A 226,900-nucleotide genomic window follows, 5' to 3' on the forward strand; every position below is an offset into this window, starting at 1 on the left:
GTTGCTGGCGAAGCGGTTGCGTCGCCGAAGCCGGTGGAGCGTGAGTTCGTGCGGCTGGTCAACGCCGGTGGTGTGGCGTGCACGGTCCGGGACACTCGTGGTCCGGACATTGCGGCGGCGTGCGGTCAGTTGGCTGCTGAAGGCTGAGTTGTTGGTTTCGATGATGGAGTGTCTGTCGTGATGTATGCCCCCAGCCTGCTGGAACCGGCTGCGGAGAAGCTGCTCGCTCCGTGGCTCGCCCGCTGACCATCTCGATCACCTGTTGTTGGGCTGTCCGGATGCTCATCTCGTCACGAAACGGCCGGCGTCGTTGAGTTGGGGCAGACGACGTGCCCACCTCGATTCCCGCCCTGGTCGAACCAGCAGTGCTGCAGTGGGCAAGGGTCTCGATCGGGCTGACGGAAGTGGCCGCGATCTTCTTTGCCTGGACGAACTCGGCTACCTCGACCTGGACAAGGCCAGCGCGAAGCCGCTGTTTCAGATTTGACCGACCGCGAGGAACGCAGCTCGATCGCCGCGTCCTCGACCCCGCCGTTCTCTGAATGGCCCAGGCCTTCGCCGACAAGCGGTGCTGCTCGGCCATCGTGGACCGGCTCACCTGCGACGGGCACATGGTCGAGACTGGCACCGGGTCCTACCGGCTGAGCACACCCGGCCCGGTGCCGGCGTACTAGTTCAAGGGCACGGACGCGCACGGATGAACGTGCTCAGCGACGATCGCCTTGCTCGGTTTTGACCGTGCGGAAGCCTCGGCGATGGTAGTTGGGCAGGGCATGAGGGTGGTCCAGGCTGGAGGTATGCAGCCAGATCCTGGTCACGCCGGGGGCAAGTGCCCAGCCTTGCCGAATCCCGAGCGTCAGCGCGTAGCCGCCCAGGCCCTTGCCGACGAACTCCGGAAGCAGTCCGAAGGTCTCGATCTCCACATCGCCGCCGGGGTGCAGGTCGTAGGCGACCATGCCCGCCGGCTGATCCTCGAAACGCAGCAGCCAGAACACTCGATCCGGGTGCCGCGCGAACCAGGTCGCCCATTCCTCGTCGGTCCGTCGCGCGCTGTCCCACCCGTACGGGGCGCCGATGCGGGCCTGCAGGTCGACCACCAAAGGCGAATCGCGGTCCAGCCGCTCCAGGGCAAGACCGGGGACCGGGTCAGCCGGGGCAAGCTGGTCACGGGCCGTCATCTCGACATACGTCACGATCTCTTCCACCTGCGGAAGGCTAACGCGTGCTGCCCTCCGACACGGGATCCGGCACTCGGGTCCCGGGGAGCAGCGGAGTCGACGGACTGTCCAGCCCGCGGCGGCCGTCTAAACCGCCATCGCGCCCCGAGCATGGGGAACCGCGCCGACGAGCCCGGACCTGAAAGAGTTGGCTGCTCACGGAACCCGCGCCTGTCAGCAGGTCAGGAGCGGTACGCCAGTCAGGATGCTCCCGCCGACCGCTCACACCGTCTCACTTGCCGCAGACATCGCTTTGCGGGTTGAAGTGCTCATCACGTCTCCTCGTTTCGTCTTTCGCGGTTCGTCTGGTGTCTTGGTGCCCAGGGCCGAACTCGCCAACCGAAGAAGAACGAGACCGATGAAGGCGAGACAGAGGAAGGCCCAAGGCCGAACCGGTCGCTCCAGCCCCTGAATTCAGTTGACCGGCTGGGTGAATTCTTTCACAAGGTAGCCTTGACAGTCATTACTGGATATCTATTGTTCCTGGACCTTCTGGGCGAATTTGAGATTACTGCCCGCTATGGCGAACTCGGCTCGCTTTCGTAGCTGGACGGAGACCGAGTTCGAGGAGCCGCGGCCCGCGGATGTGGTCGATCGTGGTGTGACCGTTCATGTATGTGCTGATCCGCCTACACCTACGACCCCTCCGGCCGCACCCTCACCCAAGGACCCCCGGGCGCCGGGCAGACCTTCACCTACGACCCTGAAGGCCACATCGCCACCGCCACCGACGCCAGCGGCAAGGTCTCCAGCTACACCTACGACGCCGACGGCAACCTCCTGCTCACCAAGGACCCGACCGGCACCACCCTGACCCTCAACGACCTGGAACTGTTCCGCGGCACCGGCACGTCCACCACGGTCGGCACCCGGTTCTACACGTTCAACGGCGCACCCGTCGCCGAACGCGACGCCAACGGCGGCCTGACCTGGTCGATGACCGACACCCAGAACACCGCCTACGCCACCGTCAAGGCCGACAACCTCGCCGTCACCCAACGCTGGCAGGACCCCTACGGCGTGGCCCGCGGCCCGGTTCCGTCCCTCTGGCCGGACAAACACGGCTACCTGGGCGGATACCGCAACACCACCGGCCTGACCCACCTCGGCGCCCGCGAGTACGACCCGGCGCTCGGCCGGTTCACGACGGTCGACCCGGTGCTGAAGACCGACGACCCGCAGCAGATGAACGGCTACTCCTACGCCAACGACAACCCGATCGGACTGACCGACCCGTCCGGCCTGTGCCCCGGCGTCCCCGACGGCGCGTGCCGCCGGCCCGACGGCTCGATCGGCGGCGGCGACGCCTGCCGCAACGGCGGCTGGAGCTGCGACAACAACGAAAAGAACAACACCTGCGGTTGCCGGGCGGCCCAGCAGCACCCTGCCAACCACGGCGCTCCCGCGTCCTCCGGCGGGCACCACCAGGCCGCGCCGAAACAGCACGGCGCATCAGGCGGCGGTGCGTCCGGTGGGTCCGACGACAGCGACGACGGGGGAGGCTTTGGGGGTGGCTCCTGGGCCACCTCAAGAAGGCCGGGGAGGCCTTGTACGAGTTCTCCGGAGCGAAGGACTTGGTGGACGGCTGCTTCCGCGATCCCGCAGTCGTCGGATGCATCAAGGGCGTGCTCGAGGTAGGGGTGTGGTTCGTCCCTGGCGGCGCCGCGGCCAGAGGCACCGAACTCGCCGTCTCCGGCGGTGCTCACCTCATCGAAGGCGAGGTCGGGGTGGAAGGCCGTGCTGTCGCCGAAGATCTCGCGGCGGGTTGCACGCGTAACAGCTTCGCCGGATCCACGCCGGTGCTCATGGCTGACGGGACGATGAAGCCGATCGAGCAGGTCAAGGTCGGGGACAAGGTCCGCAACGCCGAGCCCGACAACGCCAACACCGAGATCCACACCGTCACGGCCGTGCACATCACCGACACCGACCGCGACTTCGTCGATGTCACCGTCGCCACTCCAGGCGGCCCTAAGAAGATCACCAGCACCGCACACCACCGCTGGTGGGACGCAACCACCCACACCTGGACCGACGCCACCGACCTCCGGCCCGGCGACCTTCTCGACACGCCCGGCGGCGGCCACGTCGCCGTCCAAACCCTCAATCGCTACACCAGCAGCTTCCGTACCTACAACCTCACCATCGACACCACCCACACCTACTATGTACTCGCGGGTGCCACGCCGATCTTGGTGCACAACAACAGCTGCCCGATTGATTCGGTGCCTGGTCCAGAAAAGGGAGAGTCGTTCCCGCTGCCGAAGGGGGCCGCAGGAGTGCCGGTCGATACAGGCAAGGGAATGGTGTACGATATTCCGGCGGGAACTGAAGGGCTTGACTCTAGAGTTACGCAGGTTCGGGTCATGGACCCGGTTACGACTGGCAAGTACCAGTACCCGAATGGTTATGTGGTCTACATGAACAAGGCAGGGCAGTCAGTGAACCCGGCGGACGGGAAGACAATCGCCAAATCCAGCCCCTACAACCACCTTGCGCTGCCGTGAATACGGTAGAAGACTTGATTTGGGCGCGCATCCGGGTGTCCGGTGCTCCTGGGCCCGACATGGATCCGCTTGTCGAAAGCGACGCGCTCCAAGAGGCGCAGCTGCTTGACTTGCGCGTGCATGCACTCACATCAACCGTTTGCCTCCTGTTCGAACTGCGGACCGCGCTGCAATTTGAATATGGAAACGCTGCTGCTCTCGTTATTCGTGGATTGCAGAAGTCCGACTGGCGGGGAATTCGGAGGGATAGCGAAAGGGTGGCCTGGAGCGTGGTTGGAAGTGAGATGCATGCTGGGCCGGGCCTTGTTGAGCTGACTGTCACTCTCTCTCCAAGTTCCTCGATTCGGGTCGTTGGAACGAGCGCAGAATTCTATGTTATTGACGTTCCAGGAATTGGTGAGGTTCCACCGAATTATTGCTCGGATGGTGAGGGCTCTATCCGGAGTCAACTGCCTGGTTGGGGTTCGCCGTTCGCACTTCTCCAAGCCTCCTACCTGGAGGCGCGCACAGACTAGAAGAACCCCAGGGCCCACGGGTTCGTTCGACTCGGTGTTGAGGACCGGGAACCCGCAGCCGATGACTGGCCACTCTTGCGCAGACGACAACCCGGTCGGGCCTTCGACCCCTTCGGGTTGTGCCCCGGCGTCCCTGGCGGCGCGTGCCAGATGCCCGGCCGCGGGCCTTGGCAGGCGAGTCCGACGCGAGTAATCTGCTCGGCTTTGCGGCTGGGCTGTCTTCCCCGCCCGCTGACGAACGCCGCCATCGCGAGGGATGTCGTTGCCTGCGTCTCTGGTAGGACTGCTTTCGCTTGCTGCACATGTCCTGACTGCTCTTTGAACAATCCGACGAATTCGACTGGAATCACGGTTCACGGACGTAGCCACTGTGGCGTCACAAAGAATTACACTTGCGGTTGCCGGGCGGCCCAGTCGCGCCTAGTCAACTACGGCGCTCCCGCGTTTTCGGCGGGAGCCGCCAGGCCGCGTCGAAACAGCACGGGGCATCAGGCGGCGGTGCGTCCGGTGGGTCCGACGACGATGACGACGACAAGGGCTTTGGAGGACGATCTGGGGCGGACTAAAGGATTTCGGGAAGACTGTCTACGAGGTCTCCGGCGCGAAGGACTTGGTGAACGGCTGCTTCCGCGATCCCGCAGTCGTCGGGTGCGTCAAGGGCGTGCTCGGGGTCGGGGTGGTGTTCGTCCCCGGCGGTGCCGCGGTCAGGGGCGGCGAACTCGCCGTCGCCGGCGGTGCTCGTCTTATCGAGGGCGAGGTCGGTGCGGGAAGCCTTGCTTTCGCGGCAAACACAAGCCGCGAGGAGGCGAAAGCCGCGGAATACGACCGTGCGGGGCTGCCCGCGGATGCTCAACCTGACGCCGCATGGACGGTTGGCGACGACGTAGCTCGCCGTGGAGCGCCAGGCTATCGGTACGATGCGAAAGACCGCGGCGCTCACGGCAACTGCGAGCAGTTCGAAACTGAAGGCGGGAGCAGGGTTATCGCTGAGCACACTAACGATCCGAACGCGCCGAGACCGCATTTTCACGCCGGACAGCCCAAGGTTGACGCGACTCGTACCGGGGTGAACTTCGGGTGGGACTCATCCACGGAATTCGAACGCTACAGTCAGGTCGGAGGAAAGCATCATATACTACTAAAATGAATTACTATTCTTCGGCGGAAAACCTTAGGAGCGGTATGCTCCGGGCCTCGGGTCTTGTGGTATTGGAGGCGAGCTCGTCTTTTGACGGGCCGGCTCCGATGGATGCGTGGCGAGTTATTATCAGCGGGAACGCTGTTCCCACTGCAAGGGTGGCGACCGATTCGGAATTCGACTACCTAAGTGAAGTAGATCGAACCTGGGAATCGGTCGCGGAAGAGCTGGGAATTTTCGGGAACGATAGGGAGTTTTTGATCAGTGTCGCAGGCAGTCCGATTGGGAGATTGCCCTGGGTGCGCGTCCGCCCTGCTCGAGACCTTTCTCTTGCTCGCCATCTCGTGAATAATCCCGAGGAGCCGGAGTTTGTGGCAATGTCAGTTGACGCTCGGGTGATTTGCGGGGTGACGACTGAGGAGTATGAGATTTGGATAGTCGGTGCAGATCTTGCTTGATTGGCGTAAATACTCATAACTTAATAGTTTTTCAGGTCGCAGGGTATAGTACGGGGCGATGGGATCCGTTGAGCCCAGAACCCTGATAATTGAAGGTTGTCGAATTTCCGTCGGTGTTACGTAATGTCGCTCTGTGTATAGTTTATGTCGGTGGTGGCCGGGCGGAGGCGGCAGATTCGCTGGGCGGGTTCTCGTCGCAGCGGGCGGCGCGGCAGGCCCGGGTCCGCCTGTGCGATCCCGGCGGAAAAGATCTGTGGGCCGCGGTGATCACGGTTGGACAGTAATTGCAGTTGTGGCTGCACGCGCGGGCCGAGCCGACATGCCGACGTGCGGAGTTGCCATCAGCACGTCCGCGGTGGCACCTGGTCCCGTGCCTGGGCGACCCGCTCGCCGGGGCAAGCGGCTGTGGCACGGCTGCGCCTCGAAAAGATTTTGTGCTCTTGAGCTGGGTGAATCCGGGTCGTTCTGATGTTGTAAACGGGTCGCGATGGGTGAACCTCTAGCGAATTTTCGTCGCGTTATATCGGCGATACATCGCATTGTGTATCCGTCTCCTGCTGGGCTTGGTATCGGTCAGCGTTCGGTGACGGTGTCGACGGTGGGTCTGACTCTCCGGACGACGAGCTGCGGGACACGCTGGTGTCGGTGAACAATCGTTGGTCGGTGGACGAGGTGCTTTCGGCGGCCTGGTACTACGCGGACACGTCGGGTCGGCGGGTGTCGATCGAGTATGCGCTGATCCACGACATCAATGACCAGCCGTGGCGGGCGGAGCTGCTGGCGAAGTGGCTGCGGAAGCACCTGGGCCAGCTCGTTCATGCCAACGTGATCCCGCTGGAAGTCGCTGCTGATTTCTCTGCAAGTTCTGCTGGGACAGGCCAGCCTGCGACAACCCAAGGAAAGGGATGGGTGCGGCCGCGTCAACCTCGAGCGAGGCCTGCCGAGCAACACTATAAGAAATCACAGCCTGCCGTCAGGCGCGAACGTGTCCGCGTCGACGACGTCCCGTCCATGCGGAGAAAGCGTGTGCATCACAGTGCGTCCGTCGCGGACGCTCGTCACGAAGCCCGCTTGCCGCAGCAGGCCGACCTGCTGGCTGACGGTGGCCAGCGACATGCCGACGGCCGCCGCGAGAGCGGAGGTCGTGTGCGGGCCGGCCAGTTGCACGAGGATGCGGGCACGGGTCCTGCCCAGCACGGGGGCGAGGCGTGCCTGGGTCCGTTCCGGGTCGGGCAGGGCGGTGGGCGCGGCGCGGACCGGGAAGACCAGCACCGGTTCGAGCGCCGTGTCGATCAAGGTGACGGGAACGCCGTCGCAGAAATACGACGGGACCAGGGTCAGGCCACGTCCGCCGAGGTCGATTTCCCGGTCGAGGGGATAGTCCGTTTCGAGCCAGGGCCAGTTCCATCGGATGGCGGGTGACAGCGAGCCGAGCACCGCACCGAGGCCCGATTCGACGACGCGTTGCCATCCACCGCCGTGGTGGGCCGTCGTCATCCGGCGGATCAGCGGCCACCGCGGTTCGATCACCGCGTGGAAGTACCGTTCCAGCGAACGCATCAGCAGCCCGAGGGCGTGGCGGTCCCCGGTGGCCAGCGCACGGGCATACTCCGTGGTTGGCCTGCCCAGCCGCTCCGGATGGAGATCGTCGAACAACTGCTGCCGAGGCGTTGACGCGATCGTCTCCATACCGTCGGCCACGTGCTCCGACCTGGGTGTCGGCGTGAGGAAGTCGGCGAAGTTGCCGCGCGGCGGGATCAAATCGGCGATCACGCGGCGGGCGGCCCGGATCTCGTCGGACCATCGGCCGGCGCCCTCGGTGACGTCCTTCAGCTTGTGCACGCTGAGCGCGAGTTCCCAGAGCGGATCAGGTGTCGCGCGAACCCGGGTGTTGAGCAGGTCTGTCGGCGTGAATCGCATCCGCAGCTTGCCCAGCCGGGTGTTCACAGTGGCCTCCCTGCGTGCGCAGGGTACCGGAGTTTCCGTTGCTCGCAACCGGAATATCTGTTGTTTTGGCTGGGGCCGAAAGGTCCTGGTTGATTTCGGTGCGGCCAGGTAACACTCGCGACGAGAGCACCGAGCGTGACGGGAGAGAGTGCCGCTGATGTTCCAGGTCCGCCCGGAAATGCTGACCGCGTACGGCAATGTCGTCGATGTGCACCACACGTATGCCGAGACCGCGCGGAGCTACGTCGAAAAGAACACCCACCTCGACACCGCCGCACTCTCGCTGCTGGACAAGCTCTACCAGAGCCACCAGAAGATCGTGAACGACGTGACCACCAGTCTCGGGCAGTTGCGTGCGGTCAGCCTGAACTCGGGCGCGGAGCTGCGTCGCGCCGCGATTTGGTATGTCGAGAACGAGAACGAGCACGTCCGACGACTCGACGACAGCTACGGGCGAGTGACAGTCTCCCGCGCCAAAGAGCCACGCACCACCGACGAGATCACCGAAGCCGAGCAGCCGGAAAACAAGCTCGCTCCGCCCACGATTCCCGATGAGTACCCCGATTTCACCTCGCTGTTTTCAAAGATCTCCGACAGGTTGAGCCCGTCGTGGTACGTCGCGCAGGTTTTGGAGATACTGCATCTGACCAATCCCGCCGACGATCTCGCCAAGATGATCGTCGGCGACTGGAAGGCCTACGCCCGGTGCGCCTCGACGTGGCACAACCTGGCCGGTTTTTACGGCGCGGTGGCACACAACATCGAAGTGGGCAATGCCGAACTCGATCGCAGCTGGCAAGGCAATGCGGCAGATGCTTGCTACGACTACTTCTCGAAGCTCGCCGCCAAACTGCGCACGATCGAGAGCAAGCTCGAGAACCTCGGCCACCGTTACACGGCCGTCGCCATCGGGGTCTGGAAGCTGGCAAATTCATTGGCGGGGCTCATCACCGGCATCCAGGACGATGCGGTATGGATCGCCCTGGAGATCGCCGCCGGCGACGCCACCTTCGAAACGGGTGTCGGGCCGGCTGCGCTGTGGTCCCTCGCTGGCGTGCAGTGTGCCCGATTGATCGAAAAGTACAACAAAACCGTCGAAGGCTTCACCGGGCTGGCCAACCTCGTCGAGGATGCCGTCGCGTGGTTCGCCGCCGCGGCGAACCAGGTCGATCCCCTCGCCGGAGAGCGACTCCCCGGACATTACGACCATCCCGAGGTCTGAACGGAGGATCCGTCATGGACGAGCCATCGGTCGATTTCGGCACCGACGACCCGAAACTGGCTCGCGCGCGGCGTGCGACTCTCACCAAGCTGTCCGGAGGCGTCGCCGGCTCGGAACTCGCCGAACTGGCACGGGAAATCCTCGCGGGCCGGTTCAGCGCATCCGAACTGGTCACCACTAGCACCTACAGCGAGGCCTTTGCCGGCCGCACGGAGCGGTTCGCCGAGTACTACCGGTCGCTGTCCGAGGACGAACGCGAACAGCTGGCGGAACAGGGCCAAGCGTTACTCGAACAACCGCCCGCCGCGCCGGCTGCCGCACCCCGGAGCCCCCGCGCCGACGAGCCGGACGATGACCCGATGCCGGAGACGTTCAGGGTAAAAGGGTGGGACTGACCCCGCATGCGGCGCACAGCCAACGACCGGCCAGCTGAGAGCCAGAGTGATCTTGAGCTTGTGCGTGACCGCTTTCGTCGGGTTCGCGGTCGAGGCTGGGGCCAGCTGGTTTCGGTGATCGAGAAGCTGAATTCGATCGTGCTTTCCTTGGAAATAAAGGATTTTCCCGCCAGCTCGCCTGGTCGACGGCCGCACAGCGTTCGCCGCGGCGATGCACGGGGCCTCGCTGCACACCGAGCGCGCGACACGTTGGCGCCGGTGCACAATCGTTGGTCGGCGGCGGTGCGGTATCACGCGGACACGTCGGGGCGGCGGGTGTCGATCGAGTACGTGTCGATGCGGGCGTTGTCCGATGCTGATCTGGAGAAGCTGCTCGCTGACCCCGTCCGGGCTACCCGGCGCTAGTGGTTTCGCGAGACGAGGTCCGGTTCGTGCGGCCGATCGCGCGGCCCACCGTATTGCGGACCGCGAGACCTGATCGGGTGCTGGGTACCAAAAGCCTGGACAGCAGGCCGACACGTCGCTGTCGCGGTTGCACTTCGCGCCGGAGCCTTGACTCGTAGGCGGCGAAAGCGCGGGCGTGATCGCCGTGGTGGGCGGCGAGTTCTTCCGCGAGGGCATGCGCTCCCGCCATCGCCATGCTTGACCCGTCGCCGAGCAGTGCGGTGGCCGCCGCCGCGTCTCCGAGCAGGACGACCCTTCCGTGGGACCACGAGGACATCCGGACGGTCGTCAGGGGGTCGAAGTACGGGGCTGGGTGGTCGAGGTACGCGGCCACGAGTTCTGGTGCTCGCCACCGCACGTCGGCGTACGCGTCGGCCACGGTTTGCTTGTGGAGAGCGATGTTTTTGCGGTCGTGGGGTGCCGTCCGTGTGGCTCGGAAGGTGAAGATCGCGAGCGGCGTGGTGCGCGAGGGGTGGACGACCAGCATCCGGTTCGGTGCGGTGAGCATCGTCAGCTCGGTTGGGTCGTCGACGGCGTCGGGTTCCAGTGGGACGGTCGCGCCGTAGAGGCCCAGGTCGCGGACGAACTGCTGCTCAGGCCCGAACACCAGACGTCGTACGGTGGAGTGCATCCCGTCGGCACCGATCACCAAGTCGAATCGCCGTGGCGCGGACCGTCGGAAGGTGACGTTGACCCCGCCGTTGTCCTGATTCAGTGCGGTGACCGTGTCGTCGAACACGAACTCGGCGTCGTTCCGCGCCGATCGGTGGAGCACTTCGGACAGGTCGGCTCGGGTCACCTCGACCCCTTCTGAAGAAGAAGGAAGCCGCAGGACTCGTTTGCCTGCCGGGTCGAGCAGGGTCAGCGATCGGTTGCGGGTGGCGAGTTCGCGCAGCTGTGGAAGGACGCCCATCCGCTCGGCGACCGGTATCGCGGGTCCCTTTACGACGATCGCGCTGCCGCCGGAGCGCAGCTGCCGGGCATGCTCGACGACGGTCGGCCGGTATCCGTTCCGGGCGAGCCAGTACGCGAGCGTGGGCCCGGCGATTCCGGCGCCGACGATCAGCGCCTCGGGCTTCTTCATGGCGGGACCTCTCGGAGCAGGTACGATCTATTTCGTACCTTAGTAGATCACGCCTTCAGGTATGATGCAATACGTACCTGAAGGAGGTGTCCGTGGCCGGAACGAACCTGGCCGGTCCCGAGGCCGATGCGCTCGAGCTGGGCGTGGTGCTGCGCGCGCTCGCTGACGAGCACCGTCGTGCGGTGATGACGGAGCTGGCCGCCGACCGCACCGACAGCGAGCGGGGCTGCAGCTCGTTCGATCTTCCGATCTCTAAGCAGACCCAGACCCATCACTTCCGGGTCCTGCGCGAAGCGGGCCTCATCGACGAGATCGATTACGGCAACCGCAAGGGTGTTCGCTTGCGACGCAAGGATGTGGAGGGTCGGTTTCCTGGTCTGCTTGCGCTTCTGGAAGCCGAACACCGGGATGTTGGCTGAGCGAACAGACGCGCTAGAGGAGTTTGCGTGCCCCTGGCTCACCGTTCGCTGAACCGCCCGGGGTCCCGCCCCATCAGGTGCAGCAATCGGTCCTGCCGCGACGCCGATTCGCTCAGCAACCCCGGCACAGCGAAGAACCGGTGCGTCGTATCGGCGGCGATCGGCGACTCCGCCAGTCCAAAGTAGATCGTCTCCAGCTCGTCGCTGATCCACGCGACCAGGCCGGGGTCGAGACAGTCGTCGACACCAAGAGCTTGCGCCAGGTCCCAGGCGTGAATGGCGGAATCCGTCGCCCGCACGGCCAGGGCTTGGCGGCCGGTCACCTGGCCCAGCGGGTAGTCGAGCAGTTGATCCAGCGCGCCGGGACGGCTGAAGGCGTCGAGGACTAGCTGCACCGACGCGGCGTAGGCGGCGAGCGGGTCATCGCCCAGGGCGTCGGCGTCTCGCAGGCGTAGGAAGTCCTCGCGGGTGCCGCCAGCGAGGAGGTCGGCGTAGTTGAGGTTTCCTCGGACCATGTGGTTGACGAGCTGGCGCACGTTCCATTCCGCGCAGGGCGTCGGGGCGGTCCAGTCCCGGACGAACGGCAGGCGCTGGGCGAATTCGGTGCTGGCGGCACGGAATCGGGCGAGGACATTGATCATGTCGACCAGTCTTTCGCGGCAGGGGCACCGACCGCTGGCGCGAATCCGACGTGGCGCTAGCTGTCTTTGGTGATTTCGCACAGGGAGGCGCGCAAGGGCGAGCTGCCGCTGATCGGGTCGCTCGGGCCTTGGCTCAGCACGAGGTTGAGGTTCGCGCTGCCGTCGCCGAAAGGCGGGTAGCCGGGCTGGCCTAGGTCGTCGGCTGGCTGCCACCAGCCGTGCTGGCCGCAGACGACGTCTGGGTGCAGGTTGACGTTGAATGTGGCTTTCGTGCGGATACTCCCTAACGGTGTCTCTAATCGTACCCAATCACCGGCGTTGATGCCGCGGGCGGCGGCGGTTTCGGGGTGCATCTCAACAGTGGGTTCGGGGGCGGATTTGCGCAGGCTCGTGATTTCGCGATGCTGGGTTTCGCAGAAGAACAGCGACTTCGCGCAGGTGAGAATCAGCGGGTAACGCGTCGCCAGGTCTGGCCGGGATCGTGGGCTGATCGACGGTTCGGCGAAGGTCGGCAGTGGCGGATATCCGTTTTCCAGCAAGGCTTCGGAGTACAACTCGACCAGGCCGGACGGGGTGCGGAAGCCGCGTTGTTCGTACTTGCGGTGGACCGTTTCCAGCGGCAGCCGGATCCCTTCCGGGGCGGCGCGCAGTTGATCGAGGGTGATCCCGCTGGGCTCCAGTTGGTAATGCCAGGCTGCTTCGATGTCTCCGTTGAAGAACTGCGGGCCCAGTCCGAGGGCGACGGCCAGGTCGAAGATGATCCGCAGATCCGACCGGGCCTCGCCGCGGGCGGTGACCAGTGGCTGTCGCAATTGGACAGTCGACTGCGCGGCTTGGCTTGTCTCGAAACCGATCCGCAGCGCTTCGGCTTCCCAGGCGCTGGTTGCGGGCAGTACGAGGTCCGCCTGCTCGGCGGTCGGGTTCAGGAACAAGTCCGTGTGGACGAAGAAGTCCAGCGCGCGGAGAGCATCCCGGCCCCGTGCGCTGTCGCCGTGGGCCAAGGCCAAGTTGCCGCCGAAGTTGACCAAGGCCCGGGCTCGGTAGGGCACGCCGGTCAGGGCCGCGCGGTAGAAGTCCTCGCCGGTGATGAACTCGAACTTCGCCGGGCCGAGCGGGCGCGGCTGTATTCCGATGGCCTTGCGCCGCTGTTCCGGCGGCAGCAGCTCCCGGCCGTCGACGGGGTTGGTCGACACGGGCGTGAACAGCACGTTTCCGCCGGGTGCGTCGATACATCCGGTGAGTGCGTAGAGCTGGCCGATGGCTCGTACGGTCTGGGTCGCGTTGCTCTGCTGTTCCAGCCCGCTCCAGGTGTAGAACGCGACCGGACGGTGCTCCCAGAGCAGCCTGGCCGTCGCGGCGATCTGGTCGGCGGGCACGCCGGTGATCTCCTCGGCGGCCTCCGGAGTGAACCGCGCGCATTCTTCGACGATCAGGTCCCACACCCGGCGCGACGCACCGACTGGTTTCGCTGCGTTGGTCCACCGCTCGACGAATTCCTTGTCGTACCAACCGTTGTCGATCATCACGTGCGTGATCGACAACGCCAGCGCCGCGTCCGTGCCGGGGCGCACGCGCAGCCACTGGCTGGCCTTGCTGGCCAGCCCGGCGCGCCGGGGATCGACCACGACGAGCTTGGCCCCGCGACGCAGTGCGGCGGTGGTCGCGGTGGCGTGCGCGAGCCGCGAGACCGACGGGTTGTAGCCCCAGTAGAGGATGCATTGCGCGTTCTCGAGGTCGGGCAGATAGCCGCCGGGGACCGGTTCGCCCCAGGTGTAGAGGGTGGCGAGGTGGCGGCCCCAGCCGCAGAGTTCCATGTAGCTGACGAGGTTGGGGCTGCCGAAGGCGCGCCGCAGCCGGGTCAGCCATTCGATGGTGTCCGACATGGCTGACGTCGACGGCGACGCACTGCCGAACACCACCGCTTCCGGTCCGGATTCCTCCGCGATCGCCGTCAGCCGGGACGCGATCGTCGCCAACGCCTCGTCCCAGCCGACGCGCTCCCAGCCCGGGTCGGCCGCGCCTTTCGGGGCGGTCCGGCGGAGGGGATGCAGCAGCCGGTCCGGATGCGCGACGATCTCCGGCGCGGCCTTGCCTTTGACGCAGATCGCGCCGCCGGTCGGATGGCCGGGCAGCGGGCGGAGCGCGAGCAGTCGCCCGTCCTCGACTGTCGCGGTGGCTCCGCACCTGGACACGCACAGCGGGCAGAACGTCGGTACTTCGGTCGCCATGGGGCACCTCCGGACTCTGTTGGTGAGTCGGAGATGCCCGCTCGGGTGTAACAGCTCGTGAGTGTTTGTGCCGGTTCTAACCGGCTTCGCCAGTCATGAGGCCAGAACCGAAGTCTCCCAAGCGAATCCGTCCGGATCCGTGAACTGCCCGGCATTCCCGCCGATGGTCAGCAGATGCGAACCCGATCCCTCCTCCGGCACCCCGGCGTCCTTGGCCAGCGCCTTCCGGCCGTAGAGCGCCAGCTTGACCGGGCTGGTCTCGAATTCCACGTACTTCCGCCCGTAGCTCTTGCCGACGGAAAGCCCGTGCGACACGTAAAACTGCTTGGTCGCCGCCACATCCGACGCGCCGAGCAGCAGCACCATCTGGTCGTACTCCCGGACCCCGGGGCCGGAATCCTTCTTCGTGGAGGTCGCGACCTTCCAGATCGCGCCGTCGGGAGCCTGCACCACGCCGCCGAAACCCCACAGCGACTTGGCTGCCGGTTTCAGCGAAGTGGCGCCCGCGGCGAGCGCGGCGTCCAGGTAGGCGACCGCGTTCGCGGGCTGGGAAACGGTGAGCGACAAGGTGAATCCGCGGAAACCGGTGCTCGGCGCGGTGGCCTGCCGGAAGCGGAGGCGGTCGCCCAGATCGAACGCGGCGGTGTAGAAGCGTTCGGCGGCGGCGACATCGGGAACGTCCAGGGTGACGAAGTCGAAGGAAGTCATGCCGTAAACGCTAAATCCGGCACCAGTCCCGACGCTTCTTGATTCCTGATCGCTTACCGGGAGAGCCACGCCTCGCGCCGACGCGGTGACGCCCGGGACAGCCAGGCGTCCTCGACGACCTCGCGCAGCCCCTGCACGGTCAGCGAACCGAGATGGGCGGCGCGGATCAGCACCGACAGGTGGCCGTCGAAGTGCGGAGTGGTGAAAAACGGGCTGTCCGGGTCCTGGACCAGCGCCTGCTTGTCCGATTCGGACGGTACCCAGAACACGATCACGTCCGGATAGCGTTCCCCGGTCTCCGGGTCGAAGGCGTCCGGCCGCGGCGTCCGGAAGAACACGAACGACTTGCCGCCGACCTGGTAGACGGGGTTTTCTTGCGAGCCGCGCACCACCGTGACGTGGGGCATCCCCAGCGCCAGCTCGTGCACGTCCTCGACCCGCGCCCGCATGACCCGCACGATACGACTCCCCGCAGACGGTGTCAGGTATGAACAGGGGCATGGTCACGCTGGATCGGCTCGTCAACGTCCTCGGTGGGTACGGCGCGCGGTTGTGCTGTTGTCCCGTCGCGCGCGAAGCGGCGTTGCGGGACGTGGTGATGGACGACCCGGCTGACCCGCGCGGGTTGCGCGGCGACGTTTACCTCGCGGTGGGCGTCGATTCGGTGCTGGAAGCCGTCGAGCGCGCGGCCGCGGCGAGGGCGTCTGTCGTGTTGGTGCGGGGATCTGTGCTGCCGGGGCCAGCGGAAGTGACCCGAGCAGAAGAAGGACAGGTCGCGGTGCTGCTCGTGGACCCGGAAGTGTCGTGGGGCCAGCTCGCGGGCGTGGTCTACGGCCTGGTCCTTGAGGGGCGCGAAACGGAATCCGGACGCGGGCCGACCGATTTGTTCGCGCTCGCCGACAGCCTCGCCGACGCGCTCGGCAGCGCGGTCACCATCGAGGACCAGCTGTCCCGCGTGCTCGCGTACTCCAGCCGTCAGCAGGGCGCGGACCGGGTGCGGCTGGAGACGATCCTCGGCAGGCGCGTGCCGGATCCGGTGCGCGAGCTGTTCGAGCGCCGTGGCGTGTTCGCGCATCTCGCCGAGTCCGACGAGCCGTTGTTCGTCGAAGCCGATCCCGAGCACGGGCTGACCGGGCGCATGGTGGTGGCGGTCCGCGCGGGACGCGAGACGCTCGGGTCGATCTGGGTGGAGTGCGAGGAGCCGCTGTCGGACGTCCGGCGCACTGTCCTGCACGACAGTTCCCGCACGGTCGGGCTGCATTTGCTGCGGTCGCGGGCGAGCGCGGACCTCGAACGGCAGGTCGAATCGGACCTGGTCATCCGCCTGCTGGAGGGCACCCCGGACGCGGCGGCCGTGCTGAGCAGGCTCGGGTTGCCGCCCGGCCGGTTCCGCGTGGTGGCGCTCCAAGCGCACATCGCCGACGAACGGCACGCCGCGCTGCTGCTCGCGTTCGAGCGCGCGACCACCGGGTTCGGCTGGTCGCGGCCGGGCCGGAGCACGCTGTTCAGCAACACCGTCTACACCGTCCTGCCCGGCGAGGACGTCGCGGCCGCTCGCGCGTGGATCGACGGGATCCGCGACGCCTTGCCCGCCCAGGTCACGGTCGCGGCGGGGATCGGCGCGCCCGCGTCCACCGCGGAACTACCGGCCAGCAGGCGGGAATCCGACGAATGCCTCGCCCTGCACGACGTCCGCCCGAACCCGGGCGCGACCGTCGCGTACGACGAGTCCTGGGACGACATCCTGATCCTCCGCCTGCGCGCCGCCGCGGCTGCGGGACGGGCTCCGGCGCGCGGTCCGATCGCGGACCTGGCCAGGCACGACGCGGCCCACTCGACCAGCTACGTCGCGACCCTGCGCGCGTGGCTCGAAACCCAGGGCGACCTCACCGAGGCCGCCGAACGGCTCGGCGTGCACCCCAACACCATCCGCTACCGGCTGCGGAAGATGGCCGACGTCACGCCGCTGCGGCTCGACCTGCCCGCGAAACGGCTGGCGATGATCATCGAGCTGGCCGTCGCCGATCCGCAGGATTGACCGATCCGGACAAACCGGCCCGCTCCGTTTGGCCGAACTCGACAACGCCCGTCCGCCCGATCCGGGTCATCCTGGCCGCATCAGCACAACCAGCGCGGCGGAGGAACACATGGGCGATCTCGACCGGAAGAGCGGCGGACCGCGTTCGGCGATCGTGGCCGGCGCGGGCATCGTCGGACTGTCGACCGCCTGGTTCCTGCAGGAACGCGGCGTGCGGGTGACCGTGGTCGACCGCGAGGGCATCGCGGCGGGCTCGTCGTGGGGCAACGCGGGCTGGCTTTCGCCCGGGTTGTCGATCCCGCTCAACGAACCCGCCGTCCTGCGCTACGGCCTGCGCACCCTGCTCGACCGGCAGGCTCCGCTGCACGTCCCGGCCAGTCCCGACCCCCGGCTGTGGCAGTTCCTCGCTCGATTCGCGGCGAACTGCACCCACCGGTCCTGGACCAGGGCGGTGCGCGCGAACCTCCCGTTCAACGACGAATGCCTTGAGGCGTTTGACATCCTGACCGCGAACGGCGTGGACGCGCCGACGATCGACGCGCCCATCACCGCGCTGTTCGAGACCTCCGCGCAAGCCCAGACGCTGGTCAAGGAACTGGACCGGCTCGGCGACGCCGGGCAGAAGGTGTCCTGGGCCCAGCTCGCCGGACCGGAGCTGCGCGAGCACTTCCCGCAGGTCACCGACCGGATCGGGGCGGGCATCCGGATCGACGGGCAGCGGTACGTCGACCCCGGCCGGTTCGTCGAATCGCTCGCCCGCGCGGTGGTCAGCCGCGGCGGCACGATCCGGCACCGGTTCGAGGTCGCCGCGATCCGCCGGCACGAGTACGCCTACACCGTGCTGTCGGCGAACGGGCAGACGGTCAACGCCAACGCCGTCGTGCTCGCCACCGGCGCGTGGCTGGGCGAACTGGCGCGCAAGTGGGGCGTGCGCGTCCCGGTGCGCGCGGGACGCGGGTACTCCTTCACGGTGCCGACCGACGAGCCGGTGCCGAGCCCGATGTACCTGCCGGACATCCGGGTCGCATGCACCCCGTACCAGGGCGGGCTGCGAGTGGCCGGGACCATGGAATTCCGCAAGCCGGACGACCCGCTGTACCCGGCGCGCGTCGACGCGATCATCGCCTCGGCCCGGCCGCTGCTCAAGGGCCTGCGGTGGGACGAGCGCACCGACACCTGGGTCGGCTCGCGCCCGGTCAGCGGCGACGGGCGGCCGGTGATCGGCCAGACCGGCGCGCCGGGCATGTACGTCGCGGGCGGGCACGGCATGTGGGGCCTGTCCCACGGCGCGATCACCGGGAAGCTGCTCGCCGAGCAGATCGTCACCGGCAGGCGGCCGGCGGCGCTGGCGCCGTTCGACCCGCTGCGGTGACGCCCGCGTGTCCGCCGAACCCGCCGGTCCGCCGCCGCTGACCGGGGACGAGCACGCCGAACTGCTCTTCCTCCGTGCGGAGAACGCCTTGCTGCGCACCGAAAGAGACATCCTGGTGAAAGCCGCGGGCTGGTTCGCCGCCGACGCCGGCGTGCTCGACCGCCGCACCGAGCCCGAGCCCCGCTGACCGCCGCGGGACTCCTCGAAAGTCCGTGGGGGCTGGAGGCCTCCTGCTCGCCCGGCCCCCACGGACGCCCATCCGAAAGGCGCATTTCCCATGTCGACCACCTCCTCGCGCCCCTGGCTGACCGCCGAGGCGCACGCCCGCCTCGCCGCGGAACTCGCCGCCCTGCAGCGCGAACCCGACCTCGACGGGGACGACCTGCTCGACCGCAGGCAGCACCGGCTGGCCCGGATCCGGCGGCTCCAGGACCTGCTGCGCGACGCCGTCGTCGGCGAGGACCCGCCGGACGACGGGATCGCCGAACCCGGCATGGTCCTGACCGTCCGCTACGACGACGGCGGGGTCGAGACGTTCCTGCTGGCGGTCCGCGACGAGGCGGGCTCCGACCTCGAGGTCTGCTCGCCGGACTCGCCGCTCGGGCGCGCGCTGGACGGCGCCAAGCCGGGGGAGCGGCGGGAGTACGAGGTGCCCAGCGGCTCGGTCGTGCGCGTCACGCTGGTCGAGGCTTATCCGTACGGGCGTTATCAAGACCACATCTGACCCGGTTTCGCGGCTACGCTGAAGGAGTGACCGATGAAGAACTCATCATCGAGTTCGCTCTGGCCCGGCTCGACAACCCGAGCCTCGACCTCGAAGAGGTCGCCGAGCTTCTCGTCCGCCGCGTCGGACCGGACCACATGCTCGACTTCGCCGCGCGCAACCTCGAGACGCGCGGAGAACTGCGCGGCGCGATGTTCGAATCGGCCGTCGAACACGTCTTACGCGTTGTCCTGACGCTGCGCGGCCCGGCCGACTGAGCCGTGGACAATTCGCTGACCTGCGCGGACAACCGCGCACATTGACCGTGGACGGCCAGCGGTTGAGCACAAACCGGACGGCGCGCTGGGATGAGTGCACCGGGATTTCCCGGCTGTCACTCCATTCCATTTTCGTCCGAGGGGACACCCATGAAGATCGGCAAGACGCTGATGGCCGCCTCCGCGCTGGGGATCGCACTCGCCGGCATCGCCGCGCCCGCCGCGTCGGCGGACACGGTGAGCGCGCAGGGCAAGCACACCGCGAGCATCGCGTGCTCGAAGCCGTCCGGAAAGAAGTCCAACTACTCCTGGGGCGACGGCTTCACGAACGTGACCGTGTACTTCAACAACCACTGTTCGCACAAGGTTTCCGCGGGCATCGTGGTGAAGGACATGGACGGTGCGCTGAGCGTCCAGTGCATGACCACCAACGGCGGCACGAGCGGCAAGAAGAAGTTCCACATCGGCGCTGATCACACGGTCGCGCGCATCCAGAAGGGCTGCAAGCTCTGAGCCGCTGACGAGCCGGGGCCCGGGGCTGCGCCGCCCCGGGCCGCCTGGCAACCTCCAAGGGTCGCAATCGATCTTTGGAGGTGTCATGAGCGAGCCCGCGGCCGGGCAGCCCCGGGCCCGCCGAGGTCGCAGGCACATCGTGCCCGACGCCGGCGCGGGACCCGTCGCCCGTTTCGCCCGCGCGCTGCTGGACTTGAAGCGGGAAGCGGGTGACCCGTCCTACGACCGGATGCGCACGGAACTCGGCGCGGCGGCGTCGAAGTCGGCGCTGTCGGCCGCCACCCGCGGCCGCAGCGCCCCGTCGTGGCCGACGACGTGGGAGTTCGTCCGGAGCCTGGCGGTGACGAGCCTCGGCCGCGACGAGGAGAGCGTCCGGCGGGAATGGCGGGAACGCTGGGAAGAGGCGGTCGAGGGGACGGCGGATCCGGAAACCTCGTCGAGCCCGGTCGGTGCTGCGCGGGGCTCGGAGTCTTTGCCGGAGGAGCGGCGGTCCTCGGCGAGTCCGGTCGGTGACGTGGCGGGCTCGGAGTCTTTGCCGGAGGAGCGGCAATCCTCGCCGGGCCCGGTCGGTGCTGCGCGGGGCTCGGAGTCTTTGCCGGAGGAGCGGCGATCCTCGGCGAGTCCGGTCGGTGACGCGCCAGGCCCGGAGCCCCTGCCGAAGGACCAGCCGTCCCCGTCCGAACCGCTCGGCTCGGCAGCCGGGCCGACCGGCGAACCTGCGCCATCCAGCCGCGAAACCCCCGCCGACAGTCCGGCTCAGCCGATGTCCGCCGAGGCCTTCCGCCCGGCCTCCGGTGAACCGGTCAAGACCCGCCGCTGGGGTTCGATCGCCGTCGCGGCGACCGTGCTGGTCGTCCTCGGGCTCGTGGCCGCCGTCGTGGTGCTGGCCACCCCGTCCTCCCGCGAGAAGGACGCGGCCGCCCCGCACTACCCGCTTCCCGGCGACTCGTCCGGCTTCGGCGGCGACGGCCTGTCCGGCGACGTCACCTTCCCGGACGGCGCGAAAGCCCGCTACGGCCAGACATTCACCAAGATCTGGCGGCTCAAGAACACCGGCTCGGTGCCGTGGCGCAGCCGCTATCTCCAGGTCGCCGGCGGCACCACCGTCCTGTGCCCCTCGCCGCCGCGCGTGCCGGTCCCGGACGCCGAACCGGGCCAGCTGGTGGAGGTGAGCGTCCCGGTGACGCCGACCGGCACCGGGGTCTGCCACGTCCTGTGGAAAATGGTCGACGAACGGGGTGCGCTGGTGTTTCCGGACCGGACCGGGATTTTCTACCAGGTCGTCGTCACCGTCGAGTAAGCGCGCGAGTCCTTTGCGGACTGTCCGCATTCGCGCATCGCCGCTGGTCACCGCCCTGGCAAGGAAAATCGTACCCTTTTTCCCGTTCGCTCGTTCCGCTCCGGCTGATTCCATTGTGGACAATTTCCGCCCGGCCCGCCCCCGGTTCCGGGGCGAATTGGCGGGGCGGGAATGGGCGGTAGCGGTCACATTACGGCGGGTGCCCGCCGCGAACCCTTCGCAGGATCACCCCTCCGGGTGGGGCGCGGGGCAATCCGCCATCGGGGCCTCGGTTCCGGTAGCTCAGCGTGAGAAAACGGCGTCGGCGAGGCCGCGTTACATCACTCTTTAGTGGTGAAATTGCGATAATTGCGGTCACGGGAACCGTTCGGCGGGCGCGCTGCGCGACGGATCTTGCTTTGCGTTTACCAGTGGTCTTGATAATGTCGCGGCCTGCCGACGGCCGACAGTTGTGCTCGGTCACGCGTGGATTCGGGGATCCGTGCGCCGGCTCCATTTCTTGATGTTCGGAAGGACAATTCATGCGTTCTGCCCTGCTGCGCGGACGAACCGTCGCGGTCGCCGTTCCCGCGCTGGCTCTGCTCGCCGCCGCCGTCGCCCCGCCGGCGTTCGCCGACGCTCCCGCCGGGTCGGCCTACGGTGCGTCCGCCTCGGTTTCGCTGCTGCCCGGCGTGCTGGGCGACAAGGGAATCACCGTCGACACCGGCAAGATCGCCCCGTCCTCGACCGCGGGCCCGGAGTCGGCGGAGGTGGTGAACGTGCCGCTGAAGGGCCTGGTCACGGCCAAGGCGATCAGCAGCTCGGCGAAGCAGGACGGCAGCAACGGCCCGGTCGACGCGAAGGCCTCCATCGTCGACGCCGCGCTGCCGGTGCTCGCCCCGCTCGCCGGTTCCACCCCGAAGGCGCGCGTGATCAGCTCCGAGTGCAAGTCCACTCCGGACGGCATCACCGCCTCGTCCGAGCTGGCCGGCCTCGACCTCGGCAAGATCGGCAAGATCCCGGTGTCGACCAAGCCGAACCAGAAGCTCGGCATCGACGGCGTGGTGCAGGTGATCGTCAACGAGCAGGTCAAGCACTCCGACGGCAGCCTCACCGTCAACGCGCTGCACATCAAGCTCCTCGGCGGCGACGTCACCGGCGCGCTCGGCAAGGGCGACATCGTCCTCGCCTCGGCCACCTGCGCCAAGGTTGCGGGCAACCCGACCACTCCGCCCACCACCAAGCCGAGCGAGCCGGGCAAGCCGACCGCTCCGCCCGCCGAGGGCCCCGGCCAGGTGACCGTCGTGCCGGTCGGCGCGCCGGAGACCGGCGACGGCTCGCTGGCTTCGGTGACCGCCCGGTGACCCGTTCCCGGTTCGGGCTTTTCGCGCTCTTGCTGGCTTTCGTCGCGAACTTCGCCCTGCTGGGCTGCGGTTCGGCGGATACCCCGCCCGCCGCCGCCCCGGCGAGTTCCGCGGCGGCCGCGCAGCAGGTCGCGGACCCGGTCTCGCTCGACGTTCCCAGCATCGACGCGCATTCGTCATTGGTGCCGCTCGGCCTCAACGACGACAAGACCGTCCAGGTCCCGCCGGTCGACCAGCCGCTGCAGGCGGGCTGGTACCACTTCGGCCCCAAACCGGGCCAGGTCGGGCCGGCGGTCGTCCTCGGCCACATCGACGGCAACCACCAGAAGGGCATTTTCTGGCGGCTGCACGAGATGAAGAAGGGCGACAAGGTCGTGGTCGGCCGCAAGGACGGGTCGAAGGCCTCGTTCACGGTGACCAAGGTGGACCAGATCGCGAAGAAGACGTTCCCCACCGAAGCCGTGTACGGGAACACCTCCGACGCGCAGATCCGGCTGATCACCTGCGGCGGCGCGTTCGACGCCGAAAAGAAGAGCTATCTCGACAACATCATCGTGTACGGCACGCTCGACAGCTGAGCTGCCGATCCCGGTACTGGGCCTCGTCGTTTCGCGCTCGGGCGAAGCGGCGAGGCCCTTCCGTCATTCCCCGGAAAGCTCGTCGGTCGCGGCCCGGCCCGCCTCGGCGGTGCGGCGCAGGAAGCCGGCGATCAGCATCAGCTCGTCCTCGGTGTACCCGGCGCACAGTTCGTCCATCGCCGAATTCATCCCGCCGTACACACGAAACAGCTCCTGTGTGCGTCCCGGCACCGCGCGCACGGTGACCGCCCGCCGGTCCGCCGCGTCGGGATCCCGTTCGCGCACCACCCATCCGCCGCGCTGCAGCCGGTCGAGGATGCCGGTGACGGTCGCCGGGTGCAGTCCCGCGCGGCGGGCGAGCGCGCTCGGGCTCAGCGGTCCGCCGGACGAGATCAGTTCGAGGCAGTCGAGGTCGACGTCCTTGAGCTTCAGCCGTCCGCCGACCTGGTGGTTCAGCAACGACAGCTGATTGCGCAGTTCCCGCAGCGACTCCTTGAGCGCCACCGTGGTGCGCCGCCTGCGCCGCGCCTGCTCCGTTCCGGATGCTCCGGACGCCATCTGCCCCGCCTCCCGTTTCTCGCTGGTCAGCGTAGCCGGGTCAGGCGGCGGCGAGCAGCGCTTCCCCGGCCGGGGTCAGCACGGCGGGCACCGGCTGTCCGAGCGGCCCCGGTTCGCTCGCGCGCACCAGGCCGGCGTGCGCCAGCGCGTGCGCGGTGAACTGGTCGCTGCAAGGCAGGCCGTCCACGAACAAATCCGGCTCGCTGCTGCAGGTCAGCCGTCCGCGCCCGGCGGCGACGGCACGCAGCATCGAGATCCCGCGGCGGGTGACGGTGGTGGTCATGGCTGCCTCCTCGAAGCTCGCTCTCACTGGTACGTCGAACGAGCGGCCCGGATTTCGACCTAACCTGACGGGGAAAGCAGACCAGAAGAAGGCGGGAGCCCTCCCATGCTGATCGACGACCTGCACGCCGTCGTGGCGGACGACCGGATCGTGCGGGACCCCGACGTGCTGCGCGGCTATGCGCACGACGAGGCGGAATGGGCCCCGTACGGCGAACCGGCGGTCTTGGTCCGGCCGCGCACCGCGGACGAGGTCCAGGCGGTCGTGCGGCAATGCATCAAGCACGGCACGCCGGTGGTGCCGCGCGGCGCCGGGACCGGGCTGTCCGGCGGGGCCAACGCGCTGGCCGGCTGCGTCGTGCTGGCGACCGACCGGATGACCGCGATCAAGGAAATCGACCCGGTGGAACGGCTCGCGGTGGTCGAACCGGGCGTGGTCAACGACGATCTGCGCGCGGCCTGCGCGGAACGCGGGCTGTGGTATCCGCCGGACCCGGCCAGTTCGCCGTGGTCGACCATCGGCGGCAACGTCGCGACCAACGCGGGCGGCGTCTGCTGCGTGAAGTACGGCGTGACCCGCGACTACGTGCTCGGGATGCAGGTCGTCACCGGCACCGGCGAACTCGTCCGGCTCGGCCGCCGCACCGCGAAGGGCGTCGCCGGCTACGACCTCGCCGGGCTGATGGTCGGGTCGGAAGGAACGCTCGGCGTCATCACCGAAATCACCGTGCGGCTGCGGGCGAAGCGCGCCCCGGAGGCGACCGTCGCCGGGTATTTCGACTCGACGGTCGCGGCGGGGGAGGCCGCCGCGGCGATCCGGGCGGCCGGGATCGTGCCGTCGGCGCTGGAGCTGGTGGACCGGCATTGCCTGGCCGCGGTCGACGCGTGGAAGAACATGGGCCTGTCCGCGGACGCGAACGTGGTGCTGCTCGGCCGCAGCGACGTGCCGGGCGGGCACGAGGCGGCGGCGATGGTGGAGTGCTTCGAAAAGGCGGGCGCGACCTGGGCCGCGCAGTCGACCGACGAGGCCGAGGCGGACGCGCTGTTCGCCGCCCGGCGGCTGGCGTACCCGGCGCTCGAACGGCTCGGCCCGGTGCTCACCGAAGACGTCTGCGTGCCGACGCATTTAGTGCCGGAAATGCTCGCCAGGATTGATCTGGCCGCAGAGCGGCATGACACGCAAATCGCCAATATCGCGCATATCGGCGACGGAAATCTGCATCCGCTGCTGATTACGCCGAACGGGGACGACGACGCGCAGCGCCGCGCGCAGGCCGCGTTCGACGACATCGTCGCCGACGCGCTCGAACTCGGCGGCACGGTGACCGGCGAGCACGGCGTCGGCCTGCTGAAGCGGCCTGGCCTGGAAAAAGAGCTGGGACCGGCGGTGCTCGGCCTGCACCGCGCGGTCAAGGACGCACTCGACCCGCACGGGATCCTCAATCCGGGAAAGGTCGTCGGCGGTTAACTCGGCCGGGTGAAAGTAAATAGTCCACAAAGGATAGTCACGCATTTGTGACCCTTGTCTCCCAGTCGTTTTCGATTGTTGGTTGCCTACCGCAAGCAACTTGCTTAGCCTAGCTAAGGGAACGGCTGGGAGAGAGGTTTTCGACTGTGGCGGAGCGCAGGACGTATTCGATCGCGGAACTCGGTCCGCGGTACAAGTGGATCGCGCTGTCCAACACGACGCTCGGGATGCTGATCGCGACGATCAACTCGTCGATCGTGCTGATCGCGCTGCCGGACATCTTCAAGGGCATCGGCATCAACCCGCTGGAACCGTCGAACACCAGCTACCTGCTGTGGATGATCATGGGCTTCCTCGTGGTCACCGCGGTGCTGGTGGTGGCGTTCGGCAGGCTCGGCGACATGTACGGCCGGGCCAGGATGTACAACCTCGGCTTCGCCGTGTTCACCGTTTCCTCGATCATGCTGGCGATCACCTGGTTCGACGGCGACGCGGCCGCGTTGTGGCTGATCGGCTGGCGGATCGTGCAGGGCGTCGGCGGCGCGTTCCTGATGGCGAACTCGTCGGCCATCCTCACCGACGCCTTCCCGGCCAACCAGCGCGGGCTCGCGCTCGGCATGAACGGCGTCGCGGCCATCGCGGGCTCGTTCCTCGGCCTCGTGGTCGGCGGCGTGCTCGCGCCGGTGAACTGGAACCTGATTTTCCTGGTGTCGGTGCCGTTCGGCGTCATCGGCACGGTGTGGGCGTACGTCAAACTGCACGACACCGGGGTCCGCCAGCACGCGAAAATGGACTGGTGGGGCAACATCACCTTCGCCGTCGGCCTGATCGCGGTGCTGGTGGGGATCACTTACGGAATCCAGCCGTACGGCACTTCGCAGACCGGCTGGGGCAGCCCGATGGTGCTGTCCTGCCTGATCGGCGGGGCCGCGGTGCTGATCGCGTTCGTGGTCATCGAAACGAAGGTGCCCAACCCGCTGTTCCGGCTGTCGCTGTTCCGGATCCGCTCGTTCAGCTGGGGCAACCTGGCGAACCTGACCGCGTCGCTCGGCCGCGGCGGGCTGCAGTTCGTGCTGATCATCTGGCTGCAGGGAATCTGGTTGCCGCAGCACGGTTTCACCTTCGAGCAGACACCGCTGTGGGCCGGCATCTACATGCTGCCGCTGACCATCGGCTTCCTGGTGGCCGCGCCGACGTCCGGCATCCTGTCCGACCGGATCGGCAGCCGCGCGCTCGCCGCCGGCGGCCTGGTCATCACCGCGGTCACCTTCCTGCTGCTGACGCTGCTGCCGGTGAACTTCGACTACTGGGCGTTCGCCGGGATCCTGCTGCTCAACGGCATCGGCATGGGCATGTTCTCCTCGCCCAACCGCGCCGAGGTGATGAACAGCCTCCCCGCCGACGCACGCGGTTCCGGCGCGGGCATGATGACGACCTTCCAGAACGCGGCGATGGTGCTGTCGATCGGGTTCTTCTTCAGCCTGATCATCGCCGGCCTGTCGGACCACCTGCCGGCCGCGATGTCGCAGGGCCTGACCCAGCACGGCGTGCCCGAGGCGGCCGCGCAGCAGGTCGCGCACCTGCCCGCGGTGGCGGTGCTGTTCGCGGCGTTCCTCGGATACAACCCGATCCAGCAGCTGCTGGGCGGCCAGCTGGGCAGTTTGCCCGCGGACCAGGCGAACTTCCTGACCGGACGCAGCTTCTTCCCGAACCTGATCTCGGGCCCGTTCCAGGACGGCCTCGCGGTGGCGTTCGGCTTCGCGATCGTGGTGTGCCTGATCGGCGCGGTGGCGTCGCTGCTGACGAAGGACGCGAAGAAGGCGTCGGAGTCGGTGGGGGAGGAGTTGGCCGCGGTCGCCGGGGAGTCCGGCGGCGGGCCTAGCGAGCTGGTTTCTCCGCGGAGCGATCGGTAGCCGGCCAGAGCACGGCCTGAGCGACGATCACGTTCTCGCCGTCGAAGGTCAATGCGGGGCCCTCGTGCAGGCGGTAGCCGAGCGCGACGGCCTCGCTGACCCGGCGGCAGAAGGCGGCGTCGTCGGGGCCGGTGAGGACGCGGTAGACGGGGAGACCGTCCGGGGGTTGGCTCATGCGGTCATGATGTCGTGAGTGGCGATCACGGTTCTAACCGGGATTGCCACTCACGAGGCCCTTCGCACCAGCCACGCCGTCCCCAGCGCCCCCACTGCCCCGACGCTGATCGCCGCGAACCCCAGCCGGAACGCCGCGTCGGTATCCGGCAACCGGCCGGCGATCAGTACCGCGAACACCGCGCCGCCCAGCGATCCGCCCACTCGCAGCAGGATCGTCACCTGTGCGGCCGCGTCCGGAAGGCGTGCCGGTTCAACGGTTTTGTACGCCGCGATCCCCATCGGCATGCTCACCAAAGCCACCGAAGCCCCGTACCCGGCCAGCAAAACCTGGACCACCGCACCAGGCGCGTCCACCGGCAGGAACGCGAACGGCACCGTGGTCACCACTGCCAGCACCGCGCCCGCCAGTGCGACCGGGGCGGCGCCGTACCGGTCCACCGCGCGTCCGGTCACCGGTGCGATCGCCGCCGTCGCACCGGCGAAGCCGAGCAAACTCAGGCCAGTATCAACGAAATCCAGGTGCCTGCCCAGCTGGAAATACAGCGTCACGACGATCCCGCTGCCGAAGATCAGCGCCCCGTTGAACGCGGCGGCCAGGCTCGCCGCCCGGTAAAGCCGGTTGCGGTACAAGGAAAAGTCCAGCAGCGGACGCGGATGGCGGCGGCACCGCTGCACGAACCACGCCAGCAAAGCCAAGCCGGGCACCAGGATCGGCCAGTCGAGCCGTCCGGTTTCGCCCCAGGCGGTCACGGTGTAGAGGACCAAGGGCAGCCCGGCGGCGATCAGGGCGAGGCCGGCGAGGTCGATCCCGCCGGTGGCCGTCGGCGTCCCGCGCGGCACGTACCGGAAGCCGAGAAACAGGCCGACCGCGCCGATCGGCAGGTTGATCAGGAACAGCCACGGCCACGAAAGCCCGTGCAGGATCAGGCCGCCGGCGAGCGGGCCGAGTGCGGGCGCGACGCTCACCGCGATCCCGAGCGTCGCCATGACCCGGCCCAGCCGTTCCGCGCCGACCTGCTGGCCCAGAACGGTTTGTCCGGCCGGGATCAGGATCCCGCCCGCCAATCCTTGCAGGAACCGGAAAGCGATGAGCAGCACGACATCCGGGGCGATCGCGCACAGTCCGGAGGCTACGGTGAACGCGGCCAGCGCGGCGAGCCACACCCGACCGGCGCCGAACCGCCGGGCGAGCCAGCCGGTCAGCGGCAGCGACAGGGCGAGGGCGAGCAGATAGCCGCTCGCCACCCATTGGGTCACCGAGAGATCCGCGCCGAGGTCGCTGCTGATCGAGTCGAGGCCGATCGTCACCACGGACGCGTCGAGTCCGCTCGCGAACGCGCCGAACACGATGATCCAGCAGATCCGCCAGGTCGCCCGGTCGATCGGGGCGGCGGTGGCGGTCACTGCGAGACCCGCAGGGCGCGCAAGGCGGTCGACCAGTCGACAAGTTCGCCGAGCATCCGGGTCAGGATGCCCTCGTGGTGGCCGGCGGGCGCGAACGTCCCGGGCTCGGCCATGTCCGGGATGACGAAGTCGGTGAACAGCCCCAGCGCGACCTGCGAACGCACGCAGGCGACCTTCACCTCGGCGAGCGTGAGCCGCAGGTGTTCCACCGCGCGCGTGCCGCCGTTGGTTCCGTAGCTGACGAAACCGGCGGCTTTGTCGGACCATTCGGCGAACAGGAAGTCGATGGCGTTCTTGAGCGCCGCCGGCATGGAGTGGTTGTACTCGGGGGTCACGAAAACGAAGCCGTCGTAGCTGTCGATCAGCTGCGCCCAGCGTCGCGTGTGGTCGTTGCGGTAGCCGCCGATCGCGGCGGGCATCGGCTCGTCCAGGAACGGCAGGTCGATTTCGGCGAGGTCGAGCACCTCCACCTCGGCCCGGTCGCCGAGGTGCGCGGCGGCGCGGGCGCGGGTCCATTCGGCGACCTGGGTCGCGCGGCGGCCGGGACGGGTGCTGCCGGAGATGACGGCGATGCGAAGCGAAGAAGTCATGCCGTGAAGGTACAACGACCGTTGTAGTTTTGCAACGGTCGTTGTACTTCGGCATACTGAACCGGTGCGGACGGACAAACAACGTGCTCTGCTCGACGGCGCCCTGCGGGTCTTCGCCCGGGACGGCTACTCGCGCGCCAGCATCGACGTGCTCGCGGCGGAAGCCGGGGTCTCGTCGCGGACGATCTACAACCACTACGGCGACAAGTCCGGGCTCTTCCGCGCGGTGATCCTGGACAGCTCGGACCGGGTCGCCGAGCGGCAGATCGCGGTCGCGGACAAGCTGCTCGGCCGGATCGCGCATCTGGAGGCCGACCTCGTCGAGTTCGGCCTCCAGTGGGCGAAACGGGATCCGGAAACCGAACCGCACTGGGCGCTGGTGCGCCAGATCGAGGCCGACCTCGACCACATCGACCCGGAAACGGTCGCGGCCTGGAAGGAACGCGGCCCGACGCGGGTGCGGCTGGCGCTGGCCGGGCATCTGCGCCGGCTCGCCGCGGAGGGCCACTTCGAGCTGGAAGATCCGTCGCTGGCCGCGGTGCACCTCGTGCAGCTCACCGCGGGCAGCGTCGCCGCCGCCGAACCGGGGGAGGACTGGGAAGCGGTGATCCGGTCCGGCGTCGGCGTTTTCCTGCGTGCTTACGCGCCGGGCGTCACCAGCCGAAGCTGACCGAGCGGATCTTCACCGGATGCTTGGGCGCGCCGTCGAGCGGGCCGTTCGGATCGGTCGGGATGATGCCGTCGGCGACCATCCGGTCGAGCGCCTCCATGCCGCGCACCACCTTGCCGAGCACCGAGTAGTTCGCCGGGATGTGCGCGAACGAGTGCACGATGAAGAACTCCGACCCGTTGGTGCCGGGGCCCTGGTTGCCCATCGCGACGGTGCCGCGTTCGTAGGTCTCCGCGCCGGTGACCTCGTCCGGGAATTTGTAGCCGGGGCCGCCCTTTTCGACCTCGTAGATGTCGCCGCACTGCAGGACGCCGAGGCGCGCGGAGTTCGACAGCCGCCAGCACTGCGAACGGTCGTAGAAGTGTTGCAGCACCAGGCTCGCCATGTTGGCGACCGCGCACGGGGCCGCTCCGCCGCTGTTGAGCCGGACGGTGACCGGGCCGTAGTTGTAGTGGAAGGTGACGTCGATCGTCCCGCGGGTGGGCGCGAACGGCAGCGGGCGCAGCACGGGACGCGCGGCCGGGTTCTCCGGCGTCGGCGTGAAAGTGCACTTCACCACCGGCGGCTTGGCCGGGGACGCGGCGCTGGCCGGCGCCGCGGTGCACGGGGAAAGACCGGCGATGACGGCGGCCGCGAGCGCGGCCCAGCGTGGCTTCATGGGCCCGGAAACTAGCGAAAGCGCGGTCCGGGCACCAGCCCCGCCGGCGGGCCTACTTGCGCCAGGCGGTGCGGCTCTTGCGCAGGTCGAGCAGCAGGAGCAGGACGATGAACGCGGCCAGCCCGACGAGCCACACGTTCTCCGTGTTGTTCTCGTGGTTGCCCTTGATCATCACCAGCAGGATGGCCGCGGACAGCCAGCCCGCGATCCGGGTGGCCTTCGGGAACGAGCCGTGCCAGCCCCACTCCGCCGACGGCTCGTCGCGCGGGTCGACCTCGGGGCGCTTCTCGACCGCCTTGCCTGCCACGACCACTCCTTCAAACCGCCCGATGTTGTGCCCTCGCATGATCCCACACCGCTGGCCGCCGCGCGGACACGACCCGGGCCATAATGCTTGCTGATGACTACTCCGCGAAGCATCCTCGTGCTGGGTTCCACCGGGTCGATCGGGACCCAGGCGCTCGACGTCGCCGCACGTAACCCGCATTTGTTCACGATCGCCGGCCTCGCCGCGGGCGGTTCCGATCCGGCGGCGCTCGCCGAACAAGCGATCGCGCACGAAGTAGCGGCCATCGCCGTGACGAAGCCCACGGCGGTCGAAGACGTGCAGCTCGCGCTGTACGCCGAGGCCCAGCGTCGGGGCTACGCGAAGGGCGAGTTCCGTCTCCCGCGCATCCTCGCCGGCGCCGACGCGGTGGGCGAGCTGATCGATTCGGTGCAGGTCGACGTGGTGCTCAACGCGGTGCCCGGTTCTCAGGGCCTCGACCCGACGCTGCGCGCGCTCGCCACCGGCGCGACGCTGGCGCTGGCCAACAAGGAATCCCTCATCGCGGGCGGTCCGCTCGTGCTCGCCGCGGCGAAGCCGGGACAGCTGGTGCCGGTCGACTCCGAGCATTCGGCGATGGCGCAAGCACTGCGTTCCGGGGAGGAGAACGAGGTCGCGCGGCTCGTGCTCACCGCGTCCGGCGGACCGTTCCGTGGCAAGAAGCGCGCGGACCTCGGCGAGGTCACCGTCGAGCAGGCGATGGCGCATCCGACGTGGTCGATGGGTCCGCTGGTCACCATCAACTCGGCGACGCTGGTGAACAAGGGCTTGGAGCTGATCGAGGCGTCGCTGCTGTTCGGCATCGAACCGGCGCGGATCGACGTGACGGTGCACCCGCAGTCCATCGTGCACTCGATGGTCACCTTCGCTGACGGCTCCACCATCGCCCAGGCGAGCCCGCCGGACATGCGGCTGCCGATCGCGCTCGCGCTGAACTGGCCGCACCGCGTACCCGGTGCCGCGGCCGCGTGCGCCTGGGACACCGCGGCGAGCTGGACCTTCGAACCAGTCGACAACGAGGCGTTCCCGGCCGTCGAGCTGGCGCGCGAGGCAGGTACCGCGGGCGGCTGCCTCCCCGCGGTTTTCAATGCGGCGAACGAGGAATCGGTGGCCGCGTTCCTGGCCGGCAAGGCCGGATTCCTGTCGATTGTGGACACTGTCTCGCGAGTGGTGTCCGACGCGGACGAGTGGCGGCGCGAACCCCGCGACGTCGCGGACGTGCTCGCGGCGGAGCAGTGGGCCCGCACGCGGGCCGCCGAGCTGCTGGGATGAGCCGCGACCGGTGCGCGGAGCCGCGCCGGTCGATGCAACACTGGTTTCACGCTGGCGGCGGATACTTGAACCCGAAACTTGTCGGGTGGTCTCACCGCTTGCGGAAGCCGTGGAAGACGACGAACCTGCCGCCACCGCATCGCGGGTCGCGGCTGAGGGGTGAGGTGCAAGGCCCGTGCTTGCCTATGTGATCGGCGTGGTGCTCTTCGCGCTCGCGATCTGTGTTTCGGTCGCGTTGCACGAAGCGGGCCACATGGTCACCGCCCGGATGTTCGGGATGCGGGTCCGCCGGTACTTCGTCGGCTTCGGCCCGACGGTGTTCTCCTTCCGGCGCGGCGAGACCGAATACGGCCTCAAGGCGATCCCGCTCGGCGGCTTCTGCGACATCGCGGGCATGACCGCGCTCGACGAGGTCACCCCCGAGGAAGCGCCGCGCGCGATGTGGCGGTTCAAGGCCTGGAAGCGGACCATCGTGATGTCGGCCGGTTCCATCACGCACTTCCTGCTCGGCTTCATCGTGCTGTTCATCATGGCGGCCACGATGGGCCTGCCGAACGTGGACCAGAAGCCGATCGTCTCGACGATCTCCGACTGCGTGCGCGGCGGCACCACCGTCGAGCAGGTCAACAACCCGGTGTGCCAGCCCGGCGACCCGGCCCCGGCGAAGAAGGCGGGCCTGCTGCCCGGCGACACGGTGGTCTCGGTGGCCGGCAAGGCGACCCCGACCTGGACCGAGATGGTCAACCAGGTCAAGGCGGTCTCCGGCCCGGTCCCGGTGGTCGTGGACCGCGGCGGCGAGCGCAAGACCTTCGTCGTGGACGTGCCGAAGGTGACCCGGCCCGCCGCGAACGGCGGCACCGAATCGGTGGGCGCGGTCGGCGTCGGGGTCGCGCGCAGCATCCAGTACAGCGCGGTCGGCGCGTTCGGCGGCGCGGCGTCGTTCACCGGCGACATGTTCGCCCGCACCTGGGACGGGCTGATGGCCTTCCCGAAGCGCATCCCGGCGGTGTTCAACTCGATCTTCGGCGGCGAGCGCGATCCGGACACCCCGGTCAGCGTCGTCGGCGCGAGCAGGCTCGGCGGCGAGGCGGTCGAGGCCGGGCTGTGGCAGGTCTTCCTGCTGCTGCTGGCCAGCCTGAACTTCTTCATCGGCGTGTTCAACCTGCTGCCGCTGCTGCCGATGGACGGCGGGCACATCGCGATCGTCTGGTACGAACGCGTCCGCGACTGGCTGCGCGGGCTGCGCGGCAAACCCGCGGGCGGCCCGGTCGACTACACGAAGCTGTCCGCGATCACGATGGTGCTGGTGGTCATCGGCGGCGGTGTCACGCTGCTCACGGTGACGGCCGACATCGTCAACCCGATCCGCCTGCAGTAACCCGGCGCACCGGCCGGGGCACGGACGCGGCCCCGGCCGCCCGACCGGGGGTAACGCCGCTCACCGCGTCGGCTGACTTCGTTGAAACCCGCCCGGGCGGAGTGGGTACGCTGGAAGCGTGACCGTCGCGTTAGGTATGCCCGCTCTGCCCCCGCCCGTACTCGCCGAGCGTCGCAAGACCCGCCAGCTGATGGTGGGATCGGTGGGAGTCGGCAGCGACCACCCGATCTCGGTGCAGTCGATGACCACGACGCTGACCTCCGACGTCAACGCCACCCTGCAGCAGATCGCCGAGCTGACCGCGGCGGGCTGCGACATCGTGCGCGTGGCGTGCCCGTCGGCCGACGACGCCGAGGCGCTGCCCGCGATCGCGAAGAAATCGCAGATCCCGGTGATCGCCGACATCCACTTCCAGCCCAAGTACGTGTTCGCCGCGATCGAGGCGGGCTGCGCCGCGGTGCGGGTGAACCCCGGCAACATCCGCAAGTTCGACGACCAGGTCAAGGAGATCGCGCAGGCCGCGAAGGACCACGGCACGCCGATCCGGATCGGCGTCAACGCCGGGTCGCTCGACAAGCGGCTGCTGGAGAAATACGGCAAGGCCACCCCGGAGGCGCTCGCCGAATCGGCGATGTGGGAGGCCTCGCTGTTCGCCGAGCACGACTTCCACGACATCAAGATCTCGGTCAAGCACAACGACCCGGTCGTGATGGTGCGCGCGTACGAGATCCTGGCCGAGCAGTGCGACTACCCGCTGCACCTCGGCGTCACCGAGGCCGGGCCCGCGTTCCAGGGCACGATCAAGTCCGCCGTCGCGTTCGGCGCGCTGCTGCGCCAGGGCATCGGCGACACCATCCGGGTGTCGCTGTCCGCGCCGCCGGTGGAGGAGGTCAAGGTCGGCACGCAGATCCTGCAGTCGCTGAACCTGCGGCCGCGCAAGCTGGAGATCGTGTCGTGCCCGTCGTGCGGGCGCGCGCAGGTGGACGTGTACACGCTCGCCGACCAGGTCACCGCCGGGCTGGAGGGGATGGAGATCCCGCTGCGCGTCGCGGTGATGGGCTGCGTCGTGAACGGTCCCGGCGAGGCCCGCGAGGCCGACCTCGGCGTCGCGTCCGGCAACGGCAAGGGCCAGATCTTCGTGAAGGGCGAGGTCATCAAGACCGTGCCGGAGCACGCGATCGTGGAGACCCTGATCGAAGAGGCCATGCGCATCGCCGAGGAATCCGGCGAATCGATCGGCGAGGGCGCGCCGAGCGTCACCGTCGGCTGAGTTTTCGTTTTCGCGGAAGGGCTCCTCGAATACGCTCGAGGAGCCCTTTCTTTTCAGCGGCGTTCCAGCAGGACTACCGGGATTTGCCTGCCGGAAGCGGCTTCGAACTCGGCGAATTTCGGGACCAGCGCGATCTGGTCCGCCCAGATCCGGGCCCGCTCCTCCCCGGCGGTCAGCCGCGCTTCGACCGGGATCCGTTCCGCGCCCGCCTCGACGACGGTGCGCGGATGCGCCATGAGATTGCGGTACCACGCGGGATCGCGCGGACTGCCGCCGTGCGTGGCGAAAACGGCCCAGCTGTCGCCGACGGGCTGATAGAACAACGGGCTGATCCGCGCCTTTCCGGTTTTCGCCCCGACGTGGTGCACGAGAATCAGCGAAATGCCCTTTTCCGGAAAACCGGGCTGATGCGGCGGAACGGGACGGCCCGTCGCGACTTCTTCGGGGCTGCTCCACGCGACATATCCGGCGTTCTCCCGGAATTCGGCGATGATCCGGGTGTTCCAGTCGGCGAGAGGGTGGTCGGGCACGACTTCTCCTTCCCTAGGCGGAGCATGTGCTCCGCAAACTAGCACATTACCCGGAGCACGTGCTCCGGGTAAGCGAGTATGCTCGGCGCATGGCCGTGGCTGAACCGCACACCGCTCCCCGGCGCCGCGCCCCGCGCGCGGACGCGATCCGCAACCGGGAAGCGATCGTCGAAGCCGCCGCCGAGGTGATGGCGGAGCAGGGGGCCGCGGTCGACGTCCGCGAGATCGCCCGCCGCAGCGGGGTCGGCATGGGCACGCTGTACCGGCATTTCCCGAAGAAGGAGGACCTCGTCCGGACGGTCCTCGACCAGGACTTCTCCCGGTGGGCCGAGGCCGCGCGCCAGGCCGCGGCCGAGGCGGCGGACCCGTGGGCGGCGCTGGCCGATTTCTACCGCCAGGCGCTGTCCGGCTGCGCCCGGCACCGGGCGATCATGGAGAGCTTCGCGCTGACCTGGACGGACCCCGATCCGGCCGGTCTTCCGCAGCTGCGGGCGGTGCTTGAGGAACTGCGGGTCCGGGCGGCGGACCTGCTGCGGCCCGGCGTGACGACCGAGGATTTGGTGCTGCTGCTGATCTCTCTGGGGTACGCGGCGCAGCTCACCGACGAGGGCCGCCCGCAGATGTGGAACCGGCTGCTGCTGATCTCGCTGGACGGATTGCGGGCCGGGCACCGGGAGCCGTTGCCGGAGGGCTAGGCGCGGCGCGGACATCAGGCACCGCGCGGGTGCAGTCCGGCGAGTGCGGCGTCGAGGATCGGCTGGCGGTATTCCAGGGAGCCGGAAATCTTCGCGATGGCCACCACGAGGTCGAGGATCTGGCCGAGGCTGAGGTCGTCGTCGATCTGACCGGCTTCCTGCGCGGCGGCGAGCAGCGGCTGGCCCGCCGCGAGCATCCGGCCTCGGCTGTCGAAGACCGGGTCGGTCCGGTCGGTGTGCTCGAGCAGTCCGAGGACGACCGGGCGTTTGCCGGTGACGTACTGGAAGAACCGGCGCAGCCAGGCGGTGAGCCGTTCTGCCGGACTGTCTCCCTCGACGGTCGCGGCCGCGGCGCAGACCTCGTCGACCTCGTCGGCGAGAAGCGCTTCCAGCAGTTCGTGCCGGCTCGCGAAGTTGCGGTACAGCGTCGCCGGTCCGACTCCGGATCGCCGGGCGACCTCGGCCATGGACGTCTCGGGTCCGCCGTCGGCGAAAGCGGCGCGCGCCGCTTCGAGGATCCGCTGGCGGTTGCGGGCCGCGTCGGCCCTTTTGGCGGGCGGATGATCAGGCATGCGACTGTCCTTGCGTAAGTGGACAGGGTCTCCGTATATTGATGTGGACACCCTCTCCGTTTCTATCAGAGACTCTACCGAAAGCTGTTCGAGGATCCTTCGTGAGTACGACCGGCTCCGCGCGTCCCGTGCGCCGCTGGCTGGTGCTGGCGATCTGCTGCCTCAGCGTGGGCGTGACCGGCATCAATCTCACTATCGTCAACGTCGCGCTCCCGTCGATCAGCGCGGACCTGCACGCCTCGCTCGGCAGTCTGCAATGGACGGTCGACGCCTACTCCCTGGTCATGGCGTGCCTGCTCATGCTGTCCGGTTCGATGGCCGACCGCTTCGGCCGCAAGCGGATCTTCCGGCTCGGGCTGGCGCTGTTCTCCCTCGGCTCCCTCCTGTGCGGCCTGGCTCCCGGCGCCGGCTGGCTGATCGCTTTCGCCGGCCTGCAAGGGGTGGGCGGCTCGATGCTCAACCCGGTCGCGATGTCGATCATCGTCAGCGTGTTCGCCGACAGCCGGGAACGGGCGAAGGCGATCGGCGTGTGGGGGTCGGCGATCGGGGTGACCGCCGCGGCCGGGCCGGTGCTCGGCGGCCTGCTGGTGAGCGGGCTCGGCTGGCGCTCGGTGTACTGGGTCGCCGTTCCGATCGGGATCGCCGCGCTGCTGCTCGCGCGGAGGTTCGTGCCCGAGTCCAAGGCCGCCCGGGCGCGCGCGGTCGACCTGCCCGGCCAGGCGCTGATCATCGTCCTGTTCGCCTCGGTCGTCGCCGCGACGATCGAGGGTCCCCGCGCCGGCTGGGCGAACCCCTGGATCCTTGGGCTGATCGTGCTCGCCGTCCTGGCGCTGGCCGGGCTGCTCGTCGTCGAGCGCCGGCGCGCCGAGCCGCTGATCGACCTGCGGTTCTTCCGCAGCCCGCCGTTCTCCGGCGCGAACGCGATCTCGGTGCTGATGTCGGCCGCGCTCGGCGGGTTCCTGTTCCTCAACACCTTTTATCTCCAGGACATCCGCCACTTCAGCCCTCTGCGCGCGGGGCTGATGATCATCCCGATGGCCTTCGGACAGGCCCTCGCCGCCACTGTGTCCGGGAGGCTGGTCGCTGCCCGGGGCTCCCGCCTCCCGCTCGCGCTGGGCGGCGCGCTGCTCGCCCTCGGCGGCTTCCTGCTCGTGCCTTCGACCGCACAGACCGGGAGCGCTTATCTGCTGGTGGCTTACGCCGTCTTCGGCCTCGGCGCGGGCATGATCAGTCCGCCGGTCACTCACACCGCTGTCTCCGGAATGCCGCCTGATCAGGTTGGCGTTGCTGGCGCGCTGGTTGCCTGCGCCCGCCAGTTCGGCATCGCCATCGGCGTCGCGGTCACCGGTTCGATCGTCGCTTCGAGCCACGCCGCCTGGGCAGTCCTCGGCGGCTGCGGACTCGTCGCGCTCGTGCTCGGCGTCATCTCCACCAGTGGCCGGGCCAAGGCCGCTGCCGCTCGCAACGGCCGTCAGCTGTCCCATCCGAAACCCGTGAGGTGATCTCATGACGGAAACCATCTCCGCCCGGGAATTCCCGGTAGCCCGCCGCTGCCCGTTCGCCGAGCCCGCGGAGCACGCGCGGCTGCGCGAGCGGGCACCGGTCAGCAAGGTGCGCCTGCCCAGCGGGGAACAGGCCTGGTGGGTGTCCGGGTACGCCGAGGCGAGGGCCGTCCTCGCCGACCGCCGGTTCTCCTCGGACCGCCGGAAGGACACCTACCCCAACCCCAGCGGCGATCCCCGCCGGGAACGGTTCCGCGAGCAAACCCCGCCCATGGTCAGCCTCGACGGCGCAGACCACGCCGCGGCCCGGCGGGCGGTGCTCGGCGAGTTCACCATGAAGCGCGTTGCCGCGCTCCGGCCCCGTATTCAGGAGATCGCCGACGGGTTCGTGGACGACCTGCTGGCGGCGGACTCCCGCCCCGTCGACCTGGTGCGCGCGGTGTCCCTGCCGGTGTCGTCGCTGGTGATCTGCGAACTGCTCGGCGTCCCCTACGCCGACCACGATTTCTTCCAGCACCGGACAGCCGAACTGGTCAGCCGTACCGCATTGCCGGAGGAACGGTTGCGCGCCTTCGACGAACTGCGCGAGTACCTCGCCGACCTGTTGTCCCGCAAGGAATCCGACCCCGGCGAAGACCTTTACAGCAGGCTGATCGCTCGGCAGCGCGAAGAAGGCACCTTCGACCGCGAGAGCCTGGTGAACACCGCCACCTCGCTGCTGCTCGCCGGGCACGAGACCACCGCGAACATGATTTCCCTCGGTGTGCTGGCGCTGCTGGAGAACCCCGGGCAACTCGCCCTGATCAAGGCCGACCCAGGCAAGACGCCGATGGCAGTCGAGGAACTGCTGCGGTACTTCACCATCGCGGACGGCGCCGTCATGCGGGTCGCGACCGAGGACGTGGCGATCGGCGGGGTCACGATCAAGGCGGACGAAGGCGTCCTCGTCAACGGCCTTTCCGCCAACCGGGATCCGGCGGCGTTCGAGAACCCCGCCGACCTGGACATCGCCCGGGGAGCCCGCCACCACATCGCCTTCGGCTACGGCCCGCATCAATGCCTCGGCCAGAACCTGGCCCGCGCGGAACTGCAGATCGTTTTCGACACCCTGTTCCGGCGCATCCCCGACCTGCGGCTGGCGGTGGCGGTTGAGGAGATTCCGTTCAAGACCAACGCTTCTGTCTACGGGGCTTACGAGTTGCCGGTCACTTGGTGAGGTGCGCTAGCTGTCGCCGCCGGAGGTGATGACGAGCCCGTGGCGCGGGTCCGGCACCGCGTCGAGTGCTGCTTTGACCGAGGGCTGGTCGCGGAACTCGTCGCGGATGGCTCCCGTCCGGAAGGCGATCTCGAAGACGACGCCGCGTTCGTGTCCTCGCCACGACCACCGCACGGCGCGGTCGGCGATCGCTGCCTTGAACAGCGCGTCGGCGTAGGTGTGCCGCCAGGTGCTCGCCGGGGTTTCTCCGTCGAGCACCTGGATGCGCAGCCAGGGATCCGGCATCGTTCAGGCCTCGCTCAGCAGAATCAGCGCGTAGTAGGCCAGAAAGTGCTCCACCGCATACGGTCCGTCCGTAACCGCGTCAGTCACCCGCACCGGCGTGAACAGCGCTGCCGGATTCCGCTCGGCGATGCCGGGCAGGAACGCGTCCAGCCAAGCACCGAAGTCGGCGACAGGCAGGAGCTGGCTCATCAGCTCGGCCTCGGCCAGGGCGGGAGTGAGGAAGTCGGCCCCGGACGGTGCCCAGGCACCGGGGTAGTCGCGGTCCGAGCCGAACCAGCGCCAGGCGATCTCGGTGATGACCTGCCGCAGCTCCGGTTCGCCGCGGGAAGCCAGGTAGCTGGCGTACGGCAGCGCACGGGAGAGTCCGAAAGCGCCGTTCTCGTGCAGGCCGTAGGTGGGCCAGCACCCAGAACATCTCCACGCACGAATGCCAGTCGAAGCTGCCGTAGAAACACGGGTGCAGCTCGCGGATCGCGGGAACCGGCGTGTCGTCGACGCGTCAGTGGCTCTCGTAATGTGGGTACTCGCGCACGACGTTGGCCAGCGCCGTTTCGGCGAACTCGCCGGCGTGCGCGGTCAGCAGCTGGGCTCGTTCCTCGCTCCATCCGATCCGTGGTGCCGCCAAGGTCAGCCGCGCAGGTGGTGTTGCGCGGCTTCGCGGATCTGCAGCCGCACGTTTTCCAGCGAGGCCGCGACCTCGTCGATCTGCCGCATCGCGATCTGCACCGAGCCCTGGATCGCGGTCGCGGTGCCGGTTTCGCCGAGCAGGCCGAGGACCTGGGCCTGCACATCCTCCAGCTCGCCCTTCGTGGCGAGGGCGATTCCGGTCGGCACCTGGTCGGCGAGCAGTTCGAGCTGCTGCGCCTGTTCCTGGATCGTCATCGGGCTTCTCCTCATCGTGGGGACCGCCCTCCCGTGGTAGCAGAATCCGCCCGCTTCCGGGCTAGCCTGGTCGTGTGAGTCACAGCTGGGCCGTCCGTCCGCCGCATCCGGTGCTGCGGGGCCTGGTCACGCGCTACATCGGCTACGCGCAGGAGAACGTCACCCTCGAAGTGCACCGAGGACTGCCGTCGCGGCACATCACGCTCGTGATCAGCCTGGAGGAGCCGATCCGGTACGCCGGGCTGGCCGGGTCCGGCGTGCTGCGGAGCGCGGTCGGCGGCCTGCACACCGAACCCGCGCTGATCACGCAGGACCGGGTGCAGCGCGGCGTGCAGCTGGAGCTGGACCCGCTGGGCGCGCGGACGCTGCTGGGCGTCACGGCCGCCGAGCTGACCGGGCAGGTGGCCGACCTCGCCGATTTCGGCGGAGATCTCGTCCAGTTGCCGGACCGGCTGGCCGAGGCCGCGGACTGGCGGTCCCGATTCGAGATTCTCGACGACGTGCTGGCCGCGCGGGCAGTCGAGCCCGCTGAGCCGCCGCCGGAGCTGGACCGCGCGTGGCACGAACTGCGCCGCAGCGGCGGGCTGATGCGCGTCGGCGACCTGGCGGACGAGGTCGGCTGGAGCCGTCGGCACCTGGGGGAGCGGTTCCGCGCCGAGCTGGGGCTGGCCCCGAAGCAGGCGGCGCGCGTGCTGCGGTTCGAGCACGCGGTCCGGCTGGTGCGGACCGGGCACCGTGATCTGGCGGGAATCGCTTATGCCGCAGGGTATTACGACCAAGCGCACTTCTCGAACGAGTGGCGTGCGCTGGCGGGCTGCTCGCCGCGGACGTGGATGGCGGAAGAACTCCCGTTTCTCCAAGACGAGACGAAGGCAGCCGTCGCAGACTCGGTGGCATGACACCGAAACCGACAGTCTGGCCCGCCTTCCGCTACCACGACGCCCGCGGCGCGATCCGGTTCCTCACCGAGGTTCTCGGCTTCGAGGAGACCCTCGTGGTGCCCGGCGAAAACGGTGTCGCGCACGCTGAACTCCGCTGGCCCGAGGGCGGGGCCGTGATGCTGGGCAGCTCCGGCGGCCCCGCCGACGGCGTACACGACGAGATGAAGCCCGGCGCCAGTGCCGCGTACGTGGTCTCGGACCGGGTGGACGAGATCTACGCCCGCGTGCGCGAAGCCGGTGCCGAAATCAGCCTGGAGCTGCACGACACCGACTTCGGCTCGCACACGTTCACCGTCCGCGACCCCGAGGGGAACGCCTGGACGATCGGGACTTACCGCGGCGCTTAGCCCTCGGGATAGAAGATGAACAGCGTGCACCCGCTCTCTGTAGCGGGGACGTGCCAGGAACCGGCCGGGGCGTGCAGGAACGTGCCGGCCGGGTAGTCGCGGGCACCGTCGTTGAAGACGCCGGAGACGACGAAGACCTCTTCCGGACCGGGCTCGTGCACGTCGCGCTCGGGCCACGTGCTGCCCGGATCGAACTCGACCACGTTGGCGTGCGCGCCGTTTTCGCCTTTCCACAGCGGACGGAGGCGGATGCCCGGGAACAGGTCCTTCACCGGGGCTTCGTCGACCGGGACCGAGGTGTAGCCCGGCTGGGCAAGGATTTCGGAGTGCATGGGTCCCAGCGTGGCTTCCCGGACCGCGACGGAACAGTGTCAGGAAAGACGTCATAGGGTACTTTCTTGCCATGCATCGTGTGGTGGCTCTCGTCCAGCCGGTGCAGTCGACGTTCGAACTCGGCTGCGGCGTGGAGGTGTTCGGCACGACCAGGGGCGGCGTGCCGCAGCATTACGAATTCGAGGTGTGCACTGAAAATCCCGGGCCGGTGCCGACCACCGCCGGCTACGAGATCCACGTGTCCAACGGGCTTTCGGCGCTGGCCAAGGCGGACACGGTGCTGATCCCGGGCTGGACACCGGTCGAGACGCCGCTCTCGCCGAAGGTGCGCCGGGCATTGCTGCGCGCGCACGAGCGAGGCGCGCGGTTGGTCACGATCTGCTCAGGGTCCTTCGCATTGGCCCAAACCGGGCTACTGAACGGAAGGACAGCGACGACGCACTGGGCGCGGATCGAGCAGCTGCAACGGGATTTCCCGGAGCTGCGCGTGGAACCGGACGTGCTCTACGTGGACCACGGCGACGTCGCCACGAGCGCGGGCGCGGGGGCGGGCATCGACCTGTGCCTGCACCTCGTCCGGCGCGATCACGGCGCGGCGCACGCGGCGCTCATCTCGCGGCACATGGTGATGCCGACGCATCGCGAGGGCGGGCAGGTGCAGTACGTGCCGCGGCAGGTCTCCGGGGATGCCTTGGACGGGCTGCTCGACTGGGCCAGCGAACGATTGGGCACGCCGTTGTCCGTCGAGGATTTGGCTGCCCACTTGAGGATTTCGCCGCGGACGCTGGCCCGCCGGTTCGCCGATCAGCTCGGGACGAGCCCGGGCGCGTGGCTGCTTTCCCGGCGGGTGGCCGAGGCACGGCGGCTGCTGGAGGAAACCGAACTGTCGGTGGACGCGATCGCGGCGCGGGTCGGCCTGGTGTCGGCGGTGAACCTGCGCCGCCGGTTCCGGGCGCAGGTGGGGACGACGCCGGGGGCGTATCGGAGGGCGTTCCGGCTGGGGTGATCGGCGCGCACCGGCGGGGAGGTCCGGTACGCGCCGATCACCGGATCAGGCGGTGGTGGCTTGCACCGACACCGCCGGGCCGACCCCGGTTCCGGTGACCGCCGCGATGGTGAACGTGTACGCGGTGCCCGGCTTCAGCCCGTCCACGACGCGGGTCAGGCCCTTCTGCGTGGGCTGGCTGACGATCGTGTCGCGTCCGGTGACCTCGATGGTGCGGCCGTCGGACACGGTGATCCGGTAGCCGATCACCGGGGTGGACCCGGTTTCCTTCGGCGGCGTCCAGCGGATGCTCGCCGCGTCAGTGCTCGGCAGCGCCTTCGCCCCGGTCGGGACGGCAGCGGGCTGGGTACCCGGCTGCGCGACGGTGACCGGTGCCGACGGCAGCGACGGCAGGCCAACCCCGTACCGGTTGCGCGCGGCCACCGTGACCGTGTACGTCTGACCGTCCGTCAGCTTCGGGATCACGGTGTACCCGGTGCGCGCGAAGTCCTTCGCGGACACCGAAGCCGTGACGCTGTGCGTGCCGTCGGAAGCGGTCAGCAGGTAATCCTGAACCGGCGCACCGTTTTCCGCGACAGTCGGGTTCCAGGTCGCGTACAGCTTGCCGGACACCGAGAAGGTGCCGATCCGGGTCGGAGCCTGCGGAGCGGACGCGCCGTCGATCCGCCGGTTCAGCACCGAACGGTGGCCCGGCTCGATACCGGCGTTGTCCACAATGGACTTAGGTGCGGCGGCGGGGTTGTTCAGCAGGTGGTTGCCGGAGGTGATGACGCCCTTCTTGTCGCCGTCCGGATCGCCCTGCTCCCAGTAGTTTCCGGAGATGACGGTCGGGTCGTTGTTGCCGAGCGAATCGCGGTAGTCGACGTGCGTGGAGGCGACGTTGGCGTACGCCGCGTGGTAGAGCACGTTGCCGGAAACGGTTTCGTAGGTGCAGCCGTTGTCGGTGTAGACGGACTTGCCGAGGCCCCACTGGTCGTAGATGACGTTGCCGGTCACCTTCTCGCCCTCGGCCTGCGACGGGCCGGTGATGCCCTGGGTGTAGATGCCGCCGCCGTCGTCGAGGGACAGCATGTAGTCGTGGATCAGGTTGTTGGACACCACGTTGTTGCGCGAGACGTTCGGCGTCGCGGCCTGCTTGATCTTGTCCGGCCAGCCGCCCCAGCCCATCGAGATGCCGGAGTACGCGACGTGGTCGATCTGGTTGTGCGACACGACATTGTCCTGCGAGTACCCGTTGACGATCGGGACCCCGCCGGTGAATTCGCGCGGCATGCCGTACAGGTGGTTGTTGGTCACCTTGACCCGTGCGGTCAGGTCCGCGCCGGCCGCGGTGGGCTTGCTGACCCCGCCGATTTCGACGCCGTTGCCGGAGATGTCGGTGAACACGCTGTCGGACACGCTGCTGTCCTGCGCGCCCTCGCCGAGGTCGAGCCCGGCCGCGCCGAGGTGGGCGAAGACGGTGTCCCGGAACTCGATCCGGTGCCCGTGCGACAGCGAGACGTTGCCGGGTTCCTTCGTCCAGTCCGCGTACGGGCAGGTGCCGCCGGGCGTGAACTGGCACAGGCCCTGCGTGGCCCAGCCGCGTTCGCCGGTGATCCGGTAGCCGGCCTGGATTTCGGAGAACCCTTCCGGCGACGACGGTTCGAGCCAGGTCGCGTAGGAGAACTGGATGCTGCGGAACGAGATGTCGTGGATCGGCGCTTCGGCGGTGCCGCGGCCGTCCACGAGCTTCTCCAGCGCGGGCATCTCGACGTCGGCCCAGTGCAGGTTCTCGCCCTTGCGCGGCAGGTAGTACACGGTGCGCGCGGCGCGGTCGAAGTACCACTCGCCGGGGGTGTCCAGCAGCTCGAACGCATTCTCCACATAGGACGGCTGGCGGCCGTTGGTGAGATCGCCGGGGCCGACCATGTTGACCGAACGGCCGGGGATGTCGGCGAACATCACGCGGCGGGTGGAGTTGTCCCAGCACGGCTGCGCCATGGTGATCGTCGTGCCCTGCGCCGAGGCGATCGGGCAGCGCGGCTCGGTCCACTGGCCGAGGCCGTTGCGTTCGACGTTCCACAGGCCCTCGCCGCTGGTGTAGACCAGCTCGAGGTCGCTCGGGTTTCGCCAGTGCGCCATGGTGTCCGCGGACGCGGTGTAGCCGGTGTCGGTCGCCTTCACGCTTACCGGAAGCCGGCCGGACGCCCGCTGCGCGCGGACCCCGTCGACGTACAGCTGGCGAGTGTTGTCCAGCCCAGCGGGCGCGGGCGCGGAGTAAAGCCCCGGCCGCCCGGCGACCGGACGCCAGCCGGTGACCTGCTTGCCGCCGCTGACCACGGTGCCCGGCGAGCCCTGCCAGATCACGCGGTGGCCGTTGCCGCCGGAATCGGCCGCGTCGAGTTCGAGCGGCTTGTCGAGCCGGTAGGTGCCGGAGGCGACGTGCACGGTCAGGTCGGAGTTCAGGTGCGCGGCGCGCTGCCGGACCAGCTGCTGGGCGCGGGGGAGCGTGCGCACCGGCGACCAGGCCGCACCGGATCCGGAATCGTTGCCCCACTGCGAGACGTACACGTCCTGGCTGCCCGGCCACGCCACGGCCGCGCCGGCGGGCAGCAGCGCGGTGGCGGTCACCACTGCTGCGGCTAACCCGAGAGAGCGCGCTGGTCTGAACTTCATCCGGGACCTCCGTGTTCGCCAGTGAACGACGCTGGGGCGCGCCGCAAGAAAGATAGGATCTATTCGCGAGCGTGTCGAGAGGTCGTTTCCGGATATTCGCAGCATTCACGGTGGTGAACGGGGTTGATCCGGTCGGCGGGTTCCGTCCCGGTTAGCGGTCAGTGATCCGATGAATGATTGCTCGGGCCGGTCCGGCGCGCGTACAACGAAGCGATCCCCGGGAGAGGTGGTCGCGATGAAGCGAAGTCGGATCGGTGTGCTGGCGTCGGCGGTGGCGGTGCTCTTCGGATCGCTGGCCGGAACGGCGGCGGCGGACAGTCAGTCGATCGAGTCCTGGACGCCGGTGGCGAGAACGCCGCCGATGGGCTGGAGCAGCTGGAGCGCGCTGCGCCGGAAATTCACCGAGGAGACGATCAAAGCGCAGGCCGACGTCATGCACGACCGGCTCGCCGCGTACGGCTACCGGTACATCAACATCGACGCGGGCTGGAACGACCACGTCGACGAGTTCGGCCGGGTCGCGGCGGACCCGAAGAAATTCCCGAACGGTGTCGCGTCGCTGGCCCGCTACCTGCACCAGCGCGGCCTGAAATTCGGCATCTACCTGGTGCCCGGCGTCCCGGCGCAGGCGGTCGCGGCCGATTCGCCGATCGAGGGCACGCCGTATCGGGTGCACGACATCGTCATGCCCGGCGCGGGCAACACCGCGGACGACAAATCCGCGAAACTCGACTTCAGCAAGCCCGGCGCGGCCGCGTACGTCCGCTCGCAGGCGCGGCAGCTGGCGTCGTGGGGCGTCGACTACGTCAAAATGGACTTCGTCGGCCCCGGCGGCGGGCGGATCCCCGCGGACAACCGCGAGGACATCAAGCAGTGGCACGCGGCGATCCAGGCCACCGGCCGTCCGATCCACTTGGAACTGTCGAACTCGCTCAGCATCGCCGAAGCCGCGACGTGGCAGCGTTACAGCAACGGCTGGCGGATCGAAGGCGACATCGAGTGCTACTCGCACTGCGTCGGCCTCACGAACTGGGACGTGCGGGTCAAGCTGCGCTTCGCCGACGCTCCCAAGTGGACGCAGTTCGCGGGCCCCGGCCACTGGAACGACCTGGACTCGATCGAGGTCGGCAACGGCGAGGAGAACGGCATCACCCCGGACGAACGGCAGAGCGTCATGACGCTGTGGGCGATCGAAGCCTCGCCGCTGCTGCTCGGCACCGATCTGACCAAACTCGACCCGGACGACCTCAAACTGCTCACCAACCGCGAGGTGCTGGCGGTCGACCAGGCGGGCCGTCCCGCGCGTCCGGTTTCGCAGGAAACCCAGCAGCAGGTGTGGTTCAGCCCCGACGGCCGGGGCGGGGTGACGGTCGCGCTGTTCAACCTGGGCTCGACGGAGGCTCCGGTGACCGCGTCGTGGTCGGACCTGGGACTGCGCGGCCCGGCGGCGGTGCGGGATCTGTGGACGCACCGGAACCTGGGGGTGAGCCGCGACAGTTTCACCGCGACGCTGGCGCCGCACGCTTCCCGGCTGCTGCACCTGGTTCCGCGGCACCGCTGAGCCGTCCGTGAAGGACTCCTTGCGGGAAGCGGATTCCCTCAAGGAGTCCTTCACGGACAACCTCGCTCTGGTGCCGGGGCTGGCTCGGCGAGCATTGCGAGTGGGCGTCCGTGAGAGCCACCTTCACGGACTCAGATTCCCCCAGGGTTCCCTTCACGGACCCTGGGGAGAAGCTCCGGAGGCGCCCGGGCGGGGTGCCTCCGGAGCGCTTCGGCCGGTCCGCACCGGGTTCGAGCACGGTCGGTGGCGGAGCCCGCCGGGGCGCCGCCGTTCGGGTGCGAGGGCCGTTCATCTCAGCGTGTCGGCCGGCTCGCGTTCCGTTCACCCGGTTCATCTGGCACTCTGGAGCGCGTGTTGCGGCTTGCAGGTGCACGGCTGCTCGATGATCGGGACTATCCGGCGGTGCGCGCTGCACTCGCCGCCGACCCGGTGGGCAGCTGCATGGTCAGCGCCCGGGTCGAGGCGGCCGGTCTCGACCCGTGGCGGCTCGGTGGCGAGCTGTGGGCGGCCGATTCCCGTCCGGTGCGCGCCGGACGGCTCACCGGGCTGTGCTTCGCCGGGCCCAACCTGATCCCGTTGCGCGGCAACGCTTCGGCGCTGCGGTCGTTCGCCGACCGGGCCCTGCGCCGGCAACGCACCTGCTCCTCGCTCGTCGGGCCCGCGCCGCAGGTGCTTGGGCTCTGGGACGAGCTGTCCGCGGAATGGGGGCCGGCCCGCGAGGTGCGCGGCGACCAGCCGCTGATGGCGCTCGAGGGCGACCCGCTGGTGGCCGCCGACTCGCAGGTCCGCACGGTCCGCCCGCACGAACTGGACCGCTACCTGCCCGCGGCGGTGGCGATGTTCATCGAGGAGGTCGGCGTCGACCCGCGCGCGGGCGACGGCGGGGCCAGCTACCGCGCCCGGGTGAGCGAGCTGATCTCCACCGGCCGCGCGTTCGCCCGGTTCGAGGACGGCGAGGTCGTGTTCAAGGCCGAGATCGGCGCGATGTCCGCGCGGGTCGGCCAGATCCAGGGCGTGTGGGTGCATCCGGACCGGCGCGGCAGCGGCCTCGGCACCGCGGGCACCGCCGCGGTGGTCAACCGCCTGGTCCACGGCCTCGGCCGGACCGCGAGCCTGTACGTGAACGGGTTCAACGCGCCCGCGCTGGCGGCGTACCGGCGGATCGGGTTCCAGCAGGTCGGGCAGTACGCGACCGTGCTGTTCTGAGCTGGCTGCGCTCCGGCGGGGCGAGGTCGTAGGCTGGGGACATGTCCGTTCGCGCCCCGTTGAAGCCCGGCGTCCAGACGCCGCGCCGTGCCGTCCCCGCCGACATCGCCCGCCCCGAGTACGTGGACCGGCCGGCGCCGAAACGGGACACCGGCAACGGGGTGCGCACGCCCGAGGTCATCGAGGCGATGCGGGTCGCGTCGAAGATCGCCGCGCAGGCGCTCGAAGAGGGCGGCAAAGCGGTCAAGCCGGGCGCGACCACCGACGACATCGACAAGGTCGTGCACGAGTTCCTGCTCGACCACCGCGCGTACCCGTCCACGCTCGGCTACCGCGGCTACCCGAAGTCGTGCTGCACCTCGCTCAACGAGGTGATCTGCCACGGCATCCCGGACTCGACGGTGATCGAGGACGGCGACATCTGCAACATCGACGTGACGGCGTTCATCGGCGGCGTGCACGGCGACACCAACGCGACGTTCCTCGCCGGAGACGTGTCGGAGGAGGTGCGGCTCCTGGTGGAGCGCACCCGGGAGGCCACCGCCCGCGCGATCAAGGCGGTCCGCCCCGGCCGCCAGCTCAACGTGATCGGCCGCGTGATCGAGGCGTACGCGAAGCGCTTCGGCTACGGCGTGGTCCGCGACTTCACCGGCCACGGCGTCGGCCCGGCCTTCCACACCGCGCCGACCGTGCTGCACTACGAGGAGCCCTCGGTGCAGACGCTGATCGAGGAGGGCATGACCTTCACGATCGAGCCGATGATCACGCTGGGCACCATCGACTACGACCTGTGGGACGACGACTGGACGGTCACCACGAAGGACAAGAAGTGGACGGCCCAGTTCGAGCACACCCTCGTGGTGACGGCTGACGGCGCGGAGATCCTCACGCTGCCGTAGGGCATTCCCGGCTGGGAAACTCGATAGGCGGCGCGCTCCGGCCGAGGAAGAATGCGGTCGTGAACAACGAGGCGAGGCGCGCCGCGGTGGCGGCCCTGATCAAGCTGGCGGAAAGCCCCGACTATCGCGATCGAACGGACGCGGGCCGCGGCCTCGCCGTCTTCGCCGAGATGACCGAGGCCAAGGGGCCGCTGCTGGGCCTCGTGCTGGACACCGGGGACACGTTCGTCACCCGCGTGACGGCGGAGGCGTTGCTCCGCCGTCACGACTCGGCCGGGATCGCGGTGGTCGCCGCCGCGCTTGCCGACGCCGACCCCAACCACGCTGACTGGATCTACACCGCGGTGCGCGACGTGTTCGTGGTGTACGCCAACGAACGGGACGCCGCGGTGCGGGAGTGCCAGGCGCTGAGCAGGGACGCAGACGAGCGGACTCGCCGAGGCGCGGACCTCTTGGCCGCCGATCTCGCCAGCTTCACCCCGATCCTCAGCCCGCCGCGGAACGACTGATCACAAATCCTCGGCCCGGGCGATCAGCTCGTCCAGGAACCCAGCCGCCTCACCAGCCGCCCGCTCGGCATCGCGCGCTTCGATCGCCTCCACCAGCTCCCGGTGCCGGATCATCTCCGCGTGCTCCGGATTGTCCGAAGTGGACGCCACGCTCGCGGTGATCGCCTCCATCAGGCCGCGGTACAGCTCCAGCAGCAGGCCGTTGTGCCCGCACCGGACCACGACCTGGTGGAACTCCGCGTCGCTGCGGGCGAAATCGTCGAGCCGGCCCTCGTCCCAGTCCGTGTCCCGCCGGTTGAGCAGGACGCGCAGCTCAGCCAGGTCCTCGTCGGTGCGCGCGGTCGCGGCCAGCCGGGCGCCCTCGACCTCCAGCAGACGGCGCACCTGCAGCACCTCGCGCAGTTCCGTCCCGCACAGCCGGCGGATCGCGCCGGACACCTCGCTCGTCGCGCGCACGTAGGTGCCGTCGCCTTGGCGGACTTCCAGGATCCCGGTGTGCGCCAGCGCGCGCACGGCCTCGCGGACCGTGTTGCGTCCGACGCCCAGCTGCGCGGACAGCTCCGGCTCAGTCGGGATCCGGTGCCCGATCGGCCATTCTCCGGCGGTGACCGCCTCGCGCAGTTGGTCGATGACCTGGTCGACGAGTCCGGCGCGGCGGGTGGTGGCCAACGGCACAGCCTGATCCCTTCATCCAATCATCCTACGTATGGAATAGTAGCGCACATGTCCGCCGATTCCCGAGACTCCGCTGCCGTGTCCACTGCCACCTACTCCGACCGGCTCGAGCTTGAGCTGGAAGGCAGCCTCGAGGAAGAGGTCCCCGCCGGTCGCCGGCCGGGCGTGGTGGCCGGCGGCGTGCTGCTGGCGATCGCGGTGGTGCTCACGGCGATGAACCTGCGGCCGGCGATCACGAGCGTCGGCCCGCTGCTCGCGGAAATGCGCGGCAGCCTCGGCGCGTCCGCGGTGTGGGCGAGCATCCTCACGACGCTGCCCGGCCTGTGCTTCGCCGGCGCGGGTCTCGCCGCGCCCGTGCTGTCGCGACGCTTCGGCATCGGCCCGGCGATCGGGCTGGCCCTGACGGTGCTGACCGCCGGCCTGGTCGTCCGGGTGCTCGACGGACCGTACGTCGTACTGGGCGGCACGCTCGTCGCCACCGCCGGAATCGCGCTGGTCAACGTGCTGATCCCGGTGGTCATCAAGGATTCGTTCCCGGCCCGCGTCGGGCTCATGACCGGCATCTACACCGCGGCACTGCAGGGCGGCGGCGCGGCGGGCTCCGCGCTGAGCCCGCCGCTGGAATCGGCCCTCGGCGGCTGGCGGGCCGCGCTCGCCGCGTGGGGCGTGCTGTCGGCGATCGCTTTGGTGGCATGGCTGATCGCTTCGCGCGGCGCGGGCCGCCCGCCGCGTCCGGCCGCCGGCGCCGCTCCGGCCCGGTCGCTGATGCGCAGCCCGCTCGCGTGGATCGTCACGATCTTCTTCGGCCTGCAGTCGTTCATCGCCTACGTCGTGATGGGCTGGCTGCCGCAGGTCTTCATCGACGCGGGCGTCAGCAAGGCCGACGCCGGTCTGCTGCTCGGCCTGATCTCGGTGATCGCGGTGCCGATCAGCCTGGTGATCCCGCCGATCGCGGCGCGGCAGAAGAGCCAGAGCCCGTGGATCGTCGGCATGGGCGTGTTCGGCGCGGCAGGCATGCTCGGGCTGGTCATCGCGCCCGGGTTCTCGCCGCTGCTGTGGAGCCTCCTGCTCGGCATCGGGATGAGCGTGTTCTCGCTGGCGCTGACGGTGATCGCGCTGCGCGCCCGCACCGGCGCGGAAACGGCGCGGCTGTCCGGAATGGCTCAGGGCTTCGGCTACCTGCTGGCGGCGGTCGGGCCGTTCGTGTTCGGCCTGCTGCACGACGCGACGGGCAGCTGGACGGTGTCGTTGATCGTGCTGCTCGCGGTGATGCTGACGCAGATGGTGTTCGGCGCGCTGGCCGGGCGACGCCGGTTCGTGTGAGACGTCGTGAGTGTTCGAGCCGGTTCTAACCGGCTCGAACACTCACGAACGGTTCGGGCAGCAGGCCGGTGCGCCGCACGTCGTCGAGCGCGGCCACCGCGACCGCCAGGCATTGCGCGGCCCATTCGGACGGCATCGCGCGAAGCTCCTCCAGCAGCGCCAGCGTCGCGGCAGTGGTCCCCAGCTCCGCCCGCCGCACGGCGAATTCCAGCTCGAGATCGGTCACGTCGGTCCAGCGAGCGGCCACGTCTTCCGCGGCCGCCGCGATGTCCCCGGCGATCATGTCGGTCATGTCAGTCCCCGCACCTCCGCGAGAACAGTAACAACGCGAGATCCACGTTACCCGATTCGGGAATCGCCGCCGCCGGTGATCAACTCTCGGTATCAGTCCAGCGGCAGGTTCAGCAGCGCGTTCTCCACCAGTTCCGGCATCGCCGGGTGGATCCAGTACTGCCCGCGCGCCATCGACCGCGCGTCCAGGCCGAAGCTCATCGCCTGGATCAGCGGCTGGATCACCGACGAGGCCTGCGGTCCGATGATGTGCGCGCCCAGCAGCTGCCCGGTCGCCGGATCGGCCAGCAGCTTCGCGAAACCGGTGGTGTCCTCCATCGCCCAGCCGTAGGCGATGCCCGCGTAGTCCTGCTTCGAGACCACAAAGGACAGTCCGCGCTCGGTCGCCTGCGCCTCGGTCAGCCCGACCGAGGCCACCTGCGGCAAGGTGAACACCGCGTGCGGCACGAAGCGGTGGTCGGCCTTGATCCGGTCGTCCGGGTGCAGCAGATTGTGTTGCACCACACGGGCTTCGTGGTTCGCGACGTGCTTCAGCTCCAGCGGAGAGGAGATGTCGCCGAGCGCGTAAATGCCTTCGACGGACGTCTGCTGGTAGTCGTCCACCACGACGTGGCCGCGTTCGGTGGTGGCGACGCCGGTGGCGGCCACGTCGAGCAGGTCCGAGTTCGGGGTGCGGCCGGTGGCGACCAGGATCAGGTCGGCCTCGACGGTCTCCGCGCCCTGCGGGCCTTCGAGATCCAGCGCGACCCCGTTGTCCGTGCGGCGCGCGCGAACGGTCTTGCGGTCGAGCCGGACGTCGAACCGCTCCGAAGCCAGTTCGGTGAACCGGGCGCTGATGTCGGCGTCCTCCTGCCGCAGCAGCGCGCCAGACCGGTTCACCATCGTGACCGCCACGCCGAACGACGCGAAGACGTGCGCGAACTCCGCCGCGATGTACCCGCCGCCGAGCACGACGATCCGCTCCGGCAGCGCGTCGAGGCGCATGATCGTGTCGGAGGTGTAGTAGCCGGTTTCGGCCAGCCCCGGCACGTCCGGGATCACCGGCCGCCCGCCCGCGGCGAGCACGAACCGGTCGGCGGTGACGACCTCGTCCGGACGGCCGTCGGGGAAGCTGACGCGCAGCTCCTTCATGCCGGTGAACCGGCCTTCGCCGCGGTAGACGTCGACGTTCCGGTTGTCCTCGTGGTTCTCGCGGTACTCCGCGCCGCCCTCGGCGATCGGGTCGATCCGGCCGAAGATCCGGTCGCGGATGTCCGGCCAGCGCACCGCGGTGAGCTGCTCGTCCACGCCGAAGCGGGAGCTGCTCGCGGGCGTCGCGGCGACGTCGGCGGCGTAGACGAACATCTTCGTCGGGATGCAGCCGACGTTCAGGCAGGTCCCGCCGAACACGCCCTTCTCGACGATGGCCGTCCGGAGGTCGGCGAACTCCGGTCCGAGGATCGAGTTGCCCGATCCGGTCCCGATGATCACCAAGTCGTAGTGCGGCACGGCGGTCCTTCCCGAAATGCGGTCTGCTGCCAGCCTAGTCAACCCCGTTAGCCCGGCTGGGTGTTCCCGGATCACTCGCCGTTGGCTGTGAAATGCATCCGGTCGACCGGCGAGGTCCACGCCCCGCCCCACTGCCAGCCCGCCCCGGCGAACGCGCGCACGACCGGACCGCCCGCGGTGACCATCCCTGGCCGCACGTTCGCGCGGTCGACATACGCGGTCGCCAGCTCCGGGAGGACGAGGTCGCCCTTCGTGTACGGATTGCAGAACGGATTGACATCCACCGCGAGCCCGTACGCGTGCGCGGACCAGTTCTTCTGCCCGCGCACCGGACGGCAGACGAACGCGCTGGTGTCGTTGCCGTCGCCGGTGGGCGGCGCGTCGAGTTCAGCGGGGGAGGTGATGTGCATTTCCTCGATGGGGAACTGCTGGGCGTACAGCTCGCTGAAGGCTTTCACGACTGCCGAAGCGGCGTCCTTGTTGACCAGCAGTTCGCCGGTGTGCGCGCGATGGTCGAAGCCCCAGAACGAGAGCGTGACGTAACGGAGGTCGGCGGACGACACCGGGCAGGCCGCCTGCCAAGTGCTGCGTTTGAGCACCGCGTCGGGAACGGCGGCGATCTTCGCGTCGTACGTAGTGCTCGTCGGCGGCGGAAGGAAGTCCTGGGTCGGCAGCGAGCGGTTCACCAGTTCGGGTGGAGTCGGTTCGATCTCGCCGAAGCCGTCCGGCCGTCGCGGCAACGGATGGGCACCCACCTGCCAGGTGACGGCGGGCGCGCTCGTCGCCGTCCGAGTCGCCGGAAGTGTCGGGCTGGGCGCTGCCGACGGCGCGCTCAACGGGCCCGGCTGAGGTGCCGCAGGCGTGCTTGTGGCACATCCGGCCAGCAGGAAGACCATCAGCGCGCTGACCGTCGCGGCTGTTTTCCGTCGCATGAGACCACCTAAGCGAATGCGCTCGGTGTATAGAGACTCCACCCGTTCCAGTGACACCGTTTTGGGCTTGGCCCGTTTAGGGTAATCGCGGCCTTGTGTGCACGCGCCGGAGTCGGCTGATTCCCGTGCGCGTCCAGGCTGTGCTGTCGTAGTGCCGATGAAGGGAATGCCCATGCCCGCGAAGTTCCGCCGTCCGGTCCTGCTCGCGGCGGGGTCTCTGCTCGCCGCCGCGATCGCGGTCCCGGTCGGCTCGGCGTGGGCGTCGGAGCCCGCGGACCCGGGGTCGCACGCACAGCCGCGGATCGTCGGCGGCAGCGAAGCGTCGCTGGCCGACCACCCGTACGCGGTGTACCTCACCGACCAGAGCGGTTCGCAGTTCTGCGGCGCGGTGATCGTGAGCCCGTCCGCGGTGGCGACCGCCGCGCACTGTGCGAAGGCCCTGCCGAAGTCGTCGATCCACGTGGTCGCCGGCCGCCAGGACAAGCGCAGCGGCGACGGCGTGGAACTCGGCGTCTCGAAGGTCTGGGTGAACCCGGACTACAGCGACCCGACCAAGGGCGACGACATCGCGGTCCTCACCGTGCGCGGGCGGCTGCCCTACCAGGCGGCGAAAGTCGCGGACAAGAGCGACCAGTCGCGGTACGCGGAAGGCACGCAGGCGACCGTGCTCGGCTGGGGCCGGCTTTCCAGAAGGCGGAGAGCGGTCGGACGTGCTGCGCAGCGCCCAGGTGCCGCTGGTCAGCGACTCCACCTGCAAGACGGCGTATGACACGTACGACCCGTCGAGCATGGTGTGTGCCGGCTATCCCCAGGGCGGCCAGGACGCCTGCCAGGGCGATTCCGGCGGCCCGCTCGTCGAGGGCGACACGCTGATCGGCATCGTGTCCTTCGGCGACGGCTGCGGGAAGGCGGGCAAACCCGGCGTGTACACGCGGGTTTCGCAGTTCTCCGACGACATCGCGGCGCAGTCCCAGGCGCGGCTGTTCGGCTGAGCTGTGTTAAGCAGGGTCGTGTGACGACTCTGCACCGCGCCACCGGGCCCGAACTCACCGCTGCCGATCTGTACGCGATCCTCCGGCTGCGGTCGGACGTGTTCGTGGTGGAACAAGACTGCGTGTACGCCGACATCGACGGGCTCGATCTGCTCCCGGAGACGCGTCATCTGTGGCTGACCTCCGACGCGGAGGTCGTGGCGTGCCTGCGTGTGCTGGCGGAACCGGGCGGCGGGTCGCGGATCGGCCGCGTGGTGACGGCGAAGTCGGCGCGGGGGCAGGGTTTGGCGGCACAGCTGATGGCGGCGGCGCTGGAAGGCGCTTCCGGGGAGTTTGTGCTGGATGCGCAGACTTATGCGCAGCAGTTGTACGCGCGGTTCGGGTTCGTCGTTGAGGGCGAGGAGTTCCTGGAGGACGGGATCCCGCACGTCACCATGCGCCGCAAGGGTTAGGCGCGCGGCGCGGTCGCGGCGATCACCTTCACCGCGCGGTCGACGTCCGCTTCGGACAGATCCGCGCGGGCGGTGAGGCGCAGCCGGGAAACGCCGTCCGGCACTGCGGGCGGGCGGAAGCAGCCGACGAGAATCCCTTGCTCCGCACAGGCTTCCGCCCACGCGGTGGCCGCTTGCGGAGACGGCGTCTGCACGGCGACCACGGCGGCCTCCGGGAGACTCACCGGGATACCGGCGTTCTTCAACCCCATCGCGAGGTTTCCGGCGTTCTCGATGACTTTCGCCGCAAGATCCGGTTCGGACTTGAGCACCTGCAACGCAGTGAGCGCGGCCGCCGCGCTGGCCGGGGCGAGAGCGGTGTCGAAGAGGAAGCTGCGCGCGGTGTCCACGAGATGCCGGATCACGCGGCGCGGGCCGACGACAGCGCCGCCTTGCGCGCCGAGGGCGTTGGCGAGCGTCAGGGTGGTGACGACGTCCGGTGCGGACGACAGCCCGGCGGCGTGCACCGCGCCCCGGCCGCCTTCGCCGAGCACTCCGAAGCCGTGCGCGTCGTTGACGACCAGCGCGGCGCTGTGCGTGCGGCAGATTTCGGCGAGTTCGCCCAGCGGCGAGAGTTCTCCGTCGGCCGAGAACACCGAATCGGTGACCACGATCGCGCGCGGTTTGCGGCGGGTGGCCAGTGCGTGCTTGATCGCCGACGGGGTCGAGTGCTCGACCGCTGCGATGTCCGCGCGGGAAAGACGGCAGCCTTCGACCAGCGACGCGTGGACGTACTTGTCGGTGACGATCGCCGATTCGGAGCCGGACAGGGCGGTGACCGCGCCGAGGTTCGCGGTGAAGCCGGAGGAGAACACCAGCGCCGCCTGGGCGCCGCAGAAGCGGGCCAGCTCGTGTTCGAGTTCCGCGTGGAGTTCGGTGGACCCGGTGACCAGGCGCGATCCGGTGGCCCCGGCGCCCCAGCGCAACGCGGCCGCCGCGGCTGCCCCGGCGACGCGCTTGTCGCGGGCGAGGCCGAGGTAGTCGTCGCCGGCGAGGTCGAGCGCGGGATGCTGCGCCGGACGCGGATTCATCCGCCGGGCGAGACCGGCTTCCGCGCGCCGCTGGCCTTCGGCTTCAAGCCAATCGAAGACGTTCTCTGGCGGCAGCGGCGGAGTGTCAGTCACCCAGGCAGTGTCGCATCCGGCTGGCGGGCGCGTGTGCGGCCCCCGCCCCCGGGGATGGTGGGAAGCGTGGCGGGGCAACGGAAACACGGGCTGCCTGCTCTTCAAGTCCTCACGGACCGCAAGCCCCGCTCGGCTTCGAGGCGCGGCGGCGAGCGGGGCCCGGTGGCCGAAACCTGCCCGGAAACGAAGAACGGCCCCGCCGGAGCGGGGCCGTTCTCAGTGATCAGGCGTGGTCGCGGCGCGGGCCGCGGCTCGGCCGACCGAAGCCGCCGCCGGCGCGCGACTGCTTCCGGCTGCGGCTGTAACCGCCGCCGCCGTGGTTCTCGCGGGAACCGTAACCGCCTTCGCGGCCGCCTTCCCGCGAGTAGCCGCCTTCGCGGGCGTAGCCGCCCTCGCGCGAACCGCGACCCTCGTACGAACCGCGGTTGTAGCCGCCTTCGCGGGAGCCGCCGCGGTCGTCACGGGAGGCGTAGCCGCCGCGGCCGCCTTCGCGGGAACCGCGGTAGCCGCCGCCCTCGCGCGAGCCGCGGAAGCCGCCGCGGTCTCCGCCGAAGCCGCGGCCGCCGGAGCGGCGCGGGGACTCCCGGCGACGCTCCACCACCGGCTCGCCGCTCGGCTCGCGGGCGCCGGTGATGCGCGACAGGTCCTCGTCGTGGGTGCGGATCATCGTGGTCTCGGCGCGCACGCCGGCCCGGTCGGTCATCCGGCGGACGGTGCGCCGCTGGTCGTGCGTCACCAGGGTGACGACGATGCCGGACGCGCCGGCCCGGGCGGTGCGGCCCGCGCGGTGCAGGTAGTCCTTGTGGTCCGCGGCCGGGTCGACGTGCAGCACCAGCGAGATGTCGTCGACGTGGATGCCGCGCGCGGCGACGTCGGTGGCCACCAGCACCGCCGCGTGGCCTTCCTTGAAGTCGGCGAGCACGCGGTTGCGCTGGCCCTGGGTCTTGCCGCCGTGCAGGGCGACGGCGTGCACGCCGCTCTCGCGCAGCCGCTCGGTGAGCCGGTCCACGTGGTGCTTGGTGCGGACGAACATGATCGTGCGGCCCTCGCGGGCTCCGATCCGGGTGATGATGTCCTGCTTGTCCGAGTGCGAGACCTGGAACAGGTGGTGGTCCATCGTGGTGACGCTCGCGGTCGACGGCGCGACCGAGTGCGTGACCGGGTCGGCGAGGTACTGCCGGACCAGCTTGTCGACGTCGCCGTCGAGCGTCGCGGAGAACAGCAGCCGCTGCCCGCCGGGCGGGGTCAGGTCCATGATCTCGCGGACCTGCGGCATGAAGCCCATGTCGGCCATCTGGTCGGCCTCGTCGAGCGCGATGAAGTTGCAGTCGCCGAGCGAGGCGGTGCCCTGGCGGACGTGGTCCGACAGCCGGCCCGGGGTGGCGATCAGCAGGTCGACGCCGCGGGCGAGCGATTCCGCCTGGCGGCCGAAGGACATGCCGCCGACCGCGGTGCGGCACCACAGGCCGAGCGACTTGGCGAGCGGGGTCAGCGAGTCGGCCACCTGCATGGCCAGCTCGCGGGTCGGCACCAGCACGAGCGCGCGGGGGCGCTTCGGGCGGGCCTTGCCGCCGTCGAGCCGGGCCAGGATGGCCAGGCCGAAGGCCAGCGTCTTGCCGGATCCGGTCTGGGCGCGGCCCAGCACGTCGCGGCCGGCCAGCGCGTCCGGGATGGTCGCGGACTGGATCGGGAACGGCGCGTCGATGCCCGCCTCGGCGAGCGCCCGCAGCAGCGGCTCGGGCAGGCCCAGCTGGGCGAAGGTCTTCACGGCGGGGGTTTCCACCGTGTCGTCGTGGAGAACGTCTCCACCGGCCGGCCGCTGCCTCGGCTTGCGCTCGGGGCGGCCCCCGCGGGAGCGGGAGGACTGGCCGGGTTCGTACGTGACTGTCACAAATGCCTCTCGGACGTGGCACGTCGCAAGGAGGCCCGGGCTGCCCGCGCGCAGGCAGGGCAAGATGGTGTGGCGATGGGCGTTCACAGGGACGGACCCGGTGCGCCGAGCCATGGCGTGGCACACCGACGGAAATTGCTTCGGATGGCCGCGAGTCCTTCTGCGGACTGTGGAGGCGACGGACACCAACTCATCCACGCCGCCGTTGCGGTCTTGACACACTCTACCTGAGAGATCGCGGTTGCCCCGCACCCAGGTGCGCGGTTGTGGGCGGGGTCGCAGGTGTGGCCTGTCGCACACCCGCGACCCCGCGCCGGGGCTCAGCCGAGACCGGCCGCCTTTTCCAGTTCCCGCACCAGGTCATCGGCGTCGATGACCTGTTCGGACAGTCCGCGGCCGCGGAACCATCCGGCGAGATTCGCGACGTCGCGGGCGAGGAATTCCCGGCCGCGCGGGTTCGCGATCACGTCGACCGCCTGGGGCAGGTCGATCACCATCAGGTGACCTTCGTGCACCAGGAGGTTGTACGCGGACAGGTCGCCGTGCGCGAGTCCTTGTCCCGCCAGGAGTTCCAGCGCGGACACGGCCTGCTCCCACAGGTCGGCCAGCTCGTCCGGCCCGGGCCGCAGTTGCGCCAGCCGGGGCGCGGCGGTGCCGTCGGACTCGCCGAGGAACTCCAGCAGGATCTCGGTGCCGTGGCGCTGCACCGGATACGGCACCGGCGCGCCGATTGTCCACAAGCGACTGAGCACGGCGAACTCGGCGACCGCCCATTGTTCGGCGATCAGGTTGCGGCCGAACGAGGTGCGCCCCTCCATCGCGCGCATCTCGCGGGACCGGCGCATCCGCCTGCCCTCGAGATAACCCGCGTCGCGGTGGAAGAGCTTGTGCTCGTCTGAGCGGTATCGCTTGGCTGCCAGCAGAACTCCTTCCTCGCCGGGAAGATTGCGGCGCAGCAGATGCACGTCCGCCTCCTTGCCGGTCTTGAGCACGCCGAGGTCGGTGTCGACCGCGGCGAGTTCGGTGATCACCCAGTCCGGCCGGGGATGCGGGCCCTGGTCGGCTCCGTCCCAGTTGGACCACCGGTCGGCGCCGTCGGGCAGCGCGGTTTCGGTGTAGGCGTCTTCGCGAAGCGCGGAGAGCCGGACTCGCTCGGCTTCGGTGAGCCGTCCCCGTCGGGCGGGGGCGGGCATGTCGTCGTAACGGGGGCGACGGCGCATCCGGCGGTCGGAGTAGTCGGAGGCGTCGGAAAATTCGTCGAAATCGTGCTCGCGCACTGGTGGGTTCTCCTAGATCAGGGTGCCCACCGGGCGAGCGCGTGCTCTAGCCGAGGCGGGCGGGCGGAAGAGGGCAGGACAGCGCCCGGACAATCTCCACGACGCACCTCCCTTGCTTCCGGCAGCCGGCGGCACTCCGCCGGACGCCGACCACCTTGCCGTCCCGCCCCGGAGCGGCGCAACTCATTTATTTCGCGCCCGCCCGCCTTCGCGGCGCCAGGGGCTACGCGGGTCAGAGAATGAAGGGGGTGGCGGCGAGGGTCGCCACGCCGGGTACGCCGGCAGTCGCCGTCCCGGCGTGCCACAGCAACCTCGTGAATGTCGGCTTCTCGTTTCCGGAAGATCGTTCGCGAGGATGAGAGCCCGCCGATGTGCACGGGGTTGAGCGAAGGAGCAACCGCGCACAACGCCACGGCGGAGAGGGCAGCGACCAGCGCGCCCGGAGACCCGGGAAAGGCCGCGAGCGCTGCGGCTATTTCGCGCCCGCCCACCGAGCGAGGGCGGCGTCGAGGAGCTTCTGGTCGTCACCCCCGGAACTCGCCCACACGATCACTCCGTCGGGGCGGACGAGGAGGCTCGGCTCGCCGGACGGATCGGCCACGTACGCCAGCCGGTCCTCCAGCCCGGGCACCGCGAACCGGCCGTCGGGGGAGCGGTCGACGAGCACGAACCGGCCGTCGTGGGCATGGTCGGCGAGCCGGGTTCCGGAGGTCAGTTCGACGTCCCCGGCGATCGAGCCGACTGGTGCTTCGGCACCGTCCGCCACGTCGTAGTGCTGCAGGATTCCGGACGACAGCGCGACGATGCGGTTCATCGCGGCGGGCACCTGAAGCAGTTCGCCGCCGACGATCTTGCGCAGCTGCTCCGTGCGTTCGTCTCCGCGCAGGAGCGCGACCTGGGCGCGGGTCCAGTCGAGCACCCACGCGCCGACCGGGTGGCGTTCGGTCTCGTAGGTGTCGAGCAGTCCGGCCGGAGCCCAGCCCTGGACTGTCGCGGCGAGCTTCCAGCCGAGGTTCGCCGCGTCGCCGAGGCCGAGGTTCAGGCCCTGTCCGCCGAGCGGGGAGTGGACGTGCGCCGCGTCGCCGGCCAGGAACACGCGGCCGCGCCGGTAGTGCCGCGCCTGGCGCGCGTTGTCGGTGAACCTCGTTGCCCGGCCGTGGATTCCGGTGATGGTGACCGGGACTCCGGTGACGTCGCGGACGGCCTCCTGCAGTTCCTCGACCGACACCGGAGCGTCGCGATCCCGCGGCGGTTTGCGGAAGCGGCTGAGGAAGATGCGGCCGGGAACCGGGCCGTACGCGTAGACGCCGCGCGGGGTCCAGGTCCAGCCGGGCCGCAGGCCGCTCGCGTCGTCGAACTCGGCGATTGCCTGGTAGCCGGTCATGTCCGGGTCCGTGCCGTCGAACTCGACGCCGAGCTGTTTCCGGATGACGCTCCGCCCGCCGTCCGCCGCGACGAGCCAGCTCGCGGCGAACTCGCCCGCGCTCGTTTCGACCGTCACGGATTCCCCGGTGTCCCGCACGCCGTGGACCTCGACGCCGCGCCGGAGGTCGACGCCGAGCTGGGCGCAGCGTTCCCCGAGCATCCGCTCGACCTCCTGCTGCGGCACCCCGAGCCCGTTCGACACCGCCCGGTGCGCGGCGAGCACCGGATCGCTCTGGTCGATGAGGTCGTTGTCGAACAGGAAGCCGGCGAAGTGCCCGGCGGCGAGGAACCGGCGGCCGCCCCGTTTGGCGGCCTCGACCGTCGGGCCGAACTTGCCGGCCGACTCGAGGAACCGCCGCTGCGCCGCCTCCGCCTCGGGCAGCAGGCCGCGCCGGTCGAGCAGCTCGGCGCTGGCGACGTTGACCGATCCGGCCTTGATGGTCGGATCCGTCTCCGCCAGCCGGTCCAGCACGATCACTCCCACCCCGCGCAACGCGAGTTCTCCGGCCAGGAACAACCCGGTGGGCCCGGCCCCGGCGACGATCACCTCAGTCCGCTCCATGACGCTCTCTCCCTTACCCTTGCCCTGCGGCTTAACCAAGTGTGCTTACCGAGTAAGCTTACCAGGTAAAGGTAACACGGAAGGGTGGACTCATGCCCAATCGCGGCGATCGAGGCGGGGCCAGGACGCGGGCGCGGATCGCCGAGGTCGCGACCGGGCTGTTCCTGGAACGCGGGTTCGACGCGGTCACGATCGCCGAGGTCGCCGCCGCGGCCGGGGTGTCCAAGGTGACGGTGTTCTCGCACTTCGAGCGCAAGGAGGACCTGCTGCTGGACCGCTTGCCGGAGGCGATCGACCTGGTGCGGTCCGCGGTCCGCGAACGAACCGGCGGCGTGGTGGACGCGCTCCGGCAGCTCGCGCTGACGCTGCTGGAAGAGGCGCACGTGCTGTCCGGCGTCGGCGGCGACATCGAGCCGTTGATGCGGACGGTCGCGGAGTCGCCCGCGCTGATCGCGCGGCTGCGCGCGTTCGGGTACGAGATGGAGGCCGAACTGGCCGGGGAACTCGCCTCGGACGCGCGGTTTTCCGGGGACGCGGCGCTGGTGGCCGCGTTGGTGGTGGCGGCGTACCGGACGGTGGCGGTGGAGACGATCCGGCGCCGGCTGGCCGGGGAGGACCTGGCTGAGCTGGCGGTATCGCACCGGGAGCGGCTCGCGCGGGCATTCGACGCGGTGGAGCGCTTGGTCGGGGACAGCGAATGAAACTCGGCCAGGTCTTCGCCCTGGTTCTGTGAGTGTCCGGCCGATCTCGTCGGAAGCCGCGCCCGGGCGTTTGGCTCAGGTCAGCCGTTGACGAACGCCAGATGGGCCGCGTCGTAGCGCTCGCCCGCGAAGTTCTCCGGGGCGGCGACCGTTTCGATCGCGGCGAGGTCGTCGGCGGTCAGGTCGACGCGCAGGGCCGCGAGGTTTTCCTCCAGGTACTGCTTCCGCCGAGTGCCCGGGATCGGCACCACGTTTTCGCCGCGCGCCTGCACCCACGCCAGCGCCAGCTGTCCGGTCGTGACCTCTTTCGCGGCGGCCAGTTCCTCCAGTTTCGCCACGATCGCGAGGTTCCGGTCGAGGTTGCCGTCGGCGAAACGCGGCTGGTAGCGCCGCACGTCGCTGTCCGCCATCGTTTCGGTGGAGCGGTAGCGGCCGGTCAGGAAACCGCGGCCCAGCGGGGAGAACGGGACGACGCCGATGCCGAGTTCGCGGCACGTCGGCGCGATTTCCGCTTCCAGGTCGCGGGTCCACAGCGACCATTCGCTTTGCAGCGCCGCGATCGGGTGCACCGCGTGCGCGCGCCGGACGGTCCGCGCGCTCGCCTCGGAAAGCCCGAGGTGGCGGACCTTCCCGGCCTGGACCAGCTCGGCCATCGCGCCGACGGTCTCCTCGATCGGCACGTCCGGGTCGACTCGGTGCAGGTAGTACAGGTCGATGTAGTCGACGCCGAGCCGCCGCAGCGAGGCATCGCAGGCCTGGCGCACGTAGGCGGCGTCGCCGCGGACCTCGGTCGGTTCGCCGAGGCGGTTCGCGATGCCGAATTTCGTGGCCAGCACGACCTCGTCGCGCCGGCCGGCGATCGCGCGGCCGAGCAGTTCCTCGTTGTGGCCGGAACCGTAGAAGTCGGAAGTGTCCAGGAGGGTCACGCCGAGGTCGAGCGCGTGGTGCAGGGTCTCGATCGACTGCGCGTCGTCGGTCGCGCCGTAGCCGTGGCTCATTCCCATGCAGCCCAAGCCCTGTGCGGAAACGGTCAGCCCGCCGAGATTCCGGGTCGGGATGTCGGTCATGTCGCTCCTTCTGCGCCGGTTCTGGATCAACGGCGACGCTAAGACCTGGAGCGTGCTCCAGGGCAAGCATTAGGCTCGCGGCGGTGGACTACGACGCGGTAATCGTCGGCGGCGGGCACAACGGGCTCGTCGCCGCTGCCTATCTGGCGCGGGCCGGACGGTCGGTGCTGGTGCTGGAACGACGTGCGGAGATCGGCGGCGCGGCGGTTTCGTTCCGCGCTTTCGCTGGCGTGGACGTCCGGCTCTCGCGGTATTCGTACCTAGTCAGCCTGCTGCCGAAGCGGATCATCGCCGAGCTGGGGTTGGACGTCCAGCTGCTGAGGCGGCGGATGTCGTCGTACACGCCGGTCGGCGGCGGAGGTCTCCTTGTCGACACGGGCGATGACGCACGGACTGGCGCGTCGTTCCGTGGGGTCACTGGGTCCACAAAGGACTATGCGGCCTGGCAACGGTTTTACGCGTCGGCGGCGCGCGTGGCGGAGGCGACGTTCGATTCGCTGACGGAGCCGTTGCCGACGCGGGCTGAGTTGCGGCAGCGGATCGGCGACGAGGCGGCGTGGGAGACGTTTTTCGAGCGTCCGGCGGGGGAAACGCTGCGGGAGTTGTTCGAGAACGACGTTGTGCGCGGAGTGGTGCTCACTGATGCGTTGATCGGCACTTTCGCCTCTGCCGATGACGATCTGCTTCGGCAGAACCGTTGCCTGCTTTATCACCTGATCGGCAATGGCACTGGCGACTGGGATGTTCCGGTCGGGGGAATGGGCGCGGTGACCGAGGCGCTCGCGAATGCGGCTCGTCGCGCCGGGGCGTCGCTGATGACCGGTGCGGAAGTGCTTTCGGTGACGCCGGATGGCGAGGTTCGCTACCTCGAAGGGGACGCGGAGAGGGTGGTGGTCGGCGGTCGAGTGCTGGCGAACGTCGCGCCGCGCACGCTTGCCCGGTTGCTGGGCGAGGAGCCGGGGGAGTCGCCGGAAGGCGCGCAGTTAAAGGTAAATATGGTGCTGCGGCGATTGCCTCGGCTGCGTGATGCGACGGTTGACCCGCAGGACGCGTTCGGCGGGACCTTTCACGTCAACGAATCGTTTGCCCAGCTGGAGACTGCTTATCGGGAGGCCGCGGCGGGGCGGATTCCTTCGGTGCCGCCGTGCGAGATTTATTGTCATTCGCTGACTGATCCGTCGATCCTCGGTCCGGCTGAGCGGGCGGCGGGAGTGCAGACGTTGACGTTGTTCGGTTTGCACATGCCGGCGCGGTTGTTCGAGGCGGACAACGGCGGGGCGCGGGCGGAAGCGTTGCGGGCGACTGTGGCGTCGCTGGACAGCGTGCTCGCGGAGCCGATCGAGGACTGCCTGCTGCTGGATGCTGACGGGAAGCCGTGTATTGAAGCCAAAACTCCGCTGGACTTGGAGGCGGAGCTTGGGCTGCCGCGCGGGCACATCTTTCACCGCGACCTGTCGTGGCCGTATGGCGAGGACGAGGCGGCGGGGCGCTGGGGCGTCGAGACCGGGCACAAGCGGGTGCTGCTGTGCGGAGCCGGGGCGGCTCGCGGGGGCGGGGTGAGCGGGATTCCCGGGCGCAACGCGGCGATGGCGGTGCTGGAGGTCAGTCGGTGAGCAAGTCCAGGGAGTGGTCGCCGGTCCGTTCCACGGTCAGGCCTGCCTTGGCGATGACGCGGATGAGCTGGTCCACAGTGGACGGCTCGGTGCGCGACGTGGCCAGTACGGCGGCGAGCTTTCCTTTGTAGGCCTTGTTGAAGTGGCTGACCGTGGTGCGGTTGCCGTTCGCGTCCTCGGTGACCACGCGGACGGTGACCGCGTCGGAGCGCAGCTTCGCGAAGGCGGCGTACGTGCCGGAACGAAGGTCCACGATCAGGCCTTCGACGTCGCGCAGCACCGGTTCCAGGACCGGCTTCCACAGCCCGCGGACGGTGCCGAGCGCGGGCACCGTGTTGCCGCCCGAGAGGCGGTACGCGGGGATGGGGTCGGTCGCCGCGACGACGCCGAACAGCGACGACGTGACCGCCAGCCGCTGCTGTGCCTTGGCCAGCCCGGCGCGGGTGAAGCTTTTGACGTCGAGCGCGTCGTAGAGGACGCCGGTGTAGCGGCGCAGCGCGGGCATCGTGGGGGAGGTCCAGAGCTGGGCGTTGCGGGTGACCTCGTCGGCTTGGCGCGCGGAGATGCCGAGGGCGGCGAGGCTGGCCGGGACGTCGGCGGCCAGTTCCACGAGGGCGTCGGCCAGTTTGGCGCGCACCGGGTTCAGCTCGGGGAACGACAGCGCGTCCAGGTCAAGCGGCGCGCCTTTGCCGCCGTCGGCCTTGGTTTCGGAAGGAGGGAGGAGCACCAGCACCCCCGGAGCGTAACCGCCCGGTAATCCAGGTGCGGCGGCCGTGTGCCGCTCCTTACCCTGCTCGCATGGAACTGACCTGGCGCCCGCTCACGCTCGCCGACGTCGGCGAGGTCACCCGGCTGTGCACTGCCGCGGAGGAAACCGACCGCACCGGCGAGCACTGGGACGAGGACGACGTGCGCCAGGAGATGTCCGGCCCGTCGGTCGACCTGCCCGGCGCGAGCATCGGAGCCTGGGACGGTTCGCGTCTGGTGAGCTACGCGCTGGTCATCGCCCGCGACGCAGCCGAGCCGGTGCACCAGCCGCACGTCGCGGCGCTGACCGACCCCGAGTACCGCATCGACGAGGTCGCTTCGGTGCTGACGGAGTGGCTCGTGCGCACGGCCCGGAGCGTCCATGCCCGGCACTTCCCGGACGCGAAGCTGGAACTGCACGCCGGCGCGCACGAGAACGAAACCTGGTACCGGTCGCTGCTCGAACGCGGCGGGTTCAAACAGGAGCGGACCTTCGTGGAGATGCGCGCGGACCTGTCCGCGCTGCCCCCGGCTCCGCCGCTCCCGGACGACCTCGTGCTGGCGGCCTGCGAGGAACGCTACGACGCACTGGTGCTCGACGCGCGCAACGCCTCGTTCGCCGGACACTGGGGCAGCACCTGGCTTTCCGCGGACGAATGGGCACACCGGTTCCGCGACCGCAAGGACTTCGTGCCGGACCTGTCGTTCCTCCTCCTTTCCCCGGAACGCGACCGGGTCCTGGCGTTCGTGATGTCGTCGTTCTACGAGGCGGACGCACTGGCGACGGGCGTGCGGGAACTGCACGTCAACTACGTCGGCACCCGGACGGAGGCCCGTGGGCGGGGTCTGGCCTCGGCGCTGCTGGCGCACACCCTCGACGCGGGCCGGGCGGCCGGCTACGAGCGGTCGTCGCTTTCGGTGGACGTGGACAACACGCACCGGGCGCTCGCGGTTTACGAGCGGTGCGGGTACCGGACGGCTGAGCGGAATTACGGGTACGTGCTGCCGCTGAGCTGACTGACGGGAGTCGTCGCCCGCCACGCCGGTAGTACCGGTCGTTCCCGATTTGGGCGGTTTCTTCTCTATGCTGCGCCGAGAAACGCGGCGGGCGGAGGAGAACCCCGGTGAGTGCCGACGGTAATTCCTGGCATTGGCACGAGTACGAAGTCGGGCTGGTCAGCGAGGCCGCGCGCGCCTGTGTTCGCGCCCTGGCCTCGTTCCTGATCGGCTTGGGCGGCGCCTTCGTGCTGATCCTGGGCATCGGCCTGCTCGCCGAGCAGGACCTGCTCGACGATCCCGGTCTCGAGAAGGCCGTCGACCACCTCAGCCGCATGAGCATGGGCGTTCTGGCGGCGTTCGTGCTGGCCGGGTGCGGGGCCGGCGCGGTGGGCAGCTTCGTGCGGGAGTCGACCACGTCCAAGGCGATCGCCGCCGCGGCCGCCCGGGGCGCGTCCCGCTACGCCGTCCCGTCCCCGGACCAGGTCCGGTCCGTCACCGGCAAACCCGCGGAGGCGCTCGCCTTCTTCGGCTGGGCGAACGCGGTCCTGGCCGGTTTGCTGGGAGTGATCGGGCTGATCGTGGCGCTGGCGGAGGGTGACGAGAGCCTGCTGATCTTCTCCCTGATCACTGGTTACGCCTTGATCATGGCCCTAGTCGGCTACGCCAGTTCCCACCTGCTCGCGCGGGCCCACGAACGCCGCCACACCCGGATCGCCGCGCATTGGACGTCGAACGACGAAGAACAAGCCTGGATACCGGCGCGCGACGGCGCGGCCAAGAAGACCCCGGCCAGGCCGTCGATCGCAAAGCGCTGTCTTTACGGCGCGGCCGCTCTCTGGCTCGCGGGTGCTGTCGCGCTGCAGCTGTCGGTGTTGACGCGCTGCGCGGGAAAGTATGCGTGCAAGGACATCACCTACTCCTCGCCGGTCGAGACCCTGATCGCCGGGGGAATCTGGATCTTCGCGATCCTGATGACGCTGGGTGTGCTGCTCGCCGCCGTCGGCGTGCTGTTCGACTGGCGGCAACGCCGATCCGAACGCGCCGAACTGCGCGCGAGACTGGCCGACCCAGGATCCGACCGCCCGGCCGAGGACCTGCTGACCTACCACTCGCGGCGCCAGACACACCCGCTGGCGCGAGTCGCCGCGATGATGTCCGGCGCGGGACTGGTGTTCAGCACGTCCTCCTATCTGGTCGGCAACGGCCTCGGACTGGGTTCGGAGGACGTCTTCGCGCCCTACCGCACCGAATCGCTCGTCGCGATGATCGTCTCGGCGGCCGTGTTCGCCGCGGCCGTGCTCGGCACCGGGATCGTCACCGTGCGCGGCCGCGAACTCCGCAACGCCCTCATGGAACGCTGGCCCTCACCCACTTCCTGGACGACCGCCAGCAACGGCAAGGCGGCGAGCCCCAAACGCGGCCCGGTGTTGCACGGGGCGAGCGGGGGCAAGGTCGAGGTGGGGAAGGACGGGGCCTCGGACCCGCGGTGACGCGCGGGTCGCGACAGGGCGGGTTGCCTGGGGCTGGCCGCTGACTCGGTGCCGGGTTGTCCGGGGCGGGACGGTTTTTCCTACGGAGGTCAGGATCGCCTGCTCCGTCCCGGGCGGCGGGTTGCCCGGGGCGGGCGGCGCTGGCTAGGTGCTGGGTCGTACGGCGCAGACCGCATTCCCCTGCGGGCAGGCCGGAACCACCCGCTCCAGCCCAGACGGCGGTTGCCTGGGACGGCGGCATCGGCCCGGAGCCGGGTTGCCCGAGTGCAGATCGCGTTGCCGTCCAGATCGGTCAGGACCGTCCGCGCCGGGTTCCCTGGGGAGGGTGGGCACCGGAGCCGAGCCGGGTTGCCCGGTGAAGACCGCGTTGCCATTCCAGGTCGGTCAGAGCCCCCGGGACAGGCGGCACCAGAGCCGTGCCGTGCTGTCCGGTGCAGATCGCGTTGCCCTTCCGGGTCAGCCAGGGCCGCCCGCGCCAGAGTTCCCGGCACCGGCGCGGAGCCGGGTTTATCCAGCGCAGACCGCATTCCCCTCCGGACCCACCAAACCCGCCCACCCCAGCCCAGACAACGGACCACCCAGGACAGACCTCAGCACCGCCCCGAAACCACCCTCACGCTCCGCTCAATGAGCCCCCAACCCAGCCACGCAAAACACATTCCCCTCCGGATCCGCCAGCACCGTCCACTCCAGCCCGGACTGTGCGTGCGTTCCCTGCTCCACCGCGCCCAGCCCCACCAGCCGCCGGACCTCCGCCTCCCGGTCGGGAGCGCCAAAATCCACGTGCACCCGGTTCTTCCCGGCCCGCGCCTCCGGCACGCGTTGCAGCCCGAGCCGAGGCCCGCCCGACGCGGAACCGGCCAGCATCACGAACTCTCCGTAGTCGCCGAGCACCTCGACCTCCAGCGCCGCTTTCCAGAACTCCGCCAGCCGCTGGGGATCGGCGCAGTCGATGGTGATCATGCCCATCTCCAAACCCATGCCCGCACGCTAACCGCCACCACCGACAAAAACCGTGCCCGCCGATAACCCGCATGCGTCGCGGCCAGCGGGTTGACTACTCTGTGCGAAACGCCTAAGCCCCAGTGCAGGGAGTCCCCAGTGATCACCAGGATGTCGTCGTTGTTCCTCCGCACGCTGCGCGAGGATCCGGCGGACGCCGAGGTACCCAGCCACCGGCTGCTGGTACGTGCCGGCTACGTCCGCCGGGTCGCCCCGGGTGGTTACTCGTGGCTGCCGCTCGGGCTGCGGGTGCTGCGCCGGGTCGAGCAGACCGTGCGCGAGGAGATGAACGCGATCGGCGCGCAGGAGATCCAGTTCCCCGCGCTGCTGCCCCGCGAACCCTACGAGGCCACCAACCGCTGGACCGAGTACGGCGACAGTCTCTTCCGCATCAAGGACCGCAAGGGAGCCGACTACCTCCTCGGCCCGACCCACGAGGAGCTGTTCGCGCTCACCGTGAAGGGGGAGTACAGCTCCTACAAGGACTTCCCGGTCACGCTGTACCAAATCCAGACCAAGTACCGCGACGAGGCGCGCCCCCGCGCGGGCATCCTGCGCGGCCGCGAGTTCGTCATGAAGGACTCCTACTCCTTCGACCTCGACGACGAGGGCCTCGAGAACTCGTACCAGAAGCACCGCGACGCCTACATCAAGCTGTTCGACCGCCTCGGCATCGAGTACGTCATCGTGGCCGCCACGTCCGGCGCGATGGGCGGGTCCGCGTCCGAGGAGTTCCTCGCGGTCGCGGAGAACGGCGAGGACACCTTCGTCCGCAGCACCGAATCGGGCTACGCGGCGAACGTCGAAGCCGTGGTCACGCCGGCGCCCGCCGCTCGGCCGCTCGACGGACTGCCCGAGGCGCAGGTCCACCACACCCCGGACACGCCGACCATCGAGACCCTCGTCGCGTTCTTCAACGCCGCCGGGCTCGGCCGCGAGTTCACCGCGGCGGACACGCTGAAGAACGTCCTGGTCAAGACGCGTCAGCCGGGCGCGAAGGAGTGGGAGCTGCTCGGCATCGGCGTCCCGGGCGACCGCGAGGTGGACTTCAAGCGCCTCGAAGCGGCGCTCGAACCCGCCGAGGTGGAGCTGCTCGAAGAAGCCGACTTCGCGAAGAACCCCTTCCTCGTCAAGGGCTACATCGGCCCGAAGGCGTTGCAGGAGAACGGGGTCCGCTACCTCGTCGACCCGCGAGTGGTCGAGGGGACGGCCTGGCTGACCGGCGCCGACCAGCGCGACCACCACGTGCTCGACCTGGTTGTCGGCCGCGATTTCACCCCGGACGGCACCATCGAGGCCGCCGAGGTCCGCGAGGGCGACGCGTCGCCGGACGGACACGGCACGCTCGTCGCCGCGCGCGGCATCGAGATCGGGCACATCTTCCAGCTCGGCCGCAAGTACACCGACGCCTTCGAGGTCGACGCGCTCGGCCCGGACTCCAAGCCGGTCCGCATCACCATGGGCTCCTACGGCGTCGGCGTTTCCCGGCTGGTCGCCGTGCTCGCCGAGCAGAACCACGACGAGCAGGGTCTCGTGTGGCCGCGCGAGGTGTCGCCGTTCGACGTGCACGTGGTCATCGCGGGCAAGGACGAGACGGTGCGCGAGGGCGCGGAGAAGCTGGCCGCCGAACTCGACGCCGCGGGTCTCGAAATCATCCTCGACGACCGCAAGGCCACCCCGGGCGTGAAGTTCGCCGACGCGGAGCTGGTCGGCGTCCCGACGATCCTCGTGGTCGGCCGCGGCCTCGCCAACGGGCTGGTCGAGGTCAAGGACCGGCGCACCGGCGAACGCGAAGAGATCGCCGTCGACTCGGTCGTCGACCACCTCGCGAAGCTCGTCCGCGGCTGAAGCCAGTGGGCTGGTTCGGGCGGAAACGCCGCGACGACAGCGCCGGGTACCAGGACAACGCCGCGCTGAGCGGCTTTGGCGGGTACGAGCCGTCCGACGCGCCGAAGTTCCCCAGCGCCGGGTACGGGAAAACCGACCCGGCGCCGGAGCCGTCCGAACCAGCCCCGCAGCCGCAGCCGGACCCGATGCGGCAAACGCTCACCCCGGCGCAGCTCAAGCAGCGGTCGCCGGGCAAACGCAATCTCCGCCTCGTCAAAGCGGTCCCGATCGTCATCCTGATCGGGGTGTTCGGCTACAACGTCTTCTCCGCCAAAAGCCACCATTCCGCCAGCACGGAGGAGACGCCGCGCGCCCCGCGCACCTATCAGCCGGAGCCCAGGGTCGTCGTGCCGCCGGTGGTCGCCGGATGGCAGTCGGTGGCCGGCAAAGACGGCAGCTACGCCTACGACGTGCCGCCGTCCTGGGAACCGGCCCCGGGCACGCTGCACGGCTGGGACCCGGCCGCCGGATCTCCCGGGATCAATCTGTCCACCAGCGCTTTCCTCGGCAAGGGCAGCTGCAAGGAGGACGCGGTCGGCCAGGTCGGCGGTGCTGGTTTCACCACCGAGAAAACCAGTGACGCCGCCGAAGCCGCTCGCAAGGCCGTCACTGATCTGGGCGTCAGCGCGTACACCGGCGAAGGCGCTCCGGCCGCGAAGGTGACGCCTGGGGCGCCGGAGAAGACTGAGGTCAAGTTCGAGGGCCAGCCCCGCGAGGGCATGCTCGTGGTCGCCGAGGTGACTCCGAGCGGAAACGCGCCGTGCAAGCCGCAAAGCGTGCTCACCGGTGCGCTCGCGCTCGGGACGGGCGAAAAGTCGGCCGTGCTGGTCGCGTATTCCGAACAAGGCCGCCCGGGTTCAGCGTCCCGGGACGACCTCGTCCGGATCCTGCACAGCTACCGCGGCGTCCCGGCCGCCGACCGGTCCACGACCACGCCGCCGCCGACCACGCGCTGACGGCGCAGCGCCAGCTTCGCGAAGTCCATCAGCCCGGCGTTCGGCAGGTACGCGCGGCCCAGCGCGATCCCGATCCGCGGCAGGTCGGCCTCGTCGCGGTAAGCGAGGTACAACGGCTCGTGCCGCGGCTGGAACTTCGCCTTGAACGCGTGCAGGGAACGGAATCCGTAGTACGGCTCCATCATCGAGCCCAGCGCGTCCAGCATCCGGTCGACCATCTGCCGCGGCGTGCTGTCGTTGCTGCGGACCAGCGGCGCGCCCGAGAGCGACACGAACTTCGCGCCCTCCTCGCGCAGCGCCAGGCAGGTCGAGGCGATCAGGAATTCCATCACCGGCCGGAATCCGCCTGCCCGGCGGCGCATCACGTCGAGCGTCCAGCCGCCGACCTCGCCGTCACCGGTGTGCACCGGCAGCCACGACGTCACGCCGTGCACCGTGCCCTCGGCGTCGACCGCGAGACCGACCCGCGTCGCCGGGTCCATCGCCTGGTCCACGCCGCCGAGCGTGAAGCCCATTTCCGGCAGGCCCTTGTCGCAGATCCATTCCTCCGACAGCGCCCGCACCTGGTCCCGGATCCACCACGGCTGCTCGGCCAGCCGCACCAGCCGGAACTCGATCCCGTCCTTCTTGGCGCGGTTCAGCGCGGTCCGCACGTCCTGCCAGGCCTTGCCGCGGAACTCCAGGTTTTCCAGGTCCACCAACGTGTCCTCGGCGACCTGCACGTGCTGCCAGCCGAGTTCCCTGGTCTGCGCGACGGTCGCCGCGGTCGCCGAGAACACGCACGGCACGAGCCCGGTGTTCTCGCACATCGCGGAGAATTCCCGCAGCGTCTGGTTGCTCGTCCCGTCCGGCGCGACCGGATCGCCGAGCGCCACCGCGACGCCCGCGTGCCGCTGGTACGCCAGGTACGACGCGCCGTCGGAGGCGACGAAGTAGGTGTTCTGCGGCCAGGTCGTCATCCACGAGATGGTGCTGCCGCCGTTGCGGCCCAGCAGAAGCCGGGCGAAGGCCGGGTCCGGCCCGCCGCGGAACAGCTTGCGCCGCCTCCGCCGCGACGGCACCCGGAACGCGCGCCGCGCGGAGATCAGCAGCACCAGTTCGACCCCCCACAAGAGATTGTCCACAATGAACAGCGGCGGGTTGCTGAGGTCGTACTCCTCGCGGACGACCTGAGTGATCGCGACGACCCCGGCCAGCACCGCCATCTGCGACGCGGCGAGCACGCACAGCGTCACCGCGCACCGCCAGGCGAACCGCGAACCGCGGCGCAGGCCGTTGAGGATCGGCACCGCGATGATGCACAGCGGGAGAAGTTCGGTGCCGGACAACGAGATCGAGTCGGACGAGCCGAACGGGCCGTCGCCGGGGACCAGCCACATCACCACTTCGGCGACCACCAGCAGCACCAGCCCGGCGGAGGCGAGCAGCCGCCATTCGCGCAGCGAGGGCTTGTTGGCGTTGCGCGCGGCGGGCCCGGCCAGCCGGCGGCCCAGCGGCAGTGCGAGAGCGAGCGCGAAGAAGTGCACGAGGTCGGCGAGCGTGCCGACATAGACGATCGCTACCCCGGCGTACACGCAGAGCGCGGCGCGCAGCCGCAACCGCCATGGCGTCCGCAGGGTCGCGCTGGTGATCGCGATCGCGGCGAGCGCGCCGCCGGAGAAACCGACGTCGAGCGTGCCGGCGATCCGGTCGGCCCAGGCCCAGCCGGAATTGCGGGAAAGTTCGAGGAATTGCACCGCGACGACGGTCGACACCACTTGCCCGCCGATGGTCACGGCCATCGCGCGCCGGGTGCCGAGGTGCCATTCGGCGAATCCGGCCATCAGCGCGAAACTGCCCGTCATCGGCAGATAGAACCACGGGCGCAAGGCGTAGAACGGCCCGGTGAACAGCGTCCACCAGCGGCCGTGCTCGAGCGACGGAAGGCCGTAGGCGTAGTAGTGGAAAGCGTGCTGGTGCTCGGCGGCGTGCCAGAGCGAGCCGGTCGCGACCCCCACGATCAAGATGGCGAGCACGACGGTCGTCGTGAACGGAAGCCGGTGCCACAGCACCGCTAGCCGTGCGCGTGCCCTTCCGGCCGCGAGGCCGGTTCCCCCTGTGCGATCGTCATGGGGAAAGTTTGGCGTGGGGATCTTAAGCGGTCATCGGCCGTCGGACCTACTTCTCCCCTAAGGGACTGCTACCCCAGGGGGACCCGACCCTGGTCCCAAGACTGACCTTCGGCTGGCGGTACCGCGCTGGCCAGCGCAAACAGTGTGGTACTCGACGGTCCTGAAGCGGATCCGACCCGGAACAGGGGTTGACGCCGAATGCCGCCCGAACGAGTGATCCCGCTCGCTTGCCTCAGTGCCGCCCGAGCACCGCCGCGCGGACCGCGGGAAGGTCGGCGAGATCCGGCAAAACCAGGTGCGCGCCGGCGTCCGACAATTGTTCGGCGGAAAACCGGCCGGTAGCAACGCCGATCGCCATCGCGCCGTAATCGAGCGCGGCCTCGACGTCGTGCGGGGTGTCCCCGAGAATCACTACGGATTCCGCGGGAAATTCCGTGCCGTGCTTTGTTTCCGCGGCTTTGACCGCGTGCGGCACCAGATCCGACCGGCGGGCCGAAAGCGAGCCGTAGCCGCCGATTTCCAGATCGAGATGCTCGTCGAGACCGAGCGCGGCGAGCTTGTGCCGGGAGATCTCCGGAAGATTGCCGGTGATGAGGCTCTGCACGACGCCCTCGCGCCCGGCGAGATCGGCGAGCACGGCCGCGGCCCCGTCGAGCGCCCGGCCCGCCTCGGCCAAGGTGTCCTGTGCGCGTTCGACGGCCGCGATCAGCTCCCGCCACATCCGCTGGATCGTTTCCTCGTCCGGCTCGATCCCGTGCAGGGTCAGGACGTCGGCGGTGATCGCGCGTTCGGTCCGGCCGCCGAAATCCGGGTGCGTGCGGAACTCCGCCCCGGTCGCCGCGGCGAGCGCCGAGCCGTACCAGCCGATCCCGAGCCCGGTGTAGTCGACGAGCGTGTGGTCGATGTCCCAGAGCACCAGCCGGTGCGCGCGAATGGCCGTCACCCCGGCGATGCTACGTCGGGATCAGCCGGTGAGGTAGCTGAAGCGGACCCGGCGGACGGGGTTGTCGACGTTGGTGTCCACCAGGCACACCGACTGCCACGTGCCGAGCAGCAGCACGCCGCCGAGCACCGGCACGGTCGCGTACGGCGGGAGGAACGCCGGAAGGACGTGGTCGCGGCCGTGCCCGCCGGTGCCGTGCTGGTGGCGCCAGCGGTTGTCGCGGGGGAGCAGGTCGTCGAGCGCGGCGAGGAGGTCGTCGTCGCTGCCGGCGCCGGTTTCCAGCACCGCGAGCCCGGCGGTCGCGTGCGGCACCCACACGTGCAGGAGCCCGTCGGTGGCGTCGGCGTCGCGCAGGAACCTCTCCGCCTCCCGGGTCAGGTTGTGCACGACGGCGGCGCCGCCGGTGTGCACCTCGATCTCGGTGGAGTACATGCCGCCAGGGTAGGCGTCAGGAATCGAGATAGCGGAGCACGGCGAGGACGCGCCGGTTGTGCCCGTCCGACGGCGGCAGGCCCAGCTTGCCGAAAATGCTCGTGACGTACTTCTCCACCGAACCGGCCGACAGGAACGCCTCCGCCGCGATCGCCGAGTTCGACCGCCCCTGCGCCATCAGCCCGAGGATCTCGCGTTCGCGCGGCGTCAGCTCGGCGAGCGGACCGGCGTGCCCGGTCGTCGCGAACAGCTGGCGGACGACTTCTGGATCGAGCACCGTCTCGCCGGCGGCGACGCGTTCCAGCGCGGTGAGGAAGTCCGACACCTCGGCGACGCGGTCCTTCAGCAGATACCCGACCGCGCCTGCTTCTCCGGCGAGGAGTTGCTTGGCGTAGTTGGTTTCGACGTACTGGGAGAAGACGAGGATCGCGCAGCCCGGCCGTTCGGCACGCAGGTCGATCGCCGCGCGCAGGCCTTCGTCGGTGTGCGTCGGCGGCATCCGGATGTCCACAATGGACACATCGGGCTGGTGCTCGCGCACCGCGGTTCGGAGGTCGTCGGCGTCCTTCACTGCCGCTACTACCTCGTGGCCGCGCAGGCCCAGGAGTTCGACCAGGCCCTGACGCAGGATTGCCGAGTCTTCGGCGATCACGATCCGCACGGTTTCCCCCTCATGTCACCGAGTTTAGCGGGGTAGCGGGAGCGTTGCGGTGACGACGGTCGGACCGCCGTCCGGGCTCGACACGGTCAGTTCGCCGTCGGCAGGGCGCAGTCGTTCGGCGATTCCGGCCAGCCCGCCACCGGGGATGATCGCGGCACCGCCCTTGCCGTGGTCGATGACGGTGAGCCGCAGCCGGTCTTCGCGGTCCTCGACCAGGACGGTGCACCTTCCCGCGCCGTGTTTTGACGCGTTGGTCATGAGTTCGGCGGCGGCGAAGTAGACGATCGTTTCCAGCGACGGGGGTGGGCGGCGGCTCAGTTCTACTGAGACGGACGCGGTGAAGTCGGCTGAACTGGCCAAAGTGGACAGTGCGAGGCTCAAGCCCTTGTCGAGTGCTGCTGGGTGGATGCCGCGGGCTAGGTCGCGGAGTTCGACGAGCGCTTGTTTGGCGTTGCTGTGGGCGGTGTCGACCAGGGTGCGGATCTGGTCGAGGTTGACCGGGTCGGCGGCTAGTTCTTCTTTTGCCAGACCGAGTTTCATCGCCATGGCGACCAGTTGGGCTTGGGCGCCGTCGTGGAGGTCGCGTTCGATGCGGCGGAGTTGTTCGGCTGCTTCGTCCAGGGCGGTGGCGCGGGTTTCCTCCAGGAAGCGGACTCGTTCGCGGAGGCCGGGGTCGGCGACGAGGGTGCGGAGGAGGAGGCGGTCTACGCCGGTGAGGAGGTGTACTACGGCGGGCCAGAGGGTGAGGACTACGGCGCCGGAGGCGCACCAGCCCAGGGTGCCCAGCCAGTGGTCGCTTTCGATGTTGAAGACCGGGAGGCCGTGCTGGGGCCTGGACTCGAGGGTCCAGGTGAAGGGGTAGCTGAAGGAGGCCAGGCCGTAGAAGCCGAGTGCGCCTGAGCCGACCATCGCTATCAGGGCGAAGGGGAGGCGGATGAGGAGGTAGGCGACGGAGCGCCAGGCGGTGCGGTCGCCTAGGCGGGCGGTGAGCCAGTTCCAGAGGCCTGGGGCCAGGTCGGTTCTTGGTGGGGGTGGGAGGGGGAGGGAGAGGAGGGCGGTGGCTAGGCGGCGGTGGGCGCCGCCGAAGAGCCTGGCGGCTCGGAGGACGCCGATGAGGATGAGGAGGCCTAGGAAGATGGGGGTTAGGGCTAGGCCGAGGGTGGTTCCTGCTAGGAGGAGGATTACGGAGAGTAGGGGGAGGAGGCCGGTTAGGGCCAGCCAGGCTGTTTCGGCGAGGGCTTGGCGGGGGGTGGATGGCCATAGGCGGCGGAGGGGCGCGACTGGGATCCGCAGGACCGTTGGGCGCGCCGGGGCGCGGTGGGGTGGCTGCGGGTGGGTCACATCGTTGAGTTTGCCGTTATGGCGGGGCTGGGGCCATCGGGGTGGCCCGGTTGGTTGGGTGGGGGATAGCCCTACCCCGTTGCGGTGGTCTTGGGGTTTTGGTGGCGTGGGGCACCCCGAAGCCTGATTGTGCTGACGGTCGGTGGGTGCTTGTCAAGGCGGGAAAGATGCCTTGACAAGCACCCACCGACCGCAGGGAGGCTTCGTATCGGGGTGCGGGGGTGGGGCTGGGTGCCTCGATCGTGGGTGCATCGGCGGCGGTCCAGGTCCGTGAAGGACTCCTTGAGGGAATCTGGTTCCGTGAAGGGGCCCCTCACGGGCCGGGCCGGGGGTGGCGCGGGTCGTGAGGGGAACCCTGAAGGAATCAGTGTCTGTGAAGGTGGCCCTCACGGGCCGTGCGTCAGTCTGTCTCGGGGGCCTTGTTCAGGCGGGTTTCGTCTTCTTTGGCCCGTTGTGCTGCTTCGCGCATTTCGATCATGTCGGTGAACCAGTCGCCGGTTTCGCGGGCTATGTCGCGGACCGCGCCGGTGATGATGGTGGCGATGTTGCCTATGTGGTTGGCTGCGGACTCCGTCAGCTCCTGCACGGTGTCCTTGCCACTTTCGAATGGGCCGACCATGGGCTTCCTCAGGCTGCTCGGAGTTGCCGTTCCGGGTCCACGGTAGCGGTCGGGCCCGGTTTTCCGGGAAGGGCCAGCCGCACGATTTTCTTCGCTACCGACCACAGTTGCTTGTGCAGGGGGCCGGTGTTGTAGGGCAGGCCGTAGCGTTCGCAGATTTCGCGCACCTCGCCCGCGATCTGCGGGTAGCGGCGGGCGGGCAGGTCCGGGAACAGGTGGTGTTCGATCTGGTGGGACAGGTTTCCCGACAGGATGTGGAAGACGGGGCCGCCGGTGATGTTCGCCGAGCCGAGGATCTGGCGCAGGTACCACTGGCCGCGCGTTTCGTTCTCCGTCTCTTCCTCGGTGAAGCTCTCGACGTCGGCCGGGAAGTGGCCGCAGAAGATGATCGAGAACGCCCACAGGTTGCGGACCAGGTTGGCGCTCGCGTTGCCCAGCAGGGTCAGCGGCGCGAGCGGGCCGGTGAGCAGCGGGAACAGGACGTAGTCCTTGCCGATCTGGCGGGAGGCCTTGCGGACGATCCGGCGCAGCACCGGCACGTTCTCCGCCCAGGTCCGTTCGCCCTTCACGACCCGGTCCACCTCCAGGTCGTGCAGCATGACGCCCCACTGGAACAGCAGCGCGAGCAGCGTCGCGTACACCGGGTTGCCCAGGTAGTACGGATGCCATTTCTGCCCCGGGTCCATGCGGAGGATTCCGTAGCCGACGTCCCGGTCCTTGTCGACGATGTTGGTGTACGTGTGGTGGATGTAGTTGTGCGAATGCCGCCAGTTTTCCGCCGGCGCGACGGTGTCCCATTCGAACCGCTGCGAACTCAGCTCCGGGATGCGCGTCCAGTCGTACTGGCCGTGCATCACGTTGTGGCCGATCTCCATGTTGTCCAGGATTTTCGCCGCGGACAGCGCCGCGACGCCGGCCAGCCACGCGGGCGGCAGGAAGCCGGCGAACAGCAGGCCGCGGCCGGTCACCTCCAGCGCGCGCTGGGTTTTGATGATCTTGCGGATGTACTCGAGGTCTTCCTCGCCGAGGTCGTCGACGATCCGCTGGCGCAGGGCGTCGAGTTCGCGGCCGAATTCCTCGACCTGTGCGGGGGTCAGGCGGTCTTGCAGGCCGGTCACGCTGCTGTACCTCCGGGTGGTCAGGCGTCGATTTCGACGTCCCCGACGGGGACGCTGATGCAGAGCTGGATTTCTTCGTTCTCCTCGCCGGAGACTTCGCCGGTGCGGGCGTTGCGGACGCGTCCGGCGGTTTTGAGCTGCGTGCAGGAGAAGCAGATGCCCATCCGGCACCCGTGTTCCGGCGTCAGGCCCGCGTCCTCGGCCTGTTCGAGCAGCGGCTTGCCGGAGTTGTCGCACTCGCGGCCGCTGCGGGCGAAGCGCACGCGGCCCTCGGCGGCCTCCGCGGCGAAGGTCAACGGTGCCGCGGTGAACTCTTCGGTGTGCAGTTGTGCACTCAAACCCTCGCGCTCGAACAGTTCGCGCGCGGCGGACATCAGCGGGGCCGGGCCGCAGAGGTACGTCTCCGCCTCGCGGAACCACGGTGCGGCCTTCTCCAGGTGCGCGAGCGAGAACAAGCCGTGCAGGTCGCCGCCGCGGCGGGCGTGGGTGTGCGCGTGGACCACGCGGAACGCCGGGTGCCGGGCGGCGAGTTCGGCCAGTTCGGCGCGGTAGAGCGCGTCCGCGGGAGTGTTCGAGTAGTGCAGGAACACGATCTCGCCGGGGTGCCCCTCGGCGACGAGCGTGCGGGCCATCGCGAGCACCGGTGTGATCCCGCTGCCGCCGCTCATCAGCACGATCCGGTCCGGGCGCGGCGTCGGCAGGGTGAATTCGCCGTCCGCGGGCGAAAGTCCCACGACCGCGCCGACGGCGGTGTCCTGCAGGTGCCGCGAGACCAGCCCGTTCGGGTCGGCCTTCACGGTGAACTCCAGGTCGTCGCTGCCCTGCGCGCCGCACGGCGAGTAGCAGCGGGTCCGGCGCACGCCGTCGATCTCCACCTGCAGCCGCACGTACTGGCCGGCCCGGAAGCCCTGCCACGCCCGGCTCGGCCGCACGGTGAAGGTGACGGTGTCGGGCGTCTGATGCCGCACGGCGGTGACGCGGCCGCGGACCTCGCGCCGCACCAGCATCGGGTCGACCAGTTCGAGGTACCGGTCCGCGCCGTGCGGGGTGAGCAGCGCCTCGGCGAGCGAGACGAGTCCGCGCACGCGGCGCGGGAGCAGTGCGGTCATCACCCCTCCAAAGTTTGAGTGCACAGTCGTACACTGACTAGTGTGGGGGCAAGGCCCCGGGGCCTGTCAACGCGGAAGCGAGGTGATGTGACGTGGGCCATGCGGCGATCGCCAGTACGCTGCTCGACGTGTCCGCAGCCGAGGAGCAGGCCGGTCCGGTGAGCCGGCAGGAGCGCAAACAGCGCACCCGTCAGGCATTGCTCGACGCGGCGCTCGACCTGCTGGCCGACCGGAGTTTCGCCAGCCTCTCGCTGCGCGAGGTCGCGAAGGGGGCGGGCATCGTGCCCACTGCCTTCTACCGGCACTTCTCGTCGATGGAGGAGCTGGGCGTCGCGCTGGTCGAGGAGACCACGCGCACGTTGCGTGGCCTGCTTCGCGGCGCGCGCACCGAGCAACGCGGCTACGGCGGCATGATCCGGGCTTCAGTGCACACGCTGCACCGGCACGTCCGCGAGCACGAGGACCACTTCCGGTTCGTCACGCGCGAGCGCTACGCCGGTCCCGGCGCGGTGTCCCGGGCGATCGCGGTCGAGATGCGGATGTTTTCCAGCGACCTCGCACTGGACCTGGCGCGCTTCGACCCGCTGCGCACCTGGCCCACCGAGGACCTGCACCTGCTGGCCGACCTCATCGTCACCGCGATGCTCGGCACGGTCGCCGAACTGCTGGAAGTCCGGCCCGGCGACACCGCCGCCGACGAGCGCGTGCTGGCCGCGGCGGAGAAACGGCTCCGGATGATCCTGCTCGGCGTGCCGCACTGGCAGCCTTAGCGGCATGGCATTCCTGCAACTGACCGCGATCATCGTCGACGACTACGACGAGGCGATCGACTTCTTCACCCGCGCACTCGGCTTCGAACTGGCCGAGGACTCCCCGTCGCTCACCAACGACGGCCGCCCGAAACGCTGGGTCGTCGTCCGGCCGCCAGGCGGTGAGACCGGTCTCCTCCTGGCCCAGGCTGATGGCGACCGGCAGGCTCGCGCGGTCGGCGACCAGTACGCGGGCCGCGTCGGGCTTTTCCTTCGCGTAGACGACTTCGACGCCAGCTACCAGCGGATGCGCGAGGCCGGGGTCGAGTTCCTCGGCGAACCGCGCACCGAGCCGTACGGCCAGGTCGTCGTGTTCCGCGACCTCGCGGGCAACCGCTGGGACCTGCTCGGCCCGGCGCACTCTACGATCCCGGAGTCCAGTTGATCGTGGAGGAACGCTATGCCGAGCGGGTCGGAAGTCCGGGCCGAGTTCACCGACCCAGCCCATAACCTGGCGTTCGACGAAGCACTGCTGCGCGAGGTCCCGGCGGGGCCGGTGGTGTGGCTGTGGCGGAACCCGGTGTGCGTGGTCGTCGGGCGCGGTCAGCGGATCGCCCGGGAAGTCCGCGTCGACGACTGCGCGCGAGACGGCGTCCCCGTGCTGCGGCGAGCCAGCGGCGGCGGCACGGTGTTCCACGATCCCGGCAACCTCAACGTGACGCTCGTGCTGCCCGGCCCCACGACCCGTCCGCTGGAAATGCTCGGTCTGGTGATGTCCGCGGCAGTCGAGAAACTCGGCCTCCCCGCCAGAATCGGCGACCGCGGCATCTTCGTCGGCGACGCGAAGCTGTGCGGTTTCGCGGTGTTCCGGACGAAAGACGTGCTGCTGGCCCATTCGACACTGCTGGTCGACACCGACGCCGCCCGCGTCGGCGCGTACCTCACCGGCCCGCCGCCGGACCCGAAGCCGTTGGACTCGCACCGAAGCAAGGTCGCGTCCCTGGCCGACCACGGGGTGCGGCTGCCGTTGACTGAGGTGGAAGACACGGTCCGCGCGGCCGCCGCGGGACTGCTCGGTCCCCTTCCCCCGCGCGAACCGACGGCGGCGGAGCTGGAGCGGCAGCGGGCGTTGCTGTGGAGCCGGTACGAGTACCCGGACTGGCACGCCGAGGGTCGCCAGCGTTCGTGATTGCCTTGCCTGGCAGGCAGATCAGCGGAAATGCGTGAAGGGCTCCGTGCGGGAAGCGGATTCCCGCACGGAGCCCTTCACGGAACGGATCAGCTGCCGGAGGACGAGAACAGCACCGGCGGCACCTCGCGGGCCGCACTGCGACGCGGCTTGGCAGGGGACTTGGCCGGAGCCGTCTCTGCCGGAGCGGACGCCTTGGCCGGTGCGGTCTTGGCCGCTGCCTTGGCAGTCGCGGTCTTCGCTGCCGTGGACTTGGCAGGCGTCTTGGCCGCCGTGGTCTTCGCTGCTTTGCCAGCAACAGTCTTGGCTGTCACCGCCTTGCCAGCAGCGGCCTTAGCCGGAGCTGCCTTCGCCGAGGACTTCGCGGGTGCCTTGACCGTCGCCGTCTTCGTCGCCTTGCTCGCAGTGGCCTTGATCGCAGCGGCCTTCGCCGACTTGGCCGGAGCCTTGGCGGCAGCGGTCTTGGCCGTCTTGGCCGCGGCGGTCTTCCCGCCACTCGTTCGGGCAGTCTTCACCGCCGCCGTCCCCACGGTTTTCTTGTCCGCAACGGCTTTCCCGCCCTTGCCCGCCGCCGGGGCAGCGACCAGCCGCGGCCGCAGCTTCCGCCCGCCGGTCCGCCGGCCTGCCTTGGCGTAGCGCTCCAGCAGCCGCCGCAGCGCGGCCGCGTTGCGGGCGCCGAGGTTGATGTCGTAGTCGACGCCGTCGAGAGCGAACGCGACTGTCTCCGCCGCGCGTCCGCCGGTCAGATCGTCCAGCGTGCGGACAGCGGTGTTCCTCGCCATGGGAGCCTCCCGTGCTCGATCGTGGTCGTGCGTGCAACCGGCACGGCGACGACCCGGATTCCCCGGTGCCGCCGGTTTCTTGCAGCTCTCTGACGAGAATAGCGGCAGGCTTGCGCGAACCTGCGCGGTGGTGTGCGCTGTGCCCATGGGAGCAGAGACTTTCGACGTCGTGGTCATCGGAGCGGGTCCGGTCGGGGAAGTGGCGGCCGAACGAGCCGCCATGGGCGGGCTGAAGGTGGCGCTCGTCGAGCACGAACGGTTCGGCGGGGAGTGTTCGTACTGGGCGTGCATCCCGAGCAAGGCGTTGCTGCGCCCGGGAAACCTGCTCGCCGCGGCCAAGCGGATGCCCGGCGTGCCGATCGGCGACGCGCTCGATCCGGCGAAGGTGCTGGCGCGCCGCGACTGGTTCACCGGCAAGGGCGACGACTCCGGCCAGGTCGAATGGGCGCGCGGCGCGGGCATCGAACCCGTGCGCGGCTACGGCCGGATCACCGGTGAGCGCGAAGTCACTCTCGACGACGGCCGCGTTTTCGCCGCCCGGCACGCGGTGATCGTGTGCACCGGCAGCGTCCCGCGCACGCCGCGGATTCCGGGGCTGGACACCATCAAGCCGTGGGGTTCGCGGGAAGCGACGTCGGCGACCGAGGTGCCGGGACGGCTCGGCGTGCTCGGCGGGGGAGTGGTCGGCGTCGAGATGGCGCAGGCGTGGGCCCGGCTCGGTTCGCAAGTCGATCTCGTGATCACCGGCGAACGCCCGTTGCCGCGGCTTCCTGAGTTCGCTGGCGACCTGGTGCTGGACGGACTGCGCGAGGCAGGCGTGCGCGTGCACACCAACTCAGGGCTGAGTGAAGTGTCCGTTGTGGACGGTGGCACGCGACTCGCGCTGACCGGCGGCGACGAGATCGTGGTCGACGAACTGCTGGTCGCCACCGGCCGCGCCCCGGCCACCGGCACGATCGGCCTGGACGTGCTCGGCCTGCCCACCGACGGTCCGCTCCAGGTGGACGAGAGCGGCCGAGTGTCCGCAGTGGAGGGTGGCTGGCTGTACGGCGCGGGCGACGTCACCGGCCGTGCTTTGCTGACCCACCAGGGGAAATACGCCGCACGCGTCGTCGGAGACTCGGTAGCCGCCCGGGCACGCGGCGAGGAGATCTCGACCGAGCCGTGGAGCCGGTACAGCGCGACCGCAGACCATCACGCGGTGCCGCAGGTGGTGTTCACCGACCCGGAGGTGACGTCCGTCGGCCTGACCGAGGCCCGCGACGGATCCGCGGACCGGGTGGTGGACATCGACATCGCGGTCGCCGGTTCCTCCCTGCACGCGGACGGGTACCAGGGCAAGGCGCGCATGGTCGTGGACACCGAACGCGGCGTCGTGCTGGGTGTCACGTTCGTCGGCCAGGACGTCGCGGAGCTGCTGCACTCGGCCACGATCGCCGTCGTGGGCGAGGTGCCGCTGGACCGGCTGTGGCACGCCGTCCCCGCGTTCCCGACGATCAGCGAGGTATGGCTGCGGCTGCTGGAGGCCTACGGACTCTGAGTCTTTGGGTGGTGTTGTGTCACTTAATGGGTGGTGCCAGGTTCGGGTAGCGTCGGGGCATGACCAGTGCCCCCGTTCCCGGCAGGCGTGAGCGCAAGAAGGCCGCGACCCGGCAGGCGCTGGCCGACGCCGCTCTGAGCATGTTCCTGGAGCGCGGCTACGACCGGGTGACGGTGCGCGAAATCGCCGACGCCGCCGACGTGTCCACCACCACGCTGATGAAGCACTTCCCGACGAAGGAAGCTCTCGTTTTCGACCGGGAGCCGGAGATCGACGAGGCGCTGATCGCGGCCGTGCGCGACCGTCCGGCGGACACGTCGGTGCTCGACGCGCTCCGTGCGCACATCCACCAGCGGGTGGCCTCCGGGATCCGCCAGGAGGCCGCTCCGCTGCTGAAGCTGGTGCGGGAGACCCCGGCGCTGTCGGAGTACTGGCATAAAATGTGGATGGGCCACGAGCACACGCTGAGCCGCGCGATCGCCGCGGAAACCGGTGCGCCGGACGACGATCCGCGCTGTGCGGTGCTGGCCCACTTCGCGCTGGAGACGGCCTCGGTGGCCGACCGCTCGGACGATCCGGCGCGCATGGTCGACGTGGCGTTCGACCTGCTGGCGAACGGCTGGCAGTGAGCCCGCCGGTTCAGGACGGCAGCTGCAGGTCGAGCGCGCCCTTCGCCGCGCGGGCCAACCCGGGATCGTCTGAAGTGGACGGTCCCGGCTGCCAAACCGCCTGCACGATCCGCACGCCCTTCCCGTCGATCTTGCTGGCGTAAGCGGCCCCGTCGAACTGCGGCGTGCCGGAAGGCCACTTGCCGGTCTCCGTGGCGACGTCCAGGATCCCGCCCCCGCCCGGATTGTCGGCGATCTGCTTGAGGTGATCAGCCTGCCCGGCATCCGGAAACTCGACCACCGCGACGGTCACCGCGGCGGCCCGCCCGTCCACGAGCGCCGTGAAACTCGCGCGCCGGACCGCGGAGCAACTGGTCTGCTGAAGACTCGCCTGGACGTCCCCGAACGCGTGCGACGCACACCGCTGATCCGCACTGCTGGCCCGCGGCTCGAACGTGAGACTCGGCGCTGGCGGCGCACTGGACGCCGCACTGCTCGGCACCGGAGCACTGCTGGGCGGCGCACTGCTGGCCGGCGGCGCGGCCGTGGGCTCGTCGCCGCCGCTGGTCGCCACGACGATCGCCGACACCACCAGCAGGACCAGCAAAACGATCGCCGCGATCGGCACCCACTTGACGGTCCGGGAAGCCGGTTTCCCCGGCTCAGCCGGAACGCTCGGCTGAGGCTGGGGCCGAGGTTGGGGCTGCGGCGGACTGCTCGGCCCCGGCACGACCGGCGGAACCGCCGCGCGCGGACGCCCCTGCGGCTTGGCCGGAGAGGGCATCTTCTCGGTCGGCCCCTCAGGCGGGTCGGTGGATTCGGTGGGCGCCTCGGAAAGCGCGTCCGGCTCGACCGGCTCGACCTCCGGCCGAGGAGGCCGCACCGCGACAATCTTCGGCCGCGGCGAGGGAACGGCTTTGGGGGGAGCAGCCGCCGCCGGTGCCGCGGGGCCGGTTCGCGGGGCGGTGGTGCCGTTGCCGGCGCCGGGGAAGACGGGAAGGCCCCGGGGATCGCCCGCGCCCGACAGGCTTTGCTGCCCTGGGCCGGTCGCGGTGCCCGGGGCGTTGGCGGGGGACTTGCCGCTCGGGCTTGAGGTCGCCGCGCCGGGATTGGCGGCGGGAGCGGCGGTACTGGGAGTGGTGCTGGCACCGGCCGCGCCAGACGTGGCGGCGGGACCAGCGGTGTTGGGAGCGGTGGTGCTGGCCGCACCGGACGTGGCGGCGGGAGTGGTGGTGGTGCCACCGGCCGCGCCGGGCTTGGCGGCGGGACCAGCGGTGTTGGGAGCGGCGGTGCCGGGAGGGGAAGTGTTGGCACCAGCCGCACCGAGACCGAAGGCAGGGTTGGCAGCGGATTCACCGCGAGCCGCGTCGGGTGCTGCGGTGCCGGGATTGGTCGCAGCATTTCCGGCGAGGCCGGACGTTGGCGCACCTGGTCCAGCCGAGCCGAGCCCCGAAGCTCCGGCCCCCGGGCCGGAGGTGGTCGCCGTGCCGGGAGAGGCAACTGAGCCAGCCGCAGCACCGGACGACGAGGCCCCGGCCGCCGCGGAACCAGGCTTCGCCGCGGCGGTGCCAGCACCAGCTCCCGGGCCAGCCGCCGTGCTGGTGCCGCCCGCGGCACCGGGTTTGTTCGCCGTGCCAGCGCCGCCCGGGATGACGCCACGACCCGCCGCGGCATCGGGATTGGCCGCTGTGCCAATGCTGCCCGAGGCACCGGCAGCGCCTGCCGCACTCTCCGGACCAGTCGCCGCGCCAGCACCAGTCGCCGCACCGCCCGCCGCGCCAGCAACCCCAGCACCGACCGCCGCCGCGCCAGCAGCGCCAACCGCACCAGCGCCACTAACCGCACCAGCCCTGCCAACACCCGAGACCGGCGCCCGAGGCCCAGGCGGCACCGGAACATCGTCCGCGAACCGGACGAACCCTTCCCCGCGCAGCACCTCGTCAGACAATTCCGGCGCCTCCGGAGCCAGCGCCGCGATCAGTGCCCTCGCCTGGTCCACCGACCGCGGATGCCGAGCCGTGGCCAGGGAAACCGTCGCGGCCAGCATCGTCGTCGGGGTCGGGTGCAGGACCCGGACCGGGCCCGCGAGGTCGCCGGGCGGCTGGTCGACGGTTTCCACGTACGGGCCGACCGCCACGATCGTGCCGACCGGGCCTCCGCCGAGTTCCGCGATGCGGCGTTCGCATTCCTGGGACAGGTCGAGCGCTTCGGTGGCGGGATTGACGTCGTCGCCGTGGACCAGCGGCCAGCCGTCGGCCTTCCACGGGCCGCTCAGCGGGGCCTCGAGGCGCAGGGCCGGGTCGGGCAGGTCGACGCCGATCACGACGAGCACGCCCGCGGGCAGCACGACGACCGCCTCGACCGGGCGGTCTCCGGTCGGGCGGGCTCCGACGAGCGCGACGCCGCCGATCACCGTGCTCCCCCGGCCGAGGGAGGCCAGTGCGGCCCGCACGTCCTCCGCGACGCGCGAGGGCTGCTGCCCGAGACGGACTAGTCGCACCGAAACTCTCCTGTCGAATCCGCAGCGTTTCCGGTGCACCACGCTAGCGTGCCGGGCCGCCGGAACCGTGCTCCGCGCCCCCGCGTCGGCGTGGCTCACCACAATGGGTCGTCCGCTGCGACTTGTGGTGTTCATGTGGCCAAACGGCACGGTTGGGGTGCAGAATGTGCTACACAGGTCGGGAACTGCCGTGGAGGCTACGCAACCTGCGCAGGGTTCGAGAGGTCGTAGGGGAAGACGTCCCTCGTCGAACAAGCGGAGGTCAGCAGTGAGCACCCGTGGCAGCACCCGAGGCGTGGTGTACGTCCACTCGTCGCCGTCTGCGGTATGTCCGCACGTCGAGTGGGCTATTTCGGGCACCCTTGGTGCCCGGGTCGAGCTGAAGTGGACGGCCCAGCCGGCCAGTCCGGGACAGCTCCGGGCCGAATGCAGCTGGAGCGCGCCCGCGGGAACCGGCGGCAAACTCGCCGGCGCCCTCAAGGCGTGGCCGATGGTGCGCTTCGAAATCACCGAGGAACCCAGCGCGGGCGTCGACGGCGAGCGGTTCTGCTTCGCGCCCGGCCTCGGTCTCTGGCACGGCCGCACCAGCGCCAACGGCGACATCGTCGTGGGCGAGGACCAGCTGCGCGCGCTCGTCAGCATGACCCGCGGCGGCGAAACCCTCGCGCACAAACTGGACGAACTCCTCGCCGCGGCCTGGGACGAGGCGCTCGAGCCGTACCGGCACGCGGGCGACGGCGCCCCGGTCACCTGGCTGCACCAGGTCGGATGAGGCGCGGGCGGTACCCTCACCCGGGTGAGCGTTCACCCGGCCCCGCCCTCCCGTCAGCGGTGGTTGATCCCCGTGCTCGTGGTGGTGCTGTCCATCACCGTCGCCGGGGGTCTGCTCGCCCGCGAGCTGTACCGCCGCCCCGAATCCCCGCGTCCGGCTGACGGGGAATCCACGTCCGCGCCCGCCACGACCAGCGGCGGCGTGCCCGACAAGTCCGGCGCGGTCCACGTCGGGGTCACCCCGGACGCCGAGAGCCACCCGCAGGACGAAGCTGTCCGCACCGTCCTGAAGGCCTATTTCGAGGCGCTCAACAAGAAGGACTACGACGCCTGGACGGAAACGGTCAGCGACGCGCGCCGCAGCAAGACGCCGGAGTCGGACTGGCACCGCAACTTCCAGTCCACGAAGGACGTCGACATCCTGCTGTACCGCATCGAACCGGGCGCGCAGGGCACGCTGCGGGCGCTGGTCGGGTTCACCAGCACCCAGTCGATCAAAGAGGCCCCGGTCGACTTCCCGCACGAGTGCATCCGCTGGCGGCTGGTGCTGCCGATGAAGTACGAGCACGGCTCCTACCGGATCGACACGGTCGACGGCACCGCCACCGAACACGACCAGTGCTGAGCACGAAAACCCGGTGAAACGGCGAAGGGCCCCCGCGGAATTCCGCGGGGGCCCTTCGCCGTGAAGAGAACTCAGTTCGCCGGCGTGAACAGCAGCGCGGTGTTGTGCCCGCCGAAACCGAACGAGTTGGACAGCGCCGCGGTGAGTTCGACCTTGCGGTTCTCGCCCGCCACGACGTCGAGCTGCACCTTCGGGTCCTGCTCGGTGAGGTTGAGCGTCGCGGGCACGATGCCCTCGTACAGCGAGAGAATCGTCGCGATGCCCTCGACCGCGCCCGCCCCGCCGACGAGGTGGCCGAGCGCGCCCTTCGGCGCGGTGACCACCGGGTGCTCGCCGATCGCCGACCGGATCGCGGCCGCTTCGCCGATGTCGCCGACCACAGTGGACGTCGCGTGCGCGTTCACGTGGCCGATGTCCGAAGGGGACAGTCCGGCCATCGTCATCGCCGCGCGCATCGCCGCGATCTGCCCGATGCCCTCCGGGTGGTTGCCCGTGATGTGGTAGGCGTCCGACGTCAGGCCGTAGCCCGCCAGCGTCGCGTAGATCCGCGCGCCGCGGGCCTTCGCGCGGTCGGCGCGCTCGAGCACGACGACGCCGGAGCCCTCGCCGAGCACGAAGCCGTCGCGGCTCACGTCGAACGGACGCGACGCCGCGGCCGGGTCGTCGTTGCGCGTCGACACCGTGCGCGCCTGGGCGAATCCGGCGACGGTGATCGGGTGGATGCACGCCTCGGAACCGCCCGCGACCACCACGTCGGCCCGGCCGGACCGGATCATCTCGAAGCCGTTCGCGATGCCCTCGGCCCCGGACGCGCACGCCGACGCGGGCGAGTGCACCCCGGCCCGCGCCTTCAGGTCGATGCCCACGTGCGCGGCCGGGCCGTTCGGCATCAGCATCGGCACGGTCAGCGGCGACACCTTGCGAAGACCCTGCTTCTGCAACAGATCGTTCTGGGTCAGCAGGGTCACCGGCCCGCCGACCCCGGTGCCGATCGAGACGCCGAGGCGCTCCGGTTCGACGTCGGTGTGCTCGTCGGTCTGCTCGGCGAACCCGGCGTCGGCCCAGGCCTGGCGGGCGGCGATGAGCGCCACCTGCTCGCACCGGTCGAGCCGGCGGGCCTGCACGCGGGGCAGGATGTCGGTCGGCTCGACGGCGAGCTGCGCCGCGATCCGCACCGGCAGGTCCAGCTCCGCCGCCCAGTCCGCCTCGATCGTGCGGATCCCGCTGCGACCGGCCAGCAGACCGTCCCAGGTGGACGCGACGTCCCCGCCCAGCGGCGTGGTCGCGCCCATGCCAGTGATCACGACGTCGATGTTGCTCATGGGAGTCTCCCCAAGGTCGGCTCCGGACCGGGGCCCGGGTACGAAGAGGACTTACTTCGAGTTGGCGGACACGTAGGTCACCGCGTCGCCGACGGTCTTCAGGTTGGCCAGCTCGTCGTCCGGGATCTTGACGCCGAACTTGTCCTCGGCCTGCACGGCGATCTCGACCATCGACAGCGAGTCGATGTCCAGGTCGTCCACGAACGACTTCTCCTCGGTGACGTCGTCCTGAGCCACGCCGGCGACCTCTTCGACGATCTCGGCCAGGCCGGCGAGAATCTCAGTGTTGTCAGCCATCGGTGTTGTTCCCTTCTCGGTTCTTCTGGAGGTCCGCTCGCGGGCACGGCGCCCGCGGGGGAAGTATCGCTCAGGGCAGGACGAACGCCTGCGCGGCATAGGAAAGCCCGGCTCCGAAGCCGACCGCCAGCACCACGTCGCCGCTTTTCGCCGTTCCCGCCTTGCGCATGTGGTCCAGCGCCATCGGGATCGAAGCGGACGAGGTGTTGCCCGAGTACTTGATGTCGTCGGCCACCACCATGTCCTCGCGCGCGCCCTTGGCGCGCAGCTTCTTGGCGATCGACTCGACGATCCGGAGGTTCGCCTGGTGCGGGGCCAGCACGTCCACATCGGACGGTTGCAGCCCGGCGGCTTCCAGCGCGCGCAACGCGATCGGCGCGATCTGCGTGGTCGCCCAGCGGAAGACCGACTGGCCCTCCTGGTAGATCCACTGGTGGTCGCGCATGTAGATGAGGTCGACGAGGTCGCCCGCGCTGCCCCACACCACCGGGCCGATGCCCGGTTCGTCGGCCCCGCCGACCACCGCGGCTCCCGCGCCGTCGGCGAAGATGATCGCGTTCGCGCGGTCGGTCGGGTCCACCACGTCGGTGAGCTTCTCCGCGCCGATCACGAGGACCTTCTTCGCCGAGCCCGCGCGCACGAGGTCGGAGGCGACGCCGAGCCCGTAGCAGAATCCGGCGCACGCGGCGTTGAGGTCGAACGCGCCGGGGCTCGGCACGCCGATCCGCGCGGCGACCTGCCCGGCCGCGTTCGGAATCGGGGACGGCATGGTGCAGTTGGGCACGATGACGGTGTCCACTTCGGACGCGTCTACGCCGGCGTCGGCCAGCGCGTTGGCCCCGGCGGCGACGGCGTAGTCGACCAGCACGTCGTCCTTCTCGCCGAACCGCCGCTCGATGATGCCGACCCGGTCGCGGATCCACTGGTCGCTGGTGTCCATGACCTGCGACAGGTCGTCGTTCGTGACGATCCGGTCCGGCTGGTGGCTGCCGAAGCCGAGGATGCGGGCGGCGGGCGCGCCCTGGGCGAGGCGCAGCGTGGGGCGGGGGGTCACTGGGCGTCCTCCTCGCGCAGCGCCGCCAGCTCGGCGGGCGACTTCAGCGCGGTGGTAGTGGTGACGACGCCCTTGAGCTGCCGCTTGACCAGTCCGGTCAGGGTGCCGGCGGGCGCCAGTTCGACGGTGCGGTCCACGCCGAGCGCGGCGAGCCCGTCCATGGTGAGGTCCCAGCGGACCGGGCGGGTCACCTGGGCGACGAGCCGGCGCAGGTACTCCGCGCCGCTCGTGACGACCTGACCGTCGGCATTGGACAGCAGCGGGCGCGTCGGGTCGGCCGGGGAGAGGCCGGCGGCGTGCTCGCGGAGGGCGTCTTCCGCGGGGGCCATGTAGGGCGTGTGGAAGGCGCCGGCGACCTTGAGCGCACGGATCTTCGTGCCCTCCATCGGCTCGGCGATGATCCGCTCGATCGCGGCCGCGGACCCGGAGGCGACGATCTGCCCGGCCCCGTTGCGGTTCGCGGCGGCGAGGCCCTGTGCCTCCAGCCACGCGGCGACCTCGTCGGGGTCGCCGAGCATCACCGCGGCCATCGACGTCGGCTCGAGCGCGCACGCCTTGGCCATCTCCGCGCCCCGCACCGCGGCGAGCGCGACGGCGTCGGCGGGAGCGAGCACGCCGGCGATCGCGGCCGCGGCCAGCTCGCCGACGGAGTGGCCGGCGACCGGCGCGTCGGCGGGCACCGGCAGATGTTCGAAGGACAGCAGGGACAGCGCGACGATCAGCGGCTGCGCGACAGCGGTGTCCTGGATCTCCTCGGCTCCGGCTTCGGTGCCGAGCCGGATCAGGTCGAGCCCGGAACGGGCGGACCACTCTTCGACGCGCGCGCGGGCGCCGTCGAGTTCGAGCCACGGAGCGAGCATGCCGGGGGCTTGGGAACCCTGGCCGGGGGAGAGGACTGCAACTGTCACGCTGTCTATGAGACCACGGGTTCCCTCGGGCTTCGGCTGCGGGCGGTCACCAAGTCCGCGGGGCGTAATTGGAGGAAACCTCCAAAGACCCGCCGGAGAACCCGGCCCTTAACCCATCCGCCTTGTGGGATTCAACCAGCGCTTGCCGTGAAGTCTGTCACCCGGCGCGGCCCGGCGGGAGGGGGAGCCGCGTGCGGGCCGGAGGGTCGCGGCTCCTTGGTCACATTGATGCGCTGACCTACTGCCGTTGGACGTGGTCATGATCAGAAGTAGGCGGGAGTGACTGCTTCAGCGCGTCGAGGTTGCGAGTTCAACGGCATCATCACCTCACCTCTCATGCCGACTGCCTGTCATAGGCAGGTTGCGGGGTCCGAAAGTTGATCGAACTGGGCGAGTGAAGAGTAAGTTCCCTCTGTGCACGGCACGCCCGACCTGTCCGCGCCAGCGGAGTTGGGCGTGAGCGCACTCGGCAGGACGTTGGATCAAACCTTCGTCTCGGCCTAAGCTGGCTCGGTGACCACGCGCCCAAGCGAGTCAGGCCAAGGGCGCCAGTGGCTTGCGAACTTCCGCCGCGACGAACGTCAGGCCGCCGCCCTTTTGGTCGACAGTCTCTGGGTGATCTCCTCCTCGCGCTTCCGAGTTGTCATGTCGGATGCCCTGGAATCCGCAGTCAACGATTGCCCGGGTCCCGTGGGCGTCTACCCGGTGAGGGCACTTTCGGGTGACGATGCTGGCCAGTTTCTGCCCCTAGACCAACCATTTACTGCGACCCCTGGCAGCGAAGGGCTTGTCGGCAACATCATCCGTGACGTGATCGGAAGGAAGCCGAGGTTCGACCGGGCTTCATTCTACGATTCTCTGGAGAGCCTGCGGCGACACAAAGTCCGGACGTTGCTCCTGGTGGACGACTACAGCGGTACAGGCGATAGAATTGTCAGATACGTAGATGAGTGGATGAGCCACCCCACGATTAGGAGTTGGCACTCATATGGCCTGGTCCGTGTTCACGTTCTGCTGTTGGCAGCTTCGGCGCGGGCAAGGCAGCGGCTGAAGAGCCACCGCTTCGTCGCCAGCGTGCGTTACTTGGAGCGCGGACTGGGCTTTGACACTGCTCCATGGACAGACGAAGAACGAGAAAATGTCGAGGCGTTGTGTCGGAGGTACGCCCACAGGTCAGAATTCGCTCTCGGATACGGTGAAACGCGTGGTCTGCTGGCTCTGCATCACACGGTTCCCAATAACATTCCGCACATTCTATGGCAGGTAAAATGCCCCAGAATTCCTTCCTGGCAGCCATTTTTTGCCAATAGAATTATGTCTCCGAAGTTGCAAGAAGAAATCGGAAATTACCGTCTTGAGACCGATTTGAAGCGAATCACTGCGATCATTAGACAAGAACGTCTCGGTGCGGCTCTCGATGCGCAGGCGAACCCAACTGTGCGGAACTTCCTCATGGTGCTCGCTGCCATTGAAAATGGACATCGCGATCCAGAGCGACTCGGAGGCCTGCTCAGTTTCAGTATGGAAACAACGCGGCATACCCTGGAAGCATGCCAGGCGCTGAACCTGCTCGACTCGGCTAACCGGCTTACGGACGAAGGTCGTGCCGAACTACGCCGTGCTCGCAACCGGCCGCCAGTGCCCGAGCCGGAACCGCCTGCCGTCTGCGATGGGGCTCCCTACTATCCTCTGTCCTTGAGGGGAGTCACGTGACATCTAGGTTCGAGTCGGCCCGTCGGGTCGACCACGGCCGCGGGAAACTGCGGCGCGTAAGCGGGCCGTGGGTTTGCCATGTGCTCCGTTCAATCCCACGTTTGCGTCGTGGTCGCGAAGCCGCTGCATCCTCGATGACTCGGCGCGCCTTCGCGACCTCGCTGCCGCGATGGGAAGGAATTCAAAGGTAGATGGACGCTGGCTCCCCTCACCTCTACCGCCGGGACGGGCGCGCGAAGGGCAAGTCCGAGGCTCTGCTCGACGCGGCGATGGCGCAGACACAGGCAGTGGAGACCAAGGGGCTCGCTGCGGTGCTCACTCTTAACCACCTTGCAGTGCGCACCGGTGTCTCCTACGGCTACCTGCGCGGCATCGTTTCCCGCGCATTCGACCCGTATGACGACCTCGTACTCGTGCGTCGCAACGGGAGGAAGATGCGCCCGATTTCCGTTCCACACGAGTCTCTGATGGAGGTGCAACGCTGGATCCTGCACCGCATCGCGAGCCGAATCCCGGTACATCCAACCAGTTATGCGTACCAGAGAGACTCATCGATCCGCGCCTGTGCGACGCGGCACGCCGGTGCGCGGTGGCTGGTCAAGTTGGACATCACGAATTTTTTCGAGTCGATCGACGAACGCCGAGTCTTTCGGATATTCTACGGCGCTGGGTACGGTCGGCTCGTCGCGCTCGAGCTAGCCCGCCTATGTACCCGTTACGCTCGACATGCTCACCATATAGATGCCAGTCAATTCGTGGGTAGTGCGCGTGGTGGCATAATCCGGCCCTACAGCCAGCCGACGCTCGGGTTCCTGCCTCAAGGTGCCCCTACTAGCGGCGCGCTAGCAAACTTGATCGCTTATGAACTGGATGTTGCATTCTCTTCACTTGCACAGCGCGAGCGGATGGTTTACACGCGGTACGCCGATGACTTGACGTTTTCCTCTGTCGAGAAGTTTGAACGCGGTCGGGCGGCCTCTCTAATCCTCGAGGTAGGCGCGGTCCTGCGGCGCTCGGGTTTTTCGTTGCACGAGAAGAAGACTCGTGTTATCCCTCCGGGTGGCCGTAAACTTGTGCTCGGCTTGTTGGTGGACCGCGACAGCGTACGCCTCAGCCGCGCAATGCGAAGTCGAATCGCTGAGAATGTGCGCGGTGTCGAGAAGTTTGGCCTGGCGAGGCACGTCTCTCATCGACAGTTTAGCTCTCTCGACGGCTTCGTTCGGCACGTGTCCGGGTTGTTGGCGTTCGCGGCGGACGTAGAGCCAGGCTGGGCGCAAGATATATCAGAACGATGGTACGCCGCGCTCCGCATGAACAACTGGCTGGACTTTACGCCCTGACGGTTGTCGACAAGCGTGATGTATCGTGCGCCGCACTCATATGACACTGCCGTAGCGTCGAATTCGCGCTCTGGGTCGGGCGGGGTAGGTGTTCGGCATCCCGTCCCGATGCGCGTACCCGCAGTTGATCGCTGCGCTGCTGTCCCGCTCGAGGAACGGCAGTCGTGGCGATTCCACATAGCCGGGGACAGGTGATCCGGCAATTCAAATTATTACAATTATATAACAAATTGGTGTCACATTGGGTGCGTGGGATGCACCGGATGTGGCATTGGGGCGGGAGTCACCAGAGACCGCGAGCGCGGGCCAGCCTGCCGACAGTGAGAGCGATCCGCAGCACGAGGGCGTCGCGGGCGTCGGTGGGGTTGCGGCCGGTCAGTTCGGCCGCCTTGCGCAGCCGGTACCGGACCGTATTCGGGTGCACGAACAGCGTTTGCGCGCAGCGTTCCAGCACCCCGCCAGTGTCCAGATAGGTCTCGACGGTCCGCTGCAGCGCCGCCCCCGCCTCCTCCAGCGGACGGGCCACGAGGTCGACCAGGAGCCGCTCCGCGCCGGGGTCGCCGGACAGCGCGCGTTCGGGGAGCAGATCGTCGGACCGCACCGGACGCGGCGCGCCGGGCCAGCCGACCACCGCGCGCAACCCGGACAATGCCTCGGCCGCGCTGTGGTGTGCCTCGGCCAGCGTCGGCACTGTCGGGCCGGCCACGACCGGGCCGTCGGCGAACACCGTCGACATCCGGCTGAGGATTTCGCGTTCCTTCGGCCCGCCTTCGGTGGGTCCGCCGATCACGATCACCAGCCGCGACCCCTGCACCGACAGCAGCACCGCGCGGCCGACGCGCGCGGCGCGGGCGCGGACGTCGAAAACCACCGTCGGCGGGTCGTCCGACGGCGGATTTCCCACCATGACCGTCGCCGCCGCGGCCGGGTCCCAGCCGAGCGCCGCGGCCCGCGACAGGACGGATTCCTCGGCGTCGCCGCGGACGATTCCGTCGACCACGAGCGCTTCGAGCCGGGCGTCCCAGGCGCCGCGCGCTTCCGCCGCGGCGGCGTAGGAATTGGCCGCGGCGAAAGCGATTTCCCTGCCGTAGCGCAGAATTCCTTCGATCAGCGCGGCGCGTTCGGCTTCCGAGGCGGCGAATTCCGGGAGCTGTTCCTCGAATACCTCGATCGCGAGCCGCACCATCGCGACGGCCTGGCGCAGGCTGATCCAGCGCGACACTTCGGTGGGCGCGTCGCGGAACGCTTCGGTGGTGAGCTTCAGCGCTTCTTTCGAATCGCGCAGCCACGCGACGAATCCGCTCGCCCCGGTCTGCGTGATCAGCAGGACGCTGGCGCGCTGGTCGGCGGGCAGCCGCGCGAACCACACCAGGCGGCGTTCCATTTCCGCGACGCTCGCGCTCGCCAGCCGCCCGGACGCGTGCTCCAGGCGGCGCAGGGTTTTGGCGGAGAGCCCGTGGTGTTTGCGCGCGGGGCGTCCTGTGGTGTCGGCCATGTCGGGTTCGATCCTACGTGCCGCGCGCGACCCGCAACTTTAGGCGGACGCGGGGCCGCCCTGAGGTGGTGGGCGGGGATAGGCCGAAGTGCCTAGGATCCCGGGTGGGGTGGCAGGGGATCACCCCGCGCGAAACAGAACAGGGGGACGGGCCATGGCAGAGCCCGGACTGGAGATCGACGGGATCTCCAAACGGTACGGCGCCGTGCGGGCGCTCGAGAAAATGACGTTCGACGTGCGGCCGGGGGAGCTTTTCGGGTTCGTCGGCAGCAATGGGGCCGGCAAAACGACCACCATGCGCATCGCGCTCGGCGTGCTGAGCGCCGACGAGGGCCAGGTGCGGTACGCGGGCGAGCCGATCACGCACGAAACGCGTCGCCAGATCGGGTACATGCCCGAGGAACGCGGGCTTTACCCGAAGATGAAGGTGGGCGAGCAGCTCACGTATCTGGCGCGGCTGCACGGAATGCCGGCCGCCGCGGCGAAGGCGTCGAGCGAGCGGTGGACCGAACGCCTCGGCGTGGCCGCGCGCCGCGACGACGAGGTGCAGAAGCTCAGCCTCGGCAACCAGCAGCGCGTGCAGCTGGCCGCCGCGCTGGTGCACGAACCGCGGATTCTCGTGCTGGACGAACCGTTTTCCGGACTGGACCCGGTGGCCGTCGACGTGATGAGCGACGTGCTGAAGGAGAAGGCGGCCGAGGGGGTCCCGGTCGTGTTTTCCAGCCACCAGCTGGATTTGGTGGAGCGGCTGTGCGACCGGATCGGGATTGTCCGGAGTGGACGGATGGAAGCGTCCGGCACGGTGGCGGAACTGCGCGCGGGCGGGACGACCCGGCTGCTCGTGGACGCGCCGGAGGCTCCGGAGAACTGGGCGGCCGCGCTGTCCGGCGTGACCGTGATCGGCCGCCGGGGAGCGGTGACCGAGCTGGAACTGGCCGACGGCGCGGACGACCAGGCGGTGCTGCGCGCCGCGCTCGCGACCGGTCCGGTGCGGGAATTCGCCCGGAAACTGCCGTCCCTGACCGAGTTGTTCCGTTCCGTGGTGTCCGATCAGCAGCAGGAGGCCGCGGCATGACCGGGTCCGACGTCCAGATGAGCCCGCTGTCCGCGGTCGGCCTCGTGGCCGGGCGGGAAATCAGCACGCGGGTCAACTCCAAGGCCTACCGCATCACCACGCTCGTGATGATGCTGCTCATCGTCGCGATGGCGCTGATCTTCAAGTTCGTCGGCGGCGGGACCAGCGCCGACGCGACGGTCGGCTACGTGCCGGCCGCCTCGCAGCTGGCCGAGCCGCTGACCGCGACGGCGAAGTCGATCGGCCAGACCGTCGCGACCCAGCAGGTGCCCGACCAGAAGGCGGGCGAGGCGAAGCTGCAGGACGGTTCCATCGACGCGTTGCTGGTGCAGGACGCGAAGCGGGTCCACGTCCAGGTGAAGAAGACCCTGGACGCCAAGCTGAAGAACACGTTCACCGTGCTCGAAGGGCAGCTGGCGCTCAACCAGCAGATCGAGTCCCTCGGCGGCGATCCGGCGAAGGTGCATCAAGCGACCGCCCAGGCGACGATCGACGAACTGCCGCCGCTCGAGAAACCGTATGACTACAACGGGCAGCAGCTGGTGCTCGGCATCATCGCGGGCATCCTGATCTACCTGTCGCTCATGATCAACGGGCAGAGTGTCGCGCAGGGCGTCGTCGAGGAGAAGACGTCCCGGGTGGTCGAGCTGTTGCTGTCGACGATCAAACCGTGGCAGCTGATGGCCGGGAAGGTGCTCGGCATCGGCACCGTCGGGCTGATCCAGATGCTCGCGATCGGGGTGGTCGGCGTGGCGGCCGGGCTCGGGTTCGGGGTGCTGACGATCTCGGTCAACGCCGCGGTCGGCACCGTGGTCTGGCTGATCGTCTGGTACCTGCTCGGGTTCTTCATGTATTCGATCGTGTTCGCCGCGCTGGGCGCGCTGGTGTCGCGGCAGGAGGACGTGGGCGGCGCGACGATGCCCGCGCTGATGTTCGTGATCGCCGGGTACGTGGTGGGGATTTCGATCCTGCCGTCGAATCCGGGGAGCCCGCTGGCCGAGGTGCTCTCGGTGATCCCGGTGTTCGCGCCGACGCTGATGCCGATGCGGCTGGCGATGGGCGGCGTGCCGGTGTGGGAGGCGGTGCTGTCGGTCGGCCTGGTCGTCGCGCTCATCCCGGCGCTGATCTGGCTCGCCGCGCGGATTTACCGCAACGCGGTGATGCGCACCGGCGCGAAGGTGAAGCTGCGGGACGCGCTCAGCGCCGCCTGACAGACGGGTCCAGACGGCGGGCCGCGGCGGGTATGCCGCGGCCCGCCGTTGTCGTCTCGGCGTCTCTACTCTCGGTGGACGCTTCGACCGGTGCGGGGCCCGGGAAGCGGGGCCGCTAACCCACGTGGGTTAGCGGCATCGGGTGAGTTGCGTGAACGCCGCCCCGGCGAAGACGCCGTCCGCGCTGCCGCGCCACCCCGTTGCCGCGTCCTGGTTAATGCCCTTAGCCCTCGCGTGTTATTGACACTCCGCCGTTATCCGGAGACCCGCCGGAAGGCCCGCGCAATTCGCCGCCGCCGGTCGCCGGCCAACGCGAATTCGCACCGCACAGAGCGCACGCCGCCCGGATTTCCGTCCGGACATCTCCGGCACGACGCCCAGGCCGGGCCGCGAATCCGTTCGGCCGCCCGGCAATGCTCCGAACAGTCGCATACATGAAGGCCCGGTGAACACCGGAGAAAACCCGAACCCCATTCGGTTCGGCGGGGCGGCGACGCGGCGATAAAGAGCCGGGAAATGTTCGAGGCCGCTCGGCGCTTGCGGTTTTCGCTGCGCCGAGCGGCCTCGTCTCCCCGGTCCCCACCGGTAGGACAAGTATGGCGGCGATTGATCTTCCCGCGCCAGTCGTCTCACTCGATCGTGGTGCACAGCACTCGGGTGCAGTGGGTACCTGTCCTGCGACCCGGTGCGACAGGACGGTGCCGGAATCCACGTCGAACCGCGGCGAAGGGAGCCAGCGTGGGTGAACAACTCAAGGACGGACTCGGACAGGCCTGGAATCTGGTGGCCACGTTCGTCCCGAAACTCGTGGGCTTTCTGATCATCCTCTTGATCGGCTGGCTGATCGCGAAAGCCGTGTCCAAAGCCCTCGGGCTCGTTCTCGGAAAACTCGGTTTCACGCGGATGGTGGAGAAGACCGGGCTGACCGGAATGGTGAAGGGCGCGAATCTCGACGCCACCACGGTGCTCGTGAAACTCGTCTACTACTTCATTCTGCTGATCGCGCTGCAGCTCGCGTTCGGGGTGTTCGGGCAGTCGAACCCGGTGAGCCAGCTGCTGAACGACATCATCGCGTTCCTGCCGAGGATCCTGGTGGCGGTGGTGCTGATCATCGTGGCCGCGGCGATCGCGAAGGTCGTGCGGGACGTCGTCGCCGGCGCGCTTTCGGGCCGCCCGGCCGGACGGCTGCTCAGCACGGTCGCGTACTGGCTCGTGATGGCGTTCGGCATCATCGCGGCGCTGGGCCAGGTGAACATCGCGACGTCGGTGACCGGCCCGGTGCTGATCGCGGTGCTGGCGACCGCGGGCGGCGTGATCGTGGTCGGCTTCGGCGGCGGCCTGATCAAACCGGCCCAGGAACGGTGGGGCGGCTGGCTGGCCAACCTCCAGGGCCAGGTCGGCTCGGGCTCCGGCGACGGTTCGAAGGGCCAGGTGAGCGGACAGCACGCGCAGGCGGGCCAGACCCGGACGCAGAACTACCCGCAGTCCCAGTCGGGCAGCCTCCCGCAGCCGGGCGAGCAGACCCGCCAGATGCCCGCGGACGGCGGCCGCCCGCCGGAGCCGCCGACCCCGCCCGCCGGTTTCGGGCGCGTCGACCGCTGAGCTGGCACCGCTCGGCCGTGCTGCCGGTCTGGCCCGAGCTGGCTGGCGGCGTCGCTGACGGCCCTTCGGCACGAGAAGACGGAGGCCCGGCACCATCGCGGTGCCGGGCCTTTGTCGTGCCTGGGGGCGTCCACTCGGCGGGTCTGTCGTTCGACCGCTGAGCTGGCACCGGCCGTGCTGCCGATCTGATCCGCGCGGGCTGGCGGCTTCGTCGTGGCGCCGGGCCTTTGTCGTGCCTGGAAGCGTCCACTAAGCGGGACTGTCTGCAGTCTCACATCGGCACGGGAATGGCCGCTCCGTGTTGCATGTTGGGAGGCGTAGATCGGAAGGGGTGCCGACGTGGACTTCCTGTTGCACCACGGCGTGACCGTGTTCGGCCAGTGGATCTCGATCGCCGAGCTGGCCGGGCAGGTGTTCGCGCTCGCGGTCGTGTTCCTCGCGCAGCGGCGGACGCTGTGGACCTGGCCGGTGCAGGTCGGCGCGACCGTCCTGCTCTTCTCCGTTTACGCGTCCGCGCACCTCGGCGGCCTCGCCGGGCGGCAGGTGGCGATTCTGCTCATCTCGCTCTACGGCTGGTGGGCCTGGAACCGCCGGACCGACCCGGTGTACGGCGTCGTCGTGCGCAAGGGCCGGTGGACCGAGCGGGCCGTGATGCTCGGCGCGCTGGGCCTCGGCACGGTCGCGATGGCGCTGACGCTCCAAGCGCTCGACGCCTCGTGGGCGCCGTGGCCGGACGCCGCGATCTTCGTCGGAACGCTCGTCGCGTTCGCCGCGCAGGGCGTCGGGCTCGTGGAGTTCTGGGCGGTGTGGCTGGTGGTCGACGCGATCGGCGTGCCGCTGCAGATCCGCTCCGGCCTGTACTTCTCGGCCGCGATCTACGTCGTCTTCGCCGCGCTGGTGGTGCACGGCTGGGTCACCTGGAACCGTTCGGCGCGCACCGCGGCGGTCGGCGAGAAGGCCGTCACCGCGGCGCGCTGACTCAGACGCCGAGCGCGAGCTGCCCGTCCGGGGTCAGCTCGGCCCGCGTCCATTGCCCGACCGCGCCGCCCAGCGCGGACGCCGGGCGGACCAATCCCTCCCGGACCAGGTCGTGTGCGGTCGTCTGGTCACAGCACGGCAGGCCGTCGACCCGCAAATCCGGTTCGCAGCTGCGGGTGAGTTCGGCTCGGCCGGCGGCGATCGCGCGCAACATCGCCAGCGCGCGGCGGTTCAGCGTGACGGACATGGTCTTCTCCCTCAGATGTTCCGAAGGCAGGAGACGTGATGTCCGTCACTGGATACCTGATTACGCCGACCGCACCAACCCGGCTGAAGATCCGTGAAGGGCCCCTTGGGGGAATCAGATTCCCTCAAGGGGCCCTTCACGTACCTGGGGAAGCGGGCATGAATGCATTAATCGGGCATTTTGTCGAGATTGCCGTCCTTTATGGACGGTCGGCAGAGTGAGCCTGCCCGGTTTAAGTCCCCTGGCATGGGGAGCCGGATTCCCTCAAGGAGTCCTTCACGGACGTCGGCTCAGCGAAGCGTCGCGTGGCTGGGGCGAAGGTCGTCCACCCGCCGGACCCCGAGCAGCTGCATCGTGCGGATCATCTCCGTGCGCAGGATGTCCACGCAGCGCTGCACCCCGCGCTCGCCGCCCGCCATCAGGCCATACAGGAACGCTCGGCCGATCAGCACCGTGTTCGCGCCGCGGGCGAGCGCGGCCACGATGTCGCCGCCGGACAGGATGCCGGTGTCGACCCACACCTCGGCGCTGTCCTGGATCTCGTCCAGCACCGCGGGCAGCAGCTCGATCGGCGTCGGGGCGCGGTCGAGCTGGCGGCCGCCGTGGTTGGACAGCAGCACCGCGTCCGCGCCGTGCTTCACCACTTCGCGCGCGTCGTCGACGTTCTGCACGCCCTTGACCACCAGCTTTCCCGGCCAGGTCCGGCGCACCCAGTCGAGGTCGTCGAAGTTCAGCGTCGGGTCGAACAGCTTGTCCAGCAGTTCCGCGACGGTGCCGCCGAAGTGGTTGAGCGACGCGAAGTTCAGCGGCTCCGTCGTCAGCAGGTTGAACCACCACGCCGGATGCGTCGCGCCGTCGGCGAAGGTCTTCAGCGTGAGCGCGGGCGGGATGGTGAGCCCGTTGCGGACGTCGCGCAGCCGCGCGCCGGCGACCGGGGTGTCGACGGTCAGCAGGAGCGTGTCGTATCCGTTCTCCCACGCGCGATTCATCAGATCTTCGCCCGCACCGTGGTCGCGCCACACGTACAGCTGGAACCACTTGCGCGCGTCCGGCGCGGCCGCCGCGAGGTCTTCGATCGACGTGGTGCCCATCGTCGACAGCGCCATCGGCATGTTGTTGCGCTGCGCCACCCTGGCCACCGCGCGCTCGCCCTCGTGCTGCATCATCCGCGTGAACCCGGTGGGCGCGAACGCGAACGGCAGCGCCGAGCGCTGGCCGAGGATCTCCCTGCTGGTGTCCACATCGGACACTCCGCGCAGCACGTTGGGCTGGAATTCCACGCGGCGGTAGGCCTGCCGGGCGCGGCGGAGGCTGTCTTCCAGCTCGGCCGCGCCGTCGGTGTAGTCGAACGCCGCGCGCGGGGTGCGCTTGCGCGCGATCATCCGCAGATCGGCGATCGTGTGCGCGCCGGCGAGGCGCCGATCGGTCGGGTTGAGCACGATCGGCTTCGGCCGCAGGATCTCTTTGAGTTCGCTCGGCCGGGGCAGGCGACGCTGGGTCACGCTCGACCACCTTTCGTCAGGCATCCGGATACATCCGATGTCTACCTTAAAGTAGAGGCCCCTCCTGGACATCGTCCTGGAGGGGCCTCTGGAGTTCAGGCAGCGGTCACGCGTTGCCGGAGTCGGACGTCTGCGGCCCGGCGGCCGCCACGTCGTCGAGCCGGTAGCGGCGTGCCGCCTCGGCGACCTTCGCCTGGTCGAACTCGCCGCGCTTGGCGAGCGCGGACAGCGCGCCGACGGTGATCGACTCGGCGTCCACCAGGAACTTGCGCCGCGCGGCCGGGCGGGTGTCGGAGAAGCCGAACCCGTCGGTGCCGAGCGTGAGCATGTCGGTGGGCACCCACGGGCGGATCATGTCCGGCACCGCGCGCATCCAGTCCGACACCGCCACGACCGGGCCGGAAACGCCCGAGAGCTTCTGCGTGACGTACGGGACGCGCGGCGTCTCGTCCGGGTGCAGCAGGTTCTCGTGGTCGATCTCGACCGCTTCGCGGCGCAGCTCGCCCCACGACGTCGCCGACCACACCGCGGCCCGCACGCCCCACTCCTCGGCCAGCATCTTCTGCGCCTTCAGCGCGTCCGGCATCGTGACGCCGGACACCAGCACCTGCACCTCCGGGCCGTCGCCCTCGGGCGCGTCGGCGTACCGGTAAAGGCCCTTGAGCACGCCGTCGACGTCCAGGTTCTCCGGCTCGGCCGGCTGCTGGTAGGGCTCGTTGTAGATGGTGATGTAGTAGAAGACGTTCTCGCCGTTGCCGTCCGGGCCGGTCTCGCCGTACATCCGGCGCAGGCCGTCCTTGACGATGTGCGCGATCTCGAACGAGTAAGCCGGGTCGTAGGCCACCACGGCCGGGTTGGTCGCCGCCAGCAGCAGCGAATGCCCGTCCGCGTGCTGCAGGCCCTCGCCGGTCAGCGTGGTGCGGCCGGCGGTGGCGCCGAGCACGAAGCCGCGGGCCATCTGGTCCGCCGCCGCGTACAGGCCGTCGCCGGTGCGCTGGAACCCGAACATCGAATAGAAGATGTAGATCGGGATCATCGGCTCGCCGTGCGTCGCGTACGACGTGCCGACGGCGGTGAACGACGCGGTGGAACCCGCCTCGTTGATGCCCTCGTGCAGCAGCTGGCCCTTCTCGGACTCCTTGTACGCCAGCATCAGGCTCGCGTCGACCGAGGTGTAGGTCTGGCCGTGCGGGTTGTAGATCTTGGCGGTCGGGAACATCGAGTCGAGGCCGAACGTGCGCGCCTCGTCCGGGATGATCGGGACGATCCGCTTGCCGATCTCCGAGTCCTTCGCCAGCTCGCGGATGAGCCGGACGATCGCCATCGTGGTGGCGACCTCCTGCTTGCCCGAGCCCTTGCGGACGCCCTCGTAGACCTTGTCGCCGGGCAGCACGAGCGCCTTGGCGGTCTTCGGGCGGCGCTCCGGCAGGAACCCGCCGAGCGCCTTGCGGCGGCCGCGCATGTACTCGATCTCGGGCGAGTTCGCGCCAGGGTGGTAGTACGGCGGCAGCTTCGGGTCGCGCTCGAGTTCCTCGTCGCTGATCGGGATCCGCTGGGTGTCGCGGAACAGCTTCAGGTCGTCGAGGGTGAGCTTCTTCATCTGGTGCGTGGCGTTGCGGCCCTCGAACGCCGGGCCGAGGCCGTAGCCCTTGATCGTGTGCGCCAGGATCACCGTCGGCTGGCCGGAGTGCTCCATGGCCGCCTTGTACGCCGCGTACACCTTGCGGTAGTCGTGGCCGCCGCGCTTGAGGTTCCAGATCTCCTGGTCGGTGAGGTCCTTGACCAGGTCCTTCGTGCGCGGGTCGCGGCCGAAGAAGTGCTCCCGGACGAAGGCGCCGTCGTTCGCCTTGTACGTCTGGTAGTCGCCGTCCGGCGTGACGTTCATCAGGTTGACCAGCGCGCCGTCGCGGTCGGCGTGCAGCAGCGAGTCCCACTCGCGGCCCCAGATGACCTTGATCACGTTCCAGCCGGCGCCGCGGAAGTACGCTTCCAGCTCCTGGATGATCTTGCCGTTGCCGCGCACCGGGCCGTCGAGCCGCTGCAGGTTGCAGTTGATCACGAAGGTCAGGTTGTCCAGGCCCTCGCCCGCGGCCACGTGGATCAGGCCGCGCGATTCGGCCTCGTCCATCTCGCCGTCGCCGAGGAACGCCCACACGTGCTGGTCGGAGGTGTCCTTGACGCCCCGGTCGTGCAGGTAGCGGTTGAACCGCGCCTGGTAGATCGCGTTCATCGGGCCGAGGCCCATCGACACCGTCGGGTTTTCCCAGAACTCCGGCATCAGCCGGGGGTGCGGGTACGACGGCAGGCCGCCGCCCGCGCCCGCGTGGCTGAACTCCTGGCGGAACCCGTCGAGCTGCTGCTCGGTGAGGCGGCCCTCGAGGAACGCGCGGGCGTACATGCCGGGGAGGCGTGGCCCTGGAAGAAGACCTGGTCGCCGCCGCCGGAGTGGTCCTTGCCGCGGAAGAAGTGGTTGAAGCCGACCTCGTACAGCGCCGCCGACGAGGCGTAGGTGGAGATGTGGCCGCCGACGCCGACGCCCGGCCGCTGCGCGCGGTGCACCATGATCGCCGCGTTCCAGCGGATGTAGCGGCGGTAGCGGCGCTCGATCTCCTCGTCGCCCGGGAACCACGGCTCGTTCTCGGTGGGGATCGTGTTCACGTAGTCGGTCGACGTGAGGGCCGGGACGCCGACGTTGCGCTCCCTGGCTCGCTCGAGGATGCGCAGCATCAGGTACCTGGCCCGCTGCTGGCCCCCTCGGGCCAGCGCCTCGTCGAAGGAGTCCAGCCATTCGCTGGTCTCTTCCGGGTCGATGTCGGGAAGGTGCGCCGCGAGTCCGTCACGGATGACGCGTACGCGAGCCGGGGTCTCCTTGCCGGAGGCGCCGTCGTTCTGCGGGGCCAAGGGGTCTCCTTGTAGCTGGTTGTAGCCGTTGTAGCTGGTGGGCGGGAGTGCTCGCCGACGTCCATGGTCGTCCCGGTTGGGGTTCCCGTCACCTGTACTGCCCGGTAACATCGGCCGCCCGAGTGTCGCCACTCCCCGCGCACGGTGTATCGCGCGCGCGTTTTCTCTCCTCCACCCTAAAGGAGGCTCCCGGGGAGAGCTTCGCAGTGGTGGGGTACTGAGTGCCACCCGGAGTCGGGCGAGGGGGCGGCGGGCCCCTACGCTGCAGACACGACTTGCCAAAGATCCGGTGTGGACGGTTGCGCGCAGCGCCGCGTCAGTGTTCGCTGTTCGACAACCGTGTATCCGAGTGCGGCGGACCGACCGCCGCGCTCCGTCGTAGTTGGAGGAGTGGAAGCAGTGGTCGCCGCGGGAGACGCAGGCAACGCCGGCGTCGCCGAGAGCCTTGGCATCAAGCCGGACATGGTGGTCCAGGAGATCGGCTGGGACGAGGACGTCGACGACGACGTCCGCGCGGCGATCGAGGAAACCATCGGCGGTGAGCTCCTCGACGAAGACGCGCAGGAGGTCATCGACGTTGTGCTGCTGTGGTGGCGCGACAACGACGGGGACCTCGGGGACGCGCTGGTCGACGCACGCGGTCCGCTGGACGAGAACGGCGTGATCTGGGTGCTGACCCCGAAGACCGGGCAGCCCGGGCACGTCGAGCCCAGCGACATCGCCGAGGCGGTGCCCCAGGTCGGGCTCGCCCAGACGGCCAACATCAGCGTGGGCCCGGGCTGGCTGGGCACCCGGCTGGTGTCGCCGAAGTCCTCGAAAGCCAAGCAACGCTGACCGCGCGATAGGGTGGGCGGCACGCTCGTGTTCGCTCTGGAGAGGAATCGCCGGTATGGCCGTCGAGGTCGGTTCGCAGGCCCCTGACTTCACGCTCAACGACTACAACAAGCAGCCGGTCACGCTGTCGCAGTTCAAGGGCGACAAGCCGGTGCTGCTGGTGTTCTACCCGTTCGCCTTCAGCGGGATCTGCACCGGCGAGCTGTGCCAGCTGCGCGACGAGTTCGGCGACTACGACGGCAAGGGCGTCCAGGTCCTGGGCGTCTCCGTCGACACGCCGTTCTCGCTCAAGGCGTGGGCCGAGGTCGAGGGCTACCAGTTCCCGCTGCTGTCGGACTTCTGGCCGCACGGCGAGGTGGCCCAGAAGTACGGCGTCTTCAACGACCAGGCCGGGCTCGCCGTCCGCGGCACCTTCCTGATCGACAAGGAAGGCGTGGTCCGCTTCGCCGAGGTCAACGCGCCGGGCGAGGCGCGCGACCAGGCAGGCTGGAAGAAGGCCGTCGAGGAACTGACTGCCTGATTTTCGCTCGCCGGGGCGGGGCTTTCGGTCCCGTTCCGGCGCGCGGGCGCATAGCTCAGCGGAAGAGCACTCGGTTTACACCCGAGCGGTCGCAGGTTCGAACCCTGCTGCGCCCACCGTGCCCGACCCCGTCCGGGAGCTTTCCCGGGCGGGGTTTCGTCGTTTCGCGCTGCTCCGTACGGGTAAAGCTGGGCCGTCCGGGTAATGGCATTCCGCGCCCTCCCGACTAGCACAGGCAGATCACGCCGCAGCGGGACAGGGGATTCCCATGAGCGAGGGCGACCGGCCGGGCACGCCTATTTCGCGGACGTTGAAGGTCTTCGGCTCGCGAGTCGACAAAGTGGTGCAGGACACCGGATTCCCGAACGGGCGGTTTTCTTCGCCCAGCCTGGCGGTGTTCCTTCCCTCGGCCGTGCTGCTGGGGTTCGCGCTGACCTCCTGGGGCTCGGCGAACGACGGCGCGATCGCGATCGTCGTCGTCCGGACCTGCCTCGGCCTGTTCGGCTTCTGCGGTCTCGTCCATCAGGCCTATTGGCTGCTGTTCGCGCGCCGGTTCGTGCATCTGTACGGGCACAAGAAAATCCCGCGGAATCCGGAAGACGGCATCGGGAAATCGGTCCACGACGACATCAACGCCTGGTACGTGCGGAAACTGCTCGACGAGGGCTACGCGCACTACGGTTCGCTCGACCTGAACCTGGCGGTCGAGCTGCTGCTGGAACCGCACAAATCCAACTTGCGCATCACCGAGGAGATCCTGACCGACGGGCCGGTGGCGAAGCACTCGGTCACCAAGGACATCCGGATTTCGAAGGTGCCGGAAAAGGGGCCGTTGCTGATTCCGGTGGCCGATTTCCCCAAGGGGCTGCTGCTGGACGGGCTGGAAGTGACGGTCGACTCGAAACCGGCGACCACGCTGTCGTACGACGAAAGCCTGCGCGTGTCCGCGGCGCTGGTGCTGACCACGCGGGCGGCGGAGGAGCTGAGCGGCATCGACGTCGGCAGCGGCGACGACGTGGTTTTGCCCGACAGCGCCGCGTTTCTCGCCGAACTGCGCAAGCGAGTGGCTCCGGACATCTACGAGGTGGTGCGCCCGGCCAGCAGCCTCACCGATCAGGACAAGTCGGTCACCGATCTGCTCCCGCCCGCCGAGGACGAGCATTCCGCGCCGCTCCGGAGCGAATGGCTGGTTTCGCTGCTGCGGTCCAACTACGTCTTGTACGCGCTGGTCGACGAGCCGAAACCGGCGTTGAAGGTCACCTACAGCCGGATGACGGCGCTGCACGGGTCGGAGGCGGTCAAGACGGAGAACGGGCGGCGGCAGAACTGGGCCGCGGAGATCCGGTTCCGCTGGGGCCAGTTTCCTTCCCGGATCACCCTGACCACCCCGCTGATGTACAAATGCGAGAGCTATCATCTCCGGATTTCGCTGCCGGCCGGGCTTTACGTGCACACCCACGAGATACACAAGCGGGTGAGCGCCGCGGAACTGGAGCCGATCCAGCAGGAAAGCTTCAAGCGGAGAACGGAGAATTCCGGACCGATCGACGGCGACCGGCAAATGATCCCGACCTACATGCGCGCCAGGGATCATCGGGCGCTGCCGTATGCGCACTTTTATGCCCGCAACGGCTACGACATGGAGCGGATTCTGCACACGCACGTGCTGAATGTCGTCGAAAACCCGTTCGCGACGCTGCGGCTCGCGACGACCCTGCTGTTCTTGTCCGCGCTGGGACTGATCGTCGCCGGAATGACGTTCGTGGATTCCTCGTGGGACTACAACCTCAAGAGCGGCGTGGTCGCGGTCGTGGTGTCCGTGCCGGGCGTGCTGTCCTCGTGGTCGCGGCAGGTGTTCGGCGTCGAAGCATTGCAGCGGGCTTCGCTGACGACGCAATTCGCCTTGCGCGCCACGACGATTTTCTCCCTGACTGGTCTTGCCGTGGCGGTACTCCAGGATTCCGGGTGGCTGCACTGGAGGATCAATATCCACCTATTGGAGTCGAAGGGCCTTTCGCTGCCGATCTACGACGGCGTCTGGCTGATCTTGTCTCTGGTGGCGATGACCGCGAGCATGTTCGCCTGGTGCCGTTACCACAAAAGGCGCATGCAGTACCTCGCACTGCGTAGGCGGTCTCTCGCCTCTATCCACAATCGGAGTATCGGGGAGGCTGTTTAGCCGTGTTACAGTTCGTGGACTGTGTTCGCCCGAGCAGGAAAGAGTGCAGTCGTGAATGATCCGATGACGGTGGAGATGCAGAGCGAGGCGTTCACGTATCCCGCGGTCATCGAGGAGGACGTCGACGGCCGGGATCTGGCCAAGGCCACCAAGGTCCTGCAGTCGCTCTCGAAGAGCCAGATCAAGATCCTCATGGGGGAAGTCAAGGACTGGCCCGCTCCGCCGCCGCACATCAACAAGGACCAGACCGGCCGCGCTTGATCCGGCGCGCTGGCCGAAGCAGAGCGGCCGCTTTCGCCTGAGAAGGCTCCTGACGCAAGAGAAAGCCCCCTGGACCGGGTTCCCCCAGCAATCCCGATCCAGGAGGCCTTCTCCTTTTCCTCCCCCGGCCCCGTCGGGCCTGCCCCCTCGACAGGCCCGGCCGCAGCGCACTCCGCGGGTGTACGCGAGACAGGAGGCGGCTTCGGCGGTGCTGGATACTGCGGCAAACGGGTGATCTTCGCTCACCGCGCGAGCGCGGCGACCTCGTCGGTCAGCCGGTCGATCTCCTCCTCGGTGTTGTAGTAGTGCACCGACGCGCGCACCAGGTCAGGCAGGTGGCGGGCGGTGAAGTCGTACTGGGCCGACGACGGATGCGCGACACTCGTGTTGATCTTCGCCGCGTTCAGCCGGTCTTTGATCTCGTCCGCGGGCAGCCCGTCGACGCTGAACGTCACGAGGCCGCACTTGCGCGCGCCGGCGTCGTGCACGGTGACCCGGTCCAGGCCGGCCAGCCGGGAGCGCAGGGTCGCGGCCAAAGCGGTGACCCGTTCCTCGATCGCGGGCAGGCCCCATTCCATCGCGTAGTCCACGGCCGCGCCGAGGCCGAGCACGGCGGCGTAGTCGCGCTCCCACACCTCGAACCGCTTGGCGGTCGGGTCGACCACGTACTCGGCGGGGAAGTCCACTTGGCGGCGTGCAGGTCGAGCATCGCCGGTTCGAGCCGGTCGCGCAGGCGCGGGTGCACGTAGAGGAAGCCGGTGCCGCGCGGGCCGCGCAGGTATTTGCGGCCGGTGGAGGTCAGCGCGTCGCAGCCGATGCGTTCGACGTCCAGGTCCAGCTGCCCGGCCGACTGGCAGGCGTCGAGCAGGAACGGGATGCCCGCCTCGCGCGCGACGGCGCCGATTTCCTCGGCGGGGTTCACCAGCCCGCCCTGCGTCGGCACGTGGGTCACCGCGATGAGCTTCACGCTGGAGTCGATCCGGCGGCGCAGGTCGTCGACGTCGAGCTGGCCGGTTTCGTCGTTGTCCACGACCTCCACGGTGGCTCCGGTGCGGCGCGCGATCTGGAGGTAGGCGATGGCGTTGCTGGCGTATTCGGCGCTCGCGGTGAGGATCCGGTCGCCCGGCCCGAACGGCAGCGCGTAGAAGATCGCCTGCCACGAGCGGGTCGCGTTGTCGCTGAGCGCGATGTCTTCGGCAGTGGCGTTGAGCAGCCGCGCGATCGAGGTGTACACGCCGGCGAGGCGTTCCTGTGCTTGTTCGGCCGCCTCGTAGCCGCCGAGCAGGGATTCGGTGCGCAGGTAGTCGATCACGGTGTCGGTGACCCGGGCGGGCGGAAGGGCGGAGCCCGCGTTGTTGAAGTGCGCGACTCCCACGCACCCTGGGGTTTCGTACCGGGCGCGGTCGACATCGAAAGTGCTGGCCATACCAACTGAATACAGTACGGTCGATCTGTGTGCAATACTCGCCGCCATGGACAAGAGACTCATGCGCGGTGAACTTCTCGAAGAGATCACCGCGCGCGTTCTCGACGGGCGGCTTCCCGCGGACACCCGGATCAACGAGGTCCGCCTGGCCGGCGAGCTTGGCGTGTCCAGGACGCCGCTGCGCGAGGCGCTGATCGGGCTCGCCGACCGTGGGCTGCTCGTCGCCGCGCCGGGGCGGGGATTCCTCGTCGCGCCGTTCGATCCGCAGGAGGCGCGGCGGCTGTATCCGCTGGTCGCCGAGCTGGAAGCGCTCGCGCTGCGCTGGACGTCGCCGCTCGAACTCGCCTCGCTCCCGGACGCGCTCGACCGGATTTCGGACGAGATAGCCGATTCGGCCGACCTGTCCGCGGCGGACGACCGCTGGCACGCGCTGCTCACGTCCCGCTGCGACAACCCGCATCTGCTGCGCTTGATCCAGCAGACAAAACCGTTGCTGAAACGCTACGAGACGGCATACTTCGGCGGGCGGGACCGAGTGGCGGAGAGCGTGGCCGAGCACCGCGAGATCGCGGCCGCGCTGCGGGCGGGCGACCTGGCCGGCGCGTCCGCGCTGCTCGTCCGGAACTGGGTGAAAGCGCTGACGTACTTGAAGGGGAGCTGATCCGGTGCGGGTTTTCGCGCATCTGTCCGACATCCACCTCGACGGCGGCGAGCGCGCCGACGCACGGGCCGCCGCGGTGATCCGCTACCTGCGGAACCTCGAACAGCCCGTCGACGCCGTGTTCGCCACCGGCGACATCGCCGACCACGGCCTGCCCGAGGAGTACCGGCGCGCGGCCGAACTGCTCGACCTGCCGGTCCCGGTGGTGGTCTGCCCCGGCAACCACGACGCACGCGCGCCGTTTCGCGAGGCGCTGCTGGGCGAACCGGCAGGCGACGCCCCGGTGAACACCGCGACGAAGGTGGCCGGAGTGCTGCTCGTGTCGTGCGATTCGACGATCCCGGGCAAGGGCGCGGGCTACCTCGCCGACGAGACCCTCGCCTGGCTGGACGACACGCTCGCCGGACACGACGGCCCGTCGTTCGTCGCGTTCCACCACCCGCCGCTCGACGTCGGCGTGCCGCTGGTGGACGCGATCCGCCAGACCGGCGAAGACCGGCTCGCCGCCGTGCTGAAGCGGCATCCCGGCGTCGCGGCGCTGCTGTGCGGACACGTGCACACCGGCGCGGCGACCGAGTTCGCGGGCGTGCCGGTGCGCATCGCGCCGGGCGTGGTGTCCGGCTCACTGCTGACGGTGGAACCCGGAGCCGGGCGCGGCTGGGACGAGGGCGGGCCGCTGGACTTCGACAGCCCGCCGTCGCTTCTCCTGCATGTGCTGCACGACGACGGCAGGCTGACGACGCATCAGCGCGCGGTCATCGGGTAAAGACCGGCAGCGTGACCCGCGAGGGCCGGGTCTCGTCGTGGAACACCTCGAACCGGTTCGGCGTGCCGCGCACCGCGGACGAAACCCGTTCTCCCGTACCGTGATTGCGCGCGAACCGCGGGAACGCGCCGCCCGCCACCTGCACGCGCAACCGGTGCCCGCGGCGGAACCGGTAGGCGGTCGGGTCGAGTTCCACCTCGGCCCGCACCACGCCGTCGGCGTCCGCTTCCGGTGTGTCGGGACGCAGCCGCAGGATGCCGTCGGTGACGTTGCGCGAGATGCCGCCGGGGTCGACGTCGCACAGCCGCACATACACGTCGGCGTCGGCCAGTTCGGTCCGCACGAATACGGTGGCGGACACGTCGCCGATCACGTCGAGGTCGCGCACCAGCGGTTCGCCGGTGAAGACCAGCACGTCGTCGCGCGCCTCGACCGCGGAATTGTCGCGCTGCTTCGTCTTTCCCATCAGCAGCGGCCCGCCGACCGCCGGGGTCGGGTCCGCCGGGTCGTAGGTGAACGACGTGGGCCGGGCCTCGCCGGGCACCGTTTCGCCGAGGCCGCCGACCGGGCGCAGGTGCGCGTCCGTGGGCTCGGAAGCGGGCGGCCACTGGTCGAAATCGAGCCAGGCGGACGCCTGCTGCAGGAAGATCCGCACCGGCGAACGCTGCAGCTGGGTGCGGTCGCCGACCAGATGGGCGCGCAGGAAGCCGAGCTGGTCCTGGATCAGCACGCGGAAGCTCGCCGGTTCGCCGTGCGCCCACGGGCCGACGGTGATCCGCGGCGAACGCCCGGCGTCCTGCAGCGTGCGGAAGTCCCGCAGCTGTGCGCGGATGAACAGGTCGTACCAGCCGGTGACCATGCTGACTGGCACCTCGAGCTTCGCGACTTCCGCGCTGTGGTCGGACATCTGCCAGAAGTCGTCGTCCGGGTCCGCGTGTTCGGTGACGTCCTGCAGGAACTGGACTGGTTTGCCGATCGCCGCGACGTCCGCGCCCGCGATCGGCAGGTAGGCCATGGCGCTGCGGGTGCGCCGTTTTTGCAGCGGGTTCGGAAGGGCGGCGAAGCGCTCTTCCTGCTTCCCGATCATGGCGGACCAGGACACCATGTTGTCCGCCGCGAGGACTCCGCCCGGGTAGAACGTGCTGACGAATTCCGAAGCGGTGATGGCCAGGCACATGGCTTCCAGCGGCGGGTCCAGGTACGGGCCGACTGCCCACTGGGTGTGTCCCAGGTAGCTCGCGCCTGCCATGGCGATTCGGCCGTCGCACCAGGGCTGGGCGCGGAGCCATTCGGCGGTGGCGACGCCGTCTTCGCGTTCGTGATGGAACGGGCGGAATTGGCCTTCCGAGCCGAAGGTGCCCCGGGTGCTTTGGAGGACGGTTTGGAGACCGTGGCGCGCGAAGGTTTCGCCGAAGAGCTTGGCGAGGGGGCCGGTTCGGCCGTACGGGGTGCGGATGAGGACTACCGGGCCGGAGGTTTGGCCGGGCGGGGTGTAGCGGTCGGCGAGGAGGTGGGTGCCGTCGGGGAGGGGGATGTGCAGGTCTTTGGTGACGATCGGCGCTGGGGTTTCGGCGGGCGGGAGGCCGAGGAGGCGGTCGACGATTCGGGTCAGCACGTTTTCGAACGTACGCGGGTTGGTGGTTCTTTGCGGGATGTCGCTGCGTGGGGCACCCCGAAGCCTGATTGTGCTGACGGTTCGGGGGTGTTTGTCAAGGCGGGAAAGATGCCTTGACAAACACCCCCGAACCGCAGGGAGGCTTCGTATCGGGGTGCGGGGGAGGGGCTGGGTGCCTCGATTAGGCGGCTAGTGCGTCTGTTACCCGAAGTGCTGGGTCGCGGAAAGGGGCGAGTCGTTCTGGATCGACGCCTGCCCGTGCCAGTGCCGCTGCTAGTACTGCTGGCCTTGCTCGGTCGCCGCCATCCGCGATCTTCAACGCGACTGCGGTTCCATCCGGCAATGCCGCAAGCTGAACTGCCTCGAAACCGTCTTTCGCGATGAGTCCCGGTACCGCCTGCATCAGCCGGGTGACGTCGCGGCGGCTCCCCGCTACCAGGTCCGGGCGGGCGCGAATCCCGTTGGCCACCAACGCTTCCGGCGAACCGTCTGGCGCGGTGGCGATCCGTGAAGCAGCCCGCGCCAAACCCCGCAGGGAGAGCGCGAACAGGGGTGCGCCGCAGCCGTCCGTGGCTACTCGTGGCACGGGTTGTCCGGTTAGGTCCTCGACGGTTTCCCGGATCGCGCGCTGTAGCGGATGCGCCGGATCGAGGTAGCCCTCGACGTTCCAGCCCTGTTCCCGGCAGACGGCCAGCATCGCGGCGTGCTTGCCGGAGCAGTTGTGTGCGAGCCGTGACGGCTGCCGTCCATCGGCGATCCAGGCGTCTCGTTCGACCGGGTCGTACGGCAGGTCGGCGGGGTTGCCCAGGGTGGTTTCGGTGAAGTCGTAGGCCCTCAACACCGTGGCTGCCGCGTCCAGATGCCGTGGTTCGCCGGAGTGGCTGGCTGCGGCGATCGCGAAACCGGCCGGGTCCAGGCGCAGCCCGAGGCGGGCCATTGCGGTCGCCTGTAGTGGTTTCGCGGTCGAACGTGGGTACATCGCGACGTCCGGGTCGCCCGCTTCGAACAGCGTCGAACCGTCGGGGGCGAGCACGACGACCGAACCGTGGTGGACGCCCTCGACCATGCCGTCGCGCAGGAGGTGGACCAGGGGGACGTGCCGCGGTTCGCGTTCCTGCGGGGTCACGACGCCTCTGCCTTGTCGAACGCGCTCATGTCGATCCGCTTGCGCACCACGAACCAGCCGACGACCAGCGCGACGACGATCACCGGCAGCGCCAGCAGGGTGATCCGGCCGGTCTTGTCGAAGCCCATCAGCACGACGACCGCGGCGAGGAACACGAGCGTCGCGATTTCGGTGTAGGGCGAGAACGGCAGCCGGAAGTGCGGCCGCGTCACCTCGCCGCGTTTGGCCTTCCGCACGAACAGCAGGTGGCTCAGCACGATGATGGCCCAGGTGCCGAGGATGCCGACGGCGGCGAAGTTCAGCACGATCTCGAACGCGTCCTTCGGCACCACGTAGTTCAGCCCGACGCCGACGACGCACACCGACGACGTGAGCAGGATCCCGCCGTAGGGCACCTGGTTGCGGTTCATCACGCCGGTGAACTTCGGCGCGGACCCGGCCAGCGACATCGAGCGCAGGATGCGCCCGGTCGAGTACAGGCCCGAGTTGAGGCTCGACAGCGCGGCGGTCAGCACGACCAGGTTCATGATGCTGTCCGCGTAGGGCACGCCCAGCTTCGCCAGCACGGTCACGAACGGGCTCTGGTCGGCTGAGTAGGCGTCCCACGGCAGCAGCATCGCCAGCAGCACGACCGAACCGACGTAGAACAGCGCGATCCGCCACATGATCGAGTTGATCGCCTTGGGCACGACTGCCTTCGGGTTCTCCGTTTCGCCCGCCGCGACGCCGACCAGCTCGCACGAGGCGTAGGCGAACACGACGCCCTGCACGATCAGGATCATCGGCACGATGCCCGCCGGGAAGACGCCGCCGTGATCGGCGATCAGCTGCGGGCCGGGTGCGTGGCCGTCGATCGGATGCTGCGTCACCAGCAGGAAGATGCCGACGATCAGGAACAGCACCAGCGCGGCGACCTTGATGATCGAGAACCAGAACTCCATCTCGCCGAACAGCTTCACCGAGACGAGGTTCAGCGACAGCACGACCGCCAGCGCGATCAGCGCCAGCACCCACTGCGGGATCGGCGTGAAGAACGACCAGAAGTGCGCGTACAGCGCGATGGCGGTGATGTCCGCGATGCCGGTGGTCGACCAGTTGAGGAAGTGCATCCAGCCGGCGACGTACGCGCCCTTCTCGCCCATGAACTCGCGCGCGTAGGACACGAACGCGCCGGACGACGGCCGGTGCAGGATCAGCTCGCCGAGCGAGCGCACCACGAAGAACGCGAAGAGCCCGCACACCGCGTACACGATCGCGAGCGCCGGGCCGGCCTGTGCGAGCCGTCCGCCCGCGCCGAGGAACAGGCCGGTGCCGATCGCGCCGCCGATGGCGATCATGTTGATGTGCCGGGATTTCAGCGCCTTGCGGTATCCGGCGTCGCCCGCGTCGGCGGTGTCCGCCTCGGCAGTCGCGGGCAGGGTTTCTTCAGTCACGCGGTGGTTCCTGTTTCTGCTTCGCCGGCGCGGGCCGGCCGTACGATCGTGGTCAGGGTCTTCTCGACGTGATCGAGATGCTCGGTCATCGCGGCCGCGGCCGCATCTTCTTCTCGCTCGGTGATCGCCGTGACGATGCGCCGGTGCTCGACGTTCGACTGCGCGCGCCGTCCGCCGAGCTGGTTCAGGAACGCCGACTGCCGGGCCAGCGCGTCGCGGATCTCCTCGATCACCTTCGCGAACACCGGGTTTCCCGACGCCCGCGCGATCGTCACGTGGAACTGCGAATCGAGCGCCACCCACGCGGCGTCCCCGGTCTCGGCGTCCATCCGGTCGACGAGATCGGCGAGCCGGGCGAGCTGGTCCGCGTCGCGGCGGCGCGCGGCGTATCCGGCCACCGGGACCTCGACGTGCCTGCGCACCTCGACCAGGTCGCGGGCCGAGTAGTCGCCGAACGTAGGGTTCTGCGGCGGGCCGCTCGCGGTGACGAACGTGCCCCGCCCGGTGCGCGACACGGTGAGCCCGAGCGCCTGCAGCCCGCGCAGCGCCTCGCGCACCACGGAGCGGCTGACCTCGAACTCCCGGCTCAGCGCGGCCTCCGACGGCAGCTGGTCGCCGACCGCGTACTCGCCGCGCTCGATCGCGTCCCGCAGGTAGCCGAGCACGGCCTCCATCGCGCTGACGCGCCGGGGGAGCGGTCCGGCTGCCCGGCTGTCAGACAGGTTCACCCGACGGATCGTCGGGTCCGGCCCGGCCGCTGTCAAGCGAAGCCTCGGCCCCTTGCTCGGCGGCTGTGGGCTGGTTCACGCTCCTGGGTGACTCTCGGCGGACCGGCTCCCGGCGGCCCCGGTTTTGTCGGTGCCGGGTGCGACCGTGTCCGGGTACCTGAGGAGAGCACCGGTGATCACCACCGGGAACGCCTCCGGCCCCGGCGCCCGGCGCGTCGAGGCCGCGCCCCGGCCCTTCGCGAGAGAGGATCCAGGCGGAGCGCTCAGACCGCGGCGGACTAGGGTGGGCAGCCCGGGCCCGCCGCGTCGACCGGAGCCGGGAAGCCGTCTGCCTAGGGGAGGTTTTCGCTGGTGTCGAACGATTCTTTCGTCCACCTGCACGTCCACACCGAGTACTCCATGCTGGACGGTGCGGCGAAGATCGGACCCCTTTTCGCGGAGGCGGCCCGGTTGGGGATGCCCGCGGTGGGGATGACCGATCACGGGAACATGTACGGCGGCGACGAGTTTTATCAGACGTCGAAGAAGCACGGGATCAAGCCGATCATCGGGATCGAGGCGTACATCGCGCCGGAGTCGCGGTTTCACAAGAAGCCGGTGTTCTGGGGGCAGGCGTCGCAGCGGGGGTCGGACGAGTTCGGCGAGGGCGGCGACGTCTCGGGCGGCGGTGCGTATACGCACATGACGATGGTGGCGGGGAACGCGACGGGGTTGCGGAATCTGTTCAAGCTGTCGTCGCTGGCGTCGATCCAGGGCTATTACCGGAAGCCGCGGATGGACCGGGAGCTGATCGCGGAGAACGCGGAGGGGATCATCGCGACGACCGGCTGCCCGTCGGGCGAGGTGCAGACCCGCCTGCGGCTGGGGCAGCGGGAGGCGGCGATCCAGGCGGCCTCGGACTACAAGGACATCTTCGGCGCGGGGAATTTTTCCTGGAGCTGATGGACCACGGGCTCCCGATCGAGCGGTCGGTGCGCGAGGGTCTGCTGGAGATCGGGAAGCTGCTGGATCTGCCGCCGCTGGCGACGAACGATTCGCATTACGTGACGAAGGACCAGGCGGACACGCACTCGGCGTTGCTGTGCGTGCAGGCTGGGAAGACGCTGAACGATCCGACGCGGTTCAAGTTCGACGGGGACGGTTATTTCCTGAAGTCGGCGGACGAGATGCGGGAGTACTGGGACAAGGAGGTCCCGGGGGCGGCGGACAACACGCTGCTGGTCGCGGAGCGGGTCGAGTCGTATGAGGACGTGTACACGCACAAGGACCGGATGCCGGTCTTCGACGTCCCCGAAGGCCACACCGACGCTTCGTGGCTGCGCCACCAGGTGGCCGAGGGCCTCAAGTGGCGGTTCCCGGAGGGCATCCCGGACGGCTACGAGGAACGCTGCGACTACGAACTCGGCGTCATCGAGGGCAAGGGCTTCCCGTCCTACTTCCTGATCACCGCCGACCTCATCCAGCACGCGCGCGAGGTCGGCATCCTGGTCGGCCCCGGCCGTGGTTCCGCGGCGGGCGCGCTCGTCGCGTACGCGCTCGGCATCACGAACCTCGACCCGATCCCGCAGAAGCTGCTGTTCGAGCGGTTCCTGAACCCGGAGCGCATGTCGATGCCCGATATCGACATCGACTTCGACGACCGCCGCCGCGGCGAGATGATCCGGTACGCCACCGACAAGTACGGCGCGGACCGGGTCGCGCAGGTGATCACCTTCGGCACGATTAAGACCAAGGCGGCGATCAAGGACTCCGCCCGCGTGCACTTCGGCCAGCCGGGCTACTCGATCGCGGACCGGATCTCGAAGGCGCTGCCGCCGCCGATCATGGCGAAGGACATCCCGCTGTCGGGCATCGTCGACTCGAAGCACGAGCGCTACGCCGAGGCCGCCGAGGTCCGCACGCTGGTCGAGACCGACGAAGAGTGCAAGACGATCTTCGAGACCGCCCGCGGCCTCGAAGGCCTGATCCGCAACGCGGGCGTGCACGCCTGCGCGGTCATCATGTCGAGCGAGCCGCTCACCGACGCGATCCCGGTGTGGCAGCGCGACGACGGCTCGATCATCACCGGCTGGGACTATCCGTCGTGCGAGGCCATCGGCCTGCTGAAGATGGACTTCCTGGGCCTGCGCAACCTCACGGTCATCGGCGACGCCCTGGAGAACATCAAGGCCAACCGCGGCGAGGAGATCGACCTCGACCGCCTCGGCTTCGACGACCCCGAGGCGTACAAGCTCCTCGGCCGGGGCGACACGCTCGGCGTGTTCCAGCTCGACGGCGGCGCGATGCGCGACCTGCTGCGCCGCATGCTGCCGACCGGGTTCGAGGACATCATCGCGGTGCTCGCGCTGTACCGCCCCGGCCCGATGGGCATGAACGCGCACAACGACTACGCCGACCGCAAGAACAACCGGCAGCAGATCAAGCCCATCCACCCGCAGCTCGAGGAACCGCTGCGGGAGATCCTGTCCGAGACCTACGGCCTGATCGTCTACCAAGAGCAGATCATGCAGATCGCCCAGAAGGTCGCGGGCTACACGATGGGCCGAGCGGACACGCTCCGCCGCGCGATGGGCAAGAAGAAGAAGGAAGTCCTCGAGAAGGAGTACGAGGGCTTCGAAGAGGGCATGAAGTCCAGTCCCCTGGTCGAGGGCGGCTTCTCGCCGGAAGCGGTCAAGGCGCTGTGGGACACGATTCTCCCGTTCGCCGGGTACGCGTTCAACAAGTCGCACGCCGCCGCGTACGGCCTGATCGCGTACTGGACCGCCTACCTCAAGGCGAACTACACCGCGGAGTACATGGCCGCGCTGCTCACGTCGGTGGGTGACAACAAGGACAAGTCGGCGATCTACCTGTCGGAGTGCCGCCGGCTGGGGATCAAGGTGCTGCCGCCGGACGTGAACGAGTCGGCTCTGCGGTTCGCGGCCGTCGGGAACGACATCCGCTTCGGCATGGGCGCGGTCCGCAACGTGGGCGCGAACGTGGTGGAGTCGATCATCAAGACGCGCGAGGAGAAGGGGAAGTACTCCTCGTTCACCGATTTCCTCGACAAGTCGGAGCTGGTGGCCTGCAACAAGCGGGTGATCGAGTCGCTGATCAAGGCGGGCGCGTTCGATTCGATGGGCCACACGCGGCTGTCGATGATCCAGGTGCACGAGGACGCGGTGGAAGCCGTGGTCCCGCTCAAACGCCAGGAGGCGATGGGCCAGTTCGACCTGTTCGGCTCGTTCGGAGCCGAAGACGGCGACGCGGCCGAGGCGGCCCCGTCGTCCTCGCCGCTCGCGCACCTCAAATTCGGCGAGGAGGAGTACCCGCGCAAGCAGCTCCTCGCGTACGAACGCGAGATGCTGGGCCTGTACGTGTCGGCGCACCCGCTCGACGGGGCCGAGCGCATCCTGCGCAAACACGCGCCGAAGCCGATCGCGGCGCTGCTCGCCGACCCGCCGAAGGAGGGCGAGGTCGTCATCTCCGGCCTGCTCACCTCGCTCGAACGCCGGGTCAACAAGAAGGGCGAGCCCTGGGCGATCTGCACCGTCGAGGACATGGACGCGTCGCTCGAGGTGCTGTTCTTCGCCAAGGCGTACTCGATGTTCGCCGCGGACCTGGTCGAGGACAACGCGGTGCTGGTGAAGGGCCGGGTCAACTGGCGCGAGGACAAGATGTCGGTGTTCGGCGGCGGGCTCGTGCCGCTGGACCTCTCCGAGATCGGCAACGGCGACGAGGAACCGCCGCTGGTGCTGCTGGCCGCCGCCGAGAAGATCGACCAGTCCGTGGTCAGCGAGCTGAAGTCGACACTGCTCGCGCACAAGGGCGAAACGCCGGTGCACCTCAAGCTCGTCGGCAAGAACCAGACGGTCTTCGCGCTTTACGATTACCCGGTGAAGGTCAGTTCGATGCTCATCGGCGAGCTGAAGGGCATCCCCGGGATCACCGCCAACACCTGATGACCGGGGCGGAGCCGGACCCCGCCGCTGGCGGGCGCTCGCGGTCACCCTTGCCGCAGGCTTCATGACGTTGCTGGACGTCAGCATCGTCAACACGGCTCTGCCCTCGATCCAGCGCGACCTCAGCACCGGCGCGGGCACCATCCAGTGGGTGGTCTCGGGCTACGCGCTCGCCTTCGGCCTGGTGCTGGTCACCGGCGGCAGGCTCGGCGACGCGCTGGGCCGCCGCCGGATGTTCCTGATCGCGCTGGCCGCGTTCGTCGCGACGAGCGCGCTCGCCGGCGCGGCCCCCGACCCGGCGACGCTGGTCGCCGCCCGGCTCGCCCAGGGCTGTGCCGCGGGCATGCTGACGCCGCAGAACAGCGGCCTGATCCAGGACCTGTTCCGCGGTGCCGAGCGCGGCCGGGCGTTCGGCATGTTCGGCGCGGTCGTCGGCGTCTCCACCGCGGTCGGGCCGGTGCTCGGCGGCGTGATCCTGGCGGTGTTCGGGGATCCGGACGGCTGGCGGTGGGTGTTCTACGTGAACGTGCCGATCGGCGCGGTCGCGTTCGTGCTCGCGATGAAGCTGCTGCCGCGCACGGACCGGCGAAAACTCCGGCTGCGCACGGAAATCGACTTCGCCGGGATCGTGTTGCTGGCCGTGGCGGTGCTCGGCGTGCTGCTGCCGCTCGTGCAATCCGAGCGGGGCGGGCTCGGCCGGCTCTGGTGGCTGTTCGGGGTCGCGGTCGTCTTCGGCGCGGCCTTCGTGTGGTGGGAGCGGCGCGTCGTGCGCCGGAACCGCTCGCCGCTGCTGGACATCCGGCTCTTCACCGGCACTCCCGGCTACGCCAGCGGCGCGGCGGTCGGGGCGCTGTACTTCTGCGGGTTCGCCGGGATCTGGCTGGTGTTCGCGCTCTTCTTCCAGCAGGGGCTCGGATACACGCCGCTGCAGTCGGGCTTGGCGGTCACGCCGTTCGCGCTGAGTTCGGCCGTGACCGCGGCGGTCGCCGGACGGCTGGTGGCCCGGTTCGGCCGGAGGCTGACCGTCGCCGGGCTGAGCATCGTCGCGCTGTCGCTGCTGTCCGTGGGAGTGGTCGTGCAGCTGGTGCCGCCCTCGGCCGCCGGGTTCGCGGTGGCCGGTCCGCTGCTCATCGGCGGCATCGGCGGCGGGATGGTGATCTCCCCGAACACGACGCTCACCCTCGAATGCGTGCCGAACCGGCTGGCCGGCGTCGCCGGGGAGCGCTGCAGACCGGCCAGCGGATCGGCACCGCGATCGGCACGGCGGTGCTGGCGTCGGTGTTCGAATCGGTGGTCGTGACCTCCGGGCACCAGACCGCGCTCACCGCGGCGATGTGCTGCGCGGCCGGCCTCACCCTGGTCGCGCTCGCTTTCGCGACCCTGGAGCTGCGGGCCCGCAGACGGCGTGCCACCCTGACGGAGGACGCGCAAGCGGCGCAGTCCGCAGCGAATATTCACCGAACGTGACCTGGCAACTCTTATGTTCGCCGTTCAGTGAGCTACTTACCGCCACCAGGTGATACTCCATCCGGGTGACAGGTGACCTTTGGCTCTAGTGCTACTCAGAGCAACCGAGTAGACCTTATGGAGCCTTCAGAACGCCACTTTGGCTACCTACAGTGGCAATTCGCTCGATCGACCGGGGATGGGTCGATCGGCCGAACGGCTCGGGAGTCCGAAGTTCCGGGGAATGGACACCCGCAGTCGCATCCCGGTACGAAATTCGTCGGCGTCCGCGGGGGACCGTACGGCGAATCGCCGGGGCACTGCCCGGAGTGGCAGGCCGAGTGCGCGCGAAGGCAACGGGGCGGGCCCGGGCGAGGGGGAACCGGGCCCGCCCGTCTTTCTCTTCCCGGCTCGGCGCGTTCCGGACCACGCACCCGCCCGGCCTTCCCCTCGGGTTCGCGCGGCTCCGGTCACGTCGGAAATGCCGTTCTTGACCTTCCCCTTGGGTCCGGCCCCACGCTCAGGGTGTTCCGAACGAGGGAGAACCCATGACGGACCTGCTGACCATCGGCGCGTTCGCGCGCCTGGCCCGCCTTTCGCCCAAAGCGCTGCGGCTGTACGACGAGACGAACCTGCTCCCGCCCGCCCGCGTCGACCCGGACACCGGCTACCGCTGGTACTCGCCGGATCAGCTCGGCCGCGCCCGGCACGTCGTCCAGCTGCGCGGGCTCGGGATGCCGCTGCCGCGGATCCGGACCGTCCTCGACCTGCCGCCGGACGCCGCGGCGGCCGAGGTCCGCGCGTTCTGGGACGAGCAGGAGCGGGCGTGGCACGCGAAGCGGGAACTCGCCGGGTTCTTCCTCGACCAGCTGGAAGGGAAGGAAACCCCGATGTACGACGTGTCCGTCCGCGAAATGCCCGCCCGCACGCTGCTCACCGCCTCCGAGCACCTGACCGCCGACCGGATCGGCGAGTTCGCCGCCCCGCTGTTCGCGTTCTTCGGCGGCCCCTCGGTCCCGCGCCCGGAAGGCGAGGCCGGTCGCCCGTTCCTCCGCTATCACGGCGAAATCAGCAATGACAGCGACGGCCTGGTCGAATTCTGCTGCCCGATCGACCCGGAAGGCGGGGAAATCGCTTTCCCGGAGATGACGCTCAGCACCGACGAGGCGGGTCGCGAGGCATACGTCACCGTGCCGAAGGCGAACATGATGACCGCGCTCGGTGCCGAGTCTCTGCACCGATGGCTGGCCGACCACGATGCGCAGGCGGACTGGAAGCCGAGCCAGATCTTCCTGCGCGACCCCGGCGCGGCCAGCCCGGAGGACCCGGTCTTCGAACTGGCGGTCCGGCTGCGCTGAGGCGTCCGGTTTCACCCGTTCCGGCTGGTCGGGATGTCGCGCTCGCGTACGGCGGTCGATCATGTTGGGATGGCCGCGTTCTGCGAAGAGGGGAGCGCACATGGCCCACGAGTCCTTGCCGGGCAGCCGGATCCGGGTGTGGTACCGGCCGATGCGAGCACGCGACACCAACGAGGGACACCGCGCGTCGACGCCGCTGGAGCTGCTGTTCGACCTGTGTTTCGTGGTCGCTGTCGGACAGGCCGCCGCGCAGCTGCACCACGCGCTTTCCGAAGGCCACATCGGGCACGGGGTGCTCAGCTTCGCGATGGTGTTCTTCGCGATCTGGTGGGGCTGGCTGAACTTCAGCTGGTTCGCGTCGGCGTTCGACACCGACGACGTGCCGTACCGGCTCGCCACCCTGGTCCAGATCGCCGGCGGCCTGACCGTCGCGGCCGGAGTGGACAAAGCCTTCGAGGGCGACTTCACGATCGTGGTCATCGGATACGTCCTGATGCGGCTCGCGGCGGTCGCGCAGTGGATCCGCGCGGCCAGGCAGTCACCCGAACTGCGCACGACGGCGTACCGCTACGCGGCAGGCGTCACGTTCTGCCAGATCCTGTGGATCGCCCGGCTCGCGCTTCCGGAGACCGCGGGGTTCGTCGGCTTCTTCGTCATCCTGGTCCTGGAACTCGCGGTGCCGGTGATGGCGGAGGCGCGCGACACCACGCCGTGGCATTCGCACCACATCGCCGAGCGGTACGGGCTCTTCACACTGATCGTGCTCGGCGAAACCGTCCTCAGCGCCACGAACGCGGTGAAGGAGGGCATCGCGGAGGGCGAGCACACCGGTGATCTGGTGTCGCTGGCCGCCGCGGGCCTGGTCCTGGTGTTCTCGATGTGGTGGCTGTACTTCGACCAGCCCGGGCACGCCCGGCTCGAACGCGGCAACTCGCGGTGGACCTCGTTGAGCTGGGGATACGGGCACTATCTGATCTTCGGCTCGGCCGCGGCGGTGGGTGCCGGGCTGGAACTGGCGGTCGACTTCGACAGCGGGAAGGCGCACGTCGGCGGAATCGCGACCGCGCTGGCCGTGACGATCCCGGTCGCGGTGTTCATGCTCAGCGTGTGGCTGCTGCACATCGGCCCGACGAACGAATGCCGCCCGATCGCGATCGGCTTCCCCGCCGCCGCGGTCCTCGTGCTGGCGGCGTCCTTCGGCCCGGCCCCGATCCACGTGACGGCGGTCCTCGCGGCGGTGCTCGTCGCGGTCACGGTGATCGCGACGCACGGGGAGCGCGAGCCGGGCTGACCGCCGGGCGGTCGCCGGCTCGTCGGATCGACGCAGGTCAGCGGCTTGGCGCGAAAAAGGGACCCCCTGTTCGGGGGCTGTTCCGGGCCGTGTAATGTTCTCTTCGTCGCCAGGGAGACCGGGCGGCCGCCGGGAACACGAACCAAGCTCCCACAGTAGTGGTAGAGTGGGTGGTCCCAAACCTCCGGAGCTGAACCAGCCCCCGACGAAGCCTCGAGCTTCCCAGGGTGTAGAGTTGGACTCCGGAAAAACAAAAGCTTGAAATAACGCATCGAGCTTGGCCTGGGTGATTCCGGGGCTGGTTCGGGGTGTGTTGCTTGAGAACTCAACAGTGTGCTAGTGAACTAAGCCAGTAGAGCTTATATATGAAACCCCCTCGTCGGGGTTTCCTTTGAGAATGATTGATTGAGAGTAGTCTCGATCGAACTTGAAGACATTGTTGGAGAGTTTGATCCTGGCTCAGGACGAACGCTGGCGGCGTGCTTAACACATGCAAGTCGAACGCTGAACCGGTTTCGGCCGGGGATGAGTGGCGAACGGGTGAGTAACACGTGGGTAATCTGCCCTGCACTCTGGGATAAGCCTTGGAAACGGGGTCTAATACCGGATATCACTACTCTTGCGCATGGAGGGGTGGTTGAAAGTTCTGGCGGTGCAGGATGAACCCGCGGCCTATCAGCTTGTTGGTGGGGTAATGGCCTACCAAGGCGACGACGGGTAGCCGGCCTGAGAGGGTGACCGGCCACACTGGGACTGAGACACGGCCCAGACTCCTACGGGAGGCAGCAGTGGGGAATATTGCACAATGGGCGCAAGCCTGATGCAGCGACGCCGCGTGAGGGATGACGGCCTTCGGGTTGTAAACCTCTTTCGCCAGGGACGAAGCGAGAGTGACGGTACCTGGATAAGAAGCACCGGCTAACTACGTGCCAGCAGCCGCGGTAATACGTAGGGTGCGAGCGTTGTCCGGAATTATTGGGCGTAAAGAGCTCGTAGGCGGTTTGTCGCGTCGGCCGTGAAATCTCCACGCTTAACGTGGAGCGTGCGGTCGATACGGGCAGACTTGAGTTCGGCAGGGGAGACTGGAATTCCTGGTGTAGCGGTGAAATGCGCAGATATCAGGAGGAACACCGGTGGCGAAGGCGGGTCTCTGGGCCGATACTGACGCTGAGGAGCGAAAGCGTGGGGAGCGAACAGGATTAGATACCCTGGTAGTCCACGCTGTAAACGTTGGGCGCTAGGTGTGGGCGACATTCCACGTTGTCCGTGCCGTAGCTAACGCATTAAGCGCCCCGCCTGGGGAGTACGGCCGCAAGGCTAAAACTCAAAGGAATTGACGGGGGCCCGCACAAGCGGCGGAGCATGTGGATTAATTCGATGCAACGCGAAGAACCTTACCTGGGCTTGACATGCGCCAGACATCCCCAGAGATGGGGCTTCCCTTGTGGTTGGTGTACAGGTGGTGCATGGCTGTCGTCAGCTCGTGTCGTGAGATGTTGGGTTAAGTCCCGCAACGAGCGCAACCCTTATCCTACGTTGCCAGCGCGTCATGGCGGGGACTCGTGGGAGACTGCCGGGGTCAACTCGGAGGAAGGTGGGGATGACGTCAAGTCATCATGCCCCTTATGTCCAGGGCTTCACACATGCTACAATGGCTGGTACAGAGGGCTGCGATACCGCGAGGTGGAGCGAATCCCTTAAAGCCGGTCTCAGTTCGGATCGCAGTCTGCAACTCGACTGCGTGAAGTCGGAGTCGCTAGTAATCGCAGATCAGCAACGCTGCGGTGAATACGTTCCCGGGCCTTGTACACACCGCCCGTCACGTCATGAAAGTCGGTAACACCCGAAGCCCATGGCCCAACCCGCAAGGGAGGGAGTGGTCGAAGGTGGGACTGGCGATTGGGACGAAGTCGTAACAAGGTAGCCGTACCGGAAGGTGCGGCTGGATCACCTCCTTTCTAAGGAGCACAACACATCCTGGCCACGGCCGGGAGTGGCCCGTGCTTAGGCCTCGAATGCAGGCCTGTTCGGGTTGCTCAAGGAATTGTGGAACTACTGGTTAAGGCTTGTTCCGGTGGGCAATGCCCGCGGTAGTACTGACTCGCTTCGGCGGTCGTGGAACCCGTGGCCGGCGTCCGGGGGACAGGTTGTTCGCTCAGCACGCTGTTGGGTCCTGAGGCAACACACGTTGTTTCTGGTGTGGTGTTTGAGAACTGTAGAGTGGATGCGAGCATCTTTGTGGTCAAGTTGTTAAGGGCACATGGTGGATGTCTTGGCTTCAGGAGCCGATGAAGGACGTGGGAGGCTGCGATATGCCTCGGGGAGCTGTCAACCGAGCTGTGATCCGAGGATTTCCGAATGGGGAAACCCAGCACCAGTGATGTGGTGTTACCCGCCGGTGAATATATAGCCGGCGTGGAGGGAACGCGGGGAAGTGAAACATCTCAGTACCCGCAGGAAGAGAAAACAACAGTGATTCCGTGAGTAGTGGCGAGCGAAAGCGGAAGAGGCTAAACCGATTGCATGTGATACCTGTCAGGGGTTGTGTGGTCGGGGTTGTGGGACCTGTCTTCTCAGAGCTGACACTCTGGGCGTGATGCGGCATGGTTAGCGGAACCGCTTGGGACGGCGGGCCGGAGCGGGTGAGAGCCCCTTACGCGAAAACTGTGTTTGTGTTGTGTGACGGTGTTCCCGAGTAGCAGCGAGCTCGTGGAATTTGCTGTGAATCTGCCGGGACCACCCGGTAAGCCTAAATACTTCCTGGAGACCGATAGCGGACGAGTACCGTGAGGGAAAGATGAAAAGTACCCCGGGAGGGGAGTGAAAGAGTACCTGAAACCGTGTGCCTACAAGCCGTCAGAGCGTTTCGACGTGATGGCGTGCCTTTTGAAGAATGAGCCTGCGAGTTAGTGCTGCGTGGCGAGGTTAACCCGGGTGGGGTAGCCGTAGCGAAAGCGAGTCTGAAGAGGGCGATTGAGTCGCGTGGTCTAGACCCGAAGCGGAGTGATCTACCCATGGCCAGGGTGAAGCGACGGTAAGACGTCGTGGAGGCCCGAACCCACTTAGGTTGAAAACTGAGGGGATGAGCTGTGGGTAGGGGTGAAAGGCCAATCAAACTCCGTGATAGCTGGTTCTCCCCGAAATGCATTTAGGTGCAGCGTCGCGTGTTTCTTGCCGGGGGTAGAGCTACTGGATGGTCTAGGGGCCTTACCGGGTTACCGAAATCAACCAAACTCCGAATACCGGTTAGTGAGAGCGCGGCAGTGAGACGGCGGGGGATAAGCTTCGTCGTCGAGAGGGAAACAGCCCAGAACACCAGCTAAGGCCCCTAAGTGTGTGCTCAGTGGGAAAGGATGTGGGATTGCCCAGACAACCAGGAGGTTGGCTTAGAAGCAGCCACCCTTGAAAGAGTGCGTAATAGCTCACTGGTCAAGTGGTCCTGCGCCGACAATGTAGCGGGGCTTAAGCACACCGCCGAAGCTGTGTCATTCATGCAATAGATCGGTGATTCCTTCGGGGGTCATCCAGTCGCATGGATGGGTAGGGGAGCGTCCTGCATCCAGGGAAGCGGCCGCGGAAGCGAGTCGTGGAGGGTGCGGGAGTGAGAATGCAGGCATGAGTAGCGAATGCAGAGTGAGAAACTCTGCCGCCGGATGACCAAGGGTTCCTGGGCCAGGCTAATCCGCCCAGGGTAAGTCGGGACCTAAGGCGAGGCCGACAGGCGTAGTCGATGGACAACGGGTTGATATTCCCGTACCCGAGCATGTGCGCCCATGGCGAGGCGGTTGACACTAACCACCCGAAGCCACTCGTGAAGCCTTCGGGCGGATCGGGTGTGTGGAGCGTGGGACCTGATTCCGTAGTAGTCAAGCGATGGGGTGACGCAGGAAGGTAGCTCCGCCAGGCGATGGTTGTCCTGGTGCAAGCGCGTAGGCCGGAACATAGGCAAATCCGTGTTCCACGTAGGCTGAGACGTGATGCGTAGCCGTTTGAGGCGAAGCGGGTGATCCTATGCTGTCGAGAAAAGCCTCTAGTGAGTGCATGCACGGCCCGTACCCCAAACCAACACAGGTGGTCAGGTAGAGAATACCAAGGCGATCGGGTGAACTGTGGTTAAGGAACTCGGCAAAATGCCCCCGTAACTTCGGGAGAAGGGGGGCCAAGCACCGTGAAGCTTCACGCAAGTGGAGCGGTGGTTGGCCGCAGAGACCAGCGGAAAGCGACTGTTTACTAAAAACACAGGTCCATGCGAAGTCGCAAGACGATGTATATGGACTGACGCCTGCCCGGTGCTGGAACGTTAAGAGGACCGGTTAACTCACTTTGTGGGTGAAGCTGAGAATTTAAGCGCCAGTAAACGGCGGTGGTAACTATAACCATCCTAAGGTAGCGAAATTCCTTGTCGGGTAAGTTCCGACCTGCACGAATGGCGTAACGACTTTCCGGCTGTCTCGACCACAGGCCCGGCGAAATTGCATTACGAGTAAAGATGCTCGTTACGCGCGGCAGGACGGAAAGACCCCGGGACCTTTACTATAGTTTGGTATTGGTTTTCGGTTCGGCTTGTGTAGGATAGGTGGGAGACTGTGAAGCTCGGACGCTAGTTCGGGTGGAGTCGTTGTTGAAATACCACTCTGGTCGGATTGGGAATCTGAACCTCGGACCATGATCTGGTTCAGGGACAGTGCCTGATGGGTAGTTTAACTGGGGCGGTTGCCTCCTAAAGGGTAACGGAGGCGCCCAAAGGTTCCCTCAGCCTGGTTGGCAATCAGGTGTCGAGTGCAAGTGCACAAGGGAGCTTGACTGTGAGACAGACATGTCGAGCAGGGACGAAAGTCGGGACTAGTGATCCGGCACCTCCTGGTGGAAGGGGTGTCGCTCAACGGATAAAAGGTACCCCGGGGATAACAGGCTGATCTTGCCCAAGAGTCCATATCGACGGCATGGTTTGGCACCTCGATGTCGGCTCGTCGCATCCTGGGGCCGGAGTAGGTCCCAAGGGTTGGGCTGTTCGCCCATTAAAGCGGCACGCGAGCTGGGTTTAGAACGTCGTGAGACAGTTCGGTCCCTATCCGCCGCGCGCGCAGGATACTTGAGGAAGGCTGTCCCTAGTACGAGAGGACCGGGACGGACGGACCTCTGGTGTGCCAGTTGTCACGCCAGTGGCATGGCTGGTTGGCTATGTTCGGAAGGGATAACCGCTGAAGGCATCTAAGCGGGAAGCCTGTTCCAAGATGAGGTATCCCACCCCTTTGTGGGTTAAGGCCCCCAAGAGACGATTGGGTTGATAGGCCAGAAATGGAAGCACAGTAATGTGTTGTCGAGTTGACTGGTACTAATAGGCCGAGGACTTGCCCACGAAGATGTTACGCATCCACTCTACGGTTCTGAAACACCACACCGGCTGTCACGACAAGTGACGGGGTGTGTGTTGTTTCGGAGTGTTTCGGTGGTTTTAGCGTCAGGGAAACGCCCGGTCCCATTCCGAACCCGGAAGCTAAGCCTGACTGCGCCGATGGTACTGCAACCGAAGGGTTGTGGGAGAGTAGGACACCGCCGAACTCAACATGGAAAGTCTGGGCCCCGGTCTGAGAACCCGCTGGTTCTCCCGGGGCTCAGACTCATTTCCAGGCCCGGAGCCCCTTTGTCGGGGTTCCGGGCCTTTTGCATGAGGGATGCGAAGGCGCTGTGAGCGATGCAGCGGCAGCCGCGGGGTAACGCCTTAACCGGCACCGACTCCTGAACCGTCTGCAGCACACAGCGAGTGGAGACACGAAGACAGCGAGAAGACTCGCTGCGAAGAAACACAGCCAGCATCGCCGGCCGCAGCGAACAGTCGCTCGGGTCATCCCTGACCCCATCGCCCGATCCGATGACAACTCGGTCTGGCAACCTGCCTCACCTACCCGGGGCAGCAACCCAGCCCGGGCACCCCGGGGGACTGGCACGGCGACTCAGCCTAGCTCTGTACGTGGGCTCGCAACCCCGCACGGCGATCCGACCCGCCCCGGCGCGACGTCGGAGCCGATAACCCGGCGCGGCAACACGAGCCGCGACCTAGCTCGATGACCGTCCCAACAGCCCAGTACGACGACCGGGGCGCGGCAACTCAACCCGGCGACTCGGCGCGGCAGCCAACGTGGTGACCCCACGTCGCGACTCAGCGCGGCAACCCAGCTTGCAATGACTCGGCAACCCGGCTCGGCAACGGAGACCGGCAATCCCCGCGGCGACCTAGCTCGGCGACCCGGCCCGGCGACCAAGCGCGGCGATCCTCATGGCGACCCGGGCCCAGCGACCCGGGCCGGCGTGGCAATCGAGCGCGGCGATCCGGCTCGGCAACCTCGGCCCGGTAACCGAGCGCGGCACCCCTCTGCGGCGACCTGGCTCGGCAACTCGGCGCGGCGATGCGGCGCGAGAACTAGCACGGCGGCCCGAATAGCGACTCAGCGCGGCGACCCGCCCTGGCGACTCAACCCTGCCCCGGATCCGCGGCGATTCCGTTCCCAGGCAGCAAAAAGGGTGCCGGAGCGTGAAGCTCCGGCACCCTTCTCCGGTCGAACCGTTTGCCGAACCGAACCCGGTCCCGATACCGATGCCAGCCTGGGGACTGGCTTACTTCAGGGCCGAGCCCTTCTGCCAGTCGGGCCAGGACTTGGACCAGTCGCCGTACAGGTCCCATACCGGGAGTTGCGGGCCGCCCGAGTTGGTGACCTCTACGACGTCTCCTAGGCCGAAGTTGTTGAAGAACCACTCGGCGTTCGCGGCGTTCAGGTTGATGCAGCCGTGCGAGACGTTCGAGCTGCCTTGCTGGCCGACGCTGTTCGGGTTTTCGTGGACGAACTCTCCGTCGTTCGAGATGCGTTCGGAGAACTTCTCGTTCGAGCGGTACGCCTTCGGGTCCGGCGGGCAGACGCCGTACGTGCAGGAGTCCATCGTGTAGTTCGCCTGCTTGTCCGAGATGACGTGCGGGCCGAGGTGGGTGGGCGTCGCGTCCTTGCCCATCGAGATCGGCATCGATTTCACCATCGAACCGTTGTGGAAGATCTGCATCTGCTCGCTGTTGCCGTCGGCCTTCGCGATCCACGAATCGTGCACCTTGTACGTTTCGGTGCGATCGTCCGCTCCGTAGACGCCATTTCCGAAATCGACGCCGTAAATCTTCGCGTTGACCGTGAGCGTGGTGCCGGGCTTCCAGTATTCCTTCGGCCGGTAGTGGACGTTCTTGTCGTCCATCCAGTACCAGCTGCCCTCTTGCTTCGGCGACGACTCGACCGTGAGCGCCTTCTCCACCGCCGCCTTGTTCTTCACCGCGACGCCGAAGCTGAACACGATCGGCTGGCCCACGCCGACGCCCGAGCTTTTCACCGCGCCCGGTGCCGGGATCAGGTTCGCGTTCGCCTGCTTCTTCGGCGACAGGGTGGTGACCTGGCCCTGCTGTTCGACGGATTTCCCGTCCGCGCCTTGGGCATGCGCCTTCACCTGGTAGGTGCCGCCGTAGCCGAGCACCTCGGTCGTCGTCCAGCTGAGCTTGTCCGGCGCGAACTCGCCCGCGACGGCTTTGCCCTTGGCGCTGGTGACCGTGACGTCCGTGAGCTTCCCGTTCGCCGCCTTCACGACGATCGGCGTGCTCGGGCTGATCCCGGACGCGTTGGCCGGTTCGATCGACACCGTCGCCGGCGTCGCGGTCTGGCTCGACCCGCCCGGCGAACCGGGCGTGCCTGCGTCGCTGCCGTCGTTCCCGGAGGAACAAGCGGAAAGCAGCAGGGTCGCCGCGAGAATTCCGGCAACCGGTAAAAATGTCTTCTTCGGGAACATTATGTCTCTTTTGTGAGGGTCGCGGACCGGCAAGGTTCAACTGCAAAACTACGCGATCGGAAAGACGCCCCGACCGGCGCATCGGTGCATTGGAGTGATGCGGATCACGTCCGCGATTTCGGCTGATCAGGGGCGCAGCAGTCCTGGCGCTCCGTACAGGCCGGGGCCGTCCACGGCGAGTTCCTTCAGGTGGTCCCGGGCGGAGTGGTAGGCCTGCAGCGCCAGGTCGTCGGTGCGGGAGAAATCGAGCGGGCTCACTTGCACCGGAGCCGGGCCCGGAAGGTAGACGACGGGCACTTTTCGGGCGGCCGCGGGCGCTTCGAGGACTGCCTGATTGCGCATGCTGATCATCGCGGTGAACATCATCACCTCGGCGAAGGTCCGGGGCGCGCCGGGCATTTTGCCGGGAAACGCGCAGTCGAGGACGACCAGCGATTTCGCGCCCATGCTGAGCGCCTGCCGCATCGGGACGTTGGCGACCAGGCCGCCGTCGTACAGGAGCCGGTCCTCGTGCGGCACCGGCGGGTAGATGCCCGGGATCGCGCAGCTCGCCAGCAGGGCGCCCGCAGCGGGCCGGAGGTGAGCAGGACGGGTTCGGCGGTGTCGACGTCGGTGGTGACGACGCCGAGCGGCAGCGCCAGATCCTCGAACCGGCGGCCGGCGCCGAGGTGGTCGTCGACGATTTTGGCGAGGCCGGTGTTGGGGAACAGGTGGGTTTTGCTGTGCCGGAGGGTCCGGACCTGGCTGAGCACGCCGCCCGGGAACGCCTCGGCCTTGGTCATGTGCGCCCAGATGTCGCGGAGCCTGCCGATCCGGTCGTCGCCGGGCAGGGCGAGCACCGCGGCGTTCAGCGAGCCGACGGACGTGCCGACCGCCAGATCCGGGGCGATCCCGGCCTCGTCCAGGGCCTGCAGCATGCCCACCTGCAGCGCGCCGAGGCTGCCGCCCCCGCCGAGGACGAACGCGACCGGCTTCGGGAGGTCTAGTGCCTGCATACGGTCGAATCTAATCAGCGGAAGGGTTCCCGGACGGGTGACTTCCGCCCGGGGCGGGGTGAGGTTCGCCGCTTCGCCCGCTGGCGGCCGGGCGTCGTCAGTTGCCGGTGCGGACCGGTTCTTCCGGCTGTTCGTCGGCGGGCCCGGACGCGCCGAGTGCCTTGCGTTTCTTCAAGCGCAGCAAGAAAAACACCAGCACCCCGACCACTACCGCGGCGACGATGAGGAATCCGGTGTTCATCGCGCTCTCGACCTGCTTCGCGGCCTCGCCCAGCGCGGCGCCGAGGCTGATGTGCACGAGGGACCAGCAGAACGCGCCGGCGGCGGTCGCGGGGAGGAATTTGCGGAACGGCAGGTTCGACGCGCCCGCGGCGGCTGGCGTCAGGGTGCGCAGCACGGGCAGGAATCGCGCGAAGAACACCGCCCACGCGCCCCGGCGTTCCAGGACGCCGGTGGCCCGGTCCCAGGCGTCCAGGCCGTATTTGCGGATGAGTTTCGTCTCCCGCAAGCGCGGCCCGAACTTGCGGCCGAGGACGTAGCCGACCGAATCGCCCAGTGCGGCGCACACGGTGACCACCGCCCACAGGGTCAGGAATCGGGACACGGACGTCGCCGTGGTCGCCGCGATCAGCAGGCCCGATTCGCCGGGGGCGATGAAGCCCAGGCCGATCGTGCACTCGGCGAACACGAGCCCGCCGGCTGCCGCGACGAGACCCGGTTGGGGGAGTGCTTGCAACCAGTCGAGGAGGTCCGTTACTAAAGCCACACCATCACTTTACTGATTCTTGGGAATCAGGGGGCACGTTCGAGGGAACTAGGGGACGACTAAGGGCCCCGGTGCGTAACCGGGGCCCTTCGTTCGACGAGGGTCAGCGGGCGAGCAGGCTGCTGGCTTCCTGCGCTGCGGGGCCTTCGGCGGCGAGGTGGGCCAGGTTCTCCGGCAGTTCCTCGCCCCGGTGGGCCTTGGTCTGGGCGTAGAGCCGCCCGGCGCGGTAGGACGAGCGGACCAGCGGACCGGCCATGACGCCGGGGAAACCGATCTGTTCGGCGGTCTTCGAGTGCTCGACGAACTCCTCCGGCTTGACCCACCGGTCGACCGGGTGGTGCCGCGGCGAGGGGCGCAGGTACTGGGTGATCGTGATGATCTCGCAGCCCGCGTCGAAGAGGTCCTGCAGCGCGGTGGAGACCTCGTCCGGGGTTTCGCCCATGCCGAGGATCAGGTTGGACTTCGTGACCAGACCGGCCTCGCGGGCCTGGGTGATCACGTCCAGCGAGCGGGCGTAGCGGAAGCCGGGGCGGATGCGCTTGAAGATCCGCGGCACGGTCTCGACGTTGTGGGCCAGCACCTCGGGGCGTGATCCGAACACCTCGGCCAGCTGGTCGGGTTCGGCGTTGAAGTCCGGGATCAGCAGCTCGACGCCGGTGCCCGGGTTCAAGGAGTGGATCTGGCGGACGGTCTCGGCGTAGAGCCAGGCTCCGCCGTCGGCGAGGTCGTCGCGGGCGACGCCGGTGATCGTCGAGTACCGCAAGCCCATGGCCTGCACCGATTCGGCGACCTTCCGCGGCTCGGTGCGGTCCAGCTCAGCGGGTTTGCCGGTGTCGATCTGGCAGAAATCGCATCGGCGGGTGCATTGGTCGCCGCCGATCAGGAAGGTGGCTTCCCGGTCCTCCCAGCATTCGTAGATGTTGGGACAGCCCGCTTCCTCGCAGACGGTGTGCAGGCCTTCGCGGCGCACCAGGCCTTTGAGTTCAGTGAATTCGGGACCCATTCGCACCCGGGTCTTGATCCACGACGGCTTCTTCTCGATCGGGGTCTCGCTGTTGCGCACCTCAAGCCGCAACAACTTCCGCCCTTCCGGTGCAGCACTCACGGGCTCCACCCTACGCCCGGGAAACGGGCCTCACCTCGGGTCAGGTGTGACGCCGGTCAGCTCGGCGGTCAGCTCCCACAATGTGGTCCCGGACGCCGTATTCCGGGCGGGGGCGAGGGTGCGGACCTTCGTCGGGAGGCCGCGGACGGCGTACGCCGGTCCGATGTAGTCGCCGCCCTCGACGCCGGGAGCCGTGGCGGCGTACAGCTGCGGCAGCGCGCCGCGTTCGACGCGTTGGGCCAGCAGCATTCCGCCGAGTTTGCCGACTTCCCGGAGTACGCCGCGCACCAACGGATTCTGGTACGAGCCCGCCATGTTCGTGGTCAGGCCGGTCGCGCTGTAGCCGGGATGCGCGAGCACGCTGAGCACAGTGGACTTCGCCGCGCGGAGGCGTCGGTCCAGTTCGATGCCGAAGGTTTGGTTCGACAGTTTCGCCTGGCCGTACGCGGCTGCCGCGCGGTACGGGCGGCGTTCGGAGTTCGGGTCGTCCAGGTGCAGATGTGCGCCGATGGCGGCGACGCTGGAGAGCGTCACGACCCGGCCGGCCGGCGCGCCGCGCAGGGCGGGCATCAGCAGCCACGTCAGCGCGGCGTGGCCGAGGTGGTTCGTGCCGAATTGGAGTTCGAAACCGTCGGCGGTGCGGCCCTGTGCGGTGGCCATGACGCCGGCGTTGTTCATCAGCACGTCCAGTGCGTCGCCGGTGAGTTCGCGCACTGCGGCGGCGGCTTCGCGGACGGACGCCAGATCGGCGAGGTCCAGCCGGACGAGTTCGGGCTTGGCGCCGGAGGCGGTAGCCCGGACGCGGTCGAGCGCCGCCGCGCCGCGTTCCGGCGAGCGGCAGCCGAGCAGCACGCGGGCGCCGTGTGCGGCGAGGACCTCCGCCGAACGCAGGCCGAGGCCGGAATTCGCTCCGGTGATCAGGACGGTCCGGCCGCTCTGGTCGGGGATCCGGGCCTCGGTCCAGCGTTCGTTCATCCGGTCAGCTAACTACACGTCACGCACTCGGCGCGAGCAGGCGCATCAGATGCCCGACCGGGCCGCGCCTGCGGACCGGTCCGGCGTCGCCCGCGCGCAGCAGCGCGTCGAGCGTCCGGCCGACCTTGACGATCTCGTCGGCGGGTTCGCCCGGTTCGGCGAGGCCGGCGGTGAGCGCCAGGGTGTGCAGTTCGATGCGGTGCAGCGGTTCCAGCGCGGCGCAGCGCTCCAGCGCGCCGTCCAGCACCGTGCGGAGGTCTTCGTGGTCGTGCTGCGCTTGCCGCCACGCGCGGGTGACGGCGTCGACCTTGTCGCCGGGCACGTCGGCCTCGTCGGGGTCGGCGAACTCGGCGCGCAGGTAGCCGCTGAGCAGCTGCGTCCACTTGTACTGCAGCGCCAGCAGCAGGTTCTCTTCGGTGCCGAACTCGTCGGCGGCACCCGGGATTTCGTCCAGCGAAAGCGGTTCGCGCGGGGCGCGTTTCGCCTGGCGGACAGCGGCATCGAGGATTTCTCGCCGCCGGTAGAAGTCGGTCCAGCTCATGGTGTGGCTCCCCTTCCGTGACCCGGGTCATACTGCCGGTCTGCGGCATACTCCCGGTACGGACCTGACGCAGCCAACATACCACGGGTATGGTCCGGCGGGTCCCGGCGTAAGGTTGTGAGCGTGCCGACAATGAGGTCCCGACGACTCGACTACTCCGAGTCGACCCGATCCGCCCTGGTCGACAGCGCGGTCGAACTGTTCACGAAACGCGGATACGCGGGTACCTCGCTCGACGAGGTCGCCAAACGCGCCCGCGTCACGAAAGGCGCGCTGTACCACCATTTCAGCGGGAAGCAGGCGCTGTTCGAGGCCGCGTTCGAACAGGTCGAAAGCCTGGTCTACGACCGGTTGCAGAAGATCATGACCGGCGACGGCGAGCCGTGGGAGCGCGCGATGGGCGGGCTGCAGGCGTTCATCCGCAGCTGCCTCGACCCCTCCTACCAGCGGATCGCCATCCACGAGGGCCCGGTCGTGATGGGCTGGGAACGCTGGCGCGAGGCCGAGGAGCAGTCCAGTTTCGGGCTGGTGCGGTCCGGGCTGCAGCTGCTCGTCGACGCGGGCGAGGTGGAGCCGGTGCCGGTCGACCTCACCGCGCGGCTGCTGTTCGGCGCGCTGTCGAGCGCGGCCACCGAGATCGCCGGCGCGGCCGACCCGAAGAAGGTCGGGGCCGAGATCGAGGACGTCATCACGCGGATGCTGTCCCGGCTGCGCCGCCCGGCGGGACAGCAGGAGCGGCCCGCCGCGGGGTGATCGATCCGCCGTTAGGCTGGCGGACATGGACTTGAGGATCTTCACCGAACCCCAGCAGGGGGCGAGCTACGACGACCTGCTGCGGGTCGCGCGGACCACCGAAGCCGCGGGCTACGACGCGTTCTTCCGCAGCGACCATTACCTCAAGATGGGCAGCGCGGACGGCCTTCCCGGGCCGACCGACGCGTGGATCACCCTCGCCGGCCTCGCCCGCGAGACCGAGCGGGTGCGGCTCGGCACGCTCGTCACCGCGGCCACCTTCCGCCACCCCGGCCCGCTCGCGATCTCGGTCGCGCAGGTGGACCAGATGTCCGGCGGGCGCGTGGAATTCGGCCTCGGCACCGGCTGGTACGACGACGAGCACACCGCCTACGGCCTCACCCTGCCGCCGCTCAAGGAGCGTTTCGACCGCTACGCCGAGCAGCTCGCGGTGATCACCGGCCTGTGGAAGACGCCGGCGGGGGAGAAGTTCTCTTACTCCGGCGAGTACTACACGCTCGCCGACTCGCCCGCGCTGCCGAAGCCCGCGCAGTCGCCCGCGCCGCCGGTGATCATCGGCGGGGGCGGCAAGAAGCGCACTCCGGCGCTGGCCGCGCAGTACGCCGACGAGTTCAACCTGCCGTTCGTGGACGCCGAAACCGCGCTCGCGCAGTTCGAGCGCGTGGACGCGGCGGCCGAGGCGATCGGCCGCAACCCCAAGGAAATCCTGCGTTCGGTCGCGCTCGTGCTGGCCGCGGGCCGGGACGAGGCCGAGGTCGCGCGCCGGGCGTCCGCGATCGGCCGGGAGACGGCCGAGCTGCGGGCCAACGGGCTGGCCGGGACTGCGGCGGAGATCGTGGACCGGATCGGGCAGTGGCGGGAGAAGACCGGGATCACCCGGCTGTACCTGCAGGTGCTCGACCTTTCCGACCTCGACCACATCGAGTTCGTGGCGTCGGAAGTCGCACCCCAGCTGGACTGAGCCGGAAGACGCGGAAAGGGGCCTCCCGAGCGGGAGGCCCCTTTGTCGTCGGGACGGTCAGTTCTGCAGGGCGAAGGTGACGCCGGGGGCCTTCGGGGCTTCCGGACGCGGCAGCCAGCGGTCGTCGCTCACCGGCAGTTCGCCTTCGAGCGCGGCCAGCACCAGTTCCTTCGCCAGCGGCAGCACCTCGGCGACCGGGACGTCGCGCCGCAGTTCCCAGGACAGCGAGGTGACGCCCGCGTCGCGGATGCCGCACGGCACGATGTTGTCGAACGCGGCAAGGTCGGCGTTGCAGTTCAGCTCGAACCCGTGCATCGTCACGCCGCGCTGGACGCGGATGCCGATCGCGGCGATCTTGCGTTCGATGCCGCGTTCGTCGGCCGGGATCCACACGCCGCTGCGGCCCTCGACGCGGCCGGTGCGCACGCCGAACCGGTCGCACACCGCGATCAGCGCCTCTTCCAGCCGCCGCACGTAGTGCATGACGTCGATCGGGTCGGCGAGCTTGAGGATCGGGTAGCCGACCAGCTGGCCGGGGCCGTGCCAGGTGATCTTGCCGCCGCGGTCGACGTCGATCACCGGGGTGCCGTCGGCGGGCCGGTCCTCGGGTTCGGTGCGCTTGCCCGCGGTGTAGACCGACGGGTGCTCCAGCAGCAGCATGGTGTCCGGCCCGGTCTCGTCCGCGCGCGCGGTGAGGATCTCCCGCTGCAGGTCCCAGGCCTCGGTGTAGTCGATCGTCCCGACCTCGCGCACGACGAGGGGTTCGGTGGCGATCCGGCAGCTTGCGCTCGAAGAACTCACCCGTCGAGGCTACGCCTTTCGCGCGCCGGAAAGGGGATCAGCCGGAGTGCGGTCGCCGACACCAGGCCCACGCCGAGCACCGCGAGCACGGCACCGGCGGTGTCGGTGACCCAGTGCACGCCGAGCACGATCCGGCAGGCCGCCGCCAGCACTGTCGCGGCCGCGGACCCCCAGATCGCCCACCGTGCGAACTGCGGCCGCAGCCAGGCGCAAAGCAGGACCACGACCAGTCCGGTCGCCGCGACGGAAACGACATGGCCGCTGGGGTAGCTCAGGTCTGGATACACGCGCGGGCGTTGCCGCTGGAACACCGGCTTGAACGCCAGACTGGTCAACCGGCACAGCAGAAGCACCACGGCGAGCCGCGCGCACAGGGAGAACCGCGACCGGTCCCGCAGCACGATCGCTAGCAGCACCACGCCGAGCACATACGGCAGAACCGGACCGAGGACGTTCGTCAGCACACCCGCGATCTGGCCTGCCGGGCGAGTGTCCTGTCCGCGCAAGGCAGTGGCGACCTCGACGTCGAGCTGCAGCGGCTGCCGGTCCACCAGCAAGCCGAGCCAGAAGAACGCGGCCAGCAGCACCACTCCGGTGACGATCCACCGGACGCGCGGCATCGTCACGTCGCCTCGGCGAGCGCGCTGTCGACGGTGCGGTGCCGGAATTCGTAGCCGCTGGCCTCGAGTTTCCGCGGCACCGCGCGCTGGCCGAACAACGCCATCTCTTCGGCGGCTTGGCCGAGCGCGACCTTCATCGCGATTTCCGGGACCCACCACGGCGCGGGCCGGTGCACGGCGTGGCCGAGGGCGCGGGTGAACTCGGCATTGGTGACGGGGATCGGGCCGGTGAGGTTGACCGGGCCGGACAGCGTGTCGTGCTCCAGGATGTGCACGAGGGCCCCGATTTCGTCCTCCAGCGCGATCCACGGCATGTACTGGCTGCCGTCGCCGAGCCGTCCGCCGAGCGCAAAGCGGAAGAGCGGGCGCAGCACGTCAAGCAGGCCGCCGCGGCGGGCCAGGACGAGGCCGGTGCGGACCGAGACCACCCGGGCATCGGCCGCCGCTGCGGTGGCAGCTTCCCATTCGGTGCACATCTCGGCGAGAAAACCGTTGCCGGCCTTGGTGTTTTCATCGACCACAGTGGACCCACTGTTGCCGTAGTAGCCCACGGCGGACGCGTTCACCAGCACTCCGATGCCGTGCTCAGCCACCGCTTCGGCGAGCACTTCGGTTGGCTCCACGCGACTGTCGAGCAGCTGCTGCTTGCGCATTCCGCTCCAGCGGCCGGGCAGCAGCGGCGCGCCGCACAGGTTCACCACCGCGTCGATGCCGTCGAACGCGCCGTCGTCGATCCGTCCGGACGGCGGGTCCCAGCCGCTCTCGTCCGCGGCCCGCGCGGTGCGCCGCACCAGCCGGCGCACGTCGTGCCCGGATTCGCGCAGCCGCCCGGTCAATGCGGTGCCGATCAGACCGCCGGAGCCCGCGATGAGTACCCGCATGCCTCTGATCGTGTCCTATCGGCCCGGGTCGCGCACACCCGGGCGGAGCTGTCCGGCGACGTCGGCTGCGGCGGTCAGCAGCACCAGCGCGGGAATCGCGGCGGTCGGCTTGAGCCGGTAGCTGCCGCGCCGGTCCTGCTCGACCAGCCCGGCCGCGGTGAGCGCCTTGAGGTGGTGGTAAAGCCGTCCCGGCGAGCTGAGTTCGGCGGCTTCCTGCAGCGCGGCCCCGGTTTGCGCGCCGTCGCGGGCGAGCAGCCGGACGAGCGCGATCCGGTCGGTGTTCGCCAGCGCGGCGAGCACCTCGGCGCGCGGCCCGTCCGGCAGCGACAGCACCGCGGGCGTGGTGAGCCGGATTTCCCAGCGCAGTTCGGGATCGGTCAATTCACCCTGATAGCCCACGATTCCCGGCGGGCCGTCCAGAGCGGATTCGGCGGGCCGCCCCTCCAATGCGGCCATCCGGCGTTCGAGCGCCGCGACGCGCTCGGCGAGGTCTTCGGTCATGCGGGTCAGTGTCGCAGCGCGCGCTCCAGTGCCGCGAAGGTGTCCGGGCGGTACAGCGCGTCGACGCACAGCTTCTGCAGCACCTGGCCGTATTGCAGATCCTCTGGAGTGGAGTTCTTCAGGAAGATCGTGCTGGTGCCGGGGCCGCGGTCCGACCACAGCGCGTCGAAGCCGAGCACGAGGAAGCCGGGAAGGTTTCCGCCCTTGTACAGCAAGGCTTTCAAGCCCGGCGGCTTGGGCTCGAGCGGTACCTCGAGGAGCTGCTGCGCGAGGACGGCCGAACGATCGTGGCTCGCGGCGATTTCGTGGTGCATCCTGAACAATTGCGCGGCACTGCCCTGGCCGGTCGATGCTGACCACGCCATGATCGCTTCGGCGGAGGGCGGTTTCTCGGCGGCACGGGGGAGCACCTTGGCGCGGAACGACAGGTCGCACGCGAACCGGTTCGACAGCGCGTCTCCCGCCGCGCGGCGGACCTCGACCGGGCTGCCCGGCGGCGGGCAGTATTCCGGGAAATACAGCAGCAGCACCTCGCCGCCGAACATCCGGACGTCCGGCATCCGCCAGCCGCCCCGGGCCGCGGCCGCCCGCAGTGCCCGGTCGCCGAGCCGGGCGCGCAGGTAGTCGGCCGCGGAGTTGTCGCTGGCGAGAATCATCGTTTTTGCGATGCTCTGCAACGGCACTCGCTGCTCCGGATCCTTCGCGACGCCGTATTTGTCGCACGGGATGCCCAGATAGGTCAACGCGTTCAGGTGGTTGCCCGCCCCGACTGGGCCGTCGCCGAGATACGGATGGCGGGCGCCCCAGTCGCCGACGCGCACCTGCTCGTCCGGATCGAGCCGTCCTTGCGCGACCGCGGTGGTGTAGGCGAGCAGATGCACCACCTTGATCGCGGACGCGACGACCATCGACCGGTCCGCGAGATGGCTGAACCGGCGGCCGGCGCCGTCGGAGAAAACCGCTGACACGTCGTCGCGGTGCGCCGCGAGCCGGGCGAGCCAGCCTTCGGGAGTGGATTGGTCCGGGGGATCGGCCAGCGCGAGCGAGGGCGCGACAATCGTGGCGGCCCCCGCTGCTGCGACCGACGTGAGCAAGCTTCGTCGAGTGAGCATGCCGCAGAGCTTACTCCGGTATTCCGGAATTCCGGATTAGCCGAAAGTAGGAGAAACGGCGAAGGCCCCCGCACTCGAGCGAGTGCGGGGGCCTTCGGCTGAGGGGTTACCGGATCAGAGACCCAGCTCGTCCTCGAAGTTGCCCTCTTCCAGCCGCTGCTTGATCGTGGTCAGGAAGCGGCCGGCGTCCGCGCCGTCGACCAGGCGGTGGTCGTAGGTCAGCGGCAGGTACGCCATCGAGCGGACCGCGATGGTGTCGTTGCCCTCGGCGTCGCTCACCACGACCGGGCGCTTCACCACGGCGCCGGTGCCGAGCATGCCGGACTGCGGCTGCACGATGATCGGCGTGTCGAACAGGGCTCCGTTGGAGCCGATGTTCGTGACCGTGAAGGTGCCGCCGATCAGCTCGTCCGGCTTGATCTTGTTGGCCCGGGCCCGCGCCGCCAGGTCGGCGATGCGGTGCGCGAGGCCGGCGAGGCTCAGCTCGCCCGCGTCGTGGATCACGACCGAGAGCAGGCCGCGCTCGGTGTCCACCGCGATGCCCAGGTGCACGGCGCCGTGGTAGGTGATCTCCTTCGTGTCCTCGTTGTAGGACGCGTTGACGTTCGGGTGCTGCTTGAGCGCCTCGACCGTCGCCTTGGCGAAGAACGGCAGGAACGTGAGGTTGACGCCCTCGCGCTCCTTGAACGCCGCCTTCGCGCGCTGGCGCAGCTTGGCGATCTTGGTGACGTCCACCTCGTGCACCTGCGTGAGCTGCGCGGAAACCTGCAGCGACTCGCGGGTCTTGGTGGCGGTGATCTGCCGGATCCGGCTCGCCTTCTGCACGGTGCCGCGCAGGGCGGCGACCTCCGGCGACACCGCGGCGGCGCGCGGCGCGGACGGAGCGGCGGCGGCCGGAGCAGCCGGGGCGGCAGCAGCCGGGGCCGGGGCCGCCTTCTGCTTGGCCTCGGCAGCAGCGAGCACGTCCTGCTTGCGGATGCGGCCGCCGACTCCGCTGCCGGTCAGCGACGCGAGGTCGATGCCGTGCTCGGAGGCGAGCTTGCGCACCAGCGGCGTGACGTACGGGCCGTCCGAAGACTCCGTAGCCTCCGCCGGAGCCTGCGCCTGGGCGGCCGGAGCCGGAGCTGCCGGGGCCGGGGCCGCGGGAGCCGGAGCGGCGGGCGCGGGGGCCGGGGCGGCCGGAGCCGGGGCGGGCTTGCTTTCCTGCGCCGGTTCCGGAGCCGGAGCGGGCTTGGACTCCTGCGCCGGGGCCGGAGCCGGGGGGCGGCCGGGGCGGGCGCGGCGTTCGCGTCGCCGATGACCGCGAGCACTCCGCCGACCTCGACGGTCTCGTCCTCGCCCGCGCGGATCTCCAGCACGGTGCCGGCGACCGGCGACGGGACCTCGGTGTCGACCTTGTCCGTGGAGATCTCGAGCAGCGGCTCGTCGACCTCGACCGACTCGCCGACCTGCTTCAGCCAGCGGGTGACGGTGCCCTCGGTGACGCTCTCGCCCAGTTCGGGCAGCTTCACCTCGGTGCCGGAACCGCCCGCGGCCGGAGCGGTGTCCGGCTGCGCCGGAGCGGACTCGGCGGGGGCGGCCGCGGCAGGGGCTTCCTGCTGCTGCGGGGCGGGCTCGGGCTCCGGCTCGGCCTGCTGGGCCGGGGCGGAGGACGCGGGCACGCCGCCGGTGCCGTCGTCGATCACCGCCAGCTCGCCGCCGACCTCGACGGTGTCGTCTTCCTTGGCGCTGATCTTCACGACCGTGCCGGCCACCGGCGACGGTACTTCGGTGTCGACCTTGTCGGTCGAGATCTCGAGCAACGGCTCGTCGACCTCGACGGTGTCGCCCTCCTGCTTCAACCACCGGGTGACGGTTCCCTCGGTGACGCTCTCGCCGAGCTCCGGCAGCGTGACGGAGTAGGCCATTGTTCGCTGGCTCCCTTGATCGCTAAGACGTGGTCTGGATTGTGCTGGTTGCGCGTCAGCTGTGCACGTGCAGCGGCTTGCCCGCGAGGGCGAGGAACGCTTCGCCGAGTGCCTCGGTCTGCGTGGGGTGCGCGTGGATCAGCGGGGCGACGTCCTCCGGGAACGCCTCCCAGCTGTAGATCAGCTGCGCTTCGCCGATCAGCTCGCCGACCCGGTCGCCGACCATGTGCACGCCGACGACGGGGCCGTCCGGCGCCTTCACCAGCTTCACGCCGCCGGAGGTCTTGAGGATCTGGCTCTTGCCGTTGCCGCCGAGGTCGTAGGTGAACGTGGTGACGTCCGAGCCGTACTTCTCCTTGGCCTGCGCCTCGGTGAGACCGACGGAGGCGACCTCGGGGTGCGAGTAGGTGACGCGCGGGATGCCGCGCTCGTCGATGGCGCGCGGGTTCAGCCCGGCGATCTCCTCGGCCACGAAGATGCCCTGCTGGAAGCCGCGGTGCGCGAGCTGAAGGCCCGGCACGATGTCGCCGACCGCGTAGACGTTCGGCAGGTTGGTGCGGAGCCGGTCGTCGGTGAGCACGAAGCCGCGGTCGATGGTGACGCCCGCTTCCTCGTAGCCGTGGCCCGCCGAGTTGGGGCCGCGGCCGACGGCGACCAGCAGCAGGTCGGCTTCCAGCGTCTCGCCGGACTCCAGCGACACGCTGACGCCGTTGTCGTCCTGCTTCGCGCCGGTGAACCGGACGCCGGTCTTGAAGGCGATCTTGCGGCGGCGGAACGCGCGCTCGAGCTGCTTGGAGGCGTACTCGTCCTCGTTCGGGACCAGTCGCGGGAGCGCCTCGACCACGGTGACGTCGACCCCGAAGGAGGCCCACACGCTGGCGAACTCCACGCCGATGACGCCGCCGCCGAGCACGACGACCTTCTTCGGCACGTAGTCCAGCGTCAGCGCCTGCTCGCTCGCGATGATGCGGCCGCCCAGCTCGAGGCCGGGCAGGGTGCGCGAGTACGAACCGGTGGCCAGGATGACGTTCTTGCCGGTGTAGCGGGTGCCGTCGACCTCGACGGTGGTGCCGCCGACGAACCGGCCGGTGCCCTCGACCAGGTTGACCTTGTGCGCCTTGGCCAGGCCCTGGAGGCCCTTGTACAGCCGGGAGACGATCCCGTCCTTGTACTTGTTCACCCCCGCGATGTCGATGCCCTCGAACACGGCCTTGACGCCGAAGGTCTCGGCGTCGCGGGCCTCGTCGGCGACCTCGGCGGCGTGCAGCAGGGCCTTGGTCGGGATGCAGCCCCGGTGGAGGCAGGTCCCGCCCAGCTTGTCCTTCTCGATCAGCGTGACGGAAAGGCCCAGCTCGGCCGCGCGGAAGGCCGCGGCGTAGCCGCCCGATCCGCCTCCCAGGATCACGAGGTCGGCGGAGGTGTCGCTCACTTCAATAACTCCTCGGCAGCGATAGGGGTGAAGCTTCGGTCGCCGCGGCACCCGGTATAAACGCGCGCGCGACAACAGCCATCTTGTCACTACGCCGATCGGTGTTGCGACCTAGCCGGGCCAAGGCGCCGTTGCGACACCGGCCACACGCCCGACCGGGAATAATGGAGTCCGGACTCTCGCCGGAAGAAAGGTGGTCGAAGTGGGGATCTTCGACTCGTTGCGCCGCCGCGGCAGACGCGGCCCGTCCGCTGGAGCAGGCCGCTCCGTAGGCCAGGCCGACACCCGCTACCTGGAGGAATGGGCCGCCGCGCGACGCGGAGTGGAAGCCTTCGTCGAACCCAAGACCACGGTGACCGACACCACTGTGGTGCTCGTCGCGCACGACGGCGAATGGACCCGCCGCCGGATCGGCAGCCTCGACGCCGCGCAGCGATTCGGGCACAAGCACACGATCCCGGTGTACGAGGTCGCGCGCGTCGGCTACCCGCAGCGCATGCGGGACTACACCGAACGGCAGAAGCGTCGCCCGGGAAGCTGAGTCAGGCACTGGCTTCCAGTAGCCGGTGGTGGTGTTCGAGCAGCGCGCGGAACGAGTCGTGCGCGGTGCTGCCGTAGGCGAGGTCCACTTCGACCGCTCGCCAGCTGTCGCCGGTGTGGGTGAGCAGGATCGTCGCGGGCTCGGAGACGATCACGACCGCTCCGTCGGCGCGGAGTTCGCGGGCGGGCAGCAGGCGCGGGAACACCACGTCGGCGGGCAATCCGTCGGTGATCCGCAGGAATTCCCGGTAGTCGCCGGGCAGCCGGACGCCGAGGCGGTGTTCGGCGGCTTCCAGGTCGGCGGCTTCCGCAGGGGCGGGGGCTCGCTGTCCGCGCAGCCGCAGGATCGCCGCGACCAGTTCCGGCAGCGTGCCCGGGCCGGTCGGATGGCGCTCGCGCAACGCGGCGATCAGCGCGCCCGCGCACTGGTCCGGCCATTCCGTGCCGAGGCCGAGCGGGTCCGCGCCCGCGACCAGCCGCGCGGCGAGCGGACGCGTGGCGGCGAGCGTCGCGACGTCCGGGTTCGGGTGGTTCTCCACTTTTGCGGCCCACGCTTCGAGGTCGGCGGCGGCCAATGCTTCGCGCACCGGATCGGGCCGCTGCGGGGCGATCGCGGAGACCACGCCGGCCACCGGCGAACCGTCGAAGAGACCGTCCAAATCGGACGCTCGACGGGCGAGAAGTGCTTGGTGGGCTTGCTCTTCCGCGTCCAGGTCGAGCGGCACCAGTGCGTCTGCCCATTGTGGACGGTCGCCGCGCGCCTCGAAGAGCATCGCCCACGCACGGGCCCGCACGGCGTCGTCGGCGAGCACGGAAGCCGGGCGGCCGGTGACCGCGTGCCATTGCGTGACGAGCCGGTCCGCGGCGCCGGCCGCGCCAGCGGTGGCGAGGAGGAGCGCGGCGTGCCCGATCCGCCGGTCGACGGCGGGCTCGTCAGCGGTGAGCACGTCGCGGACGGCGGTCTCGAGGTAGTCGTCGCGCTGCATGATCGCGAGCGTGCCACATGGGCGGCGGCCCCGGTCGAGGGTGCCGGGTCTGGGTCATGACGAAGGCCCCGCACCGGGCGCGGTGCGGGGCCTCCAGCCGAGCGGGCGGGGGTCAGCCCTGTTCGGCGATGTCCGCCAGCACCGCGGCGATCGTGCGGACCGGGACACCCGTGCCGCCCTTGCCGGTGTAGCCCCAGGGGCCGCTGGAGTTGAAGGCCGGGCCCGCGACGTCCAGGTGCACCCACGGCAGGTCCGCGGGCACGAACTCGCGCAGGAACACGCCCGCGACGAGCATGCCCGCCCAGCGCTGGCCGGTGACGTTCGCGATGTCGGCCAGGCGCGAGTCGAGGTCGCCGCGCAGTTCGTCGGGCAGCGGCATCGCCCAGCCGCCTTCGCCGGTGGCCTGCATGATGCCCGCGACGCGGTCGCGGAACTCGTCCGAGCCCATCACGCCGGAGATCCGGTTGCCGAGCGCGACCACCTGCGCGCCGGTCAGCGTGGCGGTCTCGATCAGGTAGTCCGGGTTCTCCTCGGCGGCGCGCACGATCGCGTCGGCCAGCACGAGCCTGCCTTCGGCGTCGGTGTTGAGCACCTCGACGGTCTTGCCGCCGTACATGGTGAGGACGTCGCCGGGGCGGTAGGAGGTGGCCGAGGGCAGGTTCTCCGCCAGCGGGATGTGCGCGGTGACCTCGAGCGGGTACTTCAGCTTCGCGGCGAGCACGACCGACGCGAGCACGGCGGCCGCGCCCGACATGTCGGAGGTCATGTGGTCCATGTTCGCGGCGGGCTTGAGCGAGATGCCGCCGGAGTCGAAGGTGATGCCCTTGCCGACCAGCGCGACCTTCTTGCGCGCCTTCGCCGGCTTCCAGCTGAGCCGCAGCAGGCGCGGCGGCCGCGACGAACCGCCGCCGACGCCGAGGATGCCGCCGAAGCCCTTGCGCTTCAGGGCCTTCTCGTCGAGGACCTCGAACTCGAGGCCGTTCGCGTCGGCGAGCTTCTTCGCGCGGTCGGCGAAGGACGCCGGGAACAGGTCGTTCGGCGGGGTGTTGATCAGGTCGCGGGCGATGATCACCGATTCGGCGATGAAGGTCGCCGCCTTCAGCGTGGCCTTGTGGTCGCGCGCGGCGCCCTCGGCCGGGCTGACCAGGTCGGCCTTCGCCAGCGGGGCGTCGCCCTTCTCCGAGCGGTACTCGGTGAAGACGTACGCGCCCAGCGCGATGCCCTCGGCGGCGGCGTGCAGGTCGACCGCCGACAGCGTGACGAACGCCCGCTCGGTGCCGCTCAGCGCGCGGGCGGCGGCACCGGCCGCGCGGCGCACCTGCTCGGCGGAGACCTCGCCGTCCTTCTGCTTGCCGAGGCCGACGGCCAGCACGACGCCCGCGGGCAGCTTGCCCAGCGTCGGCAGCTTCACGATCTCCTCGGCCTTGCCGGTCGCGCCGAGCGTGCCCAGCACCTCGGCGAGCTTGCCGTCGAACGCCGCGTCGGCGACCTCCGCGCCGGCAGCGAGCGCGAGGCCGTCCTCGCCCTGGAGAGTGCCGATCACGAGGACGTCGGCGCGGGTCTTGCCCAATGCCGCGTCCGTGTTCTCGGAGAGGGCAAGCTTCGGCACGGTCACTTCTGGCTCCTCGCGACGTCGCGGTGGGTGCCGGGCGATCTGCCCGGCCGATCGTGAGCCATGCTAATGACAAAGCCATCCGGACGGGGGAAGGGGGATCGCGGTGCGGCTCGCGGGAGCACTCCTGGTGACGCTGGCGGCCGGCGCCGCGGGCGCCGGGTACTGGGTTCTCCTCGCGGTCGTGCTCGCCGCGGCGGTCGCGGCCGGCTCCTCCCGGCTGCCCGCGCTCGCCGACGATCCGGCCGGCCGGATCGTCGGCGGATTATCCCGGCTGGCGCAGATCGTCGTGCTCGCGCAGGCCTTCGGCGCGTACGTGTTCCCGCTGCAGCCCGGATACGCCGCGGCCGCGCTCGTGGTGTTCGTCGCCGCAGCGGACTTCGCTGGGCTCCGGCTGCCGGATCTGCTGGTCAAGTGGGTATCGGGCGTGCTGCTGGCCGCCGGGGCGGTGCTGGTGGCGATGTGCCTCGCAGTCGCTCCGGTGCCGCGAACGGGCGGAATCGGGACGCCGGACGCGGCCGCGATCGTCGTGGCGGCGCTGTTCCTGCTGCCGTTCCTCATTCCGGAACCGGGGCAGCGGATCACCGCCCGTGCGCTCGGTCTCGGCCTGGTCGCGGTCGTCGTCACCGCGGTCACGCTCTTCCAGCTGGGGCCGATCCGGCTCGGATTGTCCGGGACGGCGATGCGGGACCTGCTCTCCGCCGCGGACGCCGGACAGCTTCAGCCGTTGCTCACGGTGATCGCAGTGCTGGCGACTCTGCCCGCAGCATTCACGACTTTCGTCGGGGCGCGACAGCGGTTTGCGCCGTCCGGCGGGGTTCCGGTCGCAGCGGGCGCGCTGCTGGCGGCGGCCGCGGCGGCCTTCGCTCCGCTGTCCGCGATGCTGCTCGTGGCCGGGCTCGGCGCGGTCGCGGAACTGCTGCTGCGGATGCGGGCCCGCCGCTACCGTGGCGTCCATGACTGAGCACCGCTGGGCGCCGGGACAGACGGTCGTCGAACGTTTCGTCCGCCCGGACGGCAGCATCGGCCAGCACCATCCGCTGCGCGTGATCTCCGACGACGGCGAGACGCTGCTCGGCTGGCTCCCGCTCGGCACGCCGATCGTCGGCAGCAGGCTCGCGGACGGCCGATCCCTGCGCGAAGCGCCGCTGGAGCAACGGTTTCGCGCGCCGCGCGTGCGAGTGCCGGACATCTGGCACGGCACGTCGACGCTGCGGCTGATCCCGGACGGGGCCTGGTCGTCGGTGTGGTGGTTCTTCGAGGCGGACGGGCGGTTCCGCGACTGGTACGTGAACCTCGAGGTGCCGCGCGGGCGCACCGGCGCCGGCCCGGACCGGATCGACGGCATCCTCGACCTGGTCGTGACGCCGGGCGCGGGCTGGCAGTGGAAGGACGAGGACGAAGCGGAGGCGGCCGTCGAGGCGGGCCGGCTCACTACGGCCGACCTCGACCAGTTGCGCGCGGAGGGCGAGCGGATGGGTGCGCTGGCGGATCAGGGCGCGTTCCCGTTCGACGGCACGCACACCGATTTCCGCCCGGAGCCGGGCTGGCCGGCTCCCGCGCTGCCCGAGGGGCTCTGCTGACCTACTGGGCCAGCAGGACCAGCGCGACGAACAGCACGATGTCGACGACGAGCAGGATCACCACCGATTTGGTGGGCAGGTCCTTGGCGATCACCTTGCCGTGCAGGTTCTTCCACCAGTAGATGCCGAATCCGGCGGCGATCAGGCCGAGGAAGAAGCCGAACCCGCTCGAAAGCAGGCCCCAGCCGACCATGCCGAGCAGCCCGGCCCCGAAGGTCAGCAGGGCGGCGGTGCCGAAGGTCTTGACGTCCGGCCCGGCTCCCGGCCCGGCCTGGCGTGCTGGTTGAGTGCTCACGCCGGCCATCGTAGTGGGGTGACGCAGCGAGCGCGGGACGGTGCGGCGAGTAAAACCACAGGACTTCCGACTAACGTGCTTCCGACCAAGCGTTATTGTCTAAGCATGACGACAGCGACGCAGTTCACTCACGTTCCGAACCCGAGCCCCGCGAGTGCTGAACGCGTCGCCGAGGTACTTGCCAAGCCGGGGTTCGGCACGCACTTCACCGACCACATGGTCACCGTCCGCTACAGCACCGAAAAGGGCTGGCACGACGCCAAGGTCGGGCCGTACGAACCGTTCACCCTCGACCCGGCCACGTCCGTGCTGCACTACGGCCAGGCCATCTTCGAGGGCCTCAAGGCCTACCGCCAGCCGGACGGCACGATCGCCGCGTTCCGGCCGGACGCCAACGCGCAGCGGTTCCGGGAATCCGCCGAGCGGCTGGCGATGCCGCAGCTGCCGGTGGAGACCTTCGTCGACGCGCTGCGCGAGCTGATCACGGTGGACGAGCGCTGGGTGCCGACCCGCGAGGGCGATTCGCTGTACCTGCGCCCGTTCATGATCTCCACGTCCACCGGGCTCGGCGTGAACAGCCCGGCCAGCGAGTACGTCTTCGCGGTCATCGCCTCGCCGGCCGGCTCGTACTTCAGCGGCGGCGTGAAGCCGGTGAGCGTGTGGCTGTCCACGGAGTACGTGCGCGCGGCCCCCGGCGGCACCGGCGCGGCGAAGTGCGCCGGCAACTACGCGGCGTCCTTCGTGGCGCAGGCGCAGGCCGTCGAGAAGGGCTGCGACCAGGTGGTGTGGCTGGACGCGGTGGAGCGCCGCTGGGTCGAGGAGATGGGCGGGATGAACCTGTTCTTCGTCTTCGGCTCGGGCGACGACGTCCGCGTGGTCACGCCGGAGCTGACCGGTTCGCTGCTGCCGGGCGTCACCCGGAAGTCGTTGCTGCAGCTGGCGAAGGACGCCGGGCACAAGGTCGAGGAGCGCCGGATCTCCACCGACGAATGGGAGAAGGCGGCCGGCTCGGGCGAGCTGACCGAGGTCTTCGCGTGCGGCACGGCGGCGGTCATCACGCCGGTCGGCCACGTCAAGCACGGCGGCGGCGAGTTCTCGATCTCCGGTGGGCAGCCTGGCCCGGTCACTATGGCCCTGCGCGAGCAGCTGGTCGGGATCCAGGAGGGCACCCGCCCGGCCCCGGCCGGCTGGATGGTCCCGCTCAGCTGACGTTCTAGCTGTCCGTGAGGGGAACCCTGGGGAATCAGGGTTCCCCTCACGGCTTTCAGGACGAGAGCGGCCCGGAGACGCCGGACTGCTCGTGCGTGGTCATTTCGGCGAGCACGCGGCTGGCCATCATCAGCAGCGGCAGCGCGGTGACCGCGCCGGTGCCTTCGCCGAGACGGACGTCGAGGTCGAGCAGCGCGCCGAGGTCCAGGTGCTCCAGGGCGAGCGCGTGTGCGGGCTCGCCGGTCAGCTGACCGGACATCCACCAGCGGCGCGCGCCCGGCGCGAGTTCTTCGGCGACGAGCGCGGCCGAGCAGACCACGAGCCCGTCGAGCACCACCGGCGTGCGGCGGACCGCTGCCTGCGCGAGGAAGCCCGTCATCGCGGCGATATCGGCACCCGAGGACGTCCGCAGCAGCGCGAGCGGATCGGCCAGCACCGCGCGGGCCCGGCGCAGCGCGTCGCGCACCGCGGCGGCCTTGCGCATCCAGGTGTTGTCGTCGATGCCCGAACCCCGGCCGACCACGGCGACCGGCTCGCTGCCGGTCAGCGCCGCGACCAGCACCGACGCCGGGGTGCTGTTGCCGATGCCCAGGTCGCCCGCGATCAGCAGGTCCGCGCCGCCGTCGACCTCGGCGTCGGCGATCTTCCGGCCGGCGGCCACCGCGGCGCGCACCTCGGCGTCGGTGAGCGCGTCCTCGACGTCGATCGAACCGGAACCGCGGCGCACCTTGAACTCGCCGATCGACCGCATCGCGGATTCCTCGGTGTCCACCGCCATGTCGACCACGCGCACGCCCGCGCCCGCCGCCGCGGCGAGCACGTTGATCGCCGCGCCGCCGGTCAGCATGGTCCCGACGAGCTGCGACGTGACCTCGCGCGGGTACGCCGAAACGCCCCGCTCCGCGATGCCGTGGTCGCCGGCGAACACGACGACCCGCGGCCGGGTGAACGGCCTCGGCGGGGCCTGCCCCTGGCACGAGGAGATCCACACGCCCAGCTCCTCCAGTCGCCCGAGCGAGCCGGCCGGCTTGACGAGCTTGTCGTGCAGCGCGATCGCGCCCGAACGGGCCTGGTCGCTCGGCGGTTCGATCTCGCCGAACTCGATGCCCGTTTCCCCGGTGTCCACAGCCAGGTTTCCTTTCGCCGCTGGGCGTCCCGGGGCCCAACCTACCGCCGGGCGGGCCGGGCCCTTAGGGTCGGTCGGCGTGCGGGAATCGACGGCGGCCGGGGTCGTGCTGGCCAGTGGCGCGGGGACCCGGGTCGGGGCCGCGCTGAACAAGGTCTACCTGCCGGTCGCGGGCAGGCGCGTGGTGGCGTGGTCGCTGGACGCGTTCGCCGCCGCGCCCGGGATCGGCGTGCTGGTGCTGGTGATCCGGCCCGAGGACGAGCCGCTGGCCAAGGAGGTGCTGGCGGGGCTGTCCGCTTCGGTGGAGATCGTGCCCGGCGGCCCGACGCGGCAGGCGTCCGAGCTGAACGCGCTGCGCCATCTGGCGTCGCGGATCGCCGACGGGACAGTGGATTCCGTGCTGCTGCACGACGGGGCCCGGCCGCTGGTGACGCCGGAGCTGATCGCCGCGGTGCTGGAGCGGACCAGGGCGGACGGGGGAGCGGTGCCGGGACTGGCGGCGGACGACGTCGTCGCGATGGCCGGACCGGACACGGTCGCCGGGCCGCTGCCGGGCGCGATCCGCGTGCAGACCCCGCAGGGCTTCCGGGCGGAGCCGCTGCTGGCGGCCTACGAACAGGCTGCCGCGGAAGGGTTTCTCGGCACGGACACGGCTTCGTGCATGGAGCGGTTCTCCGCGCTGCCGGTGCGGTGGGTGCCCGGCAGCGCGGAGAACGTGAAGATCACCTATCCGCACGACCTCGCGGTGGCGGAGCGGCTGCTGCTGCGGTGATCAGGGGAGACGGTGAGCGCCGGGTCGGTGACCACGACGTCGCCGAGCGCCTCGTCGATCGCGGCGAGCAGCTCCGGCTCGAGCTTCACGCCTGCCGCCTTGACGTTGTCGTGGACCTGCTCGGGCCGCGAGGCTCCGATGATCGCCGACGCGACGTTCGGGTTCTGCAGCACCCACGCGACGGCCAGCTGCGCCATCGACAGCCCGGCGTCGGCCGCCAGCGGCTCCAGCTTCGCGACCGCGGTGAGGGTCTTCTCGTCGAGGAAGCGCTTCACCATGTTCGCGCCGCCGTTCTCGTCGGTCGCGCGCGAACCGGCGGGCAGCGGCTGGCCCACCTTGTACTTGCCGGTCAGGACGCCCTGCGCCACCGGCGACCAGACGATCTGGCTCAGGCCCTCGCGCTCGGACGCGGGCACGACCTGCGACTCGATGACCCGCCACAGCATCGAGTACTGCGGCTGGTTCGACACGAACGGGATCTTCAGCTCGCGGGCGAGCGCCGCGCCGCGGGCGATCTGCTCGGCGTTCCACTCCGAAACGCCGATGTAGAGCGCCTTGCCCTGGCGGACCAGGTCGGCGAACGCCTGCATGGTCTCTTCCAGCGGCACCGTGCGGTCGAAGCGGTGCGCCTGGTAGAGGTCGACGTAGTCGGTGCCGAGCCGCTCGAGCGACGCGTTCGCCGACTCCATGATGTGCTTGCGCGAGAGGCCCCTGTCGTTCGGGCCCTTCGGGCCGGTCGGCCAGAAGACCTTGGTGAAGATCTCCAGGCTTTCCCGGCGCTGCCCCTTGAGCCCGCGCCCGAGCACGGACTCGGCGGCGGTGTTCGCGTAGACGTCGGCCGTGTCGAAGGTCGTGATGCCGGCGTCGAGCGCCGCCTTGATGCAGGCCTGCGCCTGGTCCTCCTCGACCTGGGACCCGTGGGTCAGCCAGTTGCCGTAGGAGATCTCACTGATGTTGAGGCCGCTGCGGCCGAGACGTCGAAACTCCATGCCGACAGCGTAAACGTTTCGTTCGCGAGGCTAACGACCTGTGTGCCGCACGGCTCAGTTCGGGATCGGGTCCCCGGCCTTGAGACGCGGCTTCGGGACGCGCAGCTTGCGGATCTGGCTCGCCCGGACGAACGCGTACCAGCCGACGCCGCGGGTGGCCGTGGCCGGCTCCTTCGGGAAGCGTTCGCGGACAAGCTTGGAGATCTTCCGGCCGTTCACGATGCCCTCGATGGCCATGACCAGCAGCATCGCCATGCAGACCAGGGTGATGTACTGCTGCACCGCGGGCGCGGGCACCAGCAGCGCGAGGAACACCAGGATCGCCAGCGGCATGAACAGGCCGAGGATGTTGCGCCGGGAGTCGACCAGGTCGCGCACGTACGCCTTGACCGGGCCCTTGTCGCGCGGCGGCAGGTACTTGTCGTCGCCGGACATCATCCGCTCGCGGCGCACGCGGGCGGCTTCCTTGCGCTCTTCCTTGCTGACCGGGTTGGCCTTGCGCAGTTCCTTGTTGCGCTTCATCGCCTCGCGCATCGAGGTGGGCGGCGCCGCGACCGGCCCGCGCCTGCGTCCCTCGGCCTCGCGCCGCTTGGGCGTGGCCTTGCCCTTGCCCGGCGTGTACGACTTGCTGGCGGCCGGGGTGTCGACATCGGCGGCCTCCGCCGCGGAGTCGTCGGCGGCGGGGTCAGTGGTGCTTCGGCGCAGGAACCTCACCTCACCAGGGTATTGCAGGCGTCACGGCTTTGTTCACCAGGTCGTTCCATATGCGACGATGGAGGGGAACAGATCGGGCGAGTCGCGTGTTGTACGTAGGACACGAGATGTACCCGCAGCGAGTTCGACCAAAGAGGGAGTGCCATGACGACCGCTGAGCAGACCGGTGCGGCTGCGGCCGAGACCGCCGAGGAGACCCACGGCGTGACGTTGACCGACGCCGCGGCCGCCAAGGCGAAGGCGCTGCTCGAACAGGAGGGCCGCGACGACATGCACCTGCGCATCGCCGTGCAGCCCGGCGGCTGTGCGGGCCTGCGCTACCAGCTGTTCTTCGACGAGCGCACGCTCGACGGCGACCTGTTCCGCGACTTCGACGGCCTGCAGGTGGCGGTCGACCGGATGAGCGCGCCTTACGTTTCCGAGGCCGTGATCGACTTCGTCGACACCATCGAGAAGCAGGGCTTCACGATCGACAACCCGAACGCCTCGGGTTCGTGCGCCTGCGGCGACAGCTTCCACTGAGCCACACCGGCAACGGGCCCCAGCACATTCCGCGCTGGGGCCCGTTGCCGTTTCCGGCCGAGCTTGGCTCAGACGTAAGCGTCGAGGTCGGCGACCTGCGCGTGGCAGGCGTCGTCGACCGTCCACGGCCGCGCGGCACGCGGGAGGGGCAGCCGAGCCTGCTCGGCGGCGGGCCCGGGCTGGAGCGTGGACGGGAGATGGGCGCAGTCGGCGATCAGGTCGCCGATGGTTTCCGGTTCGGTCGCGAGGTTCACCCCGGCCACGCTATTCAGCCGAACTTGAACGGGAAACGAGTACCGGCCGGTAGTGTCGTCACGTGGCGCGGAAACTACCCGGAAGGGTCATGACCAGCGGGTAACTTGCGCCGGGGCACGAAAACGCCAGCCCATCCACTCGTGAGGAGAACCGGTGGCAGACAAGCCCAGGATCGCCGTGTCCGGCAGCATCGCGACGGACCATCTGATGCACTTTCCGGGGAGGTTCGCCGAGCAGCTCGTCGCCGAGCAGCTGCACCGGGTGTCGTTGAGCTTCCTCGCCGACGACCTCGTCGTGCGCCGCGGCGGCATCGGCGCGAACATCGCCTTCGGGCTCGGCGTGCTCGGCGTGCGGCCGGTGCTGGTCGGAGCCGTCGGCCAGGACTGGGCGGACTACCAGTCGTGGCTCCAGCGGCACGGCGTCGACACCTCGGGCGTGCTGGTCTCCGAGGTCGCGCACACCGCGCGGTTCGTGTGCACCACCGACGAGGACATGTGCCAGATCGCGACGTTCTACGCCGGGGCGATGGCTGAGTCCCGGAACATCGAGATGGGGCCGATCTCGGACCGGGTCGGCGGGTTGGGGCTGGTGCTGATCAGCCCGGACGATCCGGAAGGGATGGTCCGGCACGCGCAGGAGTGCCGTCAGCGGGGGTACACGTTCGCGGTCGATCCTTCGCAGCAGCTGGCCCGGATGGACGGGGCGCAGGTGCGGTCGTTTGTCGAGGGGGCCAAGTATCTGTTCAGCAATGACTACGAGTGGGAGTTGTTGCTGCAGAAGACTGGGTGGTCTGAGGCGGACGTCCTGGAGCGCGTTGGGCTGCGGATTACCACGCTCGGGGAGAAGGGCGTGGAGATCGTGGGGCGGGATGGGACTGCGCTGCAGATCGGGGCGGTGCCGGAGCGGGGGAAGGCTGATCCGACTGGGGTCGGGGACGGGTTCCGGGCTGGGTTCCTGGCCGCGATCGACGGCGGGCTTGGGTTGGAGCGGGCGGCGCAGTTGGGGTGTTTGATCGCTGTGCTGGTTTTGGAGACGGTGGGGACGCAGGAGTGGACGTTGGAGCGGGACGGGGCGCTGGCTCGGTTGCGGGAGGCGTTCGGGCCTGAGGCTGCGGAGGAGATCTCGGCGGTTTTGCCTGCTTGAGGGGGGCGGCTGCTCGTCGCCTGGCGGCGACGTTGCGCCTGGGCCTCGTGGGGGCACCCCGAAGCTTGATTGTGACTACGGACGGCGGGTGCTTGTCAAGGCGGGAAAGATGCCTTGACAAGCACCCGCCGTCCGCGTTTTTGGCTTCGTATCGGGGTGCGGGGGTGGTGTGGGTGCCTCGCTGGGTGGGTGCATCGGCGGCGGTTTAGGGCCGTGAAGGACTCTTTGAGGGAATTAGATTCCCTCAAAGAGTCCTTCACGGACTTCAGAGCTTGACTGGGTAGGCCGGTTCCGGGATTTCTGGCTTGATGCGGTGTTCTACGAAGATGCCGTGCCAGAGCATGAAGACCAGGAGTGCCCATAGCTGGCGGCTGCGGTCCAGTTGGCCTGCCTTGTGTTCGTCCAGCAGGGCTAGTACGGCCTTCTTGTCCAGCAACTCGTCAGTCTTCGAGTCGTTGATGATGCTGCGGGCCCAGTCGTACATCTCGTTGCGCAGCCACAGGCGGATGGGGACGGGGAAGCCCAGCTTCTTCCGGTTCAGGACGTGGCCTGGGATGATCTTGGCCAGGGCTTGGCGCAGGGCGTATTTGGTGGTGCCGTGCGCTAGCTTCTGGTCCAGCGGGATCGAGGCGGCGACCTTGAACACCTCGGCGTCCAGGAACGGCACGCGCAGCTCCAGCGAGTTCGCCATGGTCACCTTGTCCGCCTTGACCAGGATGTCGCCGCGCAGCCAGGTGTAGAGATCCACGTGCTGCATGCGGGCGACCGGGTCCCAGCCTCGGGACACGTCGTACCAAGGTGCGGTGACGTCCTTGAAGCCGACGCCTTCCTGGTACGTCCGCAGCACGGCGCGCAGCTGCTCGTCGCGGAAGTTGCGGGCGTTGCCGTAGTAGCGGTCTTCCAGGGGAGCGCGCCGCGGCGCAGCAGGTCCTTGCCTCGGGTGCCCTCCGGGATCTTCGTGGACACCTTGCCGATCAGCTTGCGGACGCTCCCGGGGATTTTCTCGAACGGGGCCAGCGAGATCGGCTCGCCGTAGATCGTGTAGCCGCCGAACAGTTCGTCCGCGCCTTCGCCGGACAGGACCGCCTTCACGTGCTTGCGGGCCTCGCGGGCGATGAACCACAGCGGGACCAGCGCCGGGTCCGCCACCGGGTCGTCCAGGTACCAGACGATGAGCGGGAGCGCTTCCATCATCTCGTCCGCCGACACCGTGCGGACCACGTGCTTCACGCCGATCGCCGCGGCCGACTCCGCGGCCACGTCCACCTCGGAGTAGCCCTCGCGCTCGAAGCCGGTGGTGAACGCGATGAGGTTCGGGTTGTGCTCCTTGGCGAGCGTCGCGGTCGCGGTGGAGTCGATGCCGCCGGACAGGAACGCGCCGACCGTGACGTCCGGGTCGGAGATCATGTGCTTGCCGACCGAGTCGCGCATCACATCGGCGATGCGCTCGTACAGCGCCTCGGCCTCGGCCGGGCCGTTGACCGGCTTCGCGGCGAACTTCGGGTGGAAGTAGCGGGTGAACTCGGGCTTCCCGCCGGGGGAGAGCCGGAACGAGGTGCCGGACTCGACGCGGCGGATGTCGGTGTGCAGCGACTCCGGCTCCGGCACGTACTGCAGGACCAGGTAGTGCTGCAGCGCGGTGCGGTCCAGCTCCTGCGCGACGCCGAGCGTGTCCGACAGCTCCAGCAGGCTCTTCTTCTCGCTGGAGAACGCGGTGCCCTTCGGGCCGGCGCTGTAGTAGAGCGGTTTGATCCCGAACGGGTCGCGCGCGCCGAAAACGACCTTTTCCGCCGAATCCCAGATCAGGAAGGCGAACATGCCGCGCAGCTTTTCGACCGCTTTGTCCCCGAGGTAGTGATAAGCCGCGACGATCGCCTCGCCGTCGCCCTCAGTGGCGAATTTCGCACCGAATTTTTCGGCCAGCTCGTCGCGCAGCTCGCGGTAGTTGTAGATCTCGCCGTTGAAGTTCAGCGTGTACCGGCCGGGCGCCTCCGGCGGGCCCCACACCAGCGGCTGGTGCGCGTGGTCGACGTCGATGAAGGCGAGCCGGTTGAAGCCGTACACGACCTCGGCATCGGCCCAGGTGTCCTGCTCATCCGGGCCGCGGTGGCGCTGGCAGCGCATCGCCGCGCCGACGCTCGCGCGGGCTTCGGCGGCGTCGTTTTCGGTCGCGCAGATCAGTCCAAGCAGGCCGCACACGCGTACTCACACACCTCAAGGTCGGGCCGGTCCGGGGAAGAGCCCAGTATGCCGGGGCCGGGCCCGCCGCCCGGAACGCGGGTGACGCGCGGCGCAACTGGTCACCCCTTGGTCAGCGGGAGCGGCCAACTCGGCTAGGCTCCGCCTGTCACGAAGATCGGTCGAAGAAGGCCCGGTGTGAGAGGGCCTGTTGGGTGAAAGGGCAGGGCGCAGTGGGAAAACCAGAGCGCACCCCGGTGGGTAAGCGGGTCGGGCGTGTCGCCGCGCTGGCCGTGCTGGTGGCGCTGACCGCGACGGGCTGCTCGGGAGACGAGATCCTCCGCTTCGGCTGGCCCAAGGGCGTCACGCCGCAGGCCGACCAGATGCGCACCCTCTGGACGTGGACGGTCATCGCCGCGCTCGTCGTCGGCGCGATCGTGTGGGCCCTGATCTTCTGGACCGCGATCTTCCACCGCAAGAAGAAGGGCGCGACCGCCGAGGGCCCCGAGGACCTGCCGCGCCAGTTCCAGTACAACATCCCGCTGGAGATCTTCACGGTCGTCCTCCCGACGATCATGGTCTGCGTGCTGTTCTTCTTCACCGCGACGACCGAGAGCAAGGTCCTCGACAAGAAGCCGAACCCGGACGTGGTCGTCGACGTCGTCGCCTTCCAGTGGAACTGGGAGTTCAAGTACGAGGGCGACAACGCCAAGCGCCCCGACGGCACCCAGGTGAGCACCGTCGGCTCCTCCGGCGAGATCCCGCTGCTCGTGCTGCCGACGAACAAGACCATCGAGTACCGGCTCCGCTCGACGGACGTCATCCACTCGTTCTGGGTCCCGGAGTTCAACTTCAAGCGCGACGTCATGCCGGACCCGGAGAAGAACAACCAGGACAGCTCGTTCCAGAACTCGATCGACCGTGAGGGCTCGTTCGTCGGCCGCTGCGCCGAGCTGTGCGGGACGTACCATTCGGTGATGAACTTCGAGGTGCGGGCCTTGTCCCCGGACAAGTACGACCAGTACCTCAAGCTGCGCACCCAGACGAACGCGAAGACCGGCAAGCCGAACACCGCGTCCGAGGCGCTGGCTTCGATGAACTGCGGCGAGCTGTGCAGCCCGTACGCGGTCACCACGAAGCCGTTCAACACCGACCGCACGGCGCGCACCGCGTCCAACTGACGGCGAACCAGAAGGAGCAGGGGACCAATCCCATGAAGGTCGAAGCCCGGATTTTCTACATGGTGGCGGGGTTTGCCGTCCTCATGACCGCCGTCTACTGGGTCATGACCGCGCTCTTCACCACCGACCAGAAGGCCGAGCCGGTCGGCATCGTCGCGCTGTTCCTGACCGGCGGCCTCGCGTTCCTCGCCGGCAGCTACATGCAGTTCGTGTCCCGCCGGATCGAGGAGCGCCCGGAGGACCGCGAGGACGCCGAGATCAGCGACGGAGCCGGCGAGCTGGGCTTCTTCAGCCCGGGCAGCTACTGGCCGGTCGCGCTGGCCGCGGCGGCCGGGCTCGCGGGCCTCGCGCTGGCGTTCTTCCACATCTGGCTGCTGGTGATGGCGCTCGTGGCGCTGCTCATCGCCGTGGGCGGACTGGTGTTCGAGTACCACACCGGCCCGGACCACGACTGAGCCTTTCCGCTTCACCGAGACGCCCGGCTGGGGATTCCCGGCCGGGCGTCTCGCGTTTCCGCCTTGGCGCGGTGCGGGGCAAGCGCGGCGGCGAGCACCGCCAGCATCCCCAGTCCCTCGGCCCACGTGAGCCGGTGGCCGAACGCGAGCATGTCCACTACCACGGCGACCACCGGGTACAGGTACGACAGCAGCGCCACGGTGGTGGTCGGCAGCTTGCCGATGCTCGCGTACATCAGCACGTACATCACCGCGGTGTGCACCGTTCCCAGGAGCAGGAGCCACAGCAGTCCCGGAGCCGAACTCGGCAGCGGCGTGAACAGCAACGCGGGGGCGAGCACGATCGCGCCGACCGTCAGCTGCACCGCCGCGAGCAGATGTGGCCGGATGTGCTTGAGCTGCTTCGCGATGAAGGACGCACCGGCGTAGAGCAAGGCCGCGCCGAGCGCGAGCGCGATGCCCGCGAACCGCACTGGCTGCCCGTCATCTCCTTGCGCGGAAAGGGAAATCACCACCACGCCGGCGAACGCCACACCAGCTCGCGTGAGGTGCGACCGGCCGACTTTCTCGCCGAGGAACATCGCCGCCATGCCGACCAGGATCAGCGGCTGGGTGTGATAAACGACCGTGCTGACGCCGATGGACGACAGCGAGTAGGACGCGAACAGCAGCACCCAGTTGCCGACCAGCAGCAGTCCGCCGGCGACGGCGAGCAGCAGGTCGCGCCGGGTCGGCCGCCAGTCGCGGAACCAGCCGCGGGCCAGCGACCACACGACCAGCAGGACGCCGCCGACGAGGCAGCGGGCGAACGCGACCGCCGGGGCCGCCGCGCCGCTTGCGAGCACGACCGCGCCGATCGTTCCGGACAACGCCATCGCGGCGGACCACTGCAGGACCGGGCGGGATTCGGGGTTCTTCATGCGCCCCAGATTCGTCCTCGCGGCGACGCGCAACCAGTGTCAGAGATGACAATGACCGCAAAACTTGTGACATCCTGGGCGGCATGGACGTGCAACGGGTCGCGGTGCTGCTCGCGGATCGGGTTTCGCCGTTCGAGCTGGGGGTCGCGTGCGAGGTGTTCGGCACCGACCGCAGCGCGGACGGTATGCAGGGCTGGGACTTCGGCGTGTGCTCGCCGGGCGGGGCGGACGTGGCCAGCTGGTCCGGATTCGGCCTCGCCGGACTGCGGGATCTGGACTTCGCGGCGTCAGCCGATTTGGTGATTGTGCCCACCCAAGCGCCGCGTACCGAACCGCCGCCGGAGCCGTTGCTGGACGCGTTGCGCGCCGCCCGGGAGCGCGGCGCGTGGGTGGCCGGGTTCTGCGCGGGAGTGTTTTCCCTTGGTTACGCGGGACTTCTGGACGGCCGCCGCTGCACGGTGCACTGGATCTACGAACCGGAATTCCGGCGGCTGTTCCCCTCCGCGGAAGTGGACCCGCAGGCGCTCTACGCGGACGACGACGGCGTGTTCACCAGCGCCGGGACGGTCGCCGCGGTGGACCTGTGCCTGCACCTGGTGCGGCGGTTGCGCGGAGTCGCGGCGGCTACCGCGCTGGCCCGGCGGATGGTGGCCGCGCCGCATCGCGCCGGCGGGCAGGCCCAGTTCGTGCAGGCTCCAGTGCCCGCGACGGCCGCACCGGACGACGCGGTGGTCGCCGAAGCGCTCGAATGGGTGGAACGGCGGCTGGACCAGCCGTTCACGGTCGCGGAGCTGGCTCGCCGCAGCGGGCTGGGGGAGCGGACGTTCCTGCGCCGGTTCTCCGCCGCCACCGGGACGACGCCGCACCGCTGGCTGACCGAACGCCGCCTCGACCGGGCGCAGGCGCTGCTGGAGGAGGGTTCGCTGTCGGTGGAGGACATCGCGGCGGCGTGCGGGTATGCGTCCGCGGCGGCGTTGCGGCACCAGTTTTCGCGGCTGCGCTCGACGACGCCCAGCGCTTACCGGACCGCCTTCCGCTCCTGAGCCTGGATGCAACGAACGCCACATCGGATGCGGGGAAGCACCCGATGTGGCGTTCGGACAGTGCGGAAGGTCAGCGGCTCGCCGAGGAGAACGCGATCCAGCGGTCCAGCAGCGCCGCTGCCGCCCCGCTGTCGATGGCCTGGCGTGCTCGGTCCAGCCCGGCCGCCAGGTCGTCCTCGAGCGAATCGGAGAAGCCCGCGAAGGCGGCCAGCGCGGCGGCGGCGTTGAGCACCACCGCGTCGCGCACCGGGCCGGTCTTGCCGTTCACCAGTTCCCGGACGACCTCCGCGTTCGCCGCCGCGTCTCCGCCGCGCAGGTCCTCCGCGGTCGCGCGCGGGATGCCGAGCGACTGCGGATCGAAGGTGCGTTCGGTCACCGTGCCGCCGGAGACCACCAGCACCGACGTCGTCGTCGTGGTGGTGATCTCGTCGAGCCCGTCGTCGCCGCGGGCCACCAGGACCGACATGCCGCGGTGGGCGAAAATCTCCGCCAGGGCACGGGTTTTGTCGGCGTAGGCGCAGCCGATCAGCGCACTCTGCGGCTGCGCCGGGTTGGTGAGCGGGCCGAGCAGGTTGAACGTGGTCGGCACGCCCAGTTCGCGCCGCGGCGGGCCGGTGTGCCGGAACGCCGGGTGGAACGCCGGGGCGAAGCAGAACCCGATGCCGATCTCCTCGAGCGAGGCGAGCACCGCCTCCGGCGGCAGGTCGATCTTCACGCCGAGGGTTTCCAGCACGTCGGCCGCGCCGGACTTCGACGACGCGCTCCGGTTGCCGTGCTTGGCCACCGGCGCGCCCGCCGCCGCCGTGACGATCGTCGCCATCGTGGAGATGTTCACCGAGTTCGACCGGTCGCCGCCGGTGCCGACGATGTCCACCGCCGGGCGGCTCAGCGCGATCCGCCGGGCGTGCGACAGCATCGCGTCGGCCATGCCGGAGATCTCCGCGGGCGTTTCGCCCTTGGCGCGCAGCGCGACCGCGAAGCCGCCGATCTGCGCCTGCCCTGCGCTGCCGGACATGATCTGGTCCATCGCCCACGCCGTGTCCTCGGCGGACAGGTCCTCGCCGGCGATGAGCCGGGTGAGCAGCGCGGGCCAGGTGTGCGGGGTGGCGCCCACCGGGCTCAGCCGCCGTTGACGGCGGGGACCCGCCCGGCGCGCAGCACGCCGGCGACGGTCTCCGCCGCGGTCAGCGGGTCGAGCGGGTGCACCAGCACGGCGTCGGCCAGCGCCCAGGTGGCGAGCCATCGGTCGTCGCGGCGGCGGACGGCCACGACCACCGGCGGGCAGTCGGCGATCTCGTTCTTGAGCTGGCGGGTCAGGCCGATGCCGCCGGTCGGCTGCGCCTCGCCGTCGAGGATCGCGAGGTCGACCGAGCCCGCGTCCATCTCGGCGAGCACGTCGGCGATGCCGGCCGCCTCGACCCACTCGACGCGGCCGAGGTCGGCCGCCGGGCGCCTGCCGACGGCGTTCATGATCGCCTCGCGGACCTCGGCCTTGTGGCTGAACACCAGGATCCGCTGGGACTGCTCGCTCATTGAGCACGCCTCCGTCTCGTCACGGGTGGAACAGCCGCGATCGTATCCGCCGAGACGCATCTCACGCGGACGCGGTGGGCGAGTCACCCGGTTGCCGCGCCTCCCAGCCCGGGGCGTCGCCGCCGAGCCGCTGCGCCAGCCCGGCCATCCGGGACCGTTCCTGGGCGCAGTGCAGGGCGTCCAGCACCTGCACGCGCCGCGCGTGCGCGAGCACCCGGTCGCCCTCGCGGCTTTGTTCGCGCAGGTCGTAGCCGTCCTGCGCGAGAATCGCCGCCGCCTCCTCGATCCGGTCCGCCGGAAGCACGAGGTGGTGGACGAGCACCGCGGGCGCTTCGCTTGCCCAGCCGGGTGAATCGGCGAGCACCGCGGAGTCCGCGACGGCCGGATCGAACGCCGAGACGACGGTCCGCAGACCGGGCGCGTCCGGGTCGAGAACCGCGTTTTCCGGCTTTCTCACCAGGTCACGGAGCTTCTGCAGCCAACTCACGAGTAGCCCCTTCCTCCGCCTGCCCGCGTCTCGCGCGCGGGTGTGACGCGAAGCTCCCACGACCCGCCGCAGACCCGGCGGGCGGGGTGCGGTCGCGAGAGGACATAATGCGATCCGTGACAACGGCAGCTCCCACCATCAGCCAGCGGGTCCACTCGCTGAACCGGCCGAACATGGTCAGTGTCGGCACCGTCGTGTGGCTGTCCAGCGAACTGATGTTCTTCGCCGGACTGTTCGCCATGTTCTTCACCGTCAAGGCGCAGAACCCGGCCGGGGCGTCCTGGCCGCCGCCGTTGCACGGCGAGGAGTTCCACCTCAACGTCGCGTACGCGATCCCGTTCACGGTGATCCTCGTGCTGTCGTCGCTGACCTGCCAGTTCGGCGTGTTCGCCGCGGAGCGGGGCGACGTCTACGGCCTGCGGCGCTGGTACATCGTGACGCTGATCATGGGCGCGATCTTCGTGTTCGGGCAGGGCAACGAGTACCTGAACCTGATCGACGAGGGCCTCACGATCCCGTCCGGCCCGTTCGGCACGGTGTTCTACCTCGCGACCGGTTTCCACGGCCTGCACGTGATCGGCGGGCTCGTCGCCTTCGTGTTCCTGCTGGTCCGCACGAAGCTCAGCAAGTTCACTCCGGCGCAGGCCACCTCGGCGATCGTCGTGTCGTACTACTGGCACTTCGTCGACATCGTGTGGGTCGGCCTCTTCGCGGTGATCTACATCCTCCCCTGATCTCCGCACCGCCCACCACAAAACGGCCTGAACTGACAGCAAGGGTTGCCGCAAGATGACCACCAGCACCAAATCCTCGGAGCGCCGGTTCCGCGCGCGCTCGAAGATGCGCAGGCGCCTCGCGGGCGTGCTCGCACTCGGCGTCGCCCTGGTGGGGGCCGGCGCCCTGTACGCCGTCTTCGCCCCGGAACCGCAGACCGCGCAGGCACAAGGCGACCCGGCGCTGCTGCGCCAGGGCGAGCAGGTCTACAACAACACCTGCATCGAATGCCACGGCGCGAACCTCGAGGGCGTCAAGGACCGCGGTCCGAGCCTCATCGGCATCGGCGACGCGGCCGTCTACTTCCAGACTTCCTCCGGCCGGATGCCGGCGGCGCGCCAGGAGGCGCAGGTCGCCCGCAAGCCGCCGAAGCTGACCCCGAGCGAGATCGACGCGGTCGGCGCCTACGTGCAGGCGCACGGCGGCGGCGCGCAGCGCCCGGAGGAGCGCGGCGAGGCGCTGCGCGGCAACGACCCGGCGCGCGGCGGCGAGCTGTTCCGGCTCAACTGCGCCTCGTGCCACAACTTCACCGGACGCGGGGGCGCGCTGTCGGCGGGCAAGTACGCGCCGCCGCTCGACCCGGCCACCGAGGAGCAGATCTACGACGCGATGCTCACCGGGCCGCAGAACATGCCGAAGTTCTCCGACCGCCAGCTCAGCGCCGAGGAGAAAAAGGACATCATCGCCTACGTCAAGTCGGTGTCCGACGGCAAGAACGACCCGGGCGGCAACGGTCTCGGCGGGGTCGGCCCCGCCTCCGAAGGCGTCATCGCCTTCGTCGTCGGAATCGCCGCGCTCGTCGGCATTACGCTGTGGATTGGATCGAAGGCATGAGTGCCGAAGGGCCCCAGCCGCCCTCGGAGGCGGAGCTGGCTGAGATGGACCGCGACGAGCTGCTCAAGCTCGGCGGTCAGCTGGACGGCGTCGAAATCGTCGACTACCCCGAGCCCTGGCCGGTCAAGGACACCCGCGCGGAGCGGCGCGCCCAGCGCGTCGTCGCGTTCTGGTTCGCCCTGTCCGCGCTCGCCGGACTGGCGTTCGTGGTCGTGATGGCCTGGCCGAAGTGGTGGGAGTACAAGGACCCGAGCGACCCGAGCGGGCACTCGACCTACAGCCTCTACACCCCGGCGCTCGGCGTCACGCTCGGCCTCGCGGTGCTGTCGCTCGGCATCGGCGTGATCCTCTACACCAAGAAGTTCGTCCCGCACGAGACCGCGGTGCAGCAGCGCTCCGACGGCCCGTCCGCGGAGGTCGACCGGGCCACCATCCTGGCCCACCTGGCCGACGCCGGGACCCGCAACGGCATCGCCCGCCGGTCGCTGATCAAGCGCACCGCCGGCGCGGGCGCGGGCGCGCTCGGCCTCGCGGTGGCGGCGCTGCCGATCGCGTCCTTTATCAAGGACCCGTGGAAGGACACCGAGAACAAGGACGGCCTCTGGCACACCGGATGGCTGCCGAACTTCCCGGGCGAGAAGGTCTACCTGCGCCGCAACACCGGCAACCTCGAAGAGGACGTCAAGAACGGCGTCGCGCTGGTCAAGGCCGAGGACCTCGACGCGGGCGCGATGGAGACGGTCTTCCCGTACCGCGAGTCCGAGAAGGGCGACGAGAAGAAGCTGGCCGCGGCCCTGATGCGGGTCGACAACCCGGTCATGCTCATCCGCCTGCGCCCGACCGACGCCTCGCGCGTGGTCAAGCGCAAGGGCCAGGAGGACTACAACTTCGGCGACTACTACGCGTACACGAAGATCTGCAGCCACGTCGGCTGCCCGACCTCCCTGTACGAACAGCGCACGAACCGCATCCTCTGCCCGTGCCACCAGTCGCAGTTCGACGCCCTGCACTACGCGAAGCCCATCTTCGGCCCGGCGACGCGTCCGCTGGCGCAGCTTCCGATCACGGTTGACGAAGAGGGATACTTGATCGCGAAGGGCGACTTCAACGAGGCCATCGGACCGGCCTTCTGGGAGCGTAAGTCATGAGTTCACTCACCACGCCGACCAAGGGCACGAGCGCACTCCAGAAGCACCTTGGCGAGGCCGCGGACAACGCGGACCAGCGGTACAAGCTGGCCAAGGGCCTGCGGCACCAGATGAACAAGGTGTTCCCGACCCACTGGTCCTTCCTGCTGGGCGAGATCGCCCTGTACAGCTTCATCGTCATCCTGCTGTCCGGGGTGTACCTGACGCTGTTCTTCGACCCCTCCATGCAGGAGGTCACCTACCACGGCAGCTTCACGAACATGCAGGGCATGCAGATGTCCCAGGCGTTCAAGACGACGCTGGACATCTCGTTCGACGTGCGCGGCGGCCTGTTCGTGCGGCAGCTGCACCACTGGGCGGCGCTGATCTTCGTCGCGTCGATGATGGTGCACATGCTCCGGATCTTCTTCACCGGCGCGTTCCGCAAGCCGCGTGAAGCGAACTGGGTCATCGGCGGCCTGCTGCTGATCCTGGGCATGTTCGAGGGCTTCTTCGGCTACTCGCTGCCGGACGACCTGCTCTCCGGTACCGGTATCCGCGCGACCCTGTCCGGCATCGTGCTGTCGGTGCCGGTGATCGGCACCTGGATCCACTGGGCGCTGTTCGGCGGGGAGTTCCCCGGCGACCAGATCATCCCGCGCCTCTACACGCTGCACATCCTGCTGGTCCCCGGCATCATGCTGGCGCTGGTCGGCGCGCACCTGGCGCTGGTCTGGTACCAGAAGCACACCCAGTTCCCGGGCGTGCGGCGCAAGGAGACCAACGTCGTCGGCGTGCGGATCATGCCGTACTTCGCCCTCAAGGGCGGCGCGTTCTTCACCCTGGTCGTGGGCGTGCTGGCGCTGATGTCCGGCCTGTTCCAGATCAACCCGGTGTGGAACTTCGGGCCGTACAACCCGTCGATGGTGTCCGCGGGGTCCCAGCCGGACTTCTACATGGCCTGGGCCGACGGCATGCTCCGGATCTGGCCCGCCTGGGAGGTCTACCTCGGGAACTACACGATCCCGGCGGTGTTCTTCCCCGGGGCGATCGGCATGCCGATCCTGTTCGCGCTGCTGCTCGGGTATCCGTTCCTGGAACGCAAGCTGTCCAAGGACACCGCGCACCACAACCTGCTCCAGCGGCCGCGCGACGCACCGGTCCGCACCGCGCTGGGCATGATGGCGCTCGGGTTCTTCGCGGTGATCGAGCTGTCCGGCTTCAACGACATCATCGCCGACCAGTTCGACATCTCGCTGAACGCGACGACGTGGGCGGGCCGCATCGGCGTGCTGATCGTGCCGCCGCTGGCGTACTACTTCACCTACCGGATCTGCCTGGGCCTGCAGCGGTCCGACCGTGAGGTGCTGGAGCACGGCGTCGAGACCGGCATCATCAAGCGGCTGCCGCACGGCGAGTTCATCGAGATCCACCAGCCGCTGGGCGGCACGGACAGCCACGGCCACGCGATCCCGCTCGAGTACCAGGGCGCGGCGGTGCCGAAGAAGATGAACAAGCTCGGCACCGCGGGCCACGCGGTTCCCGGCTCGATGTGGACGCCGGACCCGGCGGAGGAGACGAAGGCGCTCGACCGCGCTCGCGGCAACGGCCACGCGCAGGTCGAAGGGTCCGAGGAGTCGACCGAGGTCGGTTCCGGGCACTGAGTCCCGCGCGTCCCGCAGAACGCCGGAAGGCCCCTTCCTCATCGTCATCGTGAGGGAGGGGCCTTCTTGCTGTGCGGGGCCGGGGTTCAGAGCCGGATGCGGGCGACTATCTCGTCGTCGTCCATTTCGCCGGTCGGCTGGAAGCCGAGCCGTTCGTAGAAGGGCCCGGGGCTGTGCTTGCCGGGCATCCAGCTGACCGTCACGGACTCGGCGCCGCGGCGGCGGGCTTCGGCGAGCACCGCTTCGACGGCGAACTGGCCGTAGCCCTTTTTCTGGTGTTTGGCGGCGATGTTCAGCCGCCACAGATAGTTGCGGTAGTACTCGGTCGGGTTGTCCGGGTCGAAGGCGGCCATGACGAAGCCGACGAGTTTCTTCCCGGCGTAGATCAGCCTCGGCCAGGCGACGTCGTGCTGGACATAGGCTTCGGCGAGCGAGCAGGCGACCGAGGCCACGTACTCCCGCTGGTGCTTCGCCACTTTGAGATCGCAGGCGTCTTCCACGTTGTCGACCGTGACTTCGACCAGTCTCGGGGTCGTCATGCGAAATACGGTAGCGCGGCGCGCCCGGTTCAGAACCGGATGCGGGCGACGACCTCGCCCTCGCGAACTGGTCGTAGCCCTTTCTGGTGCGCGGCGGCCATGACGAAGCCGACGAGGTCGTCTCCCGATTCCGGCCCGGGTCAGGCTCCTTCGACGCCGATCTCGAACGCGGAGTCGGTGTCGGCCCGCGAGTAGGACCGGAACGCGATGTGGGTGACGGTGTCGAGCACGCCGCGGACCTTGCCGATGCGACCGGGGATCAGGTCGGCGAGATCCTCGTGGGCCTGCACGCGCACCGTGGCGATGAGGTCGACGTCCCCGGCGCACGAGTAGACCTCGGACACCTGGTCGAGATCCGCGATCGCCTGCGCGGCCTGCGGGATTTCCTCGGCCTCTACGTTGATCAGCACGATCGCCGTGATCACAGCGTTCCTCCCACTTGCTGGCGGTAACTCGTCGTGCGCGATCGTAGCCGGGAACGTCCCGGCGGGGCGGCTCAGCCCGCGACGTGTTCGAGGGAGCGGGCGTCGGCGACCCGGGCGAGCCAGGACTGCCATCCGGCGACGGCGGCGGGCTCGGCCCACGGCCGGGTGGTGCGGACGAGCCGGGTGCCGGGGCGGGCGAGCCAGCGCAGCAGGATTCCGACCTCCTCGCCGGGCGCGCCGCGCAGCGGACCGTCGCCGGGCAGCACGGTTTCTCCCGCCGCGACCAGGGATTCGACCACCGGCATCGGCGGGACCCCGCGCCGGGCGACCCCGGCCGAGGCGAGCCTGCCGTAGCGGATGACGGACAGTTCCCAGCCGCCGTTGCCGTCCGGGGCGGCGGCGATGAGTTCCGCGACCGACGCGAGCGCGGCCTGCCGATGCGCGCGGCCGACGGCGCGGACCAGCCCGGCCAGTTCGTCACGGTGGCGGGCGGCTTGTTCGTAGTGCCTTCGCTCCGACATCTCCTCCAGCCTCGCCGCCGCCAGATGCAGCGGACGGCCGTCGTGACCTGCGATGAGGCCGCGGGCAGCTTCTACCGCGGGGGAGTAGTCGGCGACGGTCTGCCTGCCCGCGCACGGGGCTCCGCAGCGGCCAAGTTCCGCCAGCACGCACGGCGTGCCGGACGCGGCCGTGGCGGAGATGCGTTGCGTGCAGGTGCGCAGGCCGGAGGCGTCGGCGAGGGTTTCGGCGGCGCTGCGCGCGTCGGCCTGGCTGCGGAAGGGGCCGAGCGTGCCCGCGCGGGGCAGCCGGACCACGGAAAGTCGCGGGAAAGCCTCGTCGGTGAGGCTGATCCACCAGCCGTGGTGCGGGTTTTTGGAACGCCGGTTGTACGCCGGCCGATGCGCGGCGATCAGCCGCAGCTCGCGGATCTCGGCTTCGAGGGAATGCGCGCACTCGATGGCGTCCACCCGCTCCGCCAGCGCGACCATTTCGCGGATCCGGCCCCGGCTCTCGGAACCGGTGAAATACGTCCGCACGCGCCGTCTCAGGTCCCGCGCGGTGCCGACGTACAGCACTTCGTCGCGCGGTCCCTTGAACAAGTACACGCCGGGGCGCGACGGGAGGTCTGCGGCCAGGTTTCGCTTGCGCCGCTGGGCTGGCGTGACGTCCGGGAGGTAGTCGATCAGCTCCTCGACGGTGTGCACGCCGAGATTGCCGACGCGCTCCAGCAGCGCGTGCAGGACGTCGGTGGTGGCGCGGGCGTCGTCGAGCGCGCGGTGCGTCGGCCGGGTGCGCGCGCCGAGCAGCATGGACAGCGACGACAGCCGGTAGCTGCGCGCTTCTTCGCGCGGGATCACGCGGCGCGCGAGCTTCACCGTGCAGACGACGGTGGGGCGCGGCCAGACGTAGCCGTGTCCTTCGCAGGCCGCTTTCATGAAGCTGGTGTCGAAGCCGGAGTTGTGCGCGACCAGGACAGTGCCCGCGATGAACTCCAGGAACGCGGGCAGCACGCGTTCGATCCGCGGCGCGTCGTAGACCATCGCCTGCGTGATGCCGGTCAGCTCGACGATCTGCGGCGGGATCGGCGTGCCCGGGTTGACCAGCGTCGCGAACTCGCCCAGCACCTGGCCGGCGCGCACCTTCACCGCGCCGATCTCGGTGATGCCGTCCGGGCCCGGTTTGGTGCCGGTGGTCTCGAGGTCGAACACGACGAACGTGGTGTCGCGCAGCGGGGTGCCGAGTTCGTCGAAAGCCAGCTGAGCCTGGGCCGGCCCCGGTCGGGTCTCCATGATCGCGCACAGTAGGACCGACCACCGACAATCTTCGCCGCCGCGACCCCGTGGCCCGATGGTGACCAGCGGAACGGGCCGGTGCGGCGCGGGATCCGGCGGCGGGGCCTACCCTGGACCAATGCACCCTCAGCCCGTCGAACCGGAAGAAGCCGCGGAGGCCGTCGGCCCCTCGGCGGTTCCGGCGCGGGCGGACGAGGACGCCGCGGTCCCGGAAGCGGGGTCGTGTCCGGAACCGGCGTCGTGGACGAGCCTGCCGGAGGCGGTGCGCGAGCGCATCGCCGAACTGGCCGCGGCCGCGGTCGCGAAACTGCCGGTCGCGGACGTGCCGAGGCAGCTGCGGCCGGTCGCGAAGTTCGCCCCGGCCAAGCGCGCGAAGCTCGGCGGTACCGCGCTGCTGACCGCGTTGGGGGACTCGGCGCAGTTCCGCACCGCGGTGCTGGAGTGGCTGCGGGAGCACCGGACCGACGCGCTGGACCCAAACGTTGCGGATTCCGTCGCGGCCGCTGCCGCCGCGGTGCTGCTCGGCGAGTCCGGCGCGGCCGGGCGGGTGCGGCTGGTCGCGAAGAACGCCGAGGAAACCGCGCTGCGCGCTGAGCGGGACGCGGCATTGGCCCGCAATCAACGCCTGGAAGCCGAGATCGCCGAGCTGCGTGCCGAGCTGGAAGAGGCGCGCGGGGCGGTCGAGAGCGCGCGCGGCGAACGCGAGGCCGAGGTCGAGAAGCTGCTGCGCCGGCTGCGCGAACAGGGCGTGCTGCTGCGGCAGGCCAAGGACGCGGCCGAGGCGGCGCGCACCGAATTGGCCGACGGCGGAGCGACGCGGGAACGCGAAATCGAGATGCTGAACGCCCAGCTCGACCGGGAACGCCGCCGGGTCGCCGCCGAACGCACCCGTGCCGAACGGGCGGTCGCGGACGCGGAGATGGCCCGGCAGTCGGCGCGCGAGGCCAGGGAGGCCGACGAGGTCCGGCTGGCGTTGCTCGTGGACACCATCGACGGCGCGGTGCACGGCCTGCGCCGCGAACTCGCCCTGGGCGACCGCGGCGCACGGCCCGCGGACATGGTGAGCGGCGCGCGGTCCGGGCTCGGCCCCGGCGGGCGGATCCAGGACGTCACGGCCCTCGACCGGCATCTGGCGCTGCCGAACGTCCATCTCATCGTGGACGGCTACAACGTCACCAAAACGGGTTATCCGGAGCTGGCGCTGGCCGACCAGCGAGACCGGCTGGTGCACCAGCTGTCCGCGCTGGCGGCGCGCACGTCCGCGGAGGTCACGGTGGTGTTCGACGGGGCCGGCGTGCTGTCGGTGCCCGCCGCGGTGCCGCGTGGGGTGCGAGTGCTGTTTTCCGAGCGTGGCGTGCTGGCCGACGACGTGATCCGGTCACTGGTCGCGGCCGAGCCGAAGGGCCGCCCGATGGTCGTCGCGACGTCCGACCGGGCAGTGGCCGATTCGGTCCGCGCGGCCGGCGCGCACCCCGCGCCGTCGGCGGTGCTCGTCAGCCGATTGGGTCGAGTCTGAGCCTGCCGCTGCCGCGGGCTTCCGAAATTGTCGGTGGTGCTTCCTACCGTTTGTTCCCGAGGCGATTCCCGGAACCGATCCGGGGCCTCGTGGAGGAACGGAGGCTTGGCGATGGGCGAGAACGAGCGGTTCGGTGCCGGTTTCGGGGTGCGGGCCGGTGCTGGCGGGTCGGCGGGGGTTCGGGCTGAGGTCGCTTCCGGGGATGGAGCTGCGGAGCGGTTCCGGCCGCCGGATCGGGGTGGCCATTCGGGCAGGGCGGGGTCGACGGTGAGTCTTGCCACGGACGTGAATCTCGGCACGGGGGAGGTGCGGGACCGGGATCTGGAGGCGTGCCGGGAAGGCGGGGCTTCGGCTGGTTCCGGTGGGAATGCGGCTGCGGGTGAGGTGCGTGGCCGGGATGTGGTGTCGTGCCGGGATGGTGGGGTTTCCGCTGGTTCCGGCGGGGGTCGGGGCGCGGGTGAGGTGCGCGACCGGGATCTAGAGGCGCGCTGGGAAAGCGAGGCTTCGGCTGGCTCCGCTGGGGATCCGGCCGTGGGTGAGGTGCGTGGCCGGGATGTGGTGGCGCGCCGGGGGAGCGGGGTTTCGGCTGATTTCGGCGGGAGCCAGGGCGCGGGTCAGATGCGCGACCGGGATCTGGAGGCGTGCCGGGAAAGCGACGCCGCCGGGAATCCGGCCGCCTCGGCGTCGCCGAGCGGAGACGAGCGTGCTGAAGCTGTCCGCCGAAGGCGCGCGGCGCGTCGGCACTCGGCAGCGCCGCGCGGTGCGAAGCGGGCGAAACCCGTTGCCTCCCGCCAGGAAGAGCGGCGGCCAGCCGGTGCGGTGGACGTCGCGGTCGAGGACATCGACACCTTCGTCGTCGACTGCGACCGATGTGCGGTGCGCGGGGCGGCGTGTGCCGATTGCGTGGTCAGCGTGCTGCTCGGGCCGCCGGTCGGCCTTGTCTGGGACGCGGACGAGCGGCGGGCTGTCGACGCGCTCGCCGAGGCGGGGATGGTGCCGCGGCTGCGCCTGGTTCCGGAGACCGACAGTAGGTCGGCGTGACACCAGTGGGTGACACTGGCGCGCTGAACGGTCGCCTCGGTGCGGTGAACGGTAAGTAACGGAGAGGGCCGTTTGTGCTGCCGCAGCGTATGACCTATGTCACAGAGAACTGCCGTGCTGGTCCGATGGTGTTTCGCCGGACTACGGAGAGTTTTTACGGGGGGCCCGGTGGACGCGCCGACGGTCTTTTCGTAACCTGGCCGAGATCTCGCGCCAGGCAGCCGTCGGACGACGGCGACGCGGGATCGCCGCCGGTTCGGCTTTGTCGGGGAGTCAGGACCGGAACCAACACCGTGCGCGGAAAAGCTGTTGTGGCACACGACGGCCGGAACGCGGGCGGACAGCGTGCGTGAAGAGGGCCCCCGACCTCTTCCGCGCCGGGGTTCCGGCCACGGCGGCCCGACGAGCAAAGGAGACCCGCGCGGCCGTGCAGTCGCATCCAGTCAAGCGCGTGGTGTCAGGCGCCCTCGCGGCCGCCTCGGTGATCGCAGTCGTCACCGTGGCGCAGCCGGCGGGCACCGCTGCCGCTTCCCCCTCCCCGTCCTCCAGGCCCCGCCGGACTCCGGTTCGGACGCTCTCGCCAAGTACCGCGACCTCGCGGCACAGGCCGAGAAGGCGAACGAGGACCTCCTGAAAGCCAAAGACGACCTGTCCGCGCGGCAGGGCGACCTCGACAAGGCCAACGGGGACGTGGGCAACGCCCACAACCTCGCCGCGCAGGCCGCCGAGAACGAGAAGAAGTACAAGGTCGACGTCGACAAGTTCGCGAACGCGTCGTTCCTGTCCGGCGTGCAGATGAACAAGCTGTCCGCGCTGCTGGCGGGCACGTCGACGCAGGAGTTCCTGGACCGTTCGTCGGCGCTGGACCAGATCGCGTCCCAGAAGGCCGCCGCGCTCGGGAAGCTCCAGGGCGCGGTCGACCAGGCCAAGGCCGCCGAGAAGCTGGCCGCCGACGCCGCGCAGCGGGCCACCGCGGCGCGCGACGCGGCGGCGAAGCTGACCGAAGACATCACGGCCAAGAAGAAGACGCTCGACGACCAGGTCGCCGAGCTGAAGAAGACCACGTCGCAGCTGAGCCTGGCCGACCGGAACGCGCAGAAGGACACCGGCGGCGACGTCTCGGTGGACCTCGCCAACGCGGGCCCGGCGGCGGCCGCGGCCGTCCAGGCCGCGCTCAGCCAGCGGGGCAAGCCCTACGAGTGGGCGCCACCGGCCCGAGTTCGTACGACTGCTCGGGTCTCATGCAGTGGGCCTACCAGAAGGCGGGCATCTCGCTGCCGCGCTCGAGCCGCGCGCAGAGCACCACCGGCACGCCGGTCCCGCGCAGCCAGCTGCAGCCCGGCGACCTGGTGTTCTACTACTCGCCGGTTTCGCACGTGGGCATGTACATCGGCAACGGGATGATGGTGCACGCGCCGACCACCGGCGACGTCGTCAAGATCTCGCCGCTGCAGAGCCAGTACGTGGGCGCCCGCCGGGTCGCCTGACGGTTCGATTTCACCGGGGCGGTGCCGCATCACGCGGCACCGCCCCAGTGTCGTTTTGAGGGGAATGCGCGCGGCGGGCGCCTGGCTGGACGGTTTCGCTGGGCTTGGGGGGCTCGGCGTTGCTTGCGGGGCGCGGGTGCGTGGCTGGATGGTCTTGCTGGGCTGGGCGGCTCGGTGTCGTTTGCGGGGCGCGGGTGCCTGGCCGGGCGGTCTTGCTGGGCTGGGTGGCCCGGTGTTGTTTGAGGGGCGCAGGGTGCCCGACGGGGGTACTTGGCCGGGCGTTTTCTCTGGGGCGCTGCCGCGGACGCGGTGCCGCCCCAATGCTGTTTGCGGGGGAATTCGCACGTACGTGCCTGATCGGACGTTTTCGCTGGCGCGGTGTGTCGCTCGCGAGGGAACCGGTGAGGGGCACCGCAAGACCCGGCGCACGGTGTCGTCTCCGGGGGGAATCGCTCGTCGGTAGCCTGCGGGGGTGCTGAGGACCCTGCTCGTGACGAACGACTTCCCGCCGCGCCCCGGGGGTATCCAGAACTACCTCAATTCGCTGGCCACCCGGCTGCCCGCGGACGACCTCGTCGTCTACGCGCCCTCCTGGGAGCGCAGCAGCGGTTCGCACGTCGAGTTCGATGCTGCCGCGCCGTTCGAGGTGGTGCGGCATCCGACGTCGCTGATGCTGCCCACGCCGGACGTCCTGCGTCGCGCGAAGCAGATCATGCATGCTCGCGACTGCGAGGCCGTCTGGTTCGGCGCGGCCGCTCCGCTCGCGTTGCTGGGGCACCCGCTGCGGCAGGCTGGCGCGCGGCGGATCGTCGCGTCTACGCATGGCCACGAAGTTGGTTGGTCGATGCTGCCGGGCTCGCGGCAGGCGTTGCGGCGCATTGGCGAGACGGTCGATGTGGTCACGTACGTCAGCAAGTACACGCGCAATCGGTTCGCGGCGGCGTTCGGGCGGCATGCTGGGCTGGAAATGCTGCCGAGCGGGGTCGACACCACGGTTTTCGCTCCGGATCCGGCTGGGCGGGAGGAAATCCGCGCGCGGCACGGGCTGGGTGATCGGCCGACCGTTGTGTGCGTTTCGCGGCTGGTTCCGCGCAAGGGGCAGGACATGTTGATCGCGGCGCTGCCTGCGATCCGCGAGAGGGTGCCGGGTGCGGCGCTGCTGCTGGTCGGTGGCGGGCCGTATCGCAAGCGCTTGCACCAGTTGGCCGAGGCGCTCGGCGTGACGGACGACGTGGTCTTCACCGGCTCGGTGCCCTGGGAGGAACTGCCCGCGCATTACAACGCGGGCGATGTCTTCGCGATGCCTGCCCGGACTCGCGGCAAGGGGCTTGATGTGGAAGGGCTGGGGATCGTCTATCTGGAGGCGTCCGCGACTGGACTGCCGGTGGTCGCGGGCACGTCCGGGGGCGCACCGGAGGCGGTGCTGGACGAGGTGACCGGCCACGTCGTCGAGGGGCGCGATCCGGCGCAGCTGGCGGAGACGCTGGCGGCGCTGCTGTCCGACCCGGTGCGTGCCCGCAGGATGGGCGAGGCGGGGCGTTCGTGGGTGGCTGAGAACTGGCGCTGGGACACGATGGCGCACCGGCTGTCGACGCTCCTGGACGGCGATCCGGTGGCGGCGGTGCGCTGACCTCTTTCGGCCAAGGTCCGTGAAGGACTCCTTGAGGGAATCAGATTCCTTCAAGGAGTCCTTCACGGACCGGCGGCAAGCGAGGGTTCAGGGCTCGTAGATCGCTGGGTGGCGCGGGTCGTCCACGCGGACCACGACGTCCGCGAGGGCGCTCGGGTCGACTTCGGTTTCGTAGCGTTCGTAGGCGGGCAGCGCCCATTCGTCGGGCACTCGGCGGCGCAGGGCTCCCGGCGAAAGCCACAGGTGCACCACGAAATCGAAGGCCAGTCCCGCGCCCAGCAGGAATTCGCCGTCCACCAGGACGACGCCGCGGTCCGGGACCGGGACGCGGGCCAGGCGGGTCGCGCGGTCGCGTTCGGCGTCCCACAGCGCGGGCAGGACCTCGCCGCTGCCGTCGTCGGCGAGCGGATCCAGGACTTCCCGGCGCAGACCGCCCAAATCGAGCCAATCGGTATAGCGCGCGTCCGGATTTTGCTTGCCGTGCTCGAAACGGAGTGACGCTGGTCGCAAAAATCCGGCGGCGGGCACGTGCAGCGCGGCGCGGCCGAGCAGCTTCAGCGGGGTGACCAGCGCCTCGGCGAGCGGGCCGGTTCCGGCGGCTCCGTCCACGGCGACGGCGATTCGTCGGCGGTGGGTGAGCGCGTCGACGCGCTCGGTCAGCTCGGCGGCGAGCGCGTCGGGGGAGATGGGGCGGTAGCGCACGATCGCATGATCCCCCACCGGTTTCCGTCGGTCCCTGATGCCATCATGGCGGCATGGCCAACGAGGCGGGCAAGAGCGGGCGGAGTGGTTGGGAGACAGCCGTTTCCCGCACGATGCCGTACCCGGGCAGCCGGGTGTGGGAGTTCCTGGTGGGGGACGGCGTGGAGATCTGGCTCGGCCCGGGCGTCGAGCTGCCGCGCGAACGCGGGGCCGGATACGAGACCGAACACGGCACGACCGGCGAAATCCGCAGCTATTCCGACGACCGCCTGCGGCTTACCTGGCGTCCGACGGATTGGGACCACGATTCCTTGCTGGAACTCGAGGTCGCGGATCTCGGCAAGCGCAGCACGCTGAAAATCCGCCAGGAACAGCTCGCGGACGTGGCAGAGAAGGCCGAGCAGCGGGCATATTGGAAGCAGGTGGTCGAGCGCGTCGAGGCGGCATTGGCCGAACGCTGACCGAACTGCTCAGGGGTCACGCAGTGAGCGTCGACGAACAAACCGGGGAACTTCCTTACGCGGGCGAGGAATTCTGGCAGAACCCGCACGAATGGCTGGCGCGGCGCCGGGAATCCGGCGCGGTGTGCCCGATGGTCGCCCGGCGCGGCATTCCGTCCTACCTGGTCAGCGGATACGAGCAGGCGCGCGAGCTGCTCAACGATCCGCGCGTCAGCAAGGACAGCACGGACGTGCAGCGGGTGATCGCGGCGAAGGTCGGAGAAGGCGTTCAGGGGCCGGACTTCGGCAACCTGCTCACCCGGCACATGCTCAACAGCGATCCGCCGGTACACACGCGGCTGCGCAAGCTGGTGAACAAGGCCTTCACCGCTCGCACCGTCGCCCGGCTGCGGCCGCGGATCCAGGAGATCGCCGACGCGCTGCTGGACGAGATGGCCCGGCACGAGCAGGTCGACCTGGTGCAGGCGTTCGCCGAGCCGTTGCCGATCACCGTCATCTGCGAGCTGCTCGGGGTGCGCGTCGAGGACCGCGGCGAGTTCACCGCCTGGTCGCACACGCTGCTGTCGTTCGCCGCGGAGGAGGAGTCCCAGGCCGCCGCGGCGCGGGAGATGCAGGACTACCTGCAGCAGCTGGTCGAGAGCAAGCGCGCCGAACCGGCCGAGGACCTGCTGTCGGACCTCGTGCACGCCAGCGACGAAGGCGATTCGCTCGACGAGGACGAGCTGATCTCGATGGCGTTCCTGCTGCTGATCGCCGGGCACGAGACCACGGTCAACCTGATCGCCAACGCCACGTTCGCGTTGCTGCGCGCGCCCGAGCAGCTGGAAAAACTGCGCGCCGACCCGAGCCTGATGCCGGGCGCGGTCGAGGAGTTCCTCCGGTTCGACGGGCCGATCAACTTCGCGACGCTGCGCTACACGGTCGAGGAGGTCGACGCGGGCGGCGTCGCCATCCCGGCGGACGAGTTCCTCAACATTTCGCTGCTTTCGGCCAACCGGGACCCGGAGAAGTTCCCCGATCCGGACAATCTCGACGTCACCCGCCCGCCCGGCGGGCACCTCGCGTTCGGGCACGGGATCCACTACTGCGTCGGCGCGCCGCTGGCGCGGCTGGAGGCGGAGATCGCGCTGGGGTCGCTGCTCGCGCGGTTCCCGGAGCTGAGCCTCGCGGTCCCGGCCGATCGGGTGGTCTACCGGCCGAGTTCGCTGGTGCACGGCGTGCTGGCACTGCCGGTGCGGCTGACCGGGGCGTAGCGGCTGTCACTGCGGAGCCGCCCGCCGCCCGGTTAGGGTCGGCGGGTGGAACCCAGCGATCTCCTCGCCCTTGACGCCGCGCACGTCTGGCATCCCTACGCGCCGATGCCCGGCCGCGTGCCGCCCCTGCTCGTGGAAGAGGCGAGCGGGGTGCGGCTGCGGCTCGCCGACGGACGGGAGCTGGTCGACGGCATGTCGTCCTGGTGGGCGGCGGTGCACGGCTACCGGCACCCGGTGCTCGACGCGGCGCTGGCCGGCCAGGCCGGGCGGATGAGCCACGTGATGTTCGGCGGGCTCACCCACGAGCCGGCGATCACGCTCGCGAAGACGCTCGTCGACCTGACCCCGGACGGGCTCGAGCACGTGTTCCTGTGCGATTCGGGCTCGGTGTCGGTCGAGGTCGCGGTGAAAATGTGCTTGCAGTACCAGCGTTCGCGCGGGCTGCCCGGCAAACACCGGCTGCTGACCTGGCGCGGCGGCTACCACGGCGACACGTTCACGCCGATGAGCGTCTGCGATCCGGACGGCGGCATGCATTCGCTGTGGCGCGGGGTGCTGCCGGAGCAGGTTTTCGTGCCAGCGCCGCCTTCCGGGTTCGACGCGCCGATCGATGAGTCCTATGTGGACGGATTGGCGAAGGCGATCGAGCAGCACGCGGACGAACTCGCCGCGGTGATCGTCGAACCGGTGGTGCAGGGCGCGGGCGGCATGCGGTTCCACCATCCCGGCTACCTGCGTGCGCTGCGCGAGCTGACCCGCGAGCACGACGTGCTGCTGGTGTTCGACGAGATCGCGACCGGATTCGGCCGTACGGGACGGCTTTTCGCGGCCGAGCACGCCGGCGTGACGCCTGACGTGCTGTGCGTCGGCAAGGCGCTCACCGGCGGCTACCTCACGATGGCCGCCGCGTTGTGTACGCCCGAAATCGCCGGCGGCATCACGCGCGGCGAGCTGCCGGTGCTCGCGCACGGCCCGACGTTCATGGGGAACCCGCTGGCGTCGGCGGTCGCCAACGCTTCGCTGGGCTTGCTGGCCGACGGCCAGTGGGAGGCCGACGTCGCCCGGATCGAGGCAGCGCTGCGCCGGGGGCTCGAACCGGCCCGGGAGCTGCCGCACGTCGTGGATGTGCGGGTGCTGGGCGCGATCGGCGTGCTGCAGCTCGACCACGAGGTGGACCTGGGCGTCGCGACCGAGGTGGTGACGGCCGAAGGGGCGTGGCTGCGGCCGTTCCGGGATTTGATCTATGCGATGCCGCCCTACATCAGCACTGAAGCCGACCTCGCGGTGATCACGACGGCGATGCTGGCCGCCGCGGCGAAGGCCTGAGGTTACTTCGGGTTAGGCGTGGCTGCGTGTAGTGGATCGAGCCTGGTCACGCAACCCGATCGTGGGTAATTCGATAAAGATCCACTCCATAGAGTGGGACATAGCGGACATTTCACGGCGTTACCGGTTTCCTGGTGATCATGAGACGACTTGCCGTGCTTCGCCACGACGTGCCCGCCTCGCTCGTGGTCTTCCTCGTCGCGGTCCCGCTTTCGCTCGGGATCGCGCTCGCGTCCGGCGCGCCGATTGTCGCCGGGCTGATCGCCGCCGTCGTCGGCGGCGTGGTCGCCGGTGCCCTCGGCGGCTCTCCGCTGCAGGTCAGCGGGCCCGCCGCCGGGCTGACCGTGCTGATGGCCGAGACGATTGCCACCTTCGGCTGGGCGGTCACCTGCCTCATCACCGTCCTCGCCGGCGCGCTGCAGATCCTGTTCGGCCTGAGCCGCGTCGCGCGGGTGGCGCTCGCCATCTCGCCGGCGATCGTGCACGGGATGCTCGCCGGGATCGGCATCACGATCGTGCTCGGCCAGCTGCACGTGCTGTTCGGCGGAAAGGCGCAGAGTTCGGCGCTGGAGAACATCGTCCAGCTGCCCGCCCAGATCGCCGCCCACCACGACGCCGCCGCGCTGATCGGCATCCTGACCCTGGCCATCCTGCTGGCGTGGCCCAAACTGCCCAGTGCCGTCAAGAAAATCCCCGGCCCGCTGGCGGCGATCGCGATCGCCACGCTCGTGTCGGTGGCCGCCGGGATGACGCTGCCGCGCGTCGAACTGTCCGGCGACCTGCTGCAGATCCGCTTCGCGCCGCAGCTGCCGGAGAGCGGCTGGGGCCAGATCGCGGTCGCGGCGATCACCATCGCGCTGATCGCCAGCGTCGAGAGCCTGCTGTCCGCGGTCGCGGTCGACAAACTGCAGAACGGCCCGCGCGCCAACCTCAATCGCGAGCTGATCGGCCAGGGCGCGGCGAACATGGTGTCCGGCGCGCTCGGCGGCCTTCCGGTCACCGGCGTGATCGTGCGCAGTTCCACGAACGTCGCGGCCGGGGCGCGCACGCGGGCCTCGGCGATCCTGCACGGCGTGTGGGTGCTGGTGTTCGTGGTCGCGCTCGCCGGGGTGCTGCAGTCGATTCCGCTGGCCGCGCTGGCCGGGCTGCTCGTGCATGTCGGCGCGAAGCTGGTCAATCCGGGCCACCTGCGGCAGGTGCTGCGCCACGGCGATCTGCCGCTCTACCTGGTGACGGTCGCCGGGGTGGTCGCGTTCGACCTGCTGACCGGCGTGCTCGCCGGGATCGTGCTGGCCGTGCTGCTGATGCTGCGCCGCACCGTGTGGTCGGGCGTGCATGCCGAGCACCACGGCGGCGAATGGCGCGTGATTGTCGAAGGCGTGCTGACGTTCCTGTCGGTGCCGCGGCTGACGAAGGTGCTCGGCACGATTCCCGCCGGGTCGAAGGTGACCTTGGAGCTGGTCGCCGACTACCTCGACCACGCGGCGTTCGAAAGCCTTTCGGCCTGGCAGCAGGCTCACGAACGCACCGGCGGCACGGTGGTCGTCGACGAGATCGGGCATCCGTGGTTCGCCAAGGGCAAGGAAGGCCGTCCGACGCTGCGCCGGACGGCCGCGGCCGGGGCGATGCCGAGGTGGCTGGCTCCGTGGTCGGCTTGGCAGGCCGCGGACGTGCGGGTGCCTGGGCAGCGCACCCACCGGGGCGCGACCGAGTTCCAGCGCCGGGCCGCGCCGCTGCTCAAGGACGTCCTCAGCGGGCTGGCGGACGCTCAGCAGCCGCACACGCTGTTCATCACGTGCGGTGATTCGCGGATCGTGCCGAACCTGATCACCACGTCCGGTCCGGGCGACCTGTTCACCATCCGCAACATCGGCAACCTGGTGCCGCCGGGGCAGGCCGATCCGTCGACCAACGCGGCGATCGAGTTCGCGGTCGGGGTGCTGCAGGTGCGGGAAATCGTGGTGTGCGGGCATTCCTCGTGCGGCGCGATGGGCGCGCTGGCCAGCGGTCCGCCCGAAGGCACCGCGCTGGCGGAATGGCTGGTGCACGCCGAGCCGAGCCGCAAGCGGGCCGGGGCGGTGACCCTCGACGGGGAACGGCCGGAGCGCGAGCCGGACCGGCTGGCGTTGCACAACGTCCTGCAGCAGCTGGCGCACCTGCGGCAGTACCCGCTGGTGGCCGAGGCGGAAGCGCGCGGCGAGCTGGCGCTGACCGGGCTGTACTTCGACGTCGGCGCGGCGCAGGTGTACCTGTCCGACCCGGCGACCGGGGCGTTCCGGGCCGCCGGGGCCCCCGCCGCGGCCCCGGCCGGCTGACCCGGACCCTCGCGCGCGCCCGGCCGGTGCGCGCGAGGGAACCCCGAGTGTTGACATCGGAGAGCACGTCAATATCTTGATGGCTCGTGACGACGCTCGTGATGACCGGAACCGGGACCGACGTCGGCAAAACGGTCGCCACCGCGGCGATCGCGGCGCTGGCCCTCGCGCAGGGACAGCGCGTCGCGGTGCTGAAACCCGCGCAGACCGGAGTGCTCCCCGGCGAGGAAGGCGACCTCGCCGAGGTGGTGCGCCTGGCGGGCAAGGACCTGACCGTCCGCGAACTGCGCCGCTACCCCGACCCGCTGTCCCCGGAAGCCGCGTCCCGCCGCAGCGGCCTGCCCACCGTCGGCCCGGGCGAGATCGCCGCCGCGGCGAGCGAACTGGACGCCGACCACGACCTGACGCTGGTCGAAGGCGCGGGCGGCCTGCTGGTCCGCTTCGACCCGCAAGGCAGCACCCTGGCCGATGTGGCGTGGTCGCTGGGCGCTCCGGTCGTGCTGGTCGCGCAAGCTGGCCTGGGCACCCTCAACACCACCGCCCTGACCGCCGAGGTCGCTACCCGCCGTGGCCTCAACGTCGTCGGTGTGGTGATCGGGTCCTGGCCTGCTGTTCCGGATCTGGCCTCTTTGGAAAACCTTCGTGACCTGCCGGTTGCTGCTGGTGCCCCCTTGCTGGGCGCCCTGCCTGCCGGTCTGGGTGCTGCGGATCGTGACACCTTCGTCGAACAAGCCCGCCAGGGCCTCTCGCCGTGGTTCGGCGGGGAGTTCGATCCGGAGGCCTTCACCACCGCCGCCTCCACCCAGCACTGACCTCCCACGGTTGCGCCTACCTGCGCTCCCCGAGAAATCGCCCCGGTTTCTGGACTGAGCGATCCGATCGGCCCCCGGGCCGAGCGGATCGGGAGGGAAGAAACCGGATGAAGGCGATTTCTCCGCCGCGACGAAGTCGCGGCAATTAAACACAGTTACCCTCAGTTCCGCATACCACGCAGAAGGGAGTCCCCGGGTGGTTGATTCCGCGGGCAAGGCAGCACATCGGTCGTCGGAGGCTGTTGAGGGCTGGTCGGTGCCGGTGTTGTTTCCGGTTCAGCGTCCGCGGGTGGTGGTGAAGGCTGATCTGCTGCCTGCGGTGAGTGTTTTGTCTACGGCTGCGTTGCTGGGGATTCCGATGGGGTGGCTGTGGTCGTTGCTGGCTCCGGCCGAGCGGGTGCGGGTGATCGGGACTAACGGGCAGTTGGCTCCGTTGGAGCTGGAGAGCTGGCATCGGTTCGATGATCTGGCGGTGTTCGGGTTTCTCGCGATGGCTGCCGGGTTGTTGATCGGGCTGGTGGTGTGGTTTTTGCGGGAGCGGCGGGGGCCGGTGGTGCTGGTGGCGGCTGCTGGTGGGGCGTTGCTCGCGGCCTGGCTGGGGACGCAGATGGGGCCTGCGTTCGCTAATTCGAGGTATTCGGTGGATGCGCCGCCTGCGTTGGGGGCGGTGATCGAGCAGGCGCCTCGGATTGAGACGGGGTGGGTGGTGCTGGCTGCGCCGTTGGTGACTTGTTTGGTTTATGCGTTGATGACGGCTTGGAATGGCCGGGAGGATTTGGGGCGGCGGCTGGGGTGACGGGGGCTCGTCGCCTGGCGGCGACATTGCGCCTGGGTGTTGGCGTGGGCACCCCGAAGCTTGATTGTGCTGACGGTCTGGGGGTGCTTGTCAAGGCGGGAAAGATGCCTTGACAAGCACCCCCAGACCGCAGGGAGGCTTCGTATCGGGGTGCGGGGGTGGGGCTGGGTGCCTCGATAGTGGGTGCATCGGCGGCGGTTTCGGGTGGAGCGCGTCGGCGGCGGTCCGTGAAGGACTCCTTGAGGGAGTCTGGGTCCGTGAAGGGGGCCCTCACGGCTTGGTCGGGGTGTCGAGGGGCGTGAGGGGGACCCTGGGGGAATCTGTGTCTGTGAAGGGGGCCCTCACGGGCCGTTAGTTCAGGTCTGAGGGCTTGGTGAAGGTTGCCAGTTCTGTGGGGGGTAGGGGGACTGCGCCTAGGGTTTCCAGGAAGCCGGCTTCTCGGGTGAGCAGGCGGCAGGCTATGCGGAGGCGGCGCAGCGGGTGCGTTTCCTCCAGCAGCAGCTGGCGGTCTTCCAGGGGCAGCAGGCAGTCCGCGGCCAGTTGGTAGGCGAGTTCGCCCAGGTCGGCGTCGTCGTGGGGCGGGTGCCAGTCGTCGGCGTGCCAGGCTGCTTCGCAGTAGCGCTGGTGGGCGGCGCGGGCTACCTCGGCCAGCTGGCGGGCGGTGTACTCCGCGCTGGTCGGGACTGGGGTGTCGGGGAGCCAGTCGACCACTGCCATCAGGTAGGGCGCCGACTCGCGGTGCAGTTCGCGCAGGCGGAAGCGGCGGGCCGCGCGGGTGACTACGTCGTAGCGGCCGTCGGGGAGGCGTTTTGCTTCTCGCAATACCGTGCTGCAGCCGATGCTGTACACGTGGTCCAAACCACTGACCTCGCGGACCAGCGGGGCGCGCAGGGCGATCACGCCGAACTCGTGTTCCGGGACGTTGCCGGTGACGAGGTCCGCGGTGAGCTGCCGGTAGCGCGGTTCGAAGATGTGCAGCGGCAGGTGCGTGCCGGGGAGCAACACTGTCTGCAGCGGGAACAACGGCAGGGTCGCCGTTCCGCTGGGGCACTGCTCTGGCTCGGTCACGCGTCCACGGTACGGGCTGCGGAGCGCTGGCGCAGTTCGTGTTTACCGCCGCGGCGGGGGCTTCAGGACGGCGAACGGGTCGGTGATGTGCATGTCTTTGGCGGCGAAAGAGAACAGCGCCGCAGGTCGTCCGCCGGTGCGGCCGGGGGAGGCGGTGTGGCCGGTGGGGACGAGCAAACCACGCCGTTGGAGCACGCGTTGCAGGTTCGTCGCCGACACCTTGTAGCCGAGGGCGGCGGAGTACAGGCCCCGCAGGGCGGAGATGGTGAATTCCTCTGGGGCTAGTGCGAAACCCAGGTTGGTGTAGCTCAGTTTCGACCGCAGGCGGTCGCGGGCGCGCAGGACGATCGCCTCGTGGTCGAACGCGGTGCGGGGCAGTGCGTTCACGTCGTGCCACTCGGTGTCTTCGGGGACTGCCGGGTCGACGTCGGAGGGGACCAGGCCCAGGAAGGCCGTCGCCACGACGCGCGGGCCGGGGACGCGGTCGGGGGCGCTGAAGACGGCTAACTGCTCCACGTGCTTCAGCTGGCGTACGTCCACCTTCTCCGCGAGCTGCCGCCGGATGGAGGTTTCGACGTCCTCGTCGGGGCGCAGCCGACCGCCCGGAAGCGACCAGCGGCCCAGGTGCGGATCGAGCGCTCGGCGCCACAGCAGGACGCGCAGTGTGTCCGAGCGCACTTGAAGGACTGCCGCCAGAACCTCGTGGGCGAGGGGGCTCGGGTGTTAAGATGGCTTCGCACGGTTTTCGATTATAAGGCGAAAACCGGGATGGGGCGGAACCGGGGTCGATCCGGTTCCGAGGCCGGCGAAAGTCGAGAGGGCCGAAGACATGACCACCACGCTTGACCAGGATCTGACCCCGTACGGCGGGGTCGAGGCGAACGCGGACTGGGCGGCCCGCGTGCGGGAACTCGCCCGCAAGCGCGACGCGGTGCTGCTCGCGCACAACTACCAGGTCCCGGAGATCCAGGACATCGCCGACTTCACCGGCGACTCGCTCGCGCTCAGCCGGATCGCGGCCAGCAGCGACGCGTCCACGATCGTCTTCTGCGGCGTGCACTTCATGGCCGAGACCGCGAAGATCTTGGCCCCGGAGAAGACGGTGCTGATCCCGGACGCGCGGGCGGGCTGCTCGCTCGCGGACTCCATCACCGGCGCGCAGCTGCGCGAGTGGAAGGCCGAGCACCCCGGCGCGGTCGTCGTCTCGTATGTGAACACCACAGCCGAGGTCAAGGCCGAGACGGACATCTGCTGCACGTCGTCGAACGCGGTCGACGTGGTCGCTTCGATCCCGGCTGACCAGGAGGTTCTCTTCCTGCCGGACCAGTTCCTCGGCGCGCACGTCAAACGCGTGACCGGGCGCGAGAACATGCACATCTGGGCCGGGGAGTGCCACGTGCACGCCGGGATCAACGGGGCCGAGCTGGCCGCGCGGGCCGAGGAGAGCCCGGACGCCGACCTGTTCATCCACCCCGAATGCGGCTGCGCGACGTCGGCGCTTTACCTGGCCGGCGAGGGCGCGGTCGCGCCGGAGCGGGTCAAGATCCTCTCCACCGGCGACATGGTGCACGCGGCGCGCGACACCAAGGCGACGTCGGTGCTGGTGGCCACCGAGATCGGCATGATCCACCAGCTGCGCAAGGCCGCGCCGGAGATCGACTTCCGCGCGGTGAACGACCGGGCCTCGTGCCGGTACATGAAGATGATCACCCCGGCGGCGCTGCTGCGGAGCCTCACCGAGGGGGCGGACGAGGTGCACGTGGACCCGGAGACGGCCTCGCGGGCGCGAGCCTCGGTGCAGCGGATGATCGAAATCGGGCAGCCTGGCGGTGGGGAATGAGCGGCCTAGTTAACGCCGATGAGGCGAAAACCTCACCGGCCCTGCGTTGGGAGGCACGGGCCGACGTAGTCGTGATCGGCAGTGGCGTGGCCGGGCTTTCGGCGGCGCTGCGGGCGCGCGAACTCGGGCTGCACGTGCTGGTCGTGACGAAGGCGGCGGTCGCCGACGGCAACACCCGGTGGGCGCAGGGCGGCGTCGCGGTGGTGCTCGACGGCGAGCGCGACGAGGGCGACACGGTCGAGAAGCACACGGCGGACACGCTCACCGCCGGAGCCGGGATCTGCGACGAGGACGCGGTGCGGTCGATCGTCGGCGGCGGTCCGGCGGCCGTCACCGAGCTGCGGCAGAACGGCGCGGTGTTCGACCACGGCTCGGGCGGCCTGTCGCGGGCTCGCGAGGGCGGGCACAGCGCGTTCCGGGTGATTCACGCGGGCGGCGACGCTACTGGTGCGGAGGTCGAGCGCGCGCTGGTCGCGCAGGCCGGTGAACGGCGGATTCCGGTGCTGGAGCACCACATCGCGGTCGACGCGCTGCGCACGCCCGCGGGCGAGGTGGCCGGGCTGACGGTGCTCGACCGCAACGGCGTGCCGGGGGTGGTGCGCGCGGCCGCGGTGGTGCTGGCCAGCGGCGGGTTCGGGCAGCTGTACCAGGCGACGTCCAATCCGGAGATCGCGACTGGCGACGGGCTGGCGCTCGCGCTGCGCGCCGGGGCGGCGGTGGCCGACATCGAGTTCGTGCAGTTCCACCCCACGGTGCTGTACACGCCGGGTGCGCGCGGGCGGTGTCCGCTCGTCACCGAAGCGGTGCGCGGCGAGGGCGCGACGCTCGTCGATGGCGCGGGTGCGTCGGTGATGGCTGGGGTGCATCCGCTGGGCGATCTGGCTCCGCGCGACGTCGTGGCGGCGGCGATCACCCGGCGGCAAACGCAGGCTCCCGGCGGTATCGACGATCACGTTTTCCTTGACGCTACTGGGATTCCCGGTTTCGCGAAGCGGTTCCCGACGGTGCACGCGGCGTGCGCGGCGCTCGGCATCGACCCGGCGGTGGACGCGATTCCGGTGACGCCCGCGGCGCATTTCGCGTGCGGCGGCGTGGTGGCCACTGTGGACGGACGCTCGAGCGTGCGCGGGCTGTACGCGGCGGGCGAGGTGGCTCGGACCGGTCTGCACGGGGCGAACCGGCTGGCGTCCAACAGTTTGCTTGAAGGGCTGGTCGTCGGGCAGCGGGCTGCCGAGGCGGTCGCCGCGGATCTGGCCGCGGGGTTGCTGCCGGATCCCTCGCGGGGCCGGATTCCGGAAAGGACAGTGGCTCCGGCCGCGGAACGTGATGCGCTGCAACGGGTCATGAGCCGGTACGCGGCGATCGGCCGGGACGCGGACGGGCTCGCGGCGGCGGGTTCGGTGCTCGATTTGTCGACAGTGGACCGTCCGTTGTGGACGCACGCCGCGGTCGAGGACGCGGCGCTCACCGTGGTGGCTCAGGCGATGCTCGCGGCGGCGGCGCGGCGGACGGAATCGCGGGGCTGTCACGTGCGGACGGACTTCCCGGAACGGAACGACGGTCAGTGGCGGCGGAGCCAGCTGATCCGGCTGAGCCCGTCGGGACAGCCGGTGCTGGTCGAGGCGACATCGTTGGAAGGGGTGGCATGAGCGGGGAATTCTCCGAAGCGGTCGTGCGGTCGCTGGTGGTGGACGGGCTGGACGTCGCGGACGTGCGGCGGGTCGTGACCACCGCGCTGGAAGAGGATCTGCGGTACGGGCCGGACGCGACGACGGCGGCCACGGTCCCGGCGGACGCGCGGGCGGTGGCGGAGCTGACGCCGCGGGTCGCCGGTGTCGTGGCCGGGATTCCGGTGGCGCTGGCGGTGTTCGACGAGGTCCTCGGCGCGGACTACGAGGTGGTCTCGATCCGCGAGGACGGGTCTCCTGCGGTCGCCGGGGAGCCGGTGCTCGTGCTGCGCGGTCCGGTGCGGGGGCTGCTGACCGCGGAGCGCACGGCATTGAACCTGTTGTGCCTGCTGTCCGGAGTGGCGACGGCGACCGCGGCGTGGGTGTCCGCGATCGAGGGAACCGGCGCTGCGGTAAGGGATTCGCGCAAGACGACGCCGGGGTTGCGGCTGCTGCAGAAGTACGCCGTGCGGTGCGGCGGCGGGGTGAACCACCGGATGGGGCTCGGCGACGCGGTGCTGATCAAGGACAACCACGTGGTCGCGGCCGGTTCCGTCACCGCGGCGCTGGCGGCGGCGCGGGAGCACGCGCCGCAGCTGCCGTGCGAGGTCGAGGTGGACGATCTGGCTCAGCTGGACGAGGCGCTGGCCGCGGCGGCGGACGAGGTGCTGCTGGACAACTTCACGCCGGAGGAGTGCGTGAAGGCGGTCGCGCGGCGGGATGAAGTGTCGCCGAAGACACGGCTCGAGTCGTCCGGTGGGCTGACGCTTGAGCGCGCGCGGCCGTACGCCGAGTCCGGTGTGGACTATCTCTCCGTCGGCGGGCTTACGCATTCCTCGCCGGCTTTGGACCTCGGGATGGACCTGCGCTGACCCTGTCGCCGCGGCCCGCTCTCCACTAGAATCTCCTTGTCCGACAAGGGGAGGGGGCCGCGGTGCGGGGAATTGCCGCCGGAGCGGTGGCCGCGCTCGTGGCGCTCGGCCTGCCCATCACGGCGACCTCGGCCGGGGCGGCCTCGTGCGCGAATCCGTCCGGCCCGTACACCGGGGCGGTGTCCTGGGGGCAGCGGCTGGTGAATCCGCCGCGGCTGTGGGCGCTGACCAGGGGAGAAGGCCAGACCGTCGCGGTGATCGGCACCGGGGTCGACAAGCAGAACGCGCAGTTCGGGCCGGGACAGGTGCTCGGCGGCGCGGGCACCGCGGACTCCGATTGCGACGGACGCGGCACGATCGCGGCGGGCATCGTCGGCGCGCAGCAGGCGAACCAGACCACGTTCACCGGCGTCGCGCCCGGGGTGAAGCTGCTTCCCTTGCGCTACACCGAAAGCAACGGTTCGTCTTCGGACGGCGGCGGCGATCCGGGCGCGCTGGCCGTGGCGATCGACACGGCGGTCGACCGCGGCGCGGGAGTGATTCTCGTGGCGGTCCCGGCGGGTTCGGACAGTCCGGCGCTCGGTTCGGCGCTCGACCACGCGAAATCGCGCGGGGCGGTGGTGATTTCGGCCGCGGCGGCTACTCAGCAAGGGGCGCATACCTATCCGACAGCTTCGGCGGGGGTGCTGGCGGTCGGGTCGACGGACGAATCCGGGGCGCCGGTGCAGACCGAGGCGGGGGATTATCTCGGGATTGCCGCGCCTGGCGCGAATTTGGTGAGCACGTCGGCGGGCGGCGGGGGTGCGGTCGCGCATCGGTGGCCGATCACCGACCCGAGCTTGGCCGCGGCGTATGTCGCCGGGGTGGCGGCGCTGGTGCGGTCGGCGCATCCGGAGCTGAAGGGCGAGCAGGTGGTGAACCGGTTGATGCTGACCGCTTCCCGGCCGCCGTCCGGGGCGCACGATCCGCGCCGGGGGTGGGGGATGGTCGACGCTTACGCGGCGGTGTCGTCGACGTTGCCTGCTGACGCGCCGGGGCCGAGTGCGGCGGCGGTGCGGTCTGAGCTGCCCGCGGTGGTTCCGGCCGCTGCGGAGGCTCGGCCGACTTCGGATGTGGCGGCGGGAGTCGTTGCGGTGGGCGGGGTTGTGGTCGCGGCCGCGGCGGGGATCGGGGTGGCGGCGTTCCGGCGGGGGCGGCGGCGCGGGTGGCGGCCGTCGCGGTTCCGGGCCTGAGGGCGGCGGGGTCGTGAGTGGCGTTGCCGGTTCTAACCGTGATTAGCACGCACGAGGCGGCTGGGGTTGGTGAGCGCGATGCCGCTGGGGTGAGTCGGGTGGCGGTGCGGGTTCGAGTCTGTGCGGTGGGTCGGGGGTCGTGAGTGGCGTTGCCAGTTCTAACCGTGATTGCCACTCACGAGTGCGGGGCTATTCGGTCGTAACACTCACCAGGCGGGTGGAGCCGATGATGGCAACCCCGCGGCCGTCGCGGGCCAGGTGCACGCTGAAATCCGCGCCCTCGCGGGAAAACCGGGCGATCACTTCCCGGTAGGTGCTGCGGTCGTAGGATTCCCAGCCCGCCTCTTCGAGCGTCGGACGCACCACTTCGGACAGCACTCGCAAGGCGGCGGTGCTGTCCTCCAGCCGGACCCCGTACTGCCAGCACACCAATTGCCCCGGACGCGCGGGATCGCAGTCCAGTTCACCGTCCACTGTGGGCAGTGCGCGCGGGCCGAACGCCGCGGCCACGCTGTCGATCACGTTCGTCAGTTCGGCGGCCAGGTCTTTCAGTTCGCGCGTGATCACGGCAGCACCGCCGGGACCGGCACGGGGGCTTCGGTGACGTGGCCGCCGGTGAGCACGCCGTAGATGTTCTCCCATGAATCCGAACCCGGCTTGAGCACGCCGCTGTGCGAGGAGAGGCCCCACTGGACGTCGCCGTCGGCGTCGCGGCCGGTGGTGAGTTCGGTGACGCCGGGGAAGGTGTCCGGGTCGGCTCCGTGGCCGATGCCGGTCCATTCCAGTGCCCCGGCGTTGCCCTGGGCGAGGATGATCGGGTCCAGCGGAGCAGTCATCGAGTACCGCTGCACGCCGGCTTGGCTGGGCGGCAGGTCCGCTGGGCTCCATACGCCGTGTCCCATGCCCGCCGACTCTACGTGCAGCACCCGGTCCACTGGCAAGCCTTGCTGGTCAGCGAGCCCGACGGTGGCGCCGCCGTAGCTGTGGCCGATCGCGGTGATCGTGGCCGCGCCGCCGGTCTGAGAGTCGACCTGGCCGCGCAGTTCGTCGCCGAACGCCTTGAGGTTCGGGGCCATCGTCTGCGCGTAGCTGGCGTCGGCGCCTTCGGTGGTGACGTTCTGCGGGAACACCCCGTCGGCCCACACGACCATCGCGGTCCGGCCGCTCGGGTCGGCGGCGACGAGGCTGCGGCCGAGGTCGGCGTAGGACTGGAAGGTGTCCATCCGGGTGTGCACGCCGGGCACGAACAGCCCGACGTTGCGCGTGCCCGGCTGGATCGAGCCGACGAGTTCGGCGATCCGGCCGTTGCCGGACGGATCGAACCGCAGGATCTGCCGGTGGTCGTCGAGAATGCTTTGGTACAGCGCGATTCGCCGCTTCGAGCGGGCGATGGCGTCGGAGTCGGAGAGCCCGGCGAGACGGGTTCGTTCGGCGGCGAGCGCGTCGGAGACCTTCGCGCGGTTGGCGGCGATGGTTCCGGCCCAGCCGCCGCTGCCGGCCGTTTTTCCGGCGGAGGGAACGGGATCCTCGGGCAGGAGCGAGCGGTACATCGTCGCCACCTGCTCGTCGGCGCGCCGGTAGCCCGCTGACGACGCGGTGAGGCCGTCGCGGAGGACCTGGACGCGAACGATGCGCTGATCGACGTCCGCGGCAAGGGCTTCGAGCGTTTTCGCCAGCCCGGCGGCACAGCCGGACGAAGCGGAAACCTGGCCGAAGGCCGTGGCGGGCACTCGTTCGCCCGCCACGGCCTGCTGCACGGTCCGGAGCGCGCCCGCGCGAGTGTCCACTTCGGACGCCGCGCTGGCGAGTTTCGCCGGGGCGACCCGGTAGCCGTCGGTCATGCCTGGTCGGTCTCTTCACCGATGACCGAGGGCGCGACGGGAGCCTGCTGTCCCCACACGTTCTCGGTTTCGACGAGCCACGCGGGGATCCGGCGGCCGGAGCCCATGTCGGCGCCGGCCCCCATGCCCATCGGCATCATGGGCATCATCGGCATCGCGCTCTTGGCCGCCGCGCCCGCCGCACCGGCCGCGCCGCCGGCGAGTCCGCTGAGGACGTTCGACGGGGCGTTGCCGGCGAGCCCGGAGTGCGCGGCCGGGGCTTCCCCGGAGCCGCTGAGCCCGCCGCCGGACGGAATGCCGCCGCCGTCGATCGACGGGGCGTCCCCGCCGCCGACCGGGATCCCGCCGCCGCCACCGCCCTCGGGGGCCGCGCCGCCGCCGAGCTTCGTGCCGGGGCCTTCCTCTTTGTCCTTGCCGTCCTTGTCTTTGTCCTTGCCCGAGGCCCACGGCGGAACCTTCGGCATGATCGAACCGAACCGGCCGAACGCGGCGGCGGACGCGGCCGCGAGACCGGCGGTGAACATGTCGCCGAACAGCGGGCTGCCCGCGGGCTGGGTCGGGTGCCCGGGCTCGGAGCCGGGCGCCTGCGTGCCGTCGGTGGGCAGCGGATGCGAGTCGACCGGGGCTCCGACGGACGTGCCGCCGTCCGGGCTGTTGCCGACCGCGCCGGTGCCGCCGGTGGAAGCGCCGCCGCCGGGGACCGGCTTGGGCGGCGGGGCGGCCGCGTTCGGCGAGACCGGGATCGAGTCCTCGGCGGTGTCGTAGTTCGTCGCGAGGTTGTTCATCACGACGATCGCCTTCGCGTGCGCGGAGCCGGCGGCGTTGGCGGCCTGTTGCTGCGCTTCGACGTTCGCGATCGCCTGCTGCCGCTGCTGGGTCGCGGCGATGATGGTGGCGGGAGAGGAGTCCGCGGGCAGCATCGGCGGGTTGACCGCCAGCGCGACGTCGGCGGGGGAGACGTCCGGGACCGCGACCGGCGGCGGCATCTCGGCCTTCGCCTTGACCAGCGCGTCCGCCGCGTCCTCCAGCATGTCGCGCATGCCCTGCGCGGTGACCGCGACCTTGCGGATGCCGCCGACCAGATCGACCATCATGTGCCGGTACTGGTCCGCCGCGCCGCCGGTCCACGCGCTGGAGAAGTCGGTGAGCTGGTCCGACAGGTTCTCGGCCTGGTCGTACAGCCCGCGCGAGGCCGAACTCCACTGCTCGGCCGCGGCGCGCGCGGTGGTCGGGTCGCCCGCCTGCAGCATCGCGTAGAGCTGCTGGTGGGTGTAGCCGGCGAAGTTGGTGCGAGGGCCGTTCATGCCTTCTTACCCCCTGAAGAATCAAGGCCCAGCAACGAAAAAAGCGGGTCGAGCAGACCGGTCTGCTGACCCGAGTGGTGCAGGTCGCCCGCGACCGACTGGTCGGCCTGGGCGTATCCGTCGGCGACGGTGGTGGTGACGTCCTGGGCGAAGGTGATCGCCTCGCGGACCTGCTCCAGCAGGCCCTGCATCTCGGCGACCGCCGCGCGGTGGGCGTCGGCGAGCGAAGCGGCCTCCCCGAACTCCCCGAACAGCAGCGGATGCTCGCCGAGGGTGCGCAGGAAGTCGTTCGGCCGGGACATCGCGTGGATCTGGGTTTCCAGTTCCCGGACGAAGTCCGTCAACGATTCCAGGTGGACGTAGTACGACTGGTCGGGCATCGGCCGGTGACCTCTCGTGCGGCAGGACGCGGGAAAGCCGGCCGTCCGGAGCGGGCGGGGGTGGTCCCGCCCCGGACGGCCGGCGTCGGGGCCGGATCAGGCGAACAGGCCCTGGTTGCGGTTCTCCAGCTGGTGCTGGAGATCGTGGGCGTCGCCGACCTTGGTGCCGAACTGCGCGATGATCGCGACGATGTCGGCGGTCGCCTGGCGGAGCCGGGTCTCGGACGCGCGCGCCGCTTCGCCGGCGGAGCTGCCCGAGGCGTACCAGGTCTGGGTGATCGGCTGCAGGTTCTGGTGCAGCTGCTCCAGCTGGGAGGTCAGCGCCTTCGCCTTGGCGGCGAGCGACGCGGAGCTGTGCTGCAGGGCGCCGAAGCTGATTTCTACGACGTCAGCCATGGTCTCTTGTCCTCTCTCAGGGGTTGAGGCGAGGGATGACGTTGCCCTCGACGGTGTGGCTGACGCTCTGGAAGCTCTGGTGCACGTCGGAGTCGCCCGCGTTGTAGTTCGTGTGGCTGGTGTGCACCAGCTGCGACATGGTGTCCAGCTCGCGGACGGCGGCCGTCATCTTCTCCTGCAGCCTGCGCTGCAGGTCCCAGAACGCCACGGCCTGGTCGCCCTTGTAGTTCCGCAGCGTCTCGGTCAGCTCGGACTCCAAGCTGGCCATCGTCGTCTTCGCGCTCGACGCGGTCTCCTCGAAGCCCTGGACGGCGCGCGTCATGGCAGCTGAATCTGCCTGGAATCCCGGACTGGACATCTGACGGGCCACCTCCTTCCCTCTCGTGGAAAATCCCGGTGCGCGGCGAGCCGCGCGGTGTGAATGTCACGCTAGAAAAAGAGCGGGTGTGGTCAAACGGCACAACTGCCGGTTTCTTTGACGGCACTATTACCCACAGGTGGGGCCCGCCCTACCCCGCGGACGGGGGACGACGCCAGTGTTCCTGGCCCCGCGGGCGGCCAGGCTGTCCGCATGACTTCCTGGGGATTGCGCCTGTTCCGGCTGCACCGCCCGCTGGGCGTGCTGGCCGGGGCGATGCTGCTGGTGCTCGTCGCGAGCGTGGTCGGGCTGCTGCTGGATGATCGCACGCTCGTCAACGCGCCGTTGTGGGCAAAGCCGTTCAAATTCGCCGTTTCGGTGGCGCTGTACGCGCCGACGCTGGCGTGGTTGCTGTCGCTCGTGAAACGCGGCCGCCGGGCAGGCTGGTGGATGGGCACGGCGTTCGCGGTCGGGATGGGCACGGACATGGCGCTGCTGGTGTGGCAGGTGCTCGTCCAGGACCGTCCGCTGCACTTCAACCACGAGACGCCGGCCGACGTGCTGATCGGCAATCTGCTGGCCGCCGGCGCGTTCGTGGCGTGGAGCGCGACCGCGGCGGTGGTTGTCCTGCTGCTGTTCCAAAAGCTGCCGGACCGCGCGCTGACGTCCGCGCTGCGATGGGGAACCGCGCTCGCGGCGGGCGGAATGGGGTTGGCGCTCATGATGTTCTCGGCGAGCCCGGCGCAGCAGCGGGTGCTGGACGGCGGCGGGCAGCCGTCGATGATCGGCGGGCACACGGTCGGTCTCGAGGACGGCGGGCCGGGGCTGCCGTTGCTGGGCTGGAGCACGGTCGGCGGGGACCTGCGGATCACGCACTTCGTGGGGATTCACGCGATCCAGGCGCTGCCGCTGATCGCGCTCGGCTTGGTCGCGCTTTCCCGGCGGTATCCGGTGCTGGCCAACGAACTCGTGCGGCGCCGTCTGGTGTGGACCGCGACGCTCGGGTACGCCGGGGTCATCGCGCTCACCGCGTGGCAGGCGATGCGCGGGCAGTCGATCGTGCGGCCGGACTTCTGGACGCTCGCCGCCGCGGCCGGGCTGATCGCGGTGGTGGCGCTCGGCGGGGTGCTGTCGGTGCGGCCTCGCGCGGCCGTTCCCGATGAGCGGCACGCGCTGAGGGGATTCTGAGATCTCTCCGGTACCTGTTGGCGGGTTGGCCCGACGGGAGGACGGTGTGATGGCATTTCCCCAAGACCTGCTGGACGCGCTGCGGCGCGCGCCGGACGCGATCGCGTTCGAGCACGGGGACCGGCGGGTGCGTCGCGGCGAGGTGCTCGACCTGATCGGACGGTTCACCGCCGGTCTGCGGGCGGCGGGGGTGCGGCCGGGGGACGGGGTCGGGGTCGCGACCGGAGTGACACCGGAGGGCTGGGCGGCGCAGATCGCGGTGCAGACGCTCGGCGCCCGCGCGGTCGGGGTGCGGGCGGGGCTGCCGCCTGCGCATCTGGCCGCGGTGCTGGACGGGCTGGTCGCGGTGGTGACCGACGCCGAGCGGCCGGAGCTGGCGGGGGTGCGGACGCTGCCGATCGGGCCGGAACTCCTTGCCGCGTATGAGGAACCGGTGCCGTGCGGGAGGCCGGAGGACCTGGGCTGGGTCGTGTTCACCAGCGGGAGCACCGGGGTGCCGAAGGGGGTCACGTACCGGTTCGACGCGCTGGCCGAGTTCCGGCTTGAACAGCGGGGGCCGGTTCCGGAGGGGAGTACCGGCGGTTCCTGCTTTTCGGGACGCTCAGCAGCGCGGTGATGGTGCTGCATTTGCAGGCTTGTCTGCTTGCTGGGGGTACCGCGGTGATTCCGGAAGGTCTGCCGGACTTTCCCTGGATTTTGCAGCGGTTGGACATTACGGCGGCCTTGGTGACGGTGCCACGGTTGTATCGGATGCTCGACGTGCTGCGGGAGGAGAAAGTCGATCTTTCCGGGCTGCGGACGCTCACTGTCGCCGGTTCTCCGGTGGAGCCCGGATTGCTCGCGGAAGGGTTCGAGCGGATCGGACCGGCGTTGCGGCAAGGCTATGGGCAGACCGAGACCGGGAAACTGACTGTGCTGACTACCGCGGATGTCGCGAAGCATCCGGAGACGATCGAGTCGGTGGGATTTCCGGTCGACGGCGTTTCGCTGGAAGTGCGGGACCCTTCCGGCCGCGTGGTGCCGGCTGGAGTGACCGGGGAGGTTTTCGCCCGTACCGCAAGGTCTTTCGCCGGGTACTGGCGCGATCCCGCGCAGAGCGCGACGGTGCTGGCCGGCGGATGGGTGCGCACGCAGGACATCGGGCGGCTGGACGAACGCGGGTTTTTGTATTTGACCGGGCGGGCCCGGGATGTGGTGATCGTGAACGCGGTGATTCATTACACCGGGCCGATCGAGCGTGCGCTCGCCGCGCATCGCGATGTGGATCAGGCTTATGTCGTCGCGGTTCCGGACGAACGGACCGGGGAGGCGGCGCACGCATTCGTAGTCGCCGCGCCGGGGCGTATTCCGGATCCGGCCGAATTGCGGACGGCGGTCGCCGCGGAATTGGGGGAGGCCGCGGTGCCGGCGGTGATCACGGTGGTGGACGAGGTCCCGGTCGCGGACTCGGGAAAACCGGACAAGGCCGCGCTGCGCGCCCTCGCCCGGTAGGTCCCGCGAGGTTCCGGCCCGCCGCGCACGGGGGCGGCGGGCCGGAACGCGCGGATCAGACGCCCGCGGTCTGCTTGATCCAGTCGCGGCTGTTCGCGATGCTGGCGTAGTTCTGCGTGCCGTGCTCGTCGCTGCCGGAGTTCTCGCCGGTCGAGCAGACGCCGACCTGGACGCCGTCGGCCAGCTGCGGGCCGCCGGAGTCGCCGTGCCACGACGCGCCGGTGACGCCCTTGCTCGCGATCGCCTTGCCGTTGAAGGCGTCCGTGCTCTCGCCGGTGACCTGGACGTCCGCGGTCTTGAGCGTGTCCGAGGGCGGGCTCTGGTCCTTGATCCGGCCCCAGCCGTAGATCTGGTTGGTGGCGCCGGTTTCCGGGTCCTTGTCGGCGAGCTTCATGAACGTGGTGTCCACGGCGGTCTTGAGGTGCAGCAGCGCGATGTCGCCGTTGGGCGAGGCCTTCTGCTCGTCGACCGCGGCCTCGGTGCCCTTGCCGAGCGCGACGTCGCCGACCTTGACGTGCATGCCCGGCTTGTTGAGGCAGTGCTGCGCGGTGAGCACCCACTCCGAGGCGATGATCGTGCCGGAGCACTCGAAACCGCCGTTTTCGGTGACGTCGTCCCAGAAGATCTGGGCGCCCCACGGGGCCGACTTCACGGTTTCGCCGCCGATGATGTACGTGTCGGCGCTCGCCGCACCGGTCGCCGCGACCCCGAACGCCATCGCAGCCCCTGCGACGACGGCCGCCGCTTTCGCGTAACGCATGGAAAATCCCTCCGCCTCGGTGGTGATTTCCCGACCGTAGGCGGCGTTTGGAAATCGGGTAACCTACGGAAGTCGGTCTTCGGTCCACGTTTCGCGGAGCGTCCCGCCGGGGTCAAGCCGCTGGCGGAGGGCTTCCGCTTGCTCCGGACGGGTGAGCGCGGCGACGGCCGCTTCCTGCTGAAGATGCAGTGCGCGCACGGCGACGCGGAGTTTGCGGATCCGGCTGCGGGTGCGGAGCCGGGCGCGCCACGGGCGCCAGAGGACGGCGAGCAGCAGGCCGGTGGTTTCGGCGCGGTAGTCCTGGGCCGCTTGGGTCAGCTGGGTCAGGTCCGGGGCTTTGCCGAGCCGCTGGGCGACGGTTGCCGCAATGGCGCATTCGAGGACGCGTTCGTGGGCGCCGGCGGCGAAATCGGCGACTCGGCGGGGGACTCCGGCGACCAGTACGGCGGTGAGCAGTTCGGACAGCGCCTCGCGGAGGGCGCGGTGGGCGTCTGTCCCGTCTTCCAGGACGGCGGCGATGCCGAGCGCGTCGGCGAGGTGCTTCCGGCTGGCCGCGGTGTTCGGGGGCAGGCCGATCCGGATGTCGTGCACCCCGCCGGAGACGGCGCGGGTCGCTTCCAGCTGCCGGTAGACCTCGGCGCGGAGCTGGCGGCGTTCCTGGGTTTTGGCGAGGTACGTGGTGAGCGCGGCGCCGATGACGCCTCCGCCGGTGGTGTAGGCCAGTTCTGCCAGTCCGGGCATCGGATCCCCTTCGATCATGGACTGCATATGCTGGCAGAGCGGCAATGCGGGCTAGCGGGGAGCGGGATGCACACGGTGAGGCTGGGTTCGGCGCGCGGCGATCGGGTGGCGATCGCGGTGCGCGGGCGGATGCATCCGGGGGCGGACGATTTCTGGGACGGGAACTGGCTGGTCAGCCCGATCGAGATCGTGTCCGGCGGGTTCAGCGCGCGGCTGGGCGCCGGGTTGCGGGCCAATGAACTGCGGGAGTTCCGGGCGGAGCTGGCGGCGTGCGGCGAGTCCGGCGGCAGCGCGCGGCTGACCTCGCTGGAGGACTGGCTGGACCTGACCGTGACCGTCGGCGCCGACGGGCGGGTCGAGGCGGAGGGGGTCGCGGTGGCTGATCACTCGAGCGGGAACCGGTTGTTGTTCCGCATCGAGGGGATCGCGTACTCGCAGCTGGCGGAGGCTGTCGCGGCGCTGGACGCGGTGGACGCGGAGTTTCCGGTGCTCGGCCGTCCGTGAGGGGAACCCAGGTTCCCCTCACGGACAGTGTGCTTACAGGACGGTGATCGCTCTCGGGGCCGGGACTTCGTTGTTGAACGCGAAGTTGTCGTGCCACTTCACGCTGATGCCGGTGAACTGGCCGCCGTCCGACAGGGACACGAAGACGTCTCCGGCGTCGCCGCGGGTGAAGGTGGCGATGTCGTCTTTGCCGTCGCCGTTGAAGTCGCCGATGGCGGGGATTTCGTCGTTGAAGGCGAAGTTGTCGTGCCATTTGACGCTGGTGCCGGTGAACTTCGTGCCGTCGGACAGCGCGACGAAGACGTCCCCGGCAGGGCCTCGGGTAAAGACGGCGATGTCGTCCTTGCCGTCGCCGTTGAAGTCGCCGACGGCGGGGATTTCGTCGTTGAAGGCGAAGTTGTCGTGCCACTTGACGCTGGTGCCGGTGAACTTCGACCCGTCCGACAGCGCGACGAAGACGTCCGCGGTGTCGCTGCGGGTGAAGGTGGCGATGTCGTCTTTGCCGTCGCCGTTGAAGTCGCCGACCATCGGAACCTCGTTGCCGAAGCCGAAACCGGTGTGCCACACCTGCGCCGGGCCGAACTTCGTGCCCTCGGGCAGCACGACGTAGACCGCGCCGCGCGTGGTGAAAGCGACGACGTCGTCCTTGCCGTCGCCGTTGAAGTCGCCGATGGCGAGACGGTCGTCGAAGTGCCCGAAGTCGTCCTGCCACAGCGTGCCGTTGCCGTTGAACTTGGTGCCGTCCGACAGCGCGACGTAGACGTCTCCGGTGTCACCGCGGGTGAAGGTGGCGACGTCCGCCTTTCCGTCGCCGTTGAAGTCGCCGGTCAGCGGGATCTCGTCGCCGATGGAGAACCGGTCGTGCCACTTGACGCTGCGGTCGACGAACTGGCCGCCGTCCGAGTTCGCCACGAAGACGCTGCCCGCGCTGCCCCGGACGAAGGTCGCGATGTCCGCCTTGCCGTCGCCGGTGAAGTCGGTCAGCGAGCGGTTCCCGGTCTTCGCGGAGAACGAAGGGCTGGCGACGCCGGTCGAGGAAACGACCAGGTACGACCAGTTTTGCCGGGCGGCGGCGGAGTGCACCAGCGACGTTTCGGCGGTGGTTCCCACGAGCTGCTCCGGCACGGCCTTGGCTGGCCCGCTCGCGTTGGCGTAGACGGAGTAGGTCGCGTTGTCGGACGCGGCCAGCGGGGTCCACGACACCGTGACGCCGTGGCCGACCGCCTTCGCCGAGCCGACGATGGCCTGCTCGTGGATCCAGCCGGTCAGGTCGTCGACCCTGGCTCCGGTCGTGCCTTGGCGGGTCTGGGTTTCGCCGAGACAGCCGTGCTGCCACGACGCGCCCGCGACGGCGACGATCACGTTGTCCTGGCTGTAAACCGGGCCGCCCGCGTCGCCCTTGCAGGCGTCCGCGCCGTTGGCTCCGGTGAGCGAGACGGACGTCGCGGTGCTGGACGAAACGGTGAACTTCGCGACGCTGGCGTCGGCCGGAAGCCATTCGGTCGAAGTCCGGCCCCAGCCGGCCAGGGACAGTTCGCCCGCCGGAATCCCTGCTGCGACGGGGAGTTTCAGCGGTGCGGCGTCGGTGATGGTGGTGTCGAGGCGGGCGAGTGCGACGTCGCGATCGGTCCGGGTGATCACCGTGGCCACCTTGGCGGTGTGCCCGCCGACGGTGACCGTGGTCGGCTTGGCGGGTGTGCCGCCCTGCGGGTTTTCGGGGAAGCAGCTGGCGGCGGTGAGCACCAGCGTGGGCTCGACGAGCGAGCCGCTGCAGGCGCGTCCGTCGGCGGTGAGCTTGGCCGCGAAGCTCAGTTTCGCTGTGGTGCCACCGGAAACGGCGGACGCGGGCAGCGCGGTCAGCAGACCGGCCGCCGCGACGGCGGCTGCCACCGCGGCGGTTCTCGAGTGCAGTTTCATGGTCGTCCTTGGTCAGCCGGCGAGCTTGCAGGAATCGGGAGCGGCGGTTACGTGGATCTCGGTGTTCCAGCCGGTGCCCACGCTGAGGCCGCCGCCGTCCGGTGCGGCCGGTCCCCAGGTGTCGGTGTTGTCGGAGTAGCGGTACCAGCGCAGCACCGGGCCGATGGTGTCGTCCCAGGGGCTTTTGCCGTAGCCGCCGCGGCCGTACAGGATGTCGCCGCCGGGCGAGAAAATCTCGCTGAACATGTTCCAGCCGACGCCCACCGGCTTGTTCCGCTGGGTCCACTTGGCCGCCGCGAAGTCGTATTTGAACCGGAACAGGTCGCCGTTCGGCTTGCGCGCGTAGAGCACGCCGTCGCCGGCCGCGGTGATCGAGTCGAACGCGCCCCAGCCGGTGTCGACGACGTCGCCGCCGCCGTTGACCCAGTCGTTCGTCGCGTCGTTCCACACGTAGACCTTCAGCCGGGCCTGGTCGTCGATCATGAAGATCCGGCCCTGCTCGTCGGCGGTGACCCGGTTGCCGTACTCCGGCGTCAGATAGCGCTCCCAGCCGCTGCCGACCTCGAGGTTGCCGCTCCAGCCGGTCGTCGGCGAGTACACCCAGCGCTTGAGGACGCCGGTGCCGAACGGGTCGCCGGCGCCGTGGTTGCGGTGGATGTCCCAGACCGCGCCGCCCTTGCCGGCGATCGTCCGGCCGTTCCAGCCCTGGCCGATGTCCTTGGGCGGCACCGTCCAGTCGGGCTTGCCGCCTGCCGGGTCGTGGTGGGTGTAGCGCCAGAGCGTGCCGTCGGCGCGGGCGGACCACACGATCGCGCCGCCGGGGCAGGAAACCGGGGTCGGGACGATGCTCTGCCGGATCCAGCCGCCGAGGTCGTCGACGCGGGTCTCAGTGCTGCCCTGCCGGGTTTCGGTGACCGCGAGACAGCCGTGCTGCCACGAAGCACTGTGCAGGGCAACGACTTCGACGCTCTGCCCGACCGTCCGCAACGCCGGGCCGCCCGCGTCGCCGAGACACGTGTCGACGCCGTCCGCGGACTTGGCCGCGATCGTCGTGCCAGTGCTGCTGACGACGGCGAACGGCGCGATCCTCGGCCGGGCGGGCACCCATTCGGTCGCGGTGCGGCCGAAACCGGCCAGCTGCAAGGTTTCCCCGGCCTGCGGAGCGGTGCTGCCGACCGTGGCCACGGCGACGCCGGTCGCCGGAGCATCGAGCTTCGCGAGCACGACGTCGCGATCGGCCCGGCGCACGACCTTGGCGACCTTCGCGGACTTCCCGGCGCCGGTGCCGAGGTCGACGTCGCCGACCAGCACGGTCGCGGGTTCGGTGGGTTTGCCCAGGTCGTCGGGCGTGAGGCAGGTGGCGGAGGTGAGGATCCAGGAGGGATCTATCAGAACGCCGGAGCACGCTTTGGTCGCGGTGGAGATCCGGGCGAGATAAGGATGGGAACCGAGCGGGACGGCGGTTCCGCCGGAAACCGCGGAAGCGGGGGCAGCGGTGCAGACAGCGGTGGTCACGAGGATCGCGGCGATTGCGGGCGCCGCGCCGGGTCTTCCTTTTTCGGGCGCATAGCACTTCCCAGGAGAATGGAGAACGGAATAGTGTGCACGCCTCCTCTGGAGGCGTGAGGGGTCAGTCGGAAAGCGAAGGCACGCTATTTGCCACCCGGTGCCCCGGGTGGCAAATAGCGCAAGAGGATCTTCCGAACGGGCTACTCAGGAAGAGGCGCGCAACTCGAGAAGCGTCGCGGGATCGGTTCCCGCTCCTTCGCCGACGCCGGTCCATCCGTTCTTGGCGATCGGGACGGTGCTGTTCTTTCCGTTGATTTCGACGGTGGCCTGCACGGTGTGGCTGTCGCCCTTGACCTGATAGGCGTAAGGCACCTGCAGCCGGAGATAGCCGGTCGAGCCGGTGACCGTGAAGCAGTAGTGGCCGGAATCCGGGCCGTGGTCGGCCGAGTTGTAGGCGTGCACCTCAAGCATCGCCGCTCCGCTGCCGCAGGCGGCGAACAGGATGTGCCCGTCGCCGCTGATCAGCGTCAACGCGCGTTCCTGGAAGATCTTCGCCGCGCCCGGATAGGCGTAGTCCTCGACGATCGGCGGCGGCGTGTCGTCGGCGGGAGCCGCGCTCGCGGTGGCCGAGACGGCGGCAGCGGCGCCCGCGGCGAGCGTGAGACCGGCGAGCATGACTGAACGCGCGCGTGCGCGCATAGTTCCCCCTGGGGTGACAATCGGACAGGACGAATCCACGGCAGGCGTTGCCGTGCTGGCACTGCGGTGAAAGCGCGTCCGTCCCCGTGCGGACCCGAATCGGACTTTAACGATCGCCAGAGTAGGCGTCAACGGCCGTTCGGCGGCTTGTTCCGCGTACCGGCACATTCCGCGCCGGCATGCGTTCGCCGAATTCCCGGACCCGAATGCCGCTACCGGAGCCGTCCGCGATTCTGCTAATTTCGACCTGCTCCACGGGGGAGAGTCCGGCTGCAGTTCCGGTTTTCGTTTTCGCGCGCCCGCATTCCCCGCGGCAGAACCGCAGTTTCGCGCTCGGGAAGGCAGCGGGCCGGTGAGCGCCGGTCCGTCGGCCCGCCGTGACCGTGCGCGGAGAACTTCCGTCCGGGTACGGGAAAGGAAGCGAGACGCATGAGACCTCTCCGGGTCAGATTCCGTGCCGCGACGGCGTTTTTCGCCGCCGTCGCGCTCACTGTGGGCATCACGCCCGCCATCGGGGCCGCGCCGGTCGCCGCCGCCGCGGACTCGCCGCCGCCGACGGACCGCGAGCAGCTCGTCGCGTTGCTGCGCACCGGCGGACCGGTCGTGTCGCGCGCCGTCGAGGCCGCTTTGTGCGGCACGGACGAGGACGTGCACACCTTCGTCGTGTCCGGTCTCGCGCGCATGCAGGAGGTCGAGGACCGCGTTTCGGTCCAGAAGATGCTGACCGGCGGCGGACCGGCCACGCAGCACGCCGCGAACGCGGCGCTGAGCGGCACGATCGGCGACGTCCGGGCGTTCCTGACCAGCGGCTGGCAGCAGCCGTGGCACGACGACGTGCGGATCCAGGTCAGCAGGCTGCTGACCGCGGCGACCGGGCCCAGGGTGAAGGCGGCGGCCAACACCGCGCTCAACGGCTCGACCGACGACCAGCTGGCCTTCCTGGGGGCAGGCTGGCAGCAGGCGCAGGACAACGACGACCGCATCGCCGTGCAGCAGCTGCTCAACACCGGCGGCCCGGAGGTCAAGAAGGCCGCGAACCAGGCGCTGTCCTCGACGATCGAGAGCGTGCGGGAGTTCCTGCGCACCGGTTACCAAGCAGCGACCCAACGGGACGCGGAGACGCTGTCGGTCAGTGCGCTCGCGGATCTCGCCAAGGGCGCCCAGGCCCGTTCGGCGGTGCAGACTCAGGCCGCGAAGGACGCGGCCGACCAGGCAGTGGCCGCGGCGGCCGCGGCCAAGGCGGCGGCCAAGACCGCGGCCGACGAGACGCAACAGGCGCAGAAATCGGCCGAGCAAGCGGCGAGTGCGGCGGGCCGGGCCGCCGACGCGGCGAACCGGGCGGCGCAAGCCGCGCAGCGCGCGATCGACGCTTCCGCGGCCGCGGCCAGGGCCGCGCGGGAAGCGTCCCACGCGGCGAGCCAGGCGGCGTGGGCGGCTTCCATGGCCGGTCAAGCGGCAGCCAGGGCCCGCAATGCCGCGGTGGGCGCGGCACACGACCGCGGGCAGGCGGACGCTGCCCGGGACGCCGCGCAGAAAGCCCGCGACGCGGCGATCGGGGCGCGCACGGCAGCGGACGCGGTAGCCCAAGCTGTCGAAGCGGTGCGCCAGGTAGCGGTGGCCGCGCAGGCGGCGGCGTCGGCTGCCGGGAACGCGGCCGACGCGGCGCAGGCGTCGCGGGACGCGGGCGGCTGGGCACAGCGGGCTGGGGCGAGTTCCGCCGAAGCCGCTGCCGCCGCCGCTCGGGCGCAGCGCAACGCGGACGAAGCCAAGCGGGCTTCCGGGGTCGCTCTCGCCCTCGCCAACGACGCGGCGGCTGCCGCCGGTGAAGCCCGGCAAGCCGCCACCGACGCGGCCGCACACGCGGACGCGGCGGCGCAGGCTGCCGACGAGGCGGCGCAGCACGCCGGGGAAGCGGCCGGTGCGGCCCAGCGGGCTCATGACGCGGCGGTCGCGGCCCAGACCGAGGCGGCCAGTGCGCAGACCGCGGCGGACCAGGCGAAGAGCACGGCCGAACTCGCCCGCCGGGCGGACACGGAACGGCTGGCCGAACAGCAGTCCAAGGCTATGCGCGAGGCCGAGGACGCCAAGCAGGCCGAGACAGGCAAGGCGGCGACTCCACAGTGGACCGCGGGCATCGCCGAACAGGTCGACCCGGCGACGCAGCAGCTGCTGAATCAGGCCGCGGACCCGGCGACGGCGCCGGAAGCGGCGGCCACAGCCGGCCGGCGGGCCGCGCTGGCGTTGTGGCACAGCGGAGGCCCGCGGGTGCGGCTCGCCGCTTCAGCCGCGCTCGGCGGCACTGCCGAGCAGGTCGCGGCTTTCGTCCGGACCGGTTTCGCGGCCGCGACAGAACAGGACGACCGATACAGCGTTTCTGTGATCGCGGGCACCACCATGGTCGCGGCGCAGCGGGACGCCGCGAACGCGGCCAACGCGGGAAGCTACGACCAGGTCAAGGAATTCCTCCGCACCCGGGCGTATCCGCACAAGGACGACGACGACCGCGTCGCCGTGCAGAAGATCCTCAACACGGGCGGGCCGATCACCCGCGACGCGGCGAACCGGGCCCTTTCCGGGACCCCGGAGGACGTCCGCGCCTTCCTCGCCACCGGCCGTCTTCGCGCCGCCGAGGACGACGACCGGGTCGCGGTGCAGAAGATCCTCGACGCCGGCGGCCCGGAGGTCCGCGCGGAAGCCAACGCGGTCTTGTCCGGGCCGTGGTCCTACGTCCGGAAGTTCCTGAAGACCGGCCAGTACGACGCCGCGCTGCGCGACGCCGACACCGCGGAGCACGTCGCGCAGATCAACGGTTACGTGGCCGATGCCGCGCAGTCCGCGGCGCTGGCCAAGCAGAACGCCGCGCTCGCCGCCCAGTACGAGGCGACCGCGCGGGGTGCGGCGGAGGAGGCCGCCCGCTGGGAAGCGGATGCCAAGCTGTCCGCGTCCCGCGCCGAGGAATTCGCCGCGCAGGCCAAGACTTCCGCGGACGAGGCGAGCCGGTCGGCGGCGCAGGCGGCGTTCTCGGCCAAGCAAGCCCGGGACGCCGCGGCTGCCGCGCAGGGCAGCGCCCAGGCGGCGAAGAACTCCGCCGCGCACGCTGCCCAGTCCGCGGCATTGGCGTCCCAGTACGCGGCGCAGGCCCGGGCATCGGCGGCGCAAGCGCTTGCGGACGCGGTCGCCGCGGGTCGTTCCGCGGCCCAAGCGGCGGAGGCCGCGGCAGCCGCGCAGAACGCGGCGGTCGAGAAGCAGCGCGAGGAACAGACCCAGCAAGCCGTCTCCGGGCTGCGCGATTCCGTGCAGAAGCTCCGCGACCAAGCCGCGGCGGGCGCCGGCGACCGGCCGGAGCTGGCGAAACTGCGGGACGCGGCCGACCAGCTGCTGTCCATGATCGACGCGATGGCCCGCGGCACGCTCGACTTCGTCCGCGACCACGCGGGCGAACTGCTCACGCTGCTGGCGCACCTGCTGGAGATCGGCGGCGGGCTCGGGCTCACCGTGGCCGGTGCGACCGGGGTCGTCGCCGGCGTCACGACCTGCGGCGAGGAGATCGCGGGCGGCACCGCGGCGGGGGCGCTCGTCGGCCTGCCGGAAGGCGGGGTCGGCGCGATCCCGGGCGCGGCCATCGGTTTCGTGGGCGGCCTGATCGCCTGCGTCTTCACCGGCGGACCGGCGATCGCGGGCGGCATCGCGGGCATCCTCGGCGGGCTCGCGATGGCGATGGACGGCATCAAGGGCGCGGCGGGCGACATCGAGAAGCTCACCCAGAACCGGGGGCCGCTCGAAGGCCAGCGAGACGTCAAGGTGTTCGACCCGAGCGTTCCCAACAACGGCAGGCTGATCACCGACATCGACCACGTGGACCGCGGCGTGCTGTGGGAGGAGAAGAGCGCGACCTGGGTGCCCGACGTCAAGGTGTGGACCGACAAGCAGGTGACGAAAAAGTTCGACGCCTACCTGAAGGCGCGCGAGATCAGTCCTGAACTGTCCGCGTATCGTAACGCCCCGGTGGGCTTGCGGTTGACCTCGCCCGGCGTCGATCCCGCGTTGCGGCAGGGGATCGAAGAGGCGATCGCCGAGATCCGCGCCGCGCACCCCGGCCTGACGATTTTCCTGGAGTTCGCTTAGTGAGTTACGTGTTCGACGCCGGCGGCGAGACCGTGTGGAGCCCGTCGCTGCGGATGGGGAAGCTGTTCGTCAGCATGGCGGAGACGCTCGCGAGCAACTTCGACCTCGACCTTCCGTCCGCCGGGTTCACGGCGATGGCCAGCGACTACTACTACCTCGACCCGCCGAGGCTGGCCGCCTTCGTCCGGACGCTGCTGGGCAGCTCCGTGGCGAGCCATCCGGTGTACTGGCAGCTCGCCCGCGGGTTCCTGGCGATCTGCCTGGTCCTGCTGGAAGAGTGCGGGGTAACGGTGGACGGGGTCCCGGCAGAGCTGGCCGAGGCCAGGGATTCGCTGCCGGAGCTGCCGAAGTGACCGGCTGGTATGGGCTCCTCGGCCGAGGAGCCCATACCAGCGCGGCGAGTGTTTCGGGTCCGAGCCGGACGAGGGAGGCTGAGCATCGTGGGCCGGATCGCCGATGTGCTGCGCCGGCCCGGGACGTACGGGATCTATTCGCCCACGGCGGTCCCGGTCCGAACCTGACCGGGGAGGTCCAGGCGGCCAAGACCGTGGCCGCGCGGGTCGGGCCGGTGACGGGTACGAGCAGCGAGCGCGGGAGTTTCGGAGGTACCATGGCCTGGTGAGGCCGTTCTCGCCGGGCAACGGCGTTTCGCTGCCGAATGGCTTGCGGCGGAAGGGAAATCGGTTGTTCCGGTGATTGCGCCGTCCGGAGTGGACAGTGCGGTCATCGACCGGCTTCGCGCGGGGGCGCGGTTTTGTCGGCGCGGACAAGATGCTGCGCTGCGGCCTTGAACCGGGAACGCTCGTGGAGCGGCTGGCGGTGGACTCCGAGCTGCCGGGAGGTGCGGGACCATCTCGCCGACCCGGAGCTGCGGGCCGTCGTGGTCCGGTGGGAGCTGTTGTATCCGAAATTGCCCTGAGGAAGGCGAACATGCTGAGCCGGAACGAACGCATGGCGGACGTGATGAACCGTCCCGGGGTGTATGGGATCTACACCCTGGGGCAGCTGCTCGGCTACGTCGAAGCCAAGACCGGCGGCTCGGCCTACAATGCCACGCAGCAGGCCAAAGACGCCTACCTGCAAGCGACGTACGGGTTCATTATCAATGTGGTGAGGAACGCTCCATGACGGCGGTGTACGCGGATGGCGTATGAGATCCACCTGTACTGCAAGACCGGCGGGGCGACCGCCGCCGCGGGCTTCGAGGCACTGACCGAGAGCGCCGGGGTGCCGGTCGAGAACCGGCTCAGCGGAGAAGGCTGGGTTTCCGCGGAGGTGGGCGACGGCTGTCAGCTCGAGTTCTCCGCGGGCACTCCGGTGGTCGCCGCGATGATCGCCGAGCTGGCTCCCAGCGACGAGTCGGGCCGGGTAGCCGCCTCGGACGCGGTGGCGACGCTCACGCTGAGCGGCGAAGTCGCGTGGCCGGCGGTGTCGGCGGTCTGGCGCGCGGCGAAGTCGTTGTGGGACGTGGTTCCCTACGATGACGGTGCCGGTTTCGCAGTGGATCTCGACGAGTTGTGACCGGCGACGGTGTCCCGGCTCGGTGAAGTCGTACTCGCCGGGCCGGGACGCTTTGTCGCTGAACGGCTTGCCGCAGAAGAAAAGCCGGTCTCGGAGCTGATTCCGGCGCGGCGCGGATCGCGGCTGGAAGTCGCACTGAGAGAGGCGGAAATGCTCACCCGGAACGAACGCATGGCCGACGTGATGAACCGTCCTGGCGTGTACGGGATCTACACGCTGGAGCAAGCCCTCTCCTTTTTCACCGGTTTCGACGCCGCCGCCGAGCTGGCGTATTTCCGGGGGTTCGAGGAATGGCTGGCTCGCAACGGCGGTCCTGGCCCCAACATCGCCTGGCCGAGTCAGGCGGCGCAGGTGGTCGCCGCGCGGCTGTCCGGCGGGACGGACGAAATCAGCGAGTTCTTCGCGGTGGTGAGGGAGTTCCTGGCCGAAGTGCGGCAGCTGACGCTTCCTCCGCCGCCCCCGCCGAGCCGGTTCCTCCAGGAGTCGCGCACGGAGCGAGGCCGAGCGCGTTAATCCTCCACCGGCTTAGTCCAAGCCACCTGCACCAGCTCCGCCCCATGCCGTCGCGAAACCAACGTCCCCCGCCCGGCAGGCTGTGGCGAAGGCTTCACATCGCCCAGCAACGCGCCTTCCTCCTTCCCTCCGGACATGACCAGACCCGGCGAGCCCAGTTCCCGCACCCGCTGGATCACCGCCTCGTACAACCCCCGTCCGGCGCCGCCGGAAGAGCGGGCCAGGATCAGGTGCAGGCCGATATCCCTTGCCTGCGGCAGGAATTCCAGCAGCGGCGCCACCGGGTTCCGGCCCGCGGTAGCGACCAGTTCGTAGTCGTCGATGACCACGTACAGGTCCGGGCCGCGCCACCACGAGCGGTTTCGCAGTTGCTCAGGGGTGACGTCGGGGCCGGGGAGGCGGTTGCGCATCGCGGTCGCGCACTGGTTCACCAAGTCGGTCAGCGTGTTCTCGGCACCGGCGTAGCCGAGCAGGTGCGGCTGGTCCACCACGCCGAGCAGGCCGCGGCGGTAGTCGCCGACCAGGATCAGGGCTTCGTCGGGGGTGTTGGTCTGGCAGATGCCGGTGATGAGGGCGCGCAGCAGCGAACTCTTGCCGGATTCGACGTCGCCGAAGGCCAGGAAGTGCGGGTCCGTCCGGAAGTCCAGGTGGACCGGGCGCAGGGTGGATTCGGCCAGGCCCAGGGTGATCCGGCCGGGAGGGGCGGCCGGGAAGGAGTCCAAGGGGACTTCGGGGGGCAGGAGGCGGACTTGAGGGGCGCGCGGGCCGGTCCAGGCGGCCGAGACGCGGCGGACCAGGTCCAGGCCGCCGGCGCCTACGGTGTCGGGGCGCTGGTCGGAGTCGATGCGCGGGAGGGCGGCCAGGAAGTGCAGTTTGTCCGCGGTCAGGCCGCGGCCGGGGCGGTCGGCGGGGACGTTCTGGGCCACCTTGCGGTCGATCGACGAGTCGGCCGGGTCGCCGAGGCGCAGTTCGAAGCGGGTGCTGATGGCGTCGCGGAGCTGGGCGCGCGCGCCGATCCACTGGTTCAGCGAGACCAGGACGTGGATGCCGAAGCCGAGGCCCCGCTGGGCGAGCGCGGTGATCTGCTCTTCGAGTTTTTCGTACTCCGACCGGATGGTGGTCCAGTTGTCCACGAAGAGGAACACGTCGCCGAACTCGCGGTCGTCGCTGCTTTCGGTGAACTCGCCGCGGCGGCTGCGGAAGGCGGACATCGATTCGATTCCGTGTGCGGCGAAGAATTCTTCCCGCTGTTCCAGCAAGGTCACCAGTTCCGCGACGACCCGGCGGCAGCGTTGCGGGTCGCGGCGGGTGGCGTAGCCCGAGACGTGCGGGAGGCCGGCGATCGGGGCCAGCGCGCCGCCGCCCATGTCCAGGATGAAGAACTGCACCTCGGCGGGGGTGTGGGTGAGCGCGAGCATCGCCGCGATGTCCTTCATCAATGTCGACTTGCCGCTTTGCGGTGCGCCGACGATCACCGCGTTGCCCGCCGCGCCGGAGAAATCGGCCCACAGCATGTCGCGGCGTTGTTCGAAAGGCTTGTCCACCAACGCCACGGGGATGGTCAGTTTGCCGTTGCCGCCCCAGCCGAGCGGGCACAGACCGCGGCGGGGGTCTTCGCCGATGGGCGGCAGCAGCTGGTCCAAAGTGGGCGGTTCGGCCAGCGGCGGCAGCCAGATCTGGTGCGCGGCCGGGCCGCGTCCCTCCAAACGGGACAGCATCGCGCCGATGATGGTTTCGCCGGTGCCCTTGGCGGGAGCCTCGGCGGCGGGTTGTTCGGCGACCGGCACTTCCACCGGGGCCAGGGTGAACGGCAGGACGCCCAGCTGCTGTCCGTCCGAGCGCACGATGCGGCTGCGCGGCGGCAGTTCGCCGGATACGTAAGCGGCCTTCAGCCGGATCAGGGTGTCGTTGTCGGACTTCAGATACGCCGAACCGGGCACCGGCGGCAGCTGGTAGGCGTCCGCGACACCCAGCACCGCACGGCTTTCCGCGGCGGAGAACGTCCGCAGGCCGATCCGGTACGACAGGTGCGAGTCGAGCCCGCGCAGGCGGCCTTCCTCCAGCCGCTGCGACGCGAGGAGCAAGTGGATGCCCAGCGAGCGCCCGAGCCGTCCAATCGCGACGAACAGGTCGATGAACTCCGGCCGTGAGGACAGCAGCTCGGAGAACTCGTCGATGATCACCAGCAGCGAAGGCAACGGCTGCAGCGGCGTGCCGTCCGCGCGCGCCTTCTCGTAGTCGCGCACCGATGCGTAATTGCCGGCTGAGTGCAGAAGTTCCTGCCGCCGTAGCAGTTCGCCGTTCAGCGCGTCCGCCATGCGGTCGACGAGAGCGAGGTCGTCGGACAGGTTCGTGATCACCGCGCAGGTGTGCGGCAGGTTGGTCATCCCGGCGAACGTCGCGCCGCCCTTGAAGTCGATGAGCGCGAGATTCAGCTTTTCCGACGAATGCGTGACGGCCAGCGCGGTGACCAGCGTGCGCAGCAGTTCGCTCTTGCCGGACCCGGTCGCGCCGATCACCAGCCCGTGCGGGCCCATGCCGCCCTCGGCGGATTCCTTGAGGTCGAGTTCGACGGGGCGGCCTTCAGGGTTGACTCCCAGCGGAATCCGCAGCCGGTCGCGTGCGGGGCGCGGGGCCCAGGTGACGGTCGTGTCCGTGTCGCGCGGGTCGCCGATGCCGAGGAGACCGGCCAGGCCGAACGTCGAGGACATCGGTTGCTCGCTGACTACCGCGCCGCCTTGGTGCAGCGGCGTCAGCATCCGGGCCAGCGCTTCGGCCGCGCCGTGGTCCAGGCGGTCTGGCGTGCCGAGGAAGCCGAGCCGGGCTTCGGTGCCGTCGAGCACCACCATGCCGAGCTGATCCGGTGCGACGTGCAGGCTCAGCAACCGGTCGGTCGACGTCGCGCGCGGCTGGTCGCCGCCGACTTCCAGCACCGTCACGCCGAGGCGGCCTTCCTCGGCCAGCAGCCGGGGTTCGCCGTGGGAGTCGCCGCCGTCGACGACGAGCACGATGTGCGGCAAATCCGCTGACCCGCCGCGCCGCGAGAACGCGGGACGGTCGCCGAGATCCGGGCCGAGCAGCTTCGCGAGTTCCGTTGCGCTGTCGGCGAACAGGCGGCGCGGGCCGGTCGCGTCGGCGAGCACCGGCGCGGTGGCGTGCGGCAGCCACTTCGCCCATTCCCAGTCGTGCGAACGGTCCGGGGCGACGCAGAACGCCACGCGCAGGTCGTTCGGGGAGTGGAAGGTGACCAGTTGCGCGAGCACCGCGCGAGTCATCCCGAGTACGTCAGGACGGCGGCCGGACAGCGTCGCGGCCGCGTACGAACGCAGCGAGATCGAGACTGGCAGGCCCTCGACGGTCGAGAAGGTCTGGATGAAGTGCTTGAGGTTGGTGGAGGACACCGGGTCCAGCTCCTCCAGCGGCGCGATCTGCGGCGCGCGCAACGGCGTCGCGAGCGGCTGCGGACCGGTGGCCGCGCGCACCATCGCGAACGAGCGGTCGCCGCGGCGGCGGTCCCAGTGCTGGTCGGTTTCGACGTAGGCCCACAGGTCCGCCGGGTCCGGCTGCTGCGCGATCAGCGTGGCGCGCTGCGAATCGGCGACCGCGCGCACGCGCGTGCGAAGACCGGCGAGATACCGCTGGTAGTCGCGGCGCTCCTCGTTGATCTGCGCCTTTTTCGCCATGCCGCCGCGGCCGAGCGACATCACGATCATGCCGCCCATCGCGGTGACGAACAGCGCGCCGAAGATCCAGGTCATCACGCCGCCGTCGCGTCCGATGTAGACGAACGACATCGCGCCCATGCCGAGCATCATCGGCAGGAACATCATGAGCTGCATCACGCCGCCGGAGCCGCTCTTGGGCAGCATGGGCGGGGACTGCAGCATGATCTCCCCTGGCTGCTCGCCGAGCAGGCCAAGGCGGTCGCGGGCGGAACTCATGCCCCGTATTTTGGCCGTCCGCTGTCCGGTCGCGGTGGGTACTTTTGCCGTCCGCTCGCCCGGCGGGGCGAACTTACGCTCTCGGGCAGGCGCCCCGCACCGGTGCGCCGGACGCGGGAGACCGGGAGGGAGAGCCATGGGCACGACCGGCGAGTACCGGGCCGAGCCGGAGGCCATGCGCTCCACCGTCGGCAACGTGGGCGCCGTCATCGCCCACGGCATCAACGCCGTCGCAGACCTGGAAAAACTCGTCCTGCAGCCAGCGACGTTCGCCAGTTTCGGCAGCGTCGTCGCGGCGGCGAACGAGGCCCTGCACTCGCAGCAGGTGACCGCGGTGCGCTCGCTGCTGCAACTGCTGCAGGAGATCAACGGCCTGGTCAAGCACAGCGCCGACGCTTACCAAAGCGCCGACGAAGCAGTTTCCGAAGGCTACGGCGGAAGCGGCGGCACGGCTCAGTCTTCTTCGTTGACGTCCATCTGGGGAGCCCCGCACGCCGCGCACCTGGCCGCGGCGGCGATTACCGACAGCACCGGCGCGCACGGCGAACCGTCCTCGGTCGGCAACGTGCTGCGCTACCTCGGCGACGCGGACCTCGGTCGGCTCGCCGAACATCCGCTGACCGACGCCCGGTTCCACGGCGTCGCGGACTTCAACGACTGGCTCGCCGGCGACGCCGACAACCAGGCGCGCGTGGGCCTGATCGAGGTCTATTCGGGCACCGCGCGCACCTTCGGCGACGTGCCCGGCGGCGTGCACAGCGGCGACGTCGTCGTGGTGGAACCGCTGCTGCTCGCCGACCGCACTCCGGTGATCGGCGTCGCCGGGGACGGCGGCGCGCTCTACAACCACGGCCCTGTCGATCCGGGCCTCGGCGGACTGGCCAAGGTCAGCGTGTACCGGCCCGCCTCCGTCTGACCCCGACCCAGCGACCCCCGACCAAGCGAGGTCCGATGCTCTTCCCGAACTCCAGCGCGATGGACGCCACCGCCTCGGGCGGCGGCCCGATCACCGTGCTGCCGCAGATCGTCACCGGCCAGCCGGAGCAGATCGCCAAGCACGTCCTCGACCTTCTGCACAAGGCCGCCGAGCTGACCTCGCTCTACACCGAGCTGAGCAAGGCCGCCGACCAGCTCGGCAAGGTCTGGTCGGGCGGGGCGTCGGAATCGGCGCTGCAGAAGATCTCCCACTCGCTCGAGCAGCTCACCAAGATCATCAACGTGATCGAGAAGGGCGCCGAACTGCTCGGCGTCTCGGGCACGCTGGTGAAGACGGCGCAGGAGGCGTACCGGTCGGTGGTCGCGGCGGTGAACCCGACCGTCGCGTCGCTGATGTCGAACTGGTGGACTTACGGGGCGGCGGTCGCGCTTTCCACCGCCACCAGCGCCACGCTGCGCGGATTCATCACCGCGGTGGGCGGTCTGCTGAAGGCGCTCGGCGCGGGCGACCTCGCGAACCAGATCACTCAGGTCGCGACGATCATCGGCGACATCGAAAAGCTGTTCCACCACGGGTCTTCCGACGCGAACGGCGCGGCGGGGAACGCGGCCGTCTCGGGTACCCCGGTGACCGCGCCGCAGCTGCCCGCGCCGGTCGCGAGCGCGTCCGGGCAGGCGGCGATCGGCGGCAGCGGCGGGGGAGTGCCCGGCGGCAACCCGTCGTTCACGAACTACACGCCGCCCGCGCTGGCCAACGGCGGCTGGCCGGCGGGCAGCGGGACGGGCACCGGAGCCTGGCCGTCCAGCGGCGCCAACGCGGGCAACAGCTGGATCCCGGTGGACCCCGCCCCGGCTCCGGCCCCCGCGCCCTCGGTGCCCGCCCCGTCGACCGGTGCGCACGAGGTCGTCATCCACACCGACCTGAACACCGGCCAGTCGACGGTCGAGGCTCCGGCGGGACAGGACGTGGACATCGATGTCGACGTCACCTACCAGGGCAAGCACTTCCAGCAGCACGTCGACATCGACGCGAAGGGCGCGTAGCCGGTGGCCGTGGACGCGTCCGGGGTCGTCAGCTCGGTGCTGTCGAACTACCGGCAGGTGCTGGTCGAATACCAGCGCCGGGTCACCGGCGACCCGGCGGCGCTGGAGGCGGCTGCGAACCGCTGTGGCACCAACGCGTCCACGATGACCGGCAAGGCCACCGAAATCGCGGACGCTGCCACGGCATTGCACGCGGACTGGGACGGCGCTGCGTACACCGCGTACGCGACAGCAGCGGCCGACGTCGCGCACGCGTTGACCGAAGACGGCACGAAGCTGGCTGATCAGGGCAAGCGGCTGTCGATGGCCGGGCAGCTGTTGCGCTGGGCGCGTTCTGGGGTCGACTCGGTCCTGTCGCAGTTCGATCAGTACGGCGCGCAGCTCACCAACCAAGCGCGTGCGGCGGACCCGAACGCGGTGGGCGCTTTTATCGCTGCCGCAAGGGATTTGGGCGAGCAAGCGGTCGCGGCGGCCGGGCAGGTCGCCGACGAGCTGTCGGACGCGCTGGCCGAGTTGTTCCCCGCGCCGTGGGCCGGGCCGATGAGCAAGCCGGGCAAGCTGGGCAAACGCGGTTACGGCCCGTTGTCCTGGGTCAACGGCGACACGCTCGACGGCCGGAAGCGCCCGCGTTCGGCGCCGTCGTGGTTCGGCAACTCCGGCTGGAAGAAGCTGACCTGGAACGGGCTGGAAGGCACCCGCGCGCCGAAGAAGGCCGACACTCCGTTCGGACAGCCCAAACAGAAGACCGCGATCGGCCGCGCCACCGAGATCACCTACGCCAAGACGGCGCATGAGCAGGACGGCTTCATTCCGGAGTACGACGGGAAAATCTCCTCGCAGGGCTGGGACGCGAAGGCGTCCGGGCACGCCGAACTGGGGTTCCGCGAGGACGTCGGGACCAGCGGAAGCTACGGCGTCGCACACGGCAGCGCTCGCGGCTCCGCGTTCGCTGGCGGCGAGGTCAGCGCTTCGGGGCAGCTCGGTGTGCATGGGCTGGGCGTGCACGCCAACGCGTTCGCGGGCGGCAAGCTGGAGGGCCAGGTCGCGGCGGATGTCGCCGGGGTCGGCGTCGGCGCGAGCGGGAGTGTCCAATATGGAATCGGCGCGCAGCTCGACGGCCAGTTCGTGTACGACAACGGGCATCTGAAGATGAACTTCAAGGCCGGTGCCGCGCTGGGCCTCGGCGCCGGGCTCGGGGCGAAGATCGACATCGACCTGCCGAAGGTCGGCGCGGCGGTCACCGAATACGGCGGCGCGGCGGTCGACGCGGTCGGCGACGCGGCGAGCGAGGCGGCCAACGCGCTGGGTGGGGCTTGGGACGACGCCGCGCAGTATGTGGGTTCCTGGTGAGCGCGATGGCCGATCTCGTGACGCTCCCGCTGGGCTTCGACGTCCCGGAGGGCTGGACGCCGGTGCCGCCGATCGCGCCCGGCCTGGTTTTCGTCGCGGTGCACCCGAAGCCGAAGGCGGACTTCACGCCGAACATCACGCTCGGCCTCCAGCAGCGCCAGGATTCGTTGCCGCTGAAGGACATCGCCGAGGAATCCGTCGAACGGCTCGGCCGCACCATGGCGCTGCTGGACGTGCTCGACCGGCAGGAGGTCGGCAGCGCGGCCGCTCCCGGCTTTACCCAGACGTTGCGGCTGCGCACCGGTGAAGGCCAGGATCTGCTGCAGATCCAGGTGTTCCTGACCGTGCCCGGTCCGGCCGGGCGGGTCGTGCTGGAGCTGGTCTGCACAGCTGATCCGCAGGACGCGCGCACGCTCGTCCCCGACTTCCGGAAGTTCGTCGCCAGCGTGCACGTCCGCCGCGAAACCCCGCAGGAGAAGGAGAACGACGGTGACTGAACCGTATGCCGTGCCGGACATGGACGAGCTGCTCGCGCAGGTCCGCAAGCAGACCGAAGAGGTGCAGCGGATCCAGCGCACGGTCGAGGCGATGGAGGTCAAGGCCGCCTCGCGGCAGAACGAGGTGACCGTGACGCTGCGCGGCGACGGCCGGTTCACCTCGGTCGACATCGACCAGCGCGCGATCCGCGAGTACGACGCGCGCACGCTGTCGGAGATCGTCCTCGAAGCGGTGAACGCCGGCCTGCAGAAGCTCGCCGAGGCGAGCAGCGCGAAGTTCGCGCCGGTGATCGAGGCGTCCAGGTCCCAGCAGTGAGCGCGCCGGCCGTCGCCGGGTCGACCCGGCGCGTCACGATCGTCACTCCGCGCGCCAGGGTGGACGTCGCGCTGCCGCAGCAGAGCACGTTCGCCGAACTGGTGCCGCAGCTGGTCCGGCTCGCCGGGGCGGCGGGGCAGGCGTCGGCCGAGCATCCGGGCTGGGTGCTTTCGCGGCTCGGCGGCGCGCCGCTCGCGCTCGGCCTCACCGTGGCCGCCGCGCAGGTGCGCGACGGCGAGGTGCTGCACCTGACCCCGCGCGAACGGCCGCGGGGTCCGCTGCTGTTCGACGACGTGGTCGACTCGATCGCAAGCGTCGGCGAATCCGCGTCGACTTCGTGGGGTCCGAAGGTCGCGCGGCGGGCCGGGATCACGGCGGCCGCGGTGCTGTTGTTCGTGGGCGGGCTGCTGATCCAGGCGTCGCTGGCGGGCAGCGTGCTCGCGCCGATCGGCACCGGGCTGCTCGCGATCGTGCTGCTGCTCGGCGGCGGCGCGCTGAGCCGGGCGTACGGCGATTCGGGCGCGGGCGCGGCCGGTGCGCTGGCCGGTGTCGGCGTCGCGCTGCTGTCCGGGATGTCTTTGCTGCCACCGCATTCGGTGTTCTCGTTGTCCGCCGGACCGCTTGCCGCCGGGCTGGCCGCGGTGACCGTTTACGGCGTGCTGGCCGCGGTTTCCGTCGCGGACCGCCTGCCGTTCTTCGTGGCTGTGGTCGGTTCGGCCGGGATCGGCGCGATCGCGACCGGGGTGGTGCTGCTGACCGGCGCGAAGCCGGTCGCTGCCGCAGCCGTCGCGGCAGTGCTGGCGACCGCACTCGCGGCGGTCGCGCCGATGCTCGCGCTGCGGCTGGGCCGGATGCCGCTTCCGCGCGTGCCGGACGACATGGAATCCTTCCGTGCCAACGAACAGCCGTCGCTCGGCGCGGAGATGGCCGGACGGACCACGTACGCGCAGGCGTTGCTCACCAGCCTGCTGGTGGCGCTCGGGCTGGTGGTCGTCGGTTCGTCGGTGGTGCTGACTACTGGCGGGCCGTGGGAAGCCGGGCTGGCCGGGCTCCTCGGGATCGCGTGGATCCAGCGTTCGCGCGCGTACGCCGGACGCACGCAGCGGCTGGTGCTGGTCGGCTTCGGCCTCGTCGCGCTGCTGGCCGCGGGGTTCTGGCTGATCGCGGGCAACGAGCGGATCGCGCTGCTCGCGGCCGGGCTGGTGCTGGTCCTGGCCGCGGTGGTGTCGCTGTTCTACGCGACGCGGGTCGCACGCGGGGTGCGCTCGCCGTACTGGTCGCGGTTGCTGGATATCTCGGAGTTCCTGGTGCTGCTGTCGCTGGTGCCGTTCGTGGCGTTGATCGCCGGGGTGTACGAGGCGGTCAGCGGCTGAGCGGGCTGGCGGCTTTCAGCGTGCGCAGGACGGGCGCGGTTTCGCAGGAGCGGATGCCGGGCAGCGCGCCGAGCCGGTGGGTGAGGTAGCGGTGCAGGGCCGGGGGATCGGCGCAGAGAGCGTGCGCGAGCAGGTTCGTCGGTCCGGTGGTCGCGGCTACCACGGCTAGCTCGCGGTGGCTGGCCAGTTCGGTGGCGACGGTGTCGAGATCGGCTGGGGCCACTGCCATCCACAGCAGCGCCTGCGTGGTCGCGCCGAAGAGCCGGGCGTCGATTTCCACGTCGAAGTACAGGGTTTCCGCCGCGCGCAGGTCCGCGATCCGGCGGGCGACGGTCGCGGCGGACCATCCGGTGACTGCCGCCAGCTCGGTCTGACCGAGGCGGCCGTCGCGTTGCAACGCGGTGAGCAGCGGTTCGTCGGCGGGCGTTGCTTCGGCGTTCGTAGCGCGGGTTTCCGGCTCCAGCTGGCGGCGCTGGGCGTCGGTCAGGACTTCGGCGCGGCCCAGCCAGGCGGTCGGCCCGCCGTGGTAGAGGTGCAGCAGCTGGTGCGCGGAGACGGCGGTGATGCCGGTCGTGCGCGGGATGTCGTGCAGCAGCAGGCCGTGCCCGGAGTCGTTGGCACTGTGGACGATGACGCAGATCTCCGTGCCGCCGCCGGCGAGTTTGACCCAGGTCGTGTCGGTGCGGCGGACGAGCGCGTCGGCCACCCGCTGCGCGACCGCCGGGACGACGGTGAGCCGCACGAGCCACTGCGTCTGCCCGGCGCGATGCGGCGCGGCCAGCCCGACGACGCGCAGCCCCGCTTCAGTACGCAGCCGCCGGTAGCGGCGCGCGACGGTTTGCGTCGAGACGCCCAGGACGGTGCCGATCCGCGCGAACGGGGCGCGGCCGTCGATCTGGAGCGCGTGGACGAGGGCATGGTCGAGGTCGTCGAGCATGGCTTGATTCTGCACCATTCCGTCTTGGATGGAAGATTTCCTCGTCTTGAACGCGGTGGCTGGAATCTTGCGTAGCCGCTCTCCAGGCTGGCGGCATGAACGATTCACGCCGCTGGGCCGCGCTGGCGGTCCTGCTCGTCGCGGAGGCGATGAACCTCCTCGACACCACCATCGTCCAGGTCGCCGCCCCCGCGGTGCACGCCGAACTGGGCGGCGCGCCCAGCACGATCTCCTTCTACACCGCCGGGTACACACTGCCCTTCGCGCTCCTGCTGATCACCGGCGGACGCCTCGGCGACGTGCTCGGCCGCCGCCGCACCTTCCAGGTCGGCGTGGCCGGTTTCGTGCTCGCCTCGGCCCTGTGCGCGGCCGCGACCACACCCGCGTTCCTGCTGATTTTCCGTGCGCTGCAAGGAGCTTCGGCGGCGTTGATCATCCCGCAGACGATCGGGCTGATCCGCGTCCTGTTCGACGGCGCGGCCCGGGCGCGGGCGCTCGGCATGATCGGCCCGGTGATGGGACTGGCCGCGGTGAGCGGTCCGGTCCTCGGCGGACTGCTGACCGACGCCTGGTCGTGGCGATCGGTGTTCCTGGTGAACGTCCCGCTCGGACTGGCCGTGCTCGCCGCGTCCGGCCTGCTCGCGGAGGACCGGGCGGCCACCCGGCCCCGGCTCGACCTGCTTGGGACCGGCCTAGTCGTCGTCGGTGCCGGGCTAGTGGTCTATCCACTCCTGACGCACTGGAACGGCTATCTCGTCGCCGCCGGGATCGCGGTGCTCGGTGTTTTCATTCTGCAGCAACGGTTTCACGGCAACCTGGTCGAACGCAGCCTCTTCCGCGGCCTGCGCTTCCCCGCCGGACTGGTGACGTCGCTGCTGTTCTTCGCGGTGATGACCGGCCTGACCCAGGTCGTCGTCCTGTTCCTGCAGCTGACGCAACACGCCGACGCCCGCACCGCCGGACTCTCGTTGCTGCCCTGGTCGTGCGGGCTGGCCGTATCGTCCTTTGTGGCCGGACGCTGGCTCGTCCCGCGCTATGGCACTCGGATTCTCTTTGCTGGCTTAGGTTTTCTCGCTGGAGGTATTGCTGGTATCGCGCTGGGCTGGCCGCTGCTGCTCCCGCTGGCGATCGCCGGAACCGGGACCGGGTTGTTCACCGTACCGTTCTTCACCGCGGCGCTGTCGCTCGTCCGCCCTTCGGAAACGGGTTCGGCGGCCGGGTTGCTGAACGCGGTGCAGCAACTCGGCGGCACTGTCGGAGTGTCGGTGCTGACGACGGTTTTCCTCGCCACTGACGTGACGGTCGCGTGCTGGACCGCGGTCGGTCTGACCGTGGCGGCTGGGGTGACTGCGGTCGGGCTTATCCGCGGAACGCGCGCCGGTAGTCCGTCGGAGCCGTCCCCAGCCGGAGTGTGAAGTGGCGGCGGAGGTTGGCCGCCGAGCCGAGTCCGCTGCGTTCGCCGATCAGCCCGATCGGCAGGTCGGTGGTTTCCAGCAGGCTGCGAGCGTGCAGGACGCGCTGGCCGAGCAGCCATTGCAACGGCGTGGTGCCGGTGGCTTCGTGGAACCGGCGGACGAAGGTGCGCGGGCTGACCCCGGCTTGGCGGGCCAGCTGCTCGACGGTCAGCGGCTGGTCGAGGTGCCGCGTCGCCCAGTGCAGCACCGGACCGAGGCCGGCGTCGTCGGTCTCCGGCACCGTCGCGGACACGTACTGGGCTTGCCCGCCGCCGCGGTGTGCGGGCAGCACCATCCGCCGGGCGACCTCGTTGGCGACGTGCGCGCCGAGGTCGCTGCGCACGACGTGCAGGCAGAGGTCGATGCCCGCGCTGCGGCCGGCGCTGGTGAGCACCTGCCCGTCGTCCACGTACAGCACCGACGCGTCCACCTGGACCCGCGGATGCAGCATGGCGAGCGTGGCGGCGTACATCCAGTGCGTCGCCGCGCGCCGTCCGTCGAGCAGCCCCG

204 protein-coding genes, 1 tRNA gene, 3 rRNA genes and 12 pseudogenes (2 of these 220 running past the window's edge) are annotated in these 226,900 nt (G+C 69.6%); 118 read left to right on the forward strand and 102 right to left on the reverse strand.

The annotated features are described in order from the left end of the window. Positions 1-147, forward strand: a pseudogene (locus tag RPX00_RS23660) (23S rRNA (adenine(2503)-C(2))-methyltransferase RlmN); its annotated part reaches 279 nt to the left of the window's first position; the annotation flags it as partial. A 395-nt stretch (positions 148-542) separates the two neighbouring features. Further along, entirely contained in the window at positions 543-674 is a 132-nt protein-coding gene (locus RPX00_RS23665; RefSeq protein WP_406642533.1) for a hypothetical protein, read from the forward strand. A 33-nt stretch (positions 675-707) separates the two neighbouring features. On the opposite strand, the gene RPX00_RS23670 is transcribed toward RPX00_RS23665, so the two are convergent. Beyond that, positions 708-1,205: a GNAT family N-acetyltransferase gene (locus RPX00_RS23670; protein WP_406642535.1), complete on the reverse strand. Its 498-nt coding sequence runs from the start codon at positions 1,203-1,205 to the stop codon at positions 708-710. Between the two features lie 948 nt (positions 1,206-2,153). On the opposite strand from RPX00_RS23670, the gene RPX00_RS23675 reads away from it, so the two are divergent. From RPX00_RS23675 to RPX00_RS23695, 5 genes and pseudogenes are all read left to right on the forward strand, one after another. Then, positions 2,154-2,855: an RHS repeat-associated core domain-containing protein gene (locus tag RPX00_RS23675; protein ID WP_406642537.1), complete on the forward strand. Its 702-nt coding sequence runs from the start codon at positions 2,154-2,156 to the stop codon at positions 2,853-2,855. After that, on the forward strand, positions 2,765-3,724 hold the full coding sequence (locus RPX00_RS23680; protein WP_406642538.1) for a Hint domain-containing protein: 960 nt from the start codon (positions 2,765-2,767) through the stop codon (positions 3,722-3,724). Before RPX00_RS23675 ends, RPX00_RS23680 begins: the two co-directional genes overlap by 91 nt. Positions 3,725-4,852: 1,128 nt before the next feature. Next, positions 4,853-5,386, forward strand: a complete 534-nt coding sequence (locus RPX00_RS23685; protein ID WP_406642540.1) for an HNH/endonuclease VII fold putative polymorphic toxin — start codon at positions 4,853-4,855, stop codon at positions 5,384-5,386. Continuing rightward, complete coding sequence (locus RPX00_RS23690; protein WP_406642542.1) at positions 5,383-5,835, forward strand: hypothetical protein; 453 nt, start codon at positions 5,383-5,385, stop codon at positions 5,833-5,835. Before RPX00_RS23685 ends, RPX00_RS23690 begins: the two co-directional genes overlap by 4 nt. Before the next feature lie 481 nt (positions 5,836-6,316). Next, a pseudogene (locus tag RPX00_RS23695) lies at positions 6,317-6,672 on the forward strand (23S rRNA (adenine(2503)-C(2))-methyltransferase RlmN); the annotation flags it as partial. A gap of 123 nt (positions 6,673-6,795) precedes the next feature. Here RPX00_RS23695 and RPX00_RS23700 read toward each other — a convergent pair. Then, positions 6,796-7,782 carry an ArsR/SmtB family transcription factor gene (locus RPX00_RS23700; RefSeq protein ID WP_406642543.1) on the reverse strand — a complete coding sequence of 329 codons (987 nt, stop codon included), beginning with the start codon at positions 7,780-7,782 and terminating at the stop codon, positions 6,796-6,798. Positions 7,783-7,930: 148 nt separating this feature from the next. Between RPX00_RS23700 and RPX00_RS23705 the strand changes: the two genes are divergently transcribed. From RPX00_RS23705 to RPX00_RS23715, 3 genes and pseudogenes are all read left to right on the forward strand, one after another. After that, positions 7,931-9,004 (forward strand): hypothetical protein, encoded by a 1,074-nt coding sequence (locus tag RPX00_RS23705; protein WP_406642545.1) that lies wholly within the window; start codon positions 7,931-7,933, stop codon positions 9,002-9,004. A 14-nt stretch (positions 9,005-9,018) separates the two neighbouring features. After that, positions 9,019-9,399, forward strand: a complete 381-nt coding sequence (locus RPX00_RS23710) for a hypothetical protein (protein ID WP_406642547.1) — start codon at positions 9,019-9,021, stop codon at positions 9,397-9,399. Between the two features lie 240 nt (positions 9,400-9,639). Next, a pseudogene (locus RPX00_RS23715) lies at positions 9,640-9,753 on the forward strand (23S rRNA (adenine(2503)-C(2))-methyltransferase RlmN); the annotation flags it as partial. 37 nt (positions 9,754-9,790) lie between these two features. On the opposite strand, the gene RPX00_RS23720 reads toward RPX00_RS23715, so the two are convergent. Next, a complete protein-coding gene (locus tag RPX00_RS23720; protein WP_406642548.1) occupies positions 9,791-10,927 on the reverse strand; it encodes an FAD-dependent monooxygenase in 1,137 nt (378 codons plus the stop codon). Positions 10,928-11,019: 92 nt separating this feature from the next. Between RPX00_RS23720 and RPX00_RS23725 the strand changes: the two genes are divergently transcribed. Next, positions 11,020-11,346: an ArsR/SmtB family transcription factor gene (locus RPX00_RS23725; protein WP_406642550.1), complete on the forward strand. Its 327-nt coding sequence runs from the start codon at positions 11,020-11,022 to the stop codon at positions 11,344-11,346. A gap of 38 nt (positions 11,347-11,384) precedes the next feature. Here RPX00_RS23725 and RPX00_RS23730 read toward each other — a convergent pair whose 3' ends face one another. The 4 genes from RPX00_RS23730 to RPX00_RS23745 all read right to left on the reverse strand — a co-directional run bounded on the left by RPX00_RS23730 (position 11,385) and on the right by RPX00_RS23745 (position 15,372). Then, positions 11,385-11,987 carry a TIGR03086 family metal-binding protein gene (locus RPX00_RS23730; RefSeq protein WP_406642552.1) on the reverse strand — a complete coding sequence of 201 codons (603 nt, stop codon included), beginning with the start codon at positions 11,985-11,987 and terminating at the stop codon, positions 11,385-11,387. A gap of 56 nt (positions 11,988-12,043) precedes the next feature. After that, on the reverse strand, positions 12,044-14,215 hold the full coding sequence (locus RPX00_RS23735; RefSeq protein WP_406642554.1) for a molybdopterin-dependent oxidoreductase: 2,172 nt from the start codon (positions 14,213-14,215) through the stop codon (positions 12,044-12,046). Positions 14,216-14,308: 93 nt separating this feature from the next. Beyond that, the gene (locus tag RPX00_RS23740) at positions 14,309-14,923 is read right to left on the reverse strand and encodes a glyoxalase (protein WP_406642557.1); all 615 of its coding nucleotides are present in this window, start codon (positions 14,921-14,923) and stop codon (positions 14,309-14,311) included. 53 nt (positions 14,924-14,976) lie between these two features. Continuing rightward, entirely contained in the window at positions 14,977-15,372 is a 396-nt protein-coding gene (locus RPX00_RS23745; RefSeq protein ID WP_406642559.1) for an MmcQ/YjbR family DNA-binding protein, read from the reverse strand. 50 nt (positions 15,373-15,422) lie between these two features. Here RPX00_RS23745 and RPX00_RS23750 point away from each other — a divergent pair, with 50 nt between their 5' ends. From RPX00_RS23750 to RPX00_RS23790, 9 genes are all read left to right on the forward strand, one after another. Next, positions 15,423-16,961 carry a PucR family transcriptional regulator gene (locus RPX00_RS23750; protein ID WP_406642562.1) on the forward strand — a complete coding sequence of 513 codons (1,539 nt, stop codon included), beginning with the start codon at positions 15,423-15,425 and terminating at the stop codon, positions 16,959-16,961. Positions 16,962-17,070: 109 nt separating this feature from the next. Beyond that, positions 17,071-18,333 carry an NAD(P)/FAD-dependent oxidoreductase gene (locus RPX00_RS23755; protein ID WP_406642563.1) on the forward strand — a complete coding sequence of 421 codons (1,263 nt, stop codon included), beginning with the start codon at positions 17,071-17,073 and terminating at the stop codon, positions 18,331-18,333. 7 nt (positions 18,334-18,340) lie between these two features. Further along, positions 18,341-18,520, forward strand: coding sequence for a hypothetical protein (locus tag RPX00_RS23760; RefSeq protein WP_370939389.1), 180 nt, complete (start codon positions 18,341-18,343; stop codon positions 18,518-18,520). Between the two features lie 90 nt (positions 18,521-18,610). After that, positions 18,611-19,057 carry a GreA/GreB family elongation factor gene (locus RPX00_RS23765; RefSeq protein WP_406642565.1) on the forward strand — a complete coding sequence of 149 codons (447 nt, stop codon included), beginning with the start codon at positions 18,611-18,613 and terminating at the stop codon, positions 19,055-19,057. A gap of 26 nt (positions 19,058-19,083) precedes the next feature. Next, positions 19,084-19,314 (forward strand): hypothetical protein, encoded by a 231-nt coding sequence (locus RPX00_RS23770; RefSeq protein WP_406642567.1) that lies wholly within the window; start codon positions 19,084-19,086, stop codon positions 19,312-19,314. A gap of 150 nt (positions 19,315-19,464) precedes the next feature. Then, entirely contained in the window at positions 19,465-19,827 is a 363-nt protein-coding gene (locus tag RPX00_RS23775; protein WP_406642568.1) for a hypothetical protein, read from the forward strand. Positions 19,828-19,912: 85 nt separating this feature from the next. Further along, positions 19,913-21,127 (forward strand): NBR1-Ig-like domain-containing protein, encoded by a 1,215-nt coding sequence (locus RPX00_RS23780; protein ID WP_406642570.1) that lies wholly within the window; start codon positions 19,913-19,915, stop codon positions 21,125-21,127. A 521-nt stretch (positions 21,128-21,648) separates the two neighbouring features. After that, a complete protein-coding gene (locus RPX00_RS23785; RefSeq protein ID WP_406642572.1) occupies positions 21,649-22,470 on the forward strand; it encodes a choice-of-anchor P family protein in 822 nt (273 codons plus the stop codon). Then, a complete protein-coding gene (locus RPX00_RS23790; RefSeq protein WP_406642574.1) occupies positions 22,467-23,048 on the forward strand; it encodes a class F sortase in 582 nt (193 codons plus the stop codon). The genes RPX00_RS23785 and RPX00_RS23790 overlap by 4 nt, the downstream gene beginning before the upstream one ends. 63 nt (positions 23,049-23,111) lie before the next feature. Here RPX00_RS23790 and RPX00_RS23795 read toward each other — a convergent pair whose 3' ends face one another. Continuing rightward, positions 23,112-23,606, reverse strand: coding sequence for a MarR family transcriptional regulator (locus RPX00_RS23795; RefSeq protein WP_406642575.1), 495 nt, complete (start codon positions 23,604-23,606; stop codon positions 23,112-23,114). A gap of 40 nt (positions 23,607-23,646) precedes the next feature. Further along, the gene (locus tag RPX00_RS23800; protein ID WP_406642577.1) at positions 23,647-23,889 is read right to left on the reverse strand and encodes a hypothetical protein; all 243 of its coding nucleotides are present in this window, start codon (positions 23,887-23,889) and stop codon (positions 23,647-23,649) included. 105 nt (positions 23,890-23,994) lie between these two features. On the opposite strand from RPX00_RS23800, the gene RPX00_RS23805 reads away from it, so the two are divergent. Continuing rightward, entirely contained in the window at positions 23,995-25,356 is a 1,362-nt protein-coding gene (locus RPX00_RS23805) for an FAD-binding oxidoreductase (protein WP_406642578.1), read from the forward strand. Positions 25,357-25,502: 146 nt separating this feature from the next. Beyond that, positions 25,503-27,269, forward strand: a complete 1,767-nt coding sequence (locus RPX00_RS23810) for an MFS transporter (protein WP_406642580.1) — start codon at positions 25,503-25,505, stop codon at positions 27,267-27,269. On the opposite strand, the gene RPX00_RS23815 is transcribed toward RPX00_RS23810, so the two are convergent. From RPX00_RS23815 to RPX00_RS23825, 3 genes are read right to left on the reverse strand one after another with little or no spacing between them, the layout of a single operon-like run. After that, entirely contained in the window at positions 27,235-27,444 is a 210-nt protein-coding gene (locus RPX00_RS23815; RefSeq protein ID WP_406642582.1) for a DUF1737 domain-containing protein, read from the reverse strand. The genes RPX00_RS23810 and RPX00_RS23815 overlap by 35 nt on opposite strands. Positions 27,445-27,494: 50 nt before the next feature. Further along, the gene (locus tag RPX00_RS23820) at positions 27,495-28,850 is read right to left on the reverse strand and encodes a DHA2 family efflux MFS transporter permease subunit (RefSeq protein WP_406642583.1); all 1,356 of its coding nucleotides are present in this window, start codon (positions 28,848-28,850) and stop codon (positions 27,495-27,497) included. Further along, positions 28,847-29,440: an NADPH-dependent FMN reductase gene (locus RPX00_RS23825; RefSeq protein ID WP_406642585.1), complete on the reverse strand. Its 594-nt coding sequence runs from the start codon at positions 29,438-29,440 to the stop codon at positions 28,847-28,849. Before RPX00_RS23825 ends, RPX00_RS23820 begins: the two co-directional genes overlap by 4 nt. Positions 29,441-29,504: 64 nt before the next feature. On the opposite strand from RPX00_RS23825, the gene RPX00_RS23830 reads away from it, so the two are divergent. Beyond that, positions 29,505-30,110, forward strand: coding sequence for a TetR/AcrR family transcriptional regulator (locus RPX00_RS23830; protein ID WP_406642587.1), 606 nt, complete (start codon positions 29,505-29,507; stop codon positions 30,108-30,110). Here RPX00_RS23830 and RPX00_RS23835 read toward each other — a convergent pair. Together RPX00_RS23835 and RPX00_RS23840 are read right to left on the reverse strand one after the other, a co-directional pair. After that, entirely contained in the window at positions 30,094-30,768 is a 675-nt protein-coding gene (locus RPX00_RS23835) for a peptidylprolyl isomerase (RefSeq protein ID WP_406642589.1), read from the reverse strand. The two genes, RPX00_RS23830 and RPX00_RS23835, sit on opposite strands and share 17 nt — an antisense overlap. 52 nt (positions 30,769-30,820) lie before the next feature. Next, positions 30,821-31,075, reverse strand: coding sequence for a DUF2631 domain-containing protein (locus tag RPX00_RS23840; protein WP_370939364.1), 255 nt, complete (start codon positions 31,073-31,075; stop codon positions 30,821-30,823). A 93-nt stretch (positions 31,076-31,168) separates the two neighbouring features. Between RPX00_RS23840 and dxr the strand changes: the two genes are divergently transcribed. The 3 genes from dxr to ispG all read left to right on the forward strand — a co-directional run bounded on the left by dxr (position 31,169) and on the right by ispG (position 35,013). Further along, positions 31,169-32,365 carry a 1-deoxy-D-xylulose-5-phosphate reductoisomerase gene (dxr, locus tag RPX00_RS23845; protein ID WP_406642591.1) on the forward strand — a complete coding sequence of 399 codons (1,197 nt, stop codon included), beginning with the start codon at positions 31,169-31,171 and terminating at the stop codon, positions 32,363-32,365. A gap of 175 nt (positions 32,366-32,540) precedes the next feature. Further along, positions 32,541-33,743, forward strand: a complete 1,203-nt coding sequence (locus RPX00_RS23850) for a M50 family metallopeptidase (RefSeq protein ID WP_406642593.1) — start codon at positions 32,541-32,543, stop codon at positions 33,741-33,743. Positions 33,744-33,861: 118 nt separating this feature from the next. Beyond that, the gene (ispG, locus tag RPX00_RS23855; protein WP_337822568.1) at positions 33,862-35,013 is read left to right on the forward strand and encodes a flavodoxin-dependent (E)-4-hydroxy-3-methylbut-2-enyl-diphosphate synthase; all 1,152 of its coding nucleotides are present in this window, start codon (positions 33,862-33,864) and stop codon (positions 35,011-35,013) included. Positions 35,014-35,066: 53 nt separating this feature from the next. Here ispG and RPX00_RS23860 read toward each other — a convergent pair whose 3' ends face one another. Next, the gene (locus tag RPX00_RS23860; RefSeq protein WP_406642595.1) at positions 35,067-35,543 is read right to left on the reverse strand and encodes a nitroreductase/quinone reductase family protein; all 477 of its coding nucleotides are present in this window, start codon (positions 35,541-35,543) and stop codon (positions 35,067-35,069) included. 89 nt (positions 35,544-35,632) lie between these two features. Between RPX00_RS23860 and RPX00_RS23865 the strand changes: the two genes are divergently transcribed. Beyond that, on the forward strand, positions 35,633-36,238 hold the full coding sequence (locus RPX00_RS23865; protein ID WP_406642597.1) for a TetR/AcrR family transcriptional regulator: 606 nt from the start codon (positions 35,633-35,635) through the stop codon (positions 36,236-36,238). Between the two features lie 14 nt (positions 36,239-36,252). On the opposite strand, the gene RPX00_RS23870 is transcribed toward RPX00_RS23865, so the two are convergent. Beyond that, the gene (locus RPX00_RS23870) at positions 36,253-36,810 is read right to left on the reverse strand and encodes a TetR/AcrR family transcriptional regulator (protein ID WP_406642598.1); all 558 of its coding nucleotides are present in this window, start codon (positions 36,808-36,810) and stop codon (positions 36,253-36,255) included. A 101-nt stretch (positions 36,811-36,911) separates the two neighbouring features. Between RPX00_RS23870 and RPX00_RS23875 the strand changes: the two genes are divergently transcribed. Together RPX00_RS23875 and RPX00_RS23880 are read left to right on the forward strand one after the other, a co-directional pair. Next, a complete protein-coding gene (locus RPX00_RS23875) occupies positions 36,912-38,312 on the forward strand; it encodes an MFS transporter (RefSeq protein WP_406642600.1) in 1,401 nt (466 codons plus the stop codon). A 4-nt stretch (positions 38,313-38,316) separates the two neighbouring features. Further along, the gene (locus RPX00_RS23880) at positions 38,317-39,528 is read left to right on the forward strand and encodes a cytochrome P450 (RefSeq protein WP_406642602.1); all 1,212 of its coding nucleotides are present in this window, start codon (positions 38,317-38,319) and stop codon (positions 39,526-39,528) included. Positions 39,529-39,534: 6 nt separating this feature from the next. Here RPX00_RS23880 and RPX00_RS23885 read toward each other — a convergent pair whose 3' ends face one another. The 5 genes and pseudogenes from RPX00_RS23885 to RPX00_RS23905 all read right to left on the reverse strand — a co-directional run bounded on the left by RPX00_RS23885 (position 39,535) and on the right by RPX00_RS23905 (position 40,695). After that, entirely contained in the window at positions 39,535-39,813 is a 279-nt protein-coding gene (locus RPX00_RS23885; RefSeq protein WP_406642603.1) for a hypothetical protein, read from the reverse strand. Positions 39,814-39,816: 3 nt separating this feature from the next. Next, entirely contained in the window at positions 39,817-40,242 is a 426-nt protein-coding gene (locus RPX00_RS23890) for a DUF2891 family protein (RefSeq protein WP_406643061.1), read from the reverse strand. After that, positions 40,241-40,285: pseudogene (locus RPX00_RS23895) on the reverse strand (hypothetical protein); the annotation flags it as partial. The pseudogene RPX00_RS23895 and the gene RPX00_RS23890, both read right to left, overlap by 2 nt. A 27-nt stretch (positions 40,286-40,312) precedes the next feature. After that, a complete protein-coding gene (locus tag RPX00_RS23900) occupies positions 40,313-40,438 on the reverse strand; it encodes a hypothetical protein (RefSeq protein WP_406642605.1) in 126 nt (41 codons plus the stop codon). Between the two features lie 2 nt (positions 40,439-40,440). After that, positions 40,441-40,695 (reverse strand): hypothetical protein, encoded by a 255-nt coding sequence (locus RPX00_RS23905; RefSeq protein ID WP_406642606.1) that lies wholly within the window; start codon positions 40,693-40,695, stop codon positions 40,441-40,443. 74 nt (positions 40,696-40,769) lie between these two features. Between RPX00_RS23905 and RPX00_RS23910 the strand changes: the two genes are divergently transcribed. Then, complete coding sequence (locus RPX00_RS23910) at positions 40,770-41,594, forward strand: helix-turn-helix domain-containing protein (protein WP_406642608.1); 825 nt, start codon at positions 40,770-40,772, stop codon at positions 41,592-41,594. After that, complete coding sequence (locus RPX00_RS23915) at positions 41,591-41,983, forward strand: VOC family protein (protein ID WP_406642609.1); 393 nt, start codon at positions 41,591-41,593, stop codon at positions 41,981-41,983. Before RPX00_RS23910 ends, RPX00_RS23915 begins: the two co-directional genes overlap by 4 nt. On the opposite strand, the gene RPX00_RS23920 is transcribed toward RPX00_RS23915, so the two are convergent. Then, entirely contained in the window at positions 41,980-42,315 is a 336-nt protein-coding gene (locus RPX00_RS23920; RefSeq protein ID WP_406642612.1) for a cupin domain-containing protein, read from the reverse strand. The two genes, RPX00_RS23915 and RPX00_RS23920, sit on opposite strands and share 4 nt — an antisense overlap. 71 nt (positions 42,316-42,386) lie before the next feature. On the opposite strand from RPX00_RS23920, the gene RPX00_RS23925 reads away from it, so the two are divergent. Next, a complete protein-coding gene (locus RPX00_RS23925) occupies positions 42,387-43,322 on the forward strand; it encodes a GlxA family transcriptional regulator (protein WP_406642613.1) in 936 nt (311 codons plus the stop codon). Positions 43,323-43,367: 45 nt separating this feature from the next. Here the strand turns inward: RPX00_RS23925 and RPX00_RS23930 are convergent, their stop codons facing one another. Beyond that, a complete protein-coding gene (locus RPX00_RS23930; protein ID WP_406642615.1) occupies positions 43,368-45,977 on the reverse strand; it encodes a fibronectin type III domain-containing protein in 2,610 nt (869 codons plus the stop codon). 235 nt (positions 45,978-46,212) lie between these two features. Between RPX00_RS23930 and RPX00_RS23935 the strand changes: the two genes are divergently transcribed. From RPX00_RS23935 to RPX00_RS23950, 4 genes are all read left to right on the forward strand, one after another. Then, entirely contained in the window at positions 46,213-47,538 is a 1,326-nt protein-coding gene (locus RPX00_RS23935; RefSeq protein ID WP_406642617.1) for a glycoside hydrolase family 27 protein, read from the forward strand. 351 nt (positions 47,539-47,889) lie between these two features. Further along, the gene (locus RPX00_RS23940; protein WP_406642619.1) at positions 47,890-48,744 is read left to right on the forward strand and encodes a GNAT family N-acetyltransferase; all 855 of its coding nucleotides are present in this window, start codon (positions 47,890-47,892) and stop codon (positions 48,742-48,744) included. A gap of 41 nt (positions 48,745-48,785) precedes the next feature. Continuing rightward, the gene (gene map / locus RPX00_RS23945) at positions 48,786-49,643 is read left to right on the forward strand and encodes a type I methionyl aminopeptidase (RefSeq protein WP_406642621.1); all 858 of its coding nucleotides are present in this window, start codon (positions 48,786-48,788) and stop codon (positions 49,641-49,643) included. A gap of 59 nt (positions 49,644-49,702) precedes the next feature. Then, on the forward strand, positions 49,703-50,152 hold the full coding sequence (locus RPX00_RS23950; protein ID WP_406642622.1) for a hypothetical protein: 450 nt from the start codon (positions 49,703-49,705) through the stop codon (positions 50,150-50,152). Here RPX00_RS23950 and RPX00_RS23955 read toward each other — a convergent pair whose 3' ends face one another. Continuing rightward, on the reverse strand, positions 50,153-50,827 hold the full coding sequence (locus RPX00_RS23955; protein WP_406642624.1) for a FadR/GntR family transcriptional regulator: 675 nt from the start codon (positions 50,825-50,827) through the stop codon (positions 50,153-50,155). It lies immediately after the preceding gene. A gap of 48 nt (positions 50,828-50,875) precedes the next feature. On the opposite strand from RPX00_RS23955, the gene RPX00_RS23960 reads away from it, so the two are divergent. Continuing rightward, positions 50,876-52,150, forward strand: coding sequence for a CynX/NimT family MFS transporter (locus RPX00_RS23960; RefSeq protein ID WP_406642627.1), 1,275 nt, complete (start codon positions 50,876-50,878; stop codon positions 52,148-52,150). A gap of 25 nt (positions 52,151-52,175) precedes the next feature. Here RPX00_RS23960 and RPX00_RS23965 read toward each other — a convergent pair whose 3' ends face one another. From RPX00_RS23965 to RPX00_RS23975, 3 genes are all read right to left on the reverse strand, one after another. After that, positions 52,176-52,442, reverse strand: a complete 267-nt coding sequence (locus tag RPX00_RS23965; protein WP_406642629.1) for a hypothetical protein — start codon at positions 52,440-52,442, stop codon at positions 52,176-52,178. 92 nt (positions 52,443-52,534) lie between these two features. Further along, positions 52,535-53,929, reverse strand: a complete 1,395-nt coding sequence (locus tag RPX00_RS23970) for a mycothione reductase (protein ID WP_406642631.1) — start codon at positions 53,927-53,929, stop codon at positions 52,535-52,537. Between the two features lie 71 nt (positions 53,930-54,000). Beyond that, complete coding sequence (locus RPX00_RS23975) at positions 54,001-54,861, reverse strand: M15 family metallopeptidase (protein WP_406642634.1); 861 nt, start codon at positions 54,859-54,861, stop codon at positions 54,001-54,003. A 172-nt stretch (positions 54,862-55,033) separates the two neighbouring features. Here RPX00_RS23975 and RPX00_RS23980 point away from each other — a divergent pair. Next, a pseudogene (locus tag RPX00_RS23980) lies at positions 55,034-55,853 on the forward strand (S1 family peptidase). A gap of 20 nt (positions 55,854-55,873) precedes the next feature. Continuing rightward, on the forward strand, positions 55,874-56,305 hold the full coding sequence (locus tag RPX00_RS23985; protein ID WP_406642636.1) for a GNAT family N-acetyltransferase: 432 nt from the start codon (positions 55,874-55,876) through the stop codon (positions 56,303-56,305). On the opposite strand, the gene RPX00_RS23990 is transcribed toward RPX00_RS23985, so the two are convergent. The 4 genes from RPX00_RS23990 to RPX00_RS24005 form a co-directional block, all read right to left on the reverse strand. Continuing rightward, positions 56,302-57,468, reverse strand: a complete 1,167-nt coding sequence (locus tag RPX00_RS23990) for an 8-amino-7-oxononanoate synthase (RefSeq protein ID WP_406642638.1) — start codon at positions 57,466-57,468, stop codon at positions 56,302-56,304. The genes RPX00_RS23985 and RPX00_RS23990 overlap by 4 nt on opposite strands. Before the next feature lie 223 nt (positions 57,469-57,691). Next, on the reverse strand, positions 57,692-59,359 hold the full coding sequence (locus RPX00_RS23995) for a DEAD/DEAH box helicase (protein ID WP_406642640.1): 1,668 nt from the start codon (positions 59,357-59,359) through the stop codon (positions 57,692-57,694). A gap of 320 nt (positions 59,360-59,679) precedes the next feature. Further along, entirely contained in the window at positions 59,680-60,636 is a 957-nt protein-coding gene (locus RPX00_RS24000) for a serine protein kinase RIO (RefSeq protein ID WP_406642642.1), read from the reverse strand. Positions 60,637-61,108: 472 nt separating this feature from the next. Beyond that, the gene (locus RPX00_RS24005; RefSeq protein WP_406642644.1) at positions 61,109-62,623 is read right to left on the reverse strand and encodes an FAD-dependent monooxygenase; all 1,515 of its coding nucleotides are present in this window, start codon (positions 62,621-62,623) and stop codon (positions 61,109-61,111) included. A gap of 92 nt (positions 62,624-62,715) precedes the next feature. Here RPX00_RS24005 and RPX00_RS24010 point away from each other — a divergent pair, with 92 nt between their 5' ends. Next, positions 62,716-63,324, forward strand: a complete 609-nt coding sequence (locus RPX00_RS24010) for a TetR/AcrR family transcriptional regulator (RefSeq protein ID WP_406642645.1) — start codon at positions 62,716-62,718, stop codon at positions 63,322-63,324. A gap of 80 nt (positions 63,325-63,404) precedes the next feature. Here the strand turns inward: RPX00_RS24010 and RPX00_RS24015 are convergent, their stop codons facing one another. After that, entirely contained in the window at positions 63,405-64,391 is a 987-nt protein-coding gene (locus RPX00_RS24015) for an aldo/keto reductase (RefSeq protein WP_406642647.1), read from the reverse strand. 83 nt (positions 64,392-64,474) lie between these two features. Between RPX00_RS24015 and RPX00_RS24020 the strand changes: the two genes are divergently transcribed. Continuing rightward, positions 64,475-66,004, forward strand: a complete 1,530-nt coding sequence (locus RPX00_RS24020) for a phytoene desaturase family protein (RefSeq protein WP_406642649.1) — start codon at positions 64,475-64,477, stop codon at positions 66,002-66,004. Here RPX00_RS24020 and yaaA read toward each other — a convergent pair. Beyond that, the gene (yaaA, locus tag RPX00_RS24025) at positions 65,994-66,737 is read right to left on the reverse strand and encodes a peroxide stress protein YaaA (RefSeq protein ID WP_406642650.1); all 744 of its coding nucleotides are present in this window, start codon (positions 66,735-66,737) and stop codon (positions 65,994-65,996) included. The two genes, RPX00_RS24020 and yaaA, sit on opposite strands and share 11 nt — an antisense overlap. Positions 66,738-66,802: 65 nt before the next feature. Between yaaA and RPX00_RS24030 the strand changes: the two genes are divergently transcribed. Together RPX00_RS24030 and RPX00_RS24035 are read left to right on the forward strand one after the other, a co-directional pair. Then, positions 66,803-67,768, forward strand: coding sequence for a GNAT family N-acetyltransferase (locus RPX00_RS24030; RefSeq protein ID WP_406642651.1), 966 nt, complete (start codon positions 66,803-66,805; stop codon positions 67,766-67,768). Between the two features lie 107 nt (positions 67,769-67,875). After that, entirely contained in the window at positions 67,876-69,240 is a 1,365-nt protein-coding gene (locus tag RPX00_RS24035; protein ID WP_406642653.1) for a hypothetical protein, read from the forward strand. Between the two features lie 624 nt (positions 69,241-69,864). On the opposite strand, the gene RPX00_RS24040 is transcribed toward RPX00_RS24035, so the two are convergent. Beyond that, positions 69,865-70,221, reverse strand: coding sequence for a VOC family protein (locus RPX00_RS24040; protein WP_406642655.1), 357 nt, complete (start codon positions 70,219-70,221; stop codon positions 69,865-69,867). Positions 70,222-70,341: 120 nt separating this feature from the next. Here RPX00_RS24040 and RPX00_RS24045 point away from each other — a divergent pair, with 120 nt between their 5' ends. Next, positions 70,342-72,090, forward strand: a complete 1,749-nt coding sequence (locus RPX00_RS24045) for a proline--tRNA ligase (RefSeq protein ID WP_406642656.1) — start codon at positions 70,342-70,344, stop codon at positions 72,088-72,090. A 5-nt stretch (positions 72,091-72,095) separates the two neighbouring features. Then, positions 72,096-73,085 carry a hypothetical protein gene (locus tag RPX00_RS24050; RefSeq protein WP_406642658.1) on the forward strand — a complete coding sequence of 330 codons (990 nt, stop codon included), beginning with the start codon at positions 72,096-72,098 and terminating at the stop codon, positions 73,083-73,085. On the opposite strand, the gene RPX00_RS24055 is transcribed toward RPX00_RS24050, so the two are convergent. The 8 genes from RPX00_RS24055 to RPX00_RS24090 form a co-directional block, all read right to left on the reverse strand. Further along, positions 73,025-75,136, reverse strand: a complete 2,112-nt coding sequence (locus tag RPX00_RS24055; RefSeq protein ID WP_406642660.1) for a bifunctional lysylphosphatidylglycerol flippase/synthetase MprF — start codon at positions 75,134-75,136, stop codon at positions 73,025-73,027. The two genes, RPX00_RS24050 and RPX00_RS24055, sit on opposite strands and share 61 nt — an antisense overlap. 292 nt (positions 75,137-75,428) lie before the next feature. Then, entirely contained in the window at positions 75,429-76,130 is a 702-nt protein-coding gene (locus RPX00_RS24060; RefSeq protein ID WP_406643063.1) for an HAD family hydrolase, read from the reverse strand. Between the two features lie 30 nt (positions 76,131-76,160). Further along, a complete protein-coding gene (locus tag RPX00_RS24065) occupies positions 76,161-76,571 on the reverse strand; it encodes a YjbQ family protein (RefSeq protein ID WP_406642662.1) in 411 nt (136 codons plus the stop codon). 16 nt (positions 76,572-76,587) lie between these two features. After that, positions 76,588-77,232 carry a response regulator gene (locus RPX00_RS24070; protein ID WP_406642664.1) on the reverse strand — a complete coding sequence of 215 codons (645 nt, stop codon included), beginning with the start codon at positions 77,230-77,232 and terminating at the stop codon, positions 76,588-76,590. A gap of 24 nt (positions 77,233-77,256) precedes the next feature. Further along, entirely contained in the window at positions 77,257-78,573 is a 1,317-nt protein-coding gene (locus RPX00_RS24075) for a sensor histidine kinase (RefSeq protein WP_406642665.1), read from the reverse strand. A 400-nt stretch (positions 78,574-78,973) separates the two neighbouring features. Beyond that, a complete protein-coding gene (locus RPX00_RS24080; RefSeq protein WP_406642666.1) occupies positions 78,974-79,192 on the reverse strand; it encodes a hypothetical protein in 219 nt (72 codons plus the stop codon). Between the two features lie 8 nt (positions 79,193-79,200). Next, on the reverse strand, positions 79,201-80,310 hold the full coding sequence (locus tag RPX00_RS24085; protein ID WP_406642668.1) for a fatty acid desaturase family protein: 1,110 nt from the start codon (positions 80,308-80,310) through the stop codon (positions 79,201-79,203). Positions 80,311-80,330: 20 nt separating this feature from the next. Continuing rightward, positions 80,331-81,419: a ferredoxin reductase gene (locus RPX00_RS24090; protein ID WP_406642670.1), complete on the reverse strand. Its 1,089-nt coding sequence runs from the start codon at positions 81,417-81,419 to the stop codon at positions 80,331-80,333. Between the two features lie 92 nt (positions 81,420-81,511). Between RPX00_RS24090 and RPX00_RS24095 the strand changes: the two genes are divergently transcribed. From RPX00_RS24095 to RPX00_RS24105, 3 genes are read left to right on the forward strand one after another with little or no spacing between them, the layout of a single operon-like run. Continuing rightward, positions 81,512-82,189 (forward strand): TetR family transcriptional regulator, encoded by a 678-nt coding sequence (locus RPX00_RS24095; RefSeq protein WP_406642672.1) that lies wholly within the window; start codon positions 81,512-81,514, stop codon positions 82,187-82,189. A gap of 4 nt (positions 82,190-82,193) precedes the next feature. After that, the gene (locus RPX00_RS24100; protein ID WP_406642673.1) at positions 82,194-82,613 is read left to right on the forward strand and encodes a VOC family protein; all 420 of its coding nucleotides are present in this window, start codon (positions 82,194-82,196) and stop codon (positions 82,611-82,613) included. A gap of 15 nt (positions 82,614-82,628) precedes the next feature. Next, complete coding sequence (locus tag RPX00_RS24105; RefSeq protein ID WP_406642675.1) at positions 82,629-83,357, forward strand: biotin/lipoate A/B protein ligase family protein; 729 nt, start codon at positions 82,629-82,631, stop codon at positions 83,355-83,357. Between the two features lie 89 nt (positions 83,358-83,446). Here RPX00_RS24105 and RPX00_RS24110 read toward each other — a convergent pair whose 3' ends face one another. Further along, positions 83,447-84,139 carry a histone-like nucleoid-structuring protein Lsr2 gene (locus RPX00_RS24110; protein ID WP_406642677.1) on the reverse strand — a complete coding sequence of 231 codons (693 nt, stop codon included), beginning with the start codon at positions 84,137-84,139 and terminating at the stop codon, positions 83,447-83,449. Between the two features lie 145 nt (positions 84,140-84,284). On the opposite strand from RPX00_RS24110, the gene RPX00_RS24115 reads away from it, so the two are divergent. Together RPX00_RS24115 and RPX00_RS24120 are read left to right on the forward strand one after the other, a co-directional pair. Continuing rightward, on the forward strand, positions 84,285-85,679 hold the full coding sequence (locus RPX00_RS24115) for a dihydrolipoyl dehydrogenase family protein (RefSeq protein ID WP_406642678.1): 1,395 nt from the start codon (positions 84,285-84,287) through the stop codon (positions 85,677-85,679). Positions 85,680-85,738: 59 nt separating this feature from the next. Beyond that, positions 85,739-86,308: a TetR/AcrR family transcriptional regulator gene (locus RPX00_RS24120; protein ID WP_406642680.1), complete on the forward strand. Its 570-nt coding sequence runs from the start codon at positions 85,739-85,741 to the stop codon at positions 86,306-86,308. 10 nt (positions 86,309-86,318) lie between these two features. On the opposite strand, the gene RPX00_RS24125 is transcribed toward RPX00_RS24120, so the two are convergent. Beyond that, on the reverse strand, positions 86,319-88,787 hold the full coding sequence (locus RPX00_RS24125) for a hypothetical protein (protein ID WP_406642682.1): 2,469 nt from the start codon (positions 88,785-88,787) through the stop codon (positions 86,319-86,321). 268 nt (positions 88,788-89,055) lie between these two features. Between RPX00_RS24125 and RPX00_RS24130 the strand changes: the two genes are divergently transcribed. Then, positions 89,056-89,559 carry a DUF3145 domain-containing protein gene (locus RPX00_RS24130; protein ID WP_378306452.1) on the forward strand — a complete coding sequence of 168 codons (504 nt, stop codon included), beginning with the start codon at positions 89,056-89,058 and terminating at the stop codon, positions 89,557-89,559. Between the two features lie 24 nt (positions 89,560-89,583). After that, complete coding sequence (locus RPX00_RS24135) at positions 89,584-90,183, forward strand: hypothetical protein (RefSeq protein WP_406642685.1); 600 nt, start codon at positions 89,584-89,586, stop codon at positions 90,181-90,183. A gap of 71 nt (positions 90,184-90,254) precedes the next feature. On the opposite strand, the gene RPX00_RS24140 is transcribed toward RPX00_RS24135, so the two are convergent. The 4 genes from RPX00_RS24140 to RPX00_RS24155 form a co-directional block, all read right to left on the reverse strand. After that, a complete protein-coding gene (locus RPX00_RS24140; protein ID WP_406642688.1) occupies positions 90,255-91,505 on the reverse strand; it encodes a beta-ketoacyl-[acyl-carrier-protein] synthase family protein in 1,251 nt (416 codons plus the stop codon). Between the two features lie 51 nt (positions 91,506-91,556). Then, positions 91,557-91,802, reverse strand: coding sequence for an acyl carrier protein (locus tag RPX00_RS24145; protein WP_378306457.1), 246 nt, complete (start codon positions 91,800-91,802; stop codon positions 91,557-91,559). Between the two features lie 70 nt (positions 91,803-91,872). Further along, entirely contained in the window at positions 91,873-92,856 is a 984-nt protein-coding gene (locus RPX00_RS24150; protein ID WP_406642690.1) for a beta-ketoacyl-ACP synthase 3, read from the reverse strand. Next, complete coding sequence (locus tag RPX00_RS24155; RefSeq protein ID WP_406642692.1) at positions 92,853-93,764, reverse strand: ACP S-malonyltransferase; 912 nt, start codon at positions 93,762-93,764, stop codon at positions 92,853-92,855. The genes RPX00_RS24150 and RPX00_RS24155 overlap by 4 nt, the downstream gene beginning before the upstream one ends. Positions 93,765-94,277: 513 nt before the next feature. Here RPX00_RS24155 and RPX00_RS24160 point away from each other — a divergent pair. Continuing rightward, complete coding sequence (locus RPX00_RS24160) at positions 94,278-95,477, forward strand: hypothetical protein (RefSeq protein ID WP_406642694.1); 1,200 nt, start codon at positions 94,278-94,280, stop codon at positions 95,475-95,477. A 191-nt stretch (positions 95,478-95,668) separates the two neighbouring features. Next, entirely contained in the window at positions 95,669-96,817 is a 1,149-nt protein-coding gene (locus RPX00_RS24165) for a reverse transcriptase family protein (RefSeq protein ID WP_406642695.1), read from the forward strand. 283 nt (positions 96,818-97,100) lie between these two features. Here the strand turns inward: RPX00_RS24165 and RPX00_RS24170 are convergent, their stop codons facing one another. Further along, complete coding sequence (locus RPX00_RS24170) at positions 97,101-98,312, reverse strand: PucR family transcriptional regulator (protein ID WP_406642696.1); 1,212 nt, start codon at positions 98,310-98,312, stop codon at positions 97,101-97,103. Between the two features lie 154 nt (positions 98,313-98,466). Between RPX00_RS24170 and RPX00_RS24175 the strand changes: the two genes are divergently transcribed. The 4 genes from RPX00_RS24175 to RPX00_RS24190 all read left to right on the forward strand — a co-directional run bounded on the left by RPX00_RS24175 (position 98,467) and on the right by RPX00_RS24190 (position 103,178). Next, entirely contained in the window at positions 98,467-99,387 is a 921-nt protein-coding gene (locus RPX00_RS24175) for an ABC transporter ATP-binding protein (RefSeq protein WP_406642698.1), read from the forward strand. Beyond that, positions 99,384-100,598 carry an ABC transporter permease gene (locus tag RPX00_RS24180; RefSeq protein ID WP_406642700.1) on the forward strand — a complete coding sequence of 405 codons (1,215 nt, stop codon included), beginning with the start codon at positions 99,384-99,386 and terminating at the stop codon, positions 100,596-100,598. The genes RPX00_RS24175 and RPX00_RS24180 overlap by 4 nt, the downstream gene beginning before the upstream one ends. 738 nt (positions 100,599-101,336) lie before the next feature. Next, complete coding sequence (locus RPX00_RS24185; RefSeq protein ID WP_406642702.1) at positions 101,337-102,200, forward strand: mechanosensitive ion channel family protein; 864 nt, start codon at positions 101,337-101,339, stop codon at positions 102,198-102,200. Positions 102,201-102,539: 339 nt separating this feature from the next. Continuing rightward, positions 102,540-103,178: a nicotinamide riboside transporter PnuC gene (locus tag RPX00_RS24190; RefSeq protein ID WP_406642704.1), complete on the forward strand. Its 639-nt coding sequence runs from the start codon at positions 102,540-102,542 to the stop codon at positions 103,176-103,178. Between the two features lies 1 nt (position 103,179). Here RPX00_RS24190 and RPX00_RS24195 read toward each other — a convergent pair whose 3' ends face one another. From RPX00_RS24195 to aceE, 3 genes and pseudogenes are all read right to left on the reverse strand, one after another. Further along, entirely contained in the window at positions 103,180-103,425 is a 246-nt protein-coding gene (locus tag RPX00_RS24195; protein WP_406642706.1) for a hypothetical protein, read from the reverse strand. 290 nt (positions 103,426-103,715) lie between these two features. Further along, positions 103,716-104,927 carry an alpha-hydroxy-acid oxidizing protein gene (locus tag RPX00_RS24200; protein WP_406642708.1) on the reverse strand — a complete coding sequence of 404 codons (1,212 nt, stop codon included), beginning with the start codon at positions 104,925-104,927 and terminating at the stop codon, positions 103,716-103,718. A gap of 106 nt (positions 104,928-105,033) precedes the next feature. Next, positions 105,034-107,828, reverse strand: a pseudogene (aceE, locus tag RPX00_RS24205) (pyruvate dehydrogenase (acetyl-transferring), homodimeric type). A 399-nt stretch (positions 107,829-108,227) separates the two neighbouring features. Between aceE and RPX00_RS24210 the strand changes: the two are divergent. The 5 genes from RPX00_RS24210 (at position 108,228) to RPX00_RS24230 (ending at position 111,622) form a co-directional block, all read left to right on the forward strand. After that, positions 108,228-108,662 (forward strand): DUF3052 domain-containing protein, encoded by a 435-nt coding sequence (locus RPX00_RS24210; protein WP_009074710.1) that lies wholly within the window; start codon positions 108,228-108,230, stop codon positions 108,660-108,662. Positions 108,663-108,717: 55 nt separating this feature from the next. Next, positions 108,718-109,182 carry a peroxiredoxin gene (locus RPX00_RS24215; protein WP_406642710.1) on the forward strand — a complete coding sequence of 155 codons (465 nt, stop codon included), beginning with the start codon at positions 108,718-108,720 and terminating at the stop codon, positions 109,180-109,182. 44 nt (positions 109,183-109,226) lie between these two features. Continuing rightward, positions 109,227-109,298 (forward strand) — tRNA-Val (locus tag RPX00_RS24220). A 152-nt stretch (positions 109,299-109,450) separates the two neighbouring features. Further along, the gene (locus RPX00_RS24225; protein WP_406628722.1) at positions 109,451-111,361 is read left to right on the forward strand and encodes a hypothetical protein; all 1,911 of its coding nucleotides are present in this window, start codon (positions 109,451-109,453) and stop codon (positions 111,359-111,361) included. Positions 111,362-111,412: 51 nt separating this feature from the next. Continuing rightward, on the forward strand, positions 111,413-111,622 hold the full coding sequence (locus tag RPX00_RS24230) for a hypothetical protein (RefSeq protein WP_406628723.1): 210 nt from the start codon (positions 111,413-111,415) through the stop codon (positions 111,620-111,622). Positions 111,623-111,864: 242 nt separating this feature from the next. Here RPX00_RS24230 and RPX00_RS24235 read toward each other — a convergent pair. Then, positions 111,865-113,048 (reverse strand): annotated as a pseudogene (locus RPX00_RS24235) (aminotransferase class V-fold PLP-dependent enzyme). Between the two features lie 46 nt (positions 113,049-113,094). On the opposite strand from RPX00_RS24235, the gene RPX00_RS24240 reads away from it, so the two are divergent. Together RPX00_RS24240 and RPX00_RS24245 are read left to right on the forward strand one after the other, a co-directional pair. Next, positions 113,095-113,709 (forward strand): GntR family transcriptional regulator, encoded by a 615-nt coding sequence (locus tag RPX00_RS24240; protein ID WP_406628724.1) that lies wholly within the window; start codon positions 113,095-113,097, stop codon positions 113,707-113,709. Positions 113,710-113,713: 4 nt separating this feature from the next. Beyond that, a complete protein-coding gene (locus RPX00_RS24245; protein ID WP_406628725.1) occupies positions 113,714-114,475 on the forward strand; it encodes a metallophosphoesterase in 762 nt (253 codons plus the stop codon). Here the strand turns inward: RPX00_RS24245 and RPX00_RS24250 are convergent. The 4 genes from RPX00_RS24250 to RPX00_RS24265 form a co-directional block, all read right to left on the reverse strand. After that, positions 114,465-116,090, reverse strand: a complete 1,626-nt coding sequence (locus RPX00_RS24250) for a CocE/NonD family hydrolase (protein WP_406628726.1) — start codon at positions 116,088-116,090, stop codon at positions 114,465-114,467. The two genes, RPX00_RS24245 and RPX00_RS24250, sit on opposite strands and share 11 nt — an antisense overlap. A gap of 181 nt (positions 116,091-116,271) precedes the next feature. Beyond that, on the reverse strand, positions 116,272-117,216 hold the full coding sequence (locus RPX00_RS24255; protein WP_406628727.1) for an asparaginase: 945 nt from the start codon (positions 117,214-117,216) through the stop codon (positions 116,272-116,274). Further along, the gene (locus tag RPX00_RS24260) at positions 117,213-118,649 is read right to left on the reverse strand and encodes an amino acid permease (protein WP_406628728.1); all 1,437 of its coding nucleotides are present in this window, start codon (positions 118,647-118,649) and stop codon (positions 117,213-117,215) included. Before RPX00_RS24260 ends, RPX00_RS24255 begins: the two co-directional genes overlap by 4 nt. Then, a complete protein-coding gene (locus RPX00_RS24265; RefSeq protein WP_406643064.1) occupies positions 118,646-119,323 on the reverse strand; it encodes a FadR/GntR family transcriptional regulator in 678 nt (225 codons plus the stop codon). The genes RPX00_RS24260 and RPX00_RS24265 overlap by 4 nt, the downstream gene beginning before the upstream one ends. A gap of 405 nt (positions 119,324-119,728) precedes the next feature. Between RPX00_RS24265 and dnaE the strand changes: the two are divergent. From dnaE to rrf, 7 genes and pseudogenes are all read left to right on the forward strand, one after another. After that, positions 119,729-123,318 (forward strand): annotated as a pseudogene (gene dnaE, locus RPX00_RS24270) (DNA polymerase III subunit alpha). 19 nt (positions 123,319-123,337) lie between these two features. After that, positions 123,338-124,785: pseudogene (locus RPX00_RS24275) on the forward strand (MFS transporter); the annotation flags it as partial. Positions 124,786-125,312: 527 nt separating this feature from the next. Then, positions 125,313-126,122 carry a MerR family transcriptional regulator gene (locus RPX00_RS24280; protein ID WP_406628729.1) on the forward strand — a complete coding sequence of 270 codons (810 nt, stop codon included), beginning with the start codon at positions 125,313-125,315 and terminating at the stop codon, positions 126,120-126,122. Positions 126,123-126,222: 100 nt separating this feature from the next. Continuing rightward, positions 126,223-127,413, forward strand: coding sequence for a low temperature requirement protein A (locus RPX00_RS24285; RefSeq protein WP_406628730.1), 1,191 nt, complete (start codon positions 126,223-126,225; stop codon positions 127,411-127,413). Between the two features lie 436 nt (positions 127,414-127,849). Beyond that, positions 127,850-129,371 (forward strand): 16S ribosomal RNA (locus RPX00_RS24290). A 282-nt stretch (positions 129,372-129,653) separates the two neighbouring features. After that, positions 129,654-132,772 (forward strand): 23S ribosomal RNA (locus RPX00_RS24295). Positions 132,773-132,858: 86 nt separating this feature from the next. Further along, positions 132,859-132,975, forward strand: a 5S ribosomal RNA gene (gene rrf, locus RPX00_RS24300). Together the 16S, 23S and 5S rRNA genes form the textbook arrangement of a ribosomal RNA operon. 1,053 nt (positions 132,976-134,028) lie before the next feature. Here rrf and RPX00_RS24305 read toward each other — a convergent pair. The 6 genes and pseudogenes from RPX00_RS24305 to RPX00_RS24330 form a co-directional block, all read right to left on the reverse strand. Further along, the gene (locus RPX00_RS24305) at positions 134,029-135,231 is read right to left on the reverse strand and encodes an Ig-like domain-containing protein (protein WP_406628731.1); all 1,203 of its coding nucleotides are present in this window, start codon (positions 135,229-135,231) and stop codon (positions 134,029-134,031) included. A 126-nt stretch (positions 135,232-135,357) separates the two neighbouring features. After that, positions 135,358-136,226, reverse strand: a pseudogene (locus tag RPX00_RS24310) (patatin-like phospholipase family protein). Positions 136,227-136,323: 97 nt separating this feature from the next. Beyond that, positions 136,324-136,992, reverse strand: a complete 669-nt coding sequence (locus RPX00_RS24315; protein ID WP_406628732.1) for a DedA family protein — start codon at positions 136,990-136,992, stop codon at positions 136,324-136,326. 103 nt (positions 136,993-137,095) lie between these two features. Beyond that, the gene (gene lipA / locus RPX00_RS24320) at positions 137,096-138,097 is read right to left on the reverse strand and encodes a lipoyl synthase (protein WP_406628733.1); all 1,002 of its coding nucleotides are present in this window, start codon (positions 138,095-138,097) and stop codon (positions 137,096-137,098) included. 30 nt (positions 138,098-138,127) lie between these two features. Continuing rightward, entirely contained in the window at positions 138,128-139,072 is a 945-nt protein-coding gene (locus tag RPX00_RS24325) for an oxidoreductase (RefSeq protein ID WP_406628734.1), read from the reverse strand. 19 nt (positions 139,073-139,091) lie between these two features. After that, on the reverse strand, positions 139,092-139,613 hold the full coding sequence (locus tag RPX00_RS24330; protein ID WP_406628735.1) for a hypothetical protein: 522 nt from the start codon (positions 139,611-139,613) through the stop codon (positions 139,092-139,094). Positions 139,614-139,745: 132 nt separating this feature from the next. On the opposite strand from RPX00_RS24330, the gene RPX00_RS24335 reads away from it, so the two are divergent. Together RPX00_RS24335 and RPX00_RS24340 are read left to right on the forward strand one after the other, a co-directional pair. Beyond that, positions 139,746-140,366 (forward strand): TetR/AcrR family transcriptional regulator, encoded by a 621-nt coding sequence (locus RPX00_RS24335; RefSeq protein ID WP_406628736.1) that lies wholly within the window; start codon positions 139,746-139,748, stop codon positions 140,364-140,366. Positions 140,367-140,391: 25 nt separating this feature from the next. Next, positions 140,392-141,327 (forward strand): LLM class F420-dependent oxidoreductase, encoded by a 936-nt coding sequence (locus RPX00_RS24340; protein WP_406628737.1) that lies wholly within the window; start codon positions 140,392-140,394, stop codon positions 141,325-141,327. Between the two features lie 57 nt (positions 141,328-141,384). On the opposite strand, the gene lipB is transcribed toward RPX00_RS24340, so the two are convergent. From lipB to lpdA, 7 genes and pseudogenes are all read right to left on the reverse strand, one after another. Then, positions 141,385-142,128 carry a lipoyl(octanoyl) transferase LipB gene (gene lipB / locus RPX00_RS24345; RefSeq protein WP_406628738.1) on the reverse strand — a complete coding sequence of 248 codons (744 nt, stop codon included), beginning with the start codon at positions 142,126-142,128 and terminating at the stop codon, positions 141,385-141,387. Beyond that, positions 142,125-142,754 (reverse strand): phosphatase PAP2 family protein, encoded by a 630-nt coding sequence (locus tag RPX00_RS24350; RefSeq protein WP_406628741.1) that lies wholly within the window; start codon positions 142,752-142,754, stop codon positions 142,125-142,127. The genes lipB and RPX00_RS24350 overlap by 4 nt, the downstream gene beginning before the upstream one ends. Then, positions 142,751-143,629, reverse strand: a complete 879-nt coding sequence (locus RPX00_RS24355; RefSeq protein WP_406628743.1) for a TIGR01777 family oxidoreductase — start codon at positions 143,627-143,629, stop codon at positions 142,751-142,753. Before RPX00_RS24355 ends, RPX00_RS24350 begins: the two co-directional genes overlap by 4 nt. A 15-nt stretch (positions 143,630-143,644) precedes the next feature. Beyond that, complete coding sequence (locus RPX00_RS24360; RefSeq protein WP_406628745.1) at positions 143,645-144,130, reverse strand: ArsR/SmtB family transcription factor; 486 nt, start codon at positions 144,128-144,130, stop codon at positions 143,645-143,647. Positions 144,131-144,135: 5 nt separating this feature from the next. Next, on the reverse strand, positions 144,136-145,242 hold the full coding sequence (locus RPX00_RS24365; protein WP_406628747.1) for a serine hydrolase: 1,107 nt from the start codon (positions 145,240-145,242) through the stop codon (positions 144,136-144,138). 114 nt (positions 145,243-145,356) lie between these two features. Then, positions 145,357-147,149, reverse strand: a pseudogene (sucB, locus tag RPX00_RS24370) (2-oxoglutarate dehydrogenase, E2 component, dihydrolipoamide succinyltransferase). Positions 147,150-147,204: 55 nt separating this feature from the next. After that, positions 147,205-148,578, reverse strand: a complete 1,374-nt coding sequence (gene lpdA / locus RPX00_RS24375) for a dihydrolipoyl dehydrogenase (protein WP_406628749.1) — start codon at positions 148,576-148,578, stop codon at positions 147,205-147,207. Between the two features lie 193 nt (positions 148,579-148,771). Between lpdA and RPX00_RS24380 the strand changes: the two genes are divergently transcribed. After that, positions 148,772-149,119 (forward strand): oxidoreductase, encoded by a 348-nt coding sequence (locus tag RPX00_RS24380; RefSeq protein ID WP_406628751.1) that lies wholly within the window; start codon positions 148,772-148,774, stop codon positions 149,117-149,119. 1 nt (position 149,120) lies between these two features. On the opposite strand, the gene RPX00_RS24385 is transcribed toward RPX00_RS24380, so the two are convergent. Further along, positions 149,121-150,104, reverse strand: coding sequence for an SMI1/KNR4 family protein (locus RPX00_RS24385; protein WP_406628753.1), 984 nt, complete (start codon positions 150,102-150,104; stop codon positions 149,121-149,123). Positions 150,105-150,216: 112 nt separating this feature from the next. Continuing rightward, positions 150,217-151,719 carry a leucyl aminopeptidase gene (locus RPX00_RS24390; protein WP_406628755.1) on the reverse strand — a complete coding sequence of 501 codons (1,503 nt, stop codon included), beginning with the start codon at positions 151,717-151,719 and terminating at the stop codon, positions 150,217-150,219. A 103-nt stretch (positions 151,720-151,822) separates the two neighbouring features. Between RPX00_RS24390 and RPX00_RS24395 the strand changes: the two genes are divergently transcribed. Together RPX00_RS24395 and RPX00_RS24400 are read left to right on the forward strand one after the other, a co-directional pair. Continuing rightward, complete coding sequence (locus RPX00_RS24395; RefSeq protein WP_406628757.1) at positions 151,823-152,680, forward strand: sulfatase; 858 nt, start codon at positions 151,823-151,825, stop codon at positions 152,678-152,680. Beyond that, entirely contained in the window at positions 152,673-153,299 is a 627-nt protein-coding gene (locus tag RPX00_RS24400; RefSeq protein ID WP_406628759.1) for a DUF402 domain-containing protein, read from the forward strand. Before RPX00_RS24395 ends, RPX00_RS24400 begins: the two co-directional genes overlap by 8 nt. A gap of 1 nt (position 153,300) precedes the next feature. Here the strand turns inward: RPX00_RS24400 and RPX00_RS24405 are convergent, their stop codons facing one another. Next, positions 153,301-153,603, reverse strand: coding sequence for a hypothetical protein (locus tag RPX00_RS24405; protein ID WP_406628761.1), 303 nt, complete (start codon positions 153,601-153,603; stop codon positions 153,301-153,303). 96 nt (positions 153,604-153,699) lie between these two features. Here RPX00_RS24405 and RPX00_RS24410 point away from each other — a divergent pair, with 96 nt between their 5' ends. Then, positions 153,700-154,803, forward strand: coding sequence for a branched-chain amino acid aminotransferase (locus tag RPX00_RS24410; RefSeq protein WP_406628763.1), 1,104 nt, complete (start codon positions 153,700-153,702; stop codon positions 154,801-154,803). A gap of 55 nt (positions 154,804-154,858) precedes the next feature. Here RPX00_RS24410 and cobT read toward each other — a convergent pair whose 3' ends face one another. Next, a complete protein-coding gene (gene cobT / locus RPX00_RS24415; RefSeq protein ID WP_406628765.1) occupies positions 154,859-155,929 on the reverse strand; it encodes a nicotinate-nucleotide--dimethylbenzimidazole phosphoribosyltransferase in 1,071 nt (356 codons plus the stop codon). Between the two features lie 79 nt (positions 155,930-156,008). Between cobT and RPX00_RS24420 the strand changes: the two genes are divergently transcribed. Then, complete coding sequence (locus tag RPX00_RS24420; RefSeq protein ID WP_406628767.1) at positions 156,009-156,701, forward strand: 2-C-methyl-D-erythritol 4-phosphate cytidylyltransferase; 693 nt, start codon at positions 156,009-156,011, stop codon at positions 156,699-156,701. Here the strand turns inward: RPX00_RS24420 and RPX00_RS24425 are convergent. Further along, positions 156,656-157,690 carry an aldo/keto reductase family protein gene (locus RPX00_RS24425; protein ID WP_406628769.1) on the reverse strand — a complete coding sequence of 345 codons (1,035 nt, stop codon included), beginning with the start codon at positions 157,688-157,690 and terminating at the stop codon, positions 156,656-156,658. The two genes, RPX00_RS24420 and RPX00_RS24425, sit on opposite strands and share 46 nt — an antisense overlap. Before the next feature lie 54 nt (positions 157,691-157,744). After that, positions 157,745-158,404 (reverse strand): DUF3043 domain-containing protein, encoded by a 660-nt coding sequence (locus RPX00_RS24430; protein ID WP_406628771.1) that lies wholly within the window; start codon positions 158,402-158,404, stop codon positions 157,745-157,747. Positions 158,405-158,548: 144 nt separating this feature from the next. On the opposite strand from RPX00_RS24430, the gene RPX00_RS24435 reads away from it, so the two are divergent. Beyond that, positions 158,549-158,926, forward strand: coding sequence for a HesB/IscA family protein (locus RPX00_RS24435; RefSeq protein ID WP_406628773.1), 378 nt, complete (start codon positions 158,549-158,551; stop codon positions 158,924-158,926). A gap of 68 nt (positions 158,927-158,994) precedes the next feature. Here the strand turns inward: RPX00_RS24435 and RPX00_RS24440 are convergent, their stop codons facing one another. Further along, entirely contained in the window at positions 158,995-159,180 is a 186-nt protein-coding gene (locus RPX00_RS24440; RefSeq protein ID WP_406628775.1) for a hypothetical protein, read from the reverse strand. 154 nt (positions 159,181-159,334) lie between these two features. Here RPX00_RS24440 and RPX00_RS24445 point away from each other — a divergent pair, with 154 nt between their 5' ends. Next, positions 159,335-160,324 carry a carbohydrate kinase family protein gene (locus tag RPX00_RS24445; protein ID WP_406628777.1) on the forward strand — a complete coding sequence of 330 codons (990 nt, stop codon included), beginning with the start codon at positions 159,335-159,337 and terminating at the stop codon, positions 160,322-160,324. Between the two features lie 265 nt (positions 160,325-160,589). On the opposite strand, the pseudogene asnB reads toward RPX00_RS24445, so the two are convergent. After that, positions 160,590-162,523: pseudogene (gene asnB / locus RPX00_RS24450) on the reverse strand (asparagine synthase (glutamine-hydrolyzing)). Positions 162,524-162,735: 212 nt separating this feature from the next. On the opposite strand from asnB, the gene RPX00_RS24455 reads away from it, so the two are divergent. Together RPX00_RS24455 and RPX00_RS24460 are read left to right on the forward strand one after the other, a co-directional pair. Continuing rightward, positions 162,736-163,683, forward strand: coding sequence for a cytochrome c oxidase subunit II (locus RPX00_RS24455; RefSeq protein ID WP_406628779.1), 948 nt, complete (start codon positions 162,736-162,738; stop codon positions 163,681-163,683). Between the two features lie 32 nt (positions 163,684-163,715). Further along, positions 163,716-164,138, forward strand: a complete 423-nt coding sequence (locus RPX00_RS24460; protein WP_378304312.1) for a cytochrome c oxidase subunit 4 — start codon at positions 163,716-163,718, stop codon at positions 164,136-164,138. A gap of 11 nt (positions 164,139-164,149) precedes the next feature. On the opposite strand, the gene RPX00_RS24465 is transcribed toward RPX00_RS24460, so the two are convergent. After that, positions 164,150-165,058 carry a DMT family transporter gene (locus RPX00_RS24465; RefSeq protein ID WP_406628781.1) on the reverse strand — a complete coding sequence of 303 codons (909 nt, stop codon included), beginning with the start codon at positions 165,056-165,058 and terminating at the stop codon, positions 164,150-164,152. A gap of 83 nt (positions 165,059-165,141) precedes the next feature. On the opposite strand from RPX00_RS24465, the gene RPX00_RS24470 reads away from it, so the two are divergent. Then, entirely contained in the window at positions 165,142-166,101 is a 960-nt protein-coding gene (locus RPX00_RS24470) for a GlxA family transcriptional regulator (RefSeq protein WP_406628783.1), read from the forward strand. A 70-nt stretch (positions 166,102-166,171) separates the two neighbouring features. On the opposite strand, the gene trpD is transcribed toward RPX00_RS24470, so the two are convergent. From trpD to RPX00_RS24485, 3 genes are all read right to left on the reverse strand, one after another. Continuing rightward, positions 166,172-167,215: an anthranilate phosphoribosyltransferase gene (gene trpD, locus RPX00_RS24475; RefSeq protein ID WP_406628785.1), complete on the reverse strand. Its 1,044-nt coding sequence runs from the start codon at positions 167,213-167,215 to the stop codon at positions 166,172-166,174. 5 nt (positions 167,216-167,220) lie between these two features. Further along, positions 167,221-167,634 (reverse strand): hypothetical protein, encoded by a 414-nt coding sequence (locus RPX00_RS24480; protein ID WP_406628787.1) that lies wholly within the window; start codon positions 167,632-167,634, stop codon positions 167,221-167,223. A gap of 61 nt (positions 167,635-167,695) precedes the next feature. Further along, positions 167,696-168,121: a ribonuclease E inhibitor RraB gene (locus RPX00_RS24485; protein WP_406628789.1), complete on the reverse strand. Its 426-nt coding sequence runs from the start codon at positions 168,119-168,121 to the stop codon at positions 167,696-167,698. A 107-nt stretch (positions 168,122-168,228) separates the two neighbouring features. On the opposite strand from RPX00_RS24485, the gene RPX00_RS24490 reads away from it, so the two are divergent. Genes RPX00_RS24490 through RPX00_RS24505 form a run of 4 tightly spaced genes read left to right on the forward strand, consistent with a single transcriptional unit; the run spans position 168,229 to position 172,520 of the window. Next, entirely contained in the window at positions 168,229-168,855 is a 627-nt protein-coding gene (locus tag RPX00_RS24490; protein ID WP_406628791.1) for a heme-copper oxidase subunit III, read from the forward strand. Between the two features lie 55 nt (positions 168,856-168,910). After that, positions 168,911-169,729 (forward strand): c-type cytochrome, encoded by an 819-nt coding sequence (locus RPX00_RS24495; protein WP_406628793.1) that lies wholly within the window; start codon positions 168,911-168,913, stop codon positions 169,727-169,729. Further along, positions 169,726-170,877 (forward strand): ubiquinol-cytochrome c reductase iron-sulfur subunit, encoded by a 1,152-nt coding sequence (locus RPX00_RS24500; RefSeq protein ID WP_406628794.1) that lies wholly within the window; start codon positions 169,726-169,728, stop codon positions 170,875-170,877. The genes RPX00_RS24495 and RPX00_RS24500 overlap by 4 nt, the downstream gene beginning before the upstream one ends. Further along, on the forward strand, positions 170,874-172,520 hold the full coding sequence (locus tag RPX00_RS24505; RefSeq protein ID WP_406628796.1) for a cytochrome bc complex cytochrome b subunit: 1,647 nt from the start codon (positions 170,874-170,876) through the stop codon (positions 172,518-172,520). Before RPX00_RS24500 ends, RPX00_RS24505 begins: the two co-directional genes overlap by 4 nt. An 86-nt stretch (positions 172,521-172,606) precedes the next feature. On the opposite strand, the gene RPX00_RS24510 is transcribed toward RPX00_RS24505, so the two are convergent. From RPX00_RS24510 to RPX00_RS24520, 3 genes are all read right to left on the reverse strand, one after another. Then, positions 172,607-173,059, reverse strand: a complete 453-nt coding sequence (locus tag RPX00_RS24510; protein ID WP_406628798.1) for a GNAT family N-acetyltransferase — start codon at positions 173,057-173,059, stop codon at positions 172,607-172,609. A 140-nt stretch (positions 173,060-173,199) separates the two neighbouring features. Continuing rightward, entirely contained in the window at positions 173,200-173,484 is a 285-nt protein-coding gene (locus RPX00_RS24515) for an Lrp/AsnC family transcriptional regulator (RefSeq protein ID WP_009074830.1), read from the reverse strand. A gap of 71 nt (positions 173,485-173,555) precedes the next feature. Further along, positions 173,556-175,274: a DEDD exonuclease domain-containing protein gene (locus tag RPX00_RS24520; RefSeq protein ID WP_406628801.1), complete on the reverse strand. Its 1,719-nt coding sequence runs from the start codon at positions 175,272-175,274 to the stop codon at positions 173,556-173,558. A gap of 121 nt (positions 175,275-175,395) precedes the next feature. On the opposite strand from RPX00_RS24520, the gene RPX00_RS24525 reads away from it, so the two are divergent. The 4 genes from RPX00_RS24525 to RPX00_RS24540 all read left to right on the forward strand — a co-directional run bounded on the left by RPX00_RS24525 (position 175,396) and on the right by RPX00_RS24540 (position 180,951). Next, the gene (locus RPX00_RS24525) at positions 175,396-176,793 is read left to right on the forward strand and encodes an NYN domain-containing protein (RefSeq protein WP_406628803.1); all 1,398 of its coding nucleotides are present in this window, start codon (positions 175,396-175,398) and stop codon (positions 176,791-176,793) included. An 819-nt stretch (positions 176,794-177,612) separates the two neighbouring features. Next, a complete protein-coding gene (locus tag RPX00_RS24530) occupies positions 177,613-177,834 on the forward strand; it encodes a hypothetical protein (protein WP_037358162.1) in 222 nt (73 codons plus the stop codon). Positions 177,835-179,075: 1,241 nt separating this feature from the next. After that, positions 179,076-179,321, forward strand: a complete 246-nt coding sequence (locus RPX00_RS24535; RefSeq protein WP_406628805.1) for a C40 family peptidase — start codon at positions 179,076-179,078, stop codon at positions 179,319-179,321. Between the two features lie 472 nt (positions 179,322-179,793). Continuing rightward, positions 179,794-180,951: a glycosyltransferase family 4 protein gene (locus RPX00_RS24540; protein WP_406628807.1), complete on the forward strand. Its 1,158-nt coding sequence runs from the start codon at positions 179,794-179,796 to the stop codon at positions 180,949-180,951. An 87-nt stretch (positions 180,952-181,038) separates the two neighbouring features. Here RPX00_RS24540 and RPX00_RS24545 read toward each other — a convergent pair whose 3' ends face one another. Further along, positions 181,039-181,653, reverse strand: coding sequence for a uridine kinase (locus tag RPX00_RS24545; protein ID WP_406628809.1), 615 nt, complete (start codon positions 181,651-181,653; stop codon positions 181,039-181,041). 53 nt (positions 181,654-181,706) lie between these two features. Between RPX00_RS24545 and RPX00_RS24550 the strand changes: the two genes are divergently transcribed. From RPX00_RS24550 to RPX00_RS24575, 6 genes are all read left to right on the forward strand, one after another. Then, positions 181,707-182,114 (forward strand): SRPBCC domain-containing protein, encoded by a 408-nt coding sequence (locus tag RPX00_RS24550; RefSeq protein ID WP_406628811.1) that lies wholly within the window; start codon positions 181,707-181,709, stop codon positions 182,112-182,114. 23 nt (positions 182,115-182,137) lie between these two features. Next, entirely contained in the window at positions 182,138-183,367 is a 1,230-nt protein-coding gene (locus tag RPX00_RS24555; RefSeq protein WP_406628813.1) for a cytochrome P450, read from the forward strand. Positions 183,368-183,412: 45 nt separating this feature from the next. Next, positions 183,413-184,693 (forward strand): adenosylmethionine--8-amino-7-oxononanoate transaminase, encoded by a 1,281-nt coding sequence (locus RPX00_RS24560; RefSeq protein ID WP_406628815.1) that lies wholly within the window; start codon positions 183,413-183,415, stop codon positions 184,691-184,693. 140 nt (positions 184,694-184,833) lie between these two features. After that, a complete protein-coding gene (locus RPX00_RS24565; protein WP_406628817.1) occupies positions 184,834-187,008 on the forward strand; it encodes a bifunctional SulP family inorganic anion transporter/carbonic anhydrase in 2,175 nt (724 codons plus the stop codon). A gap of 86 nt (positions 187,009-187,094) precedes the next feature. Further along, positions 187,095-187,820, forward strand: a complete 726-nt coding sequence (gene bioD, locus RPX00_RS24570; protein ID WP_406628818.1) for a dethiobiotin synthase — start codon at positions 187,095-187,097, stop codon at positions 187,818-187,820. A 196-nt stretch (positions 187,821-188,016) separates the two neighbouring features. Beyond that, the gene (locus RPX00_RS24575) at positions 188,017-188,616 is read left to right on the forward strand and encodes a DUF2567 domain-containing protein (RefSeq protein ID WP_406628820.1); all 600 of its coding nucleotides are present in this window, start codon (positions 188,017-188,019) and stop codon (positions 188,614-188,616) included. Between the two features lie 351 nt (positions 188,617-188,967). Here the strand turns inward: RPX00_RS24575 and RPX00_RS24580 are convergent, their stop codons facing one another. Together RPX00_RS24580 and RPX00_RS24585 are read right to left on the reverse strand one after the other, a co-directional pair. Continuing rightward, on the reverse strand, positions 188,968-189,684 hold the full coding sequence (locus RPX00_RS24580; RefSeq protein WP_406628822.1) for an LON peptidase substrate-binding domain-containing protein: 717 nt from the start codon (positions 189,682-189,684) through the stop codon (positions 188,968-188,970). A 42-nt stretch (positions 189,685-189,726) separates the two neighbouring features. Next, complete coding sequence (locus RPX00_RS24585) at positions 189,727-190,362, reverse strand: NUDIX domain-containing protein (protein WP_406628824.1); 636 nt, start codon at positions 190,360-190,362, stop codon at positions 189,727-189,729. A gap of 151 nt (positions 190,363-190,513) precedes the next feature. Here RPX00_RS24585 and nadA point away from each other — a divergent pair, with 151 nt between their 5' ends. The 4 genes from nadA (at position 190,514) to RPX00_RS24605 (ending at position 195,295) form a co-directional block, all read left to right on the forward strand. Beyond that, the gene (gene nadA / locus RPX00_RS24590) at positions 190,514-191,524 is read left to right on the forward strand and encodes a quinolinate synthase NadA (RefSeq protein WP_406628825.1); all 1,011 of its coding nucleotides are present in this window, start codon (positions 190,514-190,516) and stop codon (positions 191,522-191,524) included. Continuing rightward, positions 191,521-193,173, forward strand: a complete 1,653-nt coding sequence (locus RPX00_RS24595) for an L-aspartate oxidase (RefSeq protein WP_406628827.1) — start codon at positions 191,521-191,523, stop codon at positions 193,171-193,173. The genes nadA and RPX00_RS24595 overlap by 4 nt, the downstream gene beginning before the upstream one ends. Next, complete coding sequence (gene nadC, locus RPX00_RS24600) at positions 193,170-194,063, forward strand: carboxylating nicotinate-nucleotide diphosphorylase (protein WP_406628829.1); 894 nt, start codon at positions 193,170-193,172, stop codon at positions 194,061-194,063. Before RPX00_RS24595 ends, nadC begins: the two co-directional genes overlap by 4 nt. Positions 194,064-194,125: 62 nt before the next feature. Continuing rightward, positions 194,126-195,295, forward strand: coding sequence for a S8 family serine peptidase (locus RPX00_RS24605; protein WP_406628831.1), 1,170 nt, complete (start codon positions 194,126-194,128; stop codon positions 195,293-195,295). Positions 195,296-195,484: 189 nt separating this feature from the next. Here the strand turns inward: RPX00_RS24605 and RPX00_RS24610 are convergent, their stop codons facing one another. The 6 genes from RPX00_RS24610 to RPX00_RS24635 form a co-directional block, all read right to left on the reverse strand. Beyond that, entirely contained in the window at positions 195,485-195,862 is a 378-nt protein-coding gene (locus RPX00_RS24610) for a hypothetical protein (protein ID WP_406628833.1), read from the reverse strand. Then, complete coding sequence (locus tag RPX00_RS24615) at positions 195,859-197,136, reverse strand: alpha/beta hydrolase (RefSeq protein WP_406628835.1); 1,278 nt, start codon at positions 197,134-197,136, stop codon at positions 195,859-195,861. The genes RPX00_RS24610 and RPX00_RS24615 overlap by 4 nt, the downstream gene beginning before the upstream one ends. Next, positions 197,133-198,440: a WXG100 family type VII secretion target gene (locus RPX00_RS24620; RefSeq protein ID WP_406628837.1), complete on the reverse strand. Its 1,308-nt coding sequence runs from the start codon at positions 198,438-198,440 to the stop codon at positions 197,133-197,135. Before RPX00_RS24620 ends, RPX00_RS24615 begins: the two co-directional genes overlap by 4 nt. Further along, a complete protein-coding gene (locus RPX00_RS24625; RefSeq protein ID WP_406628839.1) occupies positions 198,437-198,820 on the reverse strand; it encodes a hypothetical protein in 384 nt (127 codons plus the stop codon). Before RPX00_RS24625 ends, RPX00_RS24620 begins: the two co-directional genes overlap by 4 nt. Before the next feature lie 96 nt (positions 198,821-198,916). Further along, positions 198,917-199,216, reverse strand: a complete 300-nt coding sequence (locus RPX00_RS24630) for a hypothetical protein (protein ID WP_037809581.1) — start codon at positions 199,214-199,216, stop codon at positions 198,917-198,919. Positions 199,217-199,232: 16 nt separating this feature from the next. Further along, positions 199,233-199,574 carry a WXG100 family type VII secretion target gene (locus RPX00_RS24635; RefSeq protein ID WP_378312602.1) on the reverse strand — a complete coding sequence of 114 codons (342 nt, stop codon included), beginning with the start codon at positions 199,572-199,574 and terminating at the stop codon, positions 199,233-199,235. Positions 199,575-199,787: 213 nt separating this feature from the next. Between RPX00_RS24635 and RPX00_RS24640 the strand changes: the two genes are divergently transcribed. The 3 genes from RPX00_RS24640 to RPX00_RS24650 are packed head-to-tail and all read left to right on the forward strand — an operon-like array spanning position 199,788 to position 202,253. Continuing rightward, positions 199,788-200,762: a hypothetical protein gene (locus RPX00_RS24640; protein WP_406628842.1), complete on the forward strand. Its 975-nt coding sequence runs from the start codon at positions 199,788-199,790 to the stop codon at positions 200,760-200,762. Positions 200,763-200,811: 49 nt separating this feature from the next. Continuing rightward, positions 200,812-201,378, forward strand: a complete 567-nt coding sequence (locus tag RPX00_RS24645; protein ID WP_406628843.1) for an AMP-binding protein — start codon at positions 200,812-200,814, stop codon at positions 201,376-201,378. Beyond that, positions 201,378-202,253 (forward strand): class I adenylate-forming enzyme family protein, encoded by an 876-nt coding sequence (locus RPX00_RS24650; RefSeq protein WP_406628845.1) that lies wholly within the window; start codon positions 201,378-201,380, stop codon positions 202,251-202,253. Before RPX00_RS24645 ends, RPX00_RS24650 begins: the two co-directional genes overlap by 1 nt. A 55-nt stretch (positions 202,254-202,308) precedes the next feature. Here RPX00_RS24650 and RPX00_RS24655 read toward each other — a convergent pair whose 3' ends face one another. After that, a complete protein-coding gene (locus RPX00_RS24655; RefSeq protein WP_406628847.1) occupies positions 202,309-203,013 on the reverse strand; it encodes a S1 family peptidase in 705 nt (234 codons plus the stop codon). Positions 203,014-203,076: 63 nt separating this feature from the next. Further along, positions 203,077-203,754, reverse strand: a complete 678-nt coding sequence (locus RPX00_RS24660; protein ID WP_406628849.1) for a hypothetical protein — start codon at positions 203,752-203,754, stop codon at positions 203,077-203,079. Positions 203,755-203,820: 66 nt separating this feature from the next. Here RPX00_RS24660 and RPX00_RS24665 point away from each other — a divergent pair, with 66 nt between their 5' ends. Beyond that, on the forward strand, positions 203,821-204,258 hold the full coding sequence (locus RPX00_RS24665; protein WP_406628851.1) for a hypothetical protein: 438 nt from the start codon (positions 203,821-203,823) through the stop codon (positions 204,256-204,258). A gap of 33 nt (positions 204,259-204,291) precedes the next feature. Here RPX00_RS24665 and RPX00_RS24670 read toward each other — a convergent pair whose 3' ends face one another. The 3 genes from RPX00_RS24670 to RPX00_RS24680 form a co-directional block, all read right to left on the reverse strand. Continuing rightward, on the reverse strand, positions 204,292-206,175 hold the full coding sequence (locus RPX00_RS24670; RefSeq protein WP_406628853.1) for an FG-GAP-like repeat-containing protein: 1,884 nt from the start codon (positions 206,173-206,175) through the stop codon (positions 204,292-204,294). A 12-nt stretch (positions 206,176-206,187) separates the two neighbouring features. Beyond that, a complete protein-coding gene (locus RPX00_RS24675; RefSeq protein WP_406628855.1) occupies positions 206,188-207,690 on the reverse strand; it encodes a tachylectin-related carbohydrate-binding protein in 1,503 nt (500 codons plus the stop codon). Positions 207,691-207,888: 198 nt separating this feature from the next. Next, complete coding sequence (locus RPX00_RS24680; protein ID WP_406628856.1) at positions 207,889-208,383, reverse strand: hypothetical protein; 495 nt, start codon at positions 208,381-208,383, stop codon at positions 207,889-207,891. Between the two features lie 429 nt (positions 208,384-208,812). On the opposite strand from RPX00_RS24680, the gene RPX00_RS24685 reads away from it, so the two are divergent. The 5 genes from RPX00_RS24685 to RPX00_RS24705 all read left to right on the forward strand — a co-directional run bounded on the left by RPX00_RS24685 (position 208,813) and on the right by RPX00_RS24705 (position 214,542). Continuing rightward, positions 208,813-212,508, forward strand: a complete 3,696-nt coding sequence (locus tag RPX00_RS24685; RefSeq protein ID WP_406628858.1) for an ALF repeat-containing protein — start codon at positions 208,813-208,815, stop codon at positions 212,506-212,508. After that, positions 212,508-212,861 carry a DUF6086 family protein gene (locus RPX00_RS24690; protein WP_406628860.1) on the forward strand — a complete coding sequence of 118 codons (354 nt, stop codon included), beginning with the start codon at positions 212,508-212,510 and terminating at the stop codon, positions 212,859-212,861. The genes RPX00_RS24685 and RPX00_RS24690 overlap by 1 nt, the downstream gene beginning before the upstream one ends. Before the next feature lie 364 nt (positions 212,862-213,225). Continuing rightward, the gene (locus tag RPX00_RS24695; RefSeq protein WP_406628862.1) at positions 213,226-213,636 is read left to right on the forward strand and encodes a hypothetical protein; all 411 of its coding nucleotides are present in this window, start codon (positions 213,226-213,228) and stop codon (positions 213,634-213,636) included. 15 nt (positions 213,637-213,651) lie between these two features. Further along, positions 213,652-214,029, forward strand: a complete 378-nt coding sequence (locus RPX00_RS24700) for a hypothetical protein (protein WP_406628864.1) — start codon at positions 213,652-213,654, stop codon at positions 214,027-214,029. 150 nt (positions 214,030-214,179) lie between these two features. Continuing rightward, positions 214,180-214,542, forward strand: coding sequence for a hypothetical protein (locus tag RPX00_RS24705; RefSeq protein ID WP_406628866.1), 363 nt, complete (start codon positions 214,180-214,182; stop codon positions 214,540-214,542). Here the strand turns inward: RPX00_RS24705 and eccCa are convergent. After that, positions 214,539-218,483, reverse strand: coding sequence for a type VII secretion protein EccCa (gene eccCa / locus RPX00_RS24710; RefSeq protein ID WP_406628868.1), 3,945 nt, complete (start codon positions 218,481-218,483; stop codon positions 214,539-214,541). The genes RPX00_RS24705 and eccCa overlap by 4 nt on opposite strands. Before the next feature lie 136 nt (positions 218,484-218,619). Between eccCa and RPX00_RS24715 the strand changes: the two genes are divergently transcribed. The 6 genes from RPX00_RS24715 to eccD are packed head-to-tail and all read left to right on the forward strand — an operon-like array spanning position 218,620 to position 223,999. Then, a complete protein-coding gene (locus tag RPX00_RS24715) occupies positions 218,620-219,399 on the forward strand; it encodes a WXG100 family type VII secretion target (protein ID WP_406628870.1) in 780 nt (259 codons plus the stop codon). Positions 219,400-219,434: 35 nt separating this feature from the next. Then, the gene (locus tag RPX00_RS24720) at positions 219,435-220,463 is read left to right on the forward strand and encodes a WXG100 family type VII secretion target (protein ID WP_406628872.1); all 1,029 of its coding nucleotides are present in this window, start codon (positions 219,435-219,437) and stop codon (positions 220,461-220,463) included. Positions 220,464-220,466: 3 nt separating this feature from the next. Further along, positions 220,467-221,813, forward strand: coding sequence for a hypothetical protein (locus RPX00_RS24725; RefSeq protein ID WP_406628874.1), 1,347 nt, complete (start codon positions 220,467-220,469; stop codon positions 221,811-221,813). 5 nt (positions 221,814-221,818) lie between these two features. Then, the gene (locus tag RPX00_RS24730) at positions 221,819-222,310 is read left to right on the forward strand and encodes a hypothetical protein (protein WP_406628876.1); all 492 of its coding nucleotides are present in this window, start codon (positions 221,819-221,821) and stop codon (positions 222,308-222,310) included. Further along, positions 222,303-222,626, forward strand: coding sequence for a YbaB/EbfC family nucleoid-associated protein (locus tag RPX00_RS24735; RefSeq protein WP_037809598.1), 324 nt, complete (start codon positions 222,303-222,305; stop codon positions 222,624-222,626). Before RPX00_RS24730 ends, RPX00_RS24735 begins: the two co-directional genes overlap by 8 nt. Continuing rightward, complete coding sequence (eccD, locus tag RPX00_RS24740; RefSeq protein WP_406628878.1) at positions 222,623-223,999, forward strand: type VII secretion integral membrane protein EccD; 1,377 nt, start codon at positions 222,623-222,625, stop codon at positions 223,997-223,999. The genes RPX00_RS24735 and eccD overlap by 4 nt, the downstream gene beginning before the upstream one ends. Here the strand turns inward: eccD and RPX00_RS24745 are convergent. Further along, positions 223,989-224,936: an Lrp/AsnC family transcriptional regulator gene (locus tag RPX00_RS24745; RefSeq protein WP_406628880.1), complete on the reverse strand. Its 948-nt coding sequence runs from the start codon at positions 224,934-224,936 to the stop codon at positions 223,989-223,991. The two genes, eccD and RPX00_RS24745, sit on opposite strands and share 11 nt — an antisense overlap. Before the next feature lie 95 nt (positions 224,937-225,031). On the opposite strand from RPX00_RS24745, the gene RPX00_RS24750 reads away from it, so the two are divergent. Next, positions 225,032-226,351, forward strand: coding sequence for an MFS transporter (locus RPX00_RS24750; protein WP_406628882.1), 1,320 nt, complete (start codon positions 225,032-225,034; stop codon positions 226,349-226,351). Here the strand turns inward: RPX00_RS24750 and RPX00_RS24755 are convergent. Next, on the reverse strand, positions 226,296-226,900 hold the 3' portion of the coding sequence (locus RPX00_RS24755; RefSeq protein ID WP_406628884.1) for a helix-turn-helix domain-containing protein. It continues 349 nt past the right edge of the window; the window shows 605 of its 954 coding nt (coding positions 350-954); its start codon lies off the right edge, out of view; the stop codon is at positions 226,296-226,298. The genes RPX00_RS24750 and RPX00_RS24755 overlap by 56 nt on opposite strands.

The organism is Amycolatopsis sp. WGS_07 (assembly GCF_045278895.1).
Taxonomy (GTDB): Bacteria; Actinomycetota; Actinomycetes; order Mycobacteriales; family Pseudonocardiaceae; genus Amycolatopsis.

What these genes read in the sequence shown, in the direction of transcription:
- RPX00_RS24660 (WP_406628849.1), bottom strand. Translation starts at nt 203,754, where the DNA reads ATGCCCGGACTGGCAGAACTGGCCTACACCACCGGCGGAGGCGTCATC.
- RPX00_RS24495 (WP_406628793.1), top strand. Translation starts at nt 168,911, where the DNA reads ATGACCACCAGCACCAAATCCTCGGAGCGCCGGTTCCGCGCGCGCTCG.
- RPX00_RS23765 (WP_406642565.1), top strand. Translation starts at nt 18,611, where the DNA reads ATGTCGACCACCTCCTCGCGCCCCTGGCTGACCGCCGAGGCGCACGCC.
- RPX00_RS24520 (WP_406628801.1), bottom strand. Translation starts at nt 175,274, where the DNA reads ATGGAGACCCGACCGGGGCCGGCCCAGGCTCAGCTGGCTTTCGACGAA.
- RPX00_RS24040 (WP_406642655.1), bottom strand. Translation starts at nt 70,221, where the DNA reads ATGGGTTTGGAGATGGGCATGATCACCATCGACTGCGCCGATCCCCAG.
- eccCa (WP_406628868.1), bottom strand. Translation starts at nt 218,483, where the DNA reads ATGAGTTCCGCCCGCGACCGCCTTGGCCTGCTCGGCGAGCAGCCAGGG.
- RPX00_RS24340 (WP_406628737.1), top strand. Translation starts at nt 140,392, where the DNA reads ATGGACTTGAGGATCTTCACCGAACCCCAGCAGGGGGCGAGCTACGAC.
- RPX00_RS24705 (WP_406628866.1), top strand. Translation starts at nt 214,180, where the DNA reads ATGCTCACCCGGAACGAACGCATGGCCGACGTGATGAACCGTCCTGGC.
- RPX00_RS23800 (WP_406642577.1), bottom strand. Translation starts at nt 23,889, where the DNA reads ATGACCACCACCGTCACCCGCCGCGGGATCTCGATGCTGCGTGCCGTC.
- RPX00_RS23730 (WP_406642552.1), bottom strand. Translation starts at nt 11,987, where the DNA reads ATGATCAATGTCCTCGCCCGATTCCGTGCCGCCAGCACCGAATTCGCC.
- RPX00_RS24265 (WP_406643064.1), bottom strand. Translation starts at nt 119,323, where the DNA reads ATGGAGGCCGTGCTCGGCTACCTGCGGGACGCGATCGAGCGCGGCGAG.
- RPX00_RS23780 (WP_406642570.1), top strand. Translation starts at nt 19,913, where the DNA reads ATGAGCGAGCCCGCGGCCGGGCAGCCCCGGGCCCGCCGAGGTCGCAGG.
- RPX00_RS23740 (WP_406642557.1), bottom strand. Translation starts at nt 14,923, where the DNA reads ATGACTTCCTTCGACTTCGTCACCCTGGACGTTCCCGATGTCGCCGCC.
- RPX00_RS24700 (WP_406628864.1), top strand. Translation starts at nt 213,652, where the DNA reads ATGGCGTATGAGATCCACCTGTACTGCAAGACCGGCGGGGCGACCGCC.
- RPX00_RS24630 (WP_037809581.1), bottom strand. Translation starts at nt 199,216, where the DNA reads ATGGCTGACGTCGTAGAAATCAGCTTCGGCGCCCTGCAGCACAGCTCC.
- RPX00_RS24505 (WP_406628796.1), top strand. Translation starts at nt 170,874, where the DNA reads ATGAGTTCACTCACCACGCCGACCAAGGGCACGAGCGCACTCCAGAAG.
- RPX00_RS24365 (WP_406628747.1), bottom strand. Translation starts at nt 145,242, where the DNA reads ATGCTCACTCGACGAAGCTTGCTCACGTCGGTCGCAGCAGCGGGGGCC.
- RPX00_RS24010 (WP_406642645.1), top strand. Translation starts at nt 62,716, where the DNA reads ATGCCCAATCGCGGCGATCGAGGCGGGGCCAGGACGCGGGCGCGGATC.
- RPX00_RS24330 (WP_406628735.1), bottom strand. Translation starts at nt 139,613, where the DNA reads ATGAGCTGGACCGACTTCTACCGGCGGCGAGAAATCCTCGATGCCGCT.
- RPX00_RS24030 (WP_406642651.1), top strand. Translation starts at nt 66,803, where the DNA reads ATGGAACTGACCTGGCGCCCGCTCACGCTCGCCGACGTCGGCGAGGTC.
- RPX00_RS24140 (WP_406642688.1), bottom strand. Translation starts at nt 91,505, where the DNA reads ATGAGCAACATCGACGTCGTGATCACTGGCATGGGCGCGACCACGCCG.
- RPX00_RS24145 (WP_378306457.1), bottom strand. Translation starts at nt 91,802, where the DNA reads ATGGCTGACAACACTGAGATTCTCGCCGGCCTGGCCGAGATCGTCGAA.
- RPX00_RS24065 (WP_406642662.1), bottom strand. Translation starts at nt 76,571, where the DNA reads ATGTACTCCACCGAGATCGAGGTGCACACCGGCGGCGCCGCCGTCGTG.
- RPX00_RS23870 (WP_406642598.1), bottom strand. Translation starts at nt 36,810, where the DNA reads ATGCCTGATCATCCGCCCGCCAAAAGGGCCGACGCGGCCCGCAACCGC.
- RPX00_RS24080 (WP_406642666.1), bottom strand. Translation starts at nt 79,192, where the DNA reads ATGGTCGGCCCATTCGAAAGTGGCAAGGACACCGTGCAGGAGCTGACG.
- RPX00_RS23815 (WP_406642582.1), bottom strand. Translation starts at nt 27,444, where the DNA reads ATGAGCCAACCCCCGGACGGTCTCCCCGTCTACCGCGTCCTCACCGGC.
- RPX00_RS24280 (WP_406628729.1), top strand. Translation starts at nt 125,313, where the DNA reads ATGACGGACCTGCTGACCATCGGCGCGTTCGCGCGCCTGGCCCGCCTT.
- RPX00_RS23720 (WP_406642548.1), bottom strand. Translation starts at nt 10,927, where the DNA reads ATGAAGAAGCCCGAGGCGCTGATCGTCGGCGCCGGAATCGCCGGGCCC.
- RPX00_RS24435 (WP_406628773.1), top strand. Translation starts at nt 158,549, where the DNA reads ATGACGACCGCTGAGCAGACCGGTGCGGCTGCGGCCGAGACCGCCGAG.
- RPX00_RS24360 (WP_406628745.1), bottom strand. Translation starts at nt 144,130, where the DNA reads ATGACCGAAGACCTCGCCGAGCGCGTCGCGGCGCTCGAACGCCGGATG.
- RPX00_RS24460 (WP_378304312.1), top strand. Translation starts at nt 163,716, where the DNA reads ATGAAGGTCGAAGCCCGGATTTTCTACATGGTGGCGGGGTTTGCCGTC.
- RPX00_RS23675 (WP_406642537.1), top strand. Translation starts at nt 2,154, where the DNA reads ATGACCGACACCCAGAACACCGCCTACGCCACCGTCAAGGCCGACAAC.
- RPX00_RS24465 (WP_406628781.1), bottom strand. Translation starts at nt 165,058, where the DNA reads ATGAAGAACCCCGAATCCCGCCCGGTCCTGCAGTGGTCCGCCGCGATG.
- RPX00_RS23835 (WP_406642589.1), bottom strand. Translation starts at nt 30,768, where the DNA reads ATGAAGCCACGCTGGGCCGCGCTCGCGGCCGCCGTCATCGCCGGTCTT.
- RPX00_RS24565 (WP_406628817.1), top strand. Translation starts at nt 184,834, where the DNA reads ATGAGACGACTTGCCGTGCTTCGCCACGACGTGCCCGCCTCGCTCGTG.
- RPX00_RS24385 (WP_406628753.1), bottom strand. Translation starts at nt 150,104, where the DNA reads ATGCAGCGCGACGACTACCTCGAGACCGCCGTCCGCGACGTGCTCACC.
- RPX00_RS24640 (WP_406628842.1), top strand. Translation starts at nt 199,788, where the DNA reads ATGACTTCCTGGGGATTGCGCCTGTTCCGGCTGCACCGCCCGCTGGGC.
- RPX00_RS24620 (WP_406628837.1), bottom strand. Translation starts at nt 198,440, where the DNA reads ATGAACGGCCCTCGCACCAACTTCGCCGGCTACACCCACCAGCAGCTC.
- RPX00_RS24480 (WP_406628787.1), bottom strand. Translation starts at nt 167,634, where the DNA reads ATGAGCGAGCAGTCCCAGCGGATCCTGGTGTTCAGCCACAAGGCCGAG.
- RPX00_RS23920 (WP_406642612.1), bottom strand. Translation starts at nt 42,315, where the DNA reads ATGCACTCCGAAATCCTTGCCCAGCCGGGCTACACCTCGGTCCCGGTC.
- RPX00_RS24180 (WP_406642700.1), top strand. Translation starts at nt 99,384, where the DNA reads ATGACCGGGTCCGACGTCCAGATGAGCCCGCTGTCCGCGGTCGGCCTC.
- RPX00_RS24335 (WP_406628736.1), top strand. Translation starts at nt 139,746, where the DNA reads ATGAGGTCCCGACGACTCGACTACTCCGAGTCGACCCGATCCGCCCTG.
- RPX00_RS24110 (WP_406642677.1), bottom strand. Translation starts at nt 84,139, where the DNA reads ATGGCGAGGAACACCGCTGTCCGCACGCTGGACGATCTGACCGGCGGA.
- RPX00_RS24165 (WP_406642695.1), top strand. Translation starts at nt 95,669, where the DNA reads ATGGACGCTGGCTCCCCTCACCTCTACCGCCGGGACGGGCGCGCGAAG.
- RPX00_RS24470 (WP_406628783.1), top strand. Translation starts at nt 165,142, where the DNA reads ATGGACGTGCAACGGGTCGCGGTGCTGCTCGCGGATCGGGTTTCGCCG.
- RPX00_RS24325 (WP_406628734.1), bottom strand. Translation starts at nt 139,072, where the DNA reads ATGAACGAACGCTGGACCGAGGCCCGGATCCCCGACCAGAGCGGCCGG.
- RPX00_RS23795 (WP_406642575.1), bottom strand. Translation starts at nt 23,606, where the DNA reads ATGGCGTCCGGAGCATCCGGAACGGAGCAGGCGCGGCGCAGGCGGCGC.
- RPX00_RS23960 (WP_406642627.1), top strand. Translation starts at nt 50,876, where the DNA reads ATGTCCGCCGATTCCCGAGACTCCGCTGCCGTGTCCACTGCCACCTAC.
- RPX00_RS24425 (WP_406628769.1), bottom strand. Translation starts at nt 157,690, where the DNA reads ATGGAGTTTCGACGTCTCGGCCGCAGCGGCCTCAACATCAGTGAGATC.
- RPX00_RS24285 (WP_406628730.1), top strand. Translation starts at nt 126,223, where the DNA reads ATGGCCCACGAGTCCTTGCCGGGCAGCCGGATCCGGGTGTGGTACCGG.
- RPX00_RS24170 (WP_406642696.1), bottom strand. Translation starts at nt 98,312, where the DNA reads ATGGCCGACACCACAGGACGCCCCGCGCGCAAACACCACGGGCTCTCC.
- RPX00_RS24720 (WP_406628872.1), top strand. Translation starts at nt 219,435, where the DNA reads ATGCTCTTCCCGAACTCCAGCGCGATGGACGCCACCGCCTCGGGCGGC.
- RPX00_RS24115 (WP_406642678.1), top strand. Translation starts at nt 84,285, where the DNA reads ATGGGAGCAGAGACTTTCGACGTCGTGGTCATCGGAGCGGGTCCGGTC.
- RPX00_RS24750 (WP_406628882.1), top strand. Translation starts at nt 225,032, where the DNA reads ATGAACGATTCACGCCGCTGGGCCGCGCTGGCGGTCCTGCTCGTCGCG.
- RPX00_RS23825 (WP_406642585.1), bottom strand. Translation starts at nt 29,440, where the DNA reads ATGACTTCTTCGCTTCGCATCGCCGTCATCTCCGGCAGCACCCGTCCC.
- RPX00_RS24730 (WP_406628876.1), top strand. Translation starts at nt 221,819, where the DNA reads ATGGCCGATCTCGTGACGCTCCCGCTGGGCTTCGACGTCCCGGAGGGC.
- RPX00_RS23785 (WP_406642572.1), top strand. Translation starts at nt 21,649, where the DNA reads ATGCGTTCTGCCCTGCTGCGCGGACGAACCGTCGCGGTCGCCGTTCCC.
- RPX00_RS23865 (WP_406642597.1), top strand. Translation starts at nt 35,633, where the DNA reads ATGGCCGTGGCTGAACCGCACACCGCTCCCCGGCGCCGCGCCCCGCGC.
- RPX00_RS24225 (WP_406628722.1), top strand. Translation starts at nt 109,451, where the DNA reads ATGAGCGAGGGCGACCGGCCGGGCACGCCTATTTCGCGGACGTTGAAG.
- RPX00_RS24490 (WP_406628791.1), top strand. Translation starts at nt 168,229, where the DNA reads ATGCGATCCGTGACAACGGCAGCTCCCACCATCAGCCAGCGGGTCCAC.
- RPX00_RS24240 (WP_406628724.1), top strand. Translation starts at nt 113,095, where the DNA reads ATGGACAAGAGACTCATGCGCGGTGAACTTCTCGAAGAGATCACCGCG.
- RPX00_RS24680 (WP_406628856.1), bottom strand. Translation starts at nt 208,383, where the DNA reads ATGCGCGCACGCGCGCGTTCAGTCATGCTCGCCGGTCTCACGCTCGCC.
- RPX00_RS24745 (WP_406628880.1), bottom strand. Translation starts at nt 224,936, where the DNA reads ATGCTCGACGACCTCGACCATGCCCTCGTCCACGCGCTCCAGATCGAC.
- map (WP_406642621.1), top strand. Translation starts at nt 48,786, where the DNA reads ATGTCCGTTCGCGCCCCGTTGAAGCCCGGCGTCCAGACGCCGCGCCGT.
- RPX00_RS24525 (WP_406628803.1), top strand. Translation starts at nt 175,396, where the DNA reads ATGCACCCTCAGCCCGTCGAACCGGAAGAAGCCGCGGAGGCCGTCGGC.
- RPX00_RS23935 (WP_406642617.1), top strand. Translation starts at nt 46,213, where the DNA reads ATGAAGCGAAGTCGGATCGGTGTGCTGGCGTCGGCGGTGGCGGTGCTC.
- RPX00_RS24405 (WP_406628761.1), bottom strand. Translation starts at nt 153,603, where the DNA reads ATGGCCGGCGTGAGCACTCAACCAGCACGCCAGGCCGGGCCGGGAGCC.
- RPX00_RS24665 (WP_406628851.1), top strand. Translation starts at nt 203,821, where the DNA reads ATGCACACGGTGAGGCTGGGTTCGGCGCGCGGCGATCGGGTGGCGATC.
- RPX00_RS24595 (WP_406628827.1), top strand. Translation starts at nt 191,521, where the DNA reads ATGAGCGGCCTAGTTAACGCCGATGAGGCGAAAACCTCACCGGCCCTG.
- RPX00_RS24510 (WP_406628798.1), bottom strand. Translation starts at nt 173,059, where the DNA reads ATGACGACCCCGAGACTGGTCGAAGTCACGGTCGACAACGTGGAAGAC.
- RPX00_RS24500 (WP_406628794.1), top strand. Translation starts at nt 169,726, where the DNA reads ATGAGTGCCGAAGGGCCCCAGCCGCCCTCGGAGGCGGAGCTGGCTGAG.
- RPX00_RS24550 (WP_406628811.1), top strand. Translation starts at nt 181,707, where the DNA reads ATGGCCAACGAGGCGGGCAAGAGCGGGCGGAGTGGTTGGGAGACAGCC.
- RPX00_RS24615 (WP_406628835.1), bottom strand. Translation starts at nt 197,136, where the DNA reads ATGACCGACGGCTACCGGGTCGCCCCGGCGAAACTCGCCAGCGCGGCG.
- RPX00_RS24015 (WP_406642647.1), bottom strand. Translation starts at nt 64,391, where the DNA reads ATGACCGACATCCCGACCCGGAATCTCGGCGGGCTGACCGTTTCCGCA.
- RPX00_RS23930 (WP_406642615.1), bottom strand. Translation starts at nt 45,977, where the DNA reads ATGAAGTTCAGACCAGCGCGCTCTCTCGGGTTAGCCGCAGCAGTGGTG.
- RPX00_RS23710 (WP_406642547.1), top strand. Translation starts at nt 9,019, where the DNA reads ATGGACGAGCCATCGGTCGATTTCGGCACCGACGACCCGAAACTGGCT.
- RPX00_RS23975 (WP_406642634.1), bottom strand. Translation starts at nt 54,861, where the DNA reads ATGCGACGGAAAACAGCCGCGACGGTCAGCGCGCTGATGGTCTTCCTG.
- RPX00_RS24410 (WP_406628763.1), top strand. Translation starts at nt 153,700, where the DNA reads ATGACGACAGCGACGCAGTTCACTCACGTTCCGAACCCGAGCCCCGCG.
- RPX00_RS23750 (WP_406642562.1), top strand. Translation starts at nt 15,423, where the DNA reads ATGGTCACGCTGGATCGGCTCGTCAACGTCCTCGGTGGGTACGGCGCG.
- RPX00_RS24535 (WP_406628805.1), top strand. Translation starts at nt 179,076, where the DNA reads ATGCAGTGGGCCTACCAGAAGGCGGGCATCTCGCTGCCGCGCTCGAGC.
- RPX00_RS23775 (WP_406642568.1), top strand. Translation starts at nt 19,465, where the DNA reads ATGAAGATCGGCAAGACGCTGATGGCCGCCTCCGCGCTGGGGATCGCA.
- RPX00_RS24215 (WP_406642710.1), top strand. Translation starts at nt 108,718, where the DNA reads ATGGCCGTCGAGGTCGGTTCGCAGGCCCCTGACTTCACGCTCAACGAC.
- RPX00_RS23915 (WP_406642609.1), top strand. Translation starts at nt 41,591, where the DNA reads ATGACACCGAAACCGACAGTCTGGCCCGCCTTCCGCTACCACGACGCC.
- RPX00_RS23735 (WP_406642554.1), bottom strand. Translation starts at nt 14,215, where the DNA reads ATGGCGACCGAAGTACCGACGTTCTGCCCGCTGTGCGTGTCCAGGTGC.
- RPX00_RS23665 (WP_406642533.1), top strand. Translation starts at nt 543, where the DNA reads ATGGCCCAGGCCTTCGCCGACAAGCGGTGCTGCTCGGCCATCGTGGAC.
- dxr (WP_406642591.1), top strand. Translation starts at nt 31,169, where the DNA reads ATGACTACTCCGCGAAGCATCCTCGTGCTGGGTTCCACCGGGTCGATC.
- RPX00_RS24645 (WP_406628843.1), top strand. Translation starts at nt 200,812, where the DNA reads ATGGCATTTCCCCAAGACCTGCTGGACGCGCTGCGGCGCGCGCCGGAC.
- nadA (WP_406628825.1), top strand. Translation starts at nt 190,514, where the DNA reads ATGACCACCACGCTTGACCAGGATCTGACCCCGTACGGCGGGGTCGAG.
- RPX00_RS24685 (WP_406628858.1), top strand. Translation starts at nt 208,813, where the DNA reads ATGAGACCTCTCCGGGTCAGATTCCGTGCCGCGACGGCGTTTTTCGCC.
- RPX00_RS23805 (WP_406642578.1), top strand. Translation starts at nt 23,995, where the DNA reads ATGCTGATCGACGACCTGCACGCCGTCGTGGCGGACGACCGGATCGTG.
- RPX00_RS24655 (WP_406628847.1), bottom strand. Translation starts at nt 203,013, where the DNA reads ATGCGTTACGCGAAAGCGGCGGCCGTCGTCGCAGGGGCTGCGATGGCG.
- RPX00_RS24670 (WP_406628853.1), bottom strand. Translation starts at nt 206,175, where the DNA reads ATGAAACTGCACTCGAGAACCGCCGCGGTGGCAGCCGCCGTCGCGGCG.
- RPX00_RS24195 (WP_406642706.1), bottom strand. Translation starts at nt 103,425, where the DNA reads ATGTCCGTCACGCTGAACCGCCGCGCGCTGGCGATGTTGCGCGCGATC.
- RPX00_RS24650 (WP_406628845.1), top strand. Translation starts at nt 201,378, where the DNA reads ATGGTGCTGCATTTGCAGGCTTGTCTGCTTGCTGGGGGTACCGCGGTG.
- RPX00_RS23885 (WP_406642603.1), bottom strand. Translation starts at nt 39,813, where the DNA reads ATGCCGGATCCCTGGCTGCGCATCCAGGTGCTCGACGGAGAAACCCCG.
- RPX00_RS23755 (WP_406642563.1), top strand. Translation starts at nt 17,071, where the DNA reads ATGGGCGATCTCGACCGGAAGAGCGGCGGACCGCGTTCGGCGATCGTG.
- RPX00_RS24100 (WP_406642673.1), top strand. Translation starts at nt 82,194, where the DNA reads ATGGCATTCCTGCAACTGACCGCGATCATCGTCGACGACTACGACGAG.
- RPX00_RS24635 (WP_378312602.1), bottom strand. Translation starts at nt 199,574, where the DNA reads ATGTCCAGTCCGGGATTCCAGGCAGATTCAGCTGCCATGACGCGCGCC.
- RPX00_RS24105 (WP_406642675.1), top strand. Translation starts at nt 82,629, where the DNA reads ATGCCGAGCGGGTCGGAAGTCCGGGCCGAGTTCACCGACCCAGCCCAT.
- RPX00_RS23880 (WP_406642602.1), top strand. Translation starts at nt 38,317, where the DNA reads ATGACGGAAACCATCTCCGCCCGGGAATTCCCGGTAGCCCGCCGCTGC.
- RPX00_RS24625 (WP_406628839.1), bottom strand. Translation starts at nt 198,820, where the DNA reads ATGCCCGACCAGTCGTACTACGTCCACCTGGAATCGTTGACGGACTTC.
- RPX00_RS24715 (WP_406628870.1), top strand. Translation starts at nt 218,620, where the DNA reads ATGGGCACGACCGGCGAGTACCGGGCCGAGCCGGAGGCCATGCGCTCC.
- RPX00_RS24305 (WP_406628731.1), bottom strand. Translation starts at nt 135,231, where the DNA reads ATGTTCCCGAAGAAGACATTTTTACCGGTTGCCGGAATTCTCGCGGCG.
- RPX00_RS24120 (WP_406642680.1), top strand. Translation starts at nt 85,739, where the DNA reads ATGACCAGTGCCCCCGTTCCCGGCAGGCGTGAGCGCAAGAAGGCCGCG.
- RPX00_RS24355 (WP_406628743.1), bottom strand. Translation starts at nt 143,629, where the DNA reads ATGCGGGTACTCATCGCGGGCTCCGGCGGTCTGATCGGCACCGCATTG.
- RPX00_RS24400 (WP_406628759.1), top strand. Translation starts at nt 152,673, where the DNA reads ATGACTGAGCACCGCTGGGCGCCGGGACAGACGGTCGTCGAACGTTTC.
- RPX00_RS23745 (WP_406642559.1), bottom strand. Translation starts at nt 15,372, where the DNA reads ATGCGGGCGCGGGTCGAGGACGTGCACGAGCTGGCGCTGGGGATGCCC.
- RPX00_RS24090 (WP_406642670.1), bottom strand. Translation starts at nt 81,419, where the DNA reads ATGACCGCACTGCTCCCGCGCCGCGTGCGCGGACTCGTCTCGCTCGCC.
- RPX00_RS23965 (WP_406642629.1), bottom strand. Translation starts at nt 52,442, where the DNA reads ATGACCGACATGATCGCCGGGGACATCGCGGCGGCCGCGGAAGACGTG.
- nadC (WP_406628829.1), top strand. Translation starts at nt 193,170, where the DNA reads ATGAGCGGGGAATTCTCCGAAGCGGTCGTGCGGTCGCTGGTGGTGGAC.
- RPX00_RS24005 (WP_406642644.1), bottom strand. Translation starts at nt 62,623, where the DNA reads ATGGAGCGGACTGAGGTGATCGTCGCCGGGGCCGGGCCCACCGGGTTG.
- RPX00_RS23925 (WP_406642613.1), top strand. Translation starts at nt 42,387, where the DNA reads ATGCATCGTGTGGTGGCTCTCGTCCAGCCGGTGCAGTCGACGTTCGAA.
- RPX00_RS24175 (WP_406642698.1), top strand. Translation starts at nt 98,467, where the DNA reads ATGGCAGAGCCCGGACTGGAGATCGACGGGATCTCCAAACGGTACGGC.
- RPX00_RS23905 (WP_406642606.1), bottom strand. Translation starts at nt 40,695, where the DNA reads ATGACGATCCAGGAACAGGCGCAGCAGCTCGAACTGCTCGCCGACCAG.
- RPX00_RS23690 (WP_406642542.1), top strand. Translation starts at nt 5,383, where the DNA reads ATGAATTACTATTCTTCGGCGGAAAACCTTAGGAGCGGTATGCTCCGG.